The organism is Caballeronia concitans (assembly GCF_001544615.1).
GTDB classification, from domain to species: domain Bacteria; phylum Pseudomonadota; class Gammaproteobacteria; order Burkholderiales; family Burkholderiaceae; genus Caballeronia; species Caballeronia concitans.
Genome location: NZ_FCNV02000002.1, coordinates 287,372 through 513,902, shown reverse-complemented (window position 1 = coordinate 513,902; position 226,531 = coordinate 287,372). Strand labels below are relative to the sequence as shown.

Here is a 226,531-nt window from a genome sequence, read left to right as displayed (position 1 = left end):
GTGTCGGTGCCCGTGGAAGCCACCGTCGTCAACGGCCTGCTCACGGTGGTCGGCGTCACGCCGCAACGCAACGCCGCGTTCTACTTCTCCGCGCAGTAATCGGGGTTGGGCGGAGCGCATGCGTTTCGCCCGTTCCCTTTGCGCGTGAGCGCATATCCCTATCATCCTTTCTTCGTTGGGCGGGAAGGATGCCGCCTGTACAGTGAACGTTCTCGGCGCTTTGCGCTTCAACGTTCATCGTATGACGACCTTCGCTCGCCTCACACGCATCTTTTCCTGCATCGCGTTGATCGCCGCGTTCGGTGCGCCTTCGAGTCGCGCGCACGCTGAAGGGAGCGTCAGGATCGTCGATCAATACGGTGTCGGTTCCTTGCTGCTGAAAGTGGCGAAAGACCAGAAGCTGATCGAGAAGGAAGGCGCACGCGCGGGCCTTGCCATCGATGTTCAATGGACCACGCTCTCGGGCGGCGCAGCGGTGAACGAAGCGCTGCTGTCAGGCGCGGCCGATATCGCGACGCTCGGCATCGGTCCACTCATGACCATCTGGGACCGCACGCGCGGGCATCAGGACTTCCGCGCAATGTCGGCGCAAAGCGCGGTGCCCGTGTACCTTGTATCGAACGATCCGCGCATTCGCAGCATCAGGGATATCGGTGAGAAAGACCGCATTGCGGTGGTGTCCGTCGCGGTATCGCAGCAAGGGCGGCTCTTGCAGATGGCGTCCGCGCAGGCGTTCGGCGACGCGCAATACGCGCGGCTCGATCGTTATGAAGTGAGCATGCCGCATGCGGACGCCACAACCGCGATGCTCTCGGGCAGTTCCGTCATCAGCCTGCATTTTTCGAATGCGCCGTATCAGTATCAGGAACTCGACGATCCGAAGATCCACAAGGTAATCAGTTCTACCGATATTCTCGGCGGCCTCGCGACGAGCAGCGTCGCGGTCACGTCGGACAAGTGGCGCAAGGATAATCCGAAGACCTATGCGGCGGTACGCGCGGCGCTCGCGGACGCTGCGCGGCTCATCGAAAACGACAAGGCGCAGGCGGCATCCATCTACATCCGGCAGGACGGTTCGAAGCTCGCGCCCGCATTCGTCGAACGCATTCTCAACGACAAGGAAGTCAGCTTCGCCACGACGCCGAACAACACGCTCTCGCTCGGCGCGTTCCTGTACAAGGTCGGCGTAATAAGGCACGAGCCGAAGTCGTGGCGCGACTACTTCTTCGCGGACGACCCCAACGCACAAGGCAGTTGAGCGCCATTTCATCCATCGAACGGAGACACCTCAGTGAACGCAGCCGTTATCGCCCATGATTCGCGCGAAGAGATAGAAGCCCACGATGCGGGTGTGAAAGTGAGTCCGCTGTCGGCGCATATCGGCGCGGAGATCAGCGGTGTCGATCTGAAGCAGACGTTGTCGGCGGCGCAAGTGAAGGCCATTCGCGCCGCGCTCCTGAAGTGGCGCGTCGTGTTCTTTCGCGAGCAGTTTCTGAGTCACGAACAGCATGTCGCATTCTCGGCGCAGTTCGGCGAATTGACGTTGGGACATCCGGTGTTCGGCCATGTCGATGGTCACCCGGAAATCTACTCGATCTCCAAGTTTCGCAAGGCGACGCGCTTCGAAGGACAAGCGCTGCTGCGTCCGTGGACAGGCTGGCATACGGACGTGACGGCGGCGGTGAATCCGCCGTTTGCATCGATACTGCGCGGCGTAACCATTCCGCCCTATGGCGGCGACACGCAATGGACCAATCTCGTGATCGCGTACGAGAAGCTGTCCGCGCCGTTGCGCGCATTCGTCGATGGCTTGCGCGGCGTGCATCGCTTCGCGCCGCCGCAAGGCGCGAGCGGCACGCATGCGTTCTCGCAAGCGGTCGATGCACGCACGCTGATCAGCGAACATCCGCTCGTGCGCGTGCATCCGGAAACGGGCGAACGCGCGCTGTATGTGAGCCCGAGCTTCCTGAAGCAGATCGTGGGACTTGCGCCGCGCGAGAGTCAGGCGCTGCTCGAACTGCTGTGGGAACATGTGACGCGGCCCGAGTTCACAGTGCGCTTCAAGTGGGAAGCGGGCAGCATCGCGTTCTGGGATAACCGTGCGACCGCGCATCTCGCGCCGAGCGATATCTTCGATCTCGACTTCGATCGCCAGCTTTATCGCACGACGCTTGTCGGCGATGTGCCGGTCGGCCCGGATGGAAGAACGTCGGTGGCGATCGAAGGATCGCCCGTGGGTGCAGCGGCTGCGGTGGCGATGAACTAGCGCGCTCATCGCCATTCACGCACGACAACGCGATCAGGCCAGCGCGACGACCGCGATCTCGACCAGCAATTCCGGTGCGGCGAGCTTCGCCTGCACGGTCGCACGCGCGGGCGCGTGGCCTTGCGGCACCCATGCGTCCCACACGGCGTTCATGCCGGCGAAGTCGCGGTCGATGTCCGCGAGCCACACTTGCGCGGACACGAGCCGCGTCTTGTCGATGCCGGCTTTCTCGAGGAACGCATCGATCTTGTCCAGCACCTTTGCGGTTTGCACCTTGATGTCGGGCGTGTGATCGGCGGAAGTCTGACCGCCGACGAACACGAGCCCGCCTGCCTTGACGACGCGGCTCATGCGCTGATTGGTTTCAATGCGAACGATATCGCTCATACGTGTTCTCCGGTATTGAGTATGTTGAATTAGTGAGTGGCGAGATGCCTGGCGTCCGCGTCTGAAGCAGCCGCGCGCGCCTCGAACCGGTCGACGGCGAAGGCATCGAGTGAAATGGATGGCGCGCCATCCAGCATCAGTTCCGACACGAGCTTGCCGCAGCCGGGTCCCAGTTGAAAGCCGCTGCCGCAATATCCGAACGAGTAATAGAGATTCGATGCCTTGCGGCTCGCGGATATCACCGGCAGTTCATCCTCGGTGAACGCTTCGACGCCGGCCCATGCGCGATTCACGCCGAGATGACGCAGATGCGGGAAGAGATCGGTGACGGTCTGCGCGCTGCGCACGAGGCGCATGAAATCCACTTCGCCATGACGGTTCGCCAGCTCCGCGATGCCGATCAGCTTCCCGCCGATCACCACCGTGCCGTTGTCGAATTGCTTGAACGAGAGCGGGCGGCCCGTTGCGCCGAGCGTCGCACGGCAGAAGGGCGCCACGCGATGCGTGACCATCAGCATCAGCCCTTCGGGATGCACCGGCACCGGTTCGCCCACCTGCTTCGCGAGTTCGCCGGACCACGCGCCCGCAGTGACCAAGAGCTTCTCCGCGCTGAACGCGCCTTGTGTCGTATGTGCGAACCACCGCGCGCCTCGCTGCTCGATGCGCCGCACCGGCGTTCCTTCGAGAAACCTCGCGCCGAGCCTTTGTGCCGCGAGGCGAAACGCCGTGGTCGTGCGAAAGGGCAGCGCATAGCCATCGCGCTCGACCCATATGCCGCCCGTCACGTGCCGCGCGAGCGCGGGTTCCAGTTCCAGCACGGTCTCGCGATCGATCACTTTCTCATGCGTGAAGCCATGCGATTCGAGCAGCGCGACGCGTTCACGGCACGCTTCGAGTTCGTCGTCGGTCTCGGCAATCTTTAGTTGTCCGGATGGAACGAAGCCGCCATCCTCGCCGATGAGTTCGGTCATGCCGTGCCATATCTCGCGCGACATCAGCGCGAGCGGAATCTCCGGCAGCGGACGCCCGAGCGTGCGCACGCCGCCCGCGTTCACGCCGGACGAATGACGCGCGACGTAATCCGCTTCGAGCACGATGACCTTCGCGCCGCGACGCGCCAGATGAAACGCGCTGCTCGTGCCGTGCAGGCCGCCGCCGATCACGAGCACATCGGCTTCCTGTACCGCGCGTGCATCATTCACCGGCGAGTTCTCCGAGCGTGAGCGGCTTGATCGGCGGACGAATGCGGTAATAGCCCACTTCCGCGGGCGACACGCGGCGCGCATCCGCGATGACTTCCGTCACCGTGAGACCGCACATGCGGCCCTGGCACGGGCCCATGCCGCAGCGCCCGAACGACTTTGCCTGATTCGGTCCGACACAGCCGAGTTCGACGAACTTGCGCAACTCGCCCGCCGTGACTTCCTCGCATCGGCACACGATGGTCTCGTTGCGCGGAATGCGGTTGACGTCGCGCGGACGATAGAGGCTGTCGAGAAACGGCCGGATGCGCAGCACGCCCGCGAGCGTGCGCCGCTGGGCAAGCGCTTCGGCATCGCGCTTCGCGTCGTTGATCGCGCCGAGTTGCGCGGCCACGGCGAGTCCCGCGAGCATGCCCTGCAAGGCTGCCGCCTGTGCGCCGCCGATGCCCGCGCCATCGCCCGCGACGAAGATGCCAGGCACATCCAACTCGCCCCATGCATCGACCTTGGGCGTGAAGCAGAGCTGGGCATCGTCCCATCGGTGCGATGCGCGCAACGCCTGCGTGAACTGCGTGTTCGGCACGACGCCCTGATGCAGCAGAATAACGTCGGCTTCGATGCGATGCGCCGCGCCTTGCGTCGTGAAGGTGAGCGCGGCCGCGCGCTCCACGTTGTCCGTGCCGATGCGCGCCTCCACGCGCAGGTCGTCGGCGGCCTCGAAGATCGGCACGCCGGCCTCGCGCAACGTGCGAATCAATTGCAGTCCCTTCGAGAGGAACGGCCACGCGCGCAACGCCGACAGCATGTGACGCTTCGCGCGCCAGCGATCTTCGTGGCGCGTGGTATCGACCAATGCGCGGATCGGCACGCCCGCGCGCACGTATTGCCAGCCGAGCAGATACAGCAGCGGCCCGCAGCCCGCGAGGACCGGCGGCGCGGCGGGCACTTCGCCCGCGCTCTTCAAGAGAATCTGCGCGGCGCCCGCCGTCAGCACGCCGGGCAGCGTCCAGCCGGGAATCGGAAAGGGGCGCTCGAGCGCGCCGCTCGCGAGAATCACGCGCTGTGCGTCGAAGCTGCCGATCTTGCCGTCCTTCAGATAATTGACGCCGCGTTCGCGCGTGACCTGCCACACGGTCGCGTTCGTGATGTGGCGCGCGCCGGAAGTAGCGAAAGACTCGGCGATGGTCGCGCCCGCTGCATAGTCGGGGCCGAGTATCTGCTTGCGCTGCGTATCCGCTTTCACGATACCGCGATAAATCTGCCCGCCGACGGCGTCCTGTTCGTCGATCAAGACGGTCTTGAGACCCGCGCGCGCCGCGACGGTCGCCGCGCGCATGCCGGCGGGGCCTGCGCCGACGACGACCACATCGACGGCTTCGGATGCGAAATCAGCGGCCATGCGCGTTCTCCAGAGGGGCATCGGTGAGATTCATCGGCGGCAGATCGCGCGCGCCTTCCTGCGAGCGAATCCGCATGCCGGCCTTCACTTCGACCATGCAGCTCTGGCGGCTCGGCACGCCGTCTATCTCGACGAGGCATTCGAAGCACGCGCCCATCATGCAGTACGGCGCACGCGGCGCGCCCGAGACCGGCGTCGCACGAAAGCGCGACACGCCCGCCGCGAGCAGCGCCGCCGCGACCGAGCGGCCGCCCGGCACGGACAGGCGCTGATCGTTGAACCAGATGTCGATGGCCGCGCCTTCGCCGTTTAGCGGCTTGAACAACGTCGTGTGAGAAGTCATGTCGGATTCAGTGTGCGAGTGTCAATTGTTCGGCGTTCCCGAAACGGCGCGCGGAAAACGCGGGCAATTCGTCGGGCATCGGCGCACCCGCGATCCACGGCGCGATGCGCATGGCATGCGCCGCCGCGAGCGTCACGCCGCTATGACAAGTGACGACGAACGCGCCCGGGTGCGCTTCGGACTGGTTGTAGATCGGGAAACCGTCGGGGCTATAGACGCGCAACGCGGCCCACATGCGCACGAGCCGCACGTTTTGCAGCATCGGAAAGGCGCGCACGCCGCGACGCGCGATGTCGGCGAGCACGTGCGTCGTGGTGAAATCGTTGAAGCCGACTTCTTCCATTGAATCGCCGAACTGCACGGAACCTTCGTCGGTTTGACGCACGTTGAGCGTCGGATAGTGGAGAAACGGCGCGACGCGTTCGCTCACGAGCACTTGCCCGCGATTCGGCGCGACCGGCGCGTTCAGCCCGACGAACGGCGCGAGCGTGCGATTGCCGAGGCCCGCCGCGAGCACCACGCGCGATGCGCGATACGTGCCGCGCTTGCCGTGCACGACGAAGCCGTTCGCCTCCGGCACGATGCGTTCCGCGCGTTCGCCCGACACGAGCGTCACGCCGCGCGCCTGCATCGCCACATGCAGCGCGCGCAGCAGCTTGAGCGGATTGACGTGGCCGTCCATCGGCGTGTAGCTCGCGCCGATCACCGTCCGGCCGATTTGCGGAATGCGCGCGCGCACGTCGGCGGCATCGAGCATTTCGTAGGGATAGTCGCCCAGTTCGGCCTTGAGCGTCGAGAGGCGTTTTTCGCGGTCGGCGAGCTCGGCGTCGTTGAAACAGAAGTGGAAGCCGCCCGGCTGCTTGAGCGCCACGTCGATGCCCGTTTCCTGCAACAACGAGTCCGCCAGTTGCGGCCAGCGCGTGGCCGAACTGCGCGACCATCGCGCGTAAGGCGAAAGACCGTAGCCCTTGCCCTGAATCCACACGAGGCCGAAGTTGCCGCGCGAGGCGCGAAAACCGCCGTCGTCCTCGTCGAGCACGGTCACGCGCGCGCCTTCGCGGGCGAGGCCGTACGCCACGGCTGAACCGACGAGGCCGCCGCCGAGCACCAGCACGTCGGGGCTGGAAGATGTCATCGCGCTTCTCCGATCAGAATGCGGTCGAGTCCGACCATGCGGTCGAGCAGAATCATCAAGAGCACCGTGCCGACGATCAGCACCGCCGACACCGAGGCGACCAGCGGATCGATCGTCTGCGCGATCTGGTTGTACATGGCGACGGGCAGCGTCGTGGTGCCGGGCGTCGCGACGAAGATGGTCATCGTGAGTTCGTCGAAGCTCTGGATGAAGGACAGCACCCAGCCGCCCGCGACACCCGTGCGAATCATCGGCAGCACCACGCGGCGAAACGCGGTGAAGCGGCTCGCGCCACACGAGAGCGCGGCGCGTTCGGCATCGCGATCGAGTCCTACCGCCGACGACAACGCGAGCCGCAGCGCATACGGCAGCACGATGATCACGTGCGCGCACACCAGCGACCAGAACGATCCCGACAGGTGCAGGAGCGACAGGAAGCGCAGGAACGCGATGCCGAGCACGACCGCGGGAATCATCATCGGCGAGAGAAAGAAGCTCGTGAGCGCGGCGCGGCCCGGAAAGCGATAACGGGCGATGGCGAGCGCGGCAGGCACCGCGAGCAGCACGCCGATGGTCGCCGCCGCGAACGCGAGGCGGATCGACAGCCAGAAAGCCGCGACGATGTCGCCGTTCTCGAGGATCGCGCGGAACCAGCGCAGCGACGCGCCATCGAAGGGCATCGAGATGAAGCCCTTGTCCGTGAACGCGACGAGCATTACCACCGCGAGCGGCGCAATGATGAACGTGAGAAAGAACGCGTTATAGACGAGGCCGAGTATGCCGTTCTGTTTCATGTCGTTGCCTCGCGCTCAGTCGAAGATGTGCTTGAAGCGGCGTTCGGCGAGCCGGCTGCAGCCCATCACGATCGCCACGTTCGCAATCAGCAGCAGCACCGCGATGCTCGCGCCGAGCGGCCAGTTCAGCGTGCCGAGGAATTCGTCGTAGGCGGCGGTGGCGACCACTTTCAGACGCCTTCCGCCGATGAGCGCGGGCGTCGCGAACGCGGATGCCGACAACGCGAACACGATGATCGATCCGGACAGCACGCCCGGCATGATCTGCGGCAGCACCACGCGTCGAAACACCGCGAACGGCGATCCGCCGAGCGAGCGGCCCGCCCATTCCACCTGGCTGTCGAGCTTCTGCATGTTCGCCCACACGGACATCACCATGAAGGGCACCAGAACGTGCGTGAGCGCGATGATCATGCCGGTCATCGTGAAGACGAGGCGAATGGGTTCGTCCGTGATATGCAGCGCCTGCAACACGTTGTTGAGCACGCCGTTGTTGCCGAGCAGGATCTGCCAGCCGAGCGTTCTCACGACCACGGAAATGAGCAGCGGACCGAGCACGATGAGCAGGCACAGCGACTGCCACGGCCGCTTCATGCGCGCAAGCACGATGGTCTCCGGCACGCCGAGCACGATGGACAGCAGCGTCACCGCGAACGCAAGCCCCGCCGTGCGCAGGAAGATCGTGCCATAGTAAGGATCGCTAACGACGTTCCAATAGTTCGTCAGCGTGTACGTGCTTTGAATGCCGGCGGTATCGCTGAAAACGCGGAACGACAGCATCAGCGTGAGCAGCAACGGCACCAGCAAGAGGCCGATGAACAGCAGCAGCGCGGGACCGGACAGCAGCCACGGCGCGGCGCCGGGACGCGCGTCGTCAAGCGTGGCCATGCGCGCCTCCCGCCGTGTCTTGCGTGAGCACGCGCAGGTCGTCGTCGGTCCATGCAAGGCCGACTTCATCGCCTTCCTCGGGCGGCGGCGCGCCATGATTCGGCTGCGCCACGCGCAATTTGCCGAGATGCGTCTCGACTTCGAGCAGCCATTGATTGCCGACGAACACGCGCGTGGAAATGCGTCCGCGCACGCGGGCATCGCCATTGGCGAGGTGCAGTTTCTCGGGGCGGATATACACGTTCACCGCGCCATCGACATGACGGCCTTCATGCGGCACATGCAGCGTCGCGCCCGCGACGGACACTTCCGCGCAACGCGGATTGCGCCGCAGCACTTCGCCCGAGAACGCATTCGTGCGCCCGAGAAACGTCGATGCGAACGGCGTCGCGGGGCGTTCATACGCGTCGTACGGCGTGCTCAGTTGCGCGATGGTCCCGCGATGCATCACCGCGATGCGATCGCTCATGGTCATTGCTTCGACCTGATCGTGCGTGACGAGAATCGTCGTGATGCCGAGGCGCTTCTGGATGGCGCGCAACTCGATGTGCATCTCTTCTCGGAGCTTGGCGTCGAGGTTCGACATCGGCTCGTCGAGCAGCAGCAGTTCGGGTTCCATCGCAATGGCCCGCGCGATGGCCACGCGCTGCCGCTGGCCGCCCGACAGTTCCTTCGGATAGCGATGCCCGAGGCCGTTGAGCCGCACGAGCGCAAGCGCTTCGGCCACGCGCGCTTCGCGCTCCTTGCGCTTGACCTTGCGCATTTCCAGCCCGAAGCCGACGTTGCCCGCGACCGTCATGTGCGGAAAGAGCGCATAGCTCTGGAACACCACGCCGATGCCGCGCTTCTCCGGGCGCTCGTGCGTGATGTCGCGGCCATCGAGCAGAATGCGGCCCGTGCTCGGCGTGACGAAGCCCGCGACCATTTGCAGCGTCGTCGTCTTGCCGCAGCCCGAAGGCCCGAGCAGCGAGAGAAGTTCGCCGCGCTCGACATCGAGATCGAGTTGCTCGATGGCGGTGAAATCGCCGTAGCGTTTGGAAATGCCTTGCAGCGTCAGGAAGGCCATGCGCCTTGCTCCTTCATCGAGTCACGTGCACCAGAGCCGGTGTGGGAATCAGCGTTCGACCGAACGGTTCCAGCGCTCCGTCCATTCCGTGCGATGCTGGTTGATGCTCGTCCAGTCCATCGGCGTGAGCTTCGCGATCTGGTCCGGGCCATAAGGCACGCGCGCGGCAACTTCCGGCGTGAGCTTGACCGTCTTGTTGACCGGACCAAGGCCGATAGCCTGCGCCTGCATCGCCTGCACTTCGGGGCTCAGGATGTACTGCACGAATTGCTGCGAGAGCTGCGGCTGCGCGTTCTCCGCGACGGCGCATGCGGCCACCTGCAGCGCGACCGCGCCTTCCTTCGGATACACGAACTTGAGCGGAAAGCCCGTGTTTTGCAGGGCCACGGCGCGGCCGCTGCCGTAGGGCGCGAGGATCACGTCGCCGGATTGCATCTGGCCGTCCATCTCGCCGGGCGTCGGCGCCCACGAAAGCACGTTCGGCGCGACCTGCTTGGTCATCGCGGTGAAGCCGGGATCGATGTTCTTCTCGCCGCCGCCGTTCAGGCGCGCGAGCATCACGAGCGTATGCAGGCCATACGTGTTGGTGATCGGCGGCACGCCGAGCTTGCCCTTGATGCGCGAGTCCGTGAGCACCTTCCACGAATCGGGCGGCGGCAGGCCCGCCTTCCTGAACGCTTCCTCGTTATAGCCGATGCCGGTCGCCACCATGCCGACGCCCACGGCCGTCGGCCCGATCTTCGCGAGCGGATAGAGGTCGTTCATCACGGGTGCGTCTTCGATCTTCGCGCAAAGGCCGAGCTGCATCGCCTGATACATGGGGCCGTCGTCCATCACCGCGACGTTGATCTGCTGATGGCCCTTTTGCGCCTGCAATTTCGCGAGCGTGTCGCTGGAATTGCCGGCGACATAGACGATCTTGACGTTATGCGCCTTCTCGAACGGCGGAATCACCTTCTGCCGATACAACTGCTCGTTCGAGCCGCCCACGTTGGCGACATAGAGCGTCGTTTCGGCATGCGAGAGCAGCGGGGCAGCAAGGCAGAGTGCGGCGAAGGCGGGGGCGGACAGACGGCGATGCAACGCTCTTTTCATGACGACGATCTCCAGTTCCGGTATGTGCGAGGCGGCTTCGAACCTGAGCCTGAGAGGCAGTGTCGCGCCGGCGGTTCATATCGTCCAATACGAATAAAATACCTATCCATGCAGGGATGATATGGATCATGGTTGTTCCGATGAGGGAAAACGCGCATGAATCTGAAGCACATCGAGGCGTTTCGCGCAGTAATGGTCTCGGGGTCGATGACCGCCGCCGCCAAGGCGCTGTTCACGTCGCAGCCCAACGTGAGCCGCCTCATTTCACAGCTCGAACGCGACACGGGCCTGCAGCTTTTTCAGCGCAGCGGCGTGCGCCTGATCCCGACGAGCGAAGGCACCGCATTCTTCCGCGAAGTGGAGCGGGCGTTCGTCGGTTTGCAGGGACTCGCCAACGCGGCGGCGCAGATCCGCAATCTCGGCAGCGGCCGTCTGCGCATCGCGGCGATGCCGTCGGCGGGCATGACGCTCGTACCGCATGCCATCAAACGCTTCGTCGCGCTGTTTCCGGAAGTCACGGTGTCGTTGCACGTGAATACGTCGGGCACGATCAATCACTGGACCGCCTCGCAGTTCTGCGATCTGGGCGTGGCCGTGTATGTGAGCGAGGCGTCGGACTGCGAGATCGAGCAGCTATCCAGCGTGGCCGCCGTTTGCGTGATGCCGGCGGCGCACAGGCTCGCGGCGAAGCGTGTCATCCGGCCCGAGGATCTCGAAGGCGAATCGTTCATTTCGCTCTGTCACGGGGACGGCACGCGCGCCATGATGGACGACGTGTTCCAGCGCGCGGGCGTCAATCGCGTGCTCGCCATCGAGGCGCAATACACGGCCATGTGCTGCGAAATGGTGCGGCACGGGATGGGCGTGACGCTCGCGCATCCTATCGTCGCGCGCGACTATGCGGGGCCGGAGATCGCCATTCGGCCGTTTCTGCCGGCCACGCTGTTTCCGATGTATCTGCTCTTTCCGCCGCACAGGCCGCGCGAGCGGCTCGCCACGGCGTTCGTCGATGTCCTGCGCGGGTTGCAGGACGAACTGCTCGCGGAAGTGGTGCCGCCAAGGCGTATCGCGCGCGCGGCGCGTTGACGCTTTCGCACGCACATCGCGCATCGCTTGACCCAGGTCAAGGGCCGCTTTCGCCGCGCGAATAAAGTGGCCGGGTTCATCCAACGCCAATGTGTGAGGAGCCCGATGATGAAAGCACTCGTCTACCACGGTCCGGGAAGAAAGTCGCTCGACGAGCGTCCGTTGCCGAAGGTCGTCGCGCCCACGGATGCGATCGTCCGCGTGACGCGCACGACCATCTGCGGCACCGACCTGCATATCCTCAAGGGCGACGTGCCGACGTGCGAGCCCGGCCGCGTGCTCGGGCACGAAGGCGTGGGCGTCGTCGAACATGTCGGCGCGGCGGTCGCGGCGTTCAAGCCGGGCGATCACGTGCTGATCTCGTGCATTTCGTCGTGCGGAAAATGCGATGCGTGCCGGCGCGGCATGTACTCGCATTGCGCGACGGGCGGCTGGATTCTCGGCAACAAGATCGACGGCACGCAGGCCGAATACGTGCGCATTCCGCACGCCGACACGAGCCTGTATCCGATTCCCGCGGGCGTGGAGGAAGAAGCGCTCGTGATGCTGTCGGACATTCTGCCGACGGGCTTCGAATGCGGCGTGCTCAACGGCCGCGTGCAGCCGGGCTCGACCGTCGCGATCGTCGGCGCGGGACCGATCGGACTCGCCGCCCTGCTCACCGCGCAGTTCTACACTCCGGCGCAGATCATCATGATCGATCGCGACAAGCACCGGCTGGAAGTGGCGAGCACGTTCGGCGCGAGCGCGTGCATCGACATTGCGCGCACCGATCCCGTCGAGGAAACGCTGCGCCTGACCGACGGCGCGGGCGTCGATTGCGCGGTGGAAGCGGTGGGCGTGCCTTCGACGTTCGAGCTGTGCCAGGCGATCATCGCGGCGGGCGGGACCATCGCGAATGTCGGCGTGCATGGCGTGAAGGCGGACCTGCATCTGGAAACGCTGTGGGACCGCAATATCAACATCACGACGCGGCTCGTCGATACCGTCAGCACGCCGATGCTGCTCAAGACCGTGCGCGCGGGGCGGCTCGCGCCGAAGCAGCTCATTACGCATCGCTTCGGGCTGAACCGCGTGCTGGATGCTTACGACACGTTCAGCCGCGCGGCGGAGACCGGTGCGCTGAAGGTGATCATCGAAGTGGCGTGAAGCGCTTTCCTTGCGGAGGATGGCCGTGTCCAGAGTGCTCGTGGTCTGCTATTCCCGAAGCGGCCGGACGCGCGCGGTCGGCGCGGCGATCGCCAGGCGGCTGGAGGCCGATTTCGAAGCGATCGCCGAGCCTGAGGATCGCGCGGGGCCGATCGGTTATGCGCGCGCGATCATCGATACCGTGTTCGGACGCACCGTTCGCGTCGACGCTCCCCGGCACGAACCCGCGTGCTACGAGCTGGTGGTCATCGGCACGCCGGTCTGGGCGGGCACCGTGAGCGCGCCGGTGCGTTCGTGGATCCTCGCCAACCGGCGCAAGCTGCCGTACGTGGCCTTTTTCTGCACGGAGCACATGCGTGGCGAGTCCACCGCATTCAGGGACATGACGGCGGCGAGCGGCAAGCAGCCGGTGGCGCGCTGTGCGATCAGGGGCAACCCCGGCGACGACGGCGAACGCCGCCTGCTGGATGCTTTCGCCGATCGCATCCGGCGCAAGCTCGCGCGCATCGACAAGGTGGAGTGGGTCGTCTAGTTTCGCCATGACAGTGTGAAGTCAGCGCTTCAACGCATCGGGGCAATCAGAACAGGACGATGGGAGTTGCCGATCATGGGCCTCGGAATGCAGATCGCGTGCCTCGGATTCGCGAGTCCCGGCGAGGTGGAGCGCGATGCCGGCGCGGAACTCGTGCTTCTATCGCGCACGGCGGGCGATATTCTCGACTGTCATCTGACCGTCGAGTCTTACGACGACGAATCGGGGCGCAGGCTCCATCGCGCGCGGCTCGACATGGTCACGTGCGACTTAGAGCTGCTGCCGGGGCCGGGCATGACGGATGCCGAATCGCGCGTCGCAATACATCGCGCTTTCGAGCATGCGGAGCACGTGCTGCGGGAACGCGGGTCCGGGCGTTGATCTACATCAACGTTCATGCAGACTCGCGCGCGATGATTGAGAGCGTAGGTCACGGTGCATGCGCCGCGCGCTTCCACGTCCTGCGAGGCCCCTCATCATGGACATTGCGTTTCCCGCCACTCCGCCCGTCTATCAGGGCGACGAACCCGCGCTCACGTTCGACGCAATCGCCGACGGCGAGCACATCGCCTGCACGATATCGGCGGAAGCGCTGCGCGACCATTTCGGCGCGGCGTCGTCGCGGGAAGAGGACTTGCGGCGCGCGTTCGAGAACAACCGCGTCGCGATAGAAGGCGCCGCCGAGCAATTGCTCACGAGCGTCGGACGCAAGCCGGTCATGCTTCGCAGCGGCTACTTCCGGTTCAGCGGCAGCGTGCCGTCGGGATTCAACGCACATCGCGATCCACGTGTGACGAGCGGCACCCCTTCCGCGCAACACGAATCCGAGCTGCAAAAGCCGCCCGAAGCCGCGAAGAAGCCGCGCGGCGGACGGGAGACGCCCGGAGCCAAATGATGCGCGCGATGCTCTATGACGGAACATCGCCCGAATTGCGCGCCGCCGAACTCGACGATCCCGTCGCGGGCGCGGGCCAACTGCTGATCGATATCGCCGCGTGCGGCGTGTGCCGCACCGACCTGCATGTGGTCGATGGCGAACTCGCGCATCCGAAGCGCCCGGTGATACCGGGGCACGAAGTCGTCGGTCGCGTCGCGGCGATCGGCGCGGGCGTCGAAGGCTTCTCGCCCGGCGAGCGCGTCGGCGTGCCGTGGCTCGGCCATACGTGCGGGCAGTGCCGTTATTGCGCGAGCCATCGCGAGAATCTGTGCGATGCGCCCGGCTTCACCGGCTATACGCTCGATGGCGGCTATGCCACGCGCATCGTCGCCGATAGCCGTTTCTGCCTGCCGTTGCCGTCGCGCTATTCGGACGTCGAAGCCGCGCCGCTGCTGTGCGCCGGACTCATCGGCTATAGAACGCTGAAGATGGCGGGCGACGCGAGGCGCATCGGCATATACGGGTTCGGCGCGGCGGCGCATATCGTCGCGCAAGTGGCGCGCCACGAAGGGCGCACGGTCTACGCGTTCACGCGGGCGGGCGATACGGCGGCGCAAGCGCTCGCGCTCGATCTCGGCGCGCACTGGGCCGGCAGCAGCGACGAACGCGCGCCCGACGAACTCGATGCCGCGCTGATCTTCGCGCCCGCCGGTGCGCTCGTGCCGGTCGCGCTCGGCGCGGTGGCGAAGGGCGGCGTGGTGGTGTGCGGCGGCATCCACATGAGCGACATTCCCGCGTTTCCTTATGCGCTGCTTTGGGGCGAGCGGCGCATCGTATCGGTGGCGAACCTGACGCGCGCGGACGGCGCGGCGTTCATGGCCTGCGCGGACGCCGTTGCGCTTCGCATTCGCACACGAACCTACGCGCTCGCCGATGCAAACCAGGCGCTCGCCGATCTTCGCGCGGGACGGCTGGCGGGCGCGGCGGTATTGCGCATCGGCGATTGAGGTCAAGCGCGACCGTCGCTCATCATCGCGCTCAAAGGCAGCGTCACGTCGATGCGGAATCCTTCGCCCGGCCTGCTATGAAACACGATGACGCCGCCCAGTTGCCGCACGCGTTCGCCCATGCCGAGCAGGCCGAATGCGCTCGGGTCGCGCTTGCCGAGGGTCGCGCCGCGGCCGTTGTCCTCGATGCGCAACGTGCAGTGCGCCGCCGTGCAGCCGATGACGATGCGCACTTCGCTCGCCTCTGCATGCCGCGCGACGTTCGTGAGCGCTTCCTGCACGAGCCTGAATACCGAGGTCGATGCCGCCGCGCCGAATTCGATCTCCTCGCCTTCGATGACGAGCGCGATCTCGATGCCGTAGCGGCGGCGAAAGTCGTTGACGAGCCACTCGATGGCGGCGAAGAGACCGAGGTCGTCGAGCACGGGGGGGCGCAGGCCAGCCGCGATTCGTCTGACCGAAGCGATGATCGTGTCGATCTGCGCTTCTATCGGCTGGATGTCGGCGCGCGGAGGGCGTGCGGCGGCGTTGCCGAGCGTGGCGATCTGCATCTTCAAAGCGGCCAGCTGCTGGCCGAGGTCGTCGTGCAATTCGCGCGCAATCGACGCGCGTTCGTTTTCGAGCGCGGCCTGCACGTGCGCGGATAAATCGCGCGCATGCTGAAGTTCAGCCAGGCGCAGGCGGTCGGTCAGGTCGCGCGTGACCTTGGCGAAGCCGATCAGCTTGCCGTTCGCGTCATGCAGCGCCGTGACGACGACGTTCGCCCAGAAGCGCGTGCCGTCCTTGCGAACGCGCCAGCCTTCGTCCTCGATGCGGCCCGCACGCGCCGCTGCATCGAGTTCGTGTTGCGGCTTGCCCGTCTCGACATCTTCGCGCGGATAAAAGACCGAAAAATGACGGCCCACGATTTCGCACGCGTCATAGCCTTTGATACGTTGCGCGCCATTGTTCCAGGTAGCGACATGACCGCGCGCATCGAGCAGAAAGATGGCGTAGTCCTCGACCGTTTCCACTAAAAGGCGGAAGTGCGCGTCGGTCTGCAAGGGCGAAGAAAGCGTCGGTTCGTCGGGCGTCATGAACGGATCGATTGAGGTTCGGATCGGTTGAAGTTCGGGCCGCATGTGCCAGTGTAGACGCCGCGACTTGGCGCGTCACGTCACGACGTGCGCGGTCCCGCATCCGGCGCATATGACGCACGATTGACACACGTCAAGGCTGTGCATGGCGTGAAGGGTATCGTGGACACGCATAAGCCAGAAGCAGCGGTCGCTTCGATCAACTGACGAATTCACTCGAATCCAACATTCAAGGAGCCCATCATGCAAGCACGCGATGTGATGACATCGAACGTCGTGACCGTCACGCCCGACACCACCGTCCGCGAACTGGCGCAATTGCTGGTGAAGCATCGCATCAGCGCGACGCCGGTCGTCGATGAAAAGGGGCATGTGATCGGCATGGTCAGCGAAGGCGACCTGCTTCATCGCAGCGAAACCGATACCGAGAAGCGCCAGGGCCGGCGTTCATGGTGGCTCGATCTCGTCGGCTCCGATGGCGCGGCGGACTACGTGAAGTCGCACGCGCGCAAGGTCGGCGAGATCATGAGCCGCAACGTGGTGTGCGTGGAAGAGGACGCGTCGCTCGGGGAAATCGCCGCGTTGCTGGAAAGCCGGCACATCAAGCGCGTGCCGGTGCTGCGCGACCGGCGGCTCGTCGGCATCGTCAGCCGTTCGAATCTGGTGCAGGCGCTGGCTTCCGCGCCGGACGACGAAGCCGAGCCGGGTGTATCCCCGAGCGATAACGAAATCCGCGCGATGCTCATGGGCGAACTCTCCGGGCGCGGCTGGGCGTTTCCCGGGCGCAATATCGTCGTGCGCAACGGCGTCGTGCATTTGTGGGGCACGGTCTGGTCCACGGAACAACTCGAAGCCATGCGCACCGCTTCGGTGAATATTCCCGGCGTGAAGTACGTGGAAGACCACACCATTCCGTATCCCATCATGCCGGGCATCTGACCGAGCGCTTATCCGTGCACGGGCGGATGCGTGACGATCGACGTCAGCTCCGCCACCGGCGCGCGCAGTTTCGCGAGGTCGGGCGTCGGGCGCTTGAGCGCATCGTCGTTGGCGAACGCGGTTTCGAGCGCTTCGGCGATATCGAGCAGGCGCGCATCGCCACGAAGCGCGCCGATGAGTTGCAGGCCGAACGGCATGCCCGCGTGATCGACACCGCACGGCAGCGAGACCGCGGGGTTCGTCATCAGCGAGATGACGTAAGTGAGGCCGAGCCAGCGATAGTACGTGTCGAGCGGCTTGCCGTTGATCGCGTCGAGATGCCATTGCGACCACGGGAACGGCGTGATGGGCGTGGTCGGTGAGACGATGATGTCGTAGCGCTGCAACTGCTGCTGAAAGCGTCGATACAGCGTGGTCTGCGTCGCGTGCGCCCACACGACATCGGCGAGGGTCATCGTCACGCCCATTTCGTAGTTCGCGCGCGTGTTCGGTCCGAGCAGCGACGGATCGCGCTCATACGTCTCGCGGAACTGGGCGATGAAGTTCTGCGCGCGAATGACATCGAAAGTGCGATGCACGTCGGTCATATCGAACGCGACAGGCTCGCAAACCCCCACATGCTCGGCGAGCTTCTGCATCTTCGCGCGGAAGGTGGCGCGTGTTGCGTCATCTAATGCGCAATCGCCGAAGTCCTCGGTGAAGCCGATACGCAAGCGCGCGATACCCATCGGCCGGCGTTGCGCGAAGGCGTCGGCATCGATTTCGTAGCCGAGCGGATCGCGCGCGTCGAAGCCCGCTTGCGCCGCGAGCAGAAGGCGCGTGTCCGCGACGGTGCGCGCCATCGGCCCGCTCACGGTGATGGGCGTCCAGCCGAGCTCGCGCCGGTCGCTCGGCACGAGTCCCGGCGAAGGTCGAAAGCCGACCACGCCGCATAACGCCGCAGGAATGCGCAGCGAGCCGCCCGTGTCCGATCCCGTGCAAAGCGGCAGCATGTCGGTGGCGAGCGCGACCGCCGATCCTCCCGACGATCCGCCCGCGTTCAGCAAGGGCGCGAACGGATTGCCCGTCGCGCCCCACACCACGTTGCGCGTGTTCGCGCCCGCGCCCATCTCCGGCGTGTTCGTCTTCGCCGCGACGACGGCGCCCGCCGCACGAATGCGCGCGACCATCGCGTTGTCGTGCTCGGGGATGTTCGCGCGATAAAGCGGCGAGCCGTACGTGGTGAGCACGCCCGCCGTTTCTTCCAGATCTTTCACGCCGATGGGCAAGCCATGCAGCAAGCCGAGCGGCTCCCCCTGCATGACGGCTTCTTCCGCGCGATGCGCCTCTACGCGCGCGCGTTCGAAGCAACGCGCGGCCAGGGCGTTGACGGCGGGATTGACGGCTTCGATGCGCGCGATGCACGCGTCGAGCAATTCGACCGGCGACACATCGCGGTCACCGATGAGCCTGCGTGCATCGACGGCGGAAAGGGAAACGAGCGAGTCTTGCGTCATGTTCGTTAAAGGGGGTGTGGGCGAGGCGGTCAGTATCGCGCGTGTTACGGATTGCTGCATCGCGCGGCGTCGCGCTTACCTCGACGGACCTCGCGGATCGCGCCGGACAACGGCAAAGCTCAACGCAATCGATCCGAGGGCCGGACGCTCTTCCACCCGAATGCGCCGAGGGCGTGGTGAAGGCGGGGGCGATGTCGTATCGGCACGGGCGGCGGGCTTCTTGACGGACATATCACGCTCCTCGAACGAAAGTTGAGAAAGCCATTGAACGCCGCTTCGTTCGATTTGTAAAATGAATGATTGTCTGTGTTCAATCACCAAACGGAATGGAAATCAAACTGCTGAAGACGTTCATCGCCGTCGCGGAACTGCGTCATTTCAGCCGCGCCGCCGATGCGCTGCACATGAGCCAGCCCGCGCTCAGCAAGCAGATCGGCGCGCTGGAGGCGAGCGTCGGCGGGAAGCTTTTCGAGCGCGGCAGGCACGGCGCGGAACTCACGCTGTTCGGCGAGCGTTTTTTGCCCGATGCGCAGTCGCTCGTCGGCGACGCCGACGACATGCTCGCCCGCGCGCGCGATGCGAGCAGCGGCCGCGTCGGGCATTTGCGAATCGGGATCTGTCTGTCGGTGCTGACGCTCGTGCCGCGCGTGATCGCTGAGTTTCGGCGCGAGAATCCGGGCGTGGCGATCACGTTGAGCGACCTGTCATCGGCGGAGCAGGCGCGGCGGCTTCTTGCGGGCAAGCTCGACGCAGGCTTTCTGCGCTTGCCGGCGGCCGCGGGATTGTCGTCGTTCAAGGTGATCGATGAAGGCCTCGCGCTCGCCATGCCGGCGCAAAGCCGCTACAAGCGCCTGCCCGCCAATCTGGACGTGCTGAACGACATCGGGTTCATTGCGTTGTCGCGCGCACGCGGGCCGGGCCTTGCCGCTCAGATCGACCGATGGTGCAGCGAGCGGCGCTTCGTGCCGAACGTCACGCAACATGCGGAAGACGTGCAGTCGGTGCTGACATCGGTGGCGGCGGGCGTGGGCGTCGCGTTCATTCCGTCGCGCGCGCAACACTTGCTGCGCGATGCGACCGTGCTGCCGCTGCCGGGCAAACAGGCGAAGTGGCGCGTGGGACTCGCGTGGCCATCGGCGCGAGAACATGCGGTGACGGCGCGCTTCGTGTCGCACGTGCGCGGGGCGCTATCGCGCCAAGCGAACGATTGAGGCACGCTCCTTGCGCCATGCATCGACGGTAAAGCGCCATGCAAGGAGGACACCGTCATGAAAGGACAGAGCAACGAAAACGCGGGACACATCGACAACCCGAAGGCATCGCCCACGTCGAATGCCGAGAAGGATCCCGACGAATGGGTGACCGGCGACGAGCCGATGACCGGCGCGCAAGCGTCGTATCTGAAGACGCTGTCGGAAGAGGCGAAGGAGCCGTTCGATCCGTCGCTGACGAAAGCCGATGCCTCGCGCCGGATCGAAGAACTGCAGGAAAAGACGGGCCGCGGACAAAAGTCCTGACGCCGCGAGCCGAAGACGATCATGCCGCCGCGCGCAAGGGCGGCGGCATGATCGTCGACATCTACATCGGCAAGCCGCTTAGAACTTGTAGCCGATCGAGAGGAACGTCACGACCGGATCGAGCTTGATCTTCGACTCGCTCTTGACCGTGCCCACCGCCGATTGCGTTTCGAGCGTCGCGCGGGACTTCAGCCACATATACGACACCGAGAACGCCGCCGACCAGTGTTCGGTGAAGTTGTACGTGAATCCCGCGTTGACGACCGGCGCGAACGAGCTGCTGAGCTTCACGCTCGTCGGTCCCGTCAGCGCGCTGCCGTACTGGTTCGAGTAGAGGAATGCGCCGCTTCCCATCGCGCCGTTCAGCTTCTCGTCCGAGAACCACACATACGAGCCGCCCGCGCCGAGATACGGACGGAAGCGGCTTTGGGCGCTGCCGAAGTAGTACTTGAGCAGCAGCGTCGGGCTCCATTCGCGCGCCGAGCCGAGCTTGCCGAACGGGCTCAGCGTGCCGGTGCCGTACAGGTTGAACTTGGGCGGCACGCCGAACACGCCTTCAGCGGCGATGTGATCGGTGATGAAGTACGTCGCGGTGAAGCCGACCGTATCGGCGTCGCTGACGGATGCGCCCGCGCCCGGTGCCGTGGTCGTCTGACCAAGCGCCATGATCTTGAACGGACCGCTCGATTCCTGCGGCGCGAAGTGCATCCACCCGGCGTTGACGACGACACTGCCCGCCGCCTGTGCGTGAGCGCCCGTGACACATAGGGCCGCGGCGGCCGCACACGCAAATTGCTTCTTGTTCATTGCTTTTCCAGATTGGTTCCAGGTTGCCGGGCAGAGCGAATCCGCTCCGCGCATGACGAACGCATGGCGGATACGGATGACGCTCTTGAATCAGCGGAAGACGGTCGGTTACAGGCAGCAGTCGAGGCTCATCTTGAAGTACTCGTAGCTCATCGCGATGCTGCGACGCACTTCGTGCACTTCATCGACGCCCGGCGCGTTGCCGAGCAGCGTAGCGACGATTTCGAGCGCTTCCCACGGATGCGCATCGTCGTAGTGGGCGTGCAGGCTGAGCCAGCGCATGGCCTTGCGGCGAATCGATACCGGGAAGCTGTTCGCGTACGTCTCGCTGCTGCACACGAGCGTCGCCCATTCGCCGGTCACGCCTTCGATCGCGAAGTTCGTCGCGGCGATGCTGGCCGCGAGCGGGTCCGTGCTGCTGCTCTTCCAGCACCAGTGGCTGAGCGCATACGCGAGCGTCGGGCCGTTGGCCTTCATCAGCGCGCGCTTGCTCACGTCATGAGCGGCCGCCCAGTCCACCCAGTAATCGGCGTGATTCTGCTCGACGCGGATATTGCGCGTCAGGTAGCGGCGAGCCAGGTCTTCGCCGCGCGAATGGCCATAGCGCACCTTTTGCAGGTTCATCGCCATGTATTGCGGGAACTGCTCGACGACCGGCCAGCCGTTCACGAGGAACGCTTCGGCCTGGCGAGCTTCGAGCTTCGCCTCGCGCATCGCCGCGAAAATCGGATGCTTGACGATAGCCTGCTTCGCCTCGCTGGTATCGTTCAATACGTCGCCAAGCCATGCCGGGTAACTCGCGATGTCCTTCAGGTCGCCAACCCGCTGAAAAGTCGGATCCAAAACGTGCACTCCTCTTAGATGTTGATATGTTCGACGTGCTGTGCCCAGGGTTCGGGCCGTCCGACATGGAAGCCTTGTACGTAATCGACGCCCATCTCCCGTAGCGCGCGAAGGATCGCCTCGCTTTCCACGTATTCCGCAATCGTCAGACGGCCCATCGAGTGGCCGATATCGTTGATGGCCGCTACCATGTCTTTATTAACGGCATCCTTGAGCATGTCCTTGATGAATCCGCCGTCGATCTTGACGTAGTCGACCGGTAGATGTTTCAGATAGCCGAAGGAGGACATGCCCGCGCCGAAGTCGTCGAGCGCGAACTTGCAGCCGCGCTTCTTCAGCTCGCGGATGAAACGCGCGGCGGCGGCAAGATTGGCGACGGCGGTGGTCTCGGTCACTTCGAAGCAGATCGACGAAGCCGCGACGCCGGTGATCGCGAACTGCTCGTTGAGATACTGGAGGAAGCGCTCATCGCCGATGGATGCGCCCGACAGGTTGATGCCGTACTCCATGCCGTCGGTATCCGGCATCTGCGCGAGCGTCGAGAACACCGCGCGCACCACCCAGCGGTCGATGGCGGACATCAGCCCATAACGCTCCGCTGCCGGCATGAAGAGTCCGGGCGGCACGATATCGCCGCGCTCGCCCACCATGCGCAACAGAATCTCCCTATGACGCGGATGCGCCGTGCCGTTATGGCGCGCGCCCTGCAGCGCGGTCGCGCAGATGTCTTGCGCGTAGAGGCAGAAGCGGTCGTTCGCGAGCGCATCCTTGATGCGTCCGCACCACGACATCTCGCTTGCATGGCGCGTGAGTTCCTTGTCGCCCGGCACCGCGAGATGCACGCGGTCGCGGCCGCGCTCTTTCGCGAGATAACACGCGATATCGCCGTAACGCATGGCCGTTTCGACATCGAGCCCGTTCTGCCGAAGATCGACGACGCCGATGCTCACGCTCGTCGACAGCCGATGCGTTTCCCACGACCACTCGAACGCCGCGACATCCTTTCTCAGGCGCTCCGCGATCTGCATGGCGGTTTGCTTGTCGCAATTGCAGAGCAGCGCGCCGAATTCGTCGCCGCCCAGACGGCCGAGCACGTCTTCTTCGCGCAGGCATTCTTCTATGAAGAGCGCGACTTCGCGCAACATGGCGTCGCCGGCGGCGTGACCGTAGGTATCGTTGACGACCTTGAACTGGTCGAGGTCCAGCATCATCAGCATTTGCGCGCGATGCGACGGATCGACATCCGATTCGCGATCGAGCGCGGTGGAGAGGCGCCGCTCGAATTCCGTGCGGTTCAGAAGGCCCGTGAGTCCGTCATGCGTCGCCTGCCAGGCGAGGTTCGACACGTACTCGCGCTCGCGCGTCATGTTTCGCAGCAGCAGCACGACGCCCGTGAGCGTGTCCGAATGATCGCGCACGACCGACGTGATGGCCTGCACGACGATATCGACGCCCATCGCGTTGGTCAGGATGAGGTCGCCGCAGACGTCTTCCGGCTCCGATTCCTTCAGCGCTTCGTCGATCACATCGACGGGACGCCGGTCCCATTCGCGCGCCACCGTCACGAGCGCGCCGAGCGGGCGGTTCACGCAGGCCGCGGCTTCGCGGCAGAAGAGCTTTTCGGCCGCCGGATTGATGAACTCGACGAGACCCGACGGCCCGACCGAAATCACCGCTTCGCCGATGGAGCCGAGCGTCGCCTTCGCGCGCGCCTCGCTTCGGCGCAGCGCGTTTTCCGTGGCGAGCCGCGCGGTGATGAAACGCCGCGCATACCACCCGGACAGGCAGACGAGCAGCACCGCGACCACGACGTTGACCGTGAAGAGCAGCATCGCCGTCTGGCGGAACGCGGAGCCGAGCACGTCGGCGAACGCGCGCGAGATCGGCGCGATGGTGCCGTTGATGTTCCAGACTTCGTCGGTCAGATGATCGACGTCCTCGTGACCCGCGCCTCCGCGCTTGACGGCGGCGCGCAACTGGCGGCCCGCGTCGGCGAGCTTGTCCACGAGCAGATCGCCTGCTGTCCAGTACGCCACCGCCTCCTGGAAATAGCTCGCGCGCCGGAACGTGCGGAAGACCCAGATGACCGCGCCGACATCGGCGGGATAGACGCCGCTCGCGAGCAGCGCGGCGCGCGCGGCGGGCACATCGGGATCGGGACGGTCGAGCGCGAGACGCGCGCGCTTCAGACTGAGCGGATACGCGATCGCGTTCTCGTATTCGGCGAACGCCTGCTCGTCGCCGGTTTGGGCGTAGCGGACGAGGTAGAAGACCGCGTCCTTCTGTCCTTTCGACCAGGTGCTTTCCCCGCCGATATAGGCGCGCACCGACGACATGATCGCGAGACTCGTGGCCGCCATCGCCAGAAGCGAAATGACCACCGCGAGGAACGGCCAGATTGTGTTGAACAATTGCCGATTCGTCGTTTTGGGGGCAACGCGCATGTTTTCCTTTTTGTGGTTCTCTCAGAAACGACGAAACGATGCGACTGCAAAGCCGGACGGAACGAGGCCGCCCGACGAGCCGGATGCGCCACCCTGTACCGGAATATCGGCAGGCGGCGCTTCGGCTTGAGGCTCTAATTGGGATGTGAAACGTTTGCCGCGTTGAATCTTAATTATCGGGCGCGTTACTCCGATAACGTTCGGCGAGGGAAAAACTGCTGGGGTGACGCGGTAACGGGTCGACGTTACCGGAAGAGGCTGTGGCGGTTCGGTTTCGAACCGCTCGTTTCATTTTTGACTGGTCGTGGCGGGCGCTCAGCCGCGCGTGTCGATCCAGTCCTGCGCCCATCGGCGGGAATACTCGATTGCGTCGGCTTCCTTGGGGAAGTAATCGAGCGAATAAAAGCGATATTCGCTATCGCTCGGATTTTGATCAGCGCGTTCCAGCAATACGTTCGCGGAGAAACTGTTATCGCGCAGACGATGCGCGGAGGCATGCACCGCATAACCGCGGTAATTTTGAATCGATGTCATTTTTTAATTTTGAATGTAAATGCTTTCCGGCGAAAAAGCGGAAAGTGGGGGTGCGTCTTGGGTGCTGCGTCTGAAAGACGTTTTTGGGGGGAGTTGGCCTGAAACGGCTTGGCCTGAGAAAAACGCGGAAGGGAGGCAGAACCAGCAGGAAATCGGGAGCCGATTATTCAGCTCCCGATGTGCAGCAGATGCAGCAGCTACAACAGGCTTACAGCGGCTTGATGTTCGAGGCTTGCATGCCCTTCGGGCCGCGCTTCGTTTCAAAGCTCACCTTTTGGCCTTCTGCCAGGCTCTTGAAGCCGTCGGCGCGAATTTCCGAGAAGTGTGCGAAGAGGTCGTCGCCGCCGTTATCCGGCGTGATGAAGCCAAAACCCTTGGTGTCGTTGAACCATTTAACCGTACCGGTATCCATGAGAATCCTGAAATGAATAAGTGTTGATCGCTCAGTGAGCAGGGCGAAGCAGCAAGGAGGGAGTGGACAACGAATACCGGAGGGGAATCCAACTATTGATGAACAGCAATCGACTTCTTGAACTTCAAAAAGCATTATGCCCGAACCCGAACGTTTCAGTCAACTATTTTCTGAGATAAATGTGCGGGTCCGGTTCGCGCTTCGTTGTGACGTCAGGTGCCGCCGTCTTCGCGCAACGCCTGTTCGAGCTGCTCGAGCGTGTAAGGCTTGCGCAGCGCCTGCCACGGAAAATCGCGCACGTCTTCCTGCATGACGTTGTCGCCCGATGCGAATATCACGCGCACCTTCGGATAACGCTCGATCCAGCGCCGCGCCAGATCGATGCCCGTCATGTCCGGCAGATTGATGTCGGTGAGCAGGACGTCGAACGTGCCTTGCGTCATCGCGTCCAGCGCCGCGCGCGCGTTCGCCGCGCCGACGGCATCGTGGCCCAGCATCATGAGCAGTTCGCTCACCGCCTCGCGCGTCGCGCTGTCGTCTTCCACGACGAGCACGCGCTTGGCCGCCGCCTGAATGGGCGCGGGCGGCGGTGCGTCGGAAGGCTCGGCGACGGCCTTGCCGGGAGAGGCGAGCATCTGCCGGATCTTGAAGGCCAGGTCTTCGCGGCTATACGGCTTGCTCAACAGTTCGACGCCGGGGTCGAGTCGCCCGCCATGCACGATGGCATTCTGCGTGTACCCCGACGTGAACAGCACGCGCACGTGCGGCTGCAGTTCGAGCGCGCGCCGCGCCATTTCGGGACTCTTCACGGAGCCGGGCATGACGACATCGGTGAAGATGAGATCGACATGCACGCCGCTGCTCAGCACCACGAGCGCCTGATCGGCGTTGTTCGCCTTCAGCACGCTGTAGCCGAGATCGACCAGCATTTCGATGACGGTCGCCTGCACCTTCTGGTCGTCCTCGACGACGAGCACGGTTTCCGTGCCGCCCGTGACCGGCGCGTTGCGCCACGCGACGGGCTGATGCGCCTCCACCGACGATCGCGGCAGATACACGCGCACCGTCGTGCCGTGTCCGACTTCGCTGTAAATGCGGATATGCCCGCCGCTTTGCTTCACGAAACCATACGCCATGCTCAGTCCGAGGCCGGTGCCTTCGCCTTCTGGCTTCGTGGTGAAGAACGGATCGAACGCGCGCTCCGCAATTTCCGGCGACATGCCGATGCCCGTATCCGTCACGCCGAGCATCACGTACTGGCCGGCGGGCACGTCGGAGAGTGAGCGCACGTAGCGGTCGTCGAGCATCGCGTTGGCGAGTTCGAGCGTGAGCTTGCCGCCTTCGGGCATCGCGTCGCGCGCATTGATGGCGAGATTCAACAGCACGTTTTCGAGCTGATGCGAATCCACGAACGCGTTCCACAGCCCGCCCGACACCACCGTCTCCACTTCGATGGTCTCGCCGAGCGCGCGCCGCAGCAGGTCGTCCATGCCGCGCACCATCGCCGCGAGATTGACCGATACCGGCCGCAGCGCCTGCCTGCGCCCGAACGCGAGCAATTGCGATGCGAGCTTCGCGCCGCGCTCGACGGCGTCGATGGCGCTGCCCAGGCGATCCATGCTCCAGTTGTCGTGCAGGCAACGGCTGCGCAGCAGTTCGAGATTGCCGCGCAGCACTTGAAGCACGTTGTTGAAATCGTGCGCGACGCCGCCGGTCAGCTTGCCGATCGCCTCCATCTTCTGCGCCTGCAAGAGCGCCGCGCGCGTCTCTTCGAGCAGCTGATCCGCTTCGCGCCGCTCGGTGACATCGCGCGTGATCTTCGCGAAGCCGATGAGCGTGCCGGTTTCGTCGCGGATGGCGTCGACGATCACATGCGCCCAGAACCGCGTGCCGTCGCGGCGCAGACGCCAGCCTTCCGACTCGAAGCGGCCCTCGCGCGCGGCCGTGTCCAGCGCGCGCTGCGGCAGTCCGGCTGCGGCGTCCTCGGGGGAATAGAAGCGGGAGAAGTGCGCGCCGATGATCTCGTCGGCGGTATAGCCCTTGATGCGCCGCGCTCCGTTGTTCCAGTTAGTGACGAGGCCTTCGGGCGACAGCATGAAGATGGAATAGTCGGTGACGCCTTCCACGAGCAGCCTGAAACGCCGCTCGCTTTCAATGACCGCGTCATGCGTCTTGCGCTTGTCGCTTTCGTCGCGAGCAATCTTCACGAAGCCGAGCAGCGTGCCGTCGCGGTCCATGAGCGACGTGGTCAGCACGCTCGCCCAGAATACCGAGCCGTCCTTGCGCTTGCGCCATCCTTCCGTTTCGAAGCTCTTGTGTTCGCGCGCCTCGCGCAGTTCCGTTTCGACGATGCCGTGCTCGCGGGCATCGTCGGGAAAGAAGATGGAGTAATGGCGTCCGATGATCTCGTCGGCGGCATAGCCGTACATCGCCGCGCCGCCGGGGTTCCACGTGCGGATGACGCCTTCGGGCGACAGGCAGAAGGCGGCAAGGCTCGCGGTCGATTCGATCCAGATCCGCGCCCAGTCGCGGAGGGCGCCGTCGTCGTGTATCTCACTGCTGCGCATGGCACTCGTCATCGGTTCTTATACTCGTTGCCCCTCGACGGGACAATTCGCAAGGCATGGGCGGAAGTTCATTAACCGAACATTCTAGCGGCTTGCGCGCTTTCCCGTGCGAAGGCGAAGTGCGGTCCCGCACTCGCTCGTGCATCGTCCGGACGGTGCGCCGCGCTTTCGGTTCGGGGGAGTGGCGAGTCTTCCTCGGCCCAATGCGAGTTAAAGCTCGGGCATCTTGAGATCCGCCTCGACGATCTCTCTGCCGCGTGCCTGCGCCGCGTTGCGCGCATCGTTCTTCTGCGTGAACGGACCGATCTCGTCGGCGCCATCGAAGGGATACAGCAGACGCCCGTCGGTGAGACGCACGACCTTCAGCGTGCCGACGAACGCGCCGCTCACATGCGGGCGATACGACGCGTAGATCGCATAGTCGTCTTCGGTGAGGCCGGGTTTGGCCGCCAAGTCTTTCTTCCACGGAAACAGGACGAGCTTCGCGCGGCGGGAGACCGGTTCTTTCATGGCGATCACATCCTTCTGAGGAAACGACGCAAACGGTTAGCACGTTATGTGCCGAATCCTCGGACGCCCGATCGCATGATCGAACCGGCCACGGGCGCTGATTGAAGCTTTAGTCCTTCAGTGCATCGAGACTTCAGTTCTTGAGGTCGTCCGGCACCTTGCCGCCGTTCTCCGCGAGCTTCTTCATGACCTCCTTGTGCAGCCAGATGTTCATCGAAGCGGAATCGTCCGTGTTGCCGGTGTAATGCAGTTCGGATGCGAGTTCCTTGCGCGCCTGCAGGCTGCTGTCGAGATCGAGCAACTTCATCAGATCGACGATCGACGTGCGCCAGTTCAGATTCGCGCCGTTCTGCTGCTGCTTCTGCGAGAGGACCGCTTCGACATCGACTTCGGGCATCGGCGTCACCGCAGGACGCGCGGGTTCGGTGCCCGCCGTGGCCGGTGCAGCTGCCGGATTCGCCTGTGCCGCCGCCGGCGCGCCACCCGCGTTCGATGCGGCCGGCGGTGTGGTCGCCCCCGATGCCGTCGCGGCGGGATGGTCATGCGGGAAGATCTTGTTCAGGATGGTCGAAAAAATGCTCATTGTGTTCCCCCTTGATTTGAGCGGCGCAACGTGTGCGCGGGTTGCCGTTGAACGAAAGCCTTCTACTCTTCCTGCCCGACCGCCTTCGATACGGCGGCAGGACTTTCATACTGTTGATCGGGCAGCGCATCGAGCGCATTCATGATTTCCTCGCTCGCGCCGTTGCTGCGCGCGGTGTCGAGGAGCGTTTGCTTGTCCGCGGGATAGTCGATTCCCTTGAGCGCCTTCTGCATGTCGATAAACATGCTGTTCGACCCGCCGGACTGCTGACTGGCCATCGCGTATCTCCTGATGTGTGATGAAGCGGCGGTGCCGTTCGCTTACTGGCTCGCGCCGGAAGGTGCGTCGCTGGCGGCGGTGGCGGGCGCAGGCGATGCGGCGGGCGCGGAAGCCATCGGCGCGGATGCCGCCGTATCGCTTGCTGGAGCAGTGCTGCCCGCGGTATCCGAGCCGCGCTTGCAGCCTGCCGTGAGCGACATGGCGGCGACGACGGCGGCCAGCACTGCCGTTCGGGTAATGTGGTTCGTGCGCATTTGTCCTTCCTCCTTGGTGCGTTTCGTTGATCACGACGCGTCGCGCCGGTCCTTGAACGGAACCTCTTCGAGCGTCGTCTGCACTGACGTGCCGCTTTCCCACGCATTCGCGCCGGGTGCGATGTCCGGCACGGGGATGTCGTAGCGTTTGCGCCTGCGTTCTTCCCACGAGACGCCAAGACGCGCATCGCGTTCGGCGAGCATGGACTCGTCGAGCTGACCGTCCTGCGTGAAGCCCATCATCAGTTGCGGCGCGCCGTACGGGAAATCATCGCGATCGATCTGCCACGTATGAAACGTCTTGCCGTACGTGGAGACGAGATCGTTGAAATACGCGCGCTCGGCCATCTCGGGGATGCCGGGCGCAACGAGAATGCCCGACTTCACCTCGTAATGATGGCTATGCCAAAGCCGCCGCTCTTCTTCGGGCAACTGCCGGTAACGCTCTTCAGAAATGATGTATTCGATGCCGATGAGGCGCGCATCGGGCCGGTTCGAATCGAAGATCACGCATTGATGCAGGTCATGCCGGAGATGGATGCAGAAGTGGTGCGCTTCGACCTGACGGCCCATGTCGTCCGCATACATGTGGAAGCCGTTGAGCCACGTGCTCATGGCGTCGAGCGGATATTTCGGCTGCATCATGCCGGATGCCAGATCGAGCAGACGATGCTTCGCCGAATGACCCTTGCCCGTTTGCGCGAGCGCGTTCACGCGGCGGCCGATCAACAAGCCCGCCGCTGCCGCAAGACCGGCGACCACGCCCGCCGCGAGCGGCATCAACGGGTCCTGCACGTGTCGGTCGTTCATCCATGCCTCCTGGCTTTCGACTCTCTTGGAGTCGGGCAGCAATCTTCGTTCCGGCACGAGTCACGAATCAGGCATTTCGGGGCACTGCGATTGCTTGATCGATCGCGCGGACACGCGCCGCATTCCGTCCATCGACATTCATCGCAGGAGTGAACCATGAGCACGCCATCGCAGAACGGTAAGCCGGATCAATCGCAGAACGCCGACGAAGCATCGCAAACAGATGGCGACGAAACGTTCACGACCGATGTCTCCGAAACGGACGATGAAGGCACGACCGTGCGTGAAGCCGAAGTGAGAAAGGACGATCTGTCCGAAGTGAAGCCGCAAGGCGGCGACAAGTCCTGACGCCGCGCGAGCCTTCATGCGCGTGCATCACCTCAACTGCATATCGAGTTGCCCGCTCGGCGGCAGGCTGTTCGACGGCCGCACGCCGAGCCTGCTGCAACGCGGCGAACTCACGTGTCATTGCCTGCTGATCGAAACGAACGACGGACTCGTGCTCGTCGATACGGGCTTCGGCCTGCGAGACGTCGCCAATCCGCAGAGCCGCCTGAGCACGTTCTTTCTTTTCCTCGTGAAGCCCGCGTTTCGCGAGGAAATGACGGCGGTGCGGCAGATCGAACGAATGGGCTTCAAGGCGAGCGACGTGCGGCACATCGTGATGAGCCATCTCGACTTCGATCACGCGGGCGGCCTCGACGACTTCCCGCACGCGACCGTTCACATGCTCGGCATCGAGCGCGACTACGCGTTCGCGCAGAAGACGTGGCTGGACCGCCAGCGCTTTCGCCCGCAACAATGGTCCACGCGCGGCAACTGGAAGGTGCATGCCGGAGGCGGCGACACGTGGCGCGGCTTCGACGCGGTGCGTCCGTTGCCCGGTTTCGCCGATGACATCGCGCTCGTGCCGCTGCCCGGCCATACGTTCGGGCACGCGGGCATCGCAGTGCGCAATGACGATCGATGGCTCCTGCTCGCCGCCGATGCCTATTTCTTTCACACGGAAATGGACTGGGACCGGCCGCGCTGCACGCCGGGCCTCGCGTTCTATCAATGGATGATGGAAAAGGACCGCGCGGCGCGGCTTCGCAATCAGGCGCGGCTGCGCGAGTTGTGCAGGCACGCGGGACCTGAACTGACCGTCTTCTGCAGTCACGATCCGTTCGAATTCGAAAGGCTTTCCGGCCGCGCGCCGGGCGTGCCTGCGGAGCAACTGGTCTTGTCCTGACAAGGCGCGTGCTGCGTCTTCTTTCATAACGATATGAATCGTCCTTGGTTAGCGGACGAATGTTCCTTGACTAGAATGGTGCGCCGCGTTGTCATGCAATGAAGACCGCGACCGTCCCTGCGCGTCGCGGGCGAAAATATTACGGAATCCATACGATGCAAGAAACAACGAGAAAGACGCGGCGTCCGTCCTTGCCCGAAGGCCGGCGCGATGCCATGCGCAAGCTCGCGGCGGGCGCGGCCGGTGCGCTTGCTTCGGGTGCTGCCTTTCGTGCCGATGCCATCGCGCCGCTCGCGGTGCCGGCATGGACGCGCGAACCCGGCGCACCGCTGCTGTCGCCGGCTTATGGCGTGCCTTCATCGTTCGAAGGCGATGTCATTCGACGCACCGCGCGCGCGCCTGCGATGCCCGGCTCCGGCTCCTCGATGACGCCGCTCGCCGATCTCTTCGGCACCCTCACGCCGAACGGCCTCGTCTACGAGCGGCATCATGCAGGCGTGCCGAAGATCGATCCGGACCAGCATCGGCTCGTGATACACGGCCTCGTGCGCGAGCCGCGCATCTTCAGCATGGACGATCTCGTGCGCCTGCCTTCCGAGTCGCACGTGTACTTTCTCGAATGTTCGGGCAATACGCGAACGGAGTGGAAAGGGCCGAGCGGGCTGCCCGTGCAACTCACGCACGGCCTGCTTTCATGCTGCGAGTGGACCGGCGTGCGGCTTTCGACCTTGCTCGATGAAGTCGGCATCGATCCTTCCGCGCAATGGCTGCTGGCCGAAGGCGCGGACGGCGCGGCCATGACGCGCAGCCTGCCGCTCGATCGCATCATGGAGCGCGCGCTCGTCGTCTATGCACAGAACGGCGAACGCCTTCGCGCGGAGAACGGCTATCCGGTGCGGCTCATCGTGCCGGGCTTCGAAGGCAACACGAACATCAAATGGCTGCGGCGTCTGAAGCTCGTGCGCGAACCGGAAATGACACGCGAGGAAACATCCAAGTACACGAATCTCTTGCCCGATGGCCGTGCGCGTCAGTTCGTCTTCGAGATGGATGCGAAGTCGGTCATCGCGCGTCCTTCGGCGGGGCATCGGCTGAAGGAGCGCGGCTACCATGCGATCAGCGGTTATGCATGGTCGGGACGCGGGCGCATCCGCAGCGTGGACGTATCGACCGATGGCGGCAAGAGCTGGCGCGCCGCGCGTCTCACGAGCGCGGTGCATGACCGCGCGCTCACGCCCTTCGAAGCGGACTGGCAATGGGACGGCGGCCCCGCGAATCTGCAAAGCCGCGCGACGGATGAAACCGGCTACGTGCAGCCGACGCGCGAAGCACTCGTCGCTGCACGCGGGGTCAACTCCGAATATCACTACAACGGCATCCAGAACTGGCGCGTCGATGAAAGCGGCGAGGTGCGCAATGCTTAAGGCCCTATCGATTGCAGTTGCGTGCATGATGCCTGCACTCGCGTCGGCGACCGATTACGGCATCGGCCATGCCATCGATCGCAACGCGATTGCGTCATGGGACATCGACATCGACGCAGCGGGCCACAATCTGCCCGCAGGTTCCGGCGATGTCGCGCACGGCAAGCAGATCTTCGGCGCGAAATGCGCGATGTGTCACGGCGCGAACGGCGAGGGCGGCGTCGGCGATCCGCTCGTCGGCGGCATCGGCACGTTGTCGAGCGAGAAGCCGAAGAAGACCGTGGGAAGTTACTGGCCTTACGCGACGACGCTCTACGACTACATTCGCCGCGCGATGCCGTATGACGCGCCGCAATCGCTTTCGGCGGACGACGTCTATGCGGTGAGCGCGTATGTGCTCTATCTGAACAAGATCGTTCCGGAAGACACGCGGCTCGACGCGAAGTCGCTGCCGCGCGTGAAGATGCCGAATCGCGATGGCTTCGTTAGCGATCCGCGGCCGGGAAAACTGTAGCCCACGGCCGCGTTGGAAATTACAGTTCGTTGAACTGAATAGCGCCGCCTTTCATCACGAGCGGAATGCGCTCGCCCTGACCGAGCATGCAGGAGATATCGGCGAGCGGATTGCCGTCCACGACGATCATGTCGGCCCATGCGCCCGGCGCGATGCAGCCGAGCTTCTCCGGCAAGCCGAGCACTTCGGCGGCGGTCGTGGTCGCGGCGAGCAACGCTGCCTTGTTGCCGAGCACTTCCGAACGGATGCGGAATTCGTCGCTTTGCAGGCGCTGCGAAGGCCCGAGCAAGTCTGAGCCGAAGCCCATCTTCACGCCTGCATCGCGATAGATTTCGAGCGAACGCAAGCCCGCCTCGCGCACGTCCTCGATCTTCGCGACGCTTTCTTCGCCGAGGCCGTATTGCGCGCCTTCGGAAGCCAGCGCTTCGTACGTGACGAGCGTCGGCACCACGTATGCGCCGTGGTCGGCCATCAGCTTGGCGGCGGGCGCATCGACCAGATTGCCGTGCTCGATCGTGCGTACACCCCAGCGCACGACACGCGAGATCGCATCGGCGGTGTAGGCATGCGCCATCACATAGGTATGACGTGCGCGCGCTTCCTCGACGATCGCGCGCACTTCATCCTCCGCATAGCCGTATGCGCCGACGGGATCGGTCGGCGACGCCACGCCGCCCGACGCCATGATCTTCAGATGATCCGCGCCCATCTGCAGCTCTTCGCGCGCGGCGCGGCGCACTTCATCGACGCCATCGGCCACGCGTGCAAGCGCGCCCACGCGCACGCAGCATCCGCACGGCGCGCTGTTGCCCATGTAGTCGGAGCGCGCGCGCATGTCGCCGTGTCCGCCGGTCTGACTGAGCGCGCGTCCCGCCACGAAAAGACGCGGCCCGACAGCGAGCCCGCTTTCCACCGCGATCTTGTGCGGATGCCCCGCGCCGCCCGCATCGCGCACGGTGGTGAAGCCGCGCCGGAGCATCGCGCTCATGATGGGCACGGAACGCAGCGTCACGAGGACGTTCGGCATGTGCACTTGCTGCGAGAGATTGAGCTGCACCGCGACCACGTGAACATGCAGATCGATGAGGCCGGGCATCAGCGTCTTGCCCTTCAGATCGATCACCTGCGATGCCGCGCTTTGCAGCGGCTTGTCGGACACTTCCTTGATGAGCCCGTTCTCGACGAGCACGTGATGCGCTTCGCGCAGTTCGCCTCGCGCGGGATCGAGCACGGCAGCATTGCTGAACAGGATGCTTTGCACTGTCATCTTCTCCATGAAAAAGCCGCTGCCCGGGCGTGCGCAGCGGCGTGATGGCTTTGCGTCGTGATGGGTGGCTTATCGCGTCATCGCGCGGATGCTTCGGTCACGGACGTCATGCCCGATGCTTCGCCCGCCGCGATGTCTTCGAGCGAGCGCCCGCGCGTCGGGATACCCATCACCACGACGGCGATCGCGCCGAGCAGCAGGACGACGGTCGTCACGCCGAACACGCCCGCGAAGCCGAACACCGGATAGAGATAGCCGACGAGAATCGGCGAGACGATCGCACCGATGCGCCCGATGGCGGATGCCGTTCCCGCGCCGGTCGTGCGTACGGCGGTCGGGAAGACTTCGGCGGTGTAGGCATAGACGCCCGCGTACGTGCCGTTCATGAAGAACGACAGGAGGATGCCCGCGACCATGATCTGGCCGTTCGTGCTCGCGAACGCCATGCCGAGCGCGCAGGCGCAGCCGCACAACATGTACGATGCGATCGTCGCCTGCCGGCCGATGCGTTCGTTGAACCATGCCGCACTGAAGTAGCCGGGCACTTGCGCGACGTACATCGCGAGCGAATAGCCGAAGCTGCGCGTGATGCTCATGCCGTGCTGGACGAGCAGGCCCGGAATCCACGTGAAGAACGCGTAATAGCTGAAGGTGATGGAGAGCCACATGAGCCACGTCATCACCGTGATGCGCGCCTGGCGGCCCGCCCACAGCGCGCGGAAGTTGGCGATCAGTGTGCCCGTTTCAGCCGATGGCTGGCCGCTCGGCGTCGCGGCTTCCGCGCGCGGCAGTTCGATGCCGCGACGCGCGAAGTCCGCTTCGATATCGCCGAGAACGCGTTCGGCTTCATCGCGACGCTTGCGGCTGTCGAGCCAGCGCGGCGATTCGGGCAGCGAACGCCGCCACCACAACAGCATCACGACGGGCACTGCGGTAATGAAGAGCACCGTGCGCCAGCCTTCGGGAAACGCGGGCACGATGAAATAACCGAGCAGCGCCGCCGCCACGAAGCCGAACGAAAAGAAGCCCGCGAGCGCGCCCGTGAACACGCCGCGATAGCGCTTCGCCACGAACTCCGCGAGATACGGCGCGATGATCGCGCTCTCCGCGCCCGTTCCCATGCCCGCGACGATGCGCGAGGCGAGGAACGTGGGCCATGAATCCGTCATCGCGCTGACGACGGAAGCGACGCTGTAAAGCAGCAGCGCATACATCATCACCTTGCGTCGGCCGATGAGATCGCCGAGCGTGCCCGCGAAGAGCGCGCCGAAGAAATAGCCGATGAAATTGCCGCTGCCGAGCACGCCGGTCTGCACGCTGGTCAGCGCCCAGTCGTGCCGCAGCACGGGCAACACGAACGCGACTGCGGCGGCGTCCATGGCGTCGAAGGCGTAGCCTAAGCCGCCCATCATCAAGAGCCGCCAGTGAAAGCGTCCAAATGGAAGACGTTCGATGCGCGCGGATACGTTCGACACAGGATTCTCCAGAGCAGAGCGGTGCACATGACTTAGCTCGCCATTCTAGGGTCCGCCCGACCTCAATCATATTTATAATCGTGATCCCACACATTGATACGGTGAATGGCTTTCCATGAGCTTTCGAACTCTCGATCTCAACCTGCTGAAGGTGTTCGAAGCGTTGATGACAGAAGGCGCGGTCACGCGTGCGGCGACGAAGTTGTCGCTCACGCAGCCAGCGGTGAGCAACGCATTGAGCCGCTTGCGCGAGGCCTTCGGCGATCCGCTCTTCGTTCGTCACGGCGCGGGCGTCACGCCGACGCAGCGCGCGATGGCGCTGTGGGGACCCATCGGCGAATCGCTGAGCCGCATTCGTGGCGCGCTGGATGAGCAGACGTTCCTGCCCGCGCTCGCCGAAGTCAACTTCAGCCTGTCGATGTCCGACTATGTCGCGGGCATCGTGATGCCGCGCCTCATCACGCGCTTCAGCAAGACCGCGCCCGGCGTGCACTTCCAGACCGTGCCGAACATTCTGCTCGATGCGCCCGCGCTGCTCGAGGGCAATCGCGTGGATTATCTGATCGGCGTGTACGTGAACGAGACGCTGCCGCCGTCGCATATCCGTTCGCTCTCCTTGTGGCCCGTCGAGTACGGCTGCGTGATGCGCCGCGATCATCCGCTTGCCGCGACGGGCAAACTGACCACGCGGCGCTTTCTCAATGCACGTCATGTCGATGTGAGTCTCGCAGGGCAGACGCAGCCTTCGTTCGACAGCTTCCTCGCATCCCGTGGACTGAAGCGCAATCTGGTCGCGACGGTGAATCACTACACGGTCGCATGCGACATGATCCGCGCGAGCGATCTCATCGGCGTATTGCCGAGCGATCTATGCAAGCGCATTGCGCCGAAGGGCGAACTCGTGAGCGTTCGCGCGCCGCTCGAAGCGCCTGATCGCGTGATCAGTCTCTTCTGGCATCAGCGCAATGAAACATCGCCTGCACACATGTGGTTGCGTGAGCAGCTCGTGGAGACGTTCGCGTCGCCCGGACTCGTCGCCAGCGGCAACGACGGCGCACGCACGAAAGCGAAGCGCGTGGGACGCATGTCGTCGCGTTCAGTCAATGCTTCATGAGTTCGCGAGTCGACTAATCCAGAGCGATTGTTCGTGATTTCCCGCCAGTCAATTCGTTTCGAGGCGCTTTATCGCGTTCGACGACCTGTCTACATTTGCACTTAGCAGTTCGGTTCGATGGATGAACCGCCGCAAACCATCTCAAAGGAAATCATCATGAGCAAGCTCGCAGGTAAGGTCGCTGTCGTCACGGGTGCGTCGAAGGGTATCGGCGCTGCTATCGCCAAAGCGCTCGCAGCAGAAGGCGCTTCGGTCGTCGTGAACTATTCGAGCAGCCGGGCCGGCGCGGATGCCGTCGTCGCCGATATCACCGCAGCCAACGGCAAGGCGGTTGCAGTAGGCGGCGATGTATCGAAAGCGGCGGATGCGCAAGGCATCGTGAACGCGGCGGTCGAAACGTATGGACGGCTCGATATCGTCGTGAACAACTCGGGTATCTATGAGTTCGGCACCATCGAAGAGATCACCGAAGAGCATTTCCATAAGCAGTTCAATGTGAACGTGCTCGGCGTGCTGCTCGTGACGCAAGCCGCCGCGAAGCATCTCGGCGCAGGCGCGAGCATCATCAACGTGAGTTCGGTCGTGAGCCGCATCACGCCGGCGGCGTCTGCTGTCTATAGCGGCACGAAGGGCGCGGTCGATGCCATCACCGGTGCGCTCGCACGCGAACTCGGACCGAAGCAGATCCGCGTGAATTCCATCAATCCCGGCATGGTCGTGACCGAAGGCACCAACACCGCAGGCATTATCGGGTCGGACATGGAGAAGGGCATCGTGGCGCAAACGCCGCTCGGCCGCCTTGGCCAGCCGGACGACATCGCGGCGGTCGCGGTGTTCCTCGCATCGGACGATGCGCGCTGGCTGACCGGCGAAAGCCTCATTGCAAGCGGCGGCCTTCGCTGATCGGCGATCGAAAGCATGCCCGGCCTGCGAAAGGCCGGGCATGTATTTAAGTGCGCCAGGCCTCGCCGTCAGGAAACACATGCTTGTCGAGCGAGGCCGCTTTCATTTCGATGCTATAGCCCGGCTGCTGCGGCGGCATGTATCGCCCGTTGCGGATGACGACGGGATCGATGAAATGCTCGTGCAGGTGATCGACATATTCGAGCACGCGATTGTCGAGCGATCCCGACACGCAGATGTAATCGAAGAGTGAAAGATGCTGCACGTACTCGCATAATCCGACGCCGCCCGCGTGCGGACACACCGGCACGCCGAACTTCGCGGCCATGAGCAGCACCACGAGCACTTCATTCAGGCCGCCGAGACGGCAACTGTCGATCTGACAGAAGTCGATGGCCTCAGCTTGCAGCAGTTGCTTGAACATCACACGGTTCTGGCAATGCTCGCCCGTCGCCACGCCGATGGAACCGAGCCGTTGCCGAATGGCGGCGTGACCGAGTATGTCGTCGGGGCTCGTGGGTTCTTCGATCCACCACGGATCGAACTCCGCAAGACGCCGCATGTTGGCCACGGCTTCATCGACCTCCCAAACCTGGTTGGCATCCATCATCAGCTTCGCGTCCGCGCCGATCTCTTCGCGCAGAATGCGCGCGCGCCGCACGTCTTCTTCGAGATCGCCGCCGACCTTCTGCTTGAAATGCGTCCAGCCCTGCGCCACGCCTTCACGCGCGAGGCGGCGAATCTTCTCGTCGTCGTAACCGAGCCAGCCCGCCGATGTCGTGTAGGCCGGATAGCCGCGCTCGAGCATTTCCTTCTCGCGATCGCCGCGCGTCTTCGCATGGCGATTCAGAATGGCGATGGCTTCATACGGCGTGATGGCGTCCGTCACGTAACGGAAGTCCAGACAGCGCACGAGCTCTTCGGGCGTCATGTCGACGAGCAGCTTCCACACCGGCTTGCCTTGCGCCTTCGCCCACAAGTCCCATACCGCATTGACGACCGCGGCCGTCGCGAGATGAATGGCGCCCTTGTCCGGACCGATCCAGCGCAATTGACTGTCCGACGTGAACGCGCGCCAGAACGCGCCCATGTTCGCGGTGATGTCCTCGAGCGTCTTGCCGACGATGAGCGGCTTGAGCGCCTGCACGGCAGCGACGCATATCTCGTTGCCGCGTCCGATGGTGAACGTGAGGCCGTGGCCCGTGAGTCCGGCCGATGAATCCGTTTCGAGTGTGACGTAAGTGGCCGAGTAATCCGGCGCGGCGTTCATGGCGTCCGAGCCATCGAGCGAACGCGAGGTGGGAAAGCGAATGTCCCGAACGGACAGGTTGGTGATCGTGGTCATCAGAAGGTCTCCGGGCGATGGGATCGACTTCGGTCTGCGGGTAAATACCAATGAACACCAGTGAGCTTCAACGTCGCCGTGCGTCTCAACTATTGGCTACGCATTTGCACGCGTTGACAACATCGAATCTGCTTTCTAGCATGCTAGCATCTTCATCGGAAATCAAGCCTGCCGTGAGCACTTCGTCCGATACGACGACTATCAGTACTCCGTATGATGCACTGCACAAAGTAGGCAGCGCACAGCGGGGCAGTCTGACCGATGCGGTCGAAGAGGCATTGCGCGAAGCTATCGTCACGTTGGCGCTCGAACCGGGAATGATGATCGACAAGATAGCAGTCTGCGAGCGCATGGGCGTATCGCGTTTTCCTGTCACCGCCGCGTTGGCGAGACTGGAGCACGCGGGTCTCGTCGAAGTCTTGCCGCAGCGCGGCACGCGCGTGAAGCCCATCGCGTTGCGCGACATTCATCAGCATCTCTTCATCCGCAGCGCGCTGGAAGTCGAAACGGTGCGCGGCGTGGCGCTGAATCTCACGCCCGCCACGCTCGACGCATTGGCCGGCAATCTGGAGCAGCAGCGCGCGGCGGTCGCGAACGGTGAACGTCTTGCGTTTCATGCATTGGACCTCGCGTTCCACGAGATTCTGCTCGACGCGATCGCGTTGCCGCGTGTGAAGGAGATCGTCGCGGTATCGCGCAATGCGCTGGACCGTGCGCGGCAGCTTCTCGCGAGTCCGGAGCGCCTCGTGCATACGCTCGCGGAGCACGAACACATCTTCGAAGCGATACGAAAGGGCGAAGCCGATGCCGCCGCCAAAGCCATGCACGATCATCTCGATCAAGTGGTGGCGGAGTTGCATCGCTCGGCCGGAAAGAGACCGGATCTCTTCGAGCAGTAGCAGTGGATGTTCAGCGGTATCGGCAAGCATGATCGAACCACACGACACGGGACTCCATGACTCCGCTCATTTCCGTCGACAAGCTCAGCAAGCGTTTTCCAGGCGTGCGCGCGCTGCATGAAGTGAAGTTCGACCTCATGCCGGGCGAAATCCATGCGCTGATGGGCGAGAACGGCGCGGGCAAATCCACGCTGATGAAGATACTCGCGGGCGTCTACAGTCGCGATTCCGGCGACATGTTCGTGGACGGCCAGCCGGTCGAATTCACGAGTCCGCGCGAGGCGCAGGCGCTCGGCATCGGCATCATTCATCAGGAACTGCATCTGATGAATCATCTGACCGTCGCGCAGAACATCTTCATCGGACGCGAGCCGCGCAAGTTCATGGGCCTCCTGCTCGACGAAGACAAGCTCAACGAAGCCGCGCGCGACATCCTTTCGCGCATGCACGTGAACCTCGATCCGCGCACGATCGTCGGCACGCTCACCGTCGCGAGCCAGCAGATGGTGGAGATCGCGAAGGCCTTGTCCTTCGATTCGCGCGTGCTGATCATGGACGAGCCCACGTCCGCGCTCAACGACGCCGAGATCGCCGAGCTGTTTCGCATCATTCGCCAGCTGCGCGACCGGGGCGTGGGCATCGTCTATATCTCGCACAAGATGGACGAGCTCGAACAGATATCGGACCGCGTGACCGTGCTGCGCGACGGCGAATATGTCGCGACCGTGAGCACGCGCGAGACGAGCGTGGACACGATCATCGGCATGATGGTGGGCCGCACGCTCACGGACCTGACGTCGTTCCTGGGCGGCTCGGAACAGGGCGATGTCGCGCTCGACGTGAGGCATCTCAACGCGGGGCCGCTCGTGCGCGATGTGAGCTTCACGCTGCGCAAGGGCGAGATTCTCGGCTTCGCGGGCCTCATGGGCGCGGGCCGCACCGAAGTTGCGCGCGCGGTGTTCGGCGCGGACCCGATCGAGTCCGGCGAGATCATCGTGAAGGGTGCGAAGGCGCATATCAAACAGCCGAGCGATGCGGTGGCGCGCGGCATCGGCTATCTGTCGGAAGACCGCAAGCGCTTCGGGCTTGCCACAGGCATGGATGTCGAGTCGAACATCGTCATGTCGAATCTCGGCAGGTTTCTGTGGGCGGGCATGTTCCTTCGGCGCATGCGTATCCGCAAGTCCGCATCGCACTTCATCAGCCTGCTCGCGATACGCACGCCGTCGCCCACGCAGCCGGTGCGTCTGCTTTCGGGCGGCAATCAACAGAAGATCGTCATCGCGAAGTGGCTGGAGCGCGATTGCGACGTGCTCTTCTTCGATGAACCCACACGCGGCATCGATGTCGGCGCGAAGAGCGAGATCTATCGGCTATTGCGCGCGCTCGCCGGGCAGGGCAAGGCCATCGTGATGATTTCGTCCGAACTGCCGGAGATTCTGCGCATGAGCGACCGCATTGTCGTGATGTGCGAAGGGCGCATTACCGGCGAGCTTTCCGCGAGCGAAGCGACGCAAGAGCGCATCATGCAGCTTGCGACGCGGCGTCCCACCCTGCAAGCGGCATGAGCCGCGAGGACCGACCATGAACCAGCCATCCCAGCCTTCCGATAGCGCCGCGCTCGCGGGCCAGCGACGCGCGAGCGGCCTGCGTGCCCGCGTCTTCACGCCGACCGCGCTGCAAAAGCTGCTTGCGTTCGCGAGCCTTATCCTGCTGCTCGTGTTCTTCAGCTTCGCTTCGCCCGCGTTCATGCAGATGGACAACATCCTCGGCATTCTGCAGGCGACGGCGGTCAACGGCGTGCTCGCCATTGCGTCCACGTTCGTCATCATCACGGGCGGCATCGACTTGTCGGTGGGCACGCTCATGACCTTCACCGCCGTGATCTGCGGCGTCTTTCTCACCTACTGGCATTTGCCGATGTGGCTCGGCATCGTCGCGGCCATCGGCACGGGCGCGTTGTGCGGCACCATTTCCGGCACGCTGACGGCGAAGATGAAGATTCCGCCGTTCATCGCGACGCTCGGCATGATGATGCTGCTGAAGGGACTCTCGCTCGTCGTCTCCGCCAACAAGCCGATCTACTTCACCGACACCGAGAACTTCTACATGATTTCGCAGGACTCGCTGATCGGCTACTTCTTTCCGAGCGTGCCGATTCCGAACGCCGTGCTCATTCTGTTCGTCATCGCCATCGTGAGTTCGGTGACGCTCAATCGCACCGCGCTCGGTCGCTACACGTTCGCGCTCGGCAGCAACGAGGAAGCGGTGCGGCTCTCGGGCGTGAACGTGGACCGCTGGAAGATCGCGATCTACGGTCTCGGCGGCGCGATCTGCGGCATCGCGGGTCTTCTGATCGCGTCGCGCCTCAACTCCGCGCAGCCCGCGCTCGGACAAGGCTATGAACTCGATGCGATCGCGGCGGTGGTCATCGGCGGAACGTCGCTGAGCGGCGGCGCGGGAACGATCCTCGGCACGATCATCGGCGCATTCATCATGAGCGTGCTGACCAATGGCCTGCGCATCATGTCGGTCGCGCAGGAATGGCAGATCGTCGTGACGGGCCTCATCATCATTCTCGCGGTGTACGCGGACATTCTGCGGCGCAAGAAGCGTTGAAGAAGCGCTGAAGAAAAGCATCAGACAGGAGCACAACGAGACTCGTGCAAAGAGTCGAAACCGATAGCCTACCTCTGGAGGAGATCCATTATGTTCAAAAGAAGAATCATCGGTGTCCTGATTGGTTTGAGCGCGATCGCCACCGCGACGAGCACTGCCTACGCGGACGAACCCTACATTCCGCTTATTTCGAAGGGCTTCCAGCATCAGTTCTGGCAGGCCGTGAAGTCCGGCGCGGAACAGGCCGCGAAGGAACAGAAGGTCAAGATCAGCTTCGAAGGGCCTGAAACGGAGGCGATGGTCGACAAGCAGATCGACATGCTTTCCGCCGCGCTCGCGAAGAAGCCGCAAGCCATCGGCATCGCCGCGCTCGACAGCAAGGCCGCCATTCCGCTGCTCAAGCGCGCGCAGAACAACAAGATCCCGATCATCGCGTTCGACTCGGGCGTGGACGGCGACATTCCGCTCACCACGTGCGCGACCGACAATCTCGCCGCCGCCGCGCTCGCCGCCGACAAGATGGCCGACGCCATCGGCAATGCGGGCGAAGTGGGCGTGATCGTTCACGACCAGACGAGCCGCACGGGCATCGACCGTCGCGACGGCTTCCTCAACGAGATGAAGGCGAAGCATCCGAACATCAAGATCGTGTCGGTGCAGTACGGTGGCGGCGATCATCTGAAATCCGCCGAGATCGCGAAGGCGATGATCCAGGGCAATCCGAACATCAAGGGCATCTTCGGCGCGAACGAAGGGTCCGCCGAGGGCGCGGCCATCGGCGTGAAGGAATCGGGCAAGAAGCTCGTGCTGATCGGCTATGACTCCGGAAAGGAACAAAAGGCGGACATCAGCTCCGGGCTGATGGCGGGCGCGATCACGCAAAATCCTATCGGCATCGGCAAGTGCGTGGTGGATTCGGCAGTGAAGGCGCTCAAGGGCGAGAAGCTGCCGAAGAAGGTCGATACCGGCTTCTACTGGTACGACAAGAGCAACATGAACGACCCGAAGATCGCGGCGGTGCTTTACGACTGATCGCACGCGGCCGCGCTCGCGCAAGGAGGAAAGTGCATCGGCCTTCTTGCACGATGAAGTGCATATCCCGATTGACGTTCTCCTGCGCTACCGAGGACGATGCGTCACGCCATGCCTTGATTCGCAAGCGAGTCAGCATGGCGTCGCGTTGAAACCCTCGATACAGAGAAGCACACAACCAGGAGGAAGGGGACATGCCAGTAAGATACGGCCGCTCTTTGGTACAACACGGGGTAATGGTTACCGCACCGCTCGCCGCGCTCGCGCTTGCCGCTTGCGGCGGCGGACACGACGACAATTCGTCATCGTCCACGTCCACGTCCACGTCCACGCCGATGACGTGCGCGCAACTCGCGGGCATGAACGTGCCGGCGAGCGCGATCGGCTTGCAGACGACGGGCGCGACCGTCACAGCGGCGACGACTGTGGCGGCATCGGGGACGGGCGTCAGCGCGACGCCCGAGTATTGCCAGGTCGACGGCACCATCGCGCCGGTCGATCAGGCCGCGCCGAAGATCACCTTCCGCATCGCGATGCCCACGCAGTGGAACAGCAAGATCGTGATGCTCGGCGGCGGCGGATACGACGGCACCGTGCCCGCCGTGACCGGTAACGTGCCCGCCGGCCCGACCGCGCAACCCGCGCCGCTCGCGCGCGGCTACGCCGTGTTCGGCAGCGATTCGGGTCACCAGGCCGGCACGCTCGGCAGTCGCGATGGCTCGTTCGGCGTGAACGACGAAGCCGTCGCCAACTTCTCGAGCGATGCGCTCAAGAAGACGCGCGACACGGCTTTCTATCTGCTTTCGAAGCGTTATGCGGTGGATAAACCGCAGCGCGCGTACTTCGCGGGCGGATCGTCGGGCGGACGCGAGGCGCTTGCCGTCGTGCAGCGCTGGCCGCAGGACTGGGACGGCATCATCGCGCTGTATCCGGCGTGGAATGCGGCGACGCTCGACTTGCAATTCGGCCGCATCACGCGGGCGCTCGCGCAGCCGGGCGCGTACCTGAGTCAGGCGAAGCGCAAGGCCTTGCTCGATTCCGCCACCGCCACGTGCGATGCGCTCGACGGCGTGGCCGACGGCCTCATCAGCAACATGCCCGCATGCAATGCGACCTTCGATCCCGCCACGGCCATGCTCAACGGCGCGCCGCTGCGTTGCCCGGGCGGCGGCGATACCGGCCTCACGTGTCTCTCTGATGCGCAGATCACCGCGCTGAAGGTCTACGCGACGCCGATCACGTTTGCGTATCCGCTTGGGAGCGGCGAGACGCAATATCCGGGTTTCAACGTGTGGGGTGCGGACCTCGGTGTCGTGAATCCGTCGGCGTTGCAGGCGAGCGTCATCACGCTGTCGCTGAACCTGTTGCCGCCGGCCAATCCCATGCCTGCGACCGCGCCGTACTTCAGCACCTTCTGGGACCAGTGGATTCGATACTTCGTGGCGCGCGATCCGAACGTCAATTCGCTCAACGTCGATCCTCAGAACCCCGGCGCGTATCAGGCGCGGATCAGTGCGCTCACTGCCGAACAGGACATGAACAAGACGGACCTGTCCGCGTTCAACAAGAAGGGCGGCAAGATCCTGATGGCGCACGGTATGTCCGATGCACTCGTCAGCACGCAGTCCACGGAGCAGTATTACCGGCGGCTGCAGCAGACGATGGGCGCATCGACGGTCGCGAACTTCGTGCGTTACTACGAGATTCCCGGCTACGGGCACTCGGCCAGCAGCATCTTCAACGCATCCTGGGATTCGCTGACGACGCTCGAGAACTGGGTCGAACGTGGCGTGACGCCGCCCGCGCAAACCGTCGCGGATACGGCGGGCGTGCCGGGCCGCACGCGGCCGCTGTGCGAGTATCCTACGTTCCCGCGCTATAACGGCTCGGGCAACGTGAACGTCGCGTCGAGCTTCACGTGCGCGTCGCAGTGAGCTGAATGACGGTCGATGCCGCGGTTTCTTCATGAAGCCGCGGTGTCGTTCGGCTTATCGGCTCGCGGCCCACAGCAGCGTCAATCCCGACGACAACATCAGCGCATCGACGACGAGCCTGAACGCATCCGCCGACATTCTCGCGACGATGCCACGCGCACAGAACGTCCCCGCCATGATCGACACGCCCGTGATCAAGCCCTGCGCGACGATGCTCATCGGCAGCGCGCCCGACTCGCGGAACGTCAGCACTTTTGCGCCATACACGGCGAGCGAACCGGCCGCTTCGGTCGCGAGAAATGCGCCTTTCACGAGGCCGTAGTTCATGAATACGGGCACCGTGATCGGCCCCGTCGATACGACGATGCCCGTCAGAAAGCCCACCACCGCGCCGATCATCGAAAGCTGAAGGAGCGAGAAGCGGATGGACCTGCGTGCGAGCCATCGCCGCGTGGGGACCATCGCCACGAAGAACACGCCGAGCGCGAGATCGACGGTGCGCGAAGGCAGCGCGAGCAGCGTGCGAACGCCGAGCATCGCGCCGGGCACGGCGGTCACGCTATACGCGATGCACGCTTTCCAGTCGATTTCGCGCCACCACGAAAGCACTTTGCCGAGATTGCCGAGGATCGATGCGATCGCCATGATCGGCACGGCGCGCTGCGGCCCGTACATGATGACGAGCACGGGCATGAGCATCATCGACGAACCCGTGCCGATGATACCGCTCAACACGCCGGCCAAGAGCCCGACGACCAGTACGATCACATACCCCATGCAAAGCCCTCACATGCCGAGACACACCGCGCCCGCCGCGACGACCACGCACGCGAGCCAGCGTTTCGCGCTGACCGTTTCGCGCAGGAACACTCTGCCGATCAGCGCCGCGAACACGACGCTCGTTTCGCGCAGCGCCGATACCGCACCCATCGCGCCCGACTGCATCGCCCATATCACGATGCCGTACGCCGCGATCGAAACAAGCCCGCCGACGACTGACGAACCGATGGCCATCGGCGCGTCGCGCAAGGGAGCCCAGAGTGCGGGAAGTCCGCGCATCGTAACGAATAGCAGCGGCATGAGCCAATAGAACATGAACATCCACGCGGTGTACGCGAGCGCCTGTCCGTTCGATGCGCGCACGCCGATGCCGTCGATGACCGTGTAGACCGCGATGGTCACGCCGGTGACGAACGCGGCGAGCGCGCTGGAACGCGACACATGACGGCCCTGCAAAGCGAGCGCCATGATGCCGCCCGAGATCAGCACGATGCCGAACGCATGCAGCGGACCGATCGCCTCGTGCGCGAAGAGCGCCGCGCCCAGCGTGACGAGCATCGGCGACGAGCCGCGCGCGATGGGATATGCCTGCGCAAGATCGCCGCGTTTATACGAGCGCACGAGGCTCACGTTATAGACGATATGCACGAGCCCAGAAGCGACGATGCAGGGCCACGCGGCATCGGCGGGCAAGGGCAAGGCGATCACCGCAACCGACGATACCGCCGCCATCGCGATGCTCATCCATGTCATCGAAAGAAAGCGGTCGCGATTGCCGTGCAGCATCGCGTTCCAGCTTGCGTGGAGCAGGGCGGCGAGGAGCACGAAGCCGCCGGTGTAGCTGAGCATGCGGAATCCGATGATAGACGGGATATGGCGAAGAATAACTATCTTGTCCGGGTCCCACAAACCAGATAAATTGGCTCGTCACGTTAGATTTGCTCTTGCGAATGAAAAGAGACCTGCCTTCGCTGAATGCGTTGCGCGCGTTCGAAGCTGCGGGACGGCTCGGCAGTTTCAAGAGCGCCGCCGCCGAACTGCATGTCACGCAAGGCGCCGTGAGCCAGCAGGTGCGGCTGCTCGAAGCATGGCTCGGCGCATCGCTGTTCGAGCGGCGGAATCGGCGCGTCGTCCTGACGGCGGCGGCCGAGGCTTATCTCGCGGAGATCGGTCCGTTATTCGAGCAACTCGCGCAGGCCACCGCGCGATACGGCCTATCCAAAGCCGTGCCGCGAACGTTGTCCGTGAATGCGCCCGCGACATTTGCCTTGCGCTGGCTCGTGCCGAGACTCGCGGGGTTTCGTGCGGCGCATGTTGATATCGACGTGAACGTGGAGACGTCCAACGAGCCGCTCGAAGCGCTGAAGGAAGGCTACGACGTCATCATTCGCGGCGGTCCCGATACGTTCTATGGCTATTCGATGAAGCCGTTCCTTTCGGAGGAGCGTCTGCCCGTATGCAGCCCCGCGCTGTTGCAGCGCGTGCCGTTACGCACGCCCGCCGACTTGCATCGGCACACCATGCTTCATACGTCGAGCCTGCCGCGACTGTGGCCGGACTGGCTCACGAAGGCGAATGTCCCCGGATTGCGGCCCAATGCGGTCGTCACGTTCGATCACTTCTATCTGACGCTGCAGGGCGCGATCGACGGAATAGGCGTTGCAATGGGACCGACCGCGCTCGTCGCCGACGATCTCGCCGCCGGCCGTCTCGTCATGCCGTTCGAAGGGCCGCGTCTGCCGTCGCGCGTCTATTGCACGTACATACCAGAGGCGAAACCTGCCGATGAAGTCGTGACGTTATTCTGCGCATGGCTGCAAGGGCAAGGCCATCTTGCACAACGCGATGCATCGGCGTGACCGCCGATTTCAATCGTTATCGCTGTAATACACGTACGACGGCTGGCGCAGCGCGCCTTCCTTGCCGGCCACGTCGCCGGAATCGGGCAGTCGCGGCAGCTTGTCCCACAGCAACGCGCGACCGATCATCTGGTTGCGGTCCATCTCGGGATGATCGGTCTTCAACCGGTTGAGGAACTGCTCGAACTCCGACACATAGAGGCCGCTCGCCGCGCCTCGTCCAAAGATGCCCACAATCGTTCTCCTTCAGCAAGACACGCTCGTCACGCTTCGTCCACGCGTTCGAGCGTGAATACATGCGATGCCTTCGATCCGTTGACCTGCTCTTCGTATTCCGTTTCGCCCATGACGACGCGATAACCCTTCTTCGGCAAGATCGACGGCAGGTTCCCAGTGGGACGGCTCTCGATGCCGCCGAGTCCCAGCGCGGGGGTCGGCACGTTATTGGTTAGCGTCGCGTTCGACGTGATGACGTTGTCGTGCCATCCTGATAGATCGCGGCGCGCTTCGATCGACTTCGCGTCGGCATCGACGGTATCGTCCGTGGATTCCATGCCGTCCGAATCCACCGAACGGATGCGGCTGTTCGCGCGCTGAACGGGGTCGCCTGTGTCACGTTCGGCCGCTTTATCGTCGAACGACGGAAGCGGCTTGTTGTGCTCCGCCGCGCCCGGTTCAGCCGATCCCGCGTTCTTCGTCTTGCCGAACTCGGCGGCTTGCGTTTGCGCGTCCGGGCCGGCGGTTCCGCTCGCGGGCGTCTTCACGGGACTCTTGGCCGCCATTTCGTTTTGCTGCGTCTGCGACGGGTTGCCTTCAGCGTTCTGCATTGTGTCCTCGCTTGTTCATGATTGCTTCGATCGCTACGGCCGTGCATTCAGCGTGCCCGGCGCACCGGCACGGCATATGCTGCGGTGTCGCGCATCTTTCGAACAATTCAGCGCGGAGGCACGTCATGGAATCGAGATACCGGTCATGCACCATTCATACGTCGGCGAGCATCGAGAACGGAAGCATCGTCGGCAATGCGCGCATTTACCTGCCGACCGTGAATGACGGCGACGAAGTGGAGTCGCACGACATGGAGTTTCATCTGTCCTTCGTCGACGAGAACGAAGCGATCGCCTTCGCGAAAGAGGGCGCGATTGCGTGGATAGACGAGCACGAGGCGCTGTCGCTTTGAACCGCGGTCGCTTTGAACAATCGCGTGCAACATCGATCGGGTCGAAGAGACGAATGAAAGCGAACACCATCAAGCTCATCCTGTCGAGCGCGTTGCTTGCGCTCGCGAGCACGGTCCACGCGGCGGGCGGCGGCCTGGGCTGCGGCGGCGGAGGCTGCCCCGGCGGCGGATCGGGCGGCCAGGGCGCGGGCCTGCCATCGAGCGGCAGCGCAGCGGCGGCTTCATCCACCGAAGGACCGCGCATTCACGCGTCGCCGAATGCGGAGCCGGGCGGCGCGGTAACGGACGGCGGCCAGGGCAGCGGCATGAGCCGGGATACGGGCGGCACGGGCATGCCGGGCGCGAAACCCGGCAAGCCTTCGCCGGCTACCAGGAACAACGCGCGCGGGGCGCAAGGCTTGTAAGCGTTTCAACGCGACATCGAGCCTTGCGCGCTTTCTTGACGCAACGTTCTACGCTTGCGGCGGTTGTCCGTTGGACGCGCTCAGTCCGCCATCGACGGGAAGATTCACGCCCGTGACGAATCGCGCGTCGTCGCTTGCGAGAAAGGCGATGACCGCGGCGATATCGTCCGGTTGTGCCGCGCGGCCCAGCGGAATGCGCTCGCGAAACTTCGCCATCAGTTGTTCGTTGTCGAGCATGTCTTGCGTGAGATCGCTCGCGGTCAGGCTCGGGCACACGGCGTTCACGCGCACGCCGTCGCGGCCATGATCCATCGCGAGCGCGCGCGTGAAGTTGGTCACCGCGCCCTTGGCCGCGTTGTAAAAGCTCATGCCCCAGTCGCCGCCCAGCCCCGATACCGACGACACATTGACGATGGAGCCCTTCGCCTCGATCAGATGACGGATGGCCGCGCGGCTGCAATAGAAGACGCCGTCGAGATCGGTGGACATGATCGTGTGCCAGTCATCGAGCGATGCTTCATCGATGCGTCCCGTCGGCGCGACGCCCGCGTTGTTCACGAGCACGTCGATGCGCCCGAAGCGCGCGACGGCGGCCGCGATCAGGTCCTCGGCATCCGCATAACGCGAGACGTCGCAACGGTGAACGAGCGTGCGTTCGGCATCGAGATCGCGCGCGACGCGTTCGAGCTTTTCCTGCGTGCGTCCGGCCAGCACGACATTCGCGCCTTCGGCTGCAAAGCGGCGCGCCGCCCCTTCGCCGATGCCGGAGCCCGCGCCTGTCACGATGACGACTTTCGATGTAAATCGGGAGGTGTCCATATGCGTGTACCGGTAGTATCGATGCACGCGTATTTGCACGTTTCGTTCCAGAGAAGGCGCCCTGGACGAAGCCTAATTGGCGAACAATCGGCGATGCACGTTGCGCAGATGCGCGCGCATTGCGGTCTTCGCGGCGCGTTCGGGCTTGAGGCTCGGCACATCCATCGGCAGGTTCATTCGCGTTTCATTACCCGCTTCGTTAATCGAATTGCACGACGCAATTGCAGTCGCTATACTGCCTCGGCGGTCCAGTGGCCTGACCACTCAAATTGGCCAGACCGCAACGAAACTGAAGGCAATCCTGAAGGCAACTGTTTGAAAGCAGAGCATCGGCGTTTTCGCGGATGCGCTCCAAAGAGGCGTGCTCATGATGATGTCGTTTCAGTACTTCCATGCCGCTGCTCGCCGCCGCGTCTTCATGCGCCTCGCTTCCATCGCGGGCTCATATCCATCCCCGCACCTTTCGCTTCCTTGTCAGCGCGCATCGCAGAGATCGCGCTGACGCACCACGCATTGAACCGACAAAAGACTTCAGCACAAGAATAAAGGAGACACGATGTTCCGAAGAGCCAAGCATACCGAAGCAACGCCGACATAACGCCACGCATGGAGCATGTGATGGGCGGAACAGGAGACACCGTTGCCGGACGTGAAGCGCTGATACGCTTCGAAGGCATCGGCAAGACCTTCGGGCGCGTGCGCGCGCTGAGCGACGTGGACTTCACCTTCATGCAGGGCGAGTGCGTCGGCATTGCGGGACACAACGGCGCAGGCAAGTCCACGCTGATGGCCGTGCTGGCGGGCGTGCATGCGCCGACGCAGGGCCGCATCGAAGTGGATGGACGCGACGCGCCGCATTACGACGCGAACGCCGCGCGCGATGCCGGCGTGCGCTGCGTGTTCCAGGAGCTGTCGCTGTGCGCGAACCTGACGGTCGCGGAGAACATGTGCATCGTGCATCCGCAACTGCGTGGACGCGGATGGCGGCGCACGGCCACGAGGCTCATGCGCGAGAAGCTCGAAGCAATCTTTCCGGGCAACGGGCTGAAGGGCAACGAACTCGTTTCCGATCTCACGTTGACGCAGCAGCAGATGGTCGAGATCGCGCGCGGCTTCACTGTCACCGATCAACCCGTGCGCCTCGTGATTCTCGACGAGCCGACTTCATCGCTCGATGCGCACACAGCCGACCAGTTGCTCGCGTTCGTGCGCAAGGCGGCGCAAGGCGGCATTACGTGTCTGCTCGTCACGCATATGCTGGGCGAAATCGAACGCGTGGCCGACCGCGTGATGGTGATGCGCGACGGCAGCATCGTCAGCGTGCTCGGCCGTGAACAGTCGAGCCGCGCATCGATCATTCAGGCGATGGGGCAGCATCTCGAAGCGGAGCGCGCGCCGGGCGCGGCGCGCGTGCAGACCGGGCGCGACCGCGAGCGGCACTTCGAGTGGAATGTCGGCGCAAAGCGTCACACACGTATCGAAGCATCGCGCGGCGAAGTGATCGGCTTCGCGGGACTCGCGGGCCAGGGGCAGACCGAAGCGCTGCTCGCCATCTACGAAGCCGCGACGCGCCACGGACCGAGCCGCGCGAAAGTGGCTTTCGTCGCGGGCGATCGCGGACGCGACGGCGTGTTTCCCATCTGGTCGATCGCGCAGAACCTCGACTTGCGTTGGCTCGCGGGCGGCGCGCCGCGCAGGCGCGGTCTCGTCGATCTCGCGGCGGCGCGTGCTGTCGTCGAAGCATGGCGCGCGAAGATCGGCATACGCGGCGCGGCGATGAGCGCGGGCATTCTGTCGCTCTCGGGCGGCAATCAGCAGAAGGTGTTGTTCGCGCGGGCGCTGGCGTCGGATGCGGACCTGATCCTGATGGACGATCCCACGCGCGGCGTCGATGTCGGCACGAAGCGCGACATCTATCAGCTCGTCCACGATGAAGCCGCGAAGGGCCGCACGTTCATCTGGTACACGACGGAAAACGAAGAGCTGTCGCATTGCGACCGCACTTATGTGTTCCGCTCGGCCGCCGTCACGCGCGTGCTGCATGCCGACGAATGCACGGAAGAAGCGTTGCTCGCGGCCAGTTTCGAGGAGCAGGCGGCATGACACTCGCCATCACGCAGGCGCGTTTGCGCGCCATGCTTCCCGCGATATCGCTCGTCGCGGTCTTGATCCCGATCCTCGTCATGCAGCCTGCGGTGATGAGCTATTTCGGTTCGAGCCTGCTATTGAATCTCGCCGTGCCGATCGTGCTCGCGACGCTCGCGCAGCTCGCGATCATCACCGTGAACGATCTCGATCTTTCCATCGGGCCGTTCGTGAGTCTCGTCGCCTGCATCGGTGCGACGCTGCTCGTGAGGACGCCGTGGCTCGGCGCGCTCGCGCTCGCGGGCTGCGTGCTCGCTTATGCGGCCGTGGGCGCGCTGATCGAGTTGCGGCAGATCCCGTCGATCGTCGTCACGCTCGGGCTTTCGTTCGTGTGGAGCGGTCTCGCCATCGTGCTGCTGCCGTCGCCGGGCGGCACGAGTCCGACATGGCTCGGCGCGGCGATGAACTATCAGACGCCGTTCATCGCGGCGCCCATCGTGTGGTCGGTGTTGATCGCGATGGTCGGACATTTGCTGTTGATGCGCTCGTCGGCGGGCGTGCGCGTGCGCGGCGCGGGCGGCAATCCCCGCGCGATGCGCCGCTTCGGCTGGTCGCTCGTGCGCAGCAAGGCGACGCTCTATGGCGTCGCGGGCGTGTTTGGCGTGCTCTCGGGCCTTTCGCTGCTCGGCCTCACCACCTCCGCCGATGCGAACCTCGCGTTGCGCTATACGTTGCTGTCGATCGCCGCGGTGATCCTCGGCGGCGGCGAGTTCATGGGCGGGCGCGTTTCGGTGATCGGCGCGGTGCTCGGCGCGATCACGCTGACGCTCGCGGCGTCGTTTCTCGCGTTCCTCAATATCTCGTCGGACTGGCAAGTGGGCATGCAAGGCGCGATCCTGATCGTGGTCCTGTCGTTGCGCGTGCTGCTGCAACGCGGAGAACGCCGATGAACAGCATCGCTGACAACGAAGCAAGCGCGTGGTCGCGCATCAAGGCCATTCAGGCGCCGTGGGCGTGGTCGTTCATCGGCGCGGTGCTGGTGTGGCTCGCCATCGTGGCGATCTTCGGCTTCGGCATTGCAAGCAACGTCGCGCAAACGGCGCTCACGTATGGCGTGTTCATGGTGCTCGTCGGTCTGGGGCAAATGCTCGTCATTACATCGGGTGTGGGCAACATCGACTTGTCGGTGCCATCGACCATTGCGCTTGCCGGCGTCGTGGGCATGCAAGTGATGGGCGGCGCGGACGGCCGGATCGTGCTCGGTATCGCAGCGGCGCTGGGCGTGGGTATCGTGATCGGACTCGCAAATTACGCGCTCATCCGCATGTTGCGCATTCCGCCGATCATCGCGACGCTCTCGTCGAGCTTCATCATTCAGTCGATCGCCATCACGCAAGGCAGGCAGCTTCCGCCGCCGCCGCCCGCGCTCGGCGCATTCGCAACGGGGCGCTTCCTCGACGTGCCGTACATCGCGCTCGTGGCCCTCGCGTTGTCGTTCGCGCTGGCCGTGCTGCTGCATCGCGCGGTGTATGGGCGCAGGCTTTCCGCCATCGGGCAGAACGCGCGCGCCGCGTGGCTCGCGGGCGTGAACGTGCATCGCACGCGATGCTTGGCCTACGTGATGTCGGCGATGATCGCGTCGCTTACCGCGTTGCTGATCGCGGCGACATCGGGCGGCGCGTCGCTCGACATGGGCGTCGAATACATGCTGATCTCGATTGCCGTCGTCGTGATCGGCGGCACGCTCGTGGCCGGCGGCAAGGCGACGATCGCGGGCGTGTGGGGCGCGTCGATGTTCCTCTTTCTCACCAATGCCGTGCTCAATGCGGTCGGCGCGGATGCGGGCGTGCGCTCCATCGTGTATGGCGTGCTCATCATCGCGGTCACGGTGGCGGCGGGCGGCAAGGCCGTGCGCTGACATCGCTCATGACAAGGACAAGGAGACATGAAAGCCAACGAATTCGAAGTGCACGATGCGCGCTTCCGGCTGCTGCTTCAGCCGAACGCATCGATGGAAAAACTCTTCGGCGATTGCCTCTGGGCCGAAGGGCCCGTGTATTTTCCGGCGACGGATCTGCTCATCTGGAGCGACATTCCGAACAACCGCATGCTGCGCTGGGCGCCGGGGATGGGCGTCGGCGTGTATCGCGCGCCGTCGAACTACAGCAACGGCAACACGCGCGACCGCGAAGGGCGGCTCGTCAGTTGCGAGCATGGCGCGCGGCGCGTGACGCGCACGGAGCACGACGGCAGCATCACGGTGATCGCATCGCATTACGAAGGCAAGCAGCTCAATTCGCCGAACGACGTGATCGTGGATTCGCAAGGCGCGATCTGGTTCACCGATCCCGACTACGGAATTATTAGTGACTACGAAGGATATCGCGCGGACAGTGAGATCGGGCGATGCAACGTGTATCGCGTCGCACCCGGCGATGCAGAAGTGCGGATCGTGTCCGACGACTTCGTGAAGCCGAACGGCCTGGCGTTCTCGCCGGATGAATCGAAGCTCTATATCGCGGATTCCGCGGCCTCGCACGATGACGACGCGCCGCGTCACATTCGCGTCTTCGATGTCGCCGACGACGGCGCGTTGCGCAATGGCCGCGTGTTCATCGCGATGCAAAGCGGCGTGCCCGACGGCATGCGCGTGGACGAGCACGGCAACGTGTGGACGAGCGCCGAAGACGGCGTGCATTGCTATGCGCCGGACGGCACGCTGCTCGGCAAGATACTGATTCCCGAAGTCGTCGCGAACCTCACGTTCGGCGGGCTGCGGCGCAACCGGCTGTTCATTACCGCGACTTCATCCGTGTATGCGGTGCATGTGGGCGTGCGCGGCGCGGCGCGCTGATATCGAATAACCAAAGGAGACGGAGCATGCAGGTAATCAAGATCATGGCGGCGGCATGTGTTGCGCTGGCTGCATCCGCGGCGATGGCGCAGGTCGCGGGCGGCGATACGTCGTCGGCGAAGATCGCGTTGTCGAACAACTATGCGGGCAACAGCTGGCGTCAGCAGATGCTCAAGAGCTGGTCCAATGTCGCGGATACGGCGGTCAAGCAGAAGGTCGTCGCCGCCGCGCCGAGCTTCACCACGGCCGAGAGCCAGGCGACCGAGCAGGTCCAGCAGATGCAGAACCTCATTCTGCAAGGCTACAAGGCCATTGCCGTCGATGCCGTTTCGCCCACTGCGCTCAACGGCGTCATCAAGCAGGCGTGCGGCGCGGGCGTGACGGTCGTATCGTTCGATGGCATCGCAACCGAGCCGTGCGCGTATCGCATCGCGGTGGACTTTCAGGGCATGGGGCGCATGCAGGTCGATTATCTGGCGAAGCGGCTGAACGGCAAGGGCAATCTGCTGGAGATTCGCGGGCTGGCGGGCGTGTCCGTCGATGACGAGATTCACCAGGGCATCGTCGATGAACTGAAGAAGTATCCGGGCATGAAGATCGTCGGCTCCGTGCATGGCGACTGGACGCAGACCGTCGCGCAAAAGCAGGTCGCCGGCATTCTGCCGACGCTGCCGAAGATCGATGGCGTGGTCACGCAAGGCGGCGATGGCTTCGGCGCGGCGCAGGCGATCAAGGCGGCGGGACGGCCGACGCCGATCATCATTCTCGGCAACCGGCAGGAAGAGCTTGCGTGGTGGGCCGAGCAGCGCAAGAGCGGCTATGGCACGATGTCGGTGACCATTCCGCCGGGGGCGTCGTCGTTTGCGTTTTGGGTCACGCAGCAAGTGCTCGCGGGCAAGAAGATGCCGCACGACATTCGCATGCCGGTGCTCGAAGTGAAGCCCGAAGAGCTGAACGCGGTGCTCGCCAAGACGCCGACCGGCGCGCTCGCAAACAAGGAATACACGCGCGACGAAGTCGTGGCTGTCGTGGATGGCAAAAAGTAACGTGGAGCACGTCACGGGCGCGACGGCCCGTGACGTGCGCAGCGGAAGCTGTCCTGATTCGGTCCTTACGCGACCGGTAACGCGCTCAGCTTGCTCACCGTGTCGGCGCAAGCGTGCGCTGCTTCGCGGCCCTTCACGAGGAAATGCTCGCGGAAGAAGCCGATGTGCTCTTCGCCATGATGGAAATGATGCGGCGTGAGCACCGCCGAGAACACCGGCGTGCCCGTTTCGAGCTGCACCTGCATCAAGGCGTTGATGACGGCCTGCGCGACGAACTCATGCCGATAGATGCCGCCATCGACGACGAGCCCCGCCGCGACGATGCCCGCATATTGACCGGAGAGCGCGAGACGCTTCGCATGCAACGGAATTTCGAATGCGCCGGCGACTTCGAAGAGATCGATATCGTCCTTCGTGTAGCCGTGTTGCTGCATGGCTTCGATGAACGAGGTCTTGCATTGATCGACGATATCGCGATGCCAGCACGCCTGAACGAACGCGATGCGGGGACGATTGGAGCCTGTTGCGGATACCGCTTGTGATTCGATGATGTTGGATGCGTTCATGGACTTCAGCCTGTTTTGTGTGAACAGGGCGAAGGACAGCCGCACGCCTTCGCACGCGCGAGGAAGCGCAAGCACGTGCAAGCAAGCGCACACGTCGGGCGTAAAAGCACCGGCTGTCCTGTTCTCTTTCATCCGGACTATACCGTCGGCCCCGGAATCCAACCGGGTCTGCTGACCTCGCTCGCTGCGATACCGCAATGTTGCCATTGCGGTCACATCGATGAGCGCTCGCGGGCTACGTCGCTGAAAACGTCAGACACGTCTAGCGACGATTACCGCCGGTGGGGAATCGCACCCCGCCCCGAGAACGTGTTCTTCGTCGTATCGAAGAACGGGGGTACGGTATCACGAAACAAGGCGCAGCTCGACAATACCCCGCGTTTTGCGGGGTTTCGAGGCAATCAACACTCGTCCATTCGACGCTGCTCCATCTTGATGCCGATGGTCTTCTCAAAACAGCGCGCGTCGGGCTGATGCACGTAGATGCCGAACGGGTTCGTCGGCTGAAAGCCGTTGCGTTCATAGAACGCGATAGCCCTGCGATTCACGGCCCGCGTCTCCAGCAATAGCTTGTGATAGCCGACCGCAGCGGCTTCGGCTTCGAGCTGAGCGAGCAGCGCGCTTCCCACGCCGCACGAATTGGGTCGGCTATAGAGCCGCTTGAGTTCGGCCACGCCGTAATCGAAGCGGCGAAATGCACCACATCCGAGCGCGATGCCTAGCTCGTCGCGCGCGACGAGAAATGCGCCTCTTGCCGAGCAGACGTCCTGAAGGCAGAACCGGGTCTGGCCGCTATCGCCGGAAAAGACGGCGAGCATGGCGCTGAGTTCGTCGAGAAGCGCGCGTGCGTCTTGCGACCACGGGTCTTCGCGCTGGACAAGGATGGCTGTTCCTGAAGGCGTCACGGCATTCGCTCCCAATCTGCGGTGATGGACACTCACTCGACGATGAGCCGAGCAAAACGCAGACCTGGCATCGACGCCCGAGCCTCGATGCGTGCAGAACGCGCCTTTTGACGACGCTTGAAGGAAAAGCTACAGCGCGCAGACCTGCAACGGCGGGACCGGCAAGTCGTCGCCTTCGATGAAGGCCGTCGCGGAATACACGGCGAACTTGAACGCGCTTTCCTCGCTCGCGAACACGCCGAGATCGCCGAGCGATGTCAGATGGCCGTCCGTTTCGAGAATGGAGGCCTTGGCGATGAACGCGGTCCCGAGCCGCGTGACGAAGGGCTCGAATGCGGCTCCGTGGTGATAGATGATCATGGCTCTCCCAGTTCTTGGTTGATGTATGTAGCGCTTGATCGTGCGTGAAGAAATCACCGGATCGGCCCGAGGCAAACGTTTCGAAAGGGTCGATAGGCCGCATTCTAAGAAGCATCGAAAAGCCGTGGCCTGTCCGTATGGCGAGACTTGCGGACACGACACCTCGAATGCCTTGCGCGCTCGCACGGTGATGCGGTCAAATGTCGGCCGTCCCTCACTCTCGCATTGCGCGCAAAATGACAAGACGCTTACTAGGCAAGATCGCGGCATTCTCCTTCGCCGCTACCACGGCATGCGGCGGCGTCGCGGTTCACGCAGCAGAGCTTCACGTGTTGACATCCGGCGGCTTCACGGCCGCTTACAAGGCGCTCGGCCCCGACTTCGCGGCGAAGACCGGCAATACGCATTGAGCGAAGCAGCGAGCGGTCGTTGCTTCGCACGAATCGACCGCATCTGCTGCTTTTTTCGCCGGCCATTCCCGCGCAACATGGTTCTCATCAAACCAGCCGGGAGCAGAAAATGGCCTTGTTACGGATGATCCGCATCGTTCTGTGGAGTTTCTTCGGCGTGCGCCGGCGCGCATCGCATGAAGCGGATTTCGCGCAAGTCAACTTCAGCCTGCTGCCGGTGATCGCGGTGGTGCTCGCGCTTTGCATCGGCGCGAGCATCTTCGGCGTCGTCATGCTCGTCACGCACGGCGCGAACGTGCCGACGCAAGGCTTCTGACGCTCAAGCAGCCGTTCTCACTGTGCCGTTCAGGTGTGCCGCGGGATCGTCGAGAATCTCGGCCAGCGCGCGGATCGCGTGATCCATGCGCGCGTCCCACGGATGCCCGAAGTTCAGCCGGATGCAGTTCTCGAACGAATGCGTGACCGAGAACATCGGGCCGGGCGCGATGCTGATGCCGCGCGCGATCGCCAGCCGGTGCAGCGCCATCGCATCGACCGCTTCGGGCAGTTCGAGCCACACGAAGTAGCCGCCGGCGGGCGTCGTCCATCGCACCGTGGCGGGCAGCGAGCGCGAGAGGGCGGCTTCCATCGTCGTCAGTTGCGAGCGCAGCGCGGCGCGCAGCTTGCGCAAGTGCTTGTCGTAGCCGCCGGACTGCAAATAATCGGCGATGCCCGCCTGCGCCGGGATGCTCGCCGAGAGCGTCGTCATCAGCTTGAGGCGCTGCACCTTGTCGGCGAAGCGGCCCGCCGACGTCCAGCCTATCCGATACCCCGGCGCAAGCGTCTTCGAAAACGAGCTGCAATGCATGACGAGGCCCTGCGTATCGAAGGCTTTCGCGGGCAGCGGACGCTCGCGCCCGAAGTGCAGTTCCTGATAGACATCGTCTTCGATCAGCGGAATCTCGCGCCGCGCCAGCATCTCGACGAGCGCCTTCTTCTTCTCGATGGGGAGCGTCGCGCCGGTCGGATTCTGGAAGTTCGTCATGAACCAGCAGGCGCGTATCGGATGCTTGTCGAGCGCGGCGGCGAGCGCATCGAGATCGAGGCCGGTCGCCGGATGCACCGGAATTTCGACCGCGCGCAAGTCGAGCCGCTCGATGGCCTGTAGCGCCGCATAGAACCCCGGCGATTCGACGGCGACGACATCGCCGGGGCGTGTGACCGCCGTCAGACACAGGTTGAGCGCTTCGAGCGCGCCGCTCGTGACGACGATTTCATCGGCGGGAACGGACACGCCAGTGCCGACATAGCGCAGGCCGATCTGCTTACGCAACGCGTCGTTACCGGGCGGCAAGTCCGATACCGTGCTCCACGGACTCAGCGATCGCGTGCCTTGCGTGAGCGACTGGAGAAGCCGCGCCGACGGAAACAGCAGCGGCGACGGAAACGCCGAGCCGAGCGGCGCGATGTCCGGATGCTTCGCGGCCTGCAACACGGAGAACACGAGATCGCTGATTTCGACCTTGCTCGAATCGGCGAACGATGTCGTGCGCGAAGGCGTTTCGCTCACGCTCGCGCCCGGCGTGACGAAGTAGCCGGAGCGCTCTTCGGCGCGCACGAGTCCCCATTCTTCGAGCAGATAGCAGGCGCGAAAGACCGTCGACTGGCTGACGCCATGTTGCGCGATGAGCTGCCGCAACGAGGGCAGGCGCGCGCCGACCGGGATGCGGCCTGCGCGGATATCGTCGGCCAGGCGGGCGGCGAGTGCCTCGTAGCGCTTCATCGAAGGGAGCGGAAAGAGTGGGCGATGCCGTGATGTTAGCGCTGTTTGCCGTTCGCAACTAACTGTCTACCGCTCAACCCACGCAAAAGCGGACGCGTGATCCGCGTCCGCCTATACGCGTTGTCTTCAGGCGAGACCCGGCGGCGCGGCCTTCGCGACATCGACCTGTTTCGGCAACAGTCCGAGATCGAGGAACGTATTGGCGATCTGCTGCTGCTCGCCGATGATCTCGCGCGTGATCGCTTCCGTGCCGAACACCTGCCGGCTCACGGCGAGATCGACGACGGGCTTCGGCAAGCCCCAGAGTTTCGCGAGTTCGCTCGCGAGCGCGTCCGGATTCTGCTTGCCCCATTGATCGACGGCCCTGATTTCGTCGATGACGATGCGGATCACATCGGCATTCTTCGCCACATAGTTCTGCGACGAGAAGTAATACGCCCGATTGCCGACCACGCCGCTCGCATCCGCCACGATGCGCGCATTCAGCGTCTTCTGCGCAGCCGCGAAGAACGGGTCCCAGATGACCCATGCGTCGATCGAGCCGCGCTCGAAGGCGGCGCGCGCATCGGCGGGCGGCAGGAAGACCACGTTGATATCCTTGTATTGCAGGCCGTGCTGGGCCAGCAGCTTCACGAGGAAGTAATGGACGTTGCTGCCCTTGTTCAACGCGACGCGCTTGCCCTTCAGGTCCGCGACCGTCTTGACCGGCGATTGCGCCGGAACGAGCACGGCTTCGGATTGCGGCCGCGTCGGCGTGGCCGCGACGTAGGCGAGCGGTGCGCCGGCCGCCTGCGCGAAGATGGGCGGCGCTTCGCCCACATCGCCGAAGTCGATCGAGCCGACGTTGAGAGCTTCGAGCTGCACCGGCCCGGCGGTGAACTCGGTCCACGTCACCGATACGCCGAGCGGCGCGAGCCGCTTTTCGAGCGTTCCGCGTCCCTTCAGCAGATTCAGATAGCCCTTTTGATTACCGACCCGCAGCACGCGCGGCTGCGCTGATGCAGCCTGCTGCGCGAACGAAGCGGGCGCGGTGGCAAGCGACGCAGCGGCCATCGCGGCCCGCGCGGAGAAGGAGAGAAACGCGCGACGGTCGACTGACTTCTGGTTTTCGGACATGGGCGGATCGGGCGCTTGGCATATGAAGGACTTCAGATGCTAAAGCGCGGCACCGCCCATGCAAACGTAGGAATAGGCATAACGCTATGGCACGGCGCGTCATATCCATTCCGCTTCTCGCTCGAAGCGAATGGTCATGAAGCGCGATATCAGGGATAGGTCCGCATCACGCCCTGACCATGCGGTTCGAGTTCGACGTCGGCCTGCCTGACCTCGCTCGGCTTCGGGCTGACGTCCAGCGCCTTCAGCGCGTTATCCCAGCTGAAGCGCGCCGCATCCTTGAGCGCTGCGGCGTGAAGACTTTCCCACGCCTGTTCCGTGCTCGCACGCGCCACCCGTTCCAGGAAATCGTCGGCCGTGTAGTAGATGGAACTATCGTCGAGTGCCGCGTCTTTTCGCCATGCGGGAGTCAATACGGGCACGCCGTACGATATGTATTCCAGATGCTTCGACGAGAAACTATGCTGCCGCAACTCGTCGTTGCTGATGGTGATCAACCCGAACTGGTAGTCCGCGATCACATCGGTCGAGGGCGCGTATCCCTTGTAATTGATACTCAGCGACGCGTCAGGCTCGGGGCCGCCATAGACATCGAGCATCGGATAAAGCTTGCATAGCTGCGACAGCAGCGGCAGATTCACCCAATAGCCGCCGAGATAACCGAGAAAAATAATGCGAGGATGCTTGTTATAGCGAGCCAGTTTCGTCTTCTTGTGCGTGCCGTAAGTGATCGGCAGAAAGTTGGTGCCGTTGTACTTCGTCTGCCTCACGTAGTCCGCGTAGGTATGCCAATGAAACGAGAGATAGTCGGCGGCGGCATACGATTCGACTTCGACATCGCGTAGTTTCGTGTATCCCGCATCGCTGAGTTCGCCGCCGAAGCGAAGTTCTTCGGCAAAGGGCGAGGGCAGGTCCAGAATCTGCACATCGGCCACGCGATCACCGAGCGTCACGGCTTCGTCGAGATTGCTTTCGCAGATAAGCAGATCGAAGTGGCCCTTGCTGCGTAACGTCTTCTGCAGCACCTTTCCGCGCAAGACCATCACACGCCAAAGCAAATGAGACGTCGCTGCCTTGCAGGTCGCGCCGCCTATGTGCACGGCGATCGCCAGCACCGCTTCATGCACGTAGAGTTGCAGCTTCAGCAATTGCGGAGCGGGCAGCATTCGACGAATGCCGGTCTTGGCGAGCCTCGACAGTTTGTTGGAGTCGAAGCGGATCACGGATGTATAACCGTTGCGGCTGAGATACGCTTCGAGCTCTTTGGGCTTCACGCCATTTGCGAAGGCGTCCTGTGAACAGATGATGACTGCCCGTTTCTCTTGCGCCATGAAACACTCCTTCATTCGCTATCGACGTCGATCGGTCAGTCGGTGCAGGGTGCACGCTGAAACGGAACGCAACTGCCGGGGAGAGGAGCAACAACGAAGCTACATCGAACGACGAGTGACGCACTTTTTTCGCAGACAACGTGGCGATGCAGAACGTATCATCGCGCCGCTTTCATTCAATGAGGACAACAGGACGATCCTGCGCTACGCGGTAGCATAGTCGGGATTTTCGCTAGCCGCAGCAGAAAAAACATTTGCCTTTCACGTCAAAAACGTCCGTTCGTTCATTAGGCGGCCTTTTGAACCTGAATTCGAAATAATCAGCTAGGTGAATTTACACGATCAATGCACGGAAACGATCTCGATTCATCGCCAGGACGATTCATGTACAGAAGTGAGGACTACCACGGATGGACGCTTCAGGTCACGACCGTGCCCCGTTGTGGCGCATACACCGCCATTGCTGTGTTAAGCCGGGGTAGTCAGGAGTTTCGCTTCGAGCAGATCGCGGTGTCGGATACGGAGGCCGCATCGGCGACGGCGGCGGTGGGATGGCTGCGCGGATGGCTCGACTTGAACGGACTGCTGGATCGGCAACGATCCGATGCGTGAGTTCGCGACGCTCACGCTATTTGCTTCGGCGACTTCGCGGTGTAATGCCCCGCATGAAGCCGCCGAAGAACTCACCGCACGCAGTGTCAGACGAGCGTGAGCTTGACGTCGATGTTATTGCGCGTTGCATTCGAATAAGGGCACACGATGTGCGCCTTGTCGATCAGCTGCTGCGCCTCCGCGCGATCCATGCCCGGCAACGAAATCTTGAGTTCGACCTCGATGCCGAAGCCATTCGGAATCTGCCCGATGCCGACGCTGCCATCGACTGCGAGATCCTTCGGCACATCGATCTTGTCTCGCGCGCCGACGAACTTCATCGCGCCGATGAAGCACGCGCTATAGCCCGCCGCGAAAAGTTGCTCGGGGTTCGTGCCGTCGCCGCCACCGCCGCCGAGTTCCTTCGGCGTGGTCAGACGGAGATCGAGATTGCTCTCAGGGATGGTCGCGCGTCCATCGCGCCCGCCGGTCACGTGCGCGTGTGCACGGTACAAGACTTTTTCGATCGTCATTCCAGTGTCCTTTGTCGTATGAAGGTGGAGAACAACTTCCCGGGGCATCAGCCGCAAGCATACTAAAAGGCCCGCAGCGGCGCTCGCGCATGCGCTGATCGGCAATCGACGATGATCGTCTCAGGCGCCGCGGCAAAGATATCGGAGCAGCGGGCCCAGCATGGAAGGATCGGTAGGTTTCGAGCAGTATGCGTCGAAGTGCGCGAGCCTCACTGCGTTCACGTCTTCCGTGCTCGATACCGCCGAATGCGCAACGAGGATCGCGTTCGATGTGACCGGATCGGCACGCAGGCGTATCGCAACTTCGATGCCGGAGACATCAGGCATCCAGATATCGAGCATCACGATGTCCGGATGCCATTGTCTTGCCGCCTCGATCGCTTCGTGGCCGCCATAGACCACGCGTGTCGGAAAGTCTTCGATCGCGAGGACCATGCCGATTGCATCGGCGGTATCGACATAGTCATCGACGACAAGCACACGAGGTGTTTCCACGGCCTGCCGTCTGCTCGTCCATATCGCGCATTTCGGAGGGACGGCGAACGCGTTGTCTTCGGTCATGCTTGCCTTCTTCTGGACGCAAGCGCGACAAGGGCCGCGCCGATTGAGGTCCTGCTTTCGTGACAGGTATGAGCAATCGATACGCCCGAAGCCGCGAGATGGAAGCGCGTTCGCACAGAACGGCTCGCGGCGCTTAGCGTATCATTGCCGCCGACCCCCTCCCTCTCCTCTCCAAAGAAACTATTCCATGCACCCGCCCACACTGGCCGGCACCCCGCTCGAGGCCTATCACGTCTGCGCATTCTTCAATAGCCGCGACGAAGAGTACGCAACGTTGAGTCCCTTCTTCAAGGAGGCGGTGGATAACGGCGAAAAGAACATGCACATCGTGAATCCCGCGTTGCTGGCGGATCATCGCGCGCGGCTGACGGCTTCGGGCATCGATGCCGCGCACTGCGAGGCGTGCGGTCAGCTCGAACTCGTTTCGTGGCGCGACGCGTATCTGGATGAAGAAGGCGTGTTCGACAAGGACCGGATGCTTGCCGCCGTCGAGCGATTGACGGGAAGCGGCCGCGATGCGGGCTTTTCGCGCCTGCGGATCATGGGCAACATGGACTGGGTGTTCGAGGACACGACAGCCACGCCGAAGCTCATCGAATACGAAGCCGAAGTGAACGAAGTGCTCGAGCGCAACCGGCAGCCTGCCGTCTGCGTGTACGACATCGCGAAGCTCTCCGGCTCGATGCTGATGGACCTGCTGCGCACGCATCCGATGACGCTCATCAACGGTGTCGTGCAGGAGAATCCGTTCTTCACGCAGCCGTCCGAGATGGTTCAGGAACTGAAGCGCCGTCGGTCATCGGAAGTCGCTCCGGGCGATGAAGCGGCGAGCAAGCCGGCCGCATTCGTTCAAGAGAATGGCCGCTGAGTCTGGCTCCGAGGCGCTGTCGCGGGAAGCAGCCGAGCGCAGCCTGCGTGACCTGATGGGCCTTCTGGCGCTGCCGGCGTTGTGGGCCGGGCGCGATGGCCGGACGGTGATCGAACTGATGACGCAGGCCGTCGAGCGGATCGTCCGTCTGGATGTCTGCTATGCATATGTGCCCTTGCTCCCCGATTCGTCCGCATTCGACACGCTGCGTCTGCGCGAAGCCGATGCCACCGCGGACGTTCGTCTCGCATGGGAGCCGGCGATCGACGCATGGCGCCGCATGCCCATCGGCCCGCGTCCCGTGCTTCAGGCGACGCCGGCCGGCGCGCAGAGAATGGTGCGCATGAGCATGGGATACACCGCGGGTCAGGGCAGCGTCTGGTTCGGTTCGGCCGACCCGTCGTTTCCGTCCGTGACGGACCTCGCGTTTCTGCGCGCGGCGACCTCGCTGGCGGCAACGGGTCTGCAGGCGGCGCGCGCCGCGCACGAACGCGAGACGGCCAGCCGCGCCAAGGACGAATTCCTCGCGATGCTCGGGCATGAGCTTCGCAATCCGCTCGCGCCGATCACGACCGCGCTCGGGCTCATGCGCAAGCATCGCGGCGGGACGCCGGACAAGTATCACGAGATCATCGAGCGGCAGGTGTCGCATCTGTCGCGGCTCGTCGAGGACCTGCTCGACGTGAGCCGCATCACGCGCGGGTCCATCGAACTTCATCTCGAAGCGGTGCGGATTGGTTCGGTGCTGACGCGCGCCATCGAGGCCGCGAGTCCGCTGGTCGAGCAGCGCGGACAAACCTTGTCGCTCAGCGTGACCGACGACGGCGCGCTCATCTCGGCAGATCTCACGCGGCTCACGCAAGTCTTCGGCAATCTGCTCAACAACGCAGCCAAATACACCGATGCGGGTGGACATATCCGCGTGGAAGCGGTGACGAACGCGACGGAGATCGTCGTTTCGGTGTCGGATAACGGCGCGGGTATCGGCGAGGATCTGATGCCCCGGCTCTTCACCATCTTCGAGCAGGGGCGAACCACCATCGACCGTGCGAAGGGCGGACTGGGCATCGGCCTTGCGCTGGTGAAGAATCTGGTCCAACTGCACGGCGGCACCGTCACGGCGATGAGCGACGGACCGGGAAAGGGATCGACGTTCGTGGTGACGCTGCCGATCGCACCGCACACGCTGATGCCCGCCGACGCGTTACTGACCGCGCGATCGCTTCCCGAAGGAAACGGTATCCGCGTATTGCTCGTCGACGACAACGAAGACGGCCTTCTCTCGATGGAAGCATTTCTCGTGGAAGTCGGGTTCGACGTGGCAACGGCGAGCGCGCCGCAAGCGGCGCTCGAAGTCGCGGCGGAGTTTCGTCCGGCGTTCGCCGTGCTCGACATCGGCTTGCCCGGAATGGACGGCTATCAGTTGGCCGCGGCGCTGCGGTTGCAGCAAGAGGGCGATGCGCTGCGCCTTTTCGCATTGACGGGATATGGTCAGGCCGAAGACCGCCGACGTTCGTCTGACGCCGGATTCGAGCGTCACTTCGTGAAGCCTGTGCCACTCAACGAGTTGGTCGAAGCGCTGATCGCTTGATGGCGGCGGCAGAAAAAAAAGCCCGCGGAGACGGGCTTGAGGGTATCGCGTCCACACGACGCCATACTTGCGCACAAGCGGGTCAAGAGCGCCCCCCTGACGTCCCGGAAGATCTCACCGTGCATTCCAGCCCTCTGACTTCCTCTAGCTAACAGCACAGACTACGGCAAATAAAGATAGTGTGAGATCCTCAAGGTTGCATACGGCAGTTTTGAAAAATCCTTTCGCCGGTCGATCATATGACCGTTCACATACGCATCGGCTCCCATGTCGATGTAATAGTCCGAGCCGCTCTTGTCTCTGTAAAAACCAGTCGGTGCATCCCATTGACAGCAGGAGAATCGCAGGCGCTTCCATTCTGTCCAGGTTGCGAGCCACTTATCTATCTTGTCGAGGTCTGATCCTCTAACTCGGTATGTGGCTTTAAAGCCGGGTATTGGTGGCCCGTCTAGCATTGTCGCTTCACATCCAAGATACTCGACCTCGCGGCGACTACGGCCTAGCTCTTTCAGATAGTCGCCGCATGCAATCGGCGGCTGAGCTTTTTGACCACAGAAGTGACCGCACGCAAGCGACGAGGTTGGCTCGCTAGCAGGTTTGGACGAGTTGAGCGTTTCCGACCTACCGTCCGCCAACACAGCCATCAGGCCGCAGGACAACAACGCAACAAGGAACCGTCTCACTTGGTGACCTCAAGGTTCGCCACATATCGCCCTCGTGTATCTGGCAACCGATGTGAAATGAGAAAGTTATAAACGTCGTTCCAATGCTCAAGCGCATACACCGTCACGCAGCCCTCTGAGAGATTGCCAATGTGAACGTATCGGGTAGAGTTTCCTCTTGACCCGGCTAGTTCGATCGGGAACCAAACTTGATCTGCGATGACATTACCCATCCCATGTTGCTTCGCGTAGTCAACATAGAACTTGGTATAAGACGAATCGTGAGGGGCGTCGGGAGCCATGATGCGATGAATACCCGCTGGAATCGGGCTGTAACGACCGTTCCAGACACTATTGAGCGTGACAGTCATCGTCTTCCCACCGGGGATCGTCAAGCTGCCCCATTGCTGGTCTAAATCTTCGTTGCCACGAGGGGCGGAAATGCCATGAGCGCGTTTTCCATACTTGACGCTCAAGGTCACTGACGACCGGCTCGGGGGCGTCTTCGATAAGAATCGGTCAACGTTGCCATCAGATATGCATACTGTCTCACCGACATAATCGCTCGTACCATCAGCCACTTTGAAGTAAGTGTACCCATCCGATGACCGAATCATTGTCACCTGCGTGTTCTCGCAGAGAGCAATAAGTTGCCCGTTCTTTTCACGCTTCACATGCAGCCAACGTTGCTGGTCCGATGGCATCTTTACGTAACGGGTTTCGACAGTCGCGCTATGCGTGCTGCCTTGATTATCGTTCGTTTGTGCGCGGTGGTTTCTCAGAAACTGAACGTATGAATCGGTCATAGTTAAACCAACAGTTCGATTACGAGCTTCATCGGATGATCCGTATAGACGCGCTCCGTTGCGCCGGTGGAATCCGTGACACCTTGATAGATCTCCCCATCGTCTGTCGTAATCATGTACCGCTGTCCTGCGACCGCATGACCATCTTCGTCGCGCAATACGATCTGTTCGTCATAGCGTCCCGTGGTCGAACGGGTTCGCTCACTTTTCCATTCATCAACATAAGTTGCATCGCCGGAAGTGAAAGACATTCCCATGTTGCGCTCGGCACGGAACACCGGAGCGGGACTACAGCCGCATATGTTGATGTCACCGCTAAGCGCCCATTGCTTGCCATTCGGCCCCGTCTCCGGATGGCGAGGCCCGCGAGGCGCGATGTAGCCATCGCGCTTGCAAGCATCGCAGTAAGTGCGCATTTCGAGCGTTGCTATGTGAACGAGCGGTGGCGGGTTCGAGCAGGTAACTGTTGGCAGTCCCTCTGTGATAATGGCGCTGTCAGCACGGTCACCTTTAGCGAGAAAGGCGCGTCTTAGCATCGAATAATGCCCTCTTGTTCAATGAGTGAACCGCCTCTCAGGATGGTGAACATATCCGAACATGTGACGCCTTCGCGCTCGGGGCTGTCCGTGATGACGTCACCGTTATCAAGCTGGCTGCCGACATAAAAGCTTTCACCGGGCAGTGATCGGGTGATGCAATGGCCGTTGCTTAGGCGGCTTCCCACTAGAACGTATGGCGTCAGGTGATCGGTTAATCCGTACCCGACGCCGTTCGCTATGACCGCCTCGCTGCCGTCTGCATAGGCGACTACGTCACCGACCAAGGCGATGCGGAACCCCTTTATTCGCCGCCCGAGCGTTGCGCGGTCTACCCGTCCGCCGCGCTGGGTCCCGGAACCTATGGTCGCAAGGAGATGCGTCGTTCCGGCTTCTTTCACGGTTGTCTCCGTCTGCTGATGACGAGCGTGTAAAGCTAAAGGATACGACAAGATATTGCGAGTCCTAAACGTAAAGAATTGTTGTGCAGGCGTTGCATTGGCGCAGTGTCAGGTAATGCATGAATGCCTGAGCCTCAGCCCTCGTCGTTGCTGTCGGGATCGGCCTGCTTCAGGTCCGCATCAGCATCGGCGGCAGGGTCGCAATCGCGTTGTCGCTTGTCGCGCTGCCGTTCGTTCTCGTCACGCTGTTTATGTGCGTCATCGGCGGGCTGGCCACCGGGATACTGCTGAGCCGGTTGCTGCGGTGCGTTGTTCGTGGTGGTGCGGTTCTTTCATCAGCTCATCCCGCGCGGGAGTGCGCAACGCTTAGCTTTCGGTCGGCTGCGCATAGCAGCGTATTGCGGGCGAGCCGTGCGTTGTTCGGCAAGGTGTTCGCGGTCGTGCTGCCCTCAGCAACGTCGGCACTCGAGCGCAATGCTGCCCGCAGCGATCAATGTCCTCGGCAAGCTGCCGACGGATTGCACCGTGTCTCACGGTCATTAAAAAAAAAGCGGAACGCAATCGCGTTCCGCCTGATACACCTTAAGCTAACAACTCAAAACCTTAGTGCGATGCCGCCACTGCCGACTTGATCGCCGAATAGACAGGCTTCGTTCCGCCGCCATTCGTCAGGATACCGTACGTTCCGCTAGGATCATCGTAAAGCTCGTACCAGTTGAAGCCGATCACGTTATACGTGCTGCGGGCCGCATAGAGCTCCGGAATCGTCTTCGCGATATACGCCTGCGCCATGGACGTCGTGTAGTCCGCGTTGATGCCGATTTCCGTGAACATGATCGGCAGGTTATACGCGTCGTGCAAGATCTTGAGCACGTTGTAGTTCGTGCCGTCCTTGCCCCACGTGTTCTCGGGATCGAGACCGTCCGAGTACCAGTGCAACTGGATGATGTCCGTCTGCACCTTGGGGTGACCCGTCGAGCCGTCCGGCTGCGTGCCCGTCAGCATGCCCTTGTACCAGCCGAGATAGAGGAAGCCGGTCGATGCCGTGTTGATGATCTTCGTCTGGCCGGTCTTGTCGACCGAGCGCCAGCCGTCGTACGAGCCGCGCATCGTGCCGCGCCAGATCGGCCACGTGGTGTTGTCGTAGTCGGAGACGTTCACGCCGTCGTTCGCGACCGGGCGGTTGTGGTTGTCGATATCGTATTCGTTACCGAATTCCACGACCGGCACGCCCTTGAACTTCGTCGCCGCATACGCCGCCATGTTGTAGGCGTAGGTGTACGCCGACTGTTCAGTCGGAGTGCGGCCGTTCAGCGACGGGTCCATCCACGGATGCGGAATGACGAGCGGCATCACGTTGACCTTCGTGCCGACGTTAGGCATGACCTGGTTCGCGAGGATGTCGATCTGCGCGTTGCTGTACACGTCCTGACGCACGTTCGTGAGGCCGAGGTCAACCATCGACGCCGACTGCGTGGCGAGCGGGATCGACGAATAGACGCCGCCCTGGATGTAATGCGCGTTGACGCCGAAGAACGGAATGGGCTTCGAGGTCGAGGCAGCGGCGGTCGTCGAGCGCGGATCGCTCGAGACGGCCCACGTGTTGTTCGCCCACACCCACCACAGCTTGTTCACGTTCTGCTGATAGATCTTGCCGCCGTACCACAGCAACAGCGTGACGGAGGCCGAGAAACCAGCCTTCTGACCCGCGCGATAGATCACGCCGTTGGTCACGGTCCAGGTCGCGCCGGAGGAATCGACGATCGACGTGCCGGACGGAATCGTCGTGCCGTTTGCCGACGGCGGCTTCGTGGCGGCATTGGCCACCGCGGCGGGATCGGTCGCACTGTTGTTGACGCTGGACGGGGCGTTGTCTGCGCCGCCGCCGCATGCGGAGAGGATTAAGGAACTTGCGAAAGCCGAGTAAACGATGAAATGTTTTTTCTTCATTGGGAATTGAATAAACGTCTGCCGTTCCTGATCGCCGAAAAAAGGTTTCCCCGAGTGCCCGGTTGAGTGGGACCCACGATTTAAACCGCAGGGAGAGGAAAGGCGAATCAGCCAATGCGCCGCTGATTGATGGACGCGTGTGTCAGTCGGTTTTACCGGCCGAACGAAGAGCATGTTAAACGCTCACCACTTCTTACCGTATGAAAAAACCCGTAACGGTATGTAACGGTCAACGTTTGCGCGGCAATTACTGCGTGTCTGGACAGACAAATGAATGAAAAAAAAATTTTGGCGGTTGCGCTCGACGGCTATGCCGGGTAATCCCTCGGTGATTTATGACCGTAATGCGCATACATTACCGATCCCCATTAGCAATTATTTCCTTAATTGATACGATAATAATCATTTAATCTGATTAAATGATGAATAGAGTCGCATTTCGAGAAGGTCTTTTTTTGCCGGGCTTCGCGTTGCACGCGAACTTAGCGAAGCCCGTTTATCAATGAATCAACGCGCTAAACCGAAACGCCCACCGCCGAGAGAACGAGGCGCAAGCCGAAGAAACATACCGACGAGCACAGCGGCAGCGCGAGCAAACCCGAACCGTATCGAAGGCGAAACAGGCAAGCCGACGACCACAGGCGAAGCGCGCAGTCGGGGTAGGTCGCGACCAGGCGTTGGAGCGTGTTCACGATCGCTCCACGACGATTTCGAGGTACTCGCTCGGCAGCACGAGCGTCGCGTCGCCCGACCGGTTGCGGCTCTCGATCAACGTCATCAGGTCGTCGATGAAAGCGGCCTGGCGCTCGCCTTCGAGCGCGGCGAATGCCTTGTTCATCGGCCCGTAGTAGGTGCGAAAAACGTCCATGAAATGCGCGGCCGAACGATAGCGGAACACGAACTCGCGGCGCATCGCGGCGATGCTGCTCGCGCGATCGCCGAACAGTTCCTCGATCCGCGCCTTCGTGCCCCACAGTGCGGGCGACATCATGCCCGGCGCGGGCGGCATGTATTTGCCTATCGTCCTGAACACCTGGCCGATGAAACTCTCGGGCGTCCAGTTCGCGAGGCCGATCTTGCCGCCGCGCTTGCAAACGCGCGCGAGTTCGTCGGCGGCTTGCTGCTGATTGGGCGTGAACATGACGCCGAAGGTGGAGAGCACCACGTCGAACGATGCATCCGCGAACGGCAGCGCTTCGGCGTCCGCTTCCTGGAACTGCACGGCGAGACCTTCGGCGTCGGCGCGTGCGCGTCCCGCGTCGAGCAGCGAGGGCACGTAGTCGGTGGATGTCACATCGCACCAGCGGCGCGCGGCGGCGAGTGTCGCGTTGCCGTTGCCCGCTGCGACATCGAGCACGCGGCTGCCCGCGCGCAGATCGAGCGCTTCGCAAAGGCTTTCACCGACGATCTGCAACGTCGTGCCGACGACGGCGTAGTTGCCCGTCGACCAGGCGGCTTGCTGGCGGACCTTGACGGCGGCGAGATCGATGGCGGGCGAGAGGGCGGAATCGACAGCGGACATGACACACTCCTGATAGCGGACGTTGAGCGAACGGCAACGGTGCACGTTCATGGGCGCCGCGACACTGCGATGCGAACGGCCCGCGCGGCGAACGGGCTCATCGCGAATGAGTCAAGAAGAACGATGGCTGATGCGAAGATCGTTCATGCCTTCATGCGCGAAGCATTCGAGGATGGACGCGTGGACATCGACGAGTCCGAGCCTCGGATGCTCCGTGTACAGATAGCCGCCGCACCATTTGCACCAATGACGCGAGCCATGCGGCGAGGTGTTGTAAGCGCCGATGTCATTCGCGCCGCGCACGATGTGCAGCGCTTGCTGCTTCCATAGTCCGAATGCGTTGACGGGGCATTCGCGCCGGTCATAGCCGATGCCGGCAGGCTCTCCGTTCAACGTGAAAAGCACTGCGCCGCAGAGGCATTGACCGCGATAAACGTCTGCGTGATTCATGTCGGTCTCCCGTCGGCGCGTGCGTTGTTGGGACTGTGCGTGAGTGCTAGTATCGGCACGCAAGGCGGATCAATGAATGACCGTGCGTCCAGAAATTTTGTGAAGGACGCCAAATTTGCGGGCCGGCACCATGGATGCGTTATCGAACGTTCTTCGTCTCGTGCGCTTGAGCGGGGCGGTGTATCTAAACGGCGACTTCACAGCGCCGTGGTGTGTCGTGGGCCAGGCATCGCAGGAATTGAGCGCGACGTTTCTGCCGCGTGCGGAGCGCATCGTGTCGTATCACCTCATCACGGAAGGAAGCTGCATGGCGCGTCTTATCGACGATCCTGCTTCGGCGATCCGTGTCGATGCCGGTGAATTGCTGGTGGTGCCGCAGGGCGAGCCTCATTTGATGGGCAGTTCATTGGAGATCGCGCCTGCGCCTGCTGACGAGATGATGGCGCACTATCTCAAGACCACGCCGGGCGACGTGATGAAGCTGAGTTACGGTGGCGGTGGCGAGCCGCGCACGCGCGTGATCTGCGGCTTTCTTGCGAGCGACGATACATTGAGCAATCCGGTGTTATCGGTGCTGCCGCGTCTTTTCAAGGTGGATATGCGTAATGATCCGCGTTCGGCGTGGCTCGAATCGTCGTTGAGTCTTGCAGCGGTCGAGGCGGCCGAGTGGCGTGTGGGCAGTGCGATCGTGCTGGCGCGTTTATCGGAGCTGCTGTTCGTGGAGGCGGTGCGGCGTTGCATCGATGCGTTGCCGGCGGAACGCAAGGGATGGCTTGCGGGCGTGGGCGATCGTTTCGTGGGCCGTGCGCTTGCGATGCTGCATGCGCGTCCGGCGCATGACTGGACGGTGGATGAGCTGGCGCGCGAAGTGGGTTTGTCGCGATCGGGATTGGCGCAGCGCTTTACGCAGTTGCTTGGACAACCGCCGATGCAGTATCTCGCGCGTTGGCGATTGCAGATTGCGGCGCAGGAGTTGCGGCATGGGACGATGTCGATTGCCGCTGTCGCGGAACAGGTGGGGTACGAATCGGAGGCGGCGTTCAATCGCGCTTTCAAGCGGGAGTTCGGGATGCCGCCGGCGGGATGGCGGCGTAGCCGCCGGGGTTCTGAGGGACATGTGCCGGGTTCTGACGATGCTCGTGCGCATCTTGCGGTCGACGATAGGGTTCTGCTCGCTCAGCGATAACTCCTTCTAATTTTCGTGTCGGTCTATTGGCTCGCCCCTCCCCGGGGCAGGGGTCACTTTCTTTGCTGCTGCAAAGAAAGTAACCAAAGAAAGCAGCTTTTCTGGCCCGAAGCACTGACTGTCTGGTCACTCCGTAGAACAAGATTGGCACTCAGCTTGAATCAGCCTTGAATCACCTTCCGCGCCCACTGAGCGCCACCCCATGCGAGCCCCCGGGCTCGACAAAACCAACTGGACTCACTCGCTCTCGCGCCATCAATCATCTCCGTGAATTCACGACGACGCTCTTATGACATGAGCGTTGACTTGCTAGTGCAAGGAAGGCGCGTGGAGGGAAAAGGTGCGTTGGTGTTAACGAGCCCGGGGGCTCGCATGGGGTGGCGCTCAGTGGGCGTGGAAGGTGATTCAGGGTTGGTTCAAGCTGAGTGCCAACGTGTTTCTACGGAGTGCACCGTCAATCAGCACAGCGGGCGAAAAGCTGCTTTCTTTGGTTACTTTCTTTGCAGCAGCAAAGAAAGTGACCCCCGCCCCGGGGAGGGGCGCACTAATAGACCGACACGAAAACAAGTCAAGCAAAAGCGCACGGCACGAAGAAAAAACCAGCGACAGAAGCGGAGCGCGCCCAAGGCATGGAGCATGCTGAGCACGCTCAGTCCGAACAGAGAGAATCCCATGACCTCCGACACTGAACCCACGGCGCTCGACACAAAAGCGCCCGACGTGCAGCGCGTGACCTGCACGCTAGCCATCAACGATCAAACGCAAACCTTCGACATCGAACCCTGGACAACCTTGCTCGATCTCCTGCGCGAGCATTGTCAACTCACCGGCACGAAAAAAGGCTGCGACCACGGACAATGCGGCGCGTGCACCGCGCTCGTCGACGGCCAGCGCATCAACACATGTCTCGCGCTCGCCGTGTCCTACGACGGCTCATCGATCACGACGATCGAAGGTCTCGCCGACGGCGACACCCTGCATCCGATGCAGCAATCGTTCATCGATCACGACGCCTTCCAGTGCGGCTACTGCACGCCAGGCCAGATATGCGCCGCCGTCGGCATGATGAACGAAGGCCACGCACACGATGCCGCCGATATCCGCGAAGCCATGAGCGGCAACCTATGCCGCTGCGGCGCGTATCCCAACATCGTGCAAGCCATCCTGCACGTCGCGCAAAAGAACGACCGGAAGGGCCAGCCATGAACCGCTTCTCCTACACGCGCGCAAACGACATCACGTCCGCGCTCCAAGCGCACGACGCACCCGCCGCAGCGTTCCTCGCAGGCGGCACGAACCTCGTCGATCTCATCAAGGAAGGCGTCGCGCGGCCCGAGCGGCTCGTCGATATCCGCCGTCTGCCGATGAAGGCCATCGACGACAACGCCAACGGCGGCCTGCGCATCGGCGCACTCGCGACCAACAGCGCAGTCGCCTACGACCAACGCATTCAATCGCGCTATCCGCTGCTCTCGAAAGCGATACTCGCGGGCGCATCCGCACAAATACGCAACGTCGCGACCGTCGGCGGCAACATGCTGCAACGCACGCGCTGCCACTACTTCTACGACACCGCGACGCCCTGCAATAAACGCGATCCCGGCACGGGCTGCGGCGCACTGAACGGCGTCAATCGCATTCACGCGATCCTCGGCGCAAGCGAACATTGCATCGCCGTGCATCCGTCCGACATGTGCGTGGCGCTCGCCGCGCTCGATGCCGATGTCCGCGTGAGCAGCGATCAAGGCGATCGCGTCATTCCGTTCGATGACTTCCACCGGCTCCCCGGCGATACACCCGAGAAAGACACGAACCTGCGCGACGATGAAATCATCGTCGCGGTCGATCTTCCCGCCGAAGGATTCGCCGAACATCACGCGTACGTGAAGGTGCGCGACAGGGCATCGTTTGCGTTCGCGCTTGTGTCCGTCGCGCTTGCGTTAAAGATCGACGGCGATCGTATCGACGACGTGCGATGCGCATTGGGCGGCGTCGCGCACAAGCCGTGGCGCAATCGCCAAGCCGAAGCCGCGCTGCGCGGCAAGCCGCTCGAAGCCGCAACGGTGCGCGACTTCGCCGCCTCCATCGTGCGCGATGCACAGGGCCGTCCCGGCAACGCATTCAAGATCGAACTGGCGGCGCGTGCAATCGTGCGCGCCTTCGAACAGGCATCGGGACAAGAGCTAGCCGCAAGCGAGGACGATCCGACATGAACTCAACGACCGCACTGGAACGCATCGCGGCGCAGGCCGCGCAATCGAGCGGCAAGCCCGTCAATCGCGTCGACGGCAAGAAGAAGGTAACAGGCGAAGCACGCTATGCAGGCGAATTCTTCGCCGATGGCATGACGTACGGCTTCGCATTGCCGAGCCGCATTGCAAGCGGCCGCATCGTATCCATCGAAGCGGCGCGCGCGCTCGAACTGCCGGGCGTGCTGATGGTGCTCACGCACGAGAACCGCCCAGAAATGCCGCTGCTCGACGACGCATACAAGGACCAGTCCGCGCCGGGCGGCATGCCGTTTCGTCCGCTATGGGACGATCGCGTATGGTATAGCGGGCAGCCCGTCGCGCTCGTCGTCGCGGAGAGTCATGAGCTTGCGCGTCATGCGGCATCGCTCATCGAAGTGACTTACGAACGCACGCCGCATTGCACGGATTTTCGCGAGGCGGAAGTGAATGCTTATGTGCCATCGACGGAGAAGGGCGGCTTCGAGCCGCCACCGCCTCCGCGCGGCGATGCGGATGCCGCGCTGAATGCAGCGCCGGTGAAGATCGATCAACGCTATTCGACGCCGCCGAATATCACAATCCCATGGAGCTGCATGGCTGCACCGTCATTCCCGAGCCGTCCGGCAAGTTCACGGTCTACGAGAAAACGCAGGGCGTGCTCAACACGAAAAAGTACTTGATGACGGTCTTCGGCTTCGCGGATGACGACCTCGAAGTGATCTCACCGTTCGTCGGCGGCGCGTTCGGATCGGGGCTGCGTCCGCAATATCATCTGCCGCTCGCGGTGATGGCCGCGCGCGATCTGAAGCGTCCCGTGCGTGTCGTGCTGACGCGCCAGCAGATGTTCACGTTCGCGCATCGGCCGATGAGCCTGCAACGCGTCGCGCTCGCCGCGAACAAGGACGGCAAGCTGCAAGCGGTGATTCAGGAGGCGGTGTCGGAGACATCGCAGTATGAGGATTACACCGATGTCGTCGTGAACTGGGCCGGACAGCTCTATGCATGCGACAACGTGCGGCTCGATTACAAGGTCAGCAAGCTCGATGTGCCGACGCCCGCCGACATGCGCGCGCCCGGCGCGGCTCAAGGTCTTTTCCCGCTCGAAATGGCGATGGATGAACTCGCCGAATCGCTCGGCATCGATCCGTTGCAGCTTCGCCTCATCAACTACGCCGAACGCGACGGCAACAAGAACCTGCCGTTCTCGAGCAAGGCATTGCGCGAGTGCTTTGCAGAAGGCGCGGCGCGCTTCGGCTGGGACAAGCGCCCGCTCGCGCCGCGATCCATGCGCGAGGGCACGGAACTGATCGGCTGGGGCATGGCCACCGGCGCATGGGATGCCATGCAAAACGAAGCATCGGCGCTGGCGGAGATTCGCGCCGATGGACATGTGATCGTCGGAAGCGCGACGGCGGATATCGGCACCGGCACGTACACGGTTATGACGCAGCTCGCCGCCGATGCGCTCGGCGTGCCGCTTGAATCCGTCGAGTTTCGTCTGGGCGATAGCCGTCTTTCGAAGGCGCCGCTCGAAGGCGGCTCGTGGACCGTGTCGTCGGTCGGCAGCGCGGTGCATGCGGCCGGCGTGCGCTTGCGCGCGAAGATCACGGCGCTTGCACGCGAGCACGGCGGACCTGCGTTCGCGCAGGCCGATCCTGATGCGGTGCGTATCGATGGCGATCACGTAACTTGTGGCGATGGCAACGACATGCGCTTGCCGCTTCGCGAACTGATGCAACGCGCAGGGCTCGACACGCTCGACGTTCAGGTGACGGTCACGCCACACGACAAACAGCAGGCGTATTCCATGGGCACGCATTCGGCGGTCTTCGTCGAGGCACGCGTGGACGAAGCGCTCGGCGCGGTGCGCGTGACGCGCGTGGTGAATGCGGTGGCAGCGGGGCGCATCGTCAATCCGAAGACGGCGGCGAGCCAGGTCTCGGGCGGCGTCGTGTGGGGCATCAGCATGGCGCTGCACGAGCACGGACAGTTCGATCACACGCTCGGCCGGCAGATGAACCACAACCTGTCCGAGTATCACGTGCCGGTGAATGCGGATGTGCATGACATCGACGTGATCTTCGTCGATGAGCACGACGACATCGTGAATCCGCTCGGCGCGAAGGGCGTGGGCGAGATCGGCGTGGTGGGCGTGGCGGCGGCGGTCGCCAACGCAATCTGGCACGCAACCGGCAAGCGCGTGCGCGACTTGCCGATCACGCTGGACAAGCTGTTTGCATGAAGTGAAACCGGCCGTCCGACACGAGCGTGCGGACGGCCGTTCAAGTCACGCTCCGCGATTTGCAGCGAGAAAACGCGCGCGCATCGGCTTCAGCATGAACAGGGCGAGCACGGCGGTGACGATGTCCAGCGTGATCGCCGATGCGAACACCGGCGTCCAGCTGCCCGCATGTTGATGCAGCAACGCAGCGAGCGGTCCGCCGAAGATCGAGCCGATGCCCTGCGAGATATACAGCCAGCCGTAGTTCTCGGTGGCGTGGCGCGTGCCGAACGTATCCGTCAACGTCGACGGAAACAGCGAGAAGATTTCGCCCCAGCCGAAGAACACGACGCCCGAAAGCAGCACGAAGAGCACGGCGTTCTCGCGTGTCATGAGCCACAGCGCCATCGCGACGCCTTCGAGCGCGAACGCAAAAAACATCGTGTTTTCGCGGCCGAAACGGTCGGACACCCAGCCGAACAGCGGACGCGTGAGGCCGTTCGTGAAGCGGTCGATGGTCAGCGCGAGCGGCAACGCGGCCATGCCGAACACCATCACCTTCGTGATGCCGAAGTCGGCGGCAAACGTCGCCATCTGCGAGGTGACCATGAGGCCCGAGGTGGACATCATCGTCATCATCGCGAACATGAGCCAGAAGAGCGGCGACTTCATCATTTGCGACGGGCGCAGATTCGGCACGTTCGATGCAGCGGCGAGCGTCGCGGCCTTCATCGGCGCAACGGCATTCGGCGTGCGCAAGCCTTGCGACGCAACGAAGCCGACGACCGCGAACGCGATGCCATAGATCCACAGCGTTGCATCGAGACCGCGCGACGCAAGCGATGCAGTAATGGGGAACGTCGTCACGATCGCGCCCATGCCGTAGCCCGCCGCGACCGCGCCGGCCGCGAAGCCGCGCCGGTCGGGAAACCAGCGCACCATCAGGCCGACGACACCCACATACACGATGCCCGTGCCGAGACCGCCGACGAGACCGTACGTGAGATAGAGCATCGACGTGCTCGTCGCCATCGATGCGAGCACCCAGCTGAGGCCCGACATCACGGTGCCGAGCGAGATCAGAAGGCGCGGGCCGAAGCGGTCGATCAGCTTGCCCTGAAACGGCGAGAAGAACGTCTGGAGAATGATGAGCAGCGAGAACGTCACCTGCAATTCAGGCAGCGGCACGCCTAGCTTCGCGGACAGCGGCTTCGTCAATAGCGTCCAAACGTATTGCGGACTCGATATCGCCATCATGCAGACGAGGCCGAGCGCGAGTTGCAGCCAGCGGTTGTGGGCGGCCACGGCAGGCGAGATCGAGGCATCGTCGTGCAGCGTTTGGGTGCGTGTGTTCATGTGCTTTCCCCGGATGATTCGGATAAAAATGGATGAGCGCCGCCCTCCGGTGCCGCCGAATGCGGAACCGGATGACTTTGCAACTTCATGCGTGATGCGGTGTTTAAGCGCTAAAAGCCTGCACAGGCGCCGTCGCTTCGCGGATCGTGACCCGCTTCGAAGGAACCGTCAGGATGACGAATGATTGCGCCAGCGTGGCCCATCGCTTCGTCGTAGGCGGCGAGCACTTCGACTTCGTGGCCGAGCGCGCGCAACGCGTCGATGGTTTGAACCGGGAAGCGCGCTTCGAGCTTGAGCGAATCGGTCGATTGGCCCCACGTGCGGCCGAGCAGCCAGCGCGGCGCATCGATCGCGGCCTGCGGATTCCAGCCGAAACGCGCGATGCGCGAGAACACCGCGCTTTGCGATTGCGGCTGGCCGTCGCCGCCCATGTTTCCGTAGACCATCGTGCGGCCATCGGCGAACTGCGCGAGCGCGGGATTCAGCGTATGGAAAGGGCGGCGTCCCGGCATCAGCGGATTGAGCGACGACGCATCGAGCGAGAAGCTGCATCCCCGGTTCTGCCAGTTGATGCCCGATTGCGGCAGCACGATGCCGCTGCCGAACTCGTGATAGATGCTCTGGATGAAGCTCACCGCGACGCCGTCGCCATCGATCACGCCCATCCATACCGTGTCGCCGGGACCGCGTCCCTTGCCCCACGATGCGGCCGTCGACATCGACACCTGTTGCGCCATTGCATCGAGCGCGGCGGGATCGAGCTGCGTGATCGGATCGATACGCATGTGGTCCGGATCGGTGACATGCTCGTCGCGAACCTTGAACGCGAGCTTCGTCGCTTCGACGCACGCATGCACGAACTCGGGACCGAGCGGGTCCATGTCGTCCTTCAGCACGCGGTCGAGCACGCCGAGAATCAGCAGCGAAACGAGGCCTTGCGTGGGTGGCGGCATGTTGTAGACGGTGCCGAGCGTGTGCTTCAGTTCGAGCGGCGTGCGTTCGCGTGCGCGATGACGTTCGAGGTCTTCCAGCGTGATGAGCGTTTCCATCGACGACAAGTCGCGCGCGATGCTGCGCGCAAGGTCGCCGCGATAGAAGTCGTCGAGGCCCGCATCGGCGAGTTGTTGCAGCGTCGCGGCAAGGCGCGCGTTGACGAAGCGTTCGCCCGTTTGCGGCGCGCGATCATCGGGCATGAAGGTCTGCGCAAAGCCCGGTACGTGCTGCAGTTCGCCGCGCTTGACCGCGATGCACTCGGCCTGGCTGCGCGTCACCGGAATGCCGTGCTTCGCATAATGGATCGCGTCTTCGAGCAGGCGCGCGACGGGCAGCTTGCCGCCGAGGGCGCCCTTCGAGAAGCGCTGCGCGAAGTCCCAGCCGGAGACGGTGCCCGCAACCGTGTTCGCCGCGAGCGGGCCGCGCGCGGGAATCGCATCGAGTCCGAGCGCGCGATACGTGTCGATGTCCGCGCGCATCGCGGCCGCGCCGCATGCCTCGATGCCGATGGGCGCATGCCCCGGCCGCGAGATGAGCCAGAAGCCGTCGCCGCCGATGCTGTTCATGTGCGGATAAACCACCGCGATGGTCGATGCCGCCGCGATCATCGCTTCGACTGCATTGCCGCCTTCGCGCAACACGGCAAGCGCGCTTTGGGACGCGAGCGCATGCGGCGCGACCGCCATGCCGCGCATTCCGCGCGTGGGGTTCAACGTGTTCGCCTTGAACGGCGCGTGTGCTGCAGTGACTTCGAGAGGCATGACGTTTCCTTGTATACAACGGAATCGCTCAATGCCAGATCCGTGCCATGCGTTGGTAAAAACCCTGAGCGGCCTTGTTGGATAAGGCTTTCAGCGATGCATGATGGATGAATGCAAGCGCGCCGAACACGCCGTCAGATGGTGCGCCGAAGCCTTGCCGGTGCGTGGCCGCTGACGTCCGGCCCCGTTTCGGTGCGCGCGGCGAGAAGGCGTTGCATCGTGAGGCCGCGCACGCTCGACTGGCTTCCGCCTATGTGCTGCGAGACGAGTCGAACGCTCGTCGTTGCATCGCCGGCGCGAATGGCATCGAGAATCGCGGCGTGTTCGTCGTAGGTATCGGCGATGCCGTCGCCCTGTACGAGATCGAGCCGCCGCACCACGCGGATGCGGTCCGTCACGCGCTGCATGGTCGCGGTGAGTTCGTCGTTGCCGGCAGCGGCGACGAGCGCGTGATGCAGGGCTTCATCGAGTCCGACGAGCGTGCCGCCATCGGTAATGCGTTGCGCGCGCCGAACCTTCCACACGCGGTCGAGCGCGTCGAGCAGCAGATGCAGTTCGACCGATTGAGCCGCTTCGTCGCAGAGCTTGCGCACGGCGAAGGTCTCGATCATCTGGCGCATTTCATAGAGATCGTCGAAGCGCTTGTTGTCGATGGGCGCAACTTCCCAGCCGCCGCGCACGTAGCCGCGCATCAGGCCATCGCTTTGCAGGCGTTGCAGCGCTTCGCGCGCGGGCGTGCGCGAGACGGCGAAGCGCTCGGCGATCGCGCCTTCCGTGAGACGGTCGCCGGGCAAGAGCTGCATGTCGAAGATTTCGTCGCGCAGGGCGTAATAGACGCGGTCGGCTCGAGAAAGAGCGGGGGTGTCGTCGAGAGGACGCGTCAGCTTGATATCGGGCATGGCGGACAGCTTAGCAAAGGAAGACGTGTCGCCAATAAGTCGAGATAAAAGGCATTCGACGCTGGAAGTAAGTTGGACAGTTACTGCGGAGTTGCTTTCATTGTGTAACGCATTCCTTGCATTTAATACACATGCAAGGCGGAGAAAAGTGCGGATGAATGGCGCGCTCGACACCTGCTTCTGAAGAAGATACAAAAGCGCGCTAATATGGACCTAGGCCTGAATTCTGAGGAATGCGCTGGACCTGGCGCGTGTCGTCACTTACACGAGCACCGCATGTCGAATTCCCCGCGTGTCGGACCGCGCGAAATGCACTCAACGTCACGAATGGAATGTGTCGATGTCCGCATCGAAGACTGCCATCGGATGATCGAGGCGCAAAGCGAGCGCCTCGCCAGACAAGCGAAATCGGGAAGGGGAACAGAACAATCGCGGCTCGTTCTCTATTGCCTGCAGCAAAGCCTGCTTGCGCTTACGCGTTCGAAATCCGCTGTCGCGAACGACGTGCCGCGCGATTCGGACTCGCGCGCCTGATCGTTCGCGCGCCGTCTCATTCAACCGGCATTCAATGCCCAAGCCCGCTCGCGGCAATCTGCTGCTCGACGTATTGCGCAAAGAGCGCGTGCATGCGCGTGGTCGGATGCAATTCATCGGCGAACATGTAAGTCTGATCCGCGTTCGACGCGGTGTATGTCGCGGGGGAACACAGCAGCGCCGTATCGCGGGGCGTTTTCGACGGGTCGCACGCCTGGCCGGTGTTCGAGACCACGAAGCCATTGGCCTGATAGTTCGCGATGGTCTGCGTCGTCCATGTGTATGAATCGACGACAACGACTTTGCCCTGCACGCCATTGGTTTGAAGGGCAGCGTTCAGCGTCGCGTTGAAGAGTTGCGAAAGCTGTGTGTAGTTCGCGCCGCCATCGGGCGTTTTGAGGCCCTGAGGCGATATGCCGATGTTCGGCAGATTGACCACCACCACATGCGTCGCCCCGTTCTGCACGATCTGCGCGACGAGTTGAGCGAGTGTCGTGGCGGCCGCCTGGACGGTCGTGTTGGCCGCGGGCGGGCTGCCCGCGCGAAGCACGTCATTCGAGCCTGCCCAGACCAGCACCAACTGATTCGCGTTGAAGCTGCCATGCGTGCCGAGATAGTTTGAAAGCTGCTGCGTAACGGGCATCTGAATGTTGCCGATCACGTCGGTCAAAAACTGATACTGATTAGCGGGCGTCGCGACCGTGGAGCCGCCTTGCGCATAATCGAATCCGCCTTGCGCGTGCAGTTCGTGCCCGATGTCGATGGTGTAGGCGGGCGTCAGCGTATCGCCGTAATACTGTGCCACGTCCTGCGCCCATACCTGGCCGGGATTCGTGGTGAAGCGCCCGCCGCCGACCACGCTCGCGATCGGCGCATACGTTCCCGCATCCGAGAGGCTGTCGCCGAACGCCACGACTTGCAGATGGACACCGCCCGCAGGCGCGGACGGGTTGCTGGTGTTCGAATCGCTTCCTCCGCCGCATGCGGTAAGCACTGCAATCAGTGCAGCAAGAATTGCAGAACGAATGTGGGATGTGACTGCGGTGCGGTACATCGCTCCTCCTTGGCCCGAGTGAATCCGGCTGATGATTCGCTAGGATCCGTCGCCGTATGCGGTTGCATGCGCGCGACGCGAATCGTCAGAAGCAAGAAGGATGCGATGCAGTCTCGCGCTTGCGTCACTTGGCATCGAGCGCTAGCAGCCCACGAATCTTCTGCTCGGTCTGCGCATACTGACCTTCGCCGAAGTGGCTATAGACCAGCTTGCCGTTCTGATCGATCAAATAAAGCGCGGGCCAATATTGATTGCCATAGGCGCGCCATGTCGCGAAGCGGTTGTCTTGAGCGACTGCATAAGTAATGCCGTTGCGCGCAATCGCCTGCTTGAGATTACCCGTATCGCGCTCGAATGCGAATTCCGGCGAATGCACGCCGACCACGACGAGCCCCTTGTCGCGATAACGCGCGTTCCACTCCTTGATATACGGAAGCGTGTGCGCACAGTTGATGCAGTCGAAGGTCCAGAAATCGACGAGCACGACCTTGCCGCGCAACTTGCTTAATTCGAGCGGCGCACTGTTGAACCAGTTGTCGATGCCCTGAAAATCAGGCGCATCCGCACCGACTGCGATAGCCGCGGGCGCGAGCGCCGAGACGCTGCCCGATGCGAACGCCGCGACTGCAGCGGTAGCCGCTATGCCCACTGCGACGGCTGCGATCCTGAGACGACCGAACATGATGACCTCCTCGATGATGGATGTTCGAACGCATTGAAGCGCGCCCTTGTATCCACTCTATGTCGGGTGATGCGGGCGATCGCATCGCCGTGTGTCACGGTACACGCCGGATACATTGCGATACAGAACACGGCAAACCGGACATCCGCGCGATACATGCGAGCCTTGAAATAAGCGCCATCGTTCATTCGCGTGGAGGCTCTCATGCTGCTCATCGTCATTGCGTTGCTTGGCGGCGCATTCACCATTCTCAGCCCGTGCATTCTGCCCGTCGTTCCGTTCATATTCGCGCGTTCGGACCGGCCTTTTCTGACCGATCGTCTGCCGCTCCTTGCCGGTCTCGCCGGCACGTTCGCGCTCGTAACCAGCCTCGGCGCGGCGGGTCTCGCGGGTGCGGCGCAGTTCAACCAGTATGGCCGATGGATCGCCCTCGCGATGCTCGCGCTCTTCGGTGCATCGCTCATGCTGCCCGCCGTGGCGACGCGCATCACGCGTCCGCTTTCGGCGCTTGCGGACAGGCTCATCGCGCGATCGCAGGCGCAGGACGCATCGCGAAGTATCGTGCCTTCGCTGCTGCTCGGCGCCGCGACGGGGCTGCTGTGGGCGCCGTGTGCGGGTCCCATTCTCGGCGCGATTCTCTCGGGCGCGGCGCTCGATGGCGCAACGTGGAAAACCGGCGCCGCACTCGCCGCCTATGCGGCGGGCGCAGCGTTCGCGCTCGCGGTGGCATCGTCGCTCGGCAAGCGTGCGCTCGACGCGCTCAAGCGTTCGTCGGGCTTGGGCGAACACGTGCGCCGCGCGATGGGCGCGCTCGTGCTGCTGAGCGTCGCGACCATCGCAGCGGGTGCGGATACGCGCGTGCTCGCACTCGTGAAAGGCGTATCGACGGATGGCATCGAGAGCAGGCTCGTCGGCTTGCTGTCCGCACGCGACGAGAAGCAGAAGCCGCACATCGTTCGCGCTTCGACGCCGATGCCGCCGCCGCTGCCGGTTGAAGGCACGCTCCCGGCGCTCGATGGCGCAACGCAATGGCTCAATTCACCGCCGCTTTCGCGCGATGCATTGCGCGGCAAGGTCGTGGTCGTGAACTTCTGGACGTACTCGTGCATCAATTGCCTGCGCACGTTGCCGTATCTGAAGACGTGGGCGCAGCGATACGGCAATGACGGCCTCGTTGTGCTCGGCGTGCATACACCGGAGTTCGGTTTCGAGCACGACACGGCCAACGTGAAGCGCGCGTTGCGCGATCTGAACGTGTCGTATCCCGTGGCCGTGGATAACGACTACCGCATCTGGCAAGCGTTCGGCAATCGCTATTGGCCGGCTTTCTATATCGTCGATGCAGAAGGGCGCGTGCGCTATCACCATTTCGGAGAAGGCAATTATGACGACGCCGAACGCTCGATTCGGCAATTGCTTGGGAAAACGAACGAAATGACACAGCCAAGCGGCGATGAGCCGGCAAAGCCAAGCGGTACACAAGTGGCCGCCGATCCTGCGCATCTCGAATCGAACGAAACGTATCTGGGTTATGGCGAGTCGCAAGGTGCAACGCCGGAGCAGCGCGTGATCCGCGATGCGTCCACTGCTTATACGCTGCCGCAGCGTCTTGCCTTGAACGACTGGGGCATCGGCGGGCAATGGAACGTACGCACGGAAGCGGCCGTGGCAAGCGCTTCGCATGCGCGTCTTGCCTATCGCTTTCATGCGCGCGACCTGCATCTCGTGCTCGCGCCCGCCGACGACGGCAAGCCGGTTTGCATCCGCATCACGATCGATGGCAAGCCGCCGGGCGCATCGCACGGTGCGGATATCGATGCCGACGGCAACGGCGTCGTGACCGCCGCGCGTCTCTATCAGCTGGTACGGCAGAGCGGGCCGGTCGACGATCGCACGTTCGAGATCGAGTTCCTCGATGCGGGCGCGCGCGCCTACGCCTTCACGTTCGGCTGATTACAGCACGAGCCGCGCTTCGAGGCCGCCGTCTTCGCGGTGATGCAAAGTCAGGCTCGCATCCATCGCGCGCGCAAGCTGACGCGCGATGGCAAGCCCCAGACCCGTGCCGCCCGTGCTTCTGTTGCGCGAGCCTTCGAGCCTGACGAACGGCTCGAATACCGCTTCGAGCGATTCGTCGGGAATGCCGGGGCCGCGATCCATCACGGAGACGCGCGCGCGGCCATCGGGCAGGGCTTCGACGTGAATCTCGGCAGCGCCCGCGAACTTCAGCGCATTGTCGACGAGATTGCCGACGATGCGCCGCAACGCCTGCGGACGCGTGACGAGCGCATGCCCGATGCGCCCTTCGAGCGACACCTCCTTGCGCGCGTCGTGGTAATCATCGACGATGCTTTCGATGAGCGCATCCGGATCGATGCGCACCGCCGCTTCCTGCGTGCCGTGCAGCGTGCGCGCGTAGGTCACGCCTTCCTTGACGAGCGTTTCCATCTCCTGCAAATCCTGCTGCAGTTTCGCGCCGGTCGCGTCGTCGTCCATTACGTCGACGCGCAGGCGCATGCGCGTGATGGGCGTTTGCAGATCGTGCGTGATGGCGGCGAGTATCTGCATGCGCTGCGTCATGTACATCGCGACGCGGTCCTGCATCGCATTAAACGCCTTCGCCGCGCGCACGACTTCTTCCGGACCTTGCTCGGGCAAACGCTGACCCTTGAGATCGGGGCCGAGCGTATCGGCGGCGTGAGCGAGTTGTGCGAGCGGGCGCGTCGCGAGCCGCACCGCGATCCAGCAACACGCGACGATCACCGCGAGTTGCAGCGCGAGCACGAACGGCAGCCAGCCGGATACAGGCGTGCCCTGCATGGGCCGCATGTCGATGGTGAGCGGCGAGCCGTCGCTCAGGCGCAAGTGCACCTGAAAGCGCTCTGCATGGCCGGGCACCGTGTTCACCGTCAGCGGATAGCGCTTGCCGATGCCTTCCGCGATGGACTGCGCGAAGCGCTCCGATAACGCGGCATCGGGCGGGGCGCCGCTCACGCCGGGGCCCAGCATGAACGCATAGCTGCGCCGCGCGAGCCGTGGCAGCCACGCGGCGCGCTCGTCGGGCGGCAGATGATCGAGCAGCGCGACGGAGCTTGCCACTTCGCGTTCGACATAGCCCGTCATCACGTTGGTCATGCTTTGATCGCGCTCGGTCATCGTGAGCCAGAACGCGGCCGCTTGTGCGAGCGCGAGCCCGATCAGCAGAATCAACGCGAGCCGCGCGAAAAGCGTGCGCGGCCAGTGCGGCCATGTTGCAGCAGCGAACGGCGCTTTGGTCGATGCGTCCATGTTCGATCATTCCCCGCCGGAAAGCGGCGTCACGGCGGCGGAGAACACATAGCCCTCGCTGCGCAGCGTCTTGATGTAGCGAGGCTCGCGCGCTTCGTCCCGCAAGCGTTGACGCAGCCGGCTCACGAGAAGATCGATGGAGCGATCGAATGCATCCGCCTGGCGTCCTTGCGTCAGATTGAGCAATTGATCGCGCGTGAGCACGCGTTGCGGATGATCGAGAAACACACGCAGCAAGCGATATTCGGCGCCGGATAGCGCGACCATCGTGCCTTCGGCATCGAGCAGATGGCGGGCCGTCGTATCGAGTCGCCAGTCGCCGAAGGCAAGCATCGGCGCGGTCTCCGTCACCTGCATGCCGGGCGGAAGCATGCGCGTGCGCCGCAGCACGGAGCGCATGCGCGCAAGCAGTTCGCGCACGGCGAAGGGCTTCGGCAGATAGTCGTCCGCGCCCATTTCGAGGCCGAGAATGCGGTCCGCTTCTTCGTTGCGCGCGGTGAGCATCAGCACCGGAACCGAGCGGAACTTGCCCGCGCGCAGTTCGCGGCATAGCACGAGGCCATCTTCGCCGGGCAGCATGAGATCCAGCACGATCAGATCGGGCGTGCCTTGTTCGAGCACGGCGCGCATCTGCCGCCCGTTCGCGGCGAGCGATACGCGCATGCCGTTCTTCTCGAGATATGTCGCGAGCAGTTCGCGGATGCCGCGGTCGTCGTCGACGATCAACACGTGGTCTGTGGTTTCCATCGCTCGCTCATGACTTCTTGCGCTTGAATTGCACCCGGGCGGAACCCACAAGCAGGCATTGCACCGGATGCGCCAGTTCCGCCGCGAGTCCTCCCGCGACAAAGGCGACGATTGCGAGCATACGCTTCACGACATGACCCCAGCATGGACGATAGAAGCGTTATAGCCCGAAACGCGCGCGCGTTCGACGCTTGCGGCGGGCGTTTTGTATCCCAGTGTATCCGCTGTTTTGCGCGATACATAAGGATTCGAACGGGGCGCTTTCCTGAAACATGGCGGATACACCGCGGCGTTTCAATGCGTCAACGGCAGCAGACACTGCAAGCCGCCACTTCAACCTTAATCGCAGAGGAACATCATGAAGACTTCGATCATCGCTTTCGTACTCTCCGCCAGCGCCTTTGCCGGAGCCGCGCAAGCCGCCGTCACCGATAACGCCGCCATGACCGGCACGCCCGTCGCACAGCAGACGCATCGCGACATGGGCAAGACGCGCGCGGAAGTGCGCAGCGAACTCGTGCAGGCGCAAAAGAGCGGACAGGTCGCCGCGCTTGCGAGCCTGTATCGCGGTAGCTGAATCGCTCATTCAAATACGACACTCGAAGGATCACACCATGACCAAGCCAATCGACACCGTTCTCTACACCGGCAAGACGCATGTCACAGGAGGCCGCGATGGCCACGCACGCAGCTCCGATGATCGTCTCGACGTGAAGCTCTCGCCGCCGGGATCGACCGGCGCGGGCACCAATCCCGAGCAGTTGTTCGCGGCCGGCTGGTCGGCGTGCTTCATCGGCGCGATGAGCAAGGCCGCGGCGAAGCTACAGGTGCGTCTGCCCGCCGATACGGCCGTCGATGCCGAAGTCGATCTCGGCACCAACGATGGCGGCTATCAGTTGCGTGCGCGGCTGTCGGTGAGCTTGCCGGGCATCGATCGCGACGTGGCTGCGGCCATCGTGGAAGGCGCGCATCAAACGTGTCCGTATTCGAAGGCGACGCGCGGTAACATCGACGTGACCATTGCCGTCGTTTGATGCGGTTCCTGCAATGATCGGGTGGATCGGGATGGGCGGCGTGTCATGCACGCCGCCCTTTCCGTGTTCTAGACTGATTGCGAGCGCATCGTCAAAGGAGCGCGAGATGATCGACGGTCTTACATCCGATAAGCGCTTCGCCGGGCCGGTTCCCGAGATCTACGACACGTATCTCGTGCCGATGATCTTCCAGCGTTACGCCGACGACATCGCTGATCGCGTGGGTGCACGGCAACCCGCGCGCGTGCTCGAAGTCGCAGCGGGAACGGGCGTCGTGACGCGTGCGTTGGTGAAGGCCTTGCCCGCATCCACCGTCATCGTCGCGACCGATTTGAACCCGGCAATGCTCGATCGCGCGCAAGCGATCGGCACGACGCGTCCCGTCGATTGGCGACAAGCCGACGCCATGCAGTTGCCCTTCGCCGATGCGCAATTCGATGTCGTGGTCTGTCAGTTCGGCGCGATGTTCTTTCCCGACAAGGCGCGCGCCTTCGCCGAGGTGCGGCGCGTGTTGCGCGCGAATGGCGCGTTCATCTTCAACATATGGGATGGCATAGAGGAGAACGACTTCGCTCTCACAGTAACCGAGGCGCTGTCGACACTCTTTGCCGATGACCCGCCGATGTTTCTCGCGCGCACGCCACATGGTTACCATGAACGTTCGCTCATCGAGCACGACTTGCGGGCAGGCGGTTTTAGCGGCGACGTGTCGTTCGAAGTCGTGCGTGACAGCAGCCGCGCCGATACGCCGGACACGGTCGCCTTCGCCTATTGTCAGGGCACGCCGCTGCGCTTCGAGATAGAGGCGCGCGGCCCCGATGCGTTATCGCGCGCCACGCAAGCATGCAACGTCGCGATTGCGGAACGCTTCGGGCCTGGACCTATCGATGGACAGATCCAGGCGCAAGTCGTTATCGCCAACACGTGAACCGCCGCGTCCGAAACGAGATCGCTGCCGTTCTCGCAGCGCTTGCCTCAGCCCGCGCTACAGCAATCTTTACGGCATTTTTATACGCCCGCGCCCGTTCTTAGCACGTCCTTCACGCGCCTTCTCTTACGCTCCAGTTTGTCCTGAACCGCACAAGGGGAGCACAAGACAATGGACTTCATTTACCTCGCCGGCCTCGCCCTGTTCTGGGGGCTTTGCGTGGCGCTCACGCGCGGCTGCGAACGCCTGCGCCGCCGCGTGACGGGAGGCCGCGCATGAACGCATGGATGATGTGGCTCGCGGCCGCCTCGACGCTACTGCTTCTCGTGTACCTCGTGTACGCGCTCTTGCGCGCGGAGGACCTCGAATGAACGCCAATACGATATTGCAGACAGCGGCGTTCATCGTCGTGTTGATCGCGCTTGCCGTTCCGCTCGGGCGTTATATGACGGACGTGCTGGAGGGAAGCGCTGTCGTCGTGCGCAAGATCGGCCGGCCGGTCGAAGCGATGCTTTATCGCATTGCCGGTATCGATGCTGACGCCGAGATGACGTGGAAGCACTATGCGCTTGCCGTGCTGCTCTTCAACGCACTCGGAGCCGTGTTTCTTTACGCGCTGCTGCGCCTGCAACACGTGCTGCCGGCCAATCCGCAGGGCATGAGCGCAATGACGCCCGATGCCGCGTTCAACACCGCCGTCAGCTTCGTGACCAACACGAACTGGCAGGACTACGGCGGGGAAAGCGCGCTCGGCTATCTCGTTCAGATGCTCGGGCTGACGGTCCAGAACTTCCTCTCGGCGGCGACGGGCATTGCGGTGGTCATCGCGCTGATACGCGGTTTCAAGCGCCACTCGGCGCAGACCATCGGCAACTTCTGGGTCGATCTCACGCGCACGACGTTATATGTGCTTGCGCCCTTGGCGCTCGTCGTGTCGCTGATCTTCGTGAGCCAGGGCGTCATTCAGAACTTCAAGGCATATCGGGAAGTGCCGACGCTGCAGGTCACGACGTATCAGACCATCACGACCGATGCGCAAGGCAAGGCCGTCACGCAGAACGTGAAGGCCGACAAGCAGACCTTGCCGATGGGACCCGTCGCGTCGCAGGAAGCGATCAAGATGCTCGGCACGAACGGCGGCGGCTTCTTCAACGCGAACTCCGCGCATCCGTACGAGAACCCGACGCCGCTCTCCAACTTCGTGCAGATGCTCGCCATGCTCGTCATTCCGGCCGCGTTGTGCGTGGTGTTCGGCCGCATGATCGGCGACAAGCGGCAAGGCTATGCCGTGCTCGCTGCAATGACCATCGCGTTCTCCGCTGCGTGCATCGGCGAGATTTCGGCGGAACAGGCCGGCAATCCCCTATTCGCGTCGCTGGGCGTGGATGCACAGGCGTCCGCTGCGCAGGCGGGCGGCAACATGGAAGGCAAGGAGACGCGCTTCGGCATCGCGCAGTCCGGCATCTTCACCGTTGCGACGACAGCGGCTTCATGCGGAGCCGTGAACGGCATGCACGATTCATTGACGCCGCTCGGCGGTCTCATTCCGATGCTGCTCATCCAGCTCGGCGAGGTCGTCTTCGGCGGCGTCGGATCGGGGCTTTACGGCATGCTCGTGTTCGCGTTGCTGGCGGTGTTCGTGGCCGGTCTCATGATAGGAAGGACGCCTGAATATGTTGGCAAGAAAATCGAAGCGTTCGAAATGAAGATGGTGTCCATTGCCATTCTGCTGACGCCGCTGCTCGTGCTCGCGGGCACGTCCATCGCCGTGCTGACGGCGGCGGGCACCGCGGGCATCGCCAATCCGGGCGCGCACGGATTCTCGGAAGTGCTGTATGCGTTCAGTTCCGCGGGCAACAACAACGGCAGCGCATTCGCGGGCCTTTCGGTGAACACGCCGTTCTATAACGTGCTGCTCGGCATTGCAATGTGGTTCGGTCGCTTCGGCTCCATCGTGCCGGTGCTCGCCATAGCCGGTTCGCTCGCCGCGAAGAAACGCCTTGCCGTCACGGCGGGAACGCTGCCGACGCACGGCCCGCTCTTCGTCGTGCTTCTGCTCGGCACGCTGCTGCTCGTCGGTGCGCTCACGTATGTGCCGGCGCTTGCGCTCGGACCTATCGTCGAACATCTCACCATGATTGCAGGCCACTGATCGCCGAGGACCATATGACTCATCAAACTCATGGGACACAACCGACGCCGCTGCATCGTCCGGACAATCTCGGGCAGGCGCGCACGGCAGTTCGTTCGATGCTCGATCCGGCGCTCGTGAAGCCCGCCGTGATCGATTCGTTCAGGAAGCTCGCGCCGCGCACGCAATTGCGCAATCCGGTGATGTTCTGCGTGTACGTCGGCAGCATTCTGACCACCGTGTTGTGGGTCGCCGCGCTCGCAGGGCAGGCGGAAGCGCCGGCGAGCTTCATTCTCGCCATCGCGCTGTGGCTCTGGTTCACGGTGCTCTTCGCGAACTTCGCGGAGGCGCTCGCGGAAGGGCGGTCGAAGGCGCAGGCGGCTTCGTTGCGCAGCGCCAAGCACAACGTGATGGCGAAAAAGCTGAACGACCCGCATCCGAAGTCGCCCATCCGAATCATGGCGTCCACGGATCTCGTCAAGGGCGATGTCGTGCTGATCGAAGCGGGCGACGTCATTCCCGCCGATGGCGACGTGATCGAAGGCGTCGCATCGGTGGACGAATCCGCGATCACGGGTGAATCCGCGCCGGTGATACGCGAGTCGGGCGGCGACTTTTCATCGGTGACGGGCGGCACGCGCGTGTTGTCGGACTGGATCGTCGTGACGGTGACGGTCAATCCCGGCGAAGCCTTTCTCGACCGCATGATCGCGATGGTCGAGGGCGCGAAGCGTCAGAAGACGCCGAACGAGATTGCGTTGACCATCCTGCTTGTCGCGCTCACGCTCGTCCTGCTGTTCGCCACCGCGACGCTGCTGCCGTTCTCCATGTTCTCGGTGGAAGCGGCGAAGTCCGGGCATGTGGTGACCATCACCGCGCTCGTCGCGCTGCTCGTGTGTCTCATTCCGACGACCATCGGCGGACTGCTTTCCGCTATCGGCGTGGCGGGCATGAGCCGCATGATGCAGGCGAACGTGATCGCCACGTCGGGCCGCGCGGTGGAGGCAGCGGGCGACGTCGATGTGCTGCTGCTCGACAAGACGGGCACGATCACGCTCGGTAATCGTCAGGCATCCTTATTTGTAGCTGCGCCGGGCGTGGCCGAACGCGATCTGGCGGATGCGGCGCAACTCGCATCGCTCGCCGATGAAACGCCCGAAGGCCGCAGCATCGTCGTGCTGTCGAAGCAGCGCTTCGAGATGCGCGAGCGCGACATGGCATCGCTCGACGCCACGTTTCTTTCGTTCAGCGCGCACACGCGCATGAGCGGCGTCGATCTGCCGGATCGCGAGATACGCAAGGGCGCCGCCGATGCCGTGAGGCGCTATGTCGAAGAGCGCGGCGGCCGCTTTCCGCAAGAGGTGCAGCGCGAAGTCGATGACATCGCGCGTCGCGGCAGCACGCCGCTCGTCGTTGCAGAAAGTGCTCGGGGAAACGCGCGCGCATTGGGCGTGATCGAGTTGAAGGACATCGTGAAGGGCGGCATCAAGGAACGCTTTGCCGAGCTGCGCAAGATGGGCATCAAGACGATCATGGTCACGGGCGACAATCGTCTGACGGCTGCTGCGATTGCCGCCGAAGCGGGCGTCGATGACTTCCTGGCCGAAGCGACGCCCGAGACCAAGCTCGCGACGATACGCGCGCATCAGGCCGAAGGCCGGCTCGTGGCGATGACAGGCGACGGCACCAACGATGCCCCCGCGCTCGCGCAGGCCGACGTGGCCGTCGCGATGAACACGGGCACGCAGGCGGCGAAAGAAGCGGGCAACATGGTCGATCTGGATTCGAACCCGACGAAGCTCATCGAAGTGGTCGAGATCGGCAAGCAGATGCTGATGACGCGCGGATCGCTCACGACGTTCTCCATCGCCAACGACGTGGCCAAGTACTTCGCGATCATTCCGGCCGCGTTCGCGACGACGTATCCGCAATTGCGCGTGCTTGACGTGATGCATCTCGCGTCGCCTTCGTCGGCCATTCTGTCCGCGGTCATCTTCAACGCGCTGATCATCGTGTTCCTGATTCCGCTCGCGTTGAAGGGCGTCAAGTACCGCGCGTTGGGCGCGGCTGCGTTACTGAGGCGCAACCTGTGGGTCTTCGGCCTGGGCGGGATCGTGTTGCCATTCCCGTTCATCAAGCTGATCGACATGTCCATCGCGGCGCTCGGCTGGCACTAAGAACATCGCATCCAAAGAAGGTATCGACATCATGAAAAACATGCTGCGTCCCGCGCTCGTGCTGTTCGTCGCGCTGACAGTCGTGACCGGCCTCGTGTATCCCGCCGTCGTGACGGCGCTCGCGCAGGCCGCGTTTCATCACGAAGCCAACGGCAGTCTGATCGAGCGCGACGGGCAGGTCGTCGGTTCGGCGATCATCGGCCAACAGTTCGATGCGCCCGGCTATTTCTGGGGGCGTCTCTCTGCAACGACGCCGAATCCCTATAACGCGGGCAGTTCCAGCGGCTCCAACCTCGGGCCGACCAACCCCGCGCTCGCCGATGAAATCAAGGCGAGCATCGCCGCGCTGCACGACGCCGATCCGCACCACACCGCGCCCGTTCCCGTCGATCTCGCGACGTCGTCGGGCAGCGGCCTCGATCCCGAGATCAGCCCGGCGGCCGCTGCGTATCAGGTTGCGCGGGTGGCCAAGGCGCGCGGCATGAACGTCGCGCAAGTCGAAGCGCTCGTCGCGCAGGCGAGCACCGGGCGTCAGTTGGGCTTCCTCGGCGAACCGAGGGTGAATGTGCTGAAGCTCAATCTCGCGCTCGATCAGGCTCATCGCTAAACTGGAAGTTCGCCAGAAAGGTACAAGCAGAGCACACGCAATGATCCGCCCGAATCCCGACGAACTGCTCGACCGGCTGCAACGCGAAGACGAGAAGCGCCAGCGCGGACGCCTGAAGGTGTTCTTCGGCGCGTCCGCTGGCGTCGGCAAGACGTTCGCGATGCTGCAGGCGGCGCGTCGTCGTCGTGAAGAGGGCGTCGATGTCGTCGTGGGCGTCGCCGAAACGCATGGGCGCAAGGAAACCCTCGCGCTGCTGGAAGGTCTCGAAACGTTGCCGCCCGCGCGCATCGCGTATCGCGGGCGGCTCCTCGCCGAGTTCGATCTCGATGCAGCGCTCGCGCGCAAGCCGCAACTCGTTCTCGTCGATGAACTCGCGCATTCCAACGTGCAGGGCTCGCGTCACATGAAGCGCTGGCAAGACGTGCACGAACTGCTCGACGCGGGCATCGACGTGTACACGACCGTCAACGTGCAGCATCTGGAGAGCCTCAACGATATCGTCGGGCGCATCACGGGCATTCGTGTGTGGGAGACGGTGCCGGACCGCGTGTTCGATCTCGCCGATGAAGTCACGCTCGTCGATCTGCCGCCAGAGGAATTGCTCGACCGTCTGCGCGAAGGAAAGGTCTATCTGCCGACGCAGGCCGAACACGCGGTGCGCAACTTCTTTCGCAAGGGCAACCTCATTGCGTTGCGCGAACTTGCGTTGCGCCGCACGGCGGATCGTGTCGATGCGCAGATGCGCGAGTATCGTGCCGATCAGTCCATCGAGCGCATCTGGCGTGCGCGCGAGCGGCTTATCGCGTGTATCGGTCCTGGTCCCGAGGCGGCCTCGCTCGTGCGCGCGGCGGCGCGGCTCGCTTCGTCGATCAAGGCGGACTGGCTTGCGGTTTATGTCGAAACGCCGACCCTGCAGCGGCTCTCCGACGACGCGCGCAAGCGCACGCTCGACGCGCTCAAGCTCGCTTCGGACCTCGGCGCGGAAACCGTCACGCTCGACGGCGCGGATGCCGCCGCCACGCTGATCGACTATGCGCACATGCGCAACGTGTCGAAGCTGATCGTGGGCGCATCGGCGTCGAAAGGATGGGCGCGATTCATGCATCGCGCGGTGAGCGAGCGGCTCATCGCACAGGCGTCCGACATCGACGTGACCATTGTTTCGACCGGCTCGCTCGATGCAACGGGCAACGCGGGGCACATGTTCTCGCAACGGTTCACGCTCTGGCGCGACGCGGGTCATTCGCCGCTTCGCGCGTATCTCGCGGCGTTCGGCATCGGCGCGGCGCTTACGGTGATCGCGAGCGCATTGTTCGCGAGTCAGATTGCGTTGACGAACCTCGTCATGCTCTATCTGCTCGGCGTGATTTTCGCGGCGGTGCGGCTCGGGCGCGGACCCGGCGTGATGCTGTCGTTCATGTCCGTCGCCGCATTCGACTTCTTCTTCGTGCCGCCGCGCATGTCGCTATCCGTCAGCGATACGCAATACCTGCTCACGTTCTTCGTCATGCTGCTGACATCGCTCACCATCAGCCATCTGACATCGAGCCTGCGGCGCGAAGCGCGCATTGCGTCGCAGCGTGAGCGGCGCACCGGCGCAATGTATGCAATGACGAAGGAGCTGGCGGCTGCCTTGATGACCGAGCAGATCATCGAGATCGGCACGCGGCATATCGCCGATGTATTCCAGGCGCGCACCGCCATCCTGCTGCCCGACAGTAGCGAGAAGGTTCAGCAGAAGGTGACGGAATCCGATCCCAACACGTCGCTCGACAAGACGGGCGTCGATCTCGATGTCGCGCAATGGGTCTACGATCAGCAGAAGCCTGCGGGCGCGGGCACCGACACGTTGCCCGCCGCGCACGCGCTTTATCTTCCGTTGAAAGCGCCGATGCGAACGCGCGGCGTGCTTGCATTCGTGAGCGAGCGATCCGACGCTGCCATGCCCGAGCAGCGCCGCATGCTCGAAACCTTCGCGGCGCAGATCGCGCTTGCGCTCGAACGCGTCCACTATGTCGAGATCGCGCAGGACGCGCTAATCAATATGGAATCCGAACGATTGCGCAACTCGTTGCTGTCCGCGATATCGCACGATCTGCGTACGCCGCTCACGTCGATCGTCGGCTTCGCGTCCATTCTCGAAGAGAAAGCGGGCGATACGCAATGGCCGGGCGGAACGCAGGAAATCGTCCATGCCATTCACGAAGAAGCGCTGCGCATGAGCGGTGTCGTGACCAATCTGCTCGACATGGCGCGCCTGCAGTCGGGTGCGCTTCGATTGAACCGTCAATGGTCGATGCTGGAGGAAACGGTCGGTGCCGCGCTCGCCACACTCAAGCGCACGCTCGAAGGCCGGCGCGTGCAGGTTCGCATTCCGCGCGATCTTCCGCTGCTGCAACTCGATGCCGTGCTGATGGATCGGCTGTTCGTCAATCTGCTGGAGAACGCCGCCAAGTACACGCCAGGCGGCACGGACATACAGATCGGCGCGAGAGAGGAAACAAGCGGCGACAAGCCGCTCGTGCGCGTGTGGATAGAGGATCACGGACCGGGCGTGCCGCCCGGCGCATCCGCGCGGCTCTTCGAGAAGTTCACGCGTGGCGAGAAGGAATCGGCGCTGCCCGGCGTGGGACTGGGGCTCGCCATTTGCCGCGCGATCGTCGAGGCGCATGGCGGCGAAATCGGCGTGGAGAATCGTGAGGAACAGGGCCGCGTGATCGGCGCGCGCTTCTGGTTCACGCTGCCCGTGAGCGAACCGCCACCGCCGGTTGCAGAGCCGGCGGAAGACGCGCATGTTCAGACGCCGAAGGCATGAACGAAGCGATCCGCGCCGAAGGGATGTTCAAGCATCGTCAGGAAAGAGCGCATTGAGCTGCGCGCCTGAAGCCGCGCCTTCGAAACCGTCGAAGCGTCCATCGACGAGGCTTTGCGCCGCGCGCATGACACCGCCCCACGCCGATCTTGCCAGCGCACCGCCCACGCTCACGCGACGCACGCCGAGCGCTGTAAGGTCCTGCAACGTGAAGGCCGATGGACCGCCTACCAGCACGTTCACGGGCTTCGGCGACACGGCCGCGACGACCGCTTCGATCTGCTCGCGCGTCTTGATGCCCGGCGCGTACAGGCAGTCCGCGCCCGCAGCCGCGTAAGCCCGCAGGCGTGCGAGCGTATCGTCGAGATCGGGCACGCCCGCGAAGAAGTTCTCCGCGCGGCCGACGAGCAACGTGTCGCCGCCGTTCTCATCGATGGCACGACGTGCAGCTTTCAGACGCGCGACCGCTACGTCGATTGGAAACAGCGGCGCGGACGTATCGCCGGTGGAATCCTCGATGGACAAGCCCGCAACGCCCGTCGCGATGGCAAGCGTCACGCTTTGCGCCACGGTCTGCGGGTCCGCGCCGAAGCCGTTCTCGAAGTCCGCGTTGACGGGGAGATCGGTGGCTTCGACCATCGTGCGCAGATGCGCGAGGACGACATCGCGCGACACGTTGTTGTCGGCGTGACCGGTCGACCATGCGAAGCCGGAACTCGTGGTCGCGATGGCCTGAAACCCGAGGCTCGCGAGATAACGCGCGCTGCCGGCGTCCCAGGGGTTCGGCAGCACGAAGCAACCGGACGCATGCAATGCACGGAAGGCCGCGCGTTTCTCGGTGACGGTGCGTGACATGATTCGCTCCAGTAGGTTGATCGAAAGGCTCTGCATTCATTCGGCGCGGAAGCCGGGCGTACGCGCCCATTCCACTGCTTATATTTTGCTTCGATGCATCGAAGTGTGAACGAAGCGTGCGCTTCAAATGCTTGATTATTGAACGCGAAAGCGCATGATGTCGTCCAGTAAGCACTGCTCGCTCGACGAAGCCCACTGGAGACGCGACATGCACACCGATCGTTCATCGATGAATAGAACAACGAAAAAAGCGCGTTCGTTCTGTTCGATGCCAGTCCGACAGAGCATCGTCGTTATTGCTCTGGCGAGCGCGGCTGCATCCAATGCATGGGCGGCGGGCCCTTTGCCCAACGGCGGGAAGTTCGTTGCGGGCGCGGGGCAGATCGCGTCGAACGGCGCGCAAATGACCATCACGCAGACCACATCGCGAGGGGTCGTCGACTGGTGCAGCTTCTCGATCGACACGCGCCATTCGGTCAACGTGCAGAACGGGACGGGCGCCACGCTGAGCCGCGTGACAGGCACGGAACAATCGCTCATTCAGGGATCGCTCAGCGCGAGCGGCAGCTTCTATCTGATCAATCCGCAAGGCGTGGTCATCGGTGCGAACGGCGTGGTGACGACGGGCGGGCGCTTCGTCGCATCGACGCTCGACGTGAGCAACGACGCGTTCATGGCGGGCGGCGCGCTGACGTTCGCGGGCAGCGGCGCGGGCATGGTCGTGAATCTGGGCAAGATCAGCTCGACGAGCGGCGACGTATTGCTGATCGCGCGGCAGCTCGTCGAAAACGACGGCACCATCAGCGCGCCTGCCGGATCGGCGGAACTCGCAGCCGGCGATCAAGTGCTGGTGCGCGACTCGACCGGCATGCCCCAAACCTTCGTGCAGACGTCGGGCAGCCGCGGCGACGTCGTCGATAAAGGGACGATCGCGGCGGCGCAGGTCGCGCTTCAGGCAGCCGATGGCAACGTGTACGCGCTCGCGGCCCACACTGATGCGTTGCGCGCGACCGGCACGGCCGCGCGCGACGGCCACGTATGGCTCGTGGCGAACAACGGCACGGCGCATGTGCACGGGCGCATCGATGCGAAGAATGTGGATGGCAGTGGCGGCATCGTCGATACGACGGGCGCAACGCTGCATCTCGACGATGCCGACATTCACGCGCGCGACTGGAATCTCAATGCGCCGCTGTTCAACGTCGGTCCGAAGACGACGGCGGCGCTGCTCGCGCAACTGAATCGGGGCACGTCGCTGACGCTCGATGCATCGCAAGGCGATATCGTGATGGAGCAGCCGTTGCGCTGGTCGGGCAACGCATCGCTCACGCTCAACGCTGCGCATTCCGTCACGGTCGGAGCGATCGCGACGCTCGCCAACGCGGGCGCGGGCAATCTCACCTTGCGCGCGGACGCTGCCGGGGCGAACAACGGAGGCAGTATCGTCAATCTCGGGATGATCGATTGGTCGAAGAGTCTGGGGCTGGTATCGAGCTATCGGGACCGCAACGGGCAGTTCGTCAGCGGGCAGACGTTGAGTAACCCTGCGTGGGGCGCTCCTCAATACAGCGGCATTCGCGCGCAGATAACGAACTACGTGCTGATCAATTCGCTCGGCGACCTCGCCGGCATCTCTCAGGATCTCAATGGCTCGTACGCGCTGGGCCGCGACATCGATGCGAGCGCGACCAACGGCACGTTTCAGTCGATCGGCAGCGACAGCGCGAACGGCTTTACCGGACAACTCGACGGCCTCGGACACACCATCGAGAATCTGTCGATCGCTCTTCAGGACGTGAACGGCGAGCAACCGACGGGACTCTTCGCAACCATCGGCGATTCGGGCGTCGTGCGCAACATGAAGCTCGCGAACGTGAACATGAGCGTGTACTACAGCCCGAACGCGCCGCTTGCACAACGCTCGTCGGGCCTCGTGTCGTACGTCCACGCGGACGGCATCGTGCAGACGCAAGGCAGCACCAGCCTTCCCTTCGGCGGGCTGATTGCGATCAACTCCGGCGTCGTGTATCGATCGGATAGCGCGGCCAGCGTCGGCGCGTCGGCGTTGGTAGGCGGGCTCGTCGGAAGCAACAGCGGAACGATCCTGCAGTCGTTCGCGACCGGCTCTGTCGGAGGCGGATCGCGCTCGGCGGGCGGCGGGCTGGTCGGAGACAACTCGGGCACCATCAGGCAGTCTTACTCGACAGCATCGGTGAGAGCGGGGAGCAGCAACGGCGGTCTCGTTTCGTCGAACACGGGTTCCATCGAAGAGTCGTTCGCAAGCGGGCCTGTCGATACATTCATCCTGCCGATGTATCGAGGCGGCGTCGTCGCGGACAACGCGGGCACGGTGGCGAGCAATGTCTTCTGGGACCGGCAATCGACCGGACAAACGGCGGGATACGGTAGTGGAAACCCGATCAGCGCGGCGAACGGCCTGACGACGGGACAAATGAGCACGCCGTCGAGCTTCGGCCCGACGTGGGATTTCGGCGCGGGCGGAACGTGGGTGATGCTGCACAACGCCACGCATCCGATCTTGCGGTGGCAAGTCATGCAATAGGGCGGCGCGCGTCGTCTCGCTATCCGCGCGCCTGTTTCGTCGATGCAAACCTACTTGCCGGTCGCACCACCCTGTTGGTCCGGCTCCGGTTCGGGCTGGCCGACATCCGGAAGATCGGCTGGCTGATTGGGAGACGGCGCATCCGGTATGGTCGGCGGGTTCTGAGGGGTGGTGGGATCGGACATGATGATCGACTCCATTTGCATGCGAAACGTTGAATGGCGTCGGACGGATATCATGCCGCGCCGACGGTTGAACGACACTTGTAATTGCGATGCGGTCACGCTTCAGTCGCCCGACGCAGCGTTGTTCTCATCAAAGCGGTCTTCCAGCAAAGCGACATAGCGTTCCACGGATTCCGCAACGGCCTTCTCGCCGTTCGCTTCGATCTGAGCGTGCCGAAAGCTGCCATAGACGCTCGTATAAGCCACACCGTTCAGACGTGCCGCCATCGCTCGTACTGTCGAGGCGGAGAGTGGAAGATAGTTCGGATAACTATACATAAACGAAACGTGCGACCGATCAGGCGTGACCTGCAAAATATCGCCCGACAGCAATGTGCCCGCGCCCGTTTTCCAGTGAAGAACTGTGCCGCCGGGGAAATGGCCGCCGAGTCTCATCAATGTCATATCAGACGATATGGCTTGCGTATCGCCGGACCAGAATCGAATGGCGTCGCTTTCGGAAACGACCCAATCGCGGTCGGCTTCGTGAATCCATATCGGACAGGAGAATGTGTGCGCCCAGTCGTGCATCGTCGAATAGTAGTGAGGATGCGAAATTGCGATGCCGCTCAAGCCGCCCATTGCACGAATGATTGCGACGGCCGCGTCGTCGAGCAGCGCAACGCAGTCCCACAACACATTGCCGGCAGGGGTGCGTGCGAGTAACGCACGCTGCCCGATGCCGAACGTCGGTTCCATTCGAATCTCGAACAAATCGTCTCGCAATGCACGCCATGCGTTCGCATGGCTTCGGCGCAACGCTTCCAATGTCGTCCATTGCTGGCCGCCTGGCGGGACGAACTGCCGAGCGTCATTGCAAATCATGCAGCGCTCAGGCTGTGTCTCGCCAGGGTACTGAGTCCCACATGCCACACAGATCGGATGCATTCGGCTCATCTCCCGCGCTCGCTGTTGCCAAAGGCGCAGGTTTCGTACCCGACAACACACTCTACGTTCTCATTGGAATGGCAATTGCTCATTGGCGAATCGAAACCATCGCCATTCTTATCCCGTGGGAGCATTAAATGTCTACCGAGAAGTACGAACGCAACGGGCATGTCGTTCAGATCACGATCGATTCCGACGCTACCGGCCAGTGCACGTGGTCCTATACGATCGACGCCGACGGCTTCACGGAAATGCGCGACCGCCCGGTGAGTTCGAGCGACGAGGCGCTGGAAGCGGCGAGGAACCACGCAAACGCGAAGGCGGACTTGCTGCCGCCTGCCGAATCGTCGAAGTAATCGTCGAATTAATCGTCGAAGTAACACGCCACGTCCGTGATTCGTTACTTCACTTACTCGATTCCTTCATGCTGCAATGCGAGCGCGACCGCCGGCCGCGCGCGCATGCGGTCCGAGAAATCGGCGAGCCGTTGCGGGACATCCAGTCCGACCTTTTTCGCCCACAAGAGCATGGTGAAAAGATACGCGTCGGCTACGCTCGCTTCGGCGCCGAAAAGGTACTCGCCTTTCATCATCTGACTGAGTAGCTCGAACCGCTGATTCAGTTTGTCTCGTGCAGCCTGCGCTTCCGCATCCGATGTAGGCCGGAACACGCGGCCGAACTGCTTGTGCACTTCGGTCGAAATGAACGCGAGCATTTCGAGCAGCCGCATCTTCGCCATATCGCCCTTCGGCGCAAGCGACGGCTCGCGATCCGCGATCCAGGAGAGAATCGCAATGTTCTCTGTGAGCCGCGCGCCGTCGTTCATCTCGAGCACCGGCACATAGCTCTTGGGATTGATCTCGTTGAATGACTGGCCTGACTCGGTGACCTTGGATTTCAGATCGACGCGCACGCGATCGAACTCGATGTTGGCTTCGTGAAGTGCGATGTGATCCGCGAGGCTGCATGCGCCGGGTGAGTAATAGAGCTTCATGATGCGTCTCCGTGGTTGATGGGATCGCAGCTTGAGAGCAAGGGAAATGCCTTGCGCGCGGCTGTCAACGCCAATTCATTTTCTACTTTCAGTTATTTCGTTTCCGGTGCAAATGGTCTCTTTCGTGGCGAATCCGCAACCGAATCCGGCGCCGATAGTGAATCAATAGGTCGCGAAATAGGTGTTGCAGTGCTTTATTCTGAATTTTCGCAACAGCTTCTGAATGTTTTTCCGACTTCGATGTGGCATAGTCCAGCCATCGGCAATGAAAGAGGAGTCCACAATGGCTACGTTAAAAGCACTACAAGCACGAATCGCAAAACTTCAGTCCCAGGCGGAGGCAATTGCGAAGAGAGAGTCGTCCGCAATCATGGACCGCATCCGCGAACTCATGGAAACGCACCGTCTCACTCCGGACGACATCGCGGCCCATTTCGGCAAGCGCACGTCTGGTCGAAAAGGCAGTACCGCAAGCAAGACGTCGGGTCAAAAGGTTGCGCCGAAGTATGTCAATCCGAAAACCGGAGTGACATGGACCGGCCGCGGCCGAGCGCCTGAATGGATCGCCAACGTCAAAGATCGCAGCAAGTTTCTTATCGACGGACAAGGCGCCCGGAGCGCAACGGTTTCAGCTCCCAAGGCCAAGCAAGGCAATTATGTGCGCGGGCCGCAAGCGCCGAAATATCGCGATCCCGCGAGTGGCGCGACCTGGAGCGGTCGCGGACCGGCTCCCGCGTGGCTTGCTTCGGCGAAAGATCGCACTCGTTTTCTGATTGCGGATGGAGCCGCATCCAGCGCGCCGGGGAAGAAGGCCGCGGCGAAGAAATCGGCCTCGAAGAAGACGAGCGCCAAGAAAACCACTGCCGCGAAGAAGTCTGTTGCGAAGAAAACGACTGGCGCGACGAAGCGTGCGCCAGCGCGAAAGACGGCAGCAAAGAAAAGCATCGGCAAACAGGCTGCGGTGAACCAGACGGCCGCGAATGGCAGTGCGACGGCTGCCGCTTCGACGCCCGCAGCGGAGTGAAACGGCAGTAAGAGGAACGCGCCATGACCGCGACAGGCGAGCGAGTCAGATACTCGCCTGATTCACGCGTTGGGTCAGTTCCTCGGCACTTTCCTTTCGCTCGCTATACCGGTCGACGAGATAGGAACCAATGTCACGCGTCAGCAGTGTGAATTTGACGAGTTCCTCCATCACGTCGACGACACGATCGAAATAAGCCGACGGCTTCATGCGGCCGGCTTCGTCGAATTCCATGAATGCCTTCGGCACCGAGGACTGGTTGGGGATGGTCAGCATCCGCATCCAGCGTCCGAGCACGCGCATCTGATTCACGGCGTTGAACGACTGCGATCCGCCGCTCACCTGCATGACCGCCAGCGTCTTGCCCTGCGTCGGCCGAACCGCGCCGAGCGAAAGCGGGATCCAGTCGATCTGCGACTTCATGATGCCGGTCATCGCGCCATGCCGCTCCGGCGAGCACCACACCATGCCTTCGGACCACAGCACGAGTTCGCGAAGTTCCGCGACCTTGGAATGACTGTCCGGCGCATCGTCCGGCAGCGGCAGTCCGCTCGGATTGAACGTGCGTGCTTCGGCGCCCATGGCGGTGAGCAGACGCGCGGCTTCTTCGGTGAGCAGGCGGCTGAACGAGCGCTCTCGCAGCGAACCATAAAGAAGAAGGATGCGCGGCGGATGGGCCGAGGCACGCGCAGGCTGCAAGCGGGCGATGTCGGGAACGCGAAAGAGCGCCGGGTCGACTTGCGGCAGGTCAGTCGTCAATATCTTGCTCATAAGATGGATTCGTATTCGTCAGGCGCGTTCGTACCAGTCTTTCGATCCATTGACGATGCGTACGACCAGCAGCATCACGGGCACCTCGATCAGCACACCCACGACGGTCGCAAGCGCAGCGCCCGAGTCGAAACCGAAGAGACCGATTGCGGTGGCGACGGCCAGCTCAAAGAAGTTCGACGCGCCGATGAGCGCCGAGGGACAGGCAATCTCATGCTTTTCACCGACCGCGCGATTGAGCCAGTAAGCCAGCGCCGAATTGAAGAACACCTGGATCAGGATCGGCACCGCGAGCAGCACGATGACCAGCGGCTGTTTCAGGATGGCTTCGCCCTGAAACGCGAACAGCAGCACGAGCGTCGCGAGCAGCGCCGTGATCGACCACGGGCCGATCTTCGCCATCGCCGCATCGAACGCCGCTTGACCCTTCGCGCGCAGCACCTTGCGAAGAAGCTGCGCGAGCAGGACGGGAATCACGATATAGAGCACGACGGATGTAAGCAATGTCGCCCAGGGTACGGTAATGGCGGAGATGCCGAGCAAGAGACCGACGAGCGGCGCGAAAACGACCACCATGATGCTGTCGTTGAGGGCCACTTGCGATAGCGTGAAGAGCGGATCGCCGCCCGTCAGCCGGCTCCAGACAAAGACCATCGCGGTGCACGGCGCGGCTGCCAGCAGGATGAGGCCCGCGACGTAGCTGTCGAGTTGCGCGGCGGGCAGCATCGGCGCAAAGAGATGCTTGATGAACAGCCAGCCGAGAAACGCCATGGAGAACGGCTTCACGAGCCAGTTCACGACGAGCGTGACGCCGATGCCTTTGGCGTGCTGACGCAATTCACGCAGCGAACGGAAGTCGATCTTGACGAGCATCGGGATGATCATCACCCAGATCAGCAGGCCGACCGGCAGATTGACCTGCGCGTATTCCATCCGGCCGATCGCCTGGAATACGCCCGGCAACGCCTGGCCGAGCGCGATGCCGATAACGATGCATAGCGCTACCCAAACGGTCAGGTATCGCTCGAAGAAGCTGATGGCCGGCTTCGAAACGGGCTTTGTCGCAGGGGCAAAGTTCGGGGTGTTCATGGGCCGGTTCGGCGGAGAAAGGTGATATCGGGAAGCGCGCGGCGCAAACTAGCATTCGCAGGCGTCAGCGCCCGGATCGAGACAAGGCTGGCCCTGGCAGCAGTTGTCGGTCAGAAACCCGAGCAGGGCGTTCATCTGTTCGAACGAGGTCCGATAGATGAGACTGCGCCCGTCGCGTTCTTGCGTGATGAGCTCCGCGTGCATCAGCTCTTTCAGATGAAAGGAGAGCGTCGCGTTTGGGACATCGAGTTGCTCGGCTAGCGCTCCGGGCGTCAAGCCCGAAGGACCCGCCACGACGAGCAGTCGAAACACACGTAGCCGAAGTGGATGCGCGAGCGCGGACAGCGCGCGGATGACGTCGTTTTCTTCCATATTTCTAATATAGTGGAAATGATGCGTGGCATCAACACCGTTTTGCGTCGATGCCTATGTCATTCAACCGAGTTGGGCGCCCGGAGTCTCGACGCTTTGATGCGTGCTGCGGCTGCGTTCGCCCAAGTCGAGCGCACGCCAGAAGTCGACGAGAGCGGGATGAACGGCCTCGTGCCAGCGCGGTCCCGTGAAGAGATCGTAGTGATTGCAGTGTTCGATGGTGATCCGCCGTCGCGGCGCGTCCGCGCTTGCGCATAGTTCGTGCGCCGCGTGCGTCTGACCTTGCCCCGTGATGTCGTCACGATCTCCTTCGATCGTGCAAAGCGGCGTTCGATCCAGCGCTGCCGCCGACACTTTTCTATCGCCGATGCGCCATAGCCCGCGCGCGAGCAAGGCATCGTGGAAGATCACGCGAATCGTGTCGAGAAAATAGGCTTCGGGCATGTCGAGGACTGCTGAATATGCTTCCAGCGCGCGTTGGGCATGCTCAAGCGGTTCGGTGGACATGCGCATCGCACTGAGCCAGCAGCGCATTCTCAACGCGCTGAGTCGTTCGGGATGTGCGTTGAAAAGCGCCACGCGTTGCAAATAGCCAGGATAGACGCGTCGCATTGCGCCGGCATGGCACTCGGGAACCACATCGATGGTGAACGCGCGAAACCAGGCCAGGTCGTGGCTCATCGCGAAGCGTCCCAGTGCGGTGGGTTGCAGACGCGCATCGATGGGCCCGCCGATCAGCGTCATGCTCGCGAGCGACGGCGCGCCCGTGTCCGCCAGCAGCGCGGCGGCGGCCAATGCCGGTGGTGCCGCCTGACACACGGCGATGAGATGAAGCCTGCCCGCTTCACGCTGCGCATAGGTCACGAAGCGTTCGAGCGTGGTCACGTAGTCGTCGAGATCCAGCGGGCCTGCATCGACCGGGATGGTGCGCGCGTCCTGCCAGTCCGAGATGTACACGTCGCCGTCATGCAGCAGCGTTTCGACGGTTTCTCGCAGCATCACGGCATGATGACCCGCGAGCGGCGCGCATAGAAAGATGCCTGAAGGCGGTGCTCGGCGCGCGTGCTTTCGTGTGAAACGGCGTAGCGAGCAGAAGGGCACGCTGTCGACCACCGCTTCTTCGACGGGACACGCAACACCGTCATGCTGAATAGTCGCGATGTCGAAGGAAGGCGCGTGACTGCCGGCGAAGAACGACGCATCGAGCCAGCGCCCGTAGTCGAGCCACGAATACGACATGGGCGTCATCTCCTCTGGCGTGCATGGCTCGTCAAAGCGCCGACGGTTGAGTGAAGCGCTTCATTTCCCTTGCCGCTTTCTGCGCGTCGCGCGAGCCGATTCATATGCAAGAGTAGACGGGAAGCGCTTCAGGCAGAAGTGCTTTTCCGACGATAAATCTCGCTACGCACGCTGCAGAGAGTTACGCGCCCATTTCCCGCGCGCCGAAAGGCGAAAGGCAGCGACGGCCCGCGTCGCTAATGATCCGTTAGAAAGTCGGGATGATCCGCGCGAATCTGGTCGATCTGGCTCAGCGTGCCCGACAGATGCGTGCGCATGGCGGCTTGCGCGGCGTCGGGATCGTTCGCTTCGATGGCATCGACGATGGCCGTGTGATCGCGCACCACCGCCGACGTCTTGCCTTCGACGGGCAGCGTCAGCCGCCGCAGCCGGTCGATGTGCCCGCTGCGACGCCGCACCAGTTCCCACAATTGCGGCACGCAGGCCGCTTCCATCATCTGCCGATGAAAGTCCTGGTCGAGCAGCACGAAGCGCTCGTTGTCGGCTGGATTGAGAAGGCGCGACTGCGCATCGATGCATGCGCGCAGACGCTCGATCAATGCAGCATCGCGCCCGGCCGCGAGCGTGCGGACCACTTCGATCTCGATCGACCGCCGCAGAAAATGCGCCTGCTGCGCCGCGCTCACGCTGATGCGGCTCACGACCGTCGCGTGCTGCGGAAAGATATCGACGAGGCCTTCCTCGCCGAGCTTGATGAGCGCGTCGCGCACCGGTGTCTGGCTCAGACCATATTGCGCGGCGAGTTCAGCGCGCGACAACACGCTGCCCGGCGCGAGTTCGAGCGAGACGATCATCGCGCGCAGGCGCTCGAACACTTGCGGCGCGGCGTGGCGGGAACGGTCGAGGCGATGCGCCACGGGCGGGGCGTCGTTGAGATTCATGCTGAAAGACGAATGGAAGCGGGATTCGGCCCTAGCATACCAACACCGGCGCCGCCGCCGAACCTTTCGCCGCGCTCGGTACTTACACCGATAAAACACTAATATATTAGTGTTTAACATGCACGGACTTCCTCGTTTTCCGGATCTCCGACATGACGCGCGACATCACTATCACCCAGGTCAGAATCACGCCGATCGCCTTTCGCGACGGCCCGCTGCTCAACGCGGCCGGCATTCACGAGCCGTGGGCGCTGCGCGCGATCGTCGAACTGGAGACGAGCGATGGCCGCGTCGGCATTTCCGAAACCTACGGCGACGAACCCATGCTGCGCGTGCTCGATCAGGCGAAATCGCTGGCAGTCGGCCTTTCGCCGTTCGATCTGAACGCGATGGAAGAGCGCGTGCGCGCGACGATCAAGGCGACGCCCGGCGCGGTCGAATTCGAACTCGCGCCCGGATCGCACGCGGCGAAGAACGCGCCGAAGGTCATCAGCACGCTCGAAGTGGCGATGCTCGACCTGCAAGGGCAGATCGTCGGCGCGCCGGTGGTGGATCTGCTCGGCGGCAAGGTGCGCGACGCCGTGCCGTACAGCGCGTATCTGTTCTTCAAGTATGCCGAGCATATCGACAAGCCCTATGCGCCGGACGCGTGGGGCGAGGGCATCAGTCCCGAGCAGATCGTGGCGCAGGCCCGCCGCATGATCGATTTGTATGGATTCCAAAGTATCAAGCTGAAGGGCGGCGTGTTCGAGCCGGCGCATGAAATCGCGTGCATGCAGGCGCTCGCGACGGCGTTTCCGGGCATGCCGCTGCGTCTCGATCCGAACGCGAACTGGACGCTCGAAACCAGCATCAAGGCCGCGCCCGAACTCGACGAAATCCTCGAATACTACGAAGATCCGTGCCCCGGTCTGGAAGGCATGGCCGAGTTGCAGAAGCATACGAAGCTGCCGCTCGCGACCAACATGGTCATCACGACGATGGACGACTTCCGTCGCGGCTGCGAGATGGGATCGATCAAGGTGCTGCTCTCCGATCACCATTACTGGGGTGGCCTGCGCGCCACGCAGACGCTCTCGCGCATGTGCCGGCTCTGGGGCTTCGGCATGTCGATGCATTCGAACTCGCACCTTGGCATCAGCCTGATGGCGATGACGCACGTGGCAGCGAGCATTCCCAATCTCACCTACGCCTGCGACACGCACTACCCGTGGCAAGAGGAAGAGGTGATCAAGGGCGGCCGCGCGAAGTTCGACAACGGCGCGGTTCGTGTGCCGACGACACCGGGTCTCGGCGTCGAACTGGACCGCGAGCAAGTCGCCGCGCTGCACGAGCAGTACCTCGCGTGCGGCGTGCGTAATCGCGACGACCTCACGCAGATGCGCAAGTATCAGCCCGATTTCAGCGGCAAGAATCCGCGCTTCTGATCGCTCGACGCTCAAAGCCCCATAACGAAGGAGACAGTTTCATGAGCAATCGAGCCGACGCGCTGCAAAGCGCCGTCACAAAGATCAAGTGGCACGTGCTGCCGCTTTTCGTGGTGATGTTCATCGTCAATTACATCGACCGCGTGAACATCGGCTTCGTGCGGCAACACTTGAGCGCGGATCTCGGCATCGGCGCGGCGGCGTACGGCCTCGGCGCGGGACTCTTCTTCGTGAGCTATGCGGTGTTCGAAGTGCCGTCGAACATGCTGTTGCAACGCTTCGGCGCGAAGGCGTGGCTCACGCGCATCATGGTGACGTGGGGCCTGGCGGCGGTCGGCATGGCGTTCGTGCGCGGCGAAACCTCGTTCTACGTCATGCGTCTCGTGCTCGGCGCAGCGGAAGCAGGCTTCTTTCCGGGCGTGGTGTTCTATTTCACGCAATGGCTGCCGCGCGATCAACGCGGCCGCGCAATGGCCGTCTTCCTCTCCGGCTCGGCGTTGGCGTCGGTATTTTCAGGGCCGATATCGGGCGCGCTGTTGCTGATCGAAGGTCACGGGCTGCACGGCTGGCAATGGATGTTCATCATCGAAGGCATGGCGTCGGTCGTGCTCGCGGGCTTCGTATGGTTCTGGCTCGATTCGAAGCCGCGGGACGCGAAGTGGCTCACGCGCGCCGAACAGGATGCGCTCGTCGATGAGATCGAGACGGAGCAGCGCCAGCGCGATGCCGCGCATATCGTGAAGCCGTCGATGCTGAGCCTCTTGCGTGATCCGCAGATCGTCATCTTCTGCCTGATCTACTTCTCGGTGTCGCTGACCATCTACGGCGCGACGTTCTGGCTGCCGAGCATCATTCGCAAGATGGGGCATCTGAACGACTTCCAGGTCGGTCTCTTCAACTCGATTCCGTGGCTCATTTCCATCGTCGCGATGTATTTGTTCGCGGCGCTGGCGGCGCGCTTCAAGTTCCAGCAGGCGTGGGTGGCGTGCGTGCTGCTGATCGCGGCGGCCGGCATGTACGCGGCGGGCACGGGCAGCGCGGCGTTCTCCTTCATTGCGATCTGCTTCGCGGCAATCGGCTTCAAGGCGGCGTCCTCGCTTTTCTGGCCGATTCCGCAAGGCTATCTCGATGCACGCATCGCCGCGCCCGTGATCGCGCTCATCAATTCGATCGGCAATCTCGGCGGCTTCGTCGCGCCCGCGACGTTCGGATTCCTCGAACAGAAGACCGGATCGATCCAGGGCGGCCTGACCGCGCTCGCGGTGATGTCGGTGGCGGCGGCGGTCATCGTCTTCTTCGCGCGCATGACGCCGGCCGTGCGCGGCGAGTCGCTGGCCCCGCGTACGCGGTAAGTCTTGCGGGTGGGCGCATGTGATGCCGCGCTTGCAGTTTGGAGCCCGACTGCATCAAGGCATAGTGCCTTCGCACAGGCTCAGAAAACGCGCGCCCGCATCCGCGAGCAAACCGGAATTGTCGATACGCACGACACGCGCGTGCGACGGCAATTCGAACGGCGGCTTGCGTGCGAGGCGCGCTTCGATCTGCCGCGCATCTTCGCGGCCGCGACGCGCGAGACGCGCGGCCAGCACGGCGGGCGCTGCATCGATATGCACGAAGCATGCATCCGGATAACGCGCGAGGGCCGCTTGCGCATGCTGACGCGAACCGTTCACCACCACCGGCACGCCGCGCGCGAGCCATGCATCCACCTCGATGCCGATGCCATAGCGCAGCCCCAGGCTCTCCCAATGCATCGCGAAGAGACCGTGCGTGAGGCGCGATGCGAATTCATCGTGCGTGAGCGCGATATGGTTCTCGCCATCGCCCATTGCGCGCGTGATGTAGCGATGCGCGAACATCACGTGTGCGCCCACGCGCTCGCGTGCGAAACCCAGCAACGAGTCCTTGCCCGCGCCCGATGGTCCCATCACGTAGATGAGTCTTGCGCTGTCCAGCTTGCTCATGCCTCGTCCTGTGCCATGTTGAAGGGCAGGCGCTGCCATAACAGGAATGGCGCGCCCGGTTCCGGCTCCACGAAGAGCGCTGCGCCGTGCACAGGCAACGCGCCGAGCTTGCCGATGCGTTGCGTCCACTCCGACATGATCGATGCGCGCGCGTGCGTGTCATCGAGCGAATCGGAAAGCGTCATGTGAAAGCGGTATTCGTCGAATACATAGGGATAGCCCCACGCGCGCAAGAGTTCGATCTGGCGCGCGCTCATGCCCGCATGAATGCGCCGCTCGATGCTCTGCGCCGAAGGCTTCGCGCGCAACGGCGCCAGCGCTTGCAGCGCACTGGCGGCGATGTCGCGCAGGCGTTCATCGTCGTCGTCTTGCTCCGCGCGCAAGGCGACGAAGCGATTCATCTGCGCGAGGCGTACCGGCATGTCGAAGCGCGGCACGCCGCTCGCCCACGCGCGCGCGGCAGCGAGCACGTCGGACAACGCGACGCCCGCCGCGCAATGAAACGGCGGAACGATGGTTGCGTGCCAGCCATAGCGGCGCGGCGCGTGCGTCCATGCATGCACGCGCGTGGAATTTTCCAGTCCGCTTTCCGCATCGCGGCCGAGCCATTCGCAGCCCTCGCGCCACCACGCCGACGACGCGGGCGGCGCGTGATACAGCGCGACGCGCGCATTGGGCGTATCGATGAACGTGTTGGTCATGCGTCGTGCTCGACCATCAATTGCACGCGGTCCGCCGCGAAATGCGTGACGCCGTATTTGACCGGCACGCCTTTCTCGTCGACATCGACGTTCTCGACCCATAGCACCGGCTGCTGCCGGTTGATCTGCAAACGGCGCGCGACATCCGATGCAGGCAGCACGCTGCCGATGCGGCTCCATTTGCGCGTGTAGTCCTTCACGCCGAACTCCGCGAGCGCAGCGGTGATACCGCCCGCCGCTTCGATCGCCGCGGGCAGTTCGGGAAAGCGCGCTGCCGGATACCAGTTGCGCGCATAGGTGAGCGGCACGCCCTCCGAGTCGTGCCGCGTTTCGATCTGATAGACGAGCGTGCCCGCGCGCAGGCCGAGCGCTTTCGCGACGGCCGGGTCCGCCTTCATGCGCTCCGACGAAAGCACGACACCCGCCGACGCGTGCTTTTGCCTGCGCAGATTTTCGGTGAAGCGCGTGCGGCGGCCGATCTGATAATCGATCGCGCCCGGCTGCACGAACGTGCCGCGCCCTTGTTCGACGCTGACAAGCCCCGTCGCGGCGAGACGCAGCATCGCGCGCCGCACGGTATGACGATTCACGTCGAAGCGTCGTGCAAGCTCCGCCTCGCTCGGCAGGCGGCCTTCGTCGCCGAAGCTCTTCGCCGCGATTTCCGCCGACAGGATCTGTTCGATCTGCCGCCAGACGGCGACCCCCGCGCCGCGCTCGACCGCGTGCCCCGGCGCCGCGTTTTGGTTCGATGTCATTTCGCTGTCATTCCCTTCGGTTTGAATATCGTTCTCTTGCATTGTAGTGCGCAAGCCGTGATGGAAATGTGAACGCGCGGACGGATAGACGTCTAGACGTTTAGATCAAAGCGCGGGTAGCATCGAATCGGTCGGGAACCACAGGGAAAGCCATGAGCATCTCAAACGGGCCGCGGACTTCGGCTCAATCCGTCAACCGCCGCGAATGGATGGCCGTGCTCGCCCGCGCGCCGCGCGAGCTTCTCAAGGCGGGCATCGATGCGGCGCTCGAAGGCGCGAGCCCGCCCGCGTATGTGTGGCTGCGCGCACCGGAGATCGGCCTGGCGATGGTGCGGGGGCGCATCGGCGGAACGGGCGATGCCTTCAATCTCGGCGAGGTCACCGTCACGCGCGCGACCTTGCGCGTGACGCTCGACGATGGCGGCGCGGCCATCGGCGTCGCGGTTCACATGGGGCGCGACAAGGAACGCGCGACGCTCGCGGCGCTTGCCGATGCGTTGCTGCAATCGCCGCTTCACGCCGAGCGCTTGCAAACGCATCTGATCGCGCCGCTTGCCGCGCATATCGCGGAGGAGCGTAGGCGCAAGCAGGCGGAGGCGGCATCCACGAAGGTCGAATTCTTCACGATGGTGAGAGGCGCATGATGCAGATGGACATGAGCACGCTCGTGCCCGGTTTCAACGATACGGTTCACGATTCGCAGCGCGTCTTTCGCGCGCTGCTCGACGCGCTCTCGCGTCCCGGCACGATCGTTTCCATCGATGCCGCGTTGCCCGGCAATCACGCGATGCGCGACGCGCTCGGCACGCGCGTGCCGCTTGCCGCGTTCGCATCGCTGCTGGCGCTGACGGATTATTCGACGCCGGTGTATGTCGAACGCGAAGAACGCACGCTCGGCGATGCGTTGCGCTTCCATTCGAGCGCGCCGCTCACGCGCGATCGCCGCACGGCTGCATTCGCCTATATCGACGACATCAACGACATGCCTCCGCTCGATGCCTTCGCGCAAGGCGATCCCGAGACGCCCGAAGATGCGGCCACGTTGTTCATCCGCGTGCCTTCGCTGACCGAAGGCGAGCCGCTTGCATGGCGTGGGCCGGGGATCGTGGAGCAGCGCAGTGTCGCGATTGCGGGCGTCACTCAGCGCTTCTGGCATGAGCGCGCGGTGCTCACGGCGCAGTTTCCTTGCGGCATCGATTGCTATCTCGTGGCGGGCGGTGCGCTCGTCGGATTGCCGCGCACGACGCATGTGGAGGTGGACTGATGTACGTCGCGGTGAAAGGCGGTGAACGCGCCATTGAACGTTCATGGGATCTGCTGGCGAAGCAGCGTCGCGGCGATACGTCCGTGCCCGAGTTGTCCGTCGCGCAGATTCGCGGGCAGATGCGCCTCGCGGTGGCGCGCGTGATGACGGAAGGCTCGGTGTATGACGAAGAACTCGCCGCGCTGGCCATCAAGCAGGCGGCGGGCGATCTCGTCGAAGCGATCTTTCTGCTGCGCGCGTATCGCACGACGTTGCCGCGCTTCGGCTATACATTGCCGATCGATACGGAAGCGATGCGTATCGAGCGGCGCGTCTCGGCGGCGTTCAAGGACATTCCCGGCGGCCAGATGCTGGGCGGCACGTATGACTACACGCAACGCCTGATCGACTTCACGCTGCTTGCCGAAGGCAATGCGCCTGCCGATGCAAGCGCGCCGGAATCGCTGCAACAGCATGACGCGATGCCACGCGTGCTCGCGCTGCTCGACAAGGAAGGGCTGATCGAGCAGGAACGTGCCCACGTTGACGCGCCCGAGCCCGGCGATCTGTCGCGTGAGCCGCTTGCGTTCCCCGCCGATCGCGCGACGCGCCTGCAAAACCTTGCGCGCGGCGATGAAGGCTTTCTGCTCGCGATGGGTTACGCGACGCAGCGCGGCTACGCGCATAGTCATCCGTTCGCGGGCGAGATTCGACATGGCGATGTGGCCGTGGAAATGCACGTCGATGAGCTGGGCTTTGCCGTGGAGCTCGGCGATATCGACATCACCGAATGTCAGATGATCAACCAGTTCGCGGGCAGCGGCGACGTGCCGCCGACGTTCACGCAAGGCTACGGCCTCGCATTCGGGCATTCGGAACGCAAGGCGATGGCGATGGCGCTCGTTGATCGCGCGTTGCGTGCGGAAGAACTGGGCGAATCGATGGAATCGCCGACACAGGATGCGGAGTTCGTCCTCTATCACAGCGACAACGTGGAGGCGTCGGGCTTCGTGCAGCATCTGAAGCTGCCGCATTACGTCGATTTTCAATCGGAGCTGGAACTGCTGCGCCGCCTGCGTGCATCGCATGGCAAGGGTCAACACGAGGAGAACGCGGCATGAGCACCGAAGGCTATAACTTCGCCTATCTCGACGAGCAGACGAAGCGCATGATTCGCCGCGCGCTGCTCAAGGCCGTCGCGGTGCCGGGGCATCAAGTGCCGTTCGCATCGCGTGAAATGCCCTTGCCTTATGGATGGGGCACGGGCGGCCTGCAGGTGACATCGGCGATCATCGGTGCACGCGACACGCTCAAGGTCATCGACCAGGGCTCCGACGAAACCACGAACGCCGTGAACATCCGGCGCTTCTTTGCGCGAACGGCCGGCGTCGCGACCACCACGCGCACAGCGGACGCGAGCATCATTCAGACGCGGCACCGCATTCCGGAAACGCCGCTCACGGACGCGCAGATCATCGTGTATCAGGTGCCCATGCCCGAACCGCTCTTTCGTCTGGAGCCGCGCGTGACGGAATGCGTGAAGCTGCATGCGCTCGCGGACTACGGTCTCATCAACGTGAAATATTATGAGGATATCGTTCACCACGGCAGCATCGCGACGACGTACGACTATCCGGTGCTCGTGAACGATCGCTATCTGATGTCGCCATCGCCCATCCCGAAGTTCGACAATCCGAAGATGCACATGAGTCCCGCATTGCAGCTCTTCGGCGCGGGCCGCGAGCGTCGCATCTACGCCATTCCCCCTTATACGAAAGTAAAGAGCCTGGATTTCGAGGATCATCCTTTCAGCGTGCAGCAGTGGGAACACGCATGCGCGCTATGCGGATCGCATGAAAGTTTTCTCGACGAGATGATCGTCGACGACGAGGGCAAGCGCATGTTCGTGTGTTCCGATAGCGACTACTGTCATGGCCGCCGCGATGCGCAGGAGCGGACCAACGAGGGAGCGGCGCAATGAAAGCATTGGTCGAAGCCAACGGTCTGACGAAACGCTATGAAGGGCGCGGCGGTTGCATCGATGTCGATATTGCGGTGTATCCCGGCGAAGTGCTGTGCATCGTGGGTGAATCGGGTTCGGGAAAGTCCACGTTGCTCAATGCGCTCGCGCTGAGAACAGGCATCGATGATGGCACGCTCACTTATACGACACCCGAAGGCGAAGCGCTCGATCTCCTCACGCTGAGCGAGCCGAAGAAGCGGCTTCTCTCGCGCGCCGAATGGGGCTTCGTGCATCAGAATGCGCGTGACGGTCTGCGCCGCAACGTATCGGCGGGGGCGAACATCGGTGAACCGCTGATGGCCATCGGCGCACGGCATTACGGTCGATTGCGCGAGACCGCATGCGACTGGATGAGCCGCGTCGAACTGGATGCCGCGCGCATCGACGAATTGCCTTCCGCATTTTCCGGCGGCATGCAGCAGCGCCTGCAGATTGCGCGCAATCTCGTCACGGGTCCGCGCCTCGTCTTCATGGACGAGCCGACTGCGGGTCTCGACGTATCCGTGCAGGCGCGCCTGCTCGATCTCTTGCGCACGCTGACGGGCAAGCTGCATCTGGCGGCCATCATCGTGACGCATGATATCGGCGTGGCGCGGCTGCTTGCGCATCGATTGATGGTGATGAAGGACGGGCGCGTCGTCGAAAGCGGACTGACGGATCAGGTGCTCGACGACCCGCAGCATCCTTATACGCAGACGCTCGTTGCGTCCGTGCTGCCCGTTTGAGACGCGAGAGATGACCATGACCGATCACGAAGCATTCGCTACGCGCAACGACCTGATGTTGCGCGCAAGCGGCATCGAAAAGACATTCACGCTGCATCAACAGGGCGGGGCGCGCATTCATGCGCTCGCAGGCATTTCGCTCGATGTGGAGCGCGGCGAGTGCGTGGTGCTGGCCGGCGCGTCCGGCGCGGGCAAGAGCACGCTGCTGCGCTGCATGTACGGAAATTATCTTGCGACGCGCGGCACGATCGCCGTGCGCGACGATAGCCGCGCCGAACGTCATGTCTCGCTGACCGAAGCCGCGCCGCATGAAATCATCCGCTTGAGGACGACGACGCTCGGCTACGTGAGTCAGTTTCTGCGCGTCATTCCGCGTGTGTCGTCGCTCGATCTCGTCGCGGAGCCGCTCATCACGCGAGGCGTGAATGAAGACGACGCCCGCGAGCGCGCGAGCGCTTTGCTCGAACGATTGAACGTGCCGCGCCGCCTGTGGACGCTCGCGCCCGCGACATTCTCGGGCGGCGAGCAGCAGCGCGTGAGTATCGCGCGCGGGTTGATCGCCGAGCATCCGGTGCTCTTGCTCGACGAGCCGACCGCATCGCTCGATGCGCATAACCGCGATGTCGTCGCTGACCTGATAGCAGAAGCGCGCGAAAGAGGCGCAGCCATCGTCGGCATCTTTCATGACGAGGACACGCGCGAGCGCGTCGCGACACGCATCGTGCGGCTTGCATCGCCATCGCCGATGTCGACGACCGACACCAACGAAGCCGGAGCATTACAGTCATGCTGATCAGCAATGCGCGAATCGTCACGCGCGATGAAGCGTTCACGGGCACCGTGCGCATCGAGAATGGACATATCGCCGATATCGCGCCGGGCGGCACGGCGGCCCGCGATGCCATCGACTGGAACGGCGATTATCTGTTGCCCGGGTTCGTGGAACTGCATACGGACAACATCGAGAAGCATCTCGCGCCGCGTCCCGGCGTGCTGTGGAATCACGAAGCGGCGATCATCGTGCATGACGCGCAGATCGCATCGGCAGGCATCACGACCGTGTTCGATGCGCTCGGCGTGGGCTCGCGTCCCGAAGACGGCGTGCGCGGCCGCGAGCTTCAGGTGCAATGCGCGCATGCCATCGGCCGCTTCGTCGATAGCGGCCTCTTGCGCGCCGATCACTTCCTGCATCTGCGTTGCGAAGTCGGCACGACGGATGTCGTCGAAGTCTTCGATTCGCTCAGCACGCATCCGCTTTTCAAGCTCGCGTCGGTGATGGATCACACGCCGGGCCAGCGTCAATGGCAGGACCATGCGAAGTGGCGCAAGTATCAGGAGCGTCATGGCAAGTGGAGCGACGAGCATGCCGAAGCGGTGCTCGCGCAACTGGCGGATCATCAGGCACGCTACGCAGCGGCGCATCGTGCGCAGATCGTCGCGCGCTGCAAGGCGCTCGCCATATCGCTGGCGAGCCATGACGATACGCTCGTCGAGCACGTGGACGAAGCCGCACGCGACGGCATCGCGCTCGCGGAGTTTCCGACCACGCTCGAAGCGGCGCGCGCGGCGCGCGAGCACGGCATCGCGACGATCATGGGCGCGCCGAATGTCGTGCGCGGCGGATCGCATTCGGGCAACGTGTCCGCGCTCGAACTGGCGCGCGAAGGGCTACTCGATATCCTGTCGTCGGACTATGTGCCGTCGAGCTTGCTGATTGCCGTGTTCGACCTCGTTGCGAAGGCGGACTGGAGCTTGCCGCGCGCGGTATCGACCGTTTCGTGGGCGCCGGCGCGCGCAGCGGGGCTGCATGATCGCGGCGCAATTGCAGTGGGCTTGCGCGCGGACTTCGTGCGCGTGGCGTGTGCGCCGGGGCTTGCGATCCCGCGCGAGACGTATCGGGCGGGGCGAAGAGTCTGTTGAGCGCGCGGTGCTGCAAGCGCCATAGTGGGGTGATAATGTCGGCACCCGCTGCGAACGAAAGCCGCACGACGCAGCGTCGATCAGCCGATCATTTTTGCTGCACGCACCCAGCGCTGGGGGACTTCATGACGCTGTCCGACTTCATCGAGGCGAACCTTTCCGGGTTGATAGACGACTGGACGAAGTATGCCCGCGAACTCAGCGCGGAGAATATCCATCTCACCGATACGCAGTTGCGAAACTCCGCGCGTGAGATGCTGTTAAGCGTCGCGGCCGACATGCGGGAAACGCAGACCGGTGCGGAGCAAAAGGCCAAGTCGCTCGGACAGCGGCCTCGCTCGGGCACGGGTTTCGATCGGGTCGCCCAGCGGCATGCGGATGACCGGCTCGAACACGGCTTCGGCATCAACGCCATCGTCGCCGAGTATCGGGCGCTGCGGGCGAGCGTGCTTCGCCGATGGGAGCTTGCGGCGGAACTGGACGCCGGCGCATTTCAGGAGATGGTCCGCTTCAACGAGGCGATCGATCAGATGGTCGCGGGATCGGTCCAGCAATACTCGCAGCGGACCGAACGCATTCGGGACCTCTTCGCGGGCGTGCTGGCGCACGACATGCGCTCGCCCGCCGCGGCGATACTGAACGGCACGGAGCTGTTGCTGCTGGACGAGCATCTGTCGAACGTGAGCGTCAGGGCGGTCGCGAATCTGCAACGCAGCAGCATGCGATTGAAGCAGATGATCGACGACCTCTTCATGTTCACGCGCGCACGTCTGGGCGATGCGCTGCCCATCGAGTTGACGCAGCAGAACATGGGCCGTATCTGCGAAGGCGCCGCCGACGAAGTGCGCGCGGCATGTCCGGACGCGCAAATCGATGTGCATCTCGAAGGCGAACTCGCCGGCGTCTGGGACGGCGCGCGCATGAATCAACTGCTCGTCAATCTGCTCACGAATGCCGTGCGGCACGGCTCCGGCCCCGTGACGGTGAAGGGGGCCGGCGGCGAAGAGAACGTCACGCTCGCGGTCTGCAACGCGGGATCGCCCATTCCGCCGAATGCGCTGCCCACGCTCTTCGATCCGTTGACGCGCGCGGGTCCATCGCCGGGACAACGGCGCGCGGCTTCGGGGATGGGCCTCGGCCTCTATATCTGCCGATGCATCGCACGCGCGCATGGCGGAACCATCGACGCCGAATCGGACGAACGCGGGACGATCTTCACCGTGCAGGTGCCGCGTTCGCCATCGGCGCAATGACGTCTTTCGCTTTCACAGCAATGCCGATGCAGCCTTCATGCGCCGCTTCTGCTCCTTCTTCAGGGAACGCAGCGCCTGATCGATGGCATCGCTATCTGGAAGCGTCGCGCGATGAGTCTTGAGCAAGTTACGGCTTGCCACCACATCGTTCAGCGAGCCGAGGCGCTTTTGCAGACGCTTCAGATGCTTGTGCCCCTTGCGCTGCTTTTTCGCGAGTAGCGGATCGAAGAACTCGATGAGATATCGCACCTTCTTGCCCGCCTTGCGCACTTCGTGGAAGCACGCGTAATCCGATGTGCCGGACTTCATCGCAACGCGTATGCGCTTCTTGAGCTGCTTCTCCGCTGCGGTCACGCGATGTCTTGCGAACTGCGTGAGCGGCGTGCGGCTCGCCTGCGTGTTCAGTTCGCGATTGACCTCGGCGATCGCTTCGCGCAGCACCTTCTTCAGATTGGCATTCGAAAGCGTTTCGCGGCTGGTTTCGGATGCCTCGGTGCGGTTGCGCCGAAATGCATCGACGAGCGCACTGCCGCCCGATTCACCGACCAGATCGATGACGATGTCCCAGTCCCGCGTGCTGCCCGCCGCGTTCGCGCAGAACTTGAGCAGCGCTCGTTGTTGTGATGCGAAGTCCTTGTCGAGCGTCGGTCCGTACGCCCAGAGCAGCGTGCGCAACTGCCTCAGCGCGACGCGCAGCTTGTGCAACTGCTCGGCTTCCGCGCTGCCTTCGAGCGCGGCGGCTTGCTGCAAGGCCTCATGCACGAGCGGATCGGCGTAGCTCGAAAAGCTGCTTTCCGCCGACGCTTCGCTCGCGCGGTCGTTACCGTCGTCTTTTCTCATACGCGTCTCCCGCGTGAAATAACGTTCACGGAGCAAGGAGGGTGCCCTGAACGGGCACCGAATCGTCCGATGAATCTAGCGGACAATACAGCGCGTTCGGGCGCGCTTACGCGCATGTTCGCTCATGCAAACGGCGGCATCTTTGAGCGAGATCAGTCGTACGACACGTGCGACTTAAGCGATCACTTTGTCGCCTTCGTGGACTTCCGCACGATCCGCCCGCTGTTGCACAGCGCGGGCGTTCGCATCGGCGAGCGTTTTCAGACGGGCGTTAGAGCGGCAATCCGGCCGGATAGACGAGTCCGCTCGGCACTTGAACGCGAATGAATCCCAGTATTCCGTTGAAAAACAGATCACCGTCAGGCAGGAACTCAAGCGGCGCATACATTCCGTTGCCGTAGATGCTCGTTCCAAGAATCGTGCGATGCACTGTCTGACCGGTATTCCAGTCGAGACCGGTCACTTCCCCGCCGGAATTGTTGGTCCGGTAATAGCCGCTAACGAAAACTACATTGGATGCGATGCTCTTTCCCGGAATCATCGTATTGGATGAAATATCCGGCCGCGTCCAGACGGATCTCCAGCCATGCGTTGCCGGATCCCATTCGAAAAGTTCGACGTCCACTGGCGAATCGAGAATGGGTCCGCGCGCGATCGCATCGGGAATGATGGTGCCGATGGTATTCCTCAGCCCGCCCGGCCCCACGTTGTTCACGACGAATGCGCCATAGCCGTCCACCGTCACCGACTGATCCGACTGGGCGTGGAACCGGAGCCCGAACCGAACAAGGTCGGGAACGTGTCGCCCGTCGGATAAACGGATTCCCACGCGCCGTCGGCTGCCTGATTCGATAACACACTGCCTGTCCATACGACCTTGTGCATCTTCTTGTCGCTGACAATATAAATGCCATTGTTCTCGTCGATGGCGAGTGAATTGGAAATCGTTTCATCGCCGCCGAAGCGGATGGTTTGCGGCGTAGTGTTGAAATTGCGATCGATGATGGAAATGGAGCGCGTACCCAGCACGGCCAGTTTGCCGTCGTAGGTCAGCGAGAGGCCCGCGATTGCTTCGCTCGATTGAACGAAAGCGGACGCGGGCATCGAACGCAAGACCTGGACGCCGAGCGCCGGAAGCGCCGGCGAGATCAGGCCCACCGCGACGACGCTACCGACGGCGCCCGAATACAGCACATTGTTGTTATCGACGACACTATAGGCCGGTCCCGCCGCTTGTCCGCCGGTCAATCCGAGGAACTGGAGCGCTGCCCGAATCTGCTCGACCGTGGTGAAGGGTTGTGTGAGCACGGACGTCAACAGACTTTGCGCGATGATGTTGGAGCCCGGGAAATACAACGTTGCGCCCATTTGCGTGACGGCATCGTTGGAAGTCTGCAAATACGATACGCCCGTCGCCGATACCGCCCACACTTAATTGGGCGACGTGGATTTGAGCGTGACGAAGTTGATGAATCCATTCGATGCTTGCGGTGTCACGCCGACCGGTCCATATGCCGTGCGGGTGCCTGAAGGGACGGCTTCGGGGAAGGCATCAGTCTGCGCGGGATCGAAATGCGTCATTGCCCCGGATGGCGCGGACAGATACGGATTAGGCGCGGGAGTGGCCCCATGCCGCTGACTGAAATCATCGCCGTGGTGGTGACGATTATCGTCGTCAAGGCTCTACTTATGCAGTCAGCGCTCATTTGCGTTCCTTCAAACGTGGTTAGATGAAAGGGCAGCTGTCGGCGGCGCGGTCGTCTTCGAAAAGTCAGTAACGCGAGAAATGAAATGGTTTAGGCAAACCGAGTATGTTTGTCTTGCTTTGAAGATGGCGGAGTGAGTTGTCGATAGCAGAAGTCGCGGGATCGGCCAAGAATTTATTGATCAGAAGCTCAAGGCCGCCCCCACCGACGCGCCTGTCACGTCCTTCCCGAATGCGTATCGCGCGACGATGCGCAGTCGTGAGAACAGCTTCGTCACTGCGCCTGTATCGATTTCAAGCCCCGCGCCCAACGAGGTCAATTGATTGAAACCGAGGATGTCCGCCTGGCTGCCGAGGTAAGTCGAATGGGACAGCTCGAGCACGTATCGCAGCGGCCTGCCCAACACGACTGCTCCGGTAGGCGCACGCCAGCGCGCGTAGAGGTTGGTCGACTGCGCGTTGGCCGAGCCGCGCACCGCACCCGACGAGCCGAAGCTCTGCAGATAGATATCCGTGTAGCGCAGTTCAAGGTCGAACTCGTAAGGCTCTTTGCGCGGATACCAACCCAGCATCAGCGATCCGCCGAGCCCGTAGACGTTCAGCGAACCGTTCTTGATGAAATCGATGTTGCTATCCGTTCGACGGTTGATGAGGAATTGCGCCGCGGCTGCATCGCTCGTCGCTTCTCCGATCGAGAAGTTGAAGATGGGGCGGATGACGAGGTCCTTGCTTGCATTGAGCGGAATGTCCCAGCCGATGCCGCCCGTCGCGGCTGCGTTCGTCCATCGGACAGGCAGCATGTGCTGCTCCTGGCCGTCGGAGACGAGCAGCTTCGGGTCGTAACGGGAACCGCCTAACGTGCCTTCGAGATAAAGCGGAAAATTCGGGCTCAACGTGAAGCCGCCGCCCAGTTGCACCATGCTGAGCGAAGGATTGCCGGTCGCGCCGTTGCGAATGCCGAGCGTGCTTGCCGAGAGGTCGGGGGTGACGGAGAAGGAAAGCATCGCGACGACTGCGTTCGCACGCTTCTGAACGTCGGGGCCGCGGATGATGGGAGCGGAGTCATCGGCGGGCGCGGCGTGGGCGGCGGGCAAGAGGCATTGAGAAGATGCGGCGAGCGCGGTCGTGACCAGGAATGCTCGGACCGCTTCGCGCCATGCCGCGGGGGTGTTGCGGGTTATGCGTTGACCGGGAGAACGCGGAGTCGCGATCTCGGGAGTGTGTGGCATTTAGGTTTCCTAACGTACGCGTCGATTGAGGCAGATAGGTCATCACTCACCTCGACGTTGGGGCGGCGTCTCTCAGCAATATCGGCATTCGTCCAGGAAGTCAACGCCTGTGGCGCGAAGCGTTTTCAGTCGACTCGTCGCAGGGGCAGCGGACTGACTGTGCAGTTATGGTGAAACAGTCGGTGACAAGAGATGTAGGCACAACATCCAATGCGTTCGGGTTGAGTGTGGGAGACAGCGCGGCGTTACAAAGAAGCGCCGCGCTGCCACGACGCTCGCTTCAACGATCGACGAACTCGATCGTCAGATTGCCTTCCTCTGAACACGACAACTGCACTTCCGCAGGCGTCGCCCCGCTTGCCATGCGCGCGAGTAATTCGCGCGACACGCTCGGCAGAATGCGCTGATTCAGGAAGGCATCCACGTTGCGCGCTCCCGATTCACGCGCAAGGCAGCGTTCGGCGAGCGACTTCACGAGCGACTCGTCGTAAGCGAGCCGGACGTCGTGCTGACGGCCGAGGCGGTCGGCGACCTTCGCGAGCTTTAGACGCACGATGGTGCCGAGCGCGGCAACATCCAGCGGCCGATACACAAGCGTCTGGAAACGCGCGAGCAGCGCTGGCTGGAAATGCGCCAGCAACGGTTCCTGCACCACGTCGCGCAGCGCGGCCTGGGCGATTTCGGGATTGTCGGTGGTCGCCTCGTCGATCTGCGCACTGCCCAGATTGGACGTCATAAGAATCACGCAGTTGCGGAAATCGATCTCACGCCCCTCGCCGTCGCGCATCGTGCCGCGATCGAACACCTGATAGAAGATATCGAGCACGTCGCGGTGCGCTTTTTCGACTTCATCGAGCAAGACGACGCTATATGGGCGTTGACGCACGGCTTCGGTGAGAACGCCTCCACGCCCGTAACCCACGTAGCCGGGCGGCGAACCCTTCAGTTGCGAAACGGTGTGGGCTTCCTGATACTCGGACATGTTGATGGTCGTGAGCGCGGCTTCGCCTCCGAAGAGCACATCGGCCAGCGCGAGCGCCGTTTCGGTCTTCCCGACGCCCGATGGGCCGGTAAGCAGGAATACGCCCATCGGCGCGTTCTCGCTTTTCAAGCCGGCTTTCGCGGTCCGGAGACTGTCGGCCAGTGCGTCCAGTACATCGTCCTGCTCGACGACGCGTTGCGCGAGCTGGTCTTCCAGCGTCAACAGGCTCAACAGTTCATCTTCCATCAAATTGCCCACCGGCACACCGGTCCACTCCGCGACGACTCGCGCGATGGCTTGCGCATCGACGTCAGCGAAGATCATCGGGACTTTGCCTTGCGCATTGGCAAGCGCCTGGCGCGCCTGGGTGAATGCGCTGGCATCGAGTGGCGTCTTGCCGTCTCCGCGTTGCTCGATCAACGCGCGCACAAGTGACAACTCATGGCCGTAACGCGAGTTCAACGCTTCCAGCTCGGCGCTGGCCTGCGCGTGTGCCGCTTCGAGCGCGCTGCGACGCGCGCCCAAGTCTTCGACGCCCGCGCGCTCGTCGCCGTCGAGCGTGGAACGCTCGAGCTCCAGCGCTGCCACTGCCGCGCGGGCGCGTTGCAGTTCGGCAGGCGGAGAGTCGAGGCCCATGCGCACGCGCGCGGCGGCAGTATCGATCAGATCGACCGCCTTGTCGGGCAATTGCCGCGCGGGGATATAGCGGCGCGAGAGTTTCACCGCGGCAACGAGCGCCGCGTCGCGGATATGCACGCCGTGATGTGTCGCATAACGGCTCGCCAGACCGCGCAGCATCAGGCAGGCCGCGTCGTCGTCCGGTTCTTCGACCTTCACGAGTTGAAAGCGCCGCTCTAGCGCCGCGTCGCGCTCGAAGTATTCCTTGTATTCGCTCCACGTCGTCGCCGCGACGGTGCGCAGTTCGCCGCGGGCGAGCGCGGGCTTGAGCAGGTTGGCCGCGTCCGAGCCGCCAGCCGAATTGCCCGCGCCGATGATCGTGTGCGCCTCATCGATGAAAAGAATGATCGGCACCGCCGACGCTTTCACTTCGTCGATCACGTTCTTCAACCGCTGCTCGAACTCGCCCTTGACGCCCGCTCCGGCCTGCAGCAGCCCGAGATCCAGCGTGAGCATGCGCACTTCGCGCAAAAGGCTCGGCACGCTGCCTTCGGCGATGCGCAGCGCGAGCCCTTCGACGAGCGCAGTCTTGCCGACGCCCGGATCGCCCACGAGAATCGGATTGTTCTTGCGCCGGCGCACTAGCACATCGATCATCTGCTGGATTTCCCGATCCCGACCGAATACGGGATCGATATCACCGCGACGCGCCTTCTCGGTCAGGTCGATGGCAAAGCGCGAGAGGGCTTCGCCGTCGGTCGAACGCTGCACGGGCTCGGTCGAAGATGCCGTCGCGCTGTCTGCATTCGGCTGCGAAGCACCTTCGGACGTTTCGGGTGCGTCATCGTCGTGTTCGTCCTGCGTCCCGTTCTCGCACGACTGGCGCCCGAGTCGCGGCAGCAGGCGCTCGATCTGCGCACCGGAGATCGAAAGCAGTGGCCACGCATCCTGCGTGCGCAGCACATGCGGTGCATCGATGATCGCGCGCAACAGATGCGCCGAGCGAATGGTGCCATCGGTGTTCTCGCGCGACGCGAGATTCCAGGCGTCCTGCAGTACGCTCGCCAGTTGGATCGACAAGGCCGGCATGCCGCGGAGATTACGGGGCAACCGGTCGATGGCGGCGAGCAGCGCGTTCCAGATCGCGTCGATGTCGATTTCGTAGTGGCGCAGGATTGCCGGAACGTCCCCGTCGTCCGACTCGATCAGCTTCAACAGCCAGTGCTCGACGGTGATTTCGTCGGCAAGGCGCGTCTGGCACAGGCTCGCGGCCGCTTCGAGCGTCCGGGCGCAGTGCGGGTTGAGCCGACGAAGCAGATGGGTGGAGTCACGCGAGGTCATAGGAATTCGATAGCAGGGTAAATCAGGAAGGGTGCGTAGCGCGAGTGCGGTTCGAGAGAAGCGCCAGTTCGCGCGCCGTACAGCACGGCGAACCGGCATTGGTCAGCCGTCGTTGAGATCAGACTTCAACGACCTTGCTCACCATGAGGCGCTTTAGGCGCGCTCGTTCCACGTGTCCTTGTGGATGATGTTGCCGTCCTTGTACGACCAGGTGATCTGTTCGTAGCGCAGCTCGATTTCTTCCAGATGGTTGTGCTTCTCGTAATCCGGGTTCTTGATGTCGAGCATCTTCGGACGCACGGCGACGACCTTGACGTTGTCGAGCTTGGTGTTGAAGTATTCCTTCTCCTTGCCCGCGTCGTCGATCTTGTACCACTTGATTTCGACGGACTTCAGCGTCTGGCCGCTCGTCACGGCCTTGTACAGGTACGGCGACGACGCGTCGGTTTCCTTCGTCAGCGTGATCGGCGCATGCACGCGCGTGCCGGTCAGCTTGCCGGTGTTGCCATCGGTCGGGATATGCACGCCGTGGTCGAACGCGACGATCTCGACGCTGCCTTCACGGCCGTGCACCGTGACGGAACCCTTGATGTCGGCGCCGCCGTCGTCTTTGAGCCACATGTATGCGGGAATTGCCATTTACTACTCCTCATTAGTACAACAAAGCAATGCCTGGAAGGTTATTCCAGACAACAAGATCCCGAAGCATGGGCTTCGGGGATTCAATTGCTACTGGATGTTGTTGCGCCTGTCGGCTGCGTTCGCCAGCGAGTGCGCAGAGCTTACGTGAGCGCTCGCCGCTGTGTTATCCGGCACGAGCGTGATTTCCACGCGGCGGTTGCGGGCGCGGCCCTCGCTCGTTTCGTTCGACGCGATCGGGCGCGTGTCGCCGTAGCCCTGAATGGCGAACTGAGTCGCGGCTATGCCGGAGGCGTCGACCAGCCAGTCGCGCAGCGCCGCCGCACGCGCGAGGGACAACTTCAGATTGCTTGCGGAGTCGCCGACGTTGTCCGTATAGCCGGCCACCAGAATGCGCTTGTCCGGATGCGCCTTGATCATCTCGAGCGACCCGACGAGGGCGCGATTCGAGCCGGGCTTGAGCACTGCCTTGCCGCTATCGAAAAGCGACATGCTATCCAGTGTGACGACGGCCGGCGCAGGCGGGGGCGGCTGATAACTGGCAATGGCGCGATTGAGCGAGGGCAACAAACGCGCACCATGATAGAGACCGAAACCGAGCCGCAGCGGCACACCGTCGCGCGCATAGTGATCGAGCTCGTCGCGGTCGGCGACGATTTCCTTGAGGGCGTCGCGCCGCGCAGAATCGCGATCAGCGGGGATCGCGTTGAAGCGATCCAGGTCGGCCCGACTTTGCGCAATGAGCTCCGCGTTGTGCTGCCCCGAGCTCCAGAACGAAGCGACGGCGGCAAGCGCAGCGAGCGCGAGTGCGTGTCCCACCGCGGCCAGGCGCGGCGACGCGCGCAGATGCCGTGGCATGGCTTCGATGAGCGGCTGCGGAAGTGACCAGGGTGCGCGTGACGTGGCCACCGCCGGCGGAGCGACGTGCGTGCTGCTCCGCACATCACACTCCCAGGGCCTGGACGCGTCGCTTGCCGGACCACAGTCGAGCCAGCCCGCGCCATAGAGCGGCCACGGCTGAGCGGGCTGACGCGGATCGGAGAGCGTGGAGAACACCACCCGCTGCGTCCAGCCGACGATAGAGGCCAGGCCGGCCGCGTGGGCTGCGTGATACGGGTCGGGTGACTCGCGCACCGCCGTCGTTTCGGCGGCCCGAACGACGGCTTCGAACGATTGCGAATCGACGAACGGCGTGGCAGCCGACGCACCATACCATTGCGCGCGCGCCTCGGTGTCTTGAGGCTCGAGCCGGGTCAGACGCTGGTACACGGCGACGTAGCCGGGCAGGCGCGCACCCACCATGCGCGATGCATCGGCGCGGGCCTGGCGCACGAGGCGCAATTTCTGAGCGAGCGCGTCCGCGTCCGCGTGTACCCGAGAACGCAAAGGCCGTAGAACCGGCTTCCATCCGGTCACGGTCTTTTCGGCCGTGATGCTGGGCGCCATCAGCTTCTGGAGCGTCGGCATGCTGATCTCGGGCATGTCGAACGCCCATGCGATGGTGCAAACCAACGAGGCGCTCACCGCGCTCAAGCAAGCGCCCGATGCCGCGTCGCGCCTGCGCGCGTTGCGGGCGCTGCAGCAGCGCATCGGCTTCTACGAACATCGCACACAGGACCATGCGCCGCTGTTCTCCCGCTTCGGCCTGAACCACGACCGCGAAGTGCTCGATGCCCTGTGGACGCCCTATGCCCGCGAAAGCCGCGCGCTGCTGAGCGCGCCCGTGCAGCAGGACATCGAAGGGCGCCTCGTCGATCTCGGCCAGATGCCGACCACGCAGATCGACGATCAGCTCACGCATGTCGCGCAGGACGGCGAGGGTGCGCTGAAGACGTATCTCATGATGGCCGAACCACAACGCGCGGACGCGGCGTTCTTGGGTGGCGAATTGCCGAAGTACTGGAATACGGCCACGAATCTCACCGCCGGCGAAAAAATCGACCTGTCTCAGCATCTTCTCGGCTTCTGGGCGTCGCACTTGAGCGCGCATCCGGACTGGCGCATCCAGCCACGCGACGAGCTGATCGGCACTGCACGGCAGACATTGCTGGCGGTGATCGGCGTGAAGAACTCCGACGATTCGGTGTATGAAAGCGTGCTCGCCGCGGTCGGCCACAAGTACCCGGACCAGACACTCGCGTCGCTGACCGCGGGCACGGACACGCGTGGCCTCTTCCGCACGGCAGTGACGGTGCCGGGCGTCTACACGCGCCAGGCATGGGAAGGCTCGATTGAAGCTGCCATCGAGAAAGCGGCGAAACAAAATGGCGTGGCCGGTGACTGGGTGCTCGGCAACGCAGGCAAGAGTCAGCCAGGCGCCGATACCAAAGCGACCCCGCAGACCCCCGAAGCCTTGCGCGCCACTTTGCGCGCCCGCTATTTCGCCGACTACGCCGAGCACTGGCAAGCCTTCATGAACAGCGTGCGATGCGACCCCGCACCGACGCTGCCCGCGTCGATCGGTCAGTTGAAGCTGATCGCCGATGCGCGGCAATCGCCGTTCATTGCGCTGATGAAGGCGCTCGAATATCAGGGTGGGGCGGGCGCGCAGCAGGCGTCCTTGTCCGATACGCTTGTGAGCAAGGCGCAGAACATGTTCGGCAAGAAGGACGATACGCCCGAGGCCACCAAGCCCGATCCGGCCGGTCCGTTGGGCGTTTCGTTCGGCCCGGTGCTGAGGCTGGTGGCGCAGACCAACGGCGCAACGACCCCCGCGTCCGCACGCAGCGACCTGAGCCTCGAACGTTTCACCGAACGCATCACGACCTTGCGCCTGAAGCTTCAGCAGATCAGCGACAGCCCTGATTCCGACGAGCAGGCGCGCCAGGTCGCGCAGTCGTTGTTCCTCGGCAAGGGTTCGGAGTTGGCCGACACGAACAAGCGCTTCGAATTTAGCGGTCGCTGGGCGCTCGTGCGCATGCTCGAACGCGCGCACGTCGAGCCGATCGATACGGCGACGTATCAGGTGACGTGGCAGGCCAAGGCGCAGTTCGAGGACACGCGTTACGCCGCGCAGAAAGCCACCGATACGTCGGATCAGGACGCGCTCAACGCGCACGGACCTGCGGCGCCTGCACCTGCCGATATCGCGCATCCGCTCACGTACATGCTGCGCACCGATGTGGGCCGGGGACCGCTCGAACTGCTGGACCTGCGAGGCTTCACATTGCCGACGCGGATCTTTGTCAAGCGCGAGACGGTTACACGCAATACGAAAATGGATGGCCCACCGCCGCTGCCGAAGGCCGCGATCGAAGCGGCGAAGCAGGCGGACACGCCGCTGCCGACTGGGCGGAACACGCTATGAGCATGCGCAGGCAGACGCTCGGTCCGCGGCTCTGGCCACGCGAGATCGTCTCAACGAATCGGGCGCGACAGGCAAGCGCCCGAAAAACAATAGCGCAACCAGAAGCGCATAGATAAGCATCATTCTTCATGTTCACGAATCTCCTCAACGCGCTGTTCGGCACGCGCAAGCCGTCCGATTTGGCGATAAAAGCGCTTCCTCAATGGGAAGACTGGCTCAAGCCAATACGTGCCGATGCACCCGCCGGCGACGATCCCGGCTACGACGACGACTTCCTCGCCATCAAGGACGAAGTCGCCAAGCTCTCCAACGTCGATGACACGCTTATCGTCGAAACGGCAGAGCGGCTCATCAAGACCAAGGCGAAGGACGTACGCCTGGCCGTGTACTACATCTACGGCCGTCTGCGCCGCGATGGGGCAGAGGGCGTGGCCGCCGGCTTCGAGCTTCTCTCGGCGCTCGTCGACCGTTTCGGCGACACGCTGTTGCCCGCACGTGCCGGCTCGCGCCGTGCCGCATTCGAGTGGCTGTGCGGCAGCACGTTCGCTGATCGACTCGATGCCGTGCAGGGCCTCTCCGGGCCGCTGCTCGAACGCACGCTCTCGGCGCTAGCGCTCATCACCGAACGCATCGAAGCGTGGCCGGAAGACACGCGTCCCGTGCTCGCGCCGCTCTTCAGGCGCTTCGAGAGCCGCATCGAGTCGCCGCAAGCCGATGAGATCAAAGCCGATCCTGCAGGTGCGCCTCCATCGTCGGCCTCGTCGGAGCTGCCGGCATCGTCCGAAGTCAAGTCCACTCGCGAGCTGCTCGATCGCGCCCGCCAGATGGCGCAGTTTCTGCGGGAGCAGCCGCAAGGCTATCTCGCCGCTTATCGGCTGATGCGTTGCGTACGCTGGGACACGCTGACCGAAGTGCCGCCGTTCGAAGCGGGCGGCAAGACGCGTCTCGTCGCACCGCGCGCGGAGCTCCGCGCGAATCTGAAGCGCCTGCTGTTGCAGAAGCAGTGGCCTGAGTTGCTCGAACGGGTCGAATCGGCGTTCGCCGAAGGCGCCAATCACTTCTGGCTCGATCTCCAGTACTACGCGTTCGTCGCCCAGGAACAGGCCGGCGGCGAATACGCCCAGGTGCGCGAGACCACGGCCACGGATTGCGCGCTGATGCTCGAACGTTTGCCCGGACTCGAGCATCTATCGTTTTCGGACGGTTCGCCGTTCGCGGACGACGCCACGCTCGAATGGATCGCGCGATACGCGACCGTGCGCGATGTCGAGCGCGGCGAAACGACTGCGCCGGTCGGCGTGTCTCACGCCGGCTCCGATTGGGCCGAGATCGAGGCGCAAGCCATCGACACCGCCGCCCAACAAGGGATCGACGCGGCGTTCGCCTGGCTGCAACGTGAGCCCACGCAGGACGAAACGCGAATCGGCGGCGGCGAACGGGAACGCTTCACGCGGCAACTCGTCATGGCGCGTGTCGCCGAGCGCGCGGAGCGCTCGGACACCGCGCTGCACCTGCTTAGCCATCTGGATGCGGATATCGAACGCTTTCAGCTCGCGCGCTGGGAACCGTCGCTGGCGTTCGAGGCGAAGCATCACCTGCTGCGCATTCTCAAGAGCCGCCTGAACCGCAAGGACGCCGACAAGACCGCGCTCGGCAGCCGTATCGAAAGCCTGACGGGCGACCTCACCGCGATCGACGCCGCGCGCGCCGTGGCGCTCATCTAAAAGAGCAAGGAAGAAAGACCGATGTCGTCTCCCACCAAGGACAACGAAATCCTCCGCTATTACGAAGCGGAAATGCGCTATCTGCGCGAAGCGGGGCGGGAGTTTGCCCGCGCTTATCCCGATCGCGCGCGTGAGCTCGATATCGACCGTCTCGGCGAGCGCGATCCGCACGTCGAGCGCCTGTTCGAAGGCTTCGCGTTTCTGATGGGCCGTTTGCGCCACAAGCTCGACGACGAGCTGCCCGAGCTCACCGAAGGGCTCGTGAGCATGCTCTGGCCGCATTACCTGCGGATGATTCCCTCGCTTTCGATCCTCGAACTGGTGCCGAACGTCGGTTCGCTGCAAAAGCACGAAATTATCGACGCGGGGCTGGAGGCCACGTCCGATCGCATCGCGACAGGGCTGACCACCGGTGACGAGACGCAAATCGAATGCGTGTATCGCACCACGCAGGCGGTCGATTTATATCCACTCACGCTCACCGAAGCGGGCGCGCACGCACGCGAGGACGGCCGCTCGGTTATCCGGCTTCGCTTCACCATCCAGCAGCAAGCGCAGCGTGACCGGCTTAGCGTGCCGCGTCTGCGCTTCTATCTGAACGCCGATCGACCAGTGGCCCACGCGCTTTATGCGGCGTTGAGCGCGGAGCCTGTCGCGATGCAGGTGCGCGTGCCCGGCTTCCCGGCTGATCGCCCCGGCGCGCCGCAGTCGATGCCCGGCTTGCGTCTTCAGGCGGCCGGCTTCGCCACCGAGGAGCGTCTGTGGCCGAAGGCAGACAACGCATTCGGCGGCTACCAGTTGCTGCTCGAATATTTCACATTCCCCGAGAAGTTCATGTTCATCGACCTGCTCGGGCTCGACATGACGGCGATTCCCGCCTCGGCGCGCTCATTCGACGTCGATATAGTGCTCGACAAGACTTTTCCCGACGACATGCGCTTTACCGAGGAGAACCTGCGGCTCTATTGCACGCCGGTGATCAATCTGTTCCCGATCGCAGCCGACCCCGTCAAGGTGACGCAGCTGGAGACCGAATATCGGGTGCGCGCGCGTGCGCAGTACGGATCGCTCGTCGATATCTATTCGGTCGATATGGTCGAGGGCTTCGAGGGCGGCCGGCGCTTCGAATACGTGCCGTTCGCGGCGTTCAAGCATCGCGGCGGCATGCTGCGTCACGAAATGCCCGAGCGCTATTTCCACACGCGCACGCGGCGCGGACCGTCTGGTCGCTTCGATACGTGGCTCGTGCTGGGCGGTCATGCGTGGGAGCAAGCTCGCACCTTGCCAAAGGAAACGCTTTCCGTCTCAGTGACGGGCACCAACGGCATGCTGCCGCGAAAGGCGCTGCGCGAGGCGGGCATCACGCGTATGCGCGGCGGCTTCACGAACGTCGGCGCCGTGCGCAATCTGACTGCGCCGACGCTGCCCGTGTATCCGCCCACGGGCGACCGTTTCCAGTGGCGCGTGCTTTCGCATCTCGCGCCGAACTACTTGTCGCTGCTCGATGCCGAGATTCTGCGCGGATCGCTCGCGCTCTACGACTGGACCGAAGGTGAGTTGAACCGCAGGCGCATCGAGGCGATCACCGATGTGCGCCATCGGCCGTTGCAGAAGCTCGTCAAGGGTGGGCTGATGCGCGGCGTCGAAATCACGGTGACACTCGACAGCACGCGCTTCGCGGGCGACGGCGACGTCGAACTCTTCTGCGGCATGTTGAATCGCTTCCTCGGCCTTTACGCGACGATCAACCTGTACACGAAGCTCGTGGTCATCTCGCAGCCCACGGGCAGGCGCATCGAATGGCCGGAAACGAAGGGCGAAGGAGCACCGTTTTGAACTCGCCGGACACACTTGTCGGGTCGTCGAATCGTACGCAGCCTGATCGGCCGCTTCTGCAGGCACTGCTTCACAGCGCGACGCAGATGAACTTCTATCGCTTCTGCGAGCTGATCGAGCTTGCCGCGCCCGATGCGGCACCCATCGGCACGAGCGATTCGCCCACGACGGAGCCGGTGCGGTTTCGCTCGCGAGCGCGGCTGGGTTTCCCGGGCCGCGAGATCGATCGCATCGAATTCGACGATGACAACCCGAAGGCGCCGCCCACGGTGCGCACGACGTTTCTCGGGCTATATGGCGTCGATGCGCGCATGCCGTCTTATTTCGTCGATGAAGTTGCACAGAATCGCGACGGGGCCGAGCCGCTATCGGCGTTTCTCGATTTGTTTCATCACCGCATCCTCACGCAGTACTACCGCGTGTGGCGCAAGTACCGGTATCCGGTCGGTTATCGGCACGGCGGCAGTGATGCGGTGTCGCGCTATCTGCTCAGCTTCGTCGGACTGGGGATCGACGCAAGGCAGACCGGCGCGTCATCTGGCGCTTCGGCCGGCGTCGATCCGCGCAAGCTGATGTCGATGCTCGGCATCACCGCGCAGAAGACGCGCACTGCGGAAGGGCTCGCCGGCGTGCTGCAGCATGCGGTGCCCGACGCATTCATCACGGTCGAGGAGTTTTATCCGGTCTGGCGCGAAGTAACCGACTTCGAACCCGCTGCGCTGGGCGAACAGTGTCTGCTAGGGCGCGGCTTTTACGACCGCTCGAACGCGGTGCGGGTGGTCATCACGCCGGGCACGCGCGAGACCGTGCTCGATCTCACGCCAGGGCGGCCGGCGTATCGGGAGGTCATGACGCTGCTGCGCTTTTATCTTGGCTATGAAGGCGAGGCGCATCTCGAGATGCACGTTCGGCCTGAACTCATGCCGGATCCCGTGCTTGCGCCCAGGCAGACGAGTTTGGGATTGACGACGCAACTGGCCTCGCGCAGCGCAGACGCGGCGACTGCGCGTGTCACGCGCGTGCATCTGGGGCGGTGGGACGGATCGAGCGCATCCAACAACGCATAGAACGAAACAGAGCAGGACGACAGAATGCAGCACAACTCATATAACGAATCGCGCAGCCGCAAATTGATCGGCTGCATTGCCCGAGGCGCAAGCATGACGCTCGCCTCGGTCAGCGTGCTCACCTTCGCCGGTTGCGGCGTCTGGCAGGCCACGAAGGACAGCACCGTAAGCGCCGCGCAATGGCTATTCACGACTCAGGTCAAGACGATGAACATCGATTTCGACGGGCGGGCCGCGCTGAACGAAACCGCCTCCGGACAATCGCTTTCTACAGTGGTGCGGCTCTACCAGCTCAAGGACTCGAAGACCTTCGCGCAGCTCGAATACATTCAGTTGCAAAACGACGATCTCGAATTGCTCAAGGCGGACCTCGTGGCGACCAAGGACGTCGTGCTGAAGCCGGGCGGGAGCGCCAGCGTGAGCGAGCCCATGCAGAAAGACGCGGAGTATGTAGGCGTTGTAGCGTTCTTTCGTACGCCCAACAGCGCCAGACCGTGGAAGCTGCTGATTCCGAAGAAACAGTGGAAGGACACCGACCCGGTCAAGATCCAGGTGCAGGGAAGCATGCTCGTGCTGGAGGGCGCCAAGCCCAAAGCGGTCAAGCACGATGCGCCGCAACAGTCGGTGCCTGCATCGGAGGCAGCGGCGGCGTCGAGTGTCGCGAATGCATCGGCGGCGAGCAAGGCGGCGGCTCAGAACGTCAGCGCAGCAGCCGATGCCGTCACCAGCGCCAAGGCGAGCGTGAGCGCGGCTTCGCGCAGCGCCGCTGGACTTTGAACATGAGGGATGGCGCACCTCGAAGAACGGGTTCTGAGCGGCCGGAGTCCGTCCCGGCAAGCTGAAGTACGGATTGCAGCGGCTCCCGTGCAACGACCTACCCGCCCCCCGCCTCCCTCAACGTAACAAACCGCAACCCCGACGCGCACACCGTCTCGATCAACCGCGGCAGCACCGCCAGCACGACAGGCTGGCCCGTCGATGTCAATGCAGCGCTCGCGTCGTGCACCAGCAGAATGTCCCGCGCGGCCAGTCCGTCGATGAGCCGCGCCAGCACGCGATCGGCGTCGCCCTCGCGCGTGTCGAATCCGCGCCGCGTCCACGCAGCGAGCCGAAGGTCCAGCCGTTGCAGCACCGGCTGCAGGAAGAGGTTGCGCAATCCGGCCGGCGCGCGAAAGAACATCGGCCGCTCGCCCGTCAGCGCTTCGAGCGTCTGCTGCGCGGCGTCGATGTCCTTCGTAAGCCAATGCGGCAAGCTCATCGAAAACGTGTGCACATGACGATGCGAATGGTTCTCGACCGCATGACCGCGCGCCACGATCTCGCGCATCAGCGCGGGATACAGCGCGGCGCGCTGCCCGATGCAGAAGAACGTCGCGCGCACCCGATGCCGGTCGAGCATGTCCAGCACCATTGGCGTGACGACGGGATCCGGGCCATCGTCGATCGTGAGCGCGATGGCATCGGCATTGCACGGCGTATCGGGCAGGCGCGTCCAGTTCGGCCCGAGAAGGCTCGAGCGCGGCCACAGCCCGATCGACACCACGATCACGTGGCTGACCATGACGCTTGCCAGCCACCACGGCCACGCCGACGGGTCGACCAGCCATCCTGCGAGCGCGACGCCATGCCAGGCGACGGTCGCCACGGAAACCGGCGGGTAAGCGGTGCGCGGCCAGCGTCTGGGCGCTGCGGCGTCGGTCCGCGAATTCAGTTGCTTCATCTTGCGATCAGATCTGCGCCATTCCAGTCAAGGGATAGCTGACAAACGTCTGTGATTTCAATCAAGCGGCGAACGATATCACTCACGCCGGACATCGGGTGAACCCGTTAAGAAACGTCCCAAATCCGGCTTCCGTCAAAAAACACGCTTCGCCCGCGCGACGCAAGCCCCGCCCCGCGCGCGCGTCGCGTCGATGAGACGAACCGGCAAAAGTGTTCGTTTTTTTCACTGTAATCCGCCGTAACATCGGTATCATTCGCCACCCCCGGTCAATGGAACCGCGCGTGCCGAGCCGCGTTTTGCGTCTTATCGCTAAATAGTTGCTGTCTCGTGCCGTTAATTCGACGGTTCACTTACCTATTGAGCAAGTATCGGGTGGGCCACCGCCGGACCGAGCGCGCCTTGTCGTGCAGTCGTCGGTCGTCCTGCCGGGTGCTAAAAGTTTCCAAAACGCGAACACCGATATGCCCGATCTGCACTGGACCATTCCGGTTGCTCGCTGGTCTTTCTGGCCCGCCTCCGCGTCCGTCGCGCCCGACATCCGCTTCATCGATCCGATGGCGCGGCGCCGGCTCAGCGCGCTGTCGCGGGTCGCGCTGAAGGTCGCGCACGACTGCGCCGCGTCGCTGCCCACGGTGCGCGTCGTGTTCGCGTCGCGCCACGGCGAACTGCGGCGCACCACCGACATCCTGTGCGATATCAGCGCGGGAGAACCGGTCTCGCCGACATCCTTCAGCCTTTCCGTTCTCAACGCGATGACCGGCGTCTTCGGCATCGCGCGGGGCGATCGCGCGCCGGCCAGCGCCGTGTCGGCGGGGGCGCAGACGCTCGGTTATGCGCTGCTCGAAGCGCACGCGCAATACGCGACGGATGCCTCGTCGCCCGTTCTGCTCGTCTACGCCGACGAACCCGCCGATCCCGCATTCGGCACGATAGAAGACGAAGTGGAAGGCGGCGCGCTCGCGATCCTGCTCGATGCGTCCGCGCAAACCGGACGCCTGGAATGCGCGCGCACGGCCTTTGCCGACGCCGCCGCCCACGCACCGTTCGACGCCGATGCCGCCACGCCCGCCCGGTTCGCCACGCAAAGCGAAGCGGTCCGGCAATGCCTCGATGCGAAAGCGCCGGTTCAGTGGCGCGGACCGTCCTCGCTATGGCAATGGAGCTGGCATGAAGGCGCTTGACTACTACTGGCGCCTCGTCGCGACGGCGCTGGCTTTCACCGCCTTCGGCATCTGCGGTCTCGGCTTCTCGCTGATCGTGTTTCCGCTCGCGTGCATCTGGCCGCATCGCGCGTCGAAGCAGCGCATCATCGCGGCGATCATTCACGCGTTCTTCCGCGCGCTCGTCGCCGTGCTCGTGGCCGTGCGCGTGATGAAGCTCGACGTCGACGGCGCTCACGCGCTCCATCGTCAGGCGCAGCACGCCGCGATCGTGGTCGCCAATCATCCGACCTGGCTCGACGTCATGGTGCTGCTATCGCTCACGCCGCGCGCGTGCTGCGTCGTGAAAAGCGCGCACTGGGGCAATCCGTTCTTCTGGGGCGTCATGCGCGCGGCGGATTACGTGAGCAATGCCGATCCCGTCGAACTCGTGGAAGCGGGCGCGCGGCAACTCGCGCGCGGCTACACGATGATCATCTTCCCCGAAGGCACGCGCAGTCCCGCGCGCAACCGGCTGCATGCGTTCTCGCGCGGTTTCGCGCACATGGCGCTGCAATCCGGCGCGCCGATTCTCCCGGTGCTGATGGACTGCGATCCACCCGCCTTCACCAAAAGCATGCGCTGGCACGACGTGCCCGAGCGCGCGTTTCACATGCGCGTGAACGTGCTCGACCCGGTCGGCGCCGATGCGCTCGCCGCCCAGGACGAGCCGCCCGCGCTCGCCGCACGCACCGTGACGAACGCGGTGCAAGCCCACATTACCCGGCATTTGATCGACCATGGATTCTTTAAAGCTTGAAATCAAACAGCTTCTGATCGAAGCACTCGATCTCGAAGACCTGACGCCCGCCGACATCGACGACGATGCGCCGCTCTTTTCCACCGATGGCGTCGGTCTCGACTCCATCGACGCGCTCGAAATCGGCATCGTGCTGCGCAAACACTATCAATTGACGATCGCCGCCAACGACGAGCGCACGCGCGAGCACTTCCGTTCGATCAACACGCTCGCCGAACTCGTCGCGAGCCAGCGCGAGGCCGCGCGCGCATCGGGCGACACTGCAACGAAAGGGGAATGACCGTGACCGACATCGAAATCCTTGAGCGCATCCGCGCGATCTTCAAAGAGAACTTCGGCATCGAGCCGGAGCGCGTGACGCCGCAAGCGCATCTGTTCGAAGAACTCGATCTGGACAGCATCGATGCCGTCGATCTCGCGATCAAGCTGCAGGAGATGACGGGCCGCCGCATCAAGCCCGAGGAGTTCAAGTCCGTGCGCACGGTCGGCGACGTGATCGCCGCTGTCGAATCGCTGCTGGCAGCGCAGGACTGATGCAGCCGCAGACCGCCCGGACCGGCGACGACGCGCATCGGAGTTGGACCGGCCTCGCGCTGAACGTCGTGTTCAAGCTCGCGTATCCCGCCGTCATTCTGTGCGGCTGGTTCTGGAACGCGCCGCGCTATATCGGCTGCCTGCTGTTCGTGCTGATCTGGCTGCAGCGCTGCGCGGGCACGGGCGTCGTGGGGGCATCGTTGCGCACGCTCACGCGCGTCGACTGGGCGGTCGGGTTCATGCTGAGCGCGGCGTCCGCTGCGATCGTATGGACCGACAGCGAGCGCCTGCTTCATATCTATCCGTCTCTCGTGAATCTCGGCTTGCTGATTGCATTCGGTTCGACGCTCGTGCGCGGTCCGTCGATGATCGAAAAATTCGCGCGCATCCGCACGCCCGATCTGAGCGAACCGGCCGTGCGCCACACGCGCCGCGTCACGCAGATCTGGTGCGCGTTCTTCGCCGCGAACGGTCTGTTCTCGCTCTACACCGCGCTGTACTGGCCGCGCGAGGCATGGTCGCTGTACAACGGCGCGATTGCGTATGGTTTGATCGGCGTGCTGCTCGTGGGTGAGATCGTGTGGCGTTATCTCGTGATCCTGCCGCGCGCCCGGCGGATGGAAGCGGAGGCGTCATGATCGCGCTGCACGAACTCTTTTCCGCGCAATGCGATGCGCATACACCCGTCTGTCACGATGACGCGACCGGCGCCATGGTCACGCATGCCGCGTTCCGCGCGCGCGTGGCGTCGCTCGCGCTTCGATTGCGCGAAGGCGAGGAACGTCGCCATGCGCTGTGTATCGACGATCCCTTCGATTTCGCCTGCGCGCTGTTCGCGCTCCTCGCGTGCGGCAAGACGCCGGTGATCCCCGCGAGTGCCGCGCCCGGCTATCTCGCCGATCTCGCCGACGCCTACGACGCCGTCCTCACCGATGCCGACGTCGCCGCGGCAGCCGACGCCCGCGCGCACGAAGCGCTCGATACGCTTACGCTGCGCATCGATCCGCACGCGCCGCTCACGCTCTACACATCGGGCAGCAGCGGCGCGCCGAAGCCGATCCACAAGACGCTCGCCCAGTTCGACGCCGAAGTGCGCACGCTCGAACGCGACTGGGGCGCGCTGATCGGCGACGCGACGATGCTCGCGAGCGTGCCGCATCGGCATATTTATGGCCTCTTGTTTCGCGTGATGTGGCCGCTCGCGGCGGGCCGCGCGTTCGACCGCGCGCTCTGCGTGGAGCCGCAGCAGATTCAGGCGCGCATCGCACGGTGCGGCGCGACCGCGATGGTGTCGTCGCCCGCGCAGCTCATGCGCTGGACCGGACTCGCCGGTTTCGATTCGCTCACGCCGGCGCCGCGCGTGTTCTTCTCGTCGGGTGGGCCACTTGCGGCGGACACGGCCCTCGACTACGCGGCCGCGTTCGGCGACGCGCCCGTCGAAATCTACGGCAGCACCGAAACGGGCGGCATTGCGTGGCGCAGACAGAATGAAACGCCGGCGTGGTATCCGGTCAGCGGCGTGCAAGTGCGTCGTGCCGATGACGGCGCGCTCGAAGTGCGCTCGCCGCATCTCGGCCACGACGACTGGCATCGCACCGACGACGCCATCGCCTTCGACGACGACGGCCGCTTTCGCTTGCAAGGCCGCCTCGATCGCGTCGTCAAGTTGGACGGCAAGCGCGTCTCGCTGCCCGAACTCGAAGCGCGTCTCGCGCTGCATCCGTATGTCGCGCAGGCCAGCGTGGTGCCGCTCGCGGGCACGACGCGCGAACGCGTCGGCGCGGTGATCGCGCTCTCGGACGAAGGCCGCGCCGCGCTCCATGACACGGGCCGCGTGGCGCTCGCGAAAACCTTGCGCCGGCATCTCGCCGCTTATTTCGACGTCGTGCTGTTGCCGCGCTTCTGGCGCTTTCGCATCGCGCTGCCGTTCGATGCGCGCGGCAAGCTGCCGGTGTCGGCGGTCGCAGCGGCCTTCGGTCCGCGCGCCGAAGGCTTCGAGTTGCTCGCGGAATCGCGCGATGGCGACGCGTTGCGCCATGAAATCCGCGTGCCGCCCGCGCTCGATCATTTCGCCGGCCACTTTCCGGGCTTGCCGATCCTGCCCGGCGTCGTGCAGGTCGACTGGGCGATCCGGCTCGCGTCGGAACACGTCGCGGCGGCGCGCGCGGTCGAAAGCGTCGATCGTCTCAAGTTCATGGCGCCCGTGCCGCCCGGCGCGGTGCTCGAACTGCGGCTCGCGCACGACGCCGCGCGTCGGCGCGTGCAGTTCGCGTATCGAATGAACGGACGCGAATGCGCGTCGGGCGCGATCGTGTATCGGGAGGACGCATGAGCGGTGCGAACATCGCGGCGTGCATCGTCATTCCGATTTACAACCACAAGGACGCGATCGGCGATACCGTCGCGCGCCTGAGCGTTCACGGCTTGCCGATGTTCGTCGTCGACGACGGCAGCGACGCCGCGACGCAAGCCGTGCTCGGCAAGCTCGCGTGCCACTATCGCAAGCAGATGACGCTCCTGCGTCTGCCGGTGAACGGCGGCAAGGGCGCGGCCGTGATGGCGGGCTTGCGCGCGGCGCGGCGCGCGGGCTTCACGCACGCATTGCAGATCGACGCCGACGGACAGCACGACGCCAACGACGTGCCGCTCTTTCTCGACGCGGCGCGCGCGGAGCCGGGCGCGGTCATTCTGGGCCGCCCCGTCTATGACGAAAGCGTGCCGAAATCGCGCTTGTATGGCCGCTATCTGACGCACGTCTGGGTGTGGATCGAAACGCTGTCGTTCACTATCCGCGATTCGATGTGCGGCTTTCGCCTCTATCCGCTCGATGCCGCCTGCGCGCTGATCGACAGCGTGCGGCTCGGCACGCGCATGGACTTCGATATCGAAATCCTCGTGCGTCTCTACTGGCGGCGTCTTGCGTTCCGCTCGATCCCGACCCGCGTGGTCTATGCGACGGACGGCGTATCGCACTTCGACGTGCTCTGGGACAACGTGCGCATCAGCGCGAGTCATACGCGGCTCGCGTGCGGCATGCTGCTGCGCTCGCCGATGCTCCTCGCGCACAAGCTGATGCCGTGCAAGACCGCAGCCGCGCACGCCGGGCACGGCTGGTGGCGCGTCGCGGAGCGCGGCAGCCGCATCGGCATGTCCTTGCTCGCGCTCAGTTGCCGCGTGTTCGGCATGCGATTCACGGGGCTGTGGCTGCATCCTGTCGTCGGCTATTTTCTGCTCACGGGACGCGATGCGCGCGCGGCTTCGCACCGTTATTTCGCGCATCTCGCCGAGGTTGCGCCGGGCGAAGGCACGCCGCGTCCGGGCTGGCGTTCCGCGTATCGGCAGATGCTCGCGTTCGCGCAGTCCGGGCTCGACAAGCTCGCGGCGTGGTCCGGCCGGATCACCGATCACGAAGCCGTGTTCGACGACCCCGCGCCGTTCGAAGCGCTCATCGCGAGCGGACGCGGCGCGCTCGTGATCGGCGCGCATCTCGGCAACCTCGAAATGACGCGGGCGCTCGCCGCACGCAACGGCCGCGCGAAGGTCACGGCCATCGTCTATACGGAGCACGCGAAGCGCTTCAACAGCGTGCTGTCGTCGGCGAATGGCGACTTCGCGAAGCATCTGATTCACGTGAGCGACTTCGGCCCCGAGACGTCGATGATGATGCAGGCGCGCATCGACGCGGGCGAACTGCTCGTGATCGTCGGCGACCGCGTGCCGGCGCACGAGTCCAGCCGCACGACCGACGCGCGCTTCCTCGGCGCGACCGCTCCGTTCGCGCAAGGCCCGTATGTGCTCGCGCACGCGCTCGGTTGTCCCGTGTATCTGTTCTTCTGTCTTAAAGAGCGCGCAGGGAAATATCGTTTGTACTTCGAACGATTTGCCGATCGCATCGAGCTGCCGCGCCGCGAACGCGCGCAGCACATCGCGGCGTGGGCGCAGCGCTACGCGTCGCGTCTCGAATACTATTGCCGCAAGGCGCCGTATCAATGGTTCAATTTCTTCGATTTCTGGGCGCGCGCAGGCAAAACCGCGCCGACGCCCGTATCCGATTTCACCGACAGCACGCGTCATGGCTGAACTGAAGAACAACAAGACGCTCACGGCGAGCGCGATCGTCGAAGTGCCGTTTCATGATGTCGACGCCATGCACGTATGCTGGCACGGCCACTATCTGAAGTATTTCGAGGCGGGCCGCGCCGCGCTGCTGCGTGCGTTCGATTATGACTACGGCGACATGCTGGCGTCGGGCTATGCGTGGCCCATCGTCGAGGCGCATCTGAAATACGTGCGTCCCGCGCGATACGGCCAGCGCATCGACGTGCGAACGGAACTGCTCGAATATGAAAATCGCCTGAAAATAGCGTATGAAATCGTCGATTGCGTGACGGGCGACCGGCTGACGAAGGGCTATACCATTCAAGTCGCCGTCGATGCCGCCACGCAGGAACTGCAATTCGTATCGCCGCCCGTGGTGTTCGAGAAGCTGGAGCGCGTATGGTCGCGTTCATGAAACTTCGCTGCGGGCGCACGGCGCTCATCGCGTTGCTGCTGACGGCGAACGCCGGCTTGCTTCATGCAGCCGCGCCTGCGCTCGCACAGACCGCCAGCAATGATGCGGCGCTGGTATCGCAAGTGGCTTCGCGGCTCGGACAGATCAAGGGCGTGCGCGCGCAATTCACGCAGACGCAGACGCTTTCGGCCATGAAGCAGCCGCTCGTGAGCACGGGCACGCTCGTGTTCTATCGCGAGCGCGGCGTGATCTGGCGTGTGCTTACGCCGTACAAGGCCACGTTCGTCATCACGGACACGGGCGTCACGGAAGTCGATGCGAACGGCAAGCGCGTCGGTACTAGAAGCGCGCAAGGCGTGCGGGGCGTTGCGCAGGTCTCGAAGATGATGCGCGCCATGCTCGGCGGCGACGTGTCCGCGCTTTACTCGCAATTCGATGTCGATGCAGAAGGCTCGCCATCGCAATGGACGCTGAACCTCAAGCCGAATCAGCCGCAGCTCGCGCAGGCCGTCAAAGGGCTGCAAATGAAGGGCGGCGCGTTTTTGCAGAGCTTGCGGATCGATCTCGCGAACGGCGACGTCACGCAGATCGACTTCACGAAGAGCGAAGCGCTCGACGAACTGCCCGCCGCCGAACGCAGCTTGCTGGGAGCGCCGTGATGCTGAAGGAACGGCAGCGCAGCCGCGCGACGCTTCTCGCGATACGGGCCGCGTGGTTCGTGCTCGCGCTCGTCGCTGCGCTGTATTGCGTCCATCGCTTCGAAGGACCGTCGCCTCTGGAGACGAATCTCCTCGCGCTTTTGCCCGCGACAGAAGCGGATCCGGTTGCCGAGAAAGCCGTCGATCGACTGGCCGATGCGCTCGGCGACCGCACCGTGTTCCTCGTGTCGAGCCGCGACGCCGACCACGCGAAGGCTGCGGCCAAACGCTTCGGCGCGGCGCTGAAAAATAGCGGCGCGTTCGCATCGGTGACGGCGGAACTGCCGCCATTCGACGTCGCCCAGATCGGCGCACTGTATGCGCCATATCGCTTCGGGCTGTTGACGCGCGATGACCGCGACGCGCTCACGCAGCCGCTCGACGATGCGCTGATGCAGCGCATCTACAACCCCGTGCGCGGGCCGCTCGCGACGCAACTCGCCGACGATCCCTTCGGCTGGCTCGAACACTGGCTTTCGGACTTGCCGCTCGCCACGTCTGGCCTCGATCTCGAAGACAATCTGCTGGTCGCGCATCGCGGCGATATCGCGAGCGTGCTCGTCGTCACAACGCTGCATGGCTCGGCGTATGAATCGGCCACGCAGCGCGCGGTGCTCGCGGCGGCGGCGCAGGCGGAGGCATCGGTGAAAGCGGCATGGCCCGATGCCACGGTCGCGCGCGCCGGTGCGGTGTTTTACGCGCAGGCGGCGCGCAGCGCGTCGGAACGCGAGGTGCATCTGATCGGCGTCGTGTCGGCGTGCGGCATCGCGCTGCTGATGCTCTGGGTGTTCCGTTCGCCGCGTCTCCTGCTGCTCGGTTTCTTGTCGACGGCGCTCGGCATCGTATGCGCGCTCGCCTTCACGATGCTCGTGTTCGGCAAGCTGCATCTGCTGACGCTCGTGTTCGGCGCGAGCCTGATCGGCGAGGCCGTCGATTATTCGATCCAATACTTCGTCGTCTATCTCGGCGCGCAGCGCGGCTGGGATGCGCGAAGCGGCGCGCGATCGGTGCGGCCCGCGCTGAGCGTCGCGCTCGCGACGAGTCTGCTCGGCTACGCCATTCTCGCGTGGGTGCCGTTTCCCGCGCTCAAGCAGATCGCGTGTTTCGCGATGGCCGGCATCGGCGTGGCGTTCGCGTCCGTCATGTCGCTCTTGCCCGCGCTGCTCGTGAAGGGACCGAAGGCCGCGCGCCGGCGTCTCTTCGCGTCCGCCGCGACGCTGCTCGCACGCTGGCGCGGCGCTATCGGCGGGAAGCGCGCGTGGCTCGTCGCGGCGGTGCTCGTCGCGATCGCGCTGCCGGGCTGGCTGCGTCTCACGAGCGACGACGACATCCATCTGCTGATCCAGCGCGATCCGTCGCTCGTGGCGCAGGAAAACGAGGTGCGCGCGGCAGTCGGCGTCGATGACACCGCGCAGTTCTTCGTGGTGCGCGGCGCGTCCGAAGAAGCCGTGCTCGAACGCGCCGAAGCGCTCGGCGCGCGGCTCGATGCGCTCACAGGCGACCGATCAGTCGATGGCTGGCGCTCGGTCACGCAATTCGTGCCGTCGGCGCAGCGTCAGGCGCAAGCGCGCGCGCTCTTCGCGCAGCACGTATTCGCCGATCCGGCCGCCTTGCGCGCGACGCTCTTGCACGCGGGCTTCCGCGATGAAATCGCCGACGCGTGGATCGCTTCGTTCGGCCATGCGAACGCCGCGCCGCTGACGGTCGAGCGCTGGCTCGCCGCGCCGTGGTCGCAGCCGTATCGGCATTTGTGGATCGGCGCATTCGATGCAGCCGGTCAGCGCGGCTACGCGGCCATCGTCATGCCGCGCCGCGTGACGCCGAAGAACGAGTCCGCGCTGATCGAAACGGCGCGCGCAATCGAGGGCGTGACGTTCGTCGACAAGGCGGCGAGCGTGTCGAAGCTCTTCGGCGCGTATCGCGTGGATAGCGGCCTGTGGCTCGGCGGCGCGCTGCTGCTCGTGCTCGTCCTGCTGATGGCGCGCTACCGGCCGCGCGGCGGCATCGCGACGACGCTGCCCGTGCTGCTCGCCGTCGGCGTGACGCTCGCGGCATTCGGCTATGCGCGCGTGCCGCTCAATCTGTTCAACTGCCTCGCGCTGATGCTCGTGCTCGGCGTGGGCGCGAATTACGCCGTGTTCCTGCGCGAAGGGTGCCTCCGCAGCGACGCCGATCTCGGCGCGGTGTGGGCGGGCGTGCTGCTCTCGGCGGCGACGACGCTGTTGTCGTTCGGCCTGCTCGGCATGAGCGCGATGCCCGCATTGAAGAGCTTCGGCGCGACGCTCGCGCTCGGCATCCTGGTTTCGGTGCTGCTCGCGCCGATGAGCATGCCGCCTGAAAGGAGAAACCACGCGTGACGCTGCCATCTGTTTATCTGCATGCGCTCGGCATGGTCAATGCGCTCGGCGGCGACGTCGATTCGATCGCGACCTCGCTGGCTTCGGCGCAATCGCCGGGCATGGGACTGATGCGCACGCGCCGTGGCGATGCGTTCGTCGGCCGCGTGCTCGATCCGCTCGACATCGCGCCGCCCGCATCCGTCGCACGCTTCGATTGCCGCAACAACCGGCTGCTGCTCGCCGCGCTCGAACAGATCCGCCCCGACATCGAAGCGGCGCGCGAGCGTTACGGCTCGGCGCGCATCGGCGTGGTGCTGGGGACGAGCACGTCGGGCATCGGCGAGGCGGAAGAGGCGTTTTTGCATCGCGCGAAGGCGGGCTGCTTGCCCGAGCGTTTCGATTATCGCCAGATGGAGATCGGCACGGCCGCGCCGTTCGCCGCGGCCGCGCTGAACGTGCAAGGTCCGGCGTTCACGCTCTCGACGGCATGCACGTCGAGCGCCAAGGCGTTCGTCGCGGCGCGGCGGCTCTTGCAACTCGACTTGTGCGATGCGATCGTCGTCGGCGGCGTCGATACCTTGTGCGAACTCACGCTGCAGGGCTTCGCGTCGCTCGAATCCACGAGCATCGAACGCACCAATCCGATGAGCCGCAATCGCAACGGCATCAACATCGGCGAAGGCGCGGCCGTGTTCCTGATGACGCGCGACGAAGCCGCCGTGCGTCTTGCGGGCGCGGGCGAATCCAGCGATGCGCATCACGTGTCCGCGCCGGACCCGCGCGGTGTCGGCGGCGAACTCGCGCTGCGCGCGGCGCTCGCGGATGCAGGCGTCGCGCCCGCCGATATCGGTTACGTGAACCTGCACGCGACGGCCACGCGCAAGAACGACGAGATGGAAGCGCATCTGATGGCGCGCGTCTTTCCAGAGGGCGTGCCGACGAGCGGCACGAAGCCGTTCACAGGGCATCTGCTCGGCGCGGCGGGCGCGACGGAACTCGCCTTTGCGTGGCTCACGCTCACGCGATCCGGCTTGCCGTTGCCGCTGCATCGATGGGACGGCGAAGCCGACGCCGATCTGCCCGCGCTCGATCTGGTTCAGGAAGCGCGCTATCTCGCGCACGAAGCGGGCACGCGCCATGTCATGAGCAATTCTTTCGCGTTTGGCGGCAGCAATGTCAGCCTCATTCTCGCGGGTTGACGCACGATGACCGGACACACACACATCGACGACAAGGGCGCGTTTGCGCCGATCGAAACGATCATTCCTCATCGCGGCACGATGCTGCTGGTGGACGAAGTCGTCGCGTGCAGCGACGCCGCGCTCACCGCGCTCGCCACCGTGCGCGCCGACGCGTGGTACGCGGACGAACACAGCGCGATGCCCGCGTGGATCGGCATCGAATTGATGGCGCAGGCGGTGGCCGCGCATGTCGCGCTGATCGCGATGCGAGCGGGCGGCCGTGCGCGTCCCGGCGTGCTGCTCGGCACGCGCAGTTATCGCGCGCATGTGAGCGCCTTCGCGCGCGATGCGCGGCTCGCCATCCGCGTGGAAGAAGTGCTGCGCAGCGAAGAGGGCCACGGCGCGTACGAATGCACGATCGACCACGACGGCGAGCGTCATGCACAAGCCGTCATCAAGGTGTTTCAGCCACGCGATTTTCAGACATTCATCGAAGGGAGCTTCAGTTCATGAGCCGGCGAGTCCTCGTAACCGGCGCAAGCCGCGGCATTGGCCGGGCGATTGCGTACCAACTGGCCGCCGACGGCTTCGCGGTCACCGTGCATTGCCGCACCGGACGCGCCGAAGCCGAAGCGGTGACGGCGGGCATCGTCGCGCAGGGCGGCGCGGCGCGCGTCGTGCAGTTCGACGTGCGCGACCGTGCCGCGTGCCGTGAAGCGCTCGAAGCCGACGTCGCCGCGCACGGCGCGTATTACGGCATCGTGTGCAGCGCGGGCGTGACGCGTGATGCGGCGTTTCCCGCACTGACCGACGAAGACTGGGACGTCGTGATCGAAACCGGTCTCGATTCGTTCTACAACGTGATCCATCCGCTGACCATGCCGATGGTGCGCGCGAAGAAGGGCGGCCGCATCGTGACCATTGCGTCGGTGTCGGGCGTGATGGGCAATCGCGGACAGGTGAACTACAGCGCGGCGAAAGCCGGCCTGATCGGCGCGACCAAGGCGCTCGCCGTCGAACTCGCATCGCGCAACATCACGGCGAATTGCGTCGCGCCCGGATTGATCGATACCGGCATGCTCGACGACGTTCCCGTCGAACACGCGCTGAAGACGGTGCCGATGAATCGCGTCGGCCAGCCGAACGAAGTGGCCGCTGTCGTCAGCTTCCTCATGTCGGATGCGGCTTCCTATGTGACGCGCCAGGTGATCGGCGTGAATGGCGGAATGATCTGATGAAGCGAGTCGTCGTTACGGGCATGGGCGGCGTCACGGCGCTCGGCAGCCGCTGGGATGAAATCGAAGCCGCGCTGAAAAGCGGCCGCAACGCGGTGCGCCGCATGCCGGAGTGGGACTTCTTCGAAGGGCTGCACACGCGCCTCGCGTGTCCGCTGCCCGCGTTCGAACAGCCTTCGGCGTGGCCGCGCAAGAAGACGCGGTCGATGGGCATCGTCTCGATGTACGCGGTGCGCGCGAGCGAACTGGCGCTGGCCGATGCTGGCCTCGCCGGCGATGCGTCGATCAGCGACGGACGCATGGGCGTCGCGTACGGATCGTCGTCGGGATCGGTCGAGCCTATCCGCGCGTTCGGCACGATGCTGCGAACCGGTTCGATGACCGATGTGACATCGAACAGCTACGTGCAGATGATGCCGCACACGACCGCCGTGAACGTCGGCCTCTTCTGGGACCTGAAGGGCCGCATCTTGCCGACGTCGTCGGCGTGCGCGTCGGGCAGTCAGGCGATCGGCTTCGCGTACGAAGCCATCGCGACGGGCAAGCAGACGATGATGCTCGCGGGCGGCGCGGAAGAACTCTCCGGTCCGGCCGTCGCCGTGTTCGACACGCTCTACGCGACGAGCACGCGCAACGAGGAGCCGCATCTCACGCCGCGTCCGTTCGATGCGAAGCGCGACGGTCTCGTCGTCGGCGAGGGCGCGGCGACGCTGGTGCTCGAAGAGTACGAGCACGCCGTGGCGCGCGGCGCGACGATTCACGCGGAGATCGTCGGCTTCGGCTGCAACTCGGACGGCGCGCACATGACGCAGCCGACCGCCAGCACCATGGCGCGCGCCATGCAGCTTGCGTTGCACGACGCGCGGCTCGATCCGCAAGCCATCGCCTATGTGAATGCGCACGGCACGTCCACGGATCGCGGCGATGTCGCGGAAAGTCATGCGACCGCGCAGACGTTCGGCGAGCGCATGCCGATCAGTTCGCTCAAGAGCTACGTCGGACATACGCTGGGCGCATGCGGTGCGCTCGAAGCGTGGTGGACCATCGAGATGATGAAGCGCAACTGGTACGCGCCGACGCTCAATCTCACCGAAGTCGATGCCGCCTGCGCGCCGCTCGATTACATCGCGGGCGAGGCGCGCACGATCGACGCCGAATACGTGATGAGCAACAACTTCGCGTTCGGCGGCATCAATACGTCGCTCATCTTCCGGCGCGTTCGATGAAGAAGGCGCACGGCATGCAACGCGTCGTCGTCACGGGCATGGGCATCGTCTCGTGTCTCGGCAATTCGCTCGATACGGTCAGCGCCGCGTTGAAGGCGGGGCGCTCCCGCATCACGCGCATCGACGCGTGGCGCGAGCGCGGCTTCGGCTCGCAAGTGGCGGCGGTGGCGTCGGTGGCGGACGAGCCGCCCTTCGATCGCAAGCTGGAACGCTTCATGGGCGAGACGGCGCGCTTCGCGTGTCACGCGGCGCGCAAGGCCATCGACGATGCGCGGCTCGATCACGCCATGCTGCATTCGCCGAAGGCCGGCGCGGTGATCGGCTCGGGCGTCGGCGCAATGGCCGAATACGACGTGGCGCTCGGCATCGCGGTGGCGCGCGGTATCGAAAGAACGCCGCCGTACACGGTGCCGAAGGCGATGAGCAGCACCGCGTCCGCGAACGTCGCGCAGGCGTTCGGCATCGAGGGCGTCGCGTATTCGCCTTCGTCGGCGTGCACGACATCCGCGCTCGCCATCGGTCAGGCCATGCAGTTGATCCAGACCGGACGCCAGCAGATCGTGCTCGCGGGCGGCAGCGAAGCGCTGCACGACAACATGACGCTCATGTTCGACGCGATGCACGCGCTGTCGAGCGGCTTCAACGACACGCCGTGGCAAGCCTCGCGTCCTTACGACAACGCGCGCGACGGCTTCGTGATCGGCTCCGGTGCGGGCGTGCTCGTGCTCGAAGCGCTCGACCACGCGCTCGCACGCGGCGCGCACATCTACGCGGAACTCACGGGCTTCGGCCAGAGCACGGACGGCGCGGGCATGGTGTCGCCGCACGCGGACGGCATCGCGCGGGCCATGCGCATGGCGCTCGACGAAGCGGGCGCATCGCCCGATTACATCAACACGCACGCACCTTCCACGCCGCTCGGCGATGCCGAAGAACTCCGCGCATTGCGGGCGGTGTTCGGTGCGGACGTGCCGCCGTTTTCATCGACGAAAGGACTGACGGGACATCCGCTCGGCGCAAGCGGCGTGCACGAGGCGATCTACACGTTGCTGATGATGCGCGACGGTTTCATCGCGGGAACGGGTACTGTCGGCTCGCCCGAACCGCTCGCGCAAGGCATGCCGCTCGTGCGCGAGACACGCGAGGCGCGCATCGAGCGCGCGATGTCGGTGTCGTTCGGTTTCGGCGGAAGTTCCGCGAGCCTCATGTTCGAGAAGATTCAGCCGCTGCCCGTCGGCGAATAACGGGCGCAATCCATAAATAAACAGAAGCGAAACCGCACCATGAAAAGAAAAATCGTTCTGGCAATGATGGCCGGCGTGCTGATCACGCAAGCAGGCTGTACGACGCAGGTCCGCTCGCTGCCGATGCCCCCCTCGGCGCAGACGCAAAGCGCGAAGGACGTCACGTTGTATTTCGGCGATCAGAAGCACGCGAACGTCAAGACGATGCTCGGCAAGAAGGAAGTGGCGGTGCGCGTGGCCCGCACGATGGACGGTCAGGATGCGACCTGCAATATCGCGTTCGCGAAGGCGCTCGATCAGTTGCGCGACTATGCCCGCGAGCAGCACGCGGATGCCGTCATCAACGTCAGGACGCGCTTCCAGCACACGGAGACCACGTCGGGGACCGAGTTCATCTGCGGATCGAGCAACAACGGCTCGACGCTCGCCGTGCGCGGCGATGTCGTGAAGCTGGACGTCGAATAAGCGATCAACCACGAACTCGGGGAAAACATGAAGCGTCTTTTCATTTATGCGGCAGCCGTCGCAATGCTGTTCTCGTCGCAAGCGTTCGCACGCAATACGATCCGGTTCTATCCCGTGGCGTCCGCGCTGGTCAGCGAACCCGACAAGGTCGACAAGGACATTCCGCTGTATTTCGCGGGGCAAACGCATCCGGCGGTCGTGAAATCGCTCGGCGTGTTCGCGACCAACAAGAAGACCAACGCGTTCGGCAAGAGCGACGAGGACGCGTGCAAGCACGTGTTTCTTTCGGCTGTGATCGAGTTGCAGGAGCGTGCACGCAAGGAAGGCGGCGACGCGGTCATCAACATCAAGAGCAACTACGAGAACGTGGAGCGCGAGAGCGCAACCGAGTTCACGTGCGGCGCGGGCGCTGTGATCGCGGGCGTCGCGTTGAAAGGGGAAGTGGTCAAGCTGAAGAACTGAGGCCGAAACTGAAAGCGGCGCGCGCGCTGATGCATGCGCCGCTTCTTGGTCAAGCTTTTCGTCAGGATGCTTTTCTTGCGACCACGTTGACGAGCGTTTCGCGTCGCTTGCCGGGCTTCGGCGTGTAAAGGCCGATGCGCTCCAGCAGCCCGAAATCCTTCGCACGGCTCCACCACAGATAAGGCAGCGACACGTGGTGCGGCCCGAAGCTGAAACCGCCGTTGCGGATCATGTCGAGATAGCCGTCGGCGCTCTTTTGTACCTGCATCGGATGACGAAACAGCAGACGGATGACCCAAGACTTGATATACGCATCCGTCGATTCGGCGAACATCAGCACACCGCCCGGTTTGAGCACGCGGCGGAATTCGGCGAGCGCGCGTTCCTGTTCGACGAGGTGATGAAACGTCTGGTGACAGAAGACGATATCGGCGCTTGCGTCCTGAAGCGGCAGATTCGCGCAGTCGCCGTGATGCAGTTCGATTTCAGTTGCGGCGGTATCGGCGCGTTGCCGGCACGCTTGCGCGGATTGCGCCGCAAGCGAGAGCGACGGCTCATGGAAATCGATACCGACGATGCGCTGCGGCTTGAACGCTTGCGCAAGCAGACGGAACGAGAGGCCCTGTCCGCAGCCGACATCGACGATGACGGGTGCCGCGGGCATCGGAAAGTCGATGAGGCGTTCGAGGTCGTTGATGGCGACACGCAGCACATGATGTTCCCACGTATGCGTGCGCAGGAACCAGATGCCGAAAGACGTTTCGGGAACGAACGGCACATTGGATGTTTCGGTCAACTGCACGATTGAATCCGGTAAAGAAGTGTTTTGATGTTATTGATGCATGGTCCGCGTGTGATTGTAATCGCTGATGCGCGGTGCATGTGTCGTGTTTGCAATTGTTGCTGCGTGCAACGAAGGGATGTAGAGAATGAACAAAGAAGATTCGATGAACGCCGAAGTCGATGTCGCCATCATCGGCGCAGGACCGTCGGGCGCGGTGGCTGCCGCGCTGTTGCGAAAAGCCGGGCGCTCGGTGCTCGTGCTCGAACGCCAGCATTTCCCGCGCTTTTCCATCGGCGAAAGTCTGTTGCCGCAAAGCATGGCGTATCTCGAAGAGGCGGGCATGTTGCGCGCGGTCGTCGAAGCGGGCTTTCAGTACAAGAACGGCGCGCAGTTCGTGTATCGCGATCAGGCCTCGGCTTACGACTTCCGCGACAAGCATTCGAAGGGATGGGGCACGACGTATCAGGTCGAGCGCGCCGTGTTCGACGATCTGTTGATCCGCTGCGCGATGGAGCAGGGCGCCGACGTACGCTTCGGTCACACCGTGCTCGCCATGAAAACGGGCGATGCGCCCGTGCTCGATGTCATCGACGAAGCCGGCACGCAGTATCAGGTGCATGCGCGCTTCGTGCTCGACGCGAGCGGCTTCGGCCGTGTGCTGCCGCGCCTCCTGAATCTCGAAGCGCCGACACGCCTCGCCACGCGCGCCGCCATCTTCACGCATGTGCGCGACGGCATTCCCGTCGAGGCGCATGATCGCAACAAGATCACGGTAGCCGTGCATCCCGAGCATCGCGACGTGTGGTACTGGATGATTCCACTCGCAAATGGCCGATCCTCCGTGGGATGCGTGGCCGAAGCGGCGTTTCTCGATGTCGATGAAGCCGAGCGCGAAGAGAAGTTGCGTACGCTGATCCAAAGCGAACCGACGCTGAACCGCTTGATCGGCAATGCGCCGTTCCTGATGCCCGTGCGGCATATCGGCGGTTATTCCGCGAACGTGGAGAAGCTGCATGGCGCGGGCTACGCGCTGCTCGGCAATGCGGGCGAATTCCTGGACCCCGTGTTCTCGTCGGGCGTGACCATTGCATTGCGTTCCGCGCATCTCGCGGTTCAGACGCTGGAACGTCAGTTGAATGGCGAAGTCATCGACTGGCACGCGCACTACGACGCGCCCTTGCGCAAGGGCATCGACACGTTCCGCGCGTTCGTCGAACGCTGGTATTCGGGCAAGCTGCAGGACATCATCTTCACGCCCGATCAGACGCCGGCGATTCGTCGCCTGGTCTGCGCGGTGCTCGCGGGTTATGCCTGGGACGAAACGAATCCGTATGTCGCGGATGCCGCGCGTCGGCTCGATACGCTGCATGAAGCGTGCATGCTGCGAGACTGACGAAAGCCGAGCTGCTGCTCAAATTCCTGAACTCTCCGGCCCGCTTCAGGGCCGGATTTATCGCCATATCAGGGTAAACAGCAGGGTCACGATTAAATCTTTGAGATAGTTGGCATACGGAGTATATTCGAACCCAGGGTTGATCGAGACCATCTGGAGGAAGACGTCATGCAGTTTCATCTGAACGGTTTTCGCACGGACGATCCGATGATCGAACCGGCAATCGACGGCGCGCCGCACATCGAGATGCCCGATGCAGTGGATGTGCTCATCGTCGGAAGCGGGCCGGCGGGGCTCGTGCTCGCGGCGCAGTTGTCGCAGTTTCCGTCGATCACCACGCGTATCGTCGAACGTCGCGCGGGCCCGTTGCTGATGGGACAGGCCGATGGCGTCGCTTGCCGAACGGTTGAAATGTTCAACGCGTTCGGTCTCAGCGAACGCATGCTGCGTGAAGCGTATTGGGTCAACGAGACCGTGTTCTGGAGACCGAGTGCAGATGACCGTGGCGCGATCCGGCGTACCGGACGCGTTCAGGACACCGAAGCAGGTCTGTCCGAATTTCCGCATGTGATCGTGAACCAGGCGCGCGTGCAGGAATATCTGCTCGACTTGATGCGCCGGTCCGCAAGACGCCTCGAACCCGATTACGGCCTCGAATTAGCCGACATGAAGCGCGACGACACGGACGAATATCCCGTGTATGTCACGTTGCGTCGCACGGACGAAGCGCGGCTCGGCGAAGAGGTCACCGTGCGCGCCCGTTACGTGGTGGGTTGCGACGGCGCGCGAAGCCGCGTGCGGGCGGCCATCGGCCAGACGTTGAAGGGCGATGCCGCGAACCACGCGTGGGGCGTGATGGATGCGCTCGCCGTGACCGACTTTCCGGACATTCGCCTGAAGGCGGCGATCCAGTCCGCGACCAAGGGCAACCTGCTCATCATTCCGCGTGAAGGCGGCTATCTCGTGCGCTTTTACGTCGATCTCGGCGAGATCACGCCGGAGAATCGCGACGGCATCAAGCAGACTCGGGTCGAGCGGATCATCGAGACTGCGCGAAGCATTCTGCAGCCGTATACGCTCGACGTGAAAGAGGTCGCGTGGTTCTCGGTGTATGAAGTGGGGCAGCGCCTCACCGAACGTTTCGACGACGCCATCACGGAGCACGGCGCGCGCGAGCCGCGCGTGTTCATCGCGGGCGATGCGTGTCATACGCACAGCGCGAAGGCCGGTCAGGGCATGAACGTATCGATGCAGGACGGCTTCAATCTCGGCTGGAAGCTCGGCGCGGTGCTGCGGGGGCGCAGCGACGCGAGCCTGTTGCGCACGTATTCCGACGAGCGGCAGCCGGTCGCGCAAGAACTGATCGACTTCGACAAGGAATGGTCCGCGATGATGGCCGCGCCGCCGAAAGATCCGGCGCGCCCCGAAGCGGGCGGCGTCGATCCGGCGGAACTGCAGGCGTATTTCGTTCGCGCGGGCCGGTACACGGCGGGCGTGGCCACGCGTTATCGGCCTGGCGCGCTGACGGGCGAAGCCACGCATCAATCGCTCGCAAGCGGCTTCGAGATCGGCACGCGCTTTCACTCATCGCCCGTTATCCGCATTGCCGATGCCAGGCCGATGCATCTCGGTCACGTCGCGCGCGCGGACGGCCGCTGGCGCCTGTACGCGTTCTCCGACGCCAGCGGCAAGGCGCTCGATGCGCTGTGCGATCATCTCGCCGCGTCGCCGGAATCGATCATGCGTCGCGTGACGCCGCACGACGCCGATGCGGACAGCGTCATCGATTTGCGCGCCGTGGTGCAGACGCCGCATCGTGATGTGCGGCTGGAAGATCTGCACGCGGCGTTGCTGCCGCGCAAGGGGCGTTACGGCTTGATCGACTACGAGAAGGCGTTTTCGAGCGACGCATCGTCTGATATCTTCGATGAGCGCGGTATCGACCGCGAGCGCGGTGCGCTGGTCGTCGTTCGTCCGGACCAGTACGTCGCGCATGTGCTTCCGCTCGACGCCTTCGCCGAATTGAATGCGTTCCTGCGGCCCGCTTTCCGAACTCATTCCACTTGCGGAACCGCCAGATAGTGCCGGCCAAAATCGACCATCCCGACGAGCTTTCAAAATTCACCGGCAGCCTCGTGCGCCGCGCGCAGCAGCGCCATCTGGCTGTGTGGCAAAGCGAGGTGTCCACGGAGATCACGAGCGTACAGTATGCGGCGCTCGAGATTCTGCATCGGACGCCGGGCGTCAATCAGCGTCAGCTCGGCGACGAACTCGACGTGGACCGGTCGACCATCGCCGATCTCGTCGCGCGGATGGTTCGCAACGAACTCATCGAACGCTCCGACGATCCTGTCGACAAGCGCAGCTACGTGCTGTTTCTGACGCCGGCGGGCAAGAAGCAGCTTTCGGCGTTGCGTCCGCGCGTGGAGCAGGTGGAGCGCATTCTCACGGCGAAGCTGACGCCGGCCGAGGGTAGGGAATTGCGGCGGCTGTTGTCGGCGCTTTTGCCGGCTGCGGAGTAGCGCGAAGCGGCGGCTCGCCATCGCGACGACGACAAGATGAATACGAAAGCTCGTCGCAACTGAGCCGTAAGAGATATGACATCTCATGATAATCGAAGCAATCGGCGGTCTAGCCGATGAAAGAAAACGGTTACCTAACGACGCAACCGTACGGGTAATCGCCTAGTTTCGCGGCACGCATAGTATGTCATCGTACGACTATCCGAACACGACGATGGCAAAGCAACGGCCATCGCTTTTCCCGAAGATAACCATGAAGAAGATCGCCCTGAGCGGCGCCGGAGGGCAGCTTGGCTGCGTCGTCCGCGCCGCGTTCATCGAACGTGGCATCCCGTTACGTTCAGCCGCGGGCTCCCGCGCGCTCACGCCGCTCGTCGAAGGTGAAGACGTCATGCACGGCGATCTTCGCGATCCCGCCGTGGTGGACCGCCTGCTCGACGGCGTCGATGTGCTGATCCACTTCGCCGGCACGAGCGTCGAGCGTCCGTTGCCCGAAATCATCGAGAACAACTTGCGCGGCCTCGTGGAAGTGTACGAAGGCGCGCGCCGCCACGGCGTGAAGCGCATCGTGTTCGCAAGCTCCAATCACGCGATCGGCATGTATCCGGTGACCGAGCGCCTCGGCCTCGATTGCGAACTGCGCCCGGACGGCTTCTATGGCCTGAGCAAGGTGTGGGGCGAGTCGCTCGCGCGCATGTACTGGGACAAGCACGGCATCGAAAGCGTATGCGTGCGGATCGGCAGTTGCCTCGAGCGGCCGACCGAGCCGCGGCATCTGAGCACGTGGTTCGGTCATCGCGATCTGATGCATTTCCTCGACCGCTGCATCGAAACGGAGGACATCGGCTTTCTGACCGTGTGGGGCGTGTCCGCGAACACGCGCAGCTGGTGGGACAACAGCGGCGCGGCGCGCCTCGGTTATGAGCCGATGCAGAACGCCGAGGACTACGCCGACGAGATTCTCGCGCGTCCGAATCCGCTCGATGCGCTCGGTCAGCGCTTCCAGGGCGGCAGCTTCGTCGGCATCGACTATTCACGTAACGATACGACCGCGAGCGGCGAGTCCGCTTCGCCGGCAGCACAGTCCTGACCGGTCAGGGTCGGGAGGAGACTTCACATGAAAATCAAAGGCATTCGCTGGTGGATGGTCAGCCTCGTCGCGGCTGGCCTCATCATCAACTATCTGGCTCGCAATACGCTGTCGGTCGCGGCGCCGAGCCTCATGAAGGACCTGCACATCACCACCGAGCAATACGCGCACGTCGTGGTGGCGTGGCAGCTCTGTTATGCGTTCATGCAGCCGGTGGCGGGCTTCGTGCTCGATACCATCGGCACCAAGCTCGGCTTCGTGGCGTTCGCCCTCGCGTGGTCGCTCGCCTGCGCGGCGGCGGCGTGGTCGACGGGCTGGCGCAGCCTCGCGTTCTTCCGCGGCCTGCTCGGCGTGGCCGAGGCGGCGGGCATTCCGGCCGGCGTCAAGGCGACGAGCGAGTGGTTTCCGGCGAAAGAGCGGTCGGTGGCGATCGGCTGGTTCAACATCGGCTCGTCCATCGGCGCACTGCTCGCACCGCCGCTCGTCGTGTGGGCGCTGATGCACGGCGAATGGCAATTGGCGTTCGTGATGGTCGGCGTGGCGGGCGTGATCTGGTGCGTGCTGTGGATGGCGCTGTATCAGCATCCGCGCAAGCAAAAGATGCTGGGCGACGGCGAGCGCGACTACATCCTGAGCGGCCAGGAAGCGATCCATGCCGATGCGGGCGGCGTGAAGCGCAGCCGGCTTGCGATGCTGCGCACCCGCGACTTCTGGGCGATCGGCATTCCGCGCATTCTTTCCGAGCCGGCGTGGCAGACGTTCAATGCGTGGATTCCGCTCTATATGATGACCGAGCGTCACATGAACCTGAAGGAAGTCGCGATGTACGCATGGATGCCGTTCCTCGCGGCGGATATCGGCTGCGTGCTGGGCGGCTATCTGAGCCCGCTGTTTCACAAGTACGCGAAGGTCTCGCTGTTCACGTCGCGCAAGATGGTGTTCGTGGTGGGCGCGCTGTGCATGATCGGACCGGCGTGCGTCGGCCTCGTGGCGAGCCCTTATGCCGCGGTGGCATTGCTGTGCGTCGGCGGCTTCGCGCATCAGACCTTGTCGGGCGCGTTGTATGCGATCACATCCGACATGTTCGGCAAGAACGAAGTCGCGACCGCGACGGGCATGGGCGGCATGGCGGGTTATCTCGGCGCGGCGGCGTTCACGGCGCTGTTCGGCGTGCTGGTGACGCAGATCGGCTATAGCCCGTTGTTCGTGGTGCTGGCCGTGTTCGACATCATCGCGGCGGGCGTCGTGTGTCTGCTCGCAAGACGCGACGACAAGACCGCGCAACCGCAGTGGGTCGCAGCGGGCGCAGCGGCAAAATAACGTTGCGCCGATGCGTGACGTATCGGCCTATTGTTTCAAGCTGCCGATTCCTTTGCAGGAACGGCGGCTTTTTAATTGCGACTGTTCACTGCGGCTGAACACGCTTGTACGACCAGACGCCGCATACCGCAGCGAAGGGCATGTTTTGCTTCTATACTCGGACGCAGCATCTCATCCAAAAACGGGGTCGTCATGAAAAACAGAATCGCCATTATTGCCTTGTCGTTCATCGTGCCGGCTGCGGGCGCGTTCGCCGTGTCGCCTGCCTACGCGCAGACCAGCGCTTCCGGTGCGACTGCAACGACGCAAGCCGCGCCCATGACGAAGGAACAGAAGAAGGCGGCGCGCAAGCAGGCGCGCGCGAAGAAGAACGCCGAGCTCAAGAAGCTGGAGGATGCGGGCTACAACCCGTCGAGGGGGAACGATCCCGACTATCCGCAAAACCTGCAGAACGCGCAGAAGAAAGCAGGCATAGGGGGCAGCGCGGCGCAGTAGCGCTTCGGCCTGCTCACGCCTGCCAGCATTTCGCTGGCGGAAATGCTTGCCATGAATCGCGACGACGTGTTCTATTCATGTCATGGCGCCACGCGGCATAGGCCGCGAATGAAGGATCGCGTTCATGCGATCCGGCGAACCATCGACATCGACATGGAGACACGCAGCACATGACGGCAGGCGAAGCTGTAAGCGCATTGCGCGAAACCCTCGGCGCGGACGTGGTCGCGCTGCCCGATGAATTCGGCGACCGGCGCGTGGTCGACTGGAGCGGCTTGCCGGGCGAAGTGCCGCTCGCGGTCATTCGTCCGCGCAATACGGAAGAAGTGGCACAGGCGCTGGCCATCTGCACGCGCTATCAGCAACCCATGGTGACGCAGGGCGGGTTGACGGGCCTCGTCGGCGGGGCGAACGCGCGCGGCGGCGAAGTGGCGCTGAGTCTGGACCGCATGAACCGCATCGTCGAGATTGATGAAGTCTCGGGCACCATGACGGTCGAAGCCGGCGCGGTGCTGCAAAACGTGCAGGAAGCGGCGAGCGCGGCGGGCTTCTACTTTCCGCTCGATCTGGGCGCGCGCGGCAGTTGCACCATCGGCGGCAACCTCGCGACGAACGCGGGCGGCAATCGCGTCATCAAGTACGGCATGATGCGCGATCAGGTGCTCGGCCTCGAAGCGGTGCTCGCGAGCGGCGCGGTCGTAGGCGGCCTCTCCAAGATGATCAAGAACAACAGCGGCTACGACCTGCGCCATCTATTGATCGGCAGCGAAGGCACGCTTGCGGTCATCACGCGCGTCGTGCTGCGCCTGCGTCCGAAGCCCACGGCGACCGCGACCGCATGGTGCGGCCTGCCGGACTTCAAGGCCGTGACGACGCTGCTCACGCGCGCGCAGGCCGGACTCGCGCCGGGCGTATCGGCGTTCGAAGTCATGTGGGCCGGTTATCACGATGCCGTCCTCGGCAATCTGCCGAATCTGCGCGCGCCGCTCGGGTCGTCGCATCCGTTCTACGTGCTGCTGGAAAGCGTCGGCACCGATCCCGTTCGACACAACGAGGCGTTCGAAGAGTTCCTCGGCGCGATGCTGGAAGAGGGCGTCGTGACGGATGCGGCGATCGCGTCGTCCGAAGCGCATGCGCTCGCGTTCTGGGCCATCCGCGATGCGCCCGGCGAATATCAGCGCTTCATTCCGAACCACGCGGCTTACGATGTCAGCTTTTCCATCGCGCAGGTGGGAGATGCGGCCGCGCGTTGCGAAGCGCGGCTGCGCGAACGCTGGCCGCAAGCGCTCATTCTCATCTACGGGCATCTGGGCGATGGGAACATCCATATCGTCGTGGACGTGCCGGGGCTGGGCAAGCACGATCACGACGACATCGACCACGTGATCTACGACGTCACGCGCGAACTGAACGGTTCGATTTCGGCGGAGCACGGCATCGGCGTGAAGAAGCGGCACTTCCTCCCGCAAAGTCGCCGCGAGACCGACATCGATGCAATGCGTGCGATCAAGAGCGCACTCGATCCGCTCGGCCTGCTCAATCCCGGCAAGATCGTGTGATGCGCCTTTGACGATGCGCGCGATACGGCTGCGAAAGAAGGGCTTTCCTTAACTCGCAGTCGTCGCGCGCATCGCGCGATACTCGCGCCGCACGATGTCCATTAGTTCGGCGACCGAAGTATTCGCGCTGCGCTGTTCGTAAGTCACGCGTCCGCGCTGCATCAACATGATGCGATCCGCGATGTCGAGCGTCTGCGCGTAGTTGTGCATGATCATGATGATCGACAGGCCGCCTTTCTCTTTCAGCCGCATGACGAGATCGATGATGAGCGCTGCTTCGCGCGCGCCCATCGCGGCGAGCGGTTCGTCGAGCAGCAGGATCTTCGCGTTCGAATTGACCGCGCGCGCCACGGCGATCGCCTGACGCTGTCCGCCCGAAAGCCGTTCAACCGGCAGATCGACGGAAGGCACGTGCACGCCGATATCGTCGAGACATTGCGCCGCGCGCTCGCGCATCTGCTTGTGATCGACGAGACGCAACAGACGCGCGGGCCCGTTCCGCACGATCTCGCGGTTCAGGAACATGTTGTGATAGATCGACAGCGAGTTCGCGAGCGCGAGGTCCTGATACACGCATTCGATGCCGAGCGCGCGCGCATGATCGACGTTGCGCAGCAGCGTTTCTTCGCCGTGCACATGCAGCGTGCCGCTCGTCTGCTGATGAAAGCCCGTGAGTATCTTGACGAGCGTGGACTTGCCCGCGCCGTTGTCGCCGAGTATGCCGAGAATTTCGCCTTTGCCGAGCGTGAGCGATACGCCGTCGAGCGCGGTCACGGCGCCAAAGCGCTTGACGAGCGAATCGCCGCGTAGCGCGAGACCGGCGGGCGCGACTTGCGATGCATCCATCATCGTGCCCCTTTGCGCCGGATGCGTCCGACGTGGATATTGAAGATCATCGCGGCGAGAATCGCAGCTCCGAGAATGATGTTGAACGTGAAGGCGTTGATGCCGATGAGCGTGAAGCCGTCGCTCAGAATGCCGAGCACCGCCGCGCCCAGCAGACCGCCGACGATGGTGCCCGAGCCGCCCGTCAGAGGCGTGCCGCCGATCACCGCCGCAGCGACAGCAAGAAACATGATCTGATTGCCGCCCGCTTGAGGATCGATGGACGTGATGCGAAAGCCTTCGAGAATGCCGGTCAAACCGGCAAGCACGGCGGCCAGCACGAAGTTTCCGAGGCGCAGGCGATTCACATGAATGCCCGCTTCGCTCGCGCCGAGCGCATTCGCGCCGGCCGCTTGCGTGTGCAAGCCCCATCGCGTATGCCGCAGCAAAACATGCATGATGAACGCGAGCGCGATCGTCCAGATGATCTCGCTATAGCCCCACGAACCCATGATTGCAGCGAACTCGGGCGAGCCCGGCGTGGCGGCGGGCGTGCCGCGCGACATGGTGAGCGTGATGCCGTTGATGAGAAACAGCGTGCCGAGCGTCGTGACGAACGAGGGCAAGCGCAGAAACACGGTCACCGCGCCGTTCACGAAGCCGATGATCGCCGCGGCGATGAGTCCTGCGATGACCGCGAGCCACATCGGCGCGCCCGCTTCGTTCGCGAACACCATGATGAACGGCGCGAACGCGAACACCATGCCTGCTGAAAGATCGATGTCGCCGCCGATCATCAGCATGATCTCGCCGAACGCGATGATCGCCACCGGCGCGATGAACTGCGACAGGTTCACGAGGCTCGCGTTGGACAGCAGGAAGTCGTGATTGACGATCTGGAAATACGCGGCCAACAGGATCGCCACGAGAAAGATGCGCAACTCCGCGGCCCAGTGCGACGTCCATGCGCCGCGCGGCCGTTGAAGCCGCGCGGGCGTCTCTGTCTTGCCGGATTGATTGACCGTGTTCATTACGATTTGATGGCGCCGTGCATCGGAACGATCTGCGGCTTGGTGGTCTTGCCTTCATAGCGCGTCGAGGTGTTGAGATACGGCTCGACGGTGCTCTTCGTCACGAACTTGAGACCGGTGTTGATGTTGGCAGGCCCGACCAGTCCGCCCGACGCGAGGAAGGTGAACGCTTCCATCACCGTATAGAAGCCTTGTACATACGGCTGCTGGTCGATGGTGAAATCGAGGAATCCTTCCTGAATGAGCTGGATGGTCTGCGGCAGCAAATCGAAGCCGCCGCCATGCACGCCCTTCGACGGCAGGTTCGATTCCTTCATCACTTGCGCGACGCCCTGCGTGCTGCCGGCATCGACGGCGAACATGCCTTTGAGGTCCTGGTGGCCGAGATAGAACGCCTTGATCTTCGAGAGTTCTTCGTTGACGGTCGCGCCCGTCGCCACCGTTTGAATGTCGATCTTCTTGCCGGACTTCTTGATGGCGTCGCTCGCGCCATCGAGACGCGGCTGGATGTTGAGCTGACCCGGCGTCGCGATGAAGAGCGCGACAAGACCGCTGTCGATGAGACTCGCGATACGCTCGCCCATCTGATAGCCCGACAGATACAGGTCCTGCCCGATGTACGCGAGGCGCGGGCTCGTCTTGCCGCGCGGCGCATCGGCGTTGTAAGCGAACACGGGAATGCCCGCATCGAGCGCGGCCTGAATCGGCTTGTCGAATGCGTTCGGATCGACGATAGGCACGGCGATGGCGTCGGCTTTCGCAGCAATGGCCGAATTCACGGCGCGCACCATTTCGCCGGCATCCGATGTGGCCGATCCTGTCCACTGATAATCCATGCCGAGCAGCGAACATGCGTCCTGAATGCCGTATTGCGTCGGGACGAAGAACGGGTTCGTGGTGACGTGGTTCACGAAGACGATCTTCCAGCGCTTGTGTTGCGGGAATGCCGCTTCCGCGGCTTGCGCGCTGGAGATCAAGCCGCCCGCGCCGCCGGCCGCGCCGAGCAGCGACAGCGCGGCGCCGAGTCCCGCGCCTTGCATCAGGCCGCGCCGGCCTGCATTGACGATGCCGCTGCCGTTCGTGCTGTCCTCTTGCGAGTCGTCCCGTTTCTGCGCCATGTCTTCCTCCGGTCCTGTTCTTGGTTAGTCGTTGGTCGATCGGTCGACTCGTCGTCGATCTCTTTCGGATGCTGGCTGGTGATCGGCGCTGCTTAGCGATGGCTTGCAGCGGCTTGCATTTAGCAGGTGATGCGCGCTTGAAAGAAATAGTGTGGACGTTTAGCTAAATTCACTAAATCCCACATTTCGGATTTCGCTTCGAGGCGGCGTTCTTTTTGAATTAGGCAAACTATATGCAGGGTCTTTTCGGGTTTCGATTAGCGTTTTCCCGGTGATCGCATGGGAAATAGTCTTTCTATTTAAACGCTTGATATGGGATGGGGCGGTGCGGGAGCAGTTTGAGCGACGGTGACTCACGACTGTGAGGCGGAGGTGGCGGTGTCAGTGTTTGCGGATCGTGCCGTCCGATGAGCATTCCTCCGCCCAGAGAGGCAATGGTTCGGCCAGCTAAAAACTGTGTTTCGAGAAATTCACTCGGATATCGTTGCGAGAATTGTTACGAACTCTGCTGGGTGCTCGATGCGTTGAAGGTCCGTTATCAGCGCAAGGCGCAATAATCGTCCAATCGGCTTGCAATGACATGCGCCTCACGCAATACGCGCCGCAAACTCCGACTGTCCTCCCGCAACTTCATCCCGCAAGGTAAGCGCGGGAATCGCATAATCACCGGCATTCTGCTTGCGCTAACGAATCGGCTCATCGCTAAGAGCGCATCCAGCCGTGCGCGGAGCGTCTCACGAACCAAACGCATGCGCGCTTCATCAATGTTTGCTTGCAGCCGTCGCCGCACTGGGACTCGGCGGCATTCCCTTGGCGATGCCCGCGCTGTAACGCATCGTGAAGGCGCTGGGTTCCGCGTATCTTGCTGTGGCTCGCCTGGCGCGTGGCGCGAAGCGGCCGGCCCAACGCGGCGGGCGGTTCCGCGCAGCCGGTCACGTTCGTCAATGGCATGCTGCTCTTGTGGCTCAATTCCAGGAGCGGGGCGATGACCTTGGCGCGGCTGCGTCGTTCGCGGTGAGGATGAGGACTCAGATGCGCGCGCCCGCCGTCAACGCCGCCATCTCTTCATGGACGAGTTCGAGAAACGCGCCGACGACCGGATTGCCGCGCGGCGTCTGCGGATAAAGCGTGAAGCCGCGAAACCATATCTCCGGCGCGAACGGCCGGAACACAATGCGTGCCGGGTCGGCATCCACGGTCGCGAGCGGATTGACGATGCCCACGCCCGCGCCGCGCGTCACGAGCGCGCAGATGGTCGCGCCATACGGCGTCTCGATGGCAGGCACCTGATCCGCGCCCGCCGGACGCAGCGCGCGATCGAGCGCGGCGCGCGTATCGTCCGCATAAGAAGGCAGGATGAGCCGTTCGCCACGCAGGTCCGCCGCGCGAATCCGCGTGCGCGCCGCGAGCGCGTGACGCGCGGGCAACGCGCATAGCCCCGCGAGTTCATAGAGTTCCACGCTCGTCACGCCGAACGCATCGGGCGTGGTGGTCGCGAAGCCCACGTCGCAGTGTCCCGACGACACCCAGCGCTGGATCGTGCTCTCGCTGCGCATTTCGAGCGATACCGCGACGCGCGGATGGGCGTCCGCGAAGCGCGCGATGACGGCAGGCAGAAACGACAACGCGAGCACCGGCGCTGCCACGATGCGCAGCCGCCCGCTGCCGAGCTCGAGAATCTCGCGCGCCGAATGCTGCAGTTTCTCGAGGCCGACGAAGCTGCGATCCACCTCGCGATAGAACGCACTGCCCGCATCCGTGGCGTGAATGCGTCCGCCATTGCGCACGAACAGCGTCAATCCCGTCGCGGCTTCCAGCTCCGCGATCAAGCGGCTGATGCTCGGTTGCGATGTGCCGAGTTCTTCGGCGGCGGCCGTCATCGAACCGCGCAGCATGACTAGCCGAAACGCCTCGACCTGCCTGAGATTCATCGTTTTCTCCGGGCGTGGGCCGCGCAAGCATCGGCCGAAGCCGTCAGCTTGCCATATCAGAAATGAATAGAAGCCGTTTTTGGCGCTATTTGACCGGATGATTTGCGAGGGCGACACTGGACTCGAATCAAGCGAACAGGGTTGAGTCCATGCGTCCCGATGCGTTGCTGTTTCACGAAACCTTCCGCTGCACCCCGTACTGGTGGGATGCGGCACCTCCCGAGGGCGCGCCGGAGCCGTTGCCGGCGAACGTGGACCTGGCGATCGTCGGCAGCGGATACTGCGGGCTGTCGGCGGCGGCGGAGGCCGCGAAGCACGGCGCGCGCGTCGCGGTGCTGGATGCCGCCGAGATCGGCGCGGGCGGCAGCACGCGCAGCGGCGGCATGGTGTCGAGCGGCCAGAAGCTCGCGTTGACCAACGCGATTCGCGGCGTGTCCGCCGAACGTCTCACGCGTCTGATGCAGGAGTCGATGGCGAGCTTCGACTATCTCAAGCAGATCATCGCCGACGAATCGCTCGACGCAGACCTGCGCATCACCGGCCGCTTCTTCGGCGCCTATACGCCCGCGCATTTCAACATGCTGCGTCGCCAGGGCCAGTTGTTGCGCGACAAGACCGGCGTCACGGTGCATGTGATCGAGCGCGATGCGCAGCGCGGCATCATCGGCTCCGACTATTACTACGGCGGCATTCTCGTCGACGAATACGGCGGGCTGCATACCGCGAAATATCATCGTGCGCTGCGCGATCTCGCGCGGCGGCGCGGCGCGACGCTGCATTCGCACGCAGCGGTGCAGCGCATCGAACGAACGGGAAATGCGTGCTTTCGCGTGCGCACCGCGCGCGGCGTGTGCAACGCGCAGCAGGTGCTGGTGGCCACCAACGGCTATACCGGTCCGCTGCTGCCGTTCTTCTCGCGCCGTGTGTTGCCGGTTGAGAGTTATCAGATCGCCACCGAGCCGCTGCCCGAAGGCCTCATGAACGTGCTCAATCCGGGCCGCCGCATGATCAGCGATTCGAAGCGCAATCTCTTCTACACGCGCCCGTCGCCGGACGGCACGCGCATGATCTTCGGTTCGCGGCCCGCCATCCGCGAGATCGACGAACGCGAGGCCGCGCGTCGGCTGTATGCGAGGCTCGTGCAATTGTGGCCCGCGCTGCGGGACGTCCGCGTCACGCATGCGTGGAAAGGCTTCGTCGCGATGACCGGGGACAGGCTCGCGCACATCGGCCAGCACGACGGCGTGCATTACGCGCTCGGCTGCAACGGCAACGGCGTTGCGCTGATGAGCTATCTCGGGCATCGCATCGGCAAACACATGGTCGGCGTCGAGCAGGATGTCGGTGCGTTCGGCGAAGGCGCGTTTCCTCTCTCGGGCGCGGGAATGGCCAGCACGCTCGCGGTGCCCGTCGGCAGTGCGATGTACCGTATCGGCGATATGTGGCACGGCCGTGTGCGAGCAGCGCTCTCTTGAAGAGAAGACGAACACCGTAACCTAGGATCGCGAAGCATTAAAAGGAGCCGCAATGATCGAGCTGAACAAGGTGTCGAAATGGTATGGCGGCAATCGCGTATTGAACGACTGCACGGCGAACATTGCGCGCGGTGAAGTGGTCGTGATCTGCGGGCCGTCCGGGTCCGGCAAGTCCACGCTCATCAAGTCAGTCAATGGGCTGGAGGCGGTGCAGAGCGGGCAGATCGTCGTGGACGGCATCGACGTGACGGCGAAGCACGCGAATCTTTCGCGGCTACGGGCGCGCGTCGGCATGGTGTTCCAGCATTTCGAACTCTTTCCGCATCTCTCGGTGCAGCGCAACCTGATGCTCGCGCAGATGAACGTGCTCGGCCGCGCACGCGACGAAGCCGCTGAGCGCGCACGCTCGTTGTTGCGTCGCGTGGGCCTGAGCGGTCACGAGCACAAATATCCGGCGCAATTGTCGGGCGGCCAGCAGCAGCGCGTGGCGATCGCGCGGGCGCTTTCGATGGACCCCGTCGCGATGCTGTTCGACGAACCGACATCCGCGCTCGATCCCGAGATGGTCAACGAAGTGCTCGACGTGATGACCGCGCTCGCGCAGGACGGCATGACCATGCTGTGCGTCACGCACGAGATGGGCTTCGCGAAGCGCGTGGCCGACCGCGTGCTGTTCATGGACCGCGGCGTCATCGTGGAAGACGATACGCGCGAAGCCTTCTTCGAGCGTCCGCGCTCCGAGCGCGCAAGAGACTTTCTCTCGCGCATCCTGCATTGATCCAACCGCTGTCCAATCCAAGGGAGCCTCACCATGCGATTACTTCGTCTCGCACGCCATCTCGCCGTGGCCGCATCGTTCCTGGTCGGCGCGACGACCGCCGCCCACGCCGCCGATGATGTCGGCACATTGACGCCGGGGAAGATCGTCGCCGGTGTCGATGCGAACAACAAGCCGTACTCGTACATCGACAACGGCAAGATGACGGGCTTCGACGTAGAGTTGGTGCGCGCCATTGCAGCGAAGCTCGGGCTCACGGCCGACTTCCGCGCGCAGGACTTCGCGGGTCTCTTGCCGAGCGTGGCGAATCAGCAGGTCGATCTTGCGGCGGGCTCGATCTCGATCACGAAGGAACGCCTGAAGATGGTGGATTTCTCGGAAGGCTACCTGACGGGTCTATTGAGCGTCGGCACGCTGCCGGACAGCACGATCGGCGCGGATGTGGCATCGGTGAAGGACAAGCGCATCGGAGTGGTGCAGGGGACCATCGAAGACACGTATTCGCAGAGCTATCTGCCGGGCGCGCAGATCGTCCGCTTTCCGAATATCAACGCGGGCTTTCTCGCGTTGCGCAACAAGTACATCGACGGCTACTTCATCGACAAGACCTTGCTCGAAGGCCTGCAAGGGAAGTATCCGGACCTGAAGCTCGCCGACAAGCTCGATATCTCCGCTTCGAATTTGCCCGCCGGTTTCCCTATCCGCAAGGGCAACGCGAAGCTCGAAGCGGCGGTGAACAAGGCCATCGGCGAACTGGTGGCGGACGGCACGTGGCTCAAGCTCTATCAGCAGTTCAATCCCGGCTATCCGAAGCCTGATCCGATGCCGCCGTATGCGATGAAGTAACCGCCCGCCAACGTTGCTTCGTCACGCCTCGTCAAGCGCAAGGAGAGAGTCCTCATGAATGCGTTCCTGCAGAACTTCCTGGATTGGCCGCTGCTCGTCGAATCGCTGCCGACGCTGATCGGCACGGGTCTCGTCAACACGCTGATCCTGTCGGTGATCTCCACTGCGCTCGGCATCGTGGCAGGCATGGCGCTGGCGCTGTGCGCCGTATCGCATACGCGCTGGCTGACCTGGCCCGTGCGCGTTTTCGTGGATGTCTTCCGCGGCCTGCCCGCCGCGCTGGTCATCCTCGTGGTCGGGCAGGGGCTCGCGCCCGTCGGACTCTCGCTGTTCGGGCCGAATCCGTATCCGCTTGCGATCGTCGCGCTGGCGCTCGTTTCGTCGGCGTATATCGCGGAGATTTTCCGGTCGGGGATTCAGAGCGTCGGGCGCGGACAGATGTCGGCGTGCCAGGCGCTCGGCATGACATACTGGAGCGGCATGCGTCATGTGATCGTGCCGCAGGGCGTGCGGCGCATTCTGCCCGCGCTCGCAAATCAGTTCATCTCCATCGTCAAGGATTCGAGCCTCGTGTACTTCCTCGGGCTGCTCACTTCGCAGCGCGATCTGTTCACCATCGGGCAGAATGCGGCGGTCAATACGGCCAACCTGTCGCCGCTCGTCGCGGCAGGCGCCGTGTATCTGCTCATCACCGTGCCGCTCACGCACGCGATCAATCATCTGGACCGCTGGACCAATCGCTTCATCAATCCCGCCGCGCGCCAGCAAAAGAACTCGCGCGCCCTGCGCAACGTGCGCGCTGAAGAAGCGCTGCAATCGCAGACGGCGGCCGTGGCCGAGCGTCGTCCGTAACTCTCACTTCGACAAAAGAAACCATGGGTCCTAAAGTCGACACCGTCGCCGACGATATCAAGCTGCCCGAACGCGCCGATGTAGTCGTGATCGGCGGCGGCATCATCGGCGTATCAACGGCGCTTGCGCTGCACGAAAAAGGGCTGTCCGTCGCGCTGTGCGAGAAGGGGCACATCGCGGGCGAGCAGTCGAGCCGCAATTGGGGCTGGGTGCGCGTGACAAGGCGCGATCCCCGCGAATTCCTGCTCAGCATCGAAAGCCTCAAGATCTGGCGCACGCTCGACAGAAAGCTCGGCATCGACACGGGCTTCAATCAATGCGGCATCCTGTACGTATCGAACGATGACGCCGTGCTCGAACGTCATCGTGACTGGCTGAAGCGCGCTCGCGAGATGGCCGGCGACGATGCCTTCGACACACGCGAAGTGGACACGCATGAAATCTCGCGGCTGCTGCCCGGCGCGACGCAGACGTTCAAGGGCGGCATCTTCACGCCGGGCGATGCCCGCGCCGAACCGCAAAAGGCCGCGCCCGCCATCGCAAATGCGCTGCGACGCAAGGGCGTCAGCATTCTCACGCCGTGCGCGGTGCGCGGCATCGAGACGAGCGGCGGTCGCGCGAGCGCGGTCGTCACCGAACACGGGACGATTCGCTGCGATGCGGTCGTCGTGGCGGGCGGCGCATGGACGCGTTATTTCTGCGGCAATCTCGGCGTGGAACTGCCGCAACTGCTCACGCGTGCGTCCGTGCTGCGTACCGAACCGCTCGAAGGCGGTCCCACATGCAGCGCCAATAACGAGGAATTCGCGTTTCGCAAGCGCGCGGACGGCGGCTACACGGTCGCGTATGGCATGCGCACGCACGCCGATCTCACGCCCGATTCCTTCCGCCTCTTCTTCAAATACATCGAAGCATTGAAGAGCCAGATGGGCGCGCTGCAGATTCACATCGGCAAGCGTTTCTTCGATGAACTCAAGCGGCCGCGCCGCTGGGCGCTGAACGAATCGACGGTTTTCGAGCATGTCCGCACGCTCGATCCGGACCCCGTGGTGCCTTACGTCGACAAGGGTCTCAAGGCCTTTACCGAAGCGTTTCCGCAGTTGTCGGGCGCGCGCATCGCGCAGCGTTGGGCCGGCTATATCGACGTGACGCCGGACGCCATTCCCGTCATCTCCGGCGTGGCGCGCGTGCCGGGCATGTTCATCGGCACCGGGTTCTCGGGACACGGCTTCGGTATCGGGCCGGGCGCGGGCAGGCTGATGGCGGACCTCGTGAACGGCGACGCACCGCTCGTCGATCCGCACGCGTTCCGTCTCGAGCGCTTCAGCGACGGCTCGAAAATCACCATCGACGCGGGCTTCTGATACGCAAGGACCGACAGCACATGGGATGGCATATGGACAAAGTGGCGATGGTGTCGGGTGCGAGCCGCGGCATCGGACGTGAGATCGCGCTGGAACTGGCGCGGCGCGGCTACAGGCTGTCGCTCGGCCTGCGCGATACGAACGCCTGCGATGGCGTGCCGGATGCGTTGCTGCATCCCTACGAGGCGCGCGATCCCGACGCCGCCCGCGCCTGGGTGGACGCGACGATCGCGCGCTTCGGCCGCATCGACGTGCTGGTAAGCAACGCGGGCATCTGCCGCATGATCGACTTCGATACCGGCACCGATGCGCTCCTGACCGAGACTTTCGAGATCAACGTCAACGCGCCTTTCCGGCTCGTGCAGGCGGCGCTGCCGCATTTGCGCCGCGCGGGGGCCGGACGCTTCGTGCAGCTTGCGTCGCTCTCAGGCAAGCGCGTCAAGAACCTGAACGTCGGCTATCAAATGTCGAAGCACGCGATGGTGGCGCTCACCCATGCGGTGCGGCGCGCCGGCTGGGACGATGGCGTGCGCGCGACTGCGGTGTGCCCCGGCTTCGTGAATACCGACATGGCCGCCGGCATCGCCGATATCGAACCGATGGCGATGACGCAGCCGCAAGACCTGGCGCTTCTGGTGGTCAATACCATCGAGTTGCCGAATACGACGAGCGTGGCGGAACTGCTCGTCAACTGCCGGTATGAGGAGACGCTTTAGCGGAGGCTCGCGGTGCATCGGGCGAAGGCAAGGTCAGTCGTCCGGCGGCGCATCGGGCATCGTCTGCCGCGCGACGCGAATCGCGGTGCGGCTGACCGACTGTTTGGTCTGATCGTATCGAACCACCGCGAAGACGAGAATCGGCTTGCCCTTATAACGATCCGTCAATCGCCAGATCATGTCGAGCTGGCCGTCGGTATATACCTTGTCGGCAAGCCTTAGTGCGCGAGTCTGAAGACATGAGCTGATCGCACGGCTCGCCGCAGCGCCCATGCTTTGCGCATCGTCCAGGCTCATCGCCGATGACGCGGGCCGTTCTGCGAACAACATGTTCGGCCACTCGCCGCCCGCGCCGACCTTGACATCGAAATCGAGCAGGCGCAGTGACGATGCGTGCAGGGACATGTCGGAGCCTGTCTCGGTGATGCGCCCGAGCGTCGAGCGAAAGTCGGTCTGCGCGGCCGCGATGATCGCAAGAATCTGGCCGCACGCGCGTTCTTTCGACTTGTGTTTGCGAGCCGTGCGGCCGACGTCGTCGATCACATCATCGACAAGCGGCACGGCTCGCAGCGTCCATGCAGGGTCCGACAAGGATGCGTTCCATACGACGCGATATTGCGTGGGCCAAGGCTCGCGCCAATCGGTGACGACCCATTGCAGCAGCTTCGCCGATCCGCTTACGCGGCTGGGGCCGACCACCGGTTCGTTCAGGCACGCCGCGATCTTCCTCAATGCGGACTGAGCGCGCATTCGCGCGACCGACGGAATGAGATTGCTTTCGGCAGGCATGCATTCGAGCGCTGGCGGCAAGACGAGCGCGGTGACATCGCAACGCAACAGCTCGGGCATTGGCGAGCGCGCGAGATGATAGGTTGCCTCGCCATCGACTCGTTCCGTATGGCGCGGGTCTTCTCCGACGATATGCGCGACGAAGTCGTGTTGCGCGGATGCGCTGACTGCACGAACGGCACTGCAGTCGTCGGCGCGGACAAGGTTAGTGAGCGTCACGTTTGCCGTGAGCACGAGAGCAAGCCGCAACCAACATAAGCCTGGCATTTTCAGCCCTCCCATGAACGTAGGAAGAAGCTTGATTGCGCGGATTCGTTTGCGCGCGCGGGGCCATTTACTTCAGTAATAAAACAAGACGCGAAAAAAGCAAGGATGGGGAAAGAGAAGTGTCTTGAGTATGGAATGAACGTGCGATCAGTTGAGGCGTTGCGATCGTCACGCTAATGCGCACACAGGAAGTCAAGCGAAAAAGGCCGCACTCATCGCGCAGCCTTCGTCTCATTGAGGTGATGCAAGACAGGATCAATTTCCATTGTTATCCCGGCTTCGATCCCGGGCGCGCAGGGCTGATCGCGAGACTGGCAAACGGACAAACAATAATGTAAATAGGATGACTAAGTTCCAGCACACCAGCATGGAGCGCGACGAGGGCTTGCATGCGATTGCCTAAGTAATACGGAACGGAAAATTAGTCCTTGCAAGCGCGTGTCGGGCCAACTCGAAAGAAGAAGCGCCGCCTCTTCGACATATCACCCCACTGAAAGCCTTGTAATCTTCAGCCCACGACACGCCCCTTCCCCCGATACCGGTAGGGATTACACCGTCCCTAGTACAAGCCCTAGTCCCTATTTAACCGGCCATTACCTTACCCGTTAGCGCCCCCCTACACTTGGCAACGAAAGGAGGAACGAACTCATGTCGAAACTGATTCACACGATGATCCGCGTGCGTGACCTCGACAAGTCACTGCGCTTCTATCAGGACGCGTTGCAATTGGGCGTTGCGCATCGGCTGGATTTTCCGGACTTCACGCTCGCCTATCTGCGTAACGATGAGACCGCGACCGAACTCGAACTCACGTGGAACAAAGGACGCACCGAGCCTTATACGCACGGCGACGGTTACGGCCATGTGGCGGTGAGCGTCGAGGATGCGAAAGTGGAACGCGAACGATTGATCGGTCTCGGCATGGAGCCGCTCGACCTGAAGGAATTCAAGGGCGAGGATGGCCAACTCATCGCGCGCTTCTTCTTCATTCTGGACCCCGACGGATACAAGATCGAAGTGCTCGAGCGTCACGGGCATTACGAATAAGACACGCTAAAAAAAAAGACGCCATACATAAGCTGGAGCGTTACCCCACAAGGAGAGAGACATGCGAGACACGATCATCCCGATCGTCGCGCCGGCTCGCGCGCACGACGGTCAGCATAGTCATGCCCAACCATCCGCGTCGCCGCGAATCGCACTGACGCGCCGCGAATTCCTGCGCGGATCGGGCGTGCTCGTCGGGACGCTTGCGTTCACGTCGATATTCGCGAGCCTCGCGCCGAGCCGCGTATGGGCGCTGGAATTGCAGGGTCTCGATACGCATCAGGGCGAAGTGCTGCTCGCGTTCACGAAGCAAGTGTTTCCGCACAAGACGCTCGACGATGCCGTGTATGCGCTCGCCGTGAAGGACATCGACGCGAAAGCCAAGGCCGATCCCGCGGTGCGCCAGCAAATTGCCGACGCCATCGCGAAGCTCGATGCAGGCGCAGGCTCCGACTGGAGCAAGCGCGCGCCCGATCAGCAGGCAAGCGACGTCGCGGCGCTCGCCGGCACGCCGTTCTTCGAGACCGTGCGAACCACCGGTGTCGTCTCGCTCTACAGCAACGCGATGGCCTACGCGCACTTCGGATACGGCGCATCGCAGGGCGATGGCGGGTATCTCTATCAAGGCTTCAATAATCTGTCGTGGCTGCCCGACCCGCCCGCTGGTGACAGTGGTCCGATCCCGAAAGATAGCTAAAGGCGCGAGCCTCGCGGCATCGAACGGAAACGGACAACGGTTGAGGGAGACAGTCATGTACGCAGAGAACAAAGTGCAGTTCAAACACGGCGACGATCATGTCGTGGTGGTCATCGGATCGGGTGCGGGCGGCGGCACGCTTGCCAACGAACTCGCGCAGAAGGGCATCGACGTGGTCGTGCTCGAAGCCGGCGCGATGCATACGCAAGGCGATTTTTCGACGGAAGAATGGAACGCGTTCAAACAGCTCTCATGGCTCGACAAGCGCACGACATCGGGTTCGTGGCGCGTCGCGAAAGACTTTCCGAATCTGCCCGCGTGGATCTGCAAGACCGTCGGCGGCACGACGGTGCATTGGGCGGGCGCGAGCCTGCGCATTCAGCCCTATGAATTCAAGGCCAAAAGCACGTATGGCGACATCAAGGACGCCAACCTGCTCGACTGGCCCGTGAGCCGCGCAGAACTCGACCCGTACTACGATCGCGCCGAAAAAAAGATGGGCGTGACGCGCACCAACGGCTTGCCGGGGCTTCCCGGCAACAACAACTTCAAGGTGATGTCGGCAGGCGCGATGAAGGTCGGCTACAAAGAGTGCAACACGGGTCACATGGCGATCAACAGCACCGTGCGCGACGATCGCACGCACTGCTTTCAGCGCGGCTTCTGCTTTCAGGGCTGCCGCATGGGCGCGAAGTGGTCCACCCTCTACACCGAGATTCCGCGCGCGCAAACGACAGGCCGCATGGAACTGCGTCCGCAATCGCATGTCGTGAAGATCGAGCATGACGCGCGCGGCAAGGCAACGGGCGTCGTGTATTTCGACAAGGACGGCAAGATACAGCGGCAGAAGGCGCGCATCGTGGCGGTGGCGGGCAATTCGATCGAAACGCCGCGTCTGTTGCTCAACTCGAATTCGAGCAAGTTCCCCGATGGCCTCGCGAATGGCTCGGGGCAAGTGGGCCGCAACTACATGCGGCATACGACGGGTTCCGTCTACGGCGTGTTCAACGAGAAGGTCGAGATGTTCAAGGGCACGACGATGGCGGGCATTATTGAAGACGAGGCGAAGTTCGATCCGAAGCGCGGCTTCGCGGGCGGCTATCACATGGAGACCATTTCGCTCGGCTTGCCGTTCTATGCCGCGTTCGTCGATCCGGGCGCATGGGGCCCGAGCTTCACGCAGGTCATGGACGAATACGCGTACACGGCGGGCATGTGGATCGTCGGCGAGGACATGCCGCGCGAGAGCAATCGCATCACGCTGAATAGCGATGTCAAGGACCAGTACGGCATGCCGGTGCCGAACGTGCACTTCGACGATCACCCGAACGACGAAGCGATGCGCACTCACGCCTACAAGCAGGGCAGCGCCGTGTACGAGGCGGCGGGCGCGAAGGCGACCTACATCGTGCCGCCGTATCCTTCGACGCACAATCTCGGCACGGCGCGCATGAGTGCGAAGGCGGAAGACGGCGTGTGCAATTCGCACGGTCAGACGCACGAAGTGACGAACCTTTTTATTTCCGATGGCAGTCAGTTCACCACCGGCGCGGCCGAGAATCCGACGCTCACCATCGTCACGCTGGCGATCCGGCAGGCGGATTACATCGCGCAGCAAATGAAGGCGCGGCGTGTGTAGGTCCGGCGTGCTCCGGACTATGCCCGATTGTTCGTAGCCGCATGTTGCGCTAGCCTTGAAAATCGACGCCGGGTCCGCGCGGGCCCGGCTCCTGAACGCACGGAGACGACGCCATGTGTGGGGTTTATATCAACGCGGACCCGATTCTCTACGAATCGCGCACTCGTTCGCTGCGTATTCACGGCGTGATCACCACGGTCCGGCTGGAGAATCTGTTCTGGGACGTGCTGCAGGAAATTGCCGGTCTCGAGAATCTGACGACGAGTCAGTTCGCCGCGAAACTCTATGACGAACTCGTCGCGTTGCGCGGCGAAATGCCGACCAATTTCGCATCGTTTTTACGCGTGTGCTGTCTGCGTTATCTTTCGATGCGTGAAGCAAAAAAGCCTGTCGCGAAGCCGGATGCGCGTGCCCCTTCGGCTTCGGCGGTCTCCTACAGTGATTCCAATTTGCACGTTCTGAAGGCGGGATAAACGCGCGCCTGCTGCGTTTGCGCAGCCGGTGCGCGGAATGGATATTGCTGTCCTCAAGTGTGTCTCTTGCTCGACGCTTTCTTTCCAGCGCGATAACGCGTGCGTCGTCCAATGAAGCCCAATAGAGAGGATTGCAAGATGCGCCTGAACAGGTCTTTCACGCTTCGCACTGGCCGGCATCGTATGAGTGCTTTTTGCCGTGCATCGATATTCGCGTTGATGGCGACGTCGGCTTCGCTGTCGCAAGCGGCCACCAACGATAGTCCCGAAAAATTCCTCGCCGATGCGCTGCAGGATGGCCGCGCGGAAGTAGAGACTTGCCAGCTCGCGTTGAAATCGTCGCACGATGCGGCGGTGCAAGCTTTCGCTAAACGCATGATTCAGGATCATCAGGCGATGAATGACCGGATCGTCGCGTTAGCGAAACAAAAGGGCTACCGCATGCCCGACAAACTCACCGTGACTCAACGCGCGACCTACACCGCGCTCAAGCCGCTGAGCGGACATGCGTTCGACAGCATGTTCATGAAGCACAATGTCTCCGACCACGAGTCCGATATCAAGCTCTTCAGCGATCAGGCGGTCCATGCCAGCGATGAGGACGTCCGTGCGCTCGCCGGCGACGGACTGGCGACCTTGCGCGAGCATCTTCAGCTTGCGAAGCAGACGGACGCGGAAATCAAGAAGTGATTTCCGCGCTCAATGCACTTTCGCCGTGGAGAACACATTGATGATGACCACGCCCACCACGATGAAGCCAAGGCCGAGCACGGCAGGCGCATCCAGGCGCTGACGGAAGACGAAGAAGCTCACGGTAGAAATGAGAACGATGCCGAGCCCGCTCCATATCGCGTAAGCGAGCCCTACAGGAATCGTCTTTAAAACGACGGAAAGGAAATAGAACGCGCCGAGATAACACGTGGCCATCGCAACGGTCGGCGCGAGCTTCGTGAACTGATCCGACTTCTGCAGGCAAGTCGTCCCGGCAATCTCAAGCAGGATCGCTATGAAAAGCGCTCCGTACGCCGACATTTTTTCGTTGGTCATGGTAGCGGGAACGTGCTTGTCACGATGCGCTGCGGCTCTGGCCCGTCATGCGCAGGAACCAGAGCCGCCGCATGCTCAGTGGTTCGCCAGATAGGCTTTCACCGCGGGCAGTCCCGGCTTTCCATCCAAAGTGGTCACGCCGGCAAGCCAGCTGTCGAGCACTGAAGGATTTGCTTTCAGCCAGTCCAGCGTTGCCTTGTTCGGGTCTTCCTTGTCCATGATGTGAGTCATGATCTGATTCTCCATGGACGTGGTGAATCGCAGATTGGCGAATAGCTTGGCCGCATTCGGGCATCGCGCGGCGTAATCGGTCGGCTGCACCGTGTACACCTTCGCTTCGCCATAGTTCGGTCCGAAGACATCGTCGCCGCCCGACAAATAATTCATCTTCATCCGCACGTTCATCGGATGAGGTTCCCAGCCGAGAAAGACAATCCACTCCTTGTTCTGCACCGCCCGATTCACCTGCACCAGCATTCCGGCTTCGCTCGATTCGACGAGCTTGAATTTGCCGAGGCCGAACTGATTCGTCTTGATCATCTTGTCGATCAGGCCATTCGCCTCGTTCCCCGGCTCGATGCCGTAGATCTTGTAATGCAGCTTGTCCGCATTCTTCGCGATGTCCGCGAAACTACGGATGCCCGCCTGATAAACATAGTCGGGAACGGCCAGCGTGTATTTGGCGCCAGTGAGATTGGGCGGATTCACCACCTTGATCGTTCCACCCTTGACGAACGGTTCGATGACCGGGTCCATGGAAGGCGACCAATAGCCGAGGAACGCGTCGATCTGTTTCGATTTCACGCCTGCAAACGTGATGGGTTCGGACGCGATGATCTTCGAAGGCGCATAGCCTAAGCCCTGCAAGACGTTGGTGGCGAGACCCGTCGTTGCGGCGATATCGGACCATCCGATGTCGGCCATGCGAATGGCGCGGCATGTCGCGGGGTCTGCCGCGTGCGCACTCACGACGAAGCTGCTGGCGATTGCAAGGGTACGTGCCGTCCAGGCCAAGATTTGTTTCATCGCTGCTCCAGATGAGTGGGTTGATTCTGCGTGCTTGCCGTCTTCGCGGCAGAGGCATCCGTTCGTCTACCGGTGCGGCCCGCGACGTAGTAGGGCGCGTTAGCCTTATCGAGTGCCTCGATGCCGCGAATGCGATCCGCGATCTTTTCCGCGAGCATGATCGTCGGCGCATTGAGATTGCCCGTCGTGATCTGCGGCATGATCGACGCATCCACTACGCGCAACCCTTGCATGCCATGAACGCGGCCTTCGCCGTCGACGACAGCCATATCGTCATAGCCCATCTTGCATGAGCACGACGGGTGATAAGCGGTCTCGGCTTTGGCGCGCACGAAGGCATCGAGTTCGGCATCGCTCGCTGCGTCGTCGCCGGGATGAAGCTCTTCTCCGCGATAGCGAGCGAGTGCGGGCTGACGCATGATGTCCCGCGTGATGCGGATCGCGTCGCGGAACTCACGCCAGTCCAAAGGATCGGCCATGTAGTTGAAGAGAATGCTCGGATGCGCGTTTGGATCGCGCGACTTGAGCTTCACGCGCCCGCGGCTCGGCGAACGCATCGATCCGACATGCGCCTGGAAGCCATGCATCTTGATCGCGTTGGAGCCGTTGTAATTGATCGCAACCGGCAGGAAGTGATACTGGATGTTGGGCCAGAGGTCATCGTCGCGGGTGCGGATAAAGCCGCCCGCCTCGAAGTGATTCGTCGCGCCGACGCCCGTCCCCTTCGTGAGCCATTCGAGGCCGATGGCGGGCTGATTCCACCACTGCAATGCAGGGTAAAGCGACACCGGTTCCTTGCACGCGTACTGCATGTACATCTCGAGATGATCCTGCAGGTTCTCGCCGACGCCCGGCAGATCGTGCACGACCGGAATCTCCAACTCCTTCAGCCACGATGACCGTCCGACGCCCGAGCGCTGCAACAATTGGGGCGATGCAATCGCGCCGCAGCACACGAGCACTTCGCGCCGGGCATGCACGGTCGCGCGCTGGCCGCTTTCCAGATATGCAACGCCTATCGCGCGCTTGCCCGAGAACAGCACGCGGTCGGTGGTGGCATGCGTCACGATCGTCAGATTCGCACGATGCCTCGCGCGGTCCAGATAGCCGCGCGCCGTGCTCGCGCGCCGTCCGTTCGCGGTGACCGTGCGGTCCATCGGGCCGAAGCCTTCTTGCCGATAGCCGTTGAGATCGTCCGTGCGCGCGTAGCCCGCCTGCACGCCCGCCTCGACCATCGCGGCGAAGAGGGGATTGTTGCCGGGCTTGCTCGTCGTCACATGAACGGGGCCATCGCCGCCGTGATATTCGTTCGGTCCGATATCGCGCGTCTCCGCCTTGCGGAAATACGGCAGGCAGTCGAGATAGCCCCAGTTTTCGAGGCCCGGCATCGATGCCCAGTTGTCGTAGTCGAGCGCATTGCCGCGTATGTAGCACATGCCGTTGATCAGCGACGATCCCCCCAGCCCCTTGCCGCGCCCGCATTCCATGCGGCGATTGTTCATGTGTGGCTCGGGTTCGGTTTCATAAGCCCAGTTATAGCGGCGTCCTTGCAGCGGATACGCGAGTGCCGCGGGCATCTGCGTGCGAAAGTCGAAGCGATAGTCCGGCCCGCCCGCTTCGAGCAGCAGCACGGTCACGTCCTCGTCTTCGGTCAGGCGCGACGCGAGCACATTGCCCGCCGATCCCGCACCGACGATGATGTAGTCGTATTCCTTCGCGCTCATCGAAAAGCTCCTTAAAACACGGCTCGATACGGTCCGAGTTCGACTTGCACCGACTTGATGCGCGTATAGGCGTTCAAGGTCACGATGCCATTCTCGCGGCCGATGCCCGACTGTTTGTATCCGCCCACGGGCATCTCGGCCGGCGACTCGCCCCACGTATTGATCCAGCAGATACCCGCATCCAGCCGATGAATCACGCGATGCGCACGCGACAGGTTCTCGGTCACGACGCCCGCCGCGAGTCCATAGGCGGTATCGTTGGCGCGAGCGATGGCCTCGTCCTCATCGTCGAAAGCGAGCAGGCACATGACGGGGCCGAATATCTCTTCACGCACGATGCGCATGTCGTCGCGGCAATCCGCGAACACGGTCGGCTCGACGTAATGGCCGCGCGCGAATGCGCCATCGGTCAGGCGCGCACCGCCCGCGACGAGCCGCGCGCCTTCGCGCTTGCCGCTGTCGATATAGGCGAGCACCTTCTGCAATTGCGCCGCGCTGGCGAGCGGGCCGAAGTTCGTGTCGGGATCATCCGGCGCGCCGATGCGAATGCGCTTCACGCGCTCGGAGATCAAGGCTTCGAACTGTTCGACGACACCGCGCTGAACGAACACGCGCGTGCCGTTCGTGCATACCTGGCCCGAGCTGAAGAAGTTCGCGCTCATCGCGATATCGGCGGCGCGTTCGAGGTTCGAGTCGTCGAACACGATCAGCGGCGACTTGCCGCCGAGTTCCATCGTCACTTCCTTGAGCGTCGATCCACCCGCGCTTGCCATTACCTTCTTGCCCGTCTCGACGCCGCCCGTGAACGATATCTTGTCGATGCCGGGATGCGCGGCGAGCATCGCGCCGACGCGGGCATCGCCCTGCACGACGTTGAAGACGCCTCGCGGAACGCCCGCTTCGACATAGATCTCCGCGAGCTTGAGCGCACTCAAAGGCGTGATCTCACTCGGCTTGAAGATCATGGCGTTGCCCGCCGCGAGCGCGGGCGCGGACTTCCAGCATGCAATCTGAATGGGATAGTTCCACGCGCCGATGCCGGCGCACACGCCGATCGGCTCGCGCCGCGTATAGACGAACGACGATTCGCGCAGCGGTATCTGCTCGCCTTCGATGGCGGTCGCGAGGCCCGCGTAGTACTCGATGACATCCGCGCCCGTGACGATATCGACGGCGCACGTCTCCGCGATCGGCTTGCCGGTGTCGAGTGTTTCGAGTGCGGCGAGCTCGTCGTTACGCGCGCGCAGCAGGTCCACCGCGCGTCGCAGGATGCGCGAGCGCTCCATCGCGGTCATCGCGGCCCATTCGCGCTGTCCCGCTCGCGCTGCTTGAACCGCGCGGTCGATGTCCGCCTGGGACGCCTGCTGCACGCGTGCGAGCGTTTCGCCCGAAGCGGGATTGAGCGTCTCGAAGGTTTCGCCGCTGGTCGCATCGACATATTCGCCGCCGATATGAAGCCGTTGCTCTTCGAATGCAGGCATGGCGTCCGTCTCCCTGGTGTGTATGAACGAGATCAGTTTTGCGGCTGAATCATCAGGTCGATGTAGTCGTATGAGACGCGCAATGCGGTCTTCGTATCGAAAGGTCCGCCCGCGAGCGCGCCCCGCAGCCACAGGCCGTCGATCAACGCGGCGAGTCCCGTCGCGGCGCGGCGGGCAGCGGCCCGGCTCAGCACGCGCGAGAATTCGGCGCAGAGATTCGAGTAGAGACGCCGCGTGTTCACATACTGCAAACGCTGCAGGCTGTCCTTGTGCATGCTTTCCGACCAGAACGCGAGCCATGTTTTCATGACCGGCCCGTTGACCTGCTCGACATCGAAGTTCGCCGCGACGACCGCGCGCAGCTTCGAGCGCGGATCAGCCTTCGCGGCTCTGCGCCGGCGCGACGTGCCTTGCCACAGCGACCGCAGCACGTGGCGCATGGTGGCTTCGAGCAGGCCGTCCTTGTCGCCGAAGTAATGGCTCACGATGCCCGTCGAGATGCTCGCGCGCTGCGCCACTGAGGCGAGCGTGGCTCCATTCAGTCCGACCTCGTCGATGGTGAGCAACGTGGCATCGATGAGCTGTGCGCGGCGCACTTCCCGCATTCCGACTTTTGGCATGACGTTCGCCTTTGGCAAATGACGCAGCGGAGAAATCCATGTTCGGACCACCCGTTTGCGCCATGGGTTTACGAGCGGTTGAGGCCATGCTACGGTTTTTATATTGAACGGTCAATCAATAAAAATCAGGCGATACCCTTGGTCTGAGCCTCATGGTTAGCATGACTATGGTCGAGATGGATCGACCGTCGCACGTAGGCAGATTTGTGTCGCAATCAGTCGAGCCGTCGCGTATATGGCAACTTACTTTTACGTGTCGGCCCACAACAAGAGGACACGCTGATGCACAAGAAACCATACGCCCCACGACGCCTGTCCTTCATGACAGCGTTTGCACTTGCCGCAGCCTTCGCACCGGGAACGTCACACGCACAAAGCAGCGTGACGCTCTACGGCATTCTCGATGCAGGCATTACCTATGTGAACAACAGCGGCGGTTCGCACGTCTTCAAGTTCGATGACGGCATCTCCTACGGCAACCGTATCGGCTTTCGTGGGACGGAAGATCTGGGCGGTGGCTTGCAGGCGGTATTCGTGCTGGAATCGGGCTTCCATCTCGGCACGGGAAGCTACGCGTTCGGCGGCGCGGAGTTCGGACGTCAGGCTTATGTGGGCCTGAAAAGCAATGAGTGGGGCCAGGTATCGTTCGGTAATCAGCTCGATATGACCGAAGAGTTCGTGTATCTGTACAACATCTCCGCGTGGGCGAGCGGCTATGCGATTCACCAGGGCGACTTCGACCGCATGAACGGCGACCGCTTGCCGAATTCGGTCAAGTTCCTCTCGAGGGACTATGGCGGCTTCACGTTCGGCGGCATGTATTCGTTCGGCAACGTAGCGGGCAACTTCCATCGCAACAGCGCGTGGAGCGTGGGCGGGCACTATGCGGCGAATACGTTCAATCTCGGCATCGCCTATACGCAACTGAACAATCCGAACGGCATCTATGCGTTCGATCCTTACGCGATGATCGGCGCTCATACGTTCCTCGGACAGCCGACCGTCACCATCGATCCGGTCACGGGCGCGCGCACCGATCTCTATGCCACCAACGCGTTCCCCACCGACAAGCAAGGCGCGCTGGCCGTGGGCGGCGCGTGGACCATCGGCAACCTGATGCTGTCGGGCAATTTCACGTGGACGAGCATCAAGGGACTGGGCGTGACTTCGTACATGAAAGTGTATGAGGCAGGCGCGTCCTACAACTTCAGGCCCGACATCGCGCTCTACGGCGGCTATCAGCACACGCGCTTCGAAGGCAATCACTGGAACCAGGGATCGCTCGGCCTGCATTATCTGCTGTCGAAGCGCACCGACGTCTACATCTCCGGCGATTACCTGCGCGCGTCCGGTCCCGTGGATGCGGTCATCGGCTATAGCTTCACGCCCTCGACCTCGAACACGCAGGCCGATGTCCGCGTCGGCATGCGGCATTCCTTCTAGTGTTCACGCAGCCCGCGCGGTGACCACGGCGCGCAATGCGCTGCGGTCCTGCCGCGGACTCGCATTGAAGCGCGCGCGATACGTCCGCGAAAAGTGCGATGGCGATTCGAAGCCGCACGCGACACAGACCGCAAGAATGGACATGTCGGTTTGCTGAAGCAGTTCGCGCGCGCGCGTGAGCCGCAAGCCCAGATAGAAATGCGTCGGCGTGTCCTTCAGCGCCGAGCAGAATAATCGTTCGAGCTGACGCCGCGTGACACCGATCGATTCGGCAAGCGCATCCGGCGCCAGCGGCTCTTCCATGTGCTGCTCCATCACGCCGATGACCTGAATGAGCTTGCGATTGTGGATGCCATAACGTGCCGCGATCTTCATGCGCTGATGGTCGCTGCGCTGACGGATGCGCCCGAGCACGAACTGCTCCGACACCTGCGCGGCAAGCTCCGCGCCGTGATCGCGCGCGATGATATCCAGCATCATGTCGATGGACGCCGTGCCGCCCGCACACGTGATGCGCCGCGCGTCGATCTCGAACAGCTCCTGACTCGTTTCGATCGACGGATACCGCTCCGAGAACGCAGCCAGCGCCTCCCAGTGCAAGGTCGCGCGCTTGCCTGCGAGCAGACCCGCCTCGGCGAGAATGAAGCTGCCCGTGTCGATGCCGCCGAGCGTCGCGCCCGCGCGATCCAGCCGGCGCAACCACTCGCCGATGCCCCGCGTGTACCGTGCGAACGGCTCGAATCCCGACACGACGATGACCGTGCGCGCATCGGCTGCATCGTCGATCGAGCAGTCCGCGTTCAGCGAAATGCCGTTGCTCGCGACGACCGGCCCGCCATCGACCGACAGAATGTGCCAGCGATAAAGCTCGCCCCGGAAGCGATTGGCGACGCGCAAAGGCTCGATGGCCGACATGAAGCCGATCGACGAGAACTGGGGCAGAACGAGAAAGTGGAAGTCTTGAGGAACGGGCATCGAAGGAATGGGCACCAGGCGGCGATACTCGACGGTAGCAAGCGCAAAAACAGTGCGCAATCGGGCATGCCCCTGAAAACCCTGACGTCGCTGGCAGGCAACTCGCAGTCGCAATCGGTCGTTCAGGTGTTTTAATGCGGCGGTACTTTCTACTCACGTTCTTTCGACGGTCACCCCACCATGAAACTTCGCCTGCTCTCGATTTTCGTTGCATCGCTCTGCGCGGCCAACGTCGCTTACGCCGACGATGACGCATCCTGCCGCACCGTGCGTTTCGTCGATATCGGCTGGACCGACATCACCTCGACGACCGCGCTCGCGTCCGTCCTCTTCGAAGGCCTCGGGTATACGCCACGCACGACGGTGGCGTCGGTGCCCATTTCGCTGGCGGGCCTGAAGAGCAAGCAGATCGATGTCTCGCTCGGCTACTGGTGGCCAGTGCAGGAAAAGGCGGTGCAGCCGTTCCTCGATGCGAAGACCATCGACAAGATCGAGCCGCCGAACCTTTCGGGCGCGAAGGCGACGCTCGCCGTGCCGGGCTATGCATACGACGCCGGCATCAAGACCTTCGCGGACATCGCCAAGCACAGGGACGAACTCGGCGGCACGATCTACGGCATCGAGCCGGGCAGCAGCGCCAACGCCAAGATCCAGAAGATGATCGACACGAATCAGTTCGGCCTCGGCGGTTTCAAGCTGGTGCAGTCGAGCGAGGCGGGCATGCTGGTGACGGTCGAGCGCGCGATTCGCGAGAAGAAGCCTGTGGTGTTCCTCGCGTGGGAGCCGCATCCGATGAACATCCAGATGAAGATCAACTATCTGTCCGGCGGCGACGACGTATTCGGTCCCAACTATGGCGAAGCGCGCGTCTACACGCTGACGAACTCGGACTTTCTCACGCGCTGCCCGAATGCGGGCAAGCTGGTCAGAAACCTGCACTTCACGACCGACCTCGAGAACCGCCTCATGCAGCCGGTGATGAGCAAGGAGCGTCCGGCCGAAGCCGCGAAGGCTTATCTGAAGAGCAATCCGCAATTGCTCGATTCATGGCTTGCCGGCGTGAAGACCGTCGATGGAAAGGACGGCCTGCCCGCCGTCAAGCAGTATCTCGGACTCTGAATGGCCGGACCGGTGACATGTTCACCGGCTTTCACAAACGATTAGCTATCCAAATCAAATCATGAACTACGACGTCATCGTGACCTGTGCTGTCACCGGCGCGGGCGATACCACCTCCCGCCATCCCGCGATTCCCGTCACGCCGAAGCAGATCGCGGATGCTGCGATCGAAGCGGCGCGTGCGGGCGCGACCGTCGCGCATTGTCATGTGCGCGACCCGCGCACCGGACGCGGCAGCCGCGATCCCGCGCTTTACCGCGAAGTGGTCGATCGCATTCGCTCGTCGGATGTCGATGTCATCATCAATCTGACGGCCGGCATGGGCGGCGATCTGGAGATCGGCGCAGGCGAAGAGCCGATGCGCTTCGGCAAGGGCACGGATCTCGTCGGGGGCCTCACGCGTCTTGCTCATGTCGAAGACTTGCTTCCCGAGATCTGCACGCTCGATTGCGGCACGCTCAATTTCGGCGACGGCGACTATATCTATGTATCGACGCCCGCGCAGTTGCGCGCGGGTGCGAAGCGCATCCAGGAACTCGGCGTCAAGCCCGAGCTGGAGATATTCGACACGGGCCATCTATGGTTCGCGAATCAGTTGTTGAAAGAAGGCCTGCTCGATGCGCCGCCGCTCTTTCAACTTTGCATGGGCATTCCGTGGGGTGCGCCGCCGGACACGGGCACGATGAAGGCGATGGTCGACAACCTGCCGCCCGGCGCGCATTGGGCGGGCTTCGGTATAGGCCGGATGCAAATGCCGATGGTCGCGCAGGCGATGCTCCTCGGCGGCCATGTGCGCGTGGGACTCGAAGACAACCTGTGGCTCGATCGCGGCGTGCACGCGAGCAACGGAACGCTGGTTCAGCGCGCCATCGAGATCATCGAAAGACTGGGCGGCCGCGCGCTCACGCCCGCCGAAGGACGCAAGAAGCTCGGCTTGCCGCCGCGCGGCGAACGTCTGCTGGAAAAGCGTGCAGTCGAGCAATTCGCCTGAGAGCAAGAGGAGAAAGGACATGCAAGTTAAGCAATTCGCCGCGCTCGGCGTGGGCGTTATCGGTAGCGGATGGGTCTCTCGCGCGCTCGCGCATGGTCTCGATGTCACCGTGTGGGACCCGTCGCCGGACGCCGAAGCAATCGTGCGTGCGAACGTCGCGAATGCGTGGCCTGCACTGCAACGCGTGGGGCTGGCGCCGGGCGCATCACAAGAACGGCTGCGCGTGGCCGCGACAGTCGAGGAATGCGTCGCGGATGCGGACTTCATTCAGGAAAGCGCGCCGGAGCGCGAGGAACTCAAGCTCGCGCTGCATGAGCGCGTGAGCCGCGCAGCGAAGCCCGAGGCCATCATCGCGTCATCGACGTCGGGGCTTTTGCCGAGCGATTTCTATGCGAACGCGGTCCGCCCGGAGCGATGCATCGTCGGACACCCGTTCAATCCGGTCTATCTGCTGCCGCTCGTCGAAGTGCTCGGCGGCGGGCATACGTCGGAAGAGTCGATCGATGATGCGATCACGTTCTATTCGAGCATCGGCATGCGGCCGTTGCGCGTGCGTGCCGAAGTGCCGGGGTTCATCGCCGACAGATTGCTCGAAGCGTTGTGGCGCGAGGCGCTGCATCTCGTGAACGAGGGCGTCGCGACCACCGGCGAGATCGACGACGCCATCCGCTACGGCGCGGGCATTCGCTGGTCGTTCATGGGCACGTTCCTGACCTATACGCTTGCGGGCGGCGAAGCGGGCATGCGGCACTTCATGCAGCAGTTCGGGCCGGCGCTGGAATTGCCGTGGACGAAACTCGTCGCGCCGAAGCTCACCGACGAACTCATCGATCGCGTCGTGGATGGCACCGCGAAGCAGACGAACGGGCGTAGCATCAAGGATCTCGAACGGTATCGCGACGACTGCATCACGAGTGTCATCGCGGCGATCGCTGAGGCAAAGGCGCGCCACGGCATTGAGGACTGAACGATGATCTACCGCGACACGGTCAGGCCCGAATGGGTCGACTACAACGGCCACTTGCGCGATGCGCACTACATGCTGATCTACAGCCTCGCGACCGATGCGTTCATGGACACCATCGGTCTCGGCGATGCAGCGCGGCGCACGCGTCATCGCACGCTGTACACGCTGGAGGCGCATATCAGCTATTTGCGCGAGTTGAAGGAAGGCGCGGCCGTGCGTGTCGATGCACGCGTCATCGCGCGGGACGCTAAGCGCATCCACCTGTATCTGCAGATGTTCGAAGGCGAGGGTAGCGATGCCGTATCCGCATGCGAACAGATGCTGATGCATATCGACACGAGCGGCGCGCCGAAAGCCGCTTCGTTCGACGACGATATCGCTGCGAACATCGCCGCGCAGGCGACGATTGCAGCGACGGAGGCAAGCCATGCGGGTCGAGTGATCGGCTTGCCGGTGCGTCGTGCGGGTTAGTGTCCTTGTTTCAGGCTGCGCCGCGCGAGCACGCTCATGAGCAGCGTGCCGCTCACGAGCGCGGCGAGATAAACGCCCGCTACCATCCAGTCCAATCCACTCACGGTCTTTCTCCTTCCAAGGTCGCCGCGATGAAGCGGCGCGAGGTTATTCACGCCATTGCGCGCATGTTCTGGCCTGATTTACGGCAGGCACGCGCAAAGGTTTAGCGTCGAATGAAAGGAGCGACCGGGGCCGATACTTTTCTGTCCGCCGCGCTGCAAGCAGGCAGGCGGCGGCACGTGCGTTACTTCGCCACTTGCTCGCGCCATTTGTACGCCTGCTCCCAGCCGAGCGAACGCTTGAGCTTCTCATTGCTGAGCAGCGTTTCGAATTCGCCCAACTGTTTCCTGACCGGCACGTCCGGATAGAACCGCTTCAGCAGCTCGGCCGTGGGCAGGTCGGACGACACGTCATCGGCGGCGACGTTCATCACCTGAAAGCCCAGACCGTCTTTCTCGATGGCGAGGCGCGCCGCCGTCGCGAGATCGCGACCGTCGATATAGCTCCACGCAATGCGCTTTCTCAACGCGGGGTCCGCGAGCCACGTCGGGAATTTCTGGTAATCGACAGGATCGAGCACGTTGCCGATGCGGAAACAGTAAATGTCCGCGCCCGTGCGCGCATGAAACGCCTTGGCCGTGATCTCGTTGATGACCTTGGACGTGGCATAGCTGTCCATCGGATCGACGGGATATTCTTCATCGAGCGGAAAGTACACGGGATCGCGATGGCGGTGCGCGAACACCACGCCATACGTCGTCTCGCTCGACGCGACGATCACCTTGCGAATGCCGAGTTTCGAGGCCGCATCGAGTATGTTGTACGTGCCCATCACGTTGATGCGGAACACCTCGTTGTCCGTCGTGACGAGAATGCGCGGAATGGCCGCGAAATGCACGATGGCGTCGATCTGCTTCGGCTCGATGTCGTCGTCGAACTCGCGGGGCGTCGTGCTCGAGGCCAGCGCGTTGAAGACCTGCCCCGCATCGGTGATGTCGGTAATGAGCGTTCGCGCGGTGCCTTTCGCCATCGGCACGCGGTCCACGTTCAGCACTTCGTAGCCGTGCGCGACCAGATCTTCCACCACCCATTTGCCGGCCAGCCCGCTGCCGCCGGTCACAATCACTCGCTTCGTCATGCTGTGGCTCCTTTTGAGTTCGACAGTGTGTGCGTGCATCGTAGCCCCGCTTCGCATCTCATTTCTGTGACGCGCGTCATAGCGGCGTGCGCCTTCGACTGCGGGTCAACCCCGATGCCCGACTATGACGCGCGTCACAGATTTCGCGTTTGCCGCGCCCCTATCATCGGTTCCAGCCTGAACAGGAGGACGGACCGGTGAGCGCACTATCGTCGAACAAGGCATCAAACAACGGGTCACGCAGCTTCGAATTCTTGCGTGCCTGCCTGCGCATTCGTGAATTGAACGTGCTGTCCGTGCTGCTGCTGGTGGGTCTTCTCATCAGCTTCTTCTCGCCGTATTTCCTCACCACGAACAACCTGATGGGCGTGTTCCGCTCGTTCTCGCTCGTGGCGCTGATGTCCATCGGCATGATGCTCGTCATCATCACGGGCGGCATCGATCTTTCTGTCGGCTCCGTCATGGGCCTGTCGTCGCTCGTTACGGCGCTCGCGTTTCAACACGGCATGTCCGCACTCGTCGCGGTCCCGGCGGGGCTCGCGGTGGGCGTGATAGCGGGTGCCTTCAACGGCCTCATGATCACGTGGATACAGTTGCCGCCGTTCATTGCGACGCTCGGCACGCTGTCCATCGGCCGCGGGCTGATGTACATCATCACCAAGGGCGTGCCGGTCACGCCGGACGTGTCCGATGCGTTCACCTTCATCGGTCAGGGCTATATCGGCTTCGTGCCGTTTCCCGTCGTCATCCTGTTGGCGATGACCGTGATGTTCTCCGTCGTCATGCGTCAGACGCGCTTCGGCCGTCATGTCTACGCGACGGGCGGCAACGAAGTGGCCGCGCGGCTTTCGGGCGTGCGTACCGCGCGCGTGAAGTTCACGGTCTACGTGCTGTCCGGATTCATCGCGTCGATGGCGGGCGTCATTGCGTTCTCGCGCTTCGTCTCGGCCGAGCCGGCGTCGGGCTTCGGCGCGGAGCTGGACGTGATCGCGGCAGCGGCCATCGGCGGTGCGAGCCTGTCGGGCGGCGCGGGCAGCGTGGAAGGCGCGATCATCGGCGCGGCGCTCGCGGGCATCATCACGAACGGCGTGGTGCTCCTCAACATCGATACCTATGCGCAGCAGGCCATTACCGGCTGCGTGATTCTGATCGCAGTCAGCATCGACATCTGGCGCGTGCGCCGCAAGGGACGTTGATTCCCGTCGATTCCGGTTTATTCCAACGAGGAGACGAAGCATGAAAAACACGCCGAAGATCATCGCCAGCATGGCGCTTTCGCTGTGCGCCGCGCTCGGCAACGCCGCGAACGCGAAGGAAGCCAAGGACATCTCGGTCGCCGTCATACCGAAGGTGGCCGTACCGTTCTTCGACGACTGCAACAAGGGCGCGCAATCGGCCGCGGACAAGGCGGGCGTCAAGTATCAGTGGGTCGTGCCGCAGAACACGCAGGGCTCGACACAGGTGCAGATCATCGAGGATCTGATCTCGCGTCACGTCGATGGCATTGCCATTTCGGTGAACGAGCCGAAGTCGGTCGAAAGCGTGATGAAGCGCGCTGCCAAGAGCGGCGTGAAAGTGCTGACCTACGATTCCGATTCGCCCAACAGCGGGCGTTCGATGTACATCGGCACGAACAACGTGCAGGCCGGCGAGACGATGGCGGACACGATGGGACACGCGTTGAACGGCAAGGGCGAAGTGGCGATCATCACCGGACAGCTCGGCGCGGTGAACCTCAACGAGCGCATCTCGGGCATCAAGAAGGGCCTGGCGAAGTATCCGGGCATCAAGATAGTCGAAACGCAAGGCACGGATGACGATCTCGCGCGAGGCGTGTCGGTCGTGGAAACGACGCTGCGCGCGCATCCGAATCTCAACGGCATCTTCGGCGTGAGTCAGGTCGGCGGGCCGGCGGTGGCGAAGGTGCTCAATACGAAGGAATTCGGCGCGATGAAAGGCAAGCTCGAAGTGCTGGCCTTCGACGATCTGCCCGATACGCTGAAGGGTCTGAGGGAAGGTTATATCCAGGGCATCATGGTGCAGCGGCCGGTGACGATGGGCTCGCTCGCGGTTCAGCATCTCGTCGCGCAAATTCAGGGCAAGGAGACGCAAGAGAAAGACATCGACACGGGCGTGACGGTGGTGACGAAGGACAACATCGGCAGCTACACGAAATGACGGACGCCCGCGATCGCGCGACACCTTTCCTGACGATGCGCGGCATATCGAGGACGTTCCCCGGCGTGAAGGCGCTGGACCGCGTCGACCTCGACATCTATCCGGGCGAAGTGCTCGCGCTCGCGGGCGAGAACGGCGCGGGCAAGAGCACGCTCATGAAGGTGCTGACGGGTGTGCATGCGCCGGATCCCGGTGGCGTCATCGTCGTGGAAGGACGCGAAGTGATGATCGCGGACAGTCATCATGCGCGTGCGCTCGGCATCAACATCATCTATCAGGAACTGGCCGTCGTCGAAAATCTGACGGTCGGCGAGAACATTTCTCTCGCGAAAGAGCCGCGTACGCGCTTCGGCCTCATCGATCGTGCGCGCATGTATCGCGAAGCACGCGACGTCCTGCGCATGATCGACATGGACGTCGATCCCGCGATGCGCGTGAGCGATCTGAGCGTCGGCCAGCGGCAGATGATCGAGATCGCCAAGGCGCTGTCCGCGCAGTCGAAAGTCATCGTCATGGACGAGCCGACCGCATCGCTCAGTCATCACGAAACCAGCGTGCTGCTCGGACTCGTGAAACGCCTGCGCGAAAGAGGCATCGGGGTCGTGTACATCTCGCATCGGCTCGAAGAGATTTTCGAACTGGCGGACCGCGTGACCGTGCTGCGCGATGGCCGCACCGTCAGCACCATGCCCATTGGGGAGGTCACGCGCGAAACGCTCGTGCGCCAGATGGTGGACCGCGAACTGAGCGAGCTATACGGCGAACCGCAATCGCACGCGAGCGAAGAGCCGGTGCTCGACGTACGCGATCTGTCGCTCAAGGCAAGAAAGCCCGCCGATGCGCGCCTGTGCGACATCAGCTTCACGCTGCATCGCGGCGAAGTGCTGGGCATTGCCGGGCTGGTGGGATCGGGGCGCACCGAAATCATGGAGATGATCTTCGGCATGCGTCCATCGACGGGTTCGATCCTGATCGAAGGAAAGCCGGTCTCCATTCGCAATCCGCACGATGCGATTCGCGCGGGCATCGGCTTCGTGACGGAGGATCGCAAGGCGCAGGGTCTCGTGCTCGGCATGAGCGTGCGCGAGAACTTCAGCCTCACGCATCTTTCGCGCTATTCGCCGTTCCAGTTCGTGCAGCATGCGCGCGAGCGTGCGAGCTGCATGGAATATGTGCGCATGCTGGGCATCAAGACGCCTGGCGTCGAACAGAAGGTCGTGAATCTGAGCGGCGGCAATCAGCAGAAGATCGTCATCGCCAAATGGGTGGCGCGCAATCCGAAAGTGCTGATCGTCGATGAACCCACGCGCGGCATCGACGTCGGCGCGAAAGCGGAAGTGCATGCGCTCATCGCGCGGCTGGCGGCGCAGGGCATCGGCGTGATCGTGATTTCATCCGATCTGCTGGAAGTGCTCTCCGTGAGCGATCGCATCCTGACCGTGCGCGAGGGACGCATCAGCGGAGAGCTGCGCCGCGCGGAAGCCTCGCAAGAGAAAGTGATGGCGCTTGCCACGGCCTGATTCCCAACCGAAGAACAGTCGAGCGAAACATGACCAAGATCGTCGTAGTGCATACCGGCCCCGTGACCGTCGAGCCGCTCAAGGTGCAATTCGCGGAGCAGATGCCCGATGCGCGCGTGGTGAACATCGTGGATGACAGCCTGCTCGCCGACGTGCGCGCGGCCGGACGCCTCACGCCCGAAGTCAGCCGGCGTCTCTATGCGTACATGTCGAGCGCGCAGGACATGGGCGCGGACATCATTCTGAACGCGTGTTCGTCGGTCGGCGAAGCGACGGATGTTTTGCGCGGACTCATTCGCACGCCCATCGTGAAGGTCGATGAAGCGATGGCCGAAGCCGCGAGCGCCCTCGGTGCGCGTATCGGCGTGGTCGCGACGGTATCGACGACGCTCGAACCGACGGTCCGTCTCATTCGCCGGAAGGCGGCGGAAGAGGGGCGCGAAGTCGATGTCACCGAATGCATCGCGCAAGGCGCCTTCGACGCATTGCTCGCAGGCGACGCGGCCCGGCACGACGACATCGTGACGCGCGCGATCATCGAACTCGCCGGTCATGTCGATGTGATCGTGCTCGCGCAAGTGTCGATGGCGCGGCTCGTACCCGCGCTCGGCTCGCTGCCGGTGCCGGTTTTATCGAGTCCGCAGAGCGGCGTTGCGGCGGTCAGACGTGCACTGACGGGCGCCGCTTAAACGGTCGCGAGCGCCTGCGTCCTGCCGATGAAACGCGAAACGAATGCAGGCGTCAACACGATCCTGCGTTCGCGCATATCGACGAGACCTTCGGCCCGGAGATCGCTGAAGTGCCGGTTCACCGATTCGCGCGACGTGCCGATGAATTCCGCGAGCTTGTCCTGCGCGATCGGCAAATCGATGAGGATCGCATCGCCATGCTCGGCGTAATCGCACGCGGTGCCGACCTGCCCCGAGAACATCACGAGTATGTTCGTGAGCCGCTTGCGCACATCGTGCAGCGAAAGGTTCTCGATCAACTGCTGCGCTTCCTGCCAGCGCAGATAATGGTTGCGCAGCACGAACTGGTTGATCACGTCATAGCGCTTGAGCAGATCCTTGAAGTCCTGCTTGCGGATATAGCAGACCATGCTCGGCGCGAGCGTCTGCGCGTGATGCGAGTAATTCGCCTGATTGAGCACGTCGCCATCGCCGAAGATCATGCCTGCCTTGACGAAGGCAAGCGTGATTTCCTGGCCGTCCTCGGTCAGCCGGTAAAGCCTGACGCTGCCGCTCTTGAGCAGATAGACATGCTCGCTCGATTCGTCCGGACGATAAACGATGCTGTTCTTGCGCAGCGTGCGATGGTCGCTGAAGGCGGGCATTACCTCGTCGAGGCAATGTCGCTGTATGAGAGAAAGCAGTTCGCTCTTGCCGACAAACCACATTGCCGTCTCCTTAAGGTTTCCTTTCGATCAACGCTCTCAGCGCGCGCTTGACCGATCGCATGAGGAGCCTTGCCGAAAAACGCGCTCATTCTACCCACCGAACTTTCTTTCGCGCATGGGCGGCGAGTGTGTTTTACCGCACATCGTGCTGAGAGATAAAAACCCGCTTTATTGCATTGCGGCAGCCGCGAGCACCAGGAGCGGCGTCGCTGCATGAGTGAAATTGCTGCGTGTGCGAAATAAAAAACTCACTGGCAAATACTAAGCACCTACGGGAAAGCCCTAGAAAAAACATCAGACGTCGGATGTATATTTCACGCCAGGCCACCTGCGAGAGCACTATGCGTCTAAGCGTCGAACGGTCGATGAGCGACAAGATTCAGGACTCGCTTCTCACGATGATCCGCGAGCGCAAGCTCAAGCCCGGCGACCAGATTCCCACGGAAATCGAGCTATGCGAGCTGCTCGGGGTCGGGCGCTCCAGCTTGCGCGAAGCAGTCGCCCAGATGATCTCGCACGGGCTGCTCGAACGCGTGCAGGGAAGAGGCACGTTCATCAGACAAATTTCGCTCAAGCTGCACGGCGGGCTGGATGATCTGATGTCCGTGACCGACATGATCAAGAGCGTGGGCGCAGTACCCTCGACGAGCCGCATTCAGACGGACACCATCGCGGCATCGGAGAGTCTTGCGGAGAAGCTGGGCATCGCGGTGGGCGACGCATGTGTACGCATCGAGCGCGTGCGTCGCGCGAACGAGGCGATCGCGGCATATTGCATCGACACCATTCCGAAGACGCTCTTCGATGCCGCGAATGGTGAGCTGGGCGAGTCGCTGTTCGGCATGTTCGCGCGTACCGGGCGGCGCTTGTCGCACACGCATACGTCGATACAGCCGACCATTCTCACGCCGCGCGACCTGCCCGAACTGGGCGATGGCTTCGGTGTGTTTCTGCTGCTGGACGAAGTGGATTTCGATCAGAGCGGCCAGCCGCTCTGCTATAGCAACGACTACTACAACGCGAGCATCTTCAAGTTCGACCTGGTGCGCAAACGTCGCTGAAGCGTTTCGATGAGCCGCGCGCTATCACACATCGGAGGAGACACCGATGGAGTTCGAAGCATTCACCGCATCGGCGCTCGCCGATTACCTGGGTGGCATCGCCGAGGTGCGCGATCGCCTGGGCGATCCCGCCGATCTCGAGATCGTCGAAGTAGGCGACGGCAATCTGAACTTCGTGTACTTCGTGACCAATACGAAGGCGCGCGAGCGCAGTGTCGTCGTCAAGCAGGCGCCGCCGTTTCTGCGCCTCGTCGGCAAGAACTGGCCGTTGTCATGCCAGCGCATGGATCATGAAGTCGCGGCGTTGCGCCGCTTCGGCGCGCTCTGTCCGCAGCACGTGCCGCAGGTCTATCACGCCGACGGCAAGCGCTTCCTGATGGTCATGCAGCATCTCTCGTCGCATCGCATCCTGCGGCATGGATTGATGGATGGCGTCACGTATCCGCTGATGGCCGAGCATCTCTCGACCTATCTCGCGCAGACGCTTTTCTTCGGCTCCGATCTGTACCTCGCGCCGGACATCAAGAAGCAGGCGATGAGCGGCGCGGTCAATGCCGAGCTGTGCAAGATCACGGAAGACCTCGTCTTCACGTTTCCGTTCGAAGATCATCCGTCCAACGTCTACAGTCCGGCGTTGCCGAAGTCGGCGCTCGAACGCCTTCGTACCAACGACGCGTTGCGCATGGCCGCGGCCGACATGAAATGGGCGTTCATGAATCACGCCGAGACCTTGCTGCACGGCGATCTGCACACCGGCTCGATCATGGTCAACGAACGCGAGACCTATGTCATCGATCCCGAGTTCGCCTTCTATGGACCGATGGGCTTCGACATCGGCGCGCTGATCGCCAATCTGCTGCTCGCGTACTTCTCGCGCGACTATCACGGGCGGCTCAATGGCGGCGATCCAGCCGCGTATCAGGAATGGCTGCTCGATCAGACCGTGCGCATCTGGAACGGCTTCAGCGGGAAGTTTCTCGCGTTGTGGCGCGATCACGAAAGCCGCAGCGGTCGGCCCTTCATCGGCGGATCGGCGGATAGCCGCGCGGTCGATGCGTATCGCGCGCACTTCATGCGGCGGCTCCTCGCGGACACGCTCGGCTTCGCGGGCTGCAAGATGATCCGGCGCATCGTCGGCATGGCGAAGGTCGCGGAAATCACGCGCATTCCCGATGCCGAACTGCGCGCGCAAATCGAAGTGCGCGCGCTGCGCTGCGCCGAAGCGTTGCTCGTGCAGCGAACCGCCTTGACCGATATCGAACACGTCGTCCTGCTCGCGCGCGACGTGGAGCACGACGCCATCGCACAACGCTGACCGGAGCACGAATGAATTCGCAGACCTTGTTCCCGACGCTCGCCCCGACCATCGAATGGCGTGACGACACGCTGTTGCTGCTCGATCAGACGCGCCTGCCGCACGAGATCGTCGTGGAGCATGTCACCGATGCAGCCGCCGTGTGGCGCGCCATTCACGAGTTGCGCGTGCGCGGCGCGCCTGCCATCGGCGTGGCGGCGGCATACGGCTTGTGCGTCGCGATGCAGGATGCGCGTGGGTTGCCTGTCGCCGGGTTTCGCGCGGAACTGGAGCGGCGCGCGGCCTGGCTCGATACCGCGCGTCCCACTGCGGTGAACCTGAGCTGGAGCCTCAGGCGCATGACGAGGCGCGCGCGCGAATGCAACGCGCAAGATTCCGCCGCGCTCTACGACGCGCTCGTCGATGAAGCGCGGCGCATCCATGAAGAAGATATCGCGCTATGCGAAGGCATCGGTGAGCACGGCATGTCCCTGATCGCGCCGGGCAACGGCGTGCTCACGCACTGCAATGCGGGCGCGCTCGCGACGACCGGGCTCGGCACGGCCACGGCTCCGATCTATGCGGCGCATCGCGCGGGCATCGCGTTCAGCGTCTTTGCCGACGAGACGCGGCCTCTATTGCAGGGCGCGCGCCTCACGGCGTTCGAGCTGCAACAGGCGGGCGTGGACGTCACGCTCATCATGGATGGCGCGGCCGCGTCGATCATGTCGCAAGGTTTGGTGGATCTCGTGATCGTCGGCACGGATCGCGTCGCGGCCAACGGCGACTTCGCGAACAAGATCGGCACGCTGGGACTCGCCATCGCCGCGCGCCATTACGGCATTCCGTTCTATGTCGCGTGTCCGTCATCGACGCTGGACTTTTCATCGGCGACGGGCGAGCGCATCGAGATCGAAGAACGGTCCGGCACCGAAGTCACGCATCTCGCGGGGCAGCGTGTCGCGCCGGAGAACATCAAGGCGCGCAATCCCGCTTTCGATGTGACGCCGCATGAACTCGTCACCGGATTCATCACGGAACGCGGGATCGTGAAAGCGCCGTTCGAACGCTCGCTCAAGAGCCTCTTCGCCGCCGAGGGCAACGCGGCATGAGCGCGGCGGATGAGGGCGCGCTGCGCCGGGGCATCGTCGATACGGCGCTCGACATGGAACGGCTCGGCATCAATCAGGGCACGTCGGGCAACGTCAGCGCGCGCTTGCTCGATGGCTTCCTCATCACGCCGAGCGGCGTGCCCGCGCGCGAGCTGAGCGTGGAAAGCATCGTCTATCTGCCGCTCGACGTATCCGACAGTGACGACGTGCTTCGCACTGCGAGGCCTTCATCGGAATGGCGCATCCATCGCGACTTGCTGCGCGCGCGTCCGGACATGCATGCCGTGGTGCATACGCATTCGACGGCGGCAACGGCGCTCGCCATGCATGGCCGCGAGATTCCGGCCGTGCATTACATGGTCGCGGCGGCGGGCGGAACATCGATTCGCTGTGCGCCGTATGCGCTGTTCGGCACGCAGGCGCTGTCGGATCATGCGCTCGCCGCGCTCCAAGGAAGGCGCGCGTGCCTGCTCGCGCATCACGGTGTCGTTGCGCTCGGTGCGGATCTTTCGCGCGCAGTGTGGCTCGCGCATGAAGTGGAGGTGCTCGCGAGGCAGTATTTGCTGGCGTTGCAATTCGGCGCGCCGCCGGTCTTAACGGACGAACAGATGCATGAAGTGCTGGAGAGATTCAAGACGTATGGCAAGCGCAGCAAGGACGATTGAAATCCGCGACAAGACATCAAGTCACTGCAATGAACAACTCGTACAAAGGAGACAGTCATGGCCTGGAGTTCGGCACGGTTCGATAGTTGGGGCGCATTATGCAAGTCCACCGGCGCGTTGCTGCTGTGCGCAGCGGCGCTCGCGGGATGCAACAAGAGCGAGAACGCGTCGTCGGGCGGCAGCACGGCCCAGCGCGCAAGCGACAGCGCGAGCGCAAGCGCACCGGCGGCCGCACCGGCAAGCGCGCCGGCAGCGGCGGCATCGAACGGTGCGAAGCCGAAGATCGGCTTCTCTATCGCGACGCTGAACAACGCGTTCTTCGTGGGCCTGAAGGCCGGCGTCGAGCGCGGCTCGAAGGATCAGGGCTTCGACCTCGTGCAGACCAACGCGAACGGCGATGCGCAACAGCAGGTCAACGATGCGCTCAATCTGCTGAGTCAGGGCGTGACCGCGCTCGTGCTGAATCCGATCGATTCGAAGGCCATCATTCCGGCGGTCGAGAAGGCGAATCAGATGAACATTCCGGTGTTCACGCTGGATCGCGGATCGGACGGCGGCAAGGTGACGTCGTTCGTCGCGTCGGACAACGTCGCGCTTGGGCAGACGGCGGCGAAGTGGATCGCGGAGCAGTTGAAGAAGCGCTACGGATCGGAGAAGGGCAACGTCGTCGATCTGATCGGTCTCGTCGGCACCACGGCCGCGACCGACCGCGAGAAGGGCTTCAGCGACGAGATCGCGAAGTATCCGGACATCAAGGTCGTGGCGCGTCAGGAAGGCGCATTCGATCAGGAGAAGTCGCTCAACGCGATGACCAACATCCTGCAGAAATACCCGCAGATCGACGCGGTGTTCGGCGCGAATGACGACAACACGGTGGGCGCGGAAAAGGCCATCGACAACGCGGGACGCTACAAGCCGCTCGACGACAAGGCGCACATCATGGTGATCGGCGCGGACGGCACCGCGCAGGCGCTCTCGGCCATTCGCGCGGGCAAGCAGGACGCGACCATCTCGCAGAACCCCATCAAGATGGCGGCGAAGTCGCTGCAGTTCATCGCGGACTACAACGCGAAGAAGGACGTGCCCGCGAACTATGCGTGGCCGACCATGCTGATCGACAAGTCCAACATCGACTCGGATGCGGTCAAGCAATACGGCCTGTGGTCCGAGGAAGTGAAGCAGTAAGGCCAACCGGCGGCCGCGTGTGCACGCATCGCGCGGCCGCGAGCGGAATGCGAACATGACAGTCGAAACCGAAGCGCAGGCACGCAAGCCCTCGAGCACGAAGGCGCCGCTTCTGCGCATGCAGGGCATCGTCAAGAGCTTTCCCGGCGTGAAGGCGCTGCGCGGCGTGAGCCTCGAATTGCACGCGGGTCACGTGATGGCCATCGTCGGGGAGAACGGCGCGGGCAAGTCCTCGCTCGTCAAGACGCTTTCGGGCGCGTACGAGCCGGATGAAGGCGACATCGAGATCGACGGCCAGCCGCTCGCGCGCGGCACGAATGCGGCAATCGACGCGGGCGTGGCCGTCATCTATCAGGAGCTGTCGCTCATCAACGACATGACGGTCGCGGAGAACCTGTTCCTCGGGCGCATGCCCGCGCGGAACGGCTTCGTGCGACAGCGCGAGGCGCATGCGATGGCGCGTGAAGCGCTCGCGCGCGTGGGCCTCGACAACGTGCCGCCGTGGATGCGTTTGGGCGACTTGCCGCTCAACAAGCGGCAACTGGTGGAAGTGGCGAAGGCGATTGCGCGCGATGCCCGCATTCTCGTGATGGACGAGCCGACCGCCGCGCTGCAAAGCCACGACATCGAGAACCTGTATGCGGTCGTGCGTCGATTGCGGGAAGCGGGCATGGGCATCATCTTCATCTCGCATCATCTGGAAGAAGTGTTCGAGCTGGCCGACTCGGCGGTCGTGATGCGCGATGGCGCGACCGTCGGCGCGCGCCCGATGTCCGAATGGACCGAAGCGGAGCTCGTGCAGGCGATGGTCGCGCGCAATCTCGAATCGTTCTATCCGTGGGAGCCGCGCGATTATGGCGACGTGGTGCTCGACGTGCGCGATCTCGCGAGCGCGCCCATTCTGCGCAACGCGAGCTTCACGGTGCGCGCCGGCGAGATCGTCGGCATTGCGGGGATTGCGGGCGCGGGGCGCACAGAGTTGCTGAAGACGATCTTCGGCGCGCTGCCCGCGACGCATGGCGAGATCGCCGTGAGAGGCAGGAAGGTCACGAATCATTCGCCGACCGAAGGCGTGCGCCACGGGCTCGTCTATACGTCCGAGGATCGCAAGCTCGAAGGGCTCGTGCTCGATGCCAGCATCGAAGAGAACGTCGCGCTGTCGAGCCTCAAGGCGCTCGCGAGCGGCGGCTTCGTGAGCCGCGCGAGAAAGCGCAAGCTCGCGCAGGACGCGAGCACGCGTTTCGGCGTGCGCGCATCGTCGGTGCTGCAGATCACGGGCACGCTATCGGGCGGCAATCAGCAGAAGGTCATTCTCGGGCGCGCCACCGCGACGAATCCCGCCGTCATCATGCTCGACGAGCCCACGCGCGGCATCGACGTGGGCGCGAAGACCGAGATCTACGCGCATATGGTGAAGATGGCGCGCGCGGGAGCGGCGGTCATCATGGTGAGTTCGGAGTTGCCGGAACTGCTCGGCATGTCGGATCGCGTGCTCGTGATGTATCGCGGCAGCATCGTGACCGAGATCGCGCGCGACAAGGCGGACTCCGAAACGGTGATTCAATGGGCAACGACAGGAGCAGGCGCATGACATCCACGGCAGCCAACCGGGCGGACACCGAAGCGCTCTCGCGCCGCGTGATCCGTCAACTGAGAACGGGCATCGGGCCATTGCTGGCCGCGCTCATCATCATCTGCGTGGCGTTGTCGATCGCATCGCCCGAATTTCTGACGACGAGCACGCTCACCAACATCATGGTGCAGGTGTCCGTCGTCGGCATCGCGGCGGTGGGCGGCACGTTCGTCATCATCACGTCGGGCATCGATCTTTCGGTGGGGTCGCTCGTCGCGCTGAGCGGCATGGTCGCCGCGACCTTCATGGCGGGATCAAGCCCGGATGCGGTGGGTCTCGGCATCGGCGGACTCTTCATTGCGCTCGCGACGGGCGCGGCGGTCGGAGCGATCAACGGCATCGCGATTTCGTGGCTGCGTCTCGTGCCCTTCATCGTCACGCTCGCCGCGATGGCCATGGCGCGCGGCCTCACGCTCGCCATCTCCGACGGCCGCACGAAGTTCGATTTCCCGAACGCGTTCACCGTGTTTGGCGCGAAGGCGATCGCGGGCCTGCCCATGCCGATGATCGTGATGCTCGTCGTGTTCGTCATCGGTCATGTGCTGCTGCGCAAGACGACCTTCGGCCATCAGGTGTTCGCGGTCGGCGGCAATCAGGAAGCCGCGCGGCTCGCGGGCATTCCGGTGCGGCGCGTCGTGTTCTTCACGTACATGCTCGCGGGCGTGACGGCGGCCATTGCGGGCATCGTGCTCGCGGGGCGGCTCAACTCCGCCTTGCCTTCGGCGGCGAACGGACTCGAGCTTCAGGTCATCGCGGCCATCGTGATCGGCGGCACGTCGCTCGCGGGCGGACGCGGGTCGATCGTCGGCACGTTCATCGGCGTGGTGCTGATCGGCGTGATCAACGTCGGTCTGTCGCTGCTCGGCGTGAATCCGTTCTGGACGCAGTTCATTCAGGGCGGCGTGATTTTCGCGGCGGTCCTGCTCGACGCATTGAGCCAGCGCAGAAAGCTGTGACGCACGCCATCAACGCAAAACAAGGAGACGCGGCAATGAAGAAGATCATCAACAACCCGGAAACCTTCGTCGACGAAATCATCGATGCCTTGTTGCTCGCGCATCCGAAATGGATCAAGGCGGCCAACGCCGACAAGCGCGCGCTCGTTCGCGCCGATGCGCCGAAGCAAGGCCGCGTGGGTATTGTGACGGGCGGCGGCTCGGGCCACATGCCGGGCTTTCTCGGCTATGTGGGCGAAGGCTTGTGCGGCGGCGTGGCGGTGGGCAACGTGTTCTCGTCGCCGTCGTCCGAACAGATACTCGAAGCGACCAAGGCGGTGAACGGCGGCGCGGGCGTGCTGTACGTGTACGGCAATTACGGCGGCGACGTGCTCAACTTCGATCTCGCATCCGATCTCGCCGATGCGGAAGGCATCGACATCAAGACCGTCGTGCTGACCGACGACGTGGCATCCGCGCCGAAGGAACGCGCAGCCGACCGTCGCGGCGTGGCAGGCATGGTGTTCGCGTTCAAGTGCGCGGGCGCGGCGGCCGAACGCGGCGATTCGCTCGACGAAGTGGCGCGCATCTGCGCGAAGGCCAACGCGAATTGCCGCACGATGGGCGTGGGCCTTTCGCCGACGATCCTCCCCGCAGCGGGCAAGCCGACGTTCACGCTGCCGGATGGCGAGATGGAGATCGGCATCGGCATTCACGGCGAACCGGGCACGCATCGCGGCGCGCTGCAGTCGGCGGACAGCATCGCGGACACGCTGATGCGCCAGATTCTCGACGATCTCGCCGCGCCGAAGGGTGCGCGTCTTGCACTGCTCGTGAACGGCCTCGGCGCGACGCCGCTCGAAGAGCTGTATCTGCTGTATCGGCGCGCGGCGAAGATCATTGGCGATGACGGGCTGACAGTTGCGTGGTCGTATGTCGGCGAGTATGTGACGAGTCTGGAGATGGCGGGTGCATCGATCACGGTCATGCTGCTCGACGACGAACTCGAAGCGCTGCTCGACGCGCCTGCGCATTCACCGTTCTTCCGCGAAGGCACGCGCGCTTGATAAGGATGCCGAAATGACTACGAAAGAATTGATCGACGTTCTGACGCGCGCATTGAGCGCGCTTCCCGCGCATGCCGACGAGTTGCGCGATCTCGACGCCGCCCTCGGCGACGGCGATCTCGGCATCACGGTGCGCGCGGGATCGGAAGCGGTCGTGAAGGCCATCGGCGCGTTGCCGGATGAAGCGGGTATCGGCGACGTTCTGCTCGCGGCGGGCAAGGCGTTCTCGACCGCGAATCCGTCGACGTTTGCCGCGCTGGTGGGCGGCGGACTGCTCGCCGCCGCGAAGACGATGCAGGGCAAGACCGCGCTCGCCCGCGACGACGCGCTCGGCATCGGGCGGGCGGTGGCGGCGCGCATCGTCGAACGCGGCAAGAGCAAGGTCGGCGACAAGACCGTGCTCGATGCGCTGGTGCCGAGTCTCGACGTGCTGGAGACATCGCAAGGAAGCGCGGCCGATACGCTCGATGCGATGATCGCCACGGCGAAGGAGCGCGTGGCCGAGACCGCGAAGATGCAGTCGCAGAAGGGTCGCGCGGCGTGGGTGCAGGAACGCAGCGTCGGGCATCCCGATCCGGGCGCGACGGCATATGTCCGCTTTCTCGAAGCGTTGCGCCAGGCGGTGGATCGAGGCGCGTGAGGGCCGGGGCGTGGCGGCTGCATCGCGCGAGCGTCACGCCTTCGCCTTCACCTTCCACGAGCGGCATCATCGCGAATGACGATGGTGCCTTTCCCAAATACCACGTACAAAGCGCTTCGTCTGGCGCATCATGCTCCCACAACATTGACTCGCCGAACGAAGGCGTGCCTTCGCGAGCGGCGCATTGACGGAGCGAGACGAAGCAATGCAATTCGAACACGGAGCGGACGGTCCGCAGACGCTTTACGACAAGATCTGGAAGCATCACACCGTCATGTCACGCGACGACGGACAAGACCTGCTGTTCATCGACCGCCATTTCATTCACGACGTCACCGCGCAGTCCTTCGATCTCTTGCGCCAGCGCGGACTCAAGCCGCGCTCGCCGGAGCGCATCTTCGGCACGGCGGATCACTATGTTTCCAGCGCGGCCAACGACATGTCCGCCGTGACCGACCCGGAACGGCGCGCCATGATTCATGCGTTGCAGCGTGATGCAGCCGAGTCGCGCATCATGCTGTTCGACATGGACGATTCGCGCCGCGGCATCGTGCACGTGGTCGGTCCCGAACAGGGCTTGAGTCTGCCGGGGATGACGGTCGTGTGCGCCGACAGCCATACGTCGACGCACGGCGCGATGGGCGCGCTCGCATTCGGCATCGGCGCGACGGAAGTGGCGCACGTCCTCGCCACGCAATGCCTGTGGCAACGCAAGTCGGCCAACATGCGCGTCACGCTCGACGGCACGCGCGGCCCCGGCGTCACGGCCAAGGACATGATCCTCGCGGTCATCGCGCACATCGGCGTGGCGGGCGCGGTGGGTCACGTGATCGAGTACGCCGGGTCCGCCATCGCCGGTCTCTCGATGGAAGGCCGGCTCACGCTCTGCAACATGACCATTGAAGCCGGCGCGCGTGCCGGCATGATCGCGCCGGACGAAACCACGTTCGCGTATCTCGCCGGGCGTCCGTACGCGCCCAAGGGCGAGCAATGGGACCGCGCGATGGCGCACTGGCGCACGCTCTTCACCGACCCCGGCGCGCGCTTCAACCGGGAGATTCATATCGACGTCGGCGGCATCGCGCCGATGGTGACATGGGGCACCACGCCGGAATACGCCTGCGCCATCGACCGGCGCGTGCCCGATCCCGCGAAAGAGGCCGATCCCGATTTGCGCGCGGCCATGTCGAAGGCGCTCGACTACATGGGGCTGGCCCCGAACGTGACGCTCGAAGGCGTGGCGATCGACCGCGTGTTCATCGGCTCGTGCACGAACGGGCGCATCGAGGACATGCGAAGCGCGGCCGAGGTCGCGCGGGGACGCCGTATCGCATCGGGCGTCGAGGCTTGGGTGGTGCCCGGCTCGCACGAGGTGCGGGCGCAAGCCGAGGCCGAAGGGCTGGACCGCGTGTTCGTCGAAGCCGGTTTTCAGTGGCGCTTTCCCGGCTGCTCGATGTGCCTTGCCACCAACGGCGACATCGCCTCGCCGGGGCAGCGCTGCGCATCGACGTCCAATCGCAATTTCGTCGGCCGGCAAGGGCCCGGCGTGCGCACGCATCTGATGAGCCCGGCCATGGCGGCAGCCGCTGCCGTGACCGGCCGATTGACCGATGTGCGTCGCCTCTTGGGAGCCTGAACATGGAGAAGCTGACTCATCTCGACGCAGTCGCGGTCCCGATCGCCGCCATCAATTGCGATACCGACCAGATTCTGCCCGCGCGCTTCCTGCAAAAGCCGCGCTCCGACGACTTCGGCCAGTTCCTGTTCCGCGCGCTGCGCTTGCGTCCGGATGGCGAGGAGAACCCCGGCTTCGTGCTCAACCAGGCGCCGTTTCGCGAAGCGCGCATCGTGGTGGCGAACCATAACTTCGGCTGCGGTTCCTCGCGCGAGCACGCGGTATGGGCGCTCTACGACTACGGCATCCGCTCGGTCATCGCACCGAGCTTCGGCGACATCTTCTTCATCAACTGCCTGAAGAACGGACTGCTGCCTATCGTGCTGCCGGAGACGGTCGTGCTTCCGCTGCTCGAACGTCTTTCCGTCGATGCGGGCAGCCGGATTTCGATCGATCTGCCCGCGCAGACCGTGACCTTGCCCGACGGCACGTCGCATGGTTTCGCGATGGAGCCGTTCGCCAAGGAGTGCCTGCTGCGCGGCATGGACGAGATCGATTACACGCTTTCGCACCGCGAACGCATCGATGCGTTCGAGCGTGACCGCGTCGACGGATATTGAATCGCGCGATGTCTAAATAACCTGGAGGAGGTCAGATGAAGATTGCAGTCATGCCCGGTGATGGTATCGGTCCCGAAGTCGTGGCGCAGGCGCTCAAGGTGCTGAAAGTGGTGGCGCCGCATGCCGAGACTCAGGAGGCGCCCATCGGTGAAGCGGGCATTCAGGCGCATGGCGTGCCGCTTCCGGAGCCGACGCTCGATATCGCGCGCAAGGCTGACGCCATTCTCTTCGGCGCGGTAGGCGTGGCCGATGAAGCCGACATTCCGCGCGAACGCCGTCCCGGAACGGGGCTGTTGCAGTTGCGCGAAGCGCTCACGCTGTACGCGAATTTCCGCCCGGCGTACATGTTTCCGGAACTGATCGGCGCGTCGACGTTGCGGCCCGAGGTCGTCGATGGACTCGACATCGTGATCGTGCGCGAGTTGAACGGCGATGCGTACTTCGGTCAGCCGCGCGGCTTCACGACCAACGAGGCGGGCGAGCGCGTCGGCTTCAACACCATGCGCTATTCGGAATCGGAAGTGGAACGCGTGGCGCACGCCGCGTTTCGCGCCGCCCGCCGCCGTCATCACAAGCTGTGTTCGGTGGACAAGGCGAACGTGCTGGAAGCGAGCCAGCTGTGGCGCGAGACGGTCACGCGCGTCGGACGCGATTATTCGGACGTCGAACTGAGCCATCTCTTCGTGGATGCAGCCGCGATGATGCTGATGCGCCGGCCCAAGCAGTTCGATGTCATCGTGACGGGCAACCTGTTCGGCGACATCCTGTCGGACGCCGCCGCCATGCTGACCGGATCGATCGGCATGCTGCCTTCGGCTTCCTTAGGTTACGAGCGCAAGGGGCTTTACGAGCCGGTGCACGGCTCGGCGCCGGATATCGCGGGCAAGGACGTGGCCAATCCGCTCGCCGCCATCCTTTCGCTCGCGATGATGCTGCGCGAGAGCTTCGAGATGGAAGACGCGGCGGGACGCGTCGAACGCGCGGTGCGTGCCGTGCTGGCCGAAGGCTACCGTACCGGCGACATCCATCAGGAAGGCACGAAGAGCGTCGGTACGCGCGATATGGGCGATGCAGTGGTCGAGGCTTTGCGAAAAGAAGTCGCTTGAAGCGAAGGGCGTTCCGAGGCAGACGGGCATCCCGATGCGTCATGCGCGAGATGCCGGTCCGTCTCAGGCAGTCGGTCGTACGGACATCCCTGGAAAGGGAGGAGACAACCATGAAGCTGAAGTTTGCTGTTGCACTCTGCGCAGCCGTTCAACTCGCTTGCGCATCGGTCACGGCGGTGGCCAAGGACGTGCCGGAGAAGCCCGAGCTGCATATCGCGGCGGCGTCCACGGGCATCACCTATCTGCCGCTGCTCGTCGCGAAGCAGCGCGGCTATTTCAAGGACGAAGGGCTCGACGTCACCATCGCCGCGTTCTCCGGCGGCTCGAAGACGCTTGAAGCCTTGCTCGGCGGCAGCTCCGACATGGTGGCGGGCGCGTATTCGAACACCATCACCATGGCCACGAAAGGACAGCATCTGGTCGTGGTGGCCGCGCAGGTGATCTGCCCCGGATGGATCTTCGGCGTATCGCAGAAACACGAGGCCGACGTGAAGTCGCCGAAGGACCTGAAGGGCATGCGGATCGGCGTGAGCGCGCCGGGTTCGAGCACGCACATGGCCGTGAACTACATCCTGCACAAGGCAGGGCTGCAACCGTCGGACATCTCGGTCATCGGAGTGGGACAGGCAGCGGGCGCGGTTGCAGCGGTGCGCGCGGGGCAGATCGATGCGCTCATCGTCAACGATCCGAGCGCGACCATCCTCACGAAAGACGGCAGCCTGAAGCCGCTCGAAAACATGCGCACCGCCGACGGCAACGTGAAGGTGTTCGGCGCGGACTATCCCGAATCGAGCCTCTTCGCCACGCGTGATTTCATCGACAAGAATCCGAAGACGGTGCAGGCCGTCGCGAATGCGATCGTGCGCGCGGAGAAGTGGATCGCCAAGGCTACGCCGCAGCAGGTCGCGGACAACGTGCCGCCGCAATATCTGGGCGACAACAAGGCGCTCTATGCCGAAGCGTTCACGAACAGCCGCCGTTGCATCTCGCAGAACGGCGAGATCACGCCCAAAGGCGCGGAGACCGTGCATGAAGTGCTGGCCGCGTTCGATCCGGCCGTGGCATCGGCGAAGATCGATCTCGCCGCCACCTACGACAACCGCTTCGTGAAGAAGGCCGCGGAGATCCAGCCATGAGCACCGCCACGTACAGCGTCCCGATTAAGACCGGACGTGCCGAGCGGTGTGAAGCCTTGCGGTTCGACAACGTGACGTGCACCTTCGCCGGCAACGGCAAGGGCGCGCAGACGTACACCGCCGTCTCCGGGGGCAACCTGACGATAGGCGACGGCGAGTTCGTCTCCATCGTCGGTCCGACGGGTTGCGGCAAGTCCACGCTGCTGAACGTGGCCGCCGGGCTGACGCGGCCTTCGTCGGGCAGCCTGAGCGTGTTCGGCAAGAAGCTGACGCAAGGGCTCAACACGGAGGCCGCGTATCTGTTTCAGGTCGATGCGCTCATGCCCTGGAAAACGGCCGAAGACAACATCGCCATCGGCCTGATCTTTCGCGGCATGCCGCGTCAGGAAGCACTCGATGTCGCGCGCGGCTGGCTCGATCGCGTGGGGCTGCACGGTCACGGGAAGAAGTATCCGCATCAGATGTCGGGCGGCATGCGCAAGCGCGCCGGTCTCGCGCAGGCGCTGGCGCTCGATCCGCGCATCATTCTGATGGACGAGCCGTTCAGCGCGCTCGACATCCAGACGCGCCATCTGATGGAAAACGAGCTGTTGCGGCTGTGGTCGAACGACCGCAAGTCCGTGATGTTCGTGACGCACGATCTCGAAGAGGCGATCTCGCTGTCCGACCGCGTCATCGTGTTGTCGGCGGGACCGGGCACGCGGCCCATCGCGGAGTTCGAGATCGACCTGGAGCGGCCGCGCGAGATGTCGGAAATCCGGATGACGCAGCGTTTCCTTCAACTGCACACCCAGATCTGGGACGTGCTTCGAGGCGAGGTCCTGAAAAGCTATGCGCGCAATCGAGTTTGACCCAAACAATCGCTTCGCCGTGCTGGTGACGCGGCTCCTGATCCTGCTCGGCGTCGTGTTCTTCTGGTGGCTCGGCACGTCGGAGAAGTGGCTGTCGCCGTTCTTTTTCGGGGAGCCGGTCGGCGTGGCGCGCCGCGTCGTCGAATGGTTCGTGACCGGCTCGGTGTTCCGCCATCTGTACACGACGCTGCTCGAAACCATGCTCGCGTTCGTGATCGGCACGGTGCTCGGGCTGGCGTGCGGACTGTGGCTCGCGCTCAGTCCTTTTCTCGCTGTCGTGTTCGATCCGTTCATCAAGGCGATGAACTCGATGCCGCGCCTGATCTTCGCGCCGATATTCGCGCTGTGGTTCGGACTCGGCATCTGGTCGAAGGTCGCGCTGGGCGTCACGCTGGTCTTCTTCGTCGTGTTTTTCAACGTGTTCCAGGGCGTGCGCGAAGTCAGCCCGACCGTGCTGTCCAACACGCGCATGCTCGGCGCGAACTCGCGTCAGTTGATGCGGCACGTCTATCTTCCTTCGGCGACGAGCTGGGTGTTTTCGAGCCTGCATAACGCGATCGGCATTGCGTTCGTCGGCAGTGTGGTGGGCGAGTATCTCGGGTCGGAAAAGGGCGTGGGCTATCTGATTCTGCTGGCCGAAGGCGTGTTCGATATCAACTCGGTGATCGCCGGCATTCTGGTGCTGACCGTGTTCGCGCTCCTGCTCGATACGGCCGTCTCGATGATCGAAGACTATCTGCTGCGCTGGCGGCCCGTGGCCGGGCAAACCGTTGCAGCGAGCGCATAGTACAAGCAACCCTTGGGGACAAACAATTGCAGACCAACAACATCAATCTGACGGACCGTGTCGCGGTCGTGACGGGCGGCGCGCAAGGCATCGGGCTGGCGGTCGGCCGCCGGCTGCTGGAATCGGGCGCGCGGCTCGTGATCTGGGACATCAATGCAGCCGGCATCGAAGAGGCGCGCAGCCAGCTCGGCAAGCACGACGTCCACTTCGAGCGCGTCGACATTGCGGACCATGCGAGCGTGCAGGCGGCAGTCGCGGGCACGCTGAAGGCGACCGGGCGCATCGATATTCTCATCAACAATGCGGCGATCGTCGGACCGAACGCGCCCTTGATCGATTATCCCGTCGATGTCTGGAAGCAGGTGATGGATGTCGATGTCAACGGCACGTTTCATTGCTGCCGCGCCGTGGCGCCCGAGATGATCCGGCAGAACTACGGGCGCATCGTCAATCTCGCGTCGGTGGCGGGCAAGGAAGGGAACCCGAACGCGGCGGCATATAGCTCGGCGAAGGCGGCGGTCATCGCCATGACGAAATCGCTCGGCAAGGAACTGGCGCGACACGACATCGCGGTCAATTGCGTCACGCCTGCCGTTGCCCGCACGCCGGGCGCGATGGAGCAGGCACCCGAGCATATCGAGTACATGCTGGGCAAGATTCCGCGCGGACGATTCCTCGAACTCGACGAAGCCGCCGCCATGATCGCCTGGCTTGCCAGCGAAGAGAATTCGTTCACCACCGGCGCGGTCTTCGACCTGTCCGGCGGACGCGCCACCTATTGAAGCGAGCACGCATCCATGAAGCTTTTGCGCTACGGTTCACCCGGCGAGGAGAAGCCGGGCCTTCTCGATTCGGAAGGCAACATCCGCGACCTGTCGAATCATGTCGACGACATTGCCGGCGACGTTCTGCTTCCCGACAGCCTCGCCCGGCTGAAGGCGCTCGATGCGGCGTCGTTGCCGCGCGTCGAAGGCAATCCGCGCATCGGTGCGTGCGTGGCGGGCACGGGCAAGTTCATCTGCATCGGCCTGAACTACTCGGATCACGCCGCGGAAACAGGCGCGACGGTGCCGCCCGAGCCGATCATCTTCATGAAGGCGACGAGCGCGATCGTCGGGCCGAACGATGCGATAGAAATTCCGCGCGACTCGATCAAGACCGACTGGGAAGTGGAACTGGGCGTGGTTATCGGCAAGACGGCCAAGTATGTGAGCGAAGCCGATGCGATGGATCATGTCGCGGGCTATTGCGTCATCAACGATGTGTCCGAGCGCGCGTTCCAGGCCGAGCGTCAGGGCCAGTGGACCAAGGGTAAGTCGGCGGATACGTTCGGCCCGACCGGTCCCTGGCTCGTGACCACGGACGAGATTGCCGATCCGCAGTCGCTGCCGATGTGGCTCGAGGTCAACGGGCATCGCTACCAGAACGGCAGCACGGTCACGATGGTGTACGGCGTGCGCTATCTGGTCTCGTATCTCTCGCAGTTCATGTCGCTGCAGCCGGGCGACATCATCTCCACCGGCACGCCGCCGGGAGTCGGCCTCGGGCAGAAGCCGCCGGTCTATCTGAAACCGGGCGATGTCGTCACGCTCGGCATCGAAGGGCTCGGGCAACAGCGCCAGAGCGTCGTGCAGGGCTGAACGCTTCTGCTCACTGTCAGGGAGACATCATCGTGACAGCGCTTGCGCGTCGAATCCTGATTGCATTGGCCGCGTGCGCGGTCGTCTGCACTGCGTCGGCGGCAGGCTCCCCGCCGGTGCCGGAGAAGCCGAAGCTCCATCTGGCTGCGGCGGGCGTCGGCTTTCCTTATCTGCCCTTCGTGATCGCGGACAGCCGGGGATACTTCAAGCAGGCGGGGCTGGATGTCGAAATCGGCGTGTTCAGCGGCGGCGCGAAGGCGCTTCAGGCGATGATGGGCGGCAGCGCCGATATCGTCGCGGGCGCCTACTCGAACACCATCACGATGGCGGCCAAGGGACAAAAGCTCGTCTCGTTCGTGACGCTGGCATCGTGCCCCGGCTGGGTGTTCGGCGTGACGCGGGCAAGCCACGCCAAGGTCAAGAGCTACGCGGACCTCAAGGGAATGCGCATCGGCGTCAGCTCGCCGGGGTCGAGCTTTCACATGGGCGTGAACTATCTGCTGAGCAAGGCCGGTGTGAAGCCGGGCGATGTGTCGATCATCGGCGTGGGATCGTCTGCTGGCGCGATCGCCGCGGCCCGCAGCGGCCAGATCGACGCGTTGATGAGCAACGATCCCGTCGCGACCGTGCTAGAGAGCACCGGCGATCTGTTCCCGCTGGCCGTGATGCGCGACCCGGCCGGCACGCGCGCGACACTGGGCGGCGACTATCCGGAAGCCGCCATCTATACGACGCGAGACTTCCTCGTCAAGAATCCGAACACCGTGCAGGCGGTGACGAACGCCATACTCGAAGCCGAGCGCTGGATGGCGCATGCCACGCCCGAACAGGTCGCGGCGGCCGTGCCGCAACAATATGCGCTCGCCGAGAAGGACGTGTTCGCGCGCGCCTATGCCAACATGCAGAGCTGCATTTCGCGCGATGGCCTGATGACGGATGCCGCCGCGCGCACCGTGCACGATGTCCTGACCGCATTCGATCCCGGCGTCGGCCAGGCGTCGATCGATCTGAAGGCGACGTACGACAATCGCTTCGTCGAGAACGCGGACAAGCGCTAGAACGGAGGAGACCCGACATGCAAGGCGACGTCCGCATCCTGGCGGAAGGCTTGAAGTTTCCCGAAGGGCCGGTGGCGATGCCCGATGGCTCGATCGTGCTCGTCGAGATCGAGCGCGAGACCATCAGCCGCGTATCCGCCGACGGGACGGTGAAGGTGCTGGCGAACGTGGGCGGCGGGCCGAACGGCCTGGCGCTGGGTCCTGACGGCGCGTTCTATATCTGCAACAACGGCGGCTTCCTTTTTCGCACGGTGGCGGGGCTCAATCGCACGCGGCCGGGCATCCATCCGGACTATACGAGCGGGCGGATCGAACGCTTCGACCCGCGCACGGGCGTGCTTACGACGCTCTACGACCGGTGCGGCGACCATCCGCTGTGCGGTCCCAACGACATCGTGTTCGACCACGAAGGTGGCTTCTATTTCACCGATTTCGGCAAGAACCGGCTGCGCGATCGCGATCACGCGGGCCTCTACTACGGCAAAGCCGATGGGTCGATGATCGTCGAAGTCGCGTATCCGCTCACGACGGCCAACGGCGTGGGGCTGTCGCCGGACGATCGCGTCGTCTATGTCGCCGAAACGGAAACGGCGCGCTTGTGGGCGTTCGATCTCGAAGCGCCGGGCAGGGCGCGCAAGCATCCGTATCCTTCTCCGCACGGCGGGCGGCTCGTGTGCGGTCTGCCGGGCTATCAGCGATTCGACAGCCTGGCCGTCGACGCCGAAGGCAACATCTGCGTCGCGACGCTCGTGACCGGATGCATCACCGTGGTCGCGCCGTCGGGCGAGGTGCTGCGGCAAGTCATGGTGCCGGACGGCATGGTGACGAACATCTGCTTCGGCGGGGCCGACATGAAAACCGCCTATGTCACGATGTCGGGCACCGGACGCCTCGGCGTGCTGTCGTGGCCGCAAGCGGGGCTGAAGCTCGCCTATTCGTGACTGCCGGGCTGTTGCGCGCTCGCGAGCAGATGCTTGAGAAAGAGATGTACGGGCGCGGGAAGCGACTCGGGCTCGCGCACGCAGATTTTCCAGTGCCGCTCGGCCCAGGGTTCGTCGAGCAGAACGGCGACGAGCGGCGCCGAACTGACGTAACGCTCGGCATGATGCTCGGGCACGAGACCGACGCCGAGCCGCGCTTCGACCATGCTGCGGACCGGCTCGAAGCCGTTGACGCGGATCGAGAGCTTGAGCGGATGATCGAGGTCCGCCGCCGCGCGCAGCACGAGCGAGTTCAGATAGCTTCCTTCCTGCGGTCCGACGAGCGGATATTCGGCGACTTCGCGAAACTTCACGCGGCCGGCGCGGCTGAGCGGATGATCGGGCGGCATGATGACGACGAGCCGGTCGCTGCGATAGGGATAAACCTGCAATCCGGCCGCAACGGTGGTGCCGCCGAACACGCCGATATCGGCGGTATTCTCGGCCACGGCGCGCACGACGGCGGGGCTCAGGCTCTCTTGAAGGTCGATGCGCAGCGCGGGATGCCGGTCGAGGAACACGCGGATGTCATTCGCAATGTACTGAACGATGGTGGAGAGGCTCGCATGCAGCCGGATTTGACCGCGCACGCCTTCGGCATGATCGAGCAGTTCGCTTTCCATCTGCTGAATGTCGAGCAGGAGCGTCCGGGCGTGTTGCAGCAGCGCGGCCGCCGCGACGGTCAGCTCGAGGCCCTTGTTGCTGCGCACGAACAAGGCGGTCTTAAGAATGTCCTCCAGCTGGGACATGCGCTTGCTGATGGCCGAGGGCGCGATATTTTCGAATTCCGCTGCCCGCGCGATGCTGCCGTGCTCGCAGACCGCGACGAACAGTTTCAGCGAATGTAGGTCGAAACGCAACGTAGTCTCCGGGGACGCGGTTCTGCTTGCCGCGACGGTTTCATATGTTGCGAGGATAGATTCGAGGCTGGTGGCGAGTCAATCGGCGTGCGCCCAGGAATGCGCGGTGCATCGAGACGAATGCAAGCGCGACCTTCGCGCGTTTCCGTGCGTCGAGTGGCTTGCATTCTGCCAAATGGTTCGGACTACAGATGTAATCGATAATCTCGCGGCAGGCCCCCATCGTCGCTGTGCTTCCAGTACAGCGCGGTGAACGGGCGGTAGAGAAGGGCGAATGTTTCGGCGGCGGACACGGCTTGCTCCACGTTGAAGATGCCCGCCACTTTTACACGCGCCATGCCGCGCGGACAGGACGATCCTGCTGATCAGCGCTGAATCGGTGTTCATCGATGCCGTCGTTTGTTGAACTGCACTGAGAGCAATAACGGTAGGAATACGAAATAAAACACTTGGATGAAAAAGTCGAATGCGTGCGAAGCCGCGCGCACTCGACTCTCTGGATACATCAAGCGAAACTATTCAGCGCCTTCGCGAGCCTGCTCACCGCGCCTTCGACGTCATGCAGTTTGTCGAGGCCGAAGAGTCCGATGCGGAAGGTCTTGAAGTCCGCGGGCTCGTCGCATTGCAGCGGAACGCCCGCTGCCACCTGCACGCCGGCATCCGAGAACTTCTTGCCCGACCGGATGGCGTCATCGTCTGTATAGCTGACCACGACGCCCGGCGCTTCGAATCCCTGCGCCGCCACGCTCCTGAAGCCTTTCTCGCCCAGCAACGAGCGCACGCGCTTGCCGAGTTCGAGTTGCTCCGCTTTCACCTTGTCGAAGCCGTATGCTTCCGTTTCCCGCATGACGTCGCATAGCGTGGCGAGGCCGTCGGTCGGCATCGTCGCGTGGTACGCGAAGCTGCCGTTCTCGTAGGCTTCCATGATCTGAAGCCACTTGCGAAGGTCGCACGAGAAGCTGGTGCTGGTTGTTGCGTCGATCCTTTCGCGAGCCAGCGCATTGAGCATGACGAGCGCGCAACAGGGCGATGCACTCCAGCCCTTCTGCGGTGCGCTAATCAGCACGTCGACGCCGCTCGCTTCCATATCGACCCACACCGTTCCCGAGGCGATGCAATCCAGCACGAACATACCGCCGACGGCATGGACCGCGTCGGACACCGCACGCAGATAATCGTCGGGCAACATGATTCCGGCCGCGGTTTCCACATGCGGCGCGAAGACCAGATCCGGCTTGTTCTTCTCGATCGCGGCGACGACTTCTTCGATAGGAGGCGGTGCATAAGGCGCCTGCCTGCCTTGCTCGACCGGGCGCGCCTTGAGCACGATCGATTCAGACGGAATGCCGCCCATGTCGAAAATCTGCGACCAGCGATAGCTGAACCAGCCGTTGCGGATGACGAGGCACTTCTTGTTCGTCGCGAACTGCCGGGCGACGGCTTCCATGCCGAAGGTCCCGCTGCCCGGCACGACCACGACCGACTGCGCGTGAAAGACCTTTTTCAGTGTGCGGGATATGTCGCGCATGACGCCCTGAAAGCGCTGCGACATATGATTGAGCGATCGGTCCGTGAAAACGACCGAGTATTCGAGGAGCCCCTCGCGGTCGACATCGGGAAGTAGTCCTGGCACGCGTGCCTCCTTACCAGAGGAAGAAAAGGTCGATACTGGATTCTAGCGAAAGCCGCTCCGGGGCGAGATGCGGCGTGCTCGCGGCACGTGTAGCGCGCGCAAGCGATGTTCCTGCATGCCGCGATGCACCGCGTCATCGAACGATGAAACGGACACGCCGCGCTTGACAACGTGCATATGCACATATAGACTGCACTGCATGAAGAAATCCACGTTCCGCGACGATTGCAACTGTTTCGCGCTGCGACAGGCGGCGCGTTACGTCACGCAGATCTACGAGCGCCACCTCGGGCAGATCGGGGTAACGGCCGCGCAGTTCACCATCCTTGCGAAACTGGCGCGAAAGCCGGGCCTGCCAATGACGGAACTTGCCGATGCCATGGTCATGGACCGCACGACGCTCGTACGCGCACTGAAGCCGTTGCAGCGCGACGGTTTAGTGGTGACCGAACCGTCGAAAGAAAATGGTCGGACGAATGTGTTCAGCCTGTCGCCGGCGGGCCGCGATATCTTTGCGCGTGCCGCCGATGCGTGGCAATCCGCACAGGAAGAATTCGAGAGCCAGTTCGGCCGCACGCGTGCGAAGGCGTTGCGCGCCGAGTTGTTCGAGCTGACATCGTCGTAATGCGTGTTATCCCATGCAGCACGATCACAACGCGCCGTTGGCGCGTTTTTTTAAACGCTACTAGTGCATATGCACATATAACCATGTCGAGTTCGCCTTCCATTGCGCCGCCGAGCAACGCTGGAATCGCCAAGCAGACGCGCCGGATTCCCTGGATGCTGCTCGCGCTGATCTCGGTGGCAATCGTGATCGCGGCGGCGGCTTCGTACTGGCTTCTGGTCGGGCGCTTTGTCGAATCGACCGACGATGCCTATGTCGGCGGCGACGTGACGGTGCTCGCGCCGAAGGTGAACGGCTTCGTGACGGATGTTCGCGTGCAGGACAACCAGTTCGTCACTGCAGGACAAGTGCTCATTCGGCTCGATGCCCGCGACTACGACGCGCGGCTCGCGCAAGCCAACGCCGAAGTCCAGAGCGCGCAAGCGGCCGTCGCCGAACTCGAAGCGAGAAAGCTGCTGCAACTCGCGACGATCAACGCGCAATCGGCGGAAGTGCGGGCGTCGAGCGCCGAGCTGACGCGCAGCGTGTCGGATTCGGCGCGCTATCGCCAGCTCGTCAAAGACGACGCGGTGTCGAATCAGGTCGTCGAACGCGCGGATGCGGACCTCTTGAAAGCACGCGCGGGCGTCGATCGAAGCAGCGCCGCGCTCACGGCTGCGCAACGCCAGCTCGGCGTGCTCGATGCGCAGATCAACGACGCACGCGCGCGCATTGCAACAGCGGAAGCGGCGCGCCGCGTGGCCGCGTTGAACGTGGAGTACACGACGATCCGCTCGCCGATCGACGGCTACGTCGGCAACCGGACCGCGCGCGTGGGTCTTTTAGCGAATGTCGGCGTATCGCTGTTGACGGTGGTGCCCGCGAGCGGACTCTGGATCGACGCCAACTTCAAGGAAGACCAGTTGAAGAAGATGAGAGCGGGCGACAGGGTCGATGTCGAACTGGATGCCTCGAGCCGCCGTATCGAAGGCGTGGTCGAGAGTCTCGCGCCCGCGACCGGCGCGACATTCAGCATCCTGCCCGCCGAGAACGCGACGGGCAACTTCACGAAGATCGTGCAGCGCGTGCCGGTGCGCGTGCGGCTTGCCGTGCCGAAGGACATGCAGGGCGTGTTGCGGCCCGGACTGTCGGCGACGGTCAAGGTCCATCTTCGTCACGACAACGCTTCCTGAACGACGCCGCGCGGGATCATCATGCAAGCCACCACACACGCGCCGATGAATCCGGCCGACATGCCGACGGGTCGCAAGGTCTTCGCGTTCGGGCTGCTTTGCCTCGGCTTCTTCATGGCGACGCTCGACATCCAGATCGTCGCGTCGTCGCTCAAAGATATTGGCGGCGGCTTGTCGGCGAGTCAGGACGAATTGTCGTGGGTGCAGACTTCATATCTGATCGCGGAAATCCTCGTCATACCGATGTCGGGCTGGCTCACGCGCGTCTTTTCCACGCGCTGGGTGTTCGCGTTCTCCGCCTTCGGCTTCACGCTCACGAGCATGCTGTGCGGTCTCGCATGGGACATCAATTCGATGATCGTCTTTCGCGGGCTGCAAGGCGCGCTTGGCGCCGCGATGATCCCGACCGTGTTCACCACCGCGTTCGTGCTCTTTCCCGGCAAGCAACGCCTGATCGCTTCGACGACGATCGGTGCGCTTGCCTCGCTCGCGCCGACCATTGGACCGGTGATCGGCGGATGGATCACGTCGCAATGGTCGTGGCACTGGCTGTTCTATCTGAATCTCGTGCCGGGCGCGCTGGTGACGGTGCTGGTGCCGCGTTTCGTCGATGTCGATACAGCCGACCATTCGCTCCTCAAACGCGGCGATTATGTGGGCATTGCGTTGATGTCGGGCTTTCTCGGGTGCCTCGAATACGTGCTTGAAGAAGGGCCGCGCAAGAACTGGTTCGGCGATGACGTGATCGTGTTCTGCACATGGATCTCCGCGATTTGCGGCTTCCTGTTTCTCGTGCACGCGTTCACGGCCAGGGAACCGATCGTCGATCTGAAAGCGCTTGCCATCCGCAACTTCGGCATCGGCAGTCTCTTGTCGTTCATTACCGGCATTGGTCTCTTCTGCACGGTGTTTCTGACGCCCGTGTTCCTGTCGCGCGTGCGTGGCTTCGATTCGCTGCAAATCGGCATCGCGCTGCTGTCCGTCGGATGCTTCCAGTTGCTCGCACTCGGCGCGTATTCGTTTCTTGCGCGCGTCGTCGATATGCGCCTCTTGATGGTGTTCGGTCTCGTGTGCTTCGGTGTCGGCTGCTATCTCTATGTGCCGCTGACGAATCAATGGGGCTGGCAGGAACTCTTGATTCCGCAGGCGTTGCGCGGTATCGGGCAGCAGTTCTGCGTGCCGCCCATCGTGACGATGGCGCTCGGGTCGTTGCCGCCTTCGCGGCTCAAGTCGGCGAGCGGATTGTTCAACCTGATGCGAAATCTGGGCGGCGCGATCGGCATCGCGGTCGCGAGCACCATGCTCAACGACCGGCTGAACCTGCATTACGAGGGGCTCGACGAACACGTCACGGCGGGAAGGCCGCTCATCGAAGCGTTGTTGCACGATCAGGCCGCGCGTTTCGCGGCTGTCGGCGGCGACATGCTGAATGGCGCGGCTGCCGGCCTCGGCGCGCTGCACGCGCTGCTGATGCGCGAAGCGCTCGTGTTGACGTTCTCGGACACGTTCCTCGCGGTGTCGCTCTGTTTCGCGGTCGGCCTGCTCAGCGTGTTCTTCTCGCGGCCGTTCGGCAACACCGCGCCGCCGCCCGACGCGCATTGATTCGCGGCGCTTATCCATTGAACCGGGACACACCATGAAAGCCATGCTTGCAAACGCGCTTGCCGTCGCGGCTGCGATGACGCTCACCGCATGCGCGGTGCAGCCCGCCTCGCATGCGGGCTTGCCGGACACGGTGAGCGCCGTCGCACCTGATGCATGGAGCGTCGATGCGCCCGTCGACACGATCGATGCGAACGCGTGGTGGTCGCAGTTCGGCGATCCGGCGATGCATCGGCTCATCGAGACCGTGCTCGACGGCAATCTCGATGTGAAGGCGGCCGTGGAGCGCGTGCGGCAGGGCGAGGACATCGTGAAGCAGCAGCATGCCGCGCTCGCGCCTCAACTCGATGCGAACGCAGGCGCGTCCTATCAGCGTCAAAACACGCCGCCGCCATTGGGCTATGTCAAGCAGGCGGGCATCGGCTTGACGGCGTCATGGCAACCGGACGTGTTCGGCGGCGAGCGGCTTGCCGTGCTGGCCGCGCAGGCACAAGCGAGCAACCGTCAGTCGGCGTTGAACGAACTGCGGCTCGCGTTGGCGGCGAACGCGGCGAGCGCCTACATCGACTTGCGCTGGGCGCAGGCGCAGCTTCAGATCATCAGCGATAACGAACAGATTCGCAGCCGCGCACTGGAACTCACTCAGCGGCGTTTGCGCTACGGACTATCGACTCAACTCGACGTGGCGCGTGCGCAGAATCAGTTGCAGGATTTGCAGGCGCAGCTGCCGAAAATCCGCGCCGCCATTCAGCACGATATGAGTCTGATCGCGGTGTATTCCGGGCGCACGCCCGAAAGCGTTGATGATCTGATGCTTGCGGACTCGCGCCCGATCCCCGTGCCCGCGCAAAGTGTGCCGAGCACGCTGCCGTCGCAAGCATTGTTGCGTCGCCCGGACGTGCGCACCGCCTATGCGACGGTCGAGCAACGCGCGGCGGAAGTGGGTGTCGCGAAAGCCGAGCGCTATCCGAAGTTCCGGTTGAGCCTGAGCGACGGCATTCTCGCATCGTCGTATCTCGGCTTGCCGACATTGACGGACAATCTCTTCAGCGCCGCATTGAACGCGACGAGTCCGATCTTCAACGCAGGGCGCATTACCGCGAACATCGACCAGAACGAGAGCCGCATGCGTGAATCGCAACTCGGCTTGCAGCAGACGATCCTCGTGGCGCTGAAGGACATTGAAGACACGCGAAGCGATCTGGTCAACGGCGACGCGCGAGTGAGCAGTCTGGGCGGCGCGCTCGCGGCGTCGGACCATGCGCTGCGGCTTTCAAACGAGCTTTATAAGGGCGGTGCGTCGAGCTTTCTCGACGTGCTGGAGGCACAGGAAGCCTATCTTCGCGACGCCGACGCATTGAACGAAGCGAAACGTCAGCATGCGCAAGCGGCCGTTGCGCTCTATCGGTCGCTCGGCGGCGGCTGGAATGCACTCGGGCAAGACGATGCGCCTAATCCGCCGTCATCCGTTGCCTCGCGCTCATGAAGGGACCGACCGGCTTTCTTTCGGGCGCGAAGCGGTCAAAGCCGACGGGTTCGGGCATATCGATGTAGACCGCTTCCATCCCGTGTCGGCTGTAGGTTTCATGCCAGAAGCCCGCGCCGCCGCTGTCGCGCAGGAAGTCGCGCCACCAGCGCGAATGCGGCTCGCTTCGAGTAAAGGCTTCGAGGCTTTCGAGGTCGCGCCAATACTGACGGATACCGATATGGTTGAGAGCGAAGAGCAACTGTTCGCTCGACAGCAATCCGTCGGGCGGCGTCGAATCGACCTGCCGCAAGCCTTTGCCGATGCGAAGCAGTGCGCCGATGCCCCGCAGCCGGCGCACGCGAAAGCCCAGTATGACGACCACGAGATTCGGGTAGGCGCTGAGATCCACCGATCTTCGGGTGACAGCTTGCATGTTGGCCACTCCTCGACATACACGCTGTAAGCATAGTCGCCGATGACCGTAGTGCAAGCAGGCCGGTAGGTCTACGGTCGGCCGGTTACGCGCTGCACCATCGCGTATAGCACCGACATCTGCAAGCCGCTCTTGAGCGCGTAGTTCGGATCGTACTGATTCGAATAGCCCCACCAGTCGAAGCACGCATTGGGATTGGTCGGCCCCGGCGCGGACGACGCGATCGTGTCCGGATAGACGACCACCAGTTTGTTCGTGTCGGCCCATTCGTTGATGCCGGCCTCTGTCACCCAGCGATTCCCGATAAGCGACGCCTCCTGCAAACAGCCGTGAAGAGCCAGGACCAGGCCGCACTTGTCGCCTTGAGCGCAGGACCTGGGGACGAACACACTGCCCGTCGAACTCATGGACAGGTTGGGGGACGCCCCGAACTCCGTTTGATCGAATGAAGCCAACGTGCCTGAGAGCTTTCCGTTGTTGCGCGGTTTGAGCGGGCCGAGGAACATCGTGAGCCACGTCTTTACTGAATCGTAGACCGCGCCGTTTGCGGAGCAGCGCACCATGTAGGGACTTCCGAGCGTGCCGCATGCAAGTTCGCCATCGGGCGATTCCCAGCCGTGCTCGGCGGGAAATGCATTGTCGAAGTGAACACGCGCGCCGTAATGCTGATACTCCGAGTTGAGATCGGCCATCTCGAGCGGATTGACGACCTCGTCCTGCGTGCCG

At 63.4% G+C, this 226,531-nt stretch carries 223 protein-coding genes, 2 pseudogenes and 1 riboswitch (2 of these 226 cut by a window edge); of the genes and pseudogenes, 134 read left to right on the top strand and 91 right to left on the bottom strand.

Annotated elements, in window-relative coordinates:
- The 3 genes from AWB72_RS08485 to AWB72_RS08475 form a co-directional block, all read left to right on the top strand.
- Positions 1–99, top strand: the end of a protein-coding gene (locus AWB72_RS08485) for a hypothetical protein (protein ID WP_040050681.1). The gene continues 681 nt to the left of window position 1, outside the view; only the last 99 of its 780 coding nucleotides appear in the window; its start codon lies off the left edge, out of view; the stop codon is at positions 97–99.
- 142 nt (positions 100–241) lie between these two features.
- Positions 242–1,258 carry an ABC transporter substrate-binding protein gene (locus AWB72_RS08480; protein WP_040050844.1) on the top strand — a complete coding sequence of 339 codons (1,017 nt, stop codon included), beginning with the start codon at positions 242–244 and terminating at the stop codon, positions 1,256–1,258.
- Between the two features lie 72 nt (positions 1,259–1,330).
- The gene (locus AWB72_RS08475) at positions 1,331–2,266 is read left to right on the top strand and encodes a TauD/TfdA dioxygenase family protein (RefSeq protein WP_040050843.1); all 936 of its coding nucleotides are present in this window, start codon (positions 1,331–1,333) and stop codon (positions 2,264–2,266) included.
- 33 nt (positions 2,267–2,299) lie between these two features.
- On the opposite strand, the gene AWB72_RS08470 is transcribed toward AWB72_RS08475, so the two are convergent.
- Genes AWB72_RS08470 through AWB72_RS08430 form a run of 9 tightly spaced genes read right to left on the bottom strand, consistent with a single transcriptional unit; the run spans position 2,300 to position 10,575 of the window.
- A complete protein-coding gene (locus AWB72_RS08470; RefSeq protein WP_040050680.1) occupies positions 2,300–2,653 on the bottom strand; it encodes a RidA family protein in 354 nt (117 codons plus the stop codon).
- A 29-nt stretch (positions 2,654–2,682) separates the two neighbouring features.
- On the bottom strand, positions 2,683–3,855 hold the full coding sequence (locus AWB72_RS08465) for an NAD(P)/FAD-dependent oxidoreductase (protein ID WP_040050679.1): 1,173 nt from the start codon (positions 3,853–3,855) through the stop codon (positions 2,683–2,685).
- The gene (locus tag AWB72_RS08460) at positions 3,848–5,254 is read right to left on the bottom strand and encodes an FAD/NAD(P)-dependent oxidoreductase (protein ID WP_040050678.1); all 1,407 of its coding nucleotides are present in this window, start codon (positions 5,252–5,254) and stop codon (positions 3,848–3,850) included. The genes AWB72_RS08465 and AWB72_RS08460 overlap by 8 nt, the downstream gene beginning before the upstream one ends.
- Entirely contained in the window at positions 5,244–5,597 is a 354-nt protein-coding gene (locus AWB72_RS08455) for a (2Fe-2S)-binding protein (protein ID WP_040050677.1), read from the bottom strand. The genes AWB72_RS08460 and AWB72_RS08455 overlap by 11 nt, the downstream gene beginning before the upstream one ends.
- 7 nt (positions 5,598–5,604) lie before the next feature.
- The gene (locus AWB72_RS08450; protein ID WP_040050676.1) at positions 5,605–6,732 is read right to left on the bottom strand and encodes an NAD(P)/FAD-dependent oxidoreductase; all 1,128 of its coding nucleotides are present in this window, start codon (positions 6,730–6,732) and stop codon (positions 5,605–5,607) included.
- Positions 6,729–7,526: an ABC transporter permease gene (locus tag AWB72_RS08445; protein ID WP_040050675.1), complete on the bottom strand. Its 798-nt coding sequence runs from the start codon at positions 7,524–7,526 to the stop codon at positions 6,729–6,731. The genes AWB72_RS08450 and AWB72_RS08445 overlap by 4 nt, the downstream gene beginning before the upstream one ends.
- Before the next feature lie 15 nt (positions 7,527–7,541).
- Entirely contained in the window at positions 7,542–8,414 is an 873-nt protein-coding gene (locus AWB72_RS08440) for an ABC transporter permease (RefSeq protein WP_040050674.1), read from the bottom strand.
- Positions 8,401–9,480 (bottom strand): ABC transporter ATP-binding protein, encoded by a 1,080-nt coding sequence (locus tag AWB72_RS08435; protein WP_040050673.1) that lies wholly within the window; start codon positions 9,478–9,480, stop codon positions 8,401–8,403. The genes AWB72_RS08440 and AWB72_RS08435 overlap by 14 nt, the downstream gene beginning before the upstream one ends.
- 48 nt (positions 9,481–9,528) lie before the next feature.
- A complete protein-coding gene (locus AWB72_RS08430; RefSeq protein ID WP_040050672.1) occupies positions 9,529–10,575 on the bottom strand; it encodes an ABC transporter substrate-binding protein in 1,047 nt (348 codons plus the stop codon).
- Positions 10,576–10,731: 156 nt separating this feature from the next.
- Here AWB72_RS08430 and AWB72_RS08425 point away from each other — a divergent pair, with 156 nt between their 5' ends.
- The 6 genes and pseudogenes from AWB72_RS08425 (at position 10,732) to AWB72_RS08400 (ending at position 15,226) form a co-directional block, all read left to right on the top strand.
- Positions 10,732–11,661 (top strand): LysR substrate-binding domain-containing protein, encoded by a 930-nt coding sequence (locus AWB72_RS08425; RefSeq protein ID WP_040050671.1) that lies wholly within the window; start codon positions 10,732–10,734, stop codon positions 11,659–11,661.
- 108 nt (positions 11,662–11,769) lie between these two features.
- Entirely contained in the window at positions 11,770–12,810 is a 1,041-nt protein-coding gene (locus AWB72_RS08420; protein WP_040050842.1) for a zinc-dependent alcohol dehydrogenase family protein, read from the top strand.
- Positions 12,811–12,835: 25 nt separating this feature from the next.
- Positions 12,836–13,342: a flavodoxin family protein gene (locus tag AWB72_RS08415; protein WP_084592911.1), complete on the top strand. Its 507-nt coding sequence runs from the start codon at positions 12,836–12,838 to the stop codon at positions 13,340–13,342.
- 75 nt (positions 13,343–13,417) lie between these two features.
- Positions 13,418–13,723 carry a hypothetical protein gene (locus AWB72_RS08410; RefSeq protein ID WP_040050841.1) on the top strand — a complete coding sequence of 102 codons (306 nt, stop codon included), beginning with the start codon at positions 13,418–13,420 and terminating at the stop codon, positions 13,721–13,723.
- Between the two features lie 97 nt (positions 13,724–13,820).
- A pseudogene (locus AWB72_RS29350) lies at positions 13,821–14,087 on the top strand (DUF1488 family protein); the annotation flags it as partial.
- A gap of 149 nt (positions 14,088–14,236) precedes the next feature.
- On the top strand, positions 14,237–15,226 hold the full coding sequence (locus AWB72_RS08400) for a zinc-dependent alcohol dehydrogenase family protein (RefSeq protein ID WP_040050839.1): 990 nt from the start codon (positions 14,237–14,239) through the stop codon (positions 15,224–15,226).
- Between the two features lie 2 nt (positions 15,227–15,228).
- Here the strand turns inward: AWB72_RS08400 and AWB72_RS08395 are convergent, their stop codons facing one another.
- Entirely contained in the window at positions 15,229–16,302 is a 1,074-nt protein-coding gene (locus AWB72_RS08395; protein WP_040050669.1) for a PAS domain-containing sensor histidine kinase, read from the bottom strand.
- Positions 16,303–16,545: 243 nt separating this feature from the next.
- Here AWB72_RS08395 and AWB72_RS08390 point away from each other — a divergent pair, with 243 nt between their 5' ends.
- Positions 16,546–17,241, top strand: coding sequence for a CBS domain-containing protein (locus tag AWB72_RS08390; RefSeq protein ID WP_040050668.1), 696 nt, complete (start codon positions 16,546–16,548; stop codon positions 17,239–17,241).
- Between the two features lie 8 nt (positions 17,242–17,249).
- On the opposite strand, the gene AWB72_RS08385 is transcribed toward AWB72_RS08390, so the two are convergent.
- Positions 17,250–18,737 carry an amidase gene (locus AWB72_RS08385; protein WP_040050667.1) on the bottom strand — a complete coding sequence of 496 codons (1,488 nt, stop codon included), beginning with the start codon at positions 18,735–18,737 and terminating at the stop codon, positions 17,250–17,252.
- Between the two features lie 326 nt (positions 18,738–19,063).
- Between AWB72_RS08385 and AWB72_RS08380 the strand changes: the two genes are divergently transcribed.
- Positions 19,064–19,948, top strand: coding sequence for a LysR family transcriptional regulator (locus tag AWB72_RS08380; protein WP_040050666.1), 885 nt, complete (start codon positions 19,064–19,066; stop codon positions 19,946–19,948).
- A gap of 57 nt (positions 19,949–20,005) precedes the next feature.
- Complete coding sequence (locus tag AWB72_RS08375; RefSeq protein ID WP_052449888.1) at positions 20,006–20,254, top strand: DUF3072 domain-containing protein; 249 nt, start codon at positions 20,006–20,008, stop codon at positions 20,252–20,254.
- A gap of 78 nt (positions 20,255–20,332) precedes the next feature.
- On the opposite strand, the gene AWB72_RS08370 is transcribed toward AWB72_RS08375, so the two are convergent.
- From AWB72_RS08370 to AWB72_RS08320, 11 genes are all read right to left on the bottom strand, one after another.
- Positions 20,333–21,061, bottom strand: coding sequence for an OmpW/AlkL family protein (locus tag AWB72_RS08370; protein ID WP_040050665.1), 729 nt, complete (start codon positions 21,059–21,061; stop codon positions 20,333–20,335).
- A gap of 108 nt (positions 21,062–21,169) precedes the next feature.
- Positions 21,170–21,904 (bottom strand): iron-containing redox enzyme family protein, encoded by a 735-nt coding sequence (locus tag AWB72_RS08365; RefSeq protein WP_167550945.1) that lies wholly within the window; start codon positions 21,902–21,904, stop codon positions 21,170–21,172.
- 14 nt (positions 21,905–21,918) lie between these two features.
- On the bottom strand, positions 21,919–24,315 hold the full coding sequence (locus tag AWB72_RS08360; protein WP_159459348.1) for an EAL domain-containing protein: 2,397 nt from the start codon (positions 24,313–24,315) through the stop codon (positions 21,919–21,921).
- Between the two features lie 348 nt (positions 24,316–24,663).
- Positions 24,664–24,882, bottom strand: a complete 219-nt coding sequence (locus tag AWB72_RS08355) for a hypothetical protein (RefSeq protein ID WP_040050663.1) — start codon at positions 24,880–24,882, stop codon at positions 24,664–24,666.
- Positions 24,883–25,090: 208 nt separating this feature from the next.
- Positions 25,091–25,294 carry a cold-shock protein gene (locus tag AWB72_RS08350; RefSeq protein WP_040050662.1) on the bottom strand — a complete coding sequence of 68 codons (204 nt, stop codon included), beginning with the start codon at positions 25,292–25,294 and terminating at the stop codon, positions 25,091–25,093.
- A gap of 212 nt (positions 25,295–25,506) precedes the next feature.
- On the bottom strand, positions 25,507–27,873 hold the full coding sequence (locus tag AWB72_RS08345) for a hybrid sensor histidine kinase/response regulator (RefSeq protein WP_244285562.1): 2,367 nt from the start codon (positions 27,871–27,873) through the stop codon (positions 25,507–25,509).
- 198 nt (positions 27,874–28,071) lie between these two features.
- On the bottom strand, positions 28,072–28,371 hold the full coding sequence (locus AWB72_RS08340; RefSeq protein WP_052449886.1) for a DUF6723 family protein: 300 nt from the start codon (positions 28,369–28,371) through the stop codon (positions 28,072–28,074).
- A 133-nt stretch (positions 28,372–28,504) separates the two neighbouring features.
- Entirely contained in the window at positions 28,505–28,954 is a 450-nt protein-coding gene (locus AWB72_RS08335) for a DUF3597 domain-containing protein (protein ID WP_040050661.1), read from the bottom strand.
- Between the two features lie 62 nt (positions 28,955–29,016).
- Entirely contained in the window at positions 29,017–29,232 is a 216-nt protein-coding gene (locus tag AWB72_RS08330; RefSeq protein ID WP_040050660.1) for a DUF2795 domain-containing protein, read from the bottom strand.
- Between the two features lie 42 nt (positions 29,233–29,274).
- A complete protein-coding gene (locus AWB72_RS08325) occupies positions 29,275–29,487 on the bottom strand; it encodes a hypothetical protein (RefSeq protein ID WP_040050659.1) in 213 nt (70 codons plus the stop codon).
- Between the two features lie 30 nt (positions 29,488–29,517).
- Entirely contained in the window at positions 29,518–30,297 is a 780-nt protein-coding gene (locus AWB72_RS08320; protein WP_052449885.1) for an OBAP family protein, read from the bottom strand.
- Between the two features lie 156 nt (positions 30,298–30,453).
- Between AWB72_RS08320 and AWB72_RS08315 the strand changes: the two genes are divergently transcribed.
- The 4 genes from AWB72_RS08315 (at position 30,454) to AWB72_RS08300 (ending at position 33,466) form a co-directional block, all read left to right on the top strand.
- Positions 30,454–30,645, top strand: coding sequence for a hypothetical protein (locus tag AWB72_RS08315; RefSeq protein ID WP_040050658.1), 192 nt, complete (start codon positions 30,454–30,456; stop codon positions 30,643–30,645).
- 16 nt (positions 30,646–30,661) lie between these two features.
- Positions 30,662–31,528 (top strand): MBL fold metallo-hydrolase, encoded by an 867-nt coding sequence (locus AWB72_RS08310; RefSeq protein WP_040050657.1) that lies wholly within the window; start codon positions 30,662–30,664, stop codon positions 31,526–31,528.
- 155 nt (positions 31,529–31,683) lie between these two features.
- Complete coding sequence (soxC, locus tag AWB72_RS08305) at positions 31,684–32,952, top strand: sulfite dehydrogenase (RefSeq protein WP_244285561.1); 1,269 nt, start codon at positions 31,684–31,686, stop codon at positions 32,950–32,952.
- Entirely contained in the window at positions 32,945–33,466 is a 522-nt protein-coding gene (locus AWB72_RS08300) for a c-type cytochrome (RefSeq protein ID WP_040050656.1), read from the top strand. The genes soxC and AWB72_RS08300 overlap by 8 nt, the downstream gene beginning before the upstream one ends.
- 19 nt (positions 33,467–33,485) lie before the next feature.
- On the opposite strand, the gene AWB72_RS08295 is transcribed toward AWB72_RS08300, so the two are convergent.
- A complete protein-coding gene (locus AWB72_RS08295) occupies positions 33,486–34,727 on the bottom strand; it encodes a metal-dependent hydrolase family protein (protein ID WP_040050832.1) in 1,242 nt (413 codons plus the stop codon).
- Between the two features lie 83 nt (positions 34,728–34,810).
- Complete coding sequence (locus tag AWB72_RS08290) at positions 34,811–36,208, bottom strand: MFS transporter (protein WP_040050655.1); 1,398 nt, start codon at positions 36,206–36,208, stop codon at positions 34,811–34,813.
- Positions 36,209–36,323: 115 nt separating this feature from the next.
- Between AWB72_RS08290 and AWB72_RS08285 the strand changes: the two genes are divergently transcribed.
- Both AWB72_RS08285 and AWB72_RS08280 read left to right on the top strand, forming a co-directional pair.
- Positions 36,324–37,322 (top strand): LysR family transcriptional regulator, encoded by a 999-nt coding sequence (locus tag AWB72_RS08285; RefSeq protein WP_084592891.1) that lies wholly within the window; start codon positions 36,324–36,326, stop codon positions 37,320–37,322.
- A gap of 156 nt (positions 37,323–37,478) precedes the next feature.
- Positions 37,479–38,225, top strand: a complete 747-nt coding sequence (locus tag AWB72_RS08280) for a glucose 1-dehydrogenase (RefSeq protein WP_040050830.1) — start codon at positions 37,479–37,481, stop codon at positions 38,223–38,225.
- Between the two features lie 46 nt (positions 38,226–38,271).
- Here AWB72_RS08280 and AWB72_RS08275 read toward each other — a convergent pair whose 3' ends face one another.
- On the bottom strand, positions 38,272–39,570 hold the full coding sequence (locus AWB72_RS08275; protein ID WP_040050654.1) for an L-fuconate dehydratase: 1,299 nt from the start codon (positions 39,568–39,570) through the stop codon (positions 38,272–38,274).
- Positions 39,571–39,710: 140 nt separating this feature from the next.
- On the opposite strand from AWB72_RS08275, the gene AWB72_RS08270 reads away from it, so the two are divergent.
- The 5 genes from AWB72_RS08270 (at position 39,711) to AWB72_RS08250 (ending at position 46,054) form a co-directional block, all read left to right on the top strand.
- Positions 39,711–40,469 carry a GntR family transcriptional regulator gene (locus AWB72_RS08270; protein WP_040050653.1) on the top strand — a complete coding sequence of 253 codons (759 nt, stop codon included), beginning with the start codon at positions 39,711–39,713 and terminating at the stop codon, positions 40,467–40,469.
- Between the two features lie 56 nt (positions 40,470–40,525).
- Entirely contained in the window at positions 40,526–42,037 is a 1,512-nt protein-coding gene (locus AWB72_RS08265) for a sugar ABC transporter ATP-binding protein (RefSeq protein WP_040050652.1), read from the top strand.
- A gap of 16 nt (positions 42,038–42,053) precedes the next feature.
- Complete coding sequence (locus AWB72_RS08260) at positions 42,054–43,088, top strand: ABC transporter permease (protein WP_040050651.1); 1,035 nt, start codon at positions 42,054–42,056, stop codon at positions 43,086–43,088.
- 90 nt (positions 43,089–43,178) lie between these two features.
- Positions 43,179–44,120, top strand: coding sequence for an ABC transporter substrate-binding protein (locus AWB72_RS08255; RefSeq protein WP_040050650.1), 942 nt, complete (start codon positions 43,179–43,181; stop codon positions 44,118–44,120).
- 236 nt (positions 44,121–44,356) lie between these two features.
- On the top strand, positions 44,357–46,054 hold the full coding sequence (locus AWB72_RS08250) for a tannase/feruloyl esterase family alpha/beta hydrolase (protein WP_244285560.1): 1,698 nt from the start codon (positions 44,357–44,359) through the stop codon (positions 46,052–46,054).
- A gap of 54 nt (positions 46,055–46,108) precedes the next feature.
- Here AWB72_RS08250 and AWB72_RS08245 read toward each other — a convergent pair whose 3' ends face one another.
- Together AWB72_RS08245 and AWB72_RS08240 are read right to left on the bottom strand one after the other, a co-directional pair.
- Positions 46,109–46,831, bottom strand: a complete 723-nt coding sequence (locus tag AWB72_RS08245) for a sulfite exporter TauE/SafE family protein (RefSeq protein WP_040050648.1) — start codon at positions 46,829–46,831, stop codon at positions 46,109–46,111.
- A gap of 9 nt (positions 46,832–46,840) precedes the next feature.
- The gene (locus AWB72_RS08240) at positions 46,841–47,683 is read right to left on the bottom strand and encodes an EamA family transporter (RefSeq protein ID WP_040050647.1); all 843 of its coding nucleotides are present in this window, start codon (positions 47,681–47,683) and stop codon (positions 46,841–46,843) included.
- A 101-nt stretch (positions 47,684–47,784) separates the two neighbouring features.
- Between AWB72_RS08240 and gcvA the strand changes: the two genes are divergently transcribed.
- Positions 47,785–48,693 (top strand): transcriptional regulator GcvA, encoded by a 909-nt coding sequence (gcvA, locus tag AWB72_RS08235; RefSeq protein ID WP_040050646.1) that lies wholly within the window; start codon positions 47,785–47,787, stop codon positions 48,691–48,693.
- A 9-nt stretch (positions 48,694–48,702) separates the two neighbouring features.
- On the opposite strand, the gene AWB72_RS08230 is transcribed toward gcvA, so the two are convergent.
- Both AWB72_RS08230 and AWB72_RS08225 read right to left on the bottom strand, forming a co-directional pair.
- A complete protein-coding gene (locus tag AWB72_RS08230; RefSeq protein WP_244285559.1) occupies positions 48,703–48,927 on the bottom strand; it encodes a DUF3460 family protein in 225 nt (74 codons plus the stop codon).
- A 29-nt stretch (positions 48,928–48,956) separates the two neighbouring features.
- Positions 48,957–49,520, bottom strand: a complete 564-nt coding sequence (locus AWB72_RS08225) for a DUF3005 domain-containing protein (protein WP_040050645.1) — start codon at positions 49,518–49,520, stop codon at positions 48,957–48,959.
- A 125-nt stretch (positions 49,521–49,645) separates the two neighbouring features.
- Here AWB72_RS08225 and AWB72_RS08220 point away from each other — a divergent pair, with 125 nt between their 5' ends.
- Together AWB72_RS08220 and AWB72_RS08215 are read left to right on the top strand one after the other, a co-directional pair.
- Positions 49,646–49,873 (top strand): hypothetical protein, encoded by a 228-nt coding sequence (locus AWB72_RS08220; RefSeq protein WP_052449883.1) that lies wholly within the window; start codon positions 49,646–49,648, stop codon positions 49,871–49,873.
- A gap of 53 nt (positions 49,874–49,926) precedes the next feature.
- Positions 49,927–50,277: a hypothetical protein gene (locus AWB72_RS08215; protein WP_087127999.1), complete on the top strand. Its 351-nt coding sequence runs from the start codon at positions 49,927–49,929 to the stop codon at positions 50,275–50,277.
- A 48-nt stretch (positions 50,278–50,325) separates the two neighbouring features.
- On the opposite strand, the gene budC is transcribed toward AWB72_RS08215, so the two are convergent.
- Positions 50,326–51,096: a meso-2,3-butanediol dehydrogenase gene (budC, locus tag AWB72_RS08210; protein ID WP_040050103.1), complete on the bottom strand. Its 771-nt coding sequence runs from the start codon at positions 51,094–51,096 to the stop codon at positions 50,326–50,328.
- Positions 51,097–51,714: 618 nt separating this feature from the next.
- Here budC and AWB72_RS08205 point away from each other — a divergent pair.
- The 5 genes from AWB72_RS08205 to AWB72_RS08185 are packed head-to-tail and all read left to right on the top strand — an operon-like array spanning position 51,715 to position 57,081.
- Positions 51,715–53,199 carry a sugar ABC transporter ATP-binding protein gene (locus AWB72_RS08205; RefSeq protein ID WP_040050112.1) on the top strand — a complete coding sequence of 495 codons (1,485 nt, stop codon included), beginning with the start codon at positions 51,715–51,717 and terminating at the stop codon, positions 53,197–53,199.
- Positions 53,196–54,131, top strand: coding sequence for an ABC transporter permease (locus AWB72_RS08200; RefSeq protein ID WP_040050102.1), 936 nt, complete (start codon positions 53,196–53,198; stop codon positions 54,129–54,131). The genes AWB72_RS08205 and AWB72_RS08200 overlap by 4 nt, the downstream gene beginning before the upstream one ends.
- Entirely contained in the window at positions 54,128–55,099 is a 972-nt protein-coding gene (locus AWB72_RS08195) for an ABC transporter permease (RefSeq protein WP_040050101.1), read from the top strand. Before AWB72_RS08200 ends, AWB72_RS08195 begins: the two co-directional genes overlap by 4 nt.
- Positions 55,100–55,126: 27 nt before the next feature.
- Positions 55,127–56,035, top strand: coding sequence for an SMP-30/gluconolactonase/LRE family protein (locus tag AWB72_RS08190; protein WP_040050100.1), 909 nt, complete (start codon positions 55,127–55,129; stop codon positions 56,033–56,035).
- A gap of 26 nt (positions 56,036–56,061) precedes the next feature.
- The gene (locus AWB72_RS08185) at positions 56,062–57,081 is read left to right on the top strand and encodes an ABC transporter substrate-binding protein (protein ID WP_040050099.1); all 1,020 of its coding nucleotides are present in this window, start codon (positions 56,062–56,064) and stop codon (positions 57,079–57,081) included.
- A gap of 65 nt (positions 57,082–57,146) precedes the next feature.
- Here the strand turns inward: AWB72_RS08185 and AWB72_RS08180 are convergent, their stop codons facing one another.
- The 3 genes from AWB72_RS08180 to AWB72_RS08170 form a co-directional block, all read right to left on the bottom strand.
- A complete protein-coding gene (locus AWB72_RS08180; RefSeq protein ID WP_040050098.1) occupies positions 57,147–57,647 on the bottom strand; it encodes a 6,7-dimethyl-8-ribityllumazine synthase in 501 nt (166 codons plus the stop codon).
- Positions 57,648–57,763: 116 nt separating this feature from the next.
- Positions 57,764–57,960: riboswitch (FMN riboswitch) on the bottom strand.
- 88 nt (positions 57,961–58,048) lie between these two features.
- On the bottom strand, positions 58,049–58,552 hold the full coding sequence (locus AWB72_RS08175) for a GNAT family N-acetyltransferase (protein ID WP_244285558.1): 504 nt from the start codon (positions 58,550–58,552) through the stop codon (positions 58,049–58,051).
- A 129-nt stretch (positions 58,553–58,681) separates the two neighbouring features.
- A complete protein-coding gene (locus AWB72_RS08170; RefSeq protein ID WP_040050097.1) occupies positions 58,682–58,912 on the bottom strand; it encodes a hypothetical protein in 231 nt (76 codons plus the stop codon).
- Positions 58,913–59,148: 236 nt separating this feature from the next.
- Here AWB72_RS08170 and AWB72_RS29345 point away from each other — a divergent pair, with 236 nt between their 5' ends.
- Both AWB72_RS29345 and AWB72_RS08160 read left to right on the top strand, forming a co-directional pair.
- On the top strand, positions 59,149–59,322 hold the full coding sequence (locus AWB72_RS29345; RefSeq protein WP_244285557.1) for a hypothetical protein: 174 nt from the start codon (positions 59,149–59,151) through the stop codon (positions 59,320–59,322).
- A 109-nt stretch (positions 59,323–59,431) separates the two neighbouring features.
- Positions 59,432–59,638, top strand: coding sequence for a DUF2970 domain-containing protein (locus AWB72_RS08160; protein WP_040050096.1), 207 nt, complete (start codon positions 59,432–59,434; stop codon positions 59,636–59,638).
- Between the two features lie 3 nt (positions 59,639–59,641).
- Here the strand turns inward: AWB72_RS08160 and AWB72_RS08155 are convergent, their stop codons facing one another.
- From AWB72_RS08155 to AWB72_RS08145, 3 genes are all read right to left on the bottom strand, one after another.
- Positions 59,642–61,084, bottom strand: coding sequence for an aminotransferase-like domain-containing protein (locus AWB72_RS08155; RefSeq protein WP_052449829.1), 1,443 nt, complete (start codon positions 61,082–61,084; stop codon positions 59,642–59,644).
- A 126-nt stretch (positions 61,085–61,210) separates the two neighbouring features.
- Entirely contained in the window at positions 61,211–62,200 is a 990-nt protein-coding gene (locus AWB72_RS08150) for a sulfonate ABC transporter substrate-binding protein (protein WP_040050095.1), read from the bottom strand.
- 149 nt (positions 62,201–62,349) lie between these two features.
- The gene (locus tag AWB72_RS08145; protein ID WP_143754597.1) at positions 62,350–63,531 is read right to left on the bottom strand and encodes a hypothetical protein; all 1,182 of its coding nucleotides are present in this window, start codon (positions 63,529–63,531) and stop codon (positions 62,350–62,352) included.
- Positions 63,532–63,915: 384 nt separating this feature from the next.
- Here AWB72_RS08145 and AWB72_RS28445 point away from each other — a divergent pair, with 384 nt between their 5' ends.
- Entirely contained in the window at positions 63,916–64,143 is a 228-nt protein-coding gene (locus AWB72_RS28445) for a hypothetical protein (RefSeq protein WP_143754596.1), read from the top strand.
- Between the two features lie 86 nt (positions 64,144–64,229).
- On the opposite strand, the gene AWB72_RS08140 is transcribed toward AWB72_RS28445, so the two are convergent.
- Positions 64,230–64,655, bottom strand: a complete 426-nt coding sequence (locus tag AWB72_RS08140; RefSeq protein ID WP_040050093.1) for an organic hydroperoxide resistance protein — start codon at positions 64,653–64,655, stop codon at positions 64,230–64,232.
- A 120-nt stretch (positions 64,656–64,775) separates the two neighbouring features.
- The gene (locus tag AWB72_RS08135) at positions 64,776–65,150 is read right to left on the bottom strand and encodes a response regulator (RefSeq protein ID WP_244285556.1); all 375 of its coding nucleotides are present in this window, start codon (positions 65,148–65,150) and stop codon (positions 64,776–64,778) included.
- A gap of 253 nt (positions 65,151–65,403) precedes the next feature.
- On the opposite strand from AWB72_RS08135, the gene AWB72_RS08130 reads away from it, so the two are divergent.
- Both AWB72_RS08130 and AWB72_RS08125 read left to right on the top strand, forming a co-directional pair.
- Positions 65,404–66,084: an MEDS domain-containing protein gene (locus AWB72_RS08130; RefSeq protein ID WP_052449828.1), complete on the top strand. Its 681-nt coding sequence runs from the start codon at positions 65,404–65,406 to the stop codon at positions 66,082–66,084.
- Entirely contained in the window at positions 66,074–67,675 is a 1,602-nt protein-coding gene (locus AWB72_RS08125; protein ID WP_052449827.1) for a hybrid sensor histidine kinase/response regulator, read from the top strand. The genes AWB72_RS08130 and AWB72_RS08125 overlap by 11 nt, the downstream gene beginning before the upstream one ends.
- 161 nt (positions 67,676–67,836) lie before the next feature.
- Here the strand turns inward: AWB72_RS08125 and AWB72_RS29775 are convergent, their stop codons facing one another.
- The 8 genes from AWB72_RS29775 to AWB72_RS08090 all read right to left on the bottom strand — a co-directional run bounded on the left by AWB72_RS29775 (position 67,837) and on the right by AWB72_RS08090 (position 74,002).
- A complete protein-coding gene (locus AWB72_RS29775; RefSeq protein WP_084592815.1) occupies positions 67,837–68,319 on the bottom strand; it encodes a DUF4952 domain-containing protein in 483 nt (160 codons plus the stop codon).
- A 35-nt stretch (positions 68,320–68,354) separates the two neighbouring features.
- On the bottom strand, positions 68,355–69,143 hold the full coding sequence (locus AWB72_RS08115; protein WP_040050091.1) for a hypothetical protein: 789 nt from the start codon (positions 69,141–69,143) through the stop codon (positions 68,355–68,357).
- 2 nt (positions 69,144–69,145) lie between these two features.
- Entirely contained in the window at positions 69,146–69,679 is a 534-nt protein-coding gene (locus AWB72_RS08110; protein ID WP_084592813.1) for a PAAR domain-containing protein, read from the bottom strand.
- Positions 69,673–70,080, bottom strand: a complete 408-nt coding sequence (locus tag AWB72_RS08105) for a hypothetical protein (protein WP_040050089.1) — start codon at positions 70,078–70,080, stop codon at positions 69,673–69,675. The genes AWB72_RS08110 and AWB72_RS08105 overlap by 7 nt, the downstream gene beginning before the upstream one ends.
- A gap of 603 nt (positions 70,081–70,683) precedes the next feature.
- Positions 70,684–71,907 carry a beta-glucosidase gene (locus tag AWB72_RS08100; protein WP_244285555.1) on the bottom strand — a complete coding sequence of 408 codons (1,224 nt, stop codon included), beginning with the start codon at positions 71,905–71,907 and terminating at the stop codon, positions 70,684–70,686.
- A 638-nt stretch (positions 71,908–72,545) separates the two neighbouring features.
- Complete coding sequence (locus AWB72_RS28835; protein ID WP_159459347.1) at positions 72,546–72,722, bottom strand: hypothetical protein; 177 nt, start codon at positions 72,720–72,722, stop codon at positions 72,546–72,548.
- Positions 72,719–73,552, bottom strand: coding sequence for a class I SAM-dependent methyltransferase (locus AWB72_RS08095; RefSeq protein ID WP_040050106.1), 834 nt, complete (start codon positions 73,550–73,552; stop codon positions 72,719–72,721). The genes AWB72_RS28835 and AWB72_RS08095 overlap by 4 nt, the downstream gene beginning before the upstream one ends.
- 111 nt (positions 73,553–73,663) lie before the next feature.
- A complete protein-coding gene (locus tag AWB72_RS08090; protein ID WP_143754594.1) occupies positions 73,664–74,002 on the bottom strand; it encodes a GFA family protein in 339 nt (112 codons plus the stop codon).
- A gap of 130 nt (positions 74,003–74,132) precedes the next feature.
- Between AWB72_RS08090 and AWB72_RS08085 the strand changes: the two genes are divergently transcribed.
- From AWB72_RS08085 to AWB72_RS08070, 4 genes and pseudogenes are all read left to right on the top strand, one after another.
- Positions 74,133–75,188 carry an AraC family transcriptional regulator gene (locus tag AWB72_RS08085; protein WP_040050088.1) on the top strand — a complete coding sequence of 352 codons (1,056 nt, stop codon included), beginning with the start codon at positions 74,133–74,135 and terminating at the stop codon, positions 75,186–75,188.
- Between the two features lie 672 nt (positions 75,189–75,860).
- On the top strand, positions 75,861–76,394 hold the full coding sequence (locus AWB72_RS08080) for a (2Fe-2S)-binding protein (protein WP_040049714.1): 534 nt from the start codon (positions 75,861–75,863) through the stop codon (positions 76,392–76,394).
- Entirely contained in the window at positions 76,391–77,401 is a 1,011-nt protein-coding gene (locus AWB72_RS08075) for an FAD binding domain-containing protein (RefSeq protein ID WP_040049715.1), read from the top strand. The genes AWB72_RS08080 and AWB72_RS08075 overlap by 4 nt, the downstream gene beginning before the upstream one ends.
- Positions 77,398–79,661: pseudogene (locus AWB72_RS08070) on the top strand (xanthine dehydrogenase family protein molybdopterin-binding subunit). Before AWB72_RS08075 ends, AWB72_RS08070 begins: the two are co-directional and overlap by 4 nt.
- Before the next feature lie 45 nt (positions 79,662–79,706).
- Here the strand turns inward: AWB72_RS08070 and oxlT are convergent.
- The 5 genes from oxlT to AWB72_RS08045 all read right to left on the bottom strand — a co-directional run bounded on the left by oxlT (position 79,707) and on the right by AWB72_RS08045 (position 85,919).
- The gene (gene oxlT / locus AWB72_RS08065; RefSeq protein ID WP_040049716.1) at positions 79,707–80,996 is read right to left on the bottom strand and encodes an oxalate/formate MFS antiporter; all 1,290 of its coding nucleotides are present in this window, start codon (positions 80,994–80,996) and stop codon (positions 79,707–79,709) included.
- Positions 80,997–81,106: 110 nt separating this feature from the next.
- Entirely contained in the window at positions 81,107–82,750 is a 1,644-nt protein-coding gene (locus tag AWB72_RS08060; protein WP_040049717.1) for a gamma-glutamyltransferase family protein, read from the bottom strand.
- Positions 82,751–82,884: 134 nt separating this feature from the next.
- A complete protein-coding gene (locus tag AWB72_RS08055; protein WP_040049718.1) occupies positions 82,885–83,649 on the bottom strand; it encodes a GntR family transcriptional regulator in 765 nt (254 codons plus the stop codon).
- A gap of 565 nt (positions 83,650–84,214) precedes the next feature.
- Complete coding sequence (locus AWB72_RS08050; RefSeq protein WP_040049719.1) at positions 84,215–85,237, bottom strand: SGNH/GDSL hydrolase family protein; 1,023 nt, start codon at positions 85,235–85,237, stop codon at positions 84,215–84,217.
- 124 nt (positions 85,238–85,361) lie between these two features.
- Positions 85,362–85,919, bottom strand: a complete 558-nt coding sequence (locus tag AWB72_RS08045) for a thioredoxin family protein (protein WP_040049720.1) — start codon at positions 85,917–85,919, stop codon at positions 85,362–85,364.
- A gap of 204 nt (positions 85,920–86,123) precedes the next feature.
- Between AWB72_RS08045 and AWB72_RS08040 the strand changes: the two genes are divergently transcribed.
- Positions 86,124–87,872 (top strand): cytochrome c biogenesis protein DipZ, encoded by a 1,749-nt coding sequence (locus tag AWB72_RS08040; protein WP_040049721.1) that lies wholly within the window; start codon positions 86,124–86,126, stop codon positions 87,870–87,872.
- On the opposite strand, the gene AWB72_RS08035 is transcribed toward AWB72_RS08040, so the two are convergent.
- Both AWB72_RS08035 and AWB72_RS08030 read right to left on the bottom strand, forming a co-directional pair.
- Positions 87,873–89,204 (bottom strand): ATP-binding protein, encoded by a 1,332-nt coding sequence (locus tag AWB72_RS08035; RefSeq protein ID WP_040049722.1) that lies wholly within the window; start codon positions 89,202–89,204, stop codon positions 87,873–87,875.
- 6 nt (positions 89,205–89,210) lie between these two features.
- The gene (locus AWB72_RS08030; RefSeq protein WP_040049723.1) at positions 89,211–89,951 is read right to left on the bottom strand and encodes a response regulator; all 741 of its coding nucleotides are present in this window, start codon (positions 89,949–89,951) and stop codon (positions 89,211–89,213) included.
- Positions 89,952–90,309: 358 nt separating this feature from the next.
- Between AWB72_RS08030 and AWB72_RS08025 the strand changes: the two genes are divergently transcribed.
- The 8 genes from AWB72_RS08025 to AWB72_RS07990 all read left to right on the top strand — a co-directional run bounded on the left by AWB72_RS08025 (position 90,310) and on the right by AWB72_RS07990 (position 99,643).
- Entirely contained in the window at positions 90,310–90,528 is a 219-nt protein-coding gene (locus AWB72_RS08025; protein WP_040049724.1) for a DUF4148 domain-containing protein, read from the top strand.
- Between the two features lie 37 nt (positions 90,529–90,565).
- Complete coding sequence (locus tag AWB72_RS08020; protein WP_040049725.1) at positions 90,566–90,985, top strand: organic hydroperoxide resistance protein; 420 nt, start codon at positions 90,566–90,568, stop codon at positions 90,983–90,985.
- A 106-nt stretch (positions 90,986–91,091) separates the two neighbouring features.
- Positions 91,092–91,913 (top strand): class I SAM-dependent methyltransferase, encoded by an 822-nt coding sequence (locus AWB72_RS08015; protein ID WP_040049726.1) that lies wholly within the window; start codon positions 91,092–91,094, stop codon positions 91,911–91,913.
- A 275-nt stretch (positions 91,914–92,188) separates the two neighbouring features.
- Positions 92,189–92,284: a K(+)-transporting ATPase subunit F gene (gene kdpF, locus AWB72_RS08010; RefSeq protein WP_040049727.1), complete on the top strand. Its 96-nt coding sequence runs from the start codon at positions 92,189–92,191 to the stop codon at positions 92,282–92,284.
- Positions 92,281–94,065, top strand: coding sequence for a potassium-transporting ATPase subunit KdpA (kdpA, locus tag AWB72_RS08005; protein WP_087127996.1), 1,785 nt, complete (start codon positions 92,281–92,283; stop codon positions 94,063–94,065). The genes kdpF and kdpA overlap by 4 nt, the downstream gene beginning before the upstream one ends.
- 98 nt (positions 94,066–94,163) lie before the next feature.
- Positions 94,164–96,221, top strand: coding sequence for a potassium-transporting ATPase subunit KdpB (gene kdpB / locus AWB72_RS08000; protein WP_040049729.1), 2,058 nt, complete (start codon positions 94,164–94,166; stop codon positions 96,219–96,221).
- A 31-nt stretch (positions 96,222–96,252) separates the two neighbouring features.
- Entirely contained in the window at positions 96,253–96,828 is a 576-nt protein-coding gene (gene kdpC, locus AWB72_RS07995) for a potassium-transporting ATPase subunit KdpC (protein ID WP_040049730.1), read from the top strand.
- A 40-nt stretch (positions 96,829–96,868) separates the two neighbouring features.
- Positions 96,869–99,643, top strand: coding sequence for a DUF4118 domain-containing protein (locus AWB72_RS07990; protein ID WP_040049731.1), 2,775 nt, complete (start codon positions 96,869–96,871; stop codon positions 99,641–99,643).
- A 27-nt stretch (positions 99,644–99,670) separates the two neighbouring features.
- On the opposite strand, the gene AWB72_RS07985 is transcribed toward AWB72_RS07990, so the two are convergent.
- Positions 99,671–100,495, bottom strand: coding sequence for an isocitrate lyase/PEP mutase family protein (locus AWB72_RS07985; protein ID WP_040049732.1), 825 nt, complete (start codon positions 100,493–100,495; stop codon positions 99,671–99,673).
- 268 nt (positions 100,496–100,763) lie between these two features.
- On the opposite strand from AWB72_RS07985, the gene AWB72_RS07980 reads away from it, so the two are divergent.
- The gene (locus AWB72_RS07980; RefSeq protein WP_244285552.1) at positions 100,764–103,058 is read left to right on the top strand and encodes a two-partner secretion domain-containing protein; all 2,295 of its coding nucleotides are present in this window, start codon (positions 100,764–100,766) and stop codon (positions 103,056–103,058) included.
- A gap of 50 nt (positions 103,059–103,108) precedes the next feature.
- On the opposite strand, the gene AWB72_RS28830 is transcribed toward AWB72_RS07980, so the two are convergent.
- Positions 103,109–103,342 carry a hypothetical protein gene (locus AWB72_RS28830; protein WP_159459346.1) on the bottom strand — a complete coding sequence of 78 codons (234 nt, stop codon included), beginning with the start codon at positions 103,340–103,342 and terminating at the stop codon, positions 103,109–103,111.
- A 3-nt stretch (positions 103,343–103,345) separates the two neighbouring features.
- A complete protein-coding gene (locus AWB72_RS07975; RefSeq protein ID WP_208863124.1) occupies positions 103,346–103,981 on the bottom strand; it encodes an MBL fold metallo-hydrolase in 636 nt (211 codons plus the stop codon).
- Positions 103,982–104,307: 326 nt separating this feature from the next.
- Here AWB72_RS07975 and AWB72_RS07970 point away from each other — a divergent pair, with 326 nt between their 5' ends.
- Positions 104,308–104,526 carry a hypothetical protein gene (locus tag AWB72_RS07970; protein ID WP_040049734.1) on the top strand — a complete coding sequence of 73 codons (219 nt, stop codon included), beginning with the start codon at positions 104,308–104,310 and terminating at the stop codon, positions 104,524–104,526.
- A gap of 53 nt (positions 104,527–104,579) precedes the next feature.
- Here the strand turns inward: AWB72_RS07970 and AWB72_RS07965 are convergent, their stop codons facing one another.
- Positions 104,580–105,164 carry a glutathione binding-like protein gene (locus AWB72_RS07965; RefSeq protein ID WP_040049735.1) on the bottom strand — a complete coding sequence of 195 codons (585 nt, stop codon included), beginning with the start codon at positions 105,162–105,164 and terminating at the stop codon, positions 104,580–104,582.
- A 283-nt stretch (positions 105,165–105,447) separates the two neighbouring features.
- Here AWB72_RS07965 and AWB72_RS29640 point away from each other — a divergent pair, with 283 nt between their 5' ends.
- The gene (locus tag AWB72_RS29640; RefSeq protein ID WP_040049890.1) at positions 105,448–106,188 is read left to right on the top strand and encodes an H-NS family nucleoid-associated regulatory protein; all 741 of its coding nucleotides are present in this window, start codon (positions 105,448–105,450) and stop codon (positions 106,186–106,188) included.
- Between the two features lie 45 nt (positions 106,189–106,233).
- Here AWB72_RS29640 and arsH read toward each other — a convergent pair whose 3' ends face one another.
- From arsH to AWB72_RS07935, 5 genes are all read right to left on the bottom strand, one after another.
- Complete coding sequence (gene arsH, locus AWB72_RS07955) at positions 106,234–106,959, bottom strand: arsenical resistance protein ArsH (protein ID WP_040049736.1); 726 nt, start codon at positions 106,957–106,959, stop codon at positions 106,234–106,236.
- A gap of 18 nt (positions 106,960–106,977) precedes the next feature.
- Positions 106,978–108,048 (bottom strand): ACR3 family arsenite efflux transporter, encoded by a 1,071-nt coding sequence (arsB, locus tag AWB72_RS07950; RefSeq protein ID WP_040049737.1) that lies wholly within the window; start codon positions 108,046–108,048, stop codon positions 106,978–106,980.
- Positions 108,049–108,096: 48 nt separating this feature from the next.
- Positions 108,097–108,420: an ArsR/SmtB family transcription factor gene (locus tag AWB72_RS07945; RefSeq protein WP_040049738.1), complete on the bottom strand. Its 324-nt coding sequence runs from the start codon at positions 108,418–108,420 to the stop codon at positions 108,097–108,099.
- A 63-nt stretch (positions 108,421–108,483) separates the two neighbouring features.
- Positions 108,484–109,659, bottom strand: a complete 1,176-nt coding sequence (gene phaZ / locus AWB72_RS07940) for a polyhydroxyalkanoate depolymerase (RefSeq protein ID WP_159459345.1) — start codon at positions 109,657–109,659, stop codon at positions 108,484–108,486.
- Between the two features lie 236 nt (positions 109,660–109,895).
- Positions 109,896–110,600, bottom strand: coding sequence for a GntR family transcriptional regulator (locus AWB72_RS07935; protein ID WP_040049739.1), 705 nt, complete (start codon positions 110,598–110,600; stop codon positions 109,896–109,898).
- A 152-nt stretch (positions 110,601–110,752) separates the two neighbouring features.
- Between AWB72_RS07935 and AWB72_RS07930 the strand changes: the two genes are divergently transcribed.
- Positions 110,753–112,027, top strand: a complete 1,275-nt coding sequence (locus tag AWB72_RS07930; protein WP_040049740.1) for a glucarate dehydratase family protein — start codon at positions 110,753–110,755, stop codon at positions 112,025–112,027.
- A 41-nt stretch (positions 112,028–112,068) separates the two neighbouring features.
- Entirely contained in the window at positions 112,069–113,379 is a 1,311-nt protein-coding gene (locus AWB72_RS07925; RefSeq protein ID WP_040049741.1) for an MFS transporter, read from the top strand.
- A 54-nt stretch (positions 113,380–113,433) separates the two neighbouring features.
- Here AWB72_RS07925 and phnN read toward each other — a convergent pair whose 3' ends face one another.
- The 3 genes from phnN to phnF are packed head-to-tail and all read right to left on the bottom strand — an operon-like array spanning position 113,434 to position 115,447.
- Complete coding sequence (gene phnN, locus AWB72_RS07920; protein ID WP_040049742.1) at positions 113,434–113,991, bottom strand: phosphonate metabolism protein/1,5-bisphosphokinase (PRPP-forming) PhnN; 558 nt, start codon at positions 113,989–113,991, stop codon at positions 113,434–113,436.
- The gene (locus AWB72_RS07915; RefSeq protein ID WP_040049743.1) at positions 113,988–114,692 is read right to left on the bottom strand and encodes a DUF1045 domain-containing protein; all 705 of its coding nucleotides are present in this window, start codon (positions 114,690–114,692) and stop codon (positions 113,988–113,990) included. The genes phnN and AWB72_RS07915 overlap by 4 nt, the downstream gene beginning before the upstream one ends.
- Positions 114,689–115,447 (bottom strand): phosphonate metabolism transcriptional regulator PhnF, encoded by a 759-nt coding sequence (phnF, locus tag AWB72_RS07910; RefSeq protein ID WP_040049892.1) that lies wholly within the window; start codon positions 115,445–115,447, stop codon positions 114,689–114,691. Before phnF ends, AWB72_RS07915 begins: the two co-directional genes overlap by 4 nt.
- 152 nt (positions 115,448–115,599) lie before the next feature.
- On the opposite strand from phnF, the gene phnG reads away from it, so the two are divergent.
- The 8 genes from phnG to AWB72_RS07870 all read left to right on the top strand — a co-directional run bounded on the left by phnG (position 115,600) and on the right by AWB72_RS07870 (position 122,611).
- Complete coding sequence (phnG, locus tag AWB72_RS07905; protein ID WP_040049744.1) at positions 115,600–116,091, top strand: phosphonate C-P lyase system protein PhnG; 492 nt, start codon at positions 115,600–115,602, stop codon at positions 116,089–116,091.
- Positions 116,088–116,711 (top strand): phosphonate C-P lyase system protein PhnH, encoded by a 624-nt coding sequence (gene phnH, locus AWB72_RS07900; protein ID WP_040049745.1) that lies wholly within the window; start codon positions 116,088–116,090, stop codon positions 116,709–116,711. Before phnG ends, phnH begins: the two co-directional genes overlap by 4 nt.
- Positions 116,711–117,811, top strand: a complete 1,101-nt coding sequence (locus AWB72_RS07895) for a carbon-phosphorus lyase complex subunit (protein WP_040049746.1) — start codon at positions 116,711–116,713, stop codon at positions 117,809–117,811. The genes phnH and AWB72_RS07895 overlap by 1 nt, the downstream gene beginning before the upstream one ends.
- A complete protein-coding gene (locus AWB72_RS07890) occupies positions 117,808–118,671 on the top strand; it encodes an alpha-D-ribose 1-methylphosphonate 5-phosphate C-P-lyase PhnJ (RefSeq protein WP_040049747.1) in 864 nt (287 codons plus the stop codon). The genes AWB72_RS07895 and AWB72_RS07890 overlap by 4 nt, the downstream gene beginning before the upstream one ends.
- Complete coding sequence (gene phnK / locus AWB72_RS07885; protein WP_040049748.1) at positions 118,668–119,438, top strand: phosphonate C-P lyase system protein PhnK; 771 nt, start codon at positions 118,668–118,670, stop codon at positions 119,436–119,438. Before AWB72_RS07890 ends, phnK begins: the two co-directional genes overlap by 4 nt.
- 10 nt (positions 119,439–119,448) lie before the next feature.
- Positions 119,449–120,231, top strand: a complete 783-nt coding sequence (gene phnL, locus AWB72_RS07880; RefSeq protein WP_040049749.1) for a phosphonate C-P lyase system protein PhnL — start codon at positions 119,449–119,451, stop codon at positions 120,229–120,231.
- Complete coding sequence (locus AWB72_RS07875; protein ID WP_040049750.1) at positions 120,225–121,358, top strand: alpha-D-ribose 1-methylphosphonate 5-triphosphate diphosphatase; 1,134 nt, start codon at positions 120,225–120,227, stop codon at positions 121,356–121,358. Before phnL ends, AWB72_RS07875 begins: the two co-directional genes overlap by 7 nt.
- Before the next feature lie 125 nt (positions 121,359–121,483).
- A complete protein-coding gene (locus AWB72_RS07870; protein WP_040049751.1) occupies positions 121,484–122,611 on the top strand; it encodes a sensor histidine kinase in 1,128 nt (375 codons plus the stop codon).
- A gap of 12 nt (positions 122,612–122,623) precedes the next feature.
- Here AWB72_RS07870 and AWB72_RS07865 read toward each other — a convergent pair whose 3' ends face one another.
- From AWB72_RS07865 to AWB72_RS07835, 7 genes are all read right to left on the bottom strand, one after another.
- The gene (locus AWB72_RS07865; protein ID WP_040049752.1) at positions 122,624–123,451 is read right to left on the bottom strand and encodes a CHAD domain-containing protein; all 828 of its coding nucleotides are present in this window, start codon (positions 123,449–123,451) and stop codon (positions 122,624–122,626) included.
- A 271-nt stretch (positions 123,452–123,722) separates the two neighbouring features.
- Entirely contained in the window at positions 123,723–124,196 is a 474-nt protein-coding gene (locus tag AWB72_RS07860; protein WP_052449786.1) for a hypothetical protein, read from the bottom strand.
- Positions 124,193–124,849 (bottom strand): hypothetical protein, encoded by a 657-nt coding sequence (locus AWB72_RS07855; protein WP_143754592.1) that lies wholly within the window; start codon positions 124,847–124,849, stop codon positions 124,193–124,195. The genes AWB72_RS07860 and AWB72_RS07855 overlap by 4 nt, the downstream gene beginning before the upstream one ends.
- A 489-nt stretch (positions 124,850–125,338) precedes the next feature.
- Positions 125,339–126,385, bottom strand: coding sequence for a hypothetical protein (locus AWB72_RS07850; RefSeq protein ID WP_244285551.1), 1,047 nt, complete (start codon positions 126,383–126,385; stop codon positions 125,339–125,341).
- A 280-nt stretch (positions 126,386–126,665) separates the two neighbouring features.
- Complete coding sequence (gene tssH / locus AWB72_RS07845; RefSeq protein ID WP_040049753.1) at positions 126,666–129,326, bottom strand: type VI secretion system ATPase TssH; 2,661 nt, start codon at positions 129,324–129,326, stop codon at positions 126,666–126,668.
- Positions 129,327–129,479: 153 nt separating this feature from the next.
- Complete coding sequence (locus AWB72_RS07840) at positions 129,480–129,965, bottom strand: Hcp family type VI secretion system effector (protein WP_040049754.1); 486 nt, start codon at positions 129,963–129,965, stop codon at positions 129,480–129,482.
- Between the two features lie 90 nt (positions 129,966–130,055).
- Complete coding sequence (locus AWB72_RS07835) at positions 130,056–131,432, bottom strand: OmpA family protein (protein WP_244285550.1); 1,377 nt, start codon at positions 131,430–131,432, stop codon at positions 130,056–130,058.
- Here AWB72_RS07835 and AWB72_RS07830 point away from each other — a divergent pair.
- The 5 genes from AWB72_RS07830 to tssJ all read left to right on the top strand — a co-directional run bounded on the left by AWB72_RS07830 (position 131,431) and on the right by tssJ (position 138,676).
- Positions 131,431–133,272 (top strand): ImcF-related family protein, encoded by a 1,842-nt coding sequence (locus AWB72_RS07830; RefSeq protein WP_052449789.1) that lies wholly within the window; start codon positions 131,431–131,433, stop codon positions 133,270–133,272. The two genes, AWB72_RS07835 and AWB72_RS07830, sit on opposite strands and share 2 nt — an antisense overlap.
- Positions 133,273–133,400: 128 nt before the next feature.
- The gene (tssA, locus tag AWB72_RS07825; RefSeq protein WP_040049755.1) at positions 133,401–134,996 is read left to right on the top strand and encodes a type VI secretion system protein TssA; all 1,596 of its coding nucleotides are present in this window, start codon (positions 133,401–133,403) and stop codon (positions 134,994–134,996) included.
- A gap of 21 nt (positions 134,997–135,017) precedes the next feature.
- On the top strand, positions 135,018–136,832 hold the full coding sequence (tssF, locus tag AWB72_RS07820) for a type VI secretion system baseplate subunit TssF (protein WP_040049756.1): 1,815 nt from the start codon (positions 135,018–135,020) through the stop codon (positions 136,830–136,832).
- An 86-nt stretch (positions 136,833–136,918) separates the two neighbouring features.
- A complete protein-coding gene (tssG, locus tag AWB72_RS07815; RefSeq protein ID WP_052449809.1) occupies positions 136,919–137,899 on the top strand; it encodes a type VI secretion system baseplate subunit TssG in 981 nt (326 codons plus the stop codon).
- Between the two features lie 93 nt (positions 137,900–137,992).
- A complete protein-coding gene (gene tssJ / locus AWB72_RS07810) occupies positions 137,993–138,676 on the top strand; it encodes a type VI secretion system lipoprotein TssJ (RefSeq protein ID WP_087127993.1) in 684 nt (227 codons plus the stop codon).
- A 97-nt stretch (positions 138,677–138,773) separates the two neighbouring features.
- Here tssJ and AWB72_RS07805 read toward each other — a convergent pair whose 3' ends face one another.
- Entirely contained in the window at positions 138,774–139,619 is an 846-nt protein-coding gene (locus AWB72_RS07805) for a polysaccharide deacetylase family protein (RefSeq protein WP_040049758.1), read from the bottom strand.
- A gap of 464 nt (positions 139,620–140,083) precedes the next feature.
- Between AWB72_RS07805 and AWB72_RS07800 the strand changes: the two genes are divergently transcribed.
- Genes AWB72_RS07800 through AWB72_RS07720 form a run of 17 tightly spaced genes read left to right on the top strand, consistent with a single transcriptional unit; the run spans position 140,084 to position 155,478 of the window.
- Positions 140,084–140,803: a beta-ketoacyl synthase chain length factor gene (locus AWB72_RS07800; protein WP_040049759.1), complete on the top strand. Its 720-nt coding sequence runs from the start codon at positions 140,084–140,086 to the stop codon at positions 140,801–140,803.
- Entirely contained in the window at positions 140,790–141,581 is a 792-nt protein-coding gene (locus AWB72_RS07795) for a lysophospholipid acyltransferase family protein (RefSeq protein ID WP_040049760.1), read from the top strand. Before AWB72_RS07800 ends, AWB72_RS07795 begins: the two co-directional genes overlap by 14 nt.
- A complete protein-coding gene (locus tag AWB72_RS07790; RefSeq protein ID WP_040049897.1) occupies positions 141,562–141,861 on the top strand; it encodes a phosphopantetheine-binding protein in 300 nt (99 codons plus the stop codon). The genes AWB72_RS07795 and AWB72_RS07790 overlap by 20 nt, the downstream gene beginning before the upstream one ends.
- A gap of 2 nt (positions 141,862–141,863) precedes the next feature.
- Complete coding sequence (locus tag AWB72_RS07785; protein WP_208863131.1) at positions 141,864–142,115, top strand: acyl carrier protein; 252 nt, start codon at positions 141,864–141,866, stop codon at positions 142,113–142,115.
- Positions 142,115–142,753 (top strand): COG4648 family protein, encoded by a 639-nt coding sequence (locus AWB72_RS07780; RefSeq protein WP_040049762.1) that lies wholly within the window; start codon positions 142,115–142,117, stop codon positions 142,751–142,753. The genes AWB72_RS07785 and AWB72_RS07780 overlap by 1 nt, the downstream gene beginning before the upstream one ends.
- On the top strand, positions 142,750–144,447 hold the full coding sequence (locus AWB72_RS07775) for an ApeI family dehydratase (protein ID WP_040049763.1): 1,698 nt from the start codon (positions 142,750–142,752) through the stop codon (positions 144,445–144,447). Before AWB72_RS07780 ends, AWB72_RS07775 begins: the two co-directional genes overlap by 4 nt.
- Positions 144,444–146,195 (top strand): glycosyltransferase family 2 protein, encoded by a 1,752-nt coding sequence (locus tag AWB72_RS07770; protein ID WP_052449810.1) that lies wholly within the window; start codon positions 144,444–144,446, stop codon positions 146,193–146,195. The genes AWB72_RS07775 and AWB72_RS07770 overlap by 4 nt, the downstream gene beginning before the upstream one ends.
- The gene (locus AWB72_RS07765; RefSeq protein ID WP_040049764.1) at positions 146,188–146,628 is read left to right on the top strand and encodes an acyl-CoA thioesterase; all 441 of its coding nucleotides are present in this window, start codon (positions 146,188–146,190) and stop codon (positions 146,626–146,628) included. The genes AWB72_RS07770 and AWB72_RS07765 overlap by 8 nt, the downstream gene beginning before the upstream one ends.
- Entirely contained in the window at positions 146,625–147,287 is a 663-nt protein-coding gene (locus AWB72_RS07760) for a LolA family protein (protein ID WP_040049899.1), read from the top strand. Before AWB72_RS07765 ends, AWB72_RS07760 begins: the two co-directional genes overlap by 4 nt.
- Positions 147,287–149,683 (top strand): MMPL family transporter, encoded by a 2,397-nt coding sequence (locus AWB72_RS07755; RefSeq protein ID WP_040049765.1) that lies wholly within the window; start codon positions 147,287–147,289, stop codon positions 149,681–149,683. The genes AWB72_RS07760 and AWB72_RS07755 overlap by 1 nt, the downstream gene beginning before the upstream one ends.
- Entirely contained in the window at positions 149,680–150,864 is a 1,185-nt protein-coding gene (locus tag AWB72_RS07750; protein WP_040049766.1) for a beta-ketoacyl-[acyl-carrier-protein] synthase family protein, read from the top strand. The genes AWB72_RS07755 and AWB72_RS07750 overlap by 4 nt, the downstream gene beginning before the upstream one ends.
- Before the next feature lie 6 nt (positions 150,865–150,870).
- Positions 150,871–151,359 (top strand): hotdog family protein, encoded by a 489-nt coding sequence (locus AWB72_RS07745; protein WP_040049767.1) that lies wholly within the window; start codon positions 150,871–150,873, stop codon positions 151,357–151,359.
- Positions 151,356–152,081, top strand: a complete 726-nt coding sequence (locus AWB72_RS07740) for a 3-ketoacyl-ACP reductase FabG2 (RefSeq protein ID WP_040049768.1) — start codon at positions 151,356–151,358, stop codon at positions 152,079–152,081. The genes AWB72_RS07745 and AWB72_RS07740 overlap by 4 nt, the downstream gene beginning before the upstream one ends.
- Positions 152,081–153,307 carry a beta-ketoacyl-ACP synthase gene (locus tag AWB72_RS07735; protein WP_040049769.1) on the top strand — a complete coding sequence of 409 codons (1,227 nt, stop codon included), beginning with the start codon at positions 152,081–152,083 and terminating at the stop codon, positions 153,305–153,307. Before AWB72_RS07740 ends, AWB72_RS07735 begins: the two co-directional genes overlap by 1 nt.
- A complete protein-coding gene (locus AWB72_RS07730; protein ID WP_087127991.1) occupies positions 153,304–154,551 on the top strand; it encodes a beta-ketoacyl synthase N-terminal-like domain-containing protein in 1,248 nt (415 codons plus the stop codon). Before AWB72_RS07735 ends, AWB72_RS07730 begins: the two co-directional genes overlap by 4 nt.
- A gap of 39 nt (positions 154,552–154,590) precedes the next feature.
- Entirely contained in the window at positions 154,591–155,016 is a 426-nt protein-coding gene (locus AWB72_RS07725; RefSeq protein WP_040049771.1) for a hypothetical protein, read from the top strand.
- A 27-nt stretch (positions 155,017–155,043) separates the two neighbouring features.
- The gene (locus AWB72_RS07720) at positions 155,044–155,478 is read left to right on the top strand and encodes an excinuclease ABC subunit A (protein WP_040049772.1); all 435 of its coding nucleotides are present in this window, start codon (positions 155,044–155,046) and stop codon (positions 155,476–155,478) included.
- 61 nt (positions 155,479–155,539) lie between these two features.
- On the opposite strand, the gene AWB72_RS07715 is transcribed toward AWB72_RS07720, so the two are convergent.
- Positions 155,540–156,280 (bottom strand): class I SAM-dependent methyltransferase, encoded by a 741-nt coding sequence (locus tag AWB72_RS07715; protein WP_084592790.1) that lies wholly within the window; start codon positions 156,278–156,280, stop codon positions 155,540–155,542.
- A gap of 127 nt (positions 156,281–156,407) precedes the next feature.
- Between AWB72_RS07715 and AWB72_RS07710 the strand changes: the two genes are divergently transcribed.
- The 7 genes from AWB72_RS07710 to AWB72_RS07680 all read left to right on the top strand — a co-directional run bounded on the left by AWB72_RS07710 (position 156,408) and on the right by AWB72_RS07680 (position 164,641).
- Complete coding sequence (locus AWB72_RS07710; protein WP_040049773.1) at positions 156,408–157,655, top strand: NAD(P)/FAD-dependent oxidoreductase; 1,248 nt, start codon at positions 156,408–156,410, stop codon at positions 157,653–157,655.
- Positions 157,656–157,823: 168 nt separating this feature from the next.
- Positions 157,824–159,737 (top strand): FAD-binding monooxygenase, encoded by a 1,914-nt coding sequence (locus AWB72_RS07705; RefSeq protein ID WP_040049774.1) that lies wholly within the window; start codon positions 157,824–157,826, stop codon positions 159,735–159,737.
- Entirely contained in the window at positions 159,737–160,177 is a 441-nt protein-coding gene (locus AWB72_RS07700) for a MarR family winged helix-turn-helix transcriptional regulator (protein ID WP_040049775.1), read from the top strand. The genes AWB72_RS07705 and AWB72_RS07700 overlap by 1 nt, the downstream gene beginning before the upstream one ends.
- Positions 160,178–160,430: 253 nt before the next feature.
- The gene (locus AWB72_RS07695; RefSeq protein ID WP_040049901.1) at positions 160,431–161,267 is read left to right on the top strand and encodes an NAD-dependent epimerase/dehydratase family protein; all 837 of its coding nucleotides are present in this window, start codon (positions 160,431–160,433) and stop codon (positions 161,265–161,267) included.
- Between the two features lie 27 nt (positions 161,268–161,294).
- The gene (locus tag AWB72_RS07690; RefSeq protein WP_040049776.1) at positions 161,295–162,587 is read left to right on the top strand and encodes an MFS transporter; all 1,293 of its coding nucleotides are present in this window, start codon (positions 161,295–161,297) and stop codon (positions 162,585–162,587) included.
- Between the two features lie 192 nt (positions 162,588–162,779).
- Positions 162,780–163,082, top strand: coding sequence for a DUF4148 domain-containing protein (locus tag AWB72_RS07685; RefSeq protein WP_052449791.1), 303 nt, complete (start codon positions 162,780–162,782; stop codon positions 163,080–163,082).
- A gap of 170 nt (positions 163,083–163,252) precedes the next feature.
- A complete protein-coding gene (locus tag AWB72_RS07680) occupies positions 163,253–164,641 on the top strand; it encodes an FAD-binding oxidoreductase (RefSeq protein WP_040049778.1) in 1,389 nt (462 codons plus the stop codon).
- A 48-nt stretch (positions 164,642–164,689) separates the two neighbouring features.
- Here the strand turns inward: AWB72_RS07680 and AWB72_RS07675 are convergent, their stop codons facing one another.
- The 4 genes from AWB72_RS07675 to AWB72_RS07655 form a co-directional block, all read right to left on the bottom strand.
- Positions 164,690–165,490 (bottom strand): ATP-binding cassette domain-containing protein, encoded by an 801-nt coding sequence (locus AWB72_RS07675; protein ID WP_052449792.1) that lies wholly within the window; start codon positions 165,488–165,490, stop codon positions 164,690–164,692.
- On the bottom strand, positions 165,487–166,497 hold the full coding sequence (locus AWB72_RS07670; protein ID WP_040049780.1) for an ABC transporter permease: 1,011 nt from the start codon (positions 166,495–166,497) through the stop codon (positions 165,487–165,489). Before AWB72_RS07670 ends, AWB72_RS07675 begins: the two co-directional genes overlap by 4 nt.
- The gene (locus AWB72_RS07665; protein ID WP_040049781.1) at positions 166,497–167,615 is read right to left on the bottom strand and encodes a sugar ABC transporter substrate-binding protein; all 1,119 of its coding nucleotides are present in this window, start codon (positions 167,613–167,615) and stop codon (positions 166,497–166,499) included. The genes AWB72_RS07670 and AWB72_RS07665 overlap by 1 nt, the downstream gene beginning before the upstream one ends.
- A gap of 1,028 nt (positions 167,616–168,643) precedes the next feature.
- On the bottom strand, positions 168,644–169,546 hold the full coding sequence (locus AWB72_RS07655) for a LysR substrate-binding domain-containing protein (RefSeq protein ID WP_040049782.1): 903 nt from the start codon (positions 169,544–169,546) through the stop codon (positions 168,644–168,646).
- Positions 169,547–169,695: 149 nt separating this feature from the next.
- Between AWB72_RS07655 and AWB72_RS07650 the strand changes: the two genes are divergently transcribed.
- Genes AWB72_RS07650 through AWB72_RS07625 form a run of 6 tightly spaced genes read left to right on the top strand, consistent with a single transcriptional unit; the run spans position 169,696 to position 175,577 of the window.
- Positions 169,696–171,021: an NAD(P)/FAD-dependent oxidoreductase gene (locus AWB72_RS07650; RefSeq protein WP_040049783.1), complete on the top strand. Its 1,326-nt coding sequence runs from the start codon at positions 169,696–169,698 to the stop codon at positions 171,019–171,021.
- 52 nt (positions 171,022–171,073) lie between these two features.
- Positions 171,074–171,799, top strand: a complete 726-nt coding sequence (locus tag AWB72_RS07645) for an amino acid ABC transporter ATP-binding protein (protein ID WP_040049784.1) — start codon at positions 171,074–171,076, stop codon at positions 171,797–171,799.
- 33 nt (positions 171,800–171,832) lie between these two features.
- Positions 171,833–172,645 (top strand): substrate-binding periplasmic protein, encoded by an 813-nt coding sequence (locus tag AWB72_RS07640; RefSeq protein WP_040049785.1) that lies wholly within the window; start codon positions 171,833–171,835, stop codon positions 172,643–172,645.
- A 54-nt stretch (positions 172,646–172,699) separates the two neighbouring features.
- Entirely contained in the window at positions 172,700–173,497 is a 798-nt protein-coding gene (locus AWB72_RS07635; protein WP_040049786.1) for an amino acid ABC transporter permease, read from the top strand.
- 23 nt (positions 173,498–173,520) lie between these two features.
- The gene (locus AWB72_RS07630; RefSeq protein ID WP_040049787.1) at positions 173,521–174,861 is read left to right on the top strand and encodes an NAD(P)/FAD-dependent oxidoreductase; all 1,341 of its coding nucleotides are present in this window, start codon (positions 173,521–173,523) and stop codon (positions 174,859–174,861) included.
- A 20-nt stretch (positions 174,862–174,881) separates the two neighbouring features.
- A complete protein-coding gene (locus tag AWB72_RS07625) occupies positions 174,882–175,577 on the top strand; it encodes an SDR family NAD(P)-dependent oxidoreductase (protein ID WP_244285549.1) in 696 nt (231 codons plus the stop codon).
- 33 nt (positions 175,578–175,610) lie between these two features.
- On the opposite strand, the gene AWB72_RS07620 is transcribed toward AWB72_RS07625, so the two are convergent.
- Positions 175,611–176,600 (bottom strand): hypothetical protein, encoded by a 990-nt coding sequence (locus tag AWB72_RS07620; protein ID WP_143754591.1) that lies wholly within the window; start codon positions 176,598–176,600, stop codon positions 175,611–175,613.
- Positions 176,601–177,281: 681 nt separating this feature from the next.
- On the opposite strand from AWB72_RS07620, the gene AWB72_RS07610 reads away from it, so the two are divergent.
- The 5 genes from AWB72_RS07610 (at position 177,282) to AWB72_RS07590 (ending at position 181,179) form a co-directional block, all read left to right on the top strand.
- A complete protein-coding gene (locus AWB72_RS07610) occupies positions 177,282–177,680 on the top strand; it encodes a VOC family protein (RefSeq protein WP_040049789.1) in 399 nt (132 codons plus the stop codon).
- A gap of 61 nt (positions 177,681–177,741) precedes the next feature.
- Positions 177,742–178,377: a twin-arginine translocation signal domain-containing protein gene (locus tag AWB72_RS07605; RefSeq protein ID WP_040049790.1), complete on the top strand. Its 636-nt coding sequence runs from the start codon at positions 177,742–177,744 to the stop codon at positions 178,375–178,377.
- A gap of 55 nt (positions 178,378–178,432) precedes the next feature.
- Entirely contained in the window at positions 178,433–180,016 is a 1,584-nt protein-coding gene (locus tag AWB72_RS07600) for a GMC family oxidoreductase (protein ID WP_040049791.1), read from the top strand.
- A 113-nt stretch (positions 180,017–180,129) separates the two neighbouring features.
- Positions 180,130–180,489: a ribbon-helix-helix domain-containing protein gene (locus tag AWB72_RS07595; RefSeq protein WP_040049792.1), complete on the top strand. Its 360-nt coding sequence runs from the start codon at positions 180,130–180,132 to the stop codon at positions 180,487–180,489.
- Between the two features lie 219 nt (positions 180,490–180,708).
- Positions 180,709–181,179: a DUF4142 domain-containing protein gene (locus tag AWB72_RS07590; RefSeq protein ID WP_052449793.1), complete on the top strand. Its 471-nt coding sequence runs from the start codon at positions 180,709–180,711 to the stop codon at positions 181,177–181,179.
- A gap of 9 nt (positions 181,180–181,188) precedes the next feature.
- On the opposite strand, the gene AWB72_RS07585 is transcribed toward AWB72_RS07590, so the two are convergent.
- The 5 genes from AWB72_RS07585 to betI all read right to left on the bottom strand — a co-directional run bounded on the left by AWB72_RS07585 (position 181,189) and on the right by betI (position 186,387).
- Positions 181,189–181,536 carry a DMT family transporter gene (locus tag AWB72_RS07585; RefSeq protein ID WP_244285548.1) on the bottom strand — a complete coding sequence of 116 codons (348 nt, stop codon included), beginning with the start codon at positions 181,534–181,536 and terminating at the stop codon, positions 181,189–181,191.
- Between the two features lie 75 nt (positions 181,537–181,611).
- Entirely contained in the window at positions 181,612–182,562 is a 951-nt protein-coding gene (locus tag AWB72_RS07580) for a choline ABC transporter substrate-binding protein (RefSeq protein WP_040049793.1), read from the bottom strand.
- A complete protein-coding gene (gene betA / locus AWB72_RS07575; RefSeq protein ID WP_052449794.1) occupies positions 182,559–184,286 on the bottom strand; it encodes a choline dehydrogenase in 1,728 nt (575 codons plus the stop codon). Before betA ends, AWB72_RS07580 begins: the two co-directional genes overlap by 4 nt.
- An 11-nt stretch (positions 184,287–184,297) precedes the next feature.
- A complete protein-coding gene (gene betB, locus AWB72_RS07570) occupies positions 184,298–185,767 on the bottom strand; it encodes a betaine-aldehyde dehydrogenase (RefSeq protein WP_040049794.1) in 1,470 nt (489 codons plus the stop codon).
- Between the two features lie 32 nt (positions 185,768–185,799).
- Entirely contained in the window at positions 185,800–186,387 is a 588-nt protein-coding gene (betI, locus tag AWB72_RS07565) for a transcriptional regulator BetI (RefSeq protein ID WP_040049795.1), read from the bottom strand.
- Positions 186,388–186,669: 282 nt separating this feature from the next.
- Between betI and AWB72_RS07560 the strand changes: the two genes are divergently transcribed.
- Entirely contained in the window at positions 186,670–187,830 is a 1,161-nt protein-coding gene (locus tag AWB72_RS07560) for a porin (protein ID WP_052449795.1), read from the top strand.
- A 3-nt stretch (positions 187,831–187,833) separates the two neighbouring features.
- Here the strand turns inward: AWB72_RS07560 and AWB72_RS07555 are convergent, their stop codons facing one another.
- Positions 187,834–188,805 carry a GlxA family transcriptional regulator gene (locus AWB72_RS07555; RefSeq protein ID WP_040049797.1) on the bottom strand — a complete coding sequence of 324 codons (972 nt, stop codon included), beginning with the start codon at positions 188,803–188,805 and terminating at the stop codon, positions 187,834–187,836.
- Between the two features lie 180 nt (positions 188,806–188,985).
- Between AWB72_RS07555 and AWB72_RS07550 the strand changes: the two genes are divergently transcribed.
- The 4 genes from AWB72_RS07550 to AWB72_RS07535 all read left to right on the top strand — a co-directional run bounded on the left by AWB72_RS07550 (position 188,986) and on the right by AWB72_RS07535 (position 192,353).
- Positions 188,986–189,924: a choline ABC transporter substrate-binding protein gene (locus AWB72_RS07550; protein ID WP_087127987.1), complete on the top strand. Its 939-nt coding sequence runs from the start codon at positions 188,986–188,988 to the stop codon at positions 189,922–189,924.
- 61 nt (positions 189,925–189,985) lie between these two features.
- On the top strand, positions 189,986–190,915 hold the full coding sequence (gene cdhC, locus AWB72_RS07545; RefSeq protein ID WP_040049799.1) for a 3-dehydrocarnitine:acetyl-CoA trimethylamine transferase CdhC: 930 nt from the start codon (positions 189,986–189,988) through the stop codon (positions 190,913–190,915).
- 19 nt (positions 190,916–190,934) lie between these two features.
- Complete coding sequence (locus AWB72_RS07540; RefSeq protein WP_087127985.1) at positions 190,935–191,882, top strand: L-carnitine dehydrogenase; 948 nt, start codon at positions 190,935–190,937, stop codon at positions 191,880–191,882.
- 3 nt (positions 191,883–191,885) lie between these two features.
- Complete coding sequence (locus tag AWB72_RS07535) at positions 191,886–192,353, top strand: thioesterase family protein (protein WP_040049801.1); 468 nt, start codon at positions 191,886–191,888, stop codon at positions 192,351–192,353.
- A gap of 286 nt (positions 192,354–192,639) precedes the next feature.
- Here AWB72_RS07535 and AWB72_RS07530 read toward each other — a convergent pair whose 3' ends face one another.
- Positions 192,640–193,533 carry an NAD-dependent epimerase/dehydratase family protein gene (locus tag AWB72_RS07530; RefSeq protein WP_040049802.1) on the bottom strand — a complete coding sequence of 298 codons (894 nt, stop codon included), beginning with the start codon at positions 193,531–193,533 and terminating at the stop codon, positions 192,640–192,642.
- Between the two features lie 197 nt (positions 193,534–193,730).
- Between AWB72_RS07530 and AWB72_RS07525 the strand changes: the two genes are divergently transcribed.
- The 4 genes from AWB72_RS07525 (at position 193,731) to AWB72_RS07510 (ending at position 197,920) form a co-directional block, all read left to right on the top strand.
- Positions 193,731–194,729, top strand: a complete 999-nt coding sequence (locus AWB72_RS07525; RefSeq protein WP_040049803.1) for an ABC transporter permease — start codon at positions 193,731–193,733, stop codon at positions 194,727–194,729.
- Positions 194,730–194,799: 70 nt separating this feature from the next.
- The gene (locus tag AWB72_RS07520) at positions 194,800–195,711 is read left to right on the top strand and encodes a sugar-binding protein (RefSeq protein ID WP_374728883.1); all 912 of its coding nucleotides are present in this window, start codon (positions 194,800–194,802) and stop codon (positions 195,709–195,711) included.
- Positions 195,708–197,231, top strand: a complete 1,524-nt coding sequence (locus AWB72_RS07515) for a sugar ABC transporter ATP-binding protein (protein ID WP_040049805.1) — start codon at positions 195,708–195,710, stop codon at positions 197,229–197,231. Before AWB72_RS07520 ends, AWB72_RS07515 begins: the two co-directional genes overlap by 4 nt.
- A 29-nt stretch (positions 197,232–197,260) precedes the next feature.
- Entirely contained in the window at positions 197,261–197,920 is a 660-nt protein-coding gene (locus AWB72_RS07510) for an aspartate/glutamate racemase family protein (RefSeq protein ID WP_040049806.1), read from the top strand.
- On the opposite strand, the gene AWB72_RS07505 is transcribed toward AWB72_RS07510, so the two are convergent.
- Entirely contained in the window at positions 197,917–198,627 is a 711-nt protein-coding gene (locus AWB72_RS07505; RefSeq protein WP_040049807.1) for a Crp/Fnr family transcriptional regulator, read from the bottom strand. The two genes, AWB72_RS07510 and AWB72_RS07505, sit on opposite strands and share 4 nt — an antisense overlap.
- Before the next feature lie 365 nt (positions 198,628–198,992).
- Here AWB72_RS07505 and AWB72_RS07500 point away from each other — a divergent pair, with 365 nt between their 5' ends.
- The 19 genes from AWB72_RS07500 (at position 198,993) to AWB72_RS07410 (ending at position 217,973) form a co-directional block, all read left to right on the top strand.
- Positions 198,993–199,688: a GntR family transcriptional regulator gene (locus tag AWB72_RS07500; protein WP_244285547.1), complete on the top strand. Its 696-nt coding sequence runs from the start codon at positions 198,993–198,995 to the stop codon at positions 199,686–199,688.
- A 46-nt stretch (positions 199,689–199,734) separates the two neighbouring features.
- Entirely contained in the window at positions 199,735–201,003 is a 1,269-nt protein-coding gene (mtnK, locus tag AWB72_RS07495; RefSeq protein WP_040049809.1) for an S-methyl-5-thioribose kinase, read from the top strand.
- An 11-nt stretch (positions 201,004–201,014) separates the two neighbouring features.
- Positions 201,015–202,094: an S-methyl-5-thioribose-1-phosphate isomerase gene (mtnA, locus tag AWB72_RS07490; protein ID WP_040049810.1), complete on the top strand. Its 1,080-nt coding sequence runs from the start codon at positions 201,015–201,017 to the stop codon at positions 202,092–202,094.
- A complete protein-coding gene (locus tag AWB72_RS07485) occupies positions 202,091–202,759 on the top strand; it encodes a class II aldolase/adducin family protein (protein ID WP_040049811.1) in 669 nt (222 codons plus the stop codon). The genes mtnA and AWB72_RS07485 overlap by 4 nt, the downstream gene beginning before the upstream one ends.
- Before the next feature lie 57 nt (positions 202,760–202,816).
- Positions 202,817–203,944 carry a sugar ABC transporter substrate-binding protein gene (locus tag AWB72_RS07480; protein ID WP_040049812.1) on the top strand — a complete coding sequence of 376 codons (1,128 nt, stop codon included), beginning with the start codon at positions 202,817–202,819 and terminating at the stop codon, positions 203,942–203,944.
- Between the two features lie 55 nt (positions 203,945–203,999).
- The gene (locus tag AWB72_RS07475; RefSeq protein WP_040049813.1) at positions 204,000–205,535 is read left to right on the top strand and encodes a sugar ABC transporter ATP-binding protein; all 1,536 of its coding nucleotides are present in this window, start codon (positions 204,000–204,002) and stop codon (positions 205,533–205,535) included.
- Entirely contained in the window at positions 205,532–206,533 is a 1,002-nt protein-coding gene (locus AWB72_RS07470) for an ABC transporter permease (protein WP_040049814.1), read from the top strand. Before AWB72_RS07475 ends, AWB72_RS07470 begins: the two co-directional genes overlap by 4 nt.
- Before the next feature lie 35 nt (positions 206,534–206,568).
- A complete protein-coding gene (locus tag AWB72_RS07465) occupies positions 206,569–207,579 on the top strand; it encodes a dihydroxyacetone kinase subunit DhaK (RefSeq protein WP_040049815.1) in 1,011 nt (336 codons plus the stop codon).
- A gap of 13 nt (positions 207,580–207,592) precedes the next feature.
- Entirely contained in the window at positions 207,593–208,219 is a 627-nt protein-coding gene (locus AWB72_RS07460; RefSeq protein ID WP_040049816.1) for a DAK2 domain-containing protein, read from the top strand.
- A gap of 205 nt (positions 208,220–208,424) precedes the next feature.
- The gene (leuC, locus tag AWB72_RS07455; protein ID WP_040049817.1) at positions 208,425–209,855 is read left to right on the top strand and encodes a 3-isopropylmalate dehydratase large subunit; all 1,431 of its coding nucleotides are present in this window, start codon (positions 208,425–208,427) and stop codon (positions 209,853–209,855) included.
- A gap of 2 nt (positions 209,856–209,857) precedes the next feature.
- Positions 209,858–210,454: a 3-isopropylmalate dehydratase small subunit gene (gene leuD, locus AWB72_RS07450; RefSeq protein WP_040049818.1), complete on the top strand. Its 597-nt coding sequence runs from the start codon at positions 209,858–209,860 to the stop codon at positions 210,452–210,454.
- A 35-nt stretch (positions 210,455–210,489) separates the two neighbouring features.
- Complete coding sequence (gene leuB, locus AWB72_RS07445) at positions 210,490–211,560, top strand: 3-isopropylmalate dehydrogenase (protein WP_040049819.1); 1,071 nt, start codon at positions 210,490–210,492, stop codon at positions 211,558–211,560.
- 110 nt (positions 211,561–211,670) lie between these two features.
- Positions 211,671–212,696 (top strand): ABC transporter substrate-binding protein, encoded by a 1,026-nt coding sequence (locus AWB72_RS07440; RefSeq protein WP_040049820.1) that lies wholly within the window; start codon positions 211,671–211,673, stop codon positions 212,694–212,696.
- Positions 212,693–213,547 carry an ABC transporter ATP-binding protein gene (locus AWB72_RS07435; protein WP_040049821.1) on the top strand — a complete coding sequence of 285 codons (855 nt, stop codon included), beginning with the start codon at positions 212,693–212,695 and terminating at the stop codon, positions 213,545–213,547. Before AWB72_RS07440 ends, AWB72_RS07435 begins: the two co-directional genes overlap by 4 nt.
- Positions 213,528–214,334 carry an ABC transporter permease gene (locus tag AWB72_RS07430; RefSeq protein ID WP_040049822.1) on the top strand — a complete coding sequence of 269 codons (807 nt, stop codon included), beginning with the start codon at positions 213,528–213,530 and terminating at the stop codon, positions 214,332–214,334. Before AWB72_RS07435 ends, AWB72_RS07430 begins: the two co-directional genes overlap by 20 nt.
- 26 nt (positions 214,335–214,360) lie before the next feature.
- Positions 214,361–215,116, top strand: coding sequence for an SDR family NAD(P)-dependent oxidoreductase (locus AWB72_RS07425; RefSeq protein ID WP_040049823.1), 756 nt, complete (start codon positions 214,361–214,363; stop codon positions 215,114–215,116).
- 15 nt (positions 215,117–215,131) lie between these two features.
- Entirely contained in the window at positions 215,132–215,974 is an 843-nt protein-coding gene (locus AWB72_RS07420; protein WP_040049824.1) for a fumarylacetoacetate hydrolase family protein, read from the top strand.
- Between the two features lie 32 nt (positions 215,975–216,006).
- Positions 216,007–217,032 (top strand): ABC transporter substrate-binding protein, encoded by a 1,026-nt coding sequence (locus AWB72_RS07415; protein WP_040049825.1) that lies wholly within the window; start codon positions 216,007–216,009, stop codon positions 217,030–217,032.
- Positions 217,033–217,049: 17 nt separating this feature from the next.
- Entirely contained in the window at positions 217,050–217,973 is a 924-nt protein-coding gene (locus AWB72_RS07410) for an SMP-30/gluconolactonase/LRE family protein (RefSeq protein ID WP_040049826.1), read from the top strand.
- On the opposite strand, the gene AWB72_RS07405 is transcribed toward AWB72_RS07410, so the two are convergent.
- Entirely contained in the window at positions 217,964–218,872 is a 909-nt protein-coding gene (locus AWB72_RS07405) for a LysR family transcriptional regulator (protein ID WP_040049827.1), read from the bottom strand. The genes AWB72_RS07410 and AWB72_RS07405 overlap by 10 nt on opposite strands.
- Positions 218,873–219,377: 505 nt before the next feature.
- Positions 219,378–220,505: an aminotransferase class V-fold PLP-dependent enzyme gene (locus tag AWB72_RS07400; protein WP_040049828.1), complete on the bottom strand. Its 1,128-nt coding sequence runs from the start codon at positions 220,503–220,505 to the stop codon at positions 219,378–219,380.
- Between the two features lie 199 nt (positions 220,506–220,704).
- Between AWB72_RS07400 and AWB72_RS07395 the strand changes: the two genes are divergently transcribed.
- From AWB72_RS07395 to AWB72_RS07380, 4 genes are all read left to right on the top strand, one after another.
- On the top strand, positions 220,705–221,130 hold the full coding sequence (locus AWB72_RS07395) for a MarR family winged helix-turn-helix transcriptional regulator (RefSeq protein ID WP_040049829.1): 426 nt from the start codon (positions 220,705–220,707) through the stop codon (positions 221,128–221,130).
- 83 nt (positions 221,131–221,213) lie between these two features.
- Positions 221,214–222,302 carry an HlyD family secretion protein gene (locus tag AWB72_RS07390; protein WP_040049830.1) on the top strand — a complete coding sequence of 363 codons (1,089 nt, stop codon included), beginning with the start codon at positions 221,214–221,216 and terminating at the stop codon, positions 222,300–222,302.
- 21 nt (positions 222,303–222,323) lie between these two features.
- Positions 222,324–223,904: a DHA2 family efflux MFS transporter permease subunit gene (locus AWB72_RS07385; protein ID WP_040049831.1), complete on the top strand. Its 1,581-nt coding sequence runs from the start codon at positions 222,324–222,326 to the stop codon at positions 223,902–223,904.
- 34 nt (positions 223,905–223,938) lie between these two features.
- On the top strand, positions 223,939–225,390 hold the full coding sequence (locus AWB72_RS07380; RefSeq protein ID WP_040049832.1) for an efflux transporter outer membrane subunit: 1,452 nt from the start codon (positions 223,939–223,941) through the stop codon (positions 225,388–225,390).
- Here the strand turns inward: AWB72_RS07380 and AWB72_RS07375 are convergent.
- Both AWB72_RS07375 and AWB72_RS07370 read right to left on the bottom strand, forming a co-directional pair.
- Positions 225,356–225,805: a DUF4188 domain-containing protein gene (locus tag AWB72_RS07375; RefSeq protein ID WP_040049833.1), complete on the bottom strand. Its 450-nt coding sequence runs from the start codon at positions 225,803–225,805 to the stop codon at positions 225,356–225,358. The genes AWB72_RS07380 and AWB72_RS07375 overlap by 35 nt on opposite strands.
- Positions 225,806–225,876: 71 nt before the next feature.
- On the bottom strand, positions 225,877–226,531 hold the 3' portion of the coding sequence (locus tag AWB72_RS07370) for an extracellular catalytic domain type 2 short-chain-length polyhydroxyalkanoate depolymerase (RefSeq protein WP_244285546.1). It continues 536 nt past the right edge of the window; the window shows 655 of its 1,191 coding nt (coding positions 537–1,191); the start codon falls outside the window, past its right edge; it ends in the stop codon at positions 225,877–225,879.

Excerpts from the sequence above, each read along its gene's own strand:
- AWB72_RS08480 (WP_040050844.1), top strand. The coding sequence starts at position 242 with ATGACGACCTTCGCTCGCCTCACACGCATCTTTTCCTGCATCGCGTTG.
- AWB72_RS08470 (WP_040050680.1), bottom strand. The coding sequence starts at position 2,653 with ATGAGCGATATCGTTCGCATTGAAACCAATCAGCGCATGAGCCGCGTC.
- AWB72_RS08460 (WP_040050678.1), bottom strand. The coding sequence starts at position 5,254 with ATGGCCGCTGATTTCGCATCCGAAGCCGTCGATGTGGTCGTCGTCGGC.
- AWB72_RS08455 (WP_040050677.1), bottom strand. The coding sequence starts at position 5,597 with ATGACTTCTCACACGACGTTGTTCAAGCCGCTAAACGGCGAAGGCGCG.
- AWB72_RS08450 (WP_040050676.1), bottom strand. The coding sequence starts at position 6,732 with ATGACATCTTCCAGCCCCGACGTGCTGGTGCTCGGCGGCGGCCTCGTC.
- AWB72_RS08445 (WP_040050675.1), bottom strand. The coding sequence starts at position 7,526 with ATGAAACAGAACGGCATACTCGGCCTCGTCTATAACGCGTTCTTTCTC.
- AWB72_RS08440 (WP_040050674.1), bottom strand. The coding sequence starts at position 8,414 with ATGGCCACGCTTGACGACGCGCGTCCCGGCGCCGCGCCGTGGCTGCTG.
- AWB72_RS08435 (WP_040050673.1), bottom strand. The coding sequence starts at position 9,480 with ATGGCCTTCCTGACGCTGCAAGGCATTTCCAAACGCTACGGCGATTTC.
- AWB72_RS08430 (WP_040050672.1), bottom strand. The coding sequence starts at position 10,575 with ATGAAAAGAGCGTTGCATCGCCGTCTGTCCGCCCCCGCCTTCGCCGCA.
- AWB72_RS08425 (WP_040050671.1), top strand. The coding sequence starts at position 10,732 with ATGAATCTGAAGCACATCGAGGCGTTTCGCGCAGTAATGGTCTCGGGG.
- AWB72_RS08420 (WP_040050842.1), top strand. The coding sequence starts at position 11,770 with ATGAAAGCACTCGTCTACCACGGTCCGGGAAGAAAGTCGCTCGACGAG.
- AWB72_RS08410 (WP_040050841.1), top strand. The coding sequence starts at position 13,418 with ATGGGCCTCGGAATGCAGATCGCGTGCCTCGGATTCGCGAGTCCCGGC.
- AWB72_RS08400 (WP_040050839.1), top strand. The coding sequence starts at position 14,237 with ATGCGCGCGATGCTCTATGACGGAACATCGCCCGAATTGCGCGCCGCC.
- AWB72_RS08395 (WP_040050669.1), bottom strand. The coding sequence starts at position 16,302 with ATGACGCCCGACGAACCGACGCTTTCTTCGCCCTTGCAGACCGACGCG.
- AWB72_RS08390 (WP_040050668.1), top strand. The coding sequence starts at position 16,546 with ATGCAAGCACGCGATGTGATGACATCGAACGTCGTGACCGTCACGCCC.
- AWB72_RS08385 (WP_040050667.1), bottom strand. The coding sequence starts at position 18,737 with ATGACGCAAGACTCGCTCGTTTCCCTTTCCGCCGTCGATGCACGCAGG.
- AWB72_RS08380 (WP_040050666.1), top strand. The coding sequence starts at position 19,064 with ATGGAAATCAAACTGCTGAAGACGTTCATCGCCGTCGCGGAACTGCGT.
- AWB72_RS08375 (WP_052449888.1), top strand. The coding sequence starts at position 20,006 with ATGAAAGGACAGAGCAACGAAAACGCGGGACACATCGACAACCCGAAG.
- AWB72_RS08370 (WP_040050665.1), bottom strand. The coding sequence starts at position 21,061 with ATGAACAAGAAGCAATTTGCGTGTGCGGCCGCCGCGGCCCTATGTGTC.
- AWB72_RS08355 (WP_040050663.1), bottom strand. The coding sequence starts at position 24,882 with ATGACATCGATTCAAAATTACCGCGGTTATGCGGTGCATGCCTCCGCG.
- AWB72_RS08350 (WP_040050662.1), bottom strand. The coding sequence starts at position 25,294 with ATGGATACCGGTACGGTTAAATGGTTCAACGACACCAAGGGTTTTGGC.
- AWB72_RS08345 (WP_244285562.1), bottom strand. The coding sequence starts at position 27,873 with ATGACGAGTGCCATGCGCAGCAGTGAGATACACGACGACGGCGCCCTC.
- AWB72_RS08340 (WP_052449886.1), bottom strand. The coding sequence starts at position 28,371 with ATGAAAGAACCGGTCTCCCGCCGCGCGAAGCTCGTCCTGTTTCCGTGG.
- AWB72_RS08335 (WP_040050661.1), bottom strand. The coding sequence starts at position 28,954 with ATGAGCATTTTTTCGACCATCCTGAACAAGATCTTCCCGCATGACCAT.
- AWB72_RS08330 (WP_040050660.1), bottom strand. The coding sequence starts at position 29,232 with ATGGCCAGTCAGCAGTCCGGCGGGTCGAACAGCATGTTTATCGACATG.
- AWB72_RS08325 (WP_040050659.1), bottom strand. The coding sequence starts at position 29,487 with ATGCGCACGAACCACATTACCCGAACGGCAGTGCTGGCCGCCGTCGTC.
- AWB72_RS08320 (WP_052449885.1), bottom strand. The coding sequence starts at position 30,297 with ATGAACGACCGACACGTGCAGGACCCGTTGATGCCGCTCGCGGCGGGC.
- AWB72_RS08315 (WP_040050658.1), top strand. The coding sequence starts at position 30,454 with ATGAGCACGCCATCGCAGAACGGTAAGCCGGATCAATCGCAGAACGCC.
- AWB72_RS08310 (WP_040050657.1), top strand. The coding sequence starts at position 30,662 with ATGCGCGTGCATCACCTCAACTGCATATCGAGTTGCCCGCTCGGCGGC.
- soxC (WP_244285561.1), top strand. The coding sequence starts at position 31,684 with ATGCAAGAAACAACGAGAAAGACGCGGCGTCCGTCCTTGCCCGAAGGC.
- AWB72_RS08300 (WP_040050656.1), top strand. The coding sequence starts at position 32,945 with ATGCTTAAGGCCCTATCGATTGCAGTTGCGTGCATGATGCCTGCACTC.
- AWB72_RS08285 (WP_084592891.1), top strand. The coding sequence starts at position 36,324 with ATGAGCTTTCGAACTCTCGATCTCAACCTGCTGAAGGTGTTCGAAGCG.
- AWB72_RS08280 (WP_040050830.1), top strand. The coding sequence starts at position 37,479 with ATGAGCAAGCTCGCAGGTAAGGTCGCTGTCGTCACGGGTGCGTCGAAG.
- AWB72_RS08275 (WP_040050654.1), bottom strand. The coding sequence starts at position 39,570 with ATGACCACGATCACCAACCTGTCCGTTCGGGACATTCGCTTTCCCACC.
- AWB72_RS08270 (WP_040050653.1), top strand. The coding sequence starts at position 39,711 with ATGCTAGCATCTTCATCGGAAATCAAGCCTGCCGTGAGCACTTCGTCC.
- AWB72_RS08265 (WP_040050652.1), top strand. The coding sequence starts at position 40,526 with ATGACTCCGCTCATTTCCGTCGACAAGCTCAGCAAGCGTTTTCCAGGC.
- AWB72_RS08260 (WP_040050651.1), top strand. The coding sequence starts at position 42,054 with ATGAACCAGCCATCCCAGCCTTCCGATAGCGCCGCGCTCGCGGGCCAG.
- AWB72_RS08255 (WP_040050650.1), top strand. The coding sequence starts at position 43,179 with ATGTTCAAAAGAAGAATCATCGGTGTCCTGATTGGTTTGAGCGCGATC.
- AWB72_RS08250 (WP_244285560.1), top strand. The coding sequence starts at position 44,357 with ATGGTTACCGCACCGCTCGCCGCGCTCGCGCTTGCCGCTTGCGGCGGC.
- AWB72_RS08245 (WP_040050648.1), bottom strand. The coding sequence starts at position 46,831 with ATGGGGTATGTGATCGTACTGGTCGTCGGGCTCTTGGCCGGCGTGTTG.
- AWB72_RS08240 (WP_040050647.1), bottom strand. The coding sequence starts at position 47,683 with ATGCTCAGCTACACCGGCGGCTTCGTGCTCCTCGCCGCCCTGCTCCAC.
- gcvA (WP_040050646.1), top strand. The coding sequence starts at position 47,785 with ATGAAAAGAGACCTGCCTTCGCTGAATGCGTTGCGCGCGTTCGAAGCT.
- AWB72_RS08225 (WP_040050645.1), bottom strand. The coding sequence starts at position 49,520 with ATGCAGAACGCTGAAGGCAACCCGTCGCAGACGCAGCAAAACGAAATG.
- AWB72_RS08220 (WP_052449883.1), top strand. The coding sequence starts at position 49,646 with ATGGAATCGAGATACCGGTCATGCACCATTCATACGTCGGCGAGCATC.
- AWB72_RS08215 (WP_087127999.1), top strand. The coding sequence starts at position 49,927 with ATGAAAGCGAACACCATCAAGCTCATCCTGTCGAGCGCGTTGCTTGCG.
- budC (WP_040050103.1), bottom strand. The coding sequence starts at position 51,096 with ATGGACACCTCCCGATTTACATCGAAAGTCGTCATCGTGACAGGCGCG.
- AWB72_RS08205 (WP_040050112.1), top strand. The coding sequence starts at position 51,715 with ATGGGCGGAACAGGAGACACCGTTGCCGGACGTGAAGCGCTGATACGC.
- AWB72_RS08200 (WP_040050102.1), top strand. The coding sequence starts at position 53,196 with ATGACACTCGCCATCACGCAGGCGCGTTTGCGCGCCATGCTTCCCGCG.
- AWB72_RS08195 (WP_040050101.1), top strand. The coding sequence starts at position 54,128 with ATGAACAGCATCGCTGACAACGAAGCAAGCGCGTGGTCGCGCATCAAG.
- AWB72_RS08190 (WP_040050100.1), top strand. The coding sequence starts at position 55,127 with ATGAAAGCCAACGAATTCGAAGTGCACGATGCGCGCTTCCGGCTGCTG.
- AWB72_RS08185 (WP_040050099.1), top strand. The coding sequence starts at position 56,062 with ATGCAGGTAATCAAGATCATGGCGGCGGCATGTGTTGCGCTGGCTGCA.
- AWB72_RS08180 (WP_040050098.1), bottom strand. The coding sequence starts at position 57,647 with ATGAACGCATCCAACATCATCGAATCACAAGCGGTATCCGCAACAGGC.
- AWB72_RS08170 (WP_040050097.1), bottom strand. The coding sequence starts at position 58,912 with ATGATCATCTATCACCACGGAGCCGCATTCGAGCCCTTCGTCACGCGG.
- AWB72_RS29345 (WP_244285557.1), top strand. The coding sequence starts at position 59,149 with ATGACAAGACGCTTACTAGGCAAGATCGCGGCATTCTCCTTCGCCGCT.
- AWB72_RS08160 (WP_040050096.1), top strand. The coding sequence starts at position 59,432 with ATGGCCTTGTTACGGATGATCCGCATCGTTCTGTGGAGTTTCTTCGGC.
- AWB72_RS08155 (WP_052449829.1), bottom strand. The coding sequence starts at position 61,084 with ATGAAGCGCTACGAGGCACTCGCCGCCCGCCTGGCCGACGATATCCGC.
- AWB72_RS08150 (WP_040050095.1), bottom strand. The coding sequence starts at position 62,200 with ATGTCCGAAAACCAGAAGTCAGTCGACCGTCGCGCGTTTCTCTCCTTC.
- AWB72_RS08145 (WP_143754597.1), bottom strand. The coding sequence starts at position 63,531 with ATGGCGCAAGAGAAACGGGCAGTCATCATCTGTTCACAGGACGCCTTC.
- AWB72_RS28445 (WP_143754596.1), top strand. The coding sequence starts at position 63,916 with ATGTACAGAAGTGAGGACTACCACGGATGGACGCTTCAGGTCACGACC.
- AWB72_RS08140 (WP_040050093.1), bottom strand. The coding sequence starts at position 64,655 with ATGACGATCGAAAAAGTCTTGTACCGTGCACACGCGCACGTGACCGGC.
- AWB72_RS08130 (WP_052449828.1), top strand. The coding sequence starts at position 65,404 with ATGCACCCGCCCACACTGGCCGGCACCCCGCTCGAGGCCTATCACGTC.
- AWB72_RS08125 (WP_052449827.1), top strand. The coding sequence starts at position 66,074 with ATGGCCGCTGAGTCTGGCTCCGAGGCGCTGTCGCGGGAAGCAGCCGAG.
- AWB72_RS29775 (WP_084592815.1), bottom strand. The coding sequence starts at position 68,319 with ATGGCTGTGTTGGCGGACGGTAGGTCGGAAACGCTCAACTCGTCCAAA.
- AWB72_RS08115 (WP_040050091.1), bottom strand. The coding sequence starts at position 69,143 with ATGACCGATTCATACGTTCAGTTTCTGAGAAACCACCGCGCACAAACG.
- AWB72_RS08110 (WP_084592813.1), bottom strand. The coding sequence starts at position 69,679 with ATGCTAAGACGCGCCTTTCTCGCTAAAGGTGACCGTGCTGACAGCGCC.
- AWB72_RS08095 (WP_040050106.1), bottom strand. The coding sequence starts at position 73,552 with ATGTCCGCTGTCGATTCCGCCCTCTCGCCCGCCATCGATCTCGCCGCC.
- AWB72_RS08090 (WP_143754594.1), bottom strand. The coding sequence starts at position 74,002 with ATGAATCACGCAGACGTTTATCGCGGTCAATGCCTCTGCGGCGCAGTG.
- AWB72_RS08085 (WP_040050088.1), top strand. The coding sequence starts at position 74,133 with ATGGATGCGTTATCGAACGTTCTTCGTCTCGTGCGCTTGAGCGGGGCG.
- AWB72_RS08080 (WP_040049714.1), top strand. The coding sequence starts at position 75,861 with ATGACCTCCGACACTGAACCCACGGCGCTCGACACAAAAGCGCCCGAC.
- AWB72_RS08075 (WP_040049715.1), top strand. The coding sequence starts at position 76,391 with ATGAACCGCTTCTCCTACACGCGCGCAAACGACATCACGTCCGCGCTC.
- oxlT (WP_040049716.1), bottom strand. The coding sequence starts at position 80,996 with ATGAACACACGCACCCAAACGCTGCACGACGATGCCTCGATCTCGCCT.
- AWB72_RS08060 (WP_040049717.1), bottom strand. The coding sequence starts at position 82,750 with ATGCCTCTCGAAGTCACTGCAGCACACGCGCCGTTCAAGGCGAACACG.
- AWB72_RS08055 (WP_040049718.1), bottom strand. The coding sequence starts at position 83,649 with ATGCCCGATATCAAGCTGACGCGTCCTCTCGACGACACCCCCGCTCTT.
- AWB72_RS08050 (WP_040049719.1), bottom strand. The coding sequence starts at position 85,237 with ATGTACCGCACCGCAGTCACATCCCACATTCGTTCTGCAATTCTTGCT.
- AWB72_RS08045 (WP_040049720.1), bottom strand. The coding sequence starts at position 85,919 with ATGTTCGGTCGTCTCAGGATCGCAGCCGTCGCAGTGGGCATAGCGGCT.
- AWB72_RS08040 (WP_040049721.1), top strand. The coding sequence starts at position 86,124 with ATGCTGCTCATCGTCATTGCGTTGCTTGGCGGCGCATTCACCATTCTC.
- AWB72_RS08035 (WP_040049722.1), bottom strand. The coding sequence starts at position 89,204 with ATGGACGCATCGACCAAAGCGCCGTTCGCTGCTGCAACATGGCCGCAC.
- AWB72_RS08030 (WP_040049723.1), bottom strand. The coding sequence starts at position 89,951 with ATGGAAACCACAGACCACGTGTTGATCGTCGACGACGACCGCGGCATC.
- AWB72_RS08025 (WP_040049724.1), top strand. The coding sequence starts at position 90,310 with ATGAAGACTTCGATCATCGCTTTCGTACTCTCCGCCAGCGCCTTTGCC.
- AWB72_RS08020 (WP_040049725.1), top strand. The coding sequence starts at position 90,566 with ATGACCAAGCCAATCGACACCGTTCTCTACACCGGCAAGACGCATGTC.
- AWB72_RS08015 (WP_040049726.1), top strand. The coding sequence starts at position 91,092 with ATGATCGACGGTCTTACATCCGATAAGCGCTTCGCCGGGCCGGTTCCC.
- kdpF (WP_040049727.1), top strand. The coding sequence starts at position 92,189 with ATGAACGCATGGATGATGTGGCTCGCGGCCGCCTCGACGCTACTGCTT.
- kdpA (WP_087127996.1), top strand. The coding sequence starts at position 92,281 with ATGAACGCCAATACGATATTGCAGACAGCGGCGTTCATCGTCGTGTTG.
- kdpB (WP_040049729.1), top strand. The coding sequence starts at position 94,164 with ATGCTCGATCCGGCGCTCGTGAAGCCCGCCGTGATCGATTCGTTCAGG.
- kdpC (WP_040049730.1), top strand. The coding sequence starts at position 96,253 with ATGAAAAACATGCTGCGTCCCGCGCTCGTGCTGTTCGTCGCGCTGACA.
- AWB72_RS07990 (WP_040049731.1), top strand. The coding sequence starts at position 96,869 with ATGATCCGCCCGAATCCCGACGAACTGCTCGACCGGCTGCAACGCGAA.
- AWB72_RS07985 (WP_040049732.1), bottom strand. The coding sequence starts at position 100,495 with ATGTCACGCACCGTCACCGAGAAACGCGCGGCCTTCCGTGCATTGCAT.
- AWB72_RS07980 (WP_244285552.1), top strand. The coding sequence starts at position 100,764 with ATGCCAGTCCGACAGAGCATCGTCGTTATTGCTCTGGCGAGCGCGGCT.
- AWB72_RS07975 (WP_208863124.1), bottom strand. The coding sequence starts at position 103,981 with ATGGAACCGACGTTCGGCATCGGGCAGCGTGCGTTACTCGCACGCACC.
- AWB72_RS07970 (WP_040049734.1), top strand. The coding sequence starts at position 104,308 with ATGTCTACCGAGAAGTACGAACGCAACGGGCATGTCGTTCAGATCACG.
- AWB72_RS07965 (WP_040049735.1), bottom strand. The coding sequence starts at position 105,164 with ATGAAGCTCTATTACTCACCCGGCGCATGCAGCCTCGCGGATCACATC.
- AWB72_RS29640 (WP_040049890.1), top strand. The coding sequence starts at position 105,448 with ATGGCTACGTTAAAAGCACTACAAGCACGAATCGCAAAACTTCAGTCC.
- arsH (WP_040049736.1), bottom strand. The coding sequence starts at position 106,959 with ATGAGCAAGATATTGACGACTGACCTGCCGCAAGTCGACCCGGCGCTC.
- arsB (WP_040049737.1), bottom strand. The coding sequence starts at position 108,048 with ATGAACACCCCGAACTTTGCCCCTGCGACAAAGCCCGTTTCGAAGCCG.
- AWB72_RS07945 (WP_040049738.1), bottom strand. The coding sequence starts at position 108,420 with ATGGAAGAAAACGACGTCATCCGCGCGCTGTCCGCGCTCGCGCATCCA.
- phaZ (WP_159459345.1), bottom strand. The coding sequence starts at position 109,659 with ATGTCGTATTCGTGGCTCGACTACGGGCGCTGGCTCGATGCGTCGTTC.
- AWB72_RS07935 (WP_040049739.1), bottom strand. The coding sequence starts at position 110,600 with ATGAATCTCAACGACGCCCCGCCCGTGGCGCATCGCCTCGACCGTTCC.
- AWB72_RS07930 (WP_040049740.1), top strand. The coding sequence starts at position 110,753 with ATGACGCGCGACATCACTATCACCCAGGTCAGAATCACGCCGATCGCC.
- AWB72_RS07925 (WP_040049741.1), top strand. The coding sequence starts at position 112,069 with ATGAGCAATCGAGCCGACGCGCTGCAAAGCGCCGTCACAAAGATCAAG.
- phnN (WP_040049742.1), bottom strand. The coding sequence starts at position 113,991 with ATGAGCAAGCTGGACAGCGCAAGACTCATCTACGTGATGGGACCATCG.
- AWB72_RS07915 (WP_040049743.1), bottom strand. The coding sequence starts at position 114,692 with ATGACCAACACGTTCATCGATACGCCCAATGCGCGCGTCGCGCTGTAT.
- phnF (WP_040049892.1), bottom strand. The coding sequence starts at position 115,447 with ATGACATCGAACCAAAACGCGGCGCCGGGGCACGCGGTCGAGCGCGGC.
- phnG (WP_040049744.1), top strand. The coding sequence starts at position 115,600 with ATGAGCATCTCAAACGGGCCGCGGACTTCGGCTCAATCCGTCAACCGC.
- phnH (WP_040049745.1), top strand. The coding sequence starts at position 116,088 with ATGATGCAGATGGACATGAGCACGCTCGTGCCCGGTTTCAACGATACG.
- AWB72_RS07895 (WP_040049746.1), top strand. The coding sequence starts at position 116,711 with ATGTACGTCGCGGTGAAAGGCGGTGAACGCGCCATTGAACGTTCATGG.
- AWB72_RS07890 (WP_040049747.1), top strand. The coding sequence starts at position 117,808 with ATGAGCACCGAAGGCTATAACTTCGCCTATCTCGACGAGCAGACGAAG.
- phnK (WP_040049748.1), top strand. The coding sequence starts at position 118,668 with ATGAAAGCATTGGTCGAAGCCAACGGTCTGACGAAACGCTATGAAGGG.
- phnL (WP_040049749.1), top strand. The coding sequence starts at position 119,449 with ATGACCATGACCGATCACGAAGCATTCGCTACGCGCAACGACCTGATG.
- AWB72_RS07875 (WP_040049750.1), top strand. The coding sequence starts at position 120,225 with ATGCTGATCAGCAATGCGCGAATCGTCACGCGCGATGAAGCGTTCACG.
- AWB72_RS07870 (WP_040049751.1), top strand. The coding sequence starts at position 121,484 with ATGACGCTGTCCGACTTCATCGAGGCGAACCTTTCCGGGTTGATAGAC.
- AWB72_RS07865 (WP_040049752.1), bottom strand. The coding sequence starts at position 123,451 with ATGAGAAAAGACGACGGTAACGACCGCGCGAGCGAAGCGTCGGCGGAA.
- AWB72_RS07850 (WP_244285551.1), bottom strand. The coding sequence starts at position 126,385 with ATGCCACACACTCCCGAGATCGCGACTCCGCGTTCTCCCGGTCAACGC.
- tssH (WP_040049753.1), bottom strand. The coding sequence starts at position 129,326 with ATGACCTCGCGTGACTCCACCCATCTGCTTCGTCGGCTCAACCCGCAC.
- AWB72_RS07840 (WP_040049754.1), bottom strand. The coding sequence starts at position 129,965 with ATGGCAATTCCCGCATACATGTGGCTCAAAGACGACGGCGGCGCCGAC.
- AWB72_RS07830 (WP_052449789.1), top strand. The coding sequence starts at position 131,431 with ATGCTGATCTCGGGCATGTCGAACGCCCATGCGATGGTGCAAACCAAC.
- AWB72_RS07835 (WP_244285550.1), bottom strand. The coding sequence starts at position 131,432 with ATGCCGACGCTCCAGAAGCTGATGGCGCCCAGCATCACGGCCGAAAAG.
- tssA (WP_040049755.1), top strand. The coding sequence starts at position 133,401 with ATGTTCACGAATCTCCTCAACGCGCTGTTCGGCACGCGCAAGCCGTCC.
- tssF (WP_040049756.1), top strand. The coding sequence starts at position 135,018 with ATGTCGTCTCCCACCAAGGACAACGAAATCCTCCGCTATTACGAAGCG.
- tssG (WP_052449809.1), top strand. The coding sequence starts at position 136,919 with ATGAACTTCTATCGCTTCTGCGAGCTGATCGAGCTTGCCGCGCCCGAT.
- tssJ (WP_087127993.1), top strand. The coding sequence starts at position 137,993 with ATGACGCTCGCCTCGGTCAGCGTGCTCACCTTCGCCGGTTGCGGCGTC.
- AWB72_RS07805 (WP_040049758.1), bottom strand. The coding sequence starts at position 139,619 with ATGAAGCAACTGAATTCGCGGACCGACGCCGCAGCGCCCAGACGCTGG.
- AWB72_RS07800 (WP_040049759.1), top strand. The coding sequence starts at position 140,084 with ATGCCCGATCTGCACTGGACCATTCCGGTTGCTCGCTGGTCTTTCTGG.
- AWB72_RS07795 (WP_040049760.1), top strand. The coding sequence starts at position 140,790 with ATGAAGGCGCTTGACTACTACTGGCGCCTCGTCGCGACGGCGCTGGCT.
- AWB72_RS07790 (WP_040049897.1), top strand. The coding sequence starts at position 141,562 with ATGGATTCTTTAAAGCTTGAAATCAAACAGCTTCTGATCGAAGCACTC.
- AWB72_RS07780 (WP_040049762.1), top strand. The coding sequence starts at position 142,115 with ATGCAGCCGCAGACCGCCCGGACCGGCGACGACGCGCATCGGAGTTGG.
- AWB72_RS07775 (WP_040049763.1), top strand. The coding sequence starts at position 142,750 with ATGATCGCGCTGCACGAACTCTTTTCCGCGCAATGCGATGCGCATACA.
- AWB72_RS07770 (WP_052449810.1), top strand. The coding sequence starts at position 144,444 with ATGAGCGGTGCGAACATCGCGGCGTGCATCGTCATTCCGATTTACAAC.
- AWB72_RS07765 (WP_040049764.1), top strand. The coding sequence starts at position 146,188 with ATGGCTGAACTGAAGAACAACAAGACGCTCACGGCGAGCGCGATCGTC.
- AWB72_RS07760 (WP_040049899.1), top strand. The coding sequence starts at position 146,625 with ATGAAACTTCGCTGCGGGCGCACGGCGCTCATCGCGTTGCTGCTGACG.
- AWB72_RS07755 (WP_040049765.1), top strand. The coding sequence starts at position 147,287 with ATGCTGAAGGAACGGCAGCGCAGCCGCGCGACGCTTCTCGCGATACGG.
- AWB72_RS07745 (WP_040049767.1), top strand. The coding sequence starts at position 150,871 with ATGACCGGACACACACACATCGACGACAAGGGCGCGTTTGCGCCGATC.
- AWB72_RS07740 (WP_040049768.1), top strand. The coding sequence starts at position 151,356 with ATGAGCCGGCGAGTCCTCGTAACCGGCGCAAGCCGCGGCATTGGCCGG.
- AWB72_RS07735 (WP_040049769.1), top strand. The coding sequence starts at position 152,081 with ATGAAGCGAGTCGTCGTTACGGGCATGGGCGGCGTCACGGCGCTCGGC.
- AWB72_RS07730 (WP_087127991.1), top strand. The coding sequence starts at position 153,304 with ATGAAGAAGGCGCACGGCATGCAACGCGTCGTCGTCACGGGCATGGGC.
- AWB72_RS07725 (WP_040049771.1), top strand. The coding sequence starts at position 154,591 with ATGAAAAGAAAAATCGTTCTGGCAATGATGGCCGGCGTGCTGATCACG.
- AWB72_RS07720 (WP_040049772.1), top strand. The coding sequence starts at position 155,044 with ATGAAGCGTCTTTTCATTTATGCGGCAGCCGTCGCAATGCTGTTCTCG.
- AWB72_RS07710 (WP_040049773.1), top strand. The coding sequence starts at position 156,408 with ATGAACAAAGAAGATTCGATGAACGCCGAAGTCGATGTCGCCATCATC.
- AWB72_RS07705 (WP_040049774.1), top strand. The coding sequence starts at position 157,824 with ATGCAGTTTCATCTGAACGGTTTTCGCACGGACGATCCGATGATCGAA.
- AWB72_RS07695 (WP_040049901.1), top strand. The coding sequence starts at position 160,431 with ATGAAGAAGATCGCCCTGAGCGGCGCCGGAGGGCAGCTTGGCTGCGTC.
- AWB72_RS07690 (WP_040049776.1), top strand. The coding sequence starts at position 161,295 with ATGAAAATCAAAGGCATTCGCTGGTGGATGGTCAGCCTCGTCGCGGCT.
- AWB72_RS07685 (WP_052449791.1), top strand. The coding sequence starts at position 162,780 with ATGAAAAACAGAATCGCCATTATTGCCTTGTCGTTCATCGTGCCGGCT.
- AWB72_RS07680 (WP_040049778.1), top strand. The coding sequence starts at position 163,253 with ATGACGGCAGGCGAAGCTGTAAGCGCATTGCGCGAAACCCTCGGCGCG.
- AWB72_RS07675 (WP_052449792.1), bottom strand. The coding sequence starts at position 165,490 with ATGATGGATGCATCGCAAGTCGCGCCCGCCGGTCTCGCGCTACGCGGC.
- AWB72_RS07670 (WP_040049780.1), bottom strand. The coding sequence starts at position 166,497 with ATGAACACGGTCAATCAATCCGGCAAGACAGAGACGCCCGCGCGGCTT.
- AWB72_RS07665 (WP_040049781.1), bottom strand. The coding sequence starts at position 167,615 with ATGGCGCAGAAACGGGACGACTCGCAAGAGGACAGCACGAACGGCAGC.
- AWB72_RS07655 (WP_040049782.1), bottom strand. The coding sequence starts at position 169,546 with ATGAATCTCAGGCAGGTCGAGGCGTTTCGGCTAGTCATGCTGCGCGGT.
- AWB72_RS07650 (WP_040049783.1), top strand. The coding sequence starts at position 169,696 with ATGCGTCCCGATGCGTTGCTGTTTCACGAAACCTTCCGCTGCACCCCG.
- AWB72_RS07645 (WP_040049784.1), top strand. The coding sequence starts at position 171,074 with ATGATCGAGCTGAACAAGGTGTCGAAATGGTATGGCGGCAATCGCGTA.
- AWB72_RS07640 (WP_040049785.1), top strand. The coding sequence starts at position 171,833 with ATGCGATTACTTCGTCTCGCACGCCATCTCGCCGTGGCCGCATCGTTC.
- AWB72_RS07635 (WP_040049786.1), top strand. The coding sequence starts at position 172,700 with ATGAATGCGTTCCTGCAGAACTTCCTGGATTGGCCGCTGCTCGTCGAA.
- AWB72_RS07630 (WP_040049787.1), top strand. The coding sequence starts at position 173,521 with ATGGGTCCTAAAGTCGACACCGTCGCCGACGATATCAAGCTGCCCGAA.
- AWB72_RS07625 (WP_244285549.1), top strand. The coding sequence starts at position 174,882 with ATGGGATGGCATATGGACAAAGTGGCGATGGTGTCGGGTGCGAGCCGC.
- AWB72_RS07610 (WP_040049789.1), top strand. The coding sequence starts at position 177,282 with ATGTCGAAACTGATTCACACGATGATCCGCGTGCGTGACCTCGACAAG.
- AWB72_RS07605 (WP_040049790.1), top strand. The coding sequence starts at position 177,742 with ATGCGAGACACGATCATCCCGATCGTCGCGCCGGCTCGCGCGCACGAC.
- AWB72_RS07600 (WP_040049791.1), top strand. The coding sequence starts at position 178,433 with ATGTACGCAGAGAACAAAGTGCAGTTCAAACACGGCGACGATCATGTC.
- AWB72_RS07595 (WP_040049792.1), top strand. The coding sequence starts at position 180,130 with ATGTGTGGGGTTTATATCAACGCGGACCCGATTCTCTACGAATCGCGC.
- AWB72_RS07590 (WP_052449793.1), top strand. The coding sequence starts at position 180,709 with ATGGCGACGTCGGCTTCGCTGTCGCAAGCGGCCACCAACGATAGTCCC.
- AWB72_RS07585 (WP_244285548.1), bottom strand. The coding sequence starts at position 181,536 with ATGACCAACGAAAAAATGTCGGCGTACGGAGCGCTTTTCATAGCGATC.
- AWB72_RS07580 (WP_040049793.1), bottom strand. The coding sequence starts at position 182,562 with ATGAAACAAATCTTGGCCTGGACGGCACGTACCCTTGCAATCGCCAGC.
- betA (WP_052449794.1), bottom strand. The coding sequence starts at position 184,286 with ATGAGCGCGAAGGAATACGACTACATCATCGTCGGTGCGGGATCGGCG.
- betB (WP_040049794.1), bottom strand. The coding sequence starts at position 185,767 with ATGCCTGCATTCGAAGAGCAACGGCTTCATATCGGCGGCGAATATGTC.
- betI (WP_040049795.1), bottom strand. The coding sequence starts at position 186,387 with ATGCCAAAAGTCGGAATGCGGGAAGTGCGCCGCGCACAGCTCATCGAT.
- AWB72_RS07560 (WP_052449795.1), top strand. The coding sequence starts at position 186,670 with ATGCACAAGAAACCATACGCCCCACGACGCCTGTCCTTCATGACAGCG.
- AWB72_RS07555 (WP_040049797.1), bottom strand. The coding sequence starts at position 188,805 with ATGCCCGTTCCTCAAGACTTCCACTTTCTCGTTCTGCCCCAGTTCTCG.
- AWB72_RS07550 (WP_087127987.1), top strand. The coding sequence starts at position 188,986 with ATGAAACTTCGCCTGCTCTCGATTTTCGTTGCATCGCTCTGCGCGGCC.
- cdhC (WP_040049799.1), top strand. The coding sequence starts at position 189,986 with ATGAACTACGACGTCATCGTGACCTGTGCTGTCACCGGCGCGGGCGAT.
- AWB72_RS07540 (WP_087127985.1), top strand. The coding sequence starts at position 190,935 with ATGCAAGTTAAGCAATTCGCCGCGCTCGGCGTGGGCGTTATCGGTAGC.
- AWB72_RS07535 (WP_040049801.1), top strand. The coding sequence starts at position 191,886 with ATGATCTACCGCGACACGGTCAGGCCCGAATGGGTCGACTACAACGGC.
- AWB72_RS07530 (WP_040049802.1), bottom strand. The coding sequence starts at position 193,533 with ATGACGAAGCGAGTGATTGTGACCGGCGGCAGCGGGCTGGCCGGCAAA.
- AWB72_RS07520 (WP_374728883.1), top strand. The coding sequence starts at position 194,800 with ATGGCGCTTTCGCTGTGCGCCGCGCTCGGCAACGCCGCGAACGCGAAG.
- AWB72_RS07515 (WP_040049805.1), top strand. The coding sequence starts at position 195,708 with ATGACGGACGCCCGCGATCGCGCGACACCTTTCCTGACGATGCGCGGC.
- AWB72_RS07510 (WP_040049806.1), top strand. The coding sequence starts at position 197,261 with ATGACCAAGATCGTCGTAGTGCATACCGGCCCCGTGACCGTCGAGCCG.
- AWB72_RS07505 (WP_040049807.1), bottom strand. The coding sequence starts at position 198,627 with ATGTGGTTTGTCGGCAAGAGCGAACTGCTTTCTCTCATACAGCGACAT.
- AWB72_RS07500 (WP_244285547.1), top strand. The coding sequence starts at position 198,993 with ATGAGCGACAAGATTCAGGACTCGCTTCTCACGATGATCCGCGAGCGC.
- mtnK (WP_040049809.1), top strand. The coding sequence starts at position 199,735 with ATGGAGTTCGAAGCATTCACCGCATCGGCGCTCGCCGATTACCTGGGT.
- mtnA (WP_040049810.1), top strand. The coding sequence starts at position 201,015 with ATGAATTCGCAGACCTTGTTCCCGACGCTCGCCCCGACCATCGAATGG.
- AWB72_RS07485 (WP_040049811.1), top strand. The coding sequence starts at position 202,091 with ATGAGCGCGGCGGATGAGGGCGCGCTGCGCCGGGGCATCGTCGATACG.
- AWB72_RS07480 (WP_040049812.1), top strand. The coding sequence starts at position 202,817 with ATGGCCTGGAGTTCGGCACGGTTCGATAGTTGGGGCGCATTATGCAAG.
- AWB72_RS07475 (WP_040049813.1), top strand. The coding sequence starts at position 204,000 with ATGACAGTCGAAACCGAAGCGCAGGCACGCAAGCCCTCGAGCACGAAG.
- AWB72_RS07470 (WP_040049814.1), top strand. The coding sequence starts at position 205,532 with ATGACATCCACGGCAGCCAACCGGGCGGACACCGAAGCGCTCTCGCGC.
- AWB72_RS07465 (WP_040049815.1), top strand. The coding sequence starts at position 206,569 with ATGAAGAAGATCATCAACAACCCGGAAACCTTCGTCGACGAAATCATC.
- AWB72_RS07460 (WP_040049816.1), top strand. The coding sequence starts at position 207,593 with ATGACTACGAAAGAATTGATCGACGTTCTGACGCGCGCATTGAGCGCG.
- leuC (WP_040049817.1), top strand. The coding sequence starts at position 208,425 with ATGCAATTCGAACACGGAGCGGACGGTCCGCAGACGCTTTACGACAAG.
- leuD (WP_040049818.1), top strand. The coding sequence starts at position 209,858 with ATGGAGAAGCTGACTCATCTCGACGCAGTCGCGGTCCCGATCGCCGCC.
- leuB (WP_040049819.1), top strand. The coding sequence starts at position 210,490 with ATGAAGATTGCAGTCATGCCCGGTGATGGTATCGGTCCCGAAGTCGTG.
- AWB72_RS07440 (WP_040049820.1), top strand. The coding sequence starts at position 211,671 with ATGAAGCTGAAGTTTGCTGTTGCACTCTGCGCAGCCGTTCAACTCGCT.
- AWB72_RS07435 (WP_040049821.1), top strand. The coding sequence starts at position 212,693 with ATGAGCACCGCCACGTACAGCGTCCCGATTAAGACCGGACGTGCCGAG.
- AWB72_RS07430 (WP_040049822.1), top strand. The coding sequence starts at position 213,528 with ATGCGCGCAATCGAGTTTGACCCAAACAATCGCTTCGCCGTGCTGGTG.
- AWB72_RS07420 (WP_040049824.1), top strand. The coding sequence starts at position 215,132 with ATGAAGCTTTTGCGCTACGGTTCACCCGGCGAGGAGAAGCCGGGCCTT.
- AWB72_RS07410 (WP_040049826.1), top strand. The coding sequence starts at position 217,050 with ATGCAAGGCGACGTCCGCATCCTGGCGGAAGGCTTGAAGTTTCCCGAA.
- AWB72_RS07395 (WP_040049829.1), top strand. The coding sequence starts at position 220,705 with ATGAAGAAATCCACGTTCCGCGACGATTGCAACTGTTTCGCGCTGCGA.
- AWB72_RS07390 (WP_040049830.1), top strand. The coding sequence starts at position 221,214 with ATGTCGAGTTCGCCTTCCATTGCGCCGCCGAGCAACGCTGGAATCGCC.
- AWB72_RS07385 (WP_040049831.1), top strand. The coding sequence starts at position 222,324 with ATGCAAGCCACCACACACGCGCCGATGAATCCGGCCGACATGCCGACG.
- AWB72_RS07380 (WP_040049832.1), top strand. The coding sequence starts at position 223,939 with ATGAAAGCCATGCTTGCAAACGCGCTTGCCGTCGCGGCTGCGATGACG.
- AWB72_RS07375 (WP_040049833.1), bottom strand. The coding sequence starts at position 225,805 with ATGCAAGCTGTCACCCGAAGATCGGTGGATCTCAGCGCCTACCCGAAT.